The organism is Bradyrhizobium sp. SZCCHNR1043 (genome assembly GCF_032489675.1).
Taxonomy (GTDB): domain Bacteria; phylum Pseudomonadota; class Alphaproteobacteria; order Rhizobiales; family Xanthobacteraceae; genus Bradyrhizobium.
The window spans coordinates 113,574-344,259 of record NZ_JAUEYN010000005.1; the positions used below are offsets into that span (position 1 = coordinate 113,574).

Annotated in this window: 197 protein-coding genes, 2 tRNA genes and 2 pseudogenes (2 of these 201 only partly in view); 120 read left to right on the plus strand and 81 right to left on the minus strand. The window is 65.3% G+C overall.

Annotated features, from left to right (window positions below; all coding sequences use genetic code 11):
• A protein-coding gene (locus QX039_RS10250) for a glutamine--tRNA ligase/YqeY domain fusion protein (RefSeq protein WP_315738220.1) crosses the window boundary here: on the plus strand, positions 1-517 show its end. It extends 1,172 nt beyond the left edge of the window; the window shows 517 of its 1,689 coding nt (coding positions 1,173-1,689); the start codon falls outside the window, past its left edge; the stop codon is at positions 515-517.
• 21 nt (positions 518-538) lie between these two features.
• Here the strand turns inward: QX039_RS10250 and QX039_RS10255 are convergent, their stop codons facing one another.
• Positions 539-751 carry a hypothetical protein gene (locus QX039_RS10255; RefSeq protein WP_315738219.1) on the minus strand — a complete coding sequence of 71 codons (213 nt, stop codon included), beginning with the start codon at positions 749-751 and terminating at the stop codon, positions 539-541.
• A 139-nt stretch (positions 752-890) separates the two neighbouring features.
• Between QX039_RS10255 and QX039_RS10260 the strand changes: the two genes are divergently transcribed.
• Positions 891-3,182 (plus strand): ComEC/Rec2 family competence protein, encoded by a 2,292-nt coding sequence (locus QX039_RS10260; protein ID WP_315770840.1) that lies wholly within the window; start codon positions 891-893, stop codon positions 3,180-3,182.
• Here the strand turns inward: QX039_RS10260 and QX039_RS10265 are convergent.
• The 5 genes from QX039_RS10265 to QX039_RS10285 form a co-directional block, all read right to left on the minus strand.
• Positions 3,137-3,412: a hypothetical protein gene (locus QX039_RS10265; protein WP_315770839.1), complete on the minus strand. Its 276-nt coding sequence runs from the start codon at positions 3,410-3,412 to the stop codon at positions 3,137-3,139. The genes QX039_RS10260 and QX039_RS10265 overlap by 46 nt on opposite strands.
• Before the next feature lie 165 nt (positions 3,413-3,577).
• Positions 3,578-4,018, minus strand: coding sequence for a hypothetical protein (locus QX039_RS10270; RefSeq protein WP_315770837.1), 441 nt, complete (start codon positions 4,016-4,018; stop codon positions 3,578-3,580).
• Positions 4,019-4,276: 258 nt separating this feature from the next.
• Positions 4,277-4,975 carry a transcriptional repressor LexA gene (gene lexA, locus QX039_RS10275; protein ID WP_172109545.1) on the minus strand — a complete coding sequence of 233 codons (699 nt, stop codon included), beginning with the start codon at positions 4,973-4,975 and terminating at the stop codon, positions 4,277-4,279.
• 206 nt (positions 4,976-5,181) lie between these two features.
• On the minus strand, positions 5,182-6,393 hold the full coding sequence (glp, locus tag QX039_RS10280; protein WP_315738215.1) for a gephyrin-like molybdotransferase Glp: 1,212 nt from the start codon (positions 6,391-6,393) through the stop codon (positions 5,182-5,184).
• Positions 6,394-6,625: 232 nt separating this feature from the next.
• Positions 6,626-7,579, minus strand: coding sequence for a LysR family transcriptional regulator (locus tag QX039_RS10285; RefSeq protein WP_315738214.1), 954 nt, complete (start codon positions 7,577-7,579; stop codon positions 6,626-6,628).
• An 84-nt stretch (positions 7,580-7,663) separates the two neighbouring features.
• Here QX039_RS10285 and QX039_RS10290 point away from each other — a divergent pair, with 84 nt between their 5' ends.
• A complete protein-coding gene (locus QX039_RS10290) occupies positions 7,664-8,596 on the plus strand; it encodes an MBL fold metallo-hydrolase (RefSeq protein WP_315738213.1) in 933 nt (310 codons plus the stop codon).
• A 12-nt stretch (positions 8,597-8,608) separates the two neighbouring features.
• On the plus strand, positions 8,609-9,598 hold the full coding sequence (locus tag QX039_RS10295; RefSeq protein WP_315738212.1) for an alpha/beta hydrolase: 990 nt from the start codon (positions 8,609-8,611) through the stop codon (positions 9,596-9,598).
• Positions 9,599-9,624: 26 nt separating this feature from the next.
• Here QX039_RS10295 and QX039_RS10300 read toward each other — a convergent pair whose 3' ends face one another.
• From QX039_RS10300 to QX039_RS10310, 3 genes are all read right to left on the minus strand, one after another.
• A complete protein-coding gene (locus QX039_RS10300) occupies positions 9,625-10,284 on the minus strand; it encodes a hypothetical protein (protein ID WP_315738318.1) in 660 nt (219 codons plus the stop codon).
• 744 nt (positions 10,285-11,028) lie between these two features.
• Complete coding sequence (locus QX039_RS10305; RefSeq protein WP_315738211.1) at positions 11,029-11,658, minus strand: HAD family phosphatase; 630 nt, start codon at positions 11,656-11,658, stop codon at positions 11,029-11,031.
• A gap of 45 nt (positions 11,659-11,703) precedes the next feature.
• Entirely contained in the window at positions 11,704-12,840 is a 1,137-nt protein-coding gene (locus QX039_RS10310; RefSeq protein WP_315738210.1) for an alpha-hydroxy acid oxidase, read from the minus strand.
• Between the two features lie 420 nt (positions 12,841-13,260).
• Here QX039_RS10310 and QX039_RS10315 point away from each other — a divergent pair, with 420 nt between their 5' ends.
• Positions 13,261-14,595, plus strand: a complete 1,335-nt coding sequence (locus tag QX039_RS10315; protein WP_315738209.1) for a S41 family peptidase — start codon at positions 13,261-13,263, stop codon at positions 14,593-14,595.
• 241 nt (positions 14,596-14,836) lie between these two features.
• Here QX039_RS10315 and QX039_RS10320 read toward each other — a convergent pair whose 3' ends face one another.
• The 5 genes from QX039_RS10320 to QX039_RS10340 all read right to left on the minus strand — a co-directional run bounded on the left by QX039_RS10320 (position 14,837) and on the right by QX039_RS10340 (position 21,979).
• A complete protein-coding gene (locus tag QX039_RS10320) occupies positions 14,837-17,548 on the minus strand; it encodes an EAL domain-containing protein (protein WP_315738208.1) in 2,712 nt (903 codons plus the stop codon).
• 152 nt (positions 17,549-17,700) lie between these two features.
• Entirely contained in the window at positions 17,701-18,195 is a 495-nt protein-coding gene (moaC, locus tag QX039_RS10325) for a cyclic pyranopterin monophosphate synthase MoaC (RefSeq protein WP_315738207.1), read from the minus strand.
• A 2-nt stretch (positions 18,196-18,197) separates the two neighbouring features.
• The gene (gene trpC / locus QX039_RS10330) at positions 18,198-19,016 is read right to left on the minus strand and encodes an indole-3-glycerol phosphate synthase TrpC (RefSeq protein WP_315738206.1); all 819 of its coding nucleotides are present in this window, start codon (positions 19,014-19,016) and stop codon (positions 18,198-18,200) included.
• 15 nt (positions 19,017-19,031) lie between these two features.
• On the minus strand, positions 19,032-20,045 hold the full coding sequence (gene trpD / locus QX039_RS10335; RefSeq protein WP_315738205.1) for an anthranilate phosphoribosyltransferase: 1,014 nt from the start codon (positions 20,043-20,045) through the stop codon (positions 19,032-19,034).
• Positions 20,046-20,065: 20 nt separating this feature from the next.
• Positions 20,066-21,979 carry a peptidylprolyl isomerase gene (locus tag QX039_RS10340; RefSeq protein WP_315738204.1) on the minus strand — a complete coding sequence of 638 codons (1,914 nt, stop codon included), beginning with the start codon at positions 21,977-21,979 and terminating at the stop codon, positions 20,066-20,068.
• 222 nt (positions 21,980-22,201) lie between these two features.
• On the opposite strand from QX039_RS10340, the gene tpiA reads away from it, so the two are divergent.
• A complete protein-coding gene (gene tpiA, locus QX039_RS10345; RefSeq protein WP_315738203.1) occupies positions 22,202-22,954 on the plus strand; it encodes a triose-phosphate isomerase in 753 nt (250 codons plus the stop codon).
• 32 nt (positions 22,955-22,986) lie between these two features.
• Here tpiA and QX039_RS10350 read toward each other — a convergent pair whose 3' ends face one another.
• Positions 22,987-23,514, minus strand: coding sequence for a GNAT family N-acetyltransferase (locus QX039_RS10350; protein WP_315738202.1), 528 nt, complete (start codon positions 23,512-23,514; stop codon positions 22,987-22,989).
• A gap of 2 nt (positions 23,515-23,516) precedes the next feature.
• Positions 23,517-24,083: an XRE family transcriptional regulator gene (locus QX039_RS10355; protein WP_315738201.1), complete on the minus strand. Its 567-nt coding sequence runs from the start codon at positions 24,081-24,083 to the stop codon at positions 23,517-23,519.
• Positions 24,084-24,293: 210 nt separating this feature from the next.
• Between QX039_RS10355 and secG the strand changes: the two genes are divergently transcribed.
• From secG to QX039_RS10390, 7 genes are all read left to right on the plus strand, one after another.
• Positions 24,294-24,677 (plus strand): preprotein translocase subunit SecG, encoded by a 384-nt coding sequence (secG, locus tag QX039_RS10360; protein ID WP_315738200.1) that lies wholly within the window; start codon positions 24,294-24,296, stop codon positions 24,675-24,677.
• 167 nt (positions 24,678-24,844) lie between these two features.
• Positions 24,845-26,476 carry a CTP synthase gene (locus QX039_RS10365; protein WP_315738199.1) on the plus strand — a complete coding sequence of 544 codons (1,632 nt, stop codon included), beginning with the start codon at positions 24,845-24,847 and terminating at the stop codon, positions 26,474-26,476.
• 81 nt (positions 26,477-26,557) lie between these two features.
• The gene (locus QX039_RS10370; RefSeq protein ID WP_315738198.1) at positions 26,558-26,884 is read left to right on the plus strand and encodes an NIPSNAP family protein; all 327 of its coding nucleotides are present in this window, start codon (positions 26,558-26,560) and stop codon (positions 26,882-26,884) included.
• 117 nt (positions 26,885-27,001) lie between these two features.
• Complete coding sequence (gene kdsA / locus QX039_RS10375) at positions 27,002-27,868, plus strand: 3-deoxy-8-phosphooctulonate synthase (protein WP_315738197.1); 867 nt, start codon at positions 27,002-27,004, stop codon at positions 27,866-27,868.
• Entirely contained in the window at positions 27,868-29,079 is a 1,212-nt protein-coding gene (locus QX039_RS10380) for an MFS transporter (RefSeq protein WP_315770834.1), read from the plus strand. The genes kdsA and QX039_RS10380 overlap by 1 nt, the downstream gene beginning before the upstream one ends.
• Positions 29,080-29,987: 908 nt before the next feature.
• Positions 29,988-30,269, plus strand: coding sequence for a YrhB domain-containing protein (locus QX039_RS10385; protein WP_315738196.1), 282 nt, complete (start codon positions 29,988-29,990; stop codon positions 30,267-30,269).
• 994 nt (positions 30,270-31,263) lie between these two features.
• Complete coding sequence (locus QX039_RS10390) at positions 31,264-31,839, plus strand: hypothetical protein (RefSeq protein ID WP_315738195.1); 576 nt, start codon at positions 31,264-31,266, stop codon at positions 31,837-31,839.
• Positions 31,840-31,861: 22 nt separating this feature from the next.
• Here QX039_RS10390 and QX039_RS10395 read toward each other — a convergent pair whose 3' ends face one another.
• Both QX039_RS10395 and queF read right to left on the minus strand, forming a co-directional pair.
• Positions 31,862-32,167, minus strand: coding sequence for a hypothetical protein (locus tag QX039_RS10395; protein ID WP_315738194.1), 306 nt, complete (start codon positions 32,165-32,167; stop codon positions 31,862-31,864).
• A gap of 28 nt (positions 32,168-32,195) precedes the next feature.
• A complete protein-coding gene (gene queF / locus QX039_RS10400; protein ID WP_315738193.1) occupies positions 32,196-32,672 on the minus strand; it encodes a preQ(1) synthase in 477 nt (158 codons plus the stop codon).
• 158 nt (positions 32,673-32,830) lie between these two features.
• Between queF and eno the strand changes: the two genes are divergently transcribed.
• The 32 genes from eno to QX039_RS10560 all read left to right on the plus strand — a co-directional run bounded on the left by eno (position 32,831) and on the right by QX039_RS10560 (position 64,820).
• The gene (gene eno / locus QX039_RS10405; protein WP_315738192.1) at positions 32,831-34,114 is read left to right on the plus strand and encodes a phosphopyruvate hydratase; all 1,284 of its coding nucleotides are present in this window, start codon (positions 32,831-32,833) and stop codon (positions 34,112-34,114) included.
• A 39-nt stretch (positions 34,115-34,153) separates the two neighbouring features.
• Positions 34,154-35,296, plus strand: coding sequence for a zinc-binding dehydrogenase (locus tag QX039_RS10410; protein WP_315738191.1), 1,143 nt, complete (start codon positions 34,154-34,156; stop codon positions 35,294-35,296).
• Positions 35,297-35,415: 119 nt separating this feature from the next.
• Positions 35,416-36,411 carry an MBL fold metallo-hydrolase gene (locus QX039_RS10415; protein ID WP_315738190.1) on the plus strand — a complete coding sequence of 332 codons (996 nt, stop codon included), beginning with the start codon at positions 35,416-35,418 and terminating at the stop codon, positions 36,409-36,411.
• Between the two features lie 264 nt (positions 36,412-36,675).
• Positions 36,676-37,845 carry a serine hydrolase gene (locus tag QX039_RS10420; RefSeq protein ID WP_315738189.1) on the plus strand — a complete coding sequence of 390 codons (1,170 nt, stop codon included), beginning with the start codon at positions 36,676-36,678 and terminating at the stop codon, positions 37,843-37,845.
• 148 nt (positions 37,846-37,993) lie between these two features.
• Positions 37,994-38,551: an NADPH-dependent FMN reductase gene (locus QX039_RS10425; RefSeq protein ID WP_315770832.1), complete on the plus strand. Its 558-nt coding sequence runs from the start codon at positions 37,994-37,996 to the stop codon at positions 38,549-38,551.
• Positions 38,552-38,697: 146 nt separating this feature from the next.
• Positions 38,698-39,489 carry an aldolase gene (locus QX039_RS10430; protein WP_315738187.1) on the plus strand — a complete coding sequence of 264 codons (792 nt, stop codon included), beginning with the start codon at positions 38,698-38,700 and terminating at the stop codon, positions 39,487-39,489.
• Between the two features lie 64 nt (positions 39,490-39,553).
• Positions 39,554-39,871, plus strand: coding sequence for a septum formation initiator family protein (locus QX039_RS10435; protein ID WP_315738186.1), 318 nt, complete (start codon positions 39,554-39,556; stop codon positions 39,869-39,871).
• A 198-nt stretch (positions 39,872-40,069) separates the two neighbouring features.
• Positions 40,070-41,092 carry a pyruvate dehydrogenase (acetyl-transferring) E1 component subunit alpha gene (gene pdhA / locus QX039_RS10440; RefSeq protein WP_315756686.1) on the plus strand — a complete coding sequence of 341 codons (1,023 nt, stop codon included), beginning with the start codon at positions 40,070-40,072 and terminating at the stop codon, positions 41,090-41,092.
• A 29-nt stretch (positions 41,093-41,121) separates the two neighbouring features.
• Entirely contained in the window at positions 41,122-42,519 is a 1,398-nt protein-coding gene (locus QX039_RS10445) for a pyruvate dehydrogenase complex E1 component subunit beta (RefSeq protein ID WP_315770831.1), read from the plus strand.
• A gap of 12 nt (positions 42,520-42,531) precedes the next feature.
• The gene (locus QX039_RS10450) at positions 42,532-42,837 is read left to right on the plus strand and encodes a DUF5076 domain-containing protein (RefSeq protein WP_015666657.1); all 306 of its coding nucleotides are present in this window, start codon (positions 42,532-42,534) and stop codon (positions 42,835-42,837) included.
• Between the two features lie 2 nt (positions 42,838-42,839).
• Positions 42,840-44,195, plus strand: coding sequence for a pyruvate dehydrogenase complex dihydrolipoamide acetyltransferase (locus QX039_RS10455; RefSeq protein ID WP_315738182.1), 1,356 nt, complete (start codon positions 42,840-42,842; stop codon positions 44,193-44,195).
• A 39-nt stretch (positions 44,196-44,234) separates the two neighbouring features.
• Positions 44,235-44,474 carry a hypothetical protein gene (locus QX039_RS10460; RefSeq protein WP_315738181.1) on the plus strand — a complete coding sequence of 80 codons (240 nt, stop codon included), beginning with the start codon at positions 44,235-44,237 and terminating at the stop codon, positions 44,472-44,474.
• Positions 44,475-44,506: 32 nt separating this feature from the next.
• On the plus strand, positions 44,507-45,928 hold the full coding sequence (gene lpdA, locus QX039_RS10465; protein ID WP_315738180.1) for a dihydrolipoyl dehydrogenase: 1,422 nt from the start codon (positions 44,507-44,509) through the stop codon (positions 45,926-45,928).
• A gap of 137 nt (positions 45,929-46,065) precedes the next feature.
• Positions 46,066-47,307 (plus strand): threonine synthase, encoded by a 1,242-nt coding sequence (locus QX039_RS10470; protein ID WP_315770829.1) that lies wholly within the window; start codon positions 46,066-46,068, stop codon positions 47,305-47,307.
• A 91-nt stretch (positions 47,308-47,398) separates the two neighbouring features.
• Complete coding sequence (locus QX039_RS10475) at positions 47,399-48,370, plus strand: tripartite tricarboxylate transporter substrate binding protein BugD (RefSeq protein WP_315770828.1); 972 nt, start codon at positions 47,399-47,401, stop codon at positions 48,368-48,370.
• Between the two features lie 234 nt (positions 48,371-48,604).
• Positions 48,605-50,329 carry a dihydroxy-acid dehydratase gene (gene ilvD, locus QX039_RS10480; protein ID WP_315770827.1) on the plus strand — a complete coding sequence of 575 codons (1,725 nt, stop codon included), beginning with the start codon at positions 48,605-48,607 and terminating at the stop codon, positions 50,327-50,329.
• A 103-nt stretch (positions 50,330-50,432) separates the two neighbouring features.
• Entirely contained in the window at positions 50,433-51,149 is a 717-nt protein-coding gene (locus tag QX039_RS10485) for a tetratricopeptide repeat protein (protein WP_409997702.1), read from the plus strand.
• 41 nt (positions 51,150-51,190) lie between these two features.
• Complete coding sequence (locus QX039_RS10490; RefSeq protein WP_315738175.1) at positions 51,191-51,667, plus strand: GNAT family N-acetyltransferase; 477 nt, start codon at positions 51,191-51,193, stop codon at positions 51,665-51,667.
• 199 nt (positions 51,668-51,866) lie between these two features.
• Positions 51,867-52,916 carry a substrate-binding domain-containing protein gene (locus QX039_RS10495; RefSeq protein WP_315770825.1) on the plus strand — a complete coding sequence of 350 codons (1,050 nt, stop codon included), beginning with the start codon at positions 51,867-51,869 and terminating at the stop codon, positions 52,914-52,916.
• 99 nt (positions 52,917-53,015) lie between these two features.
• Positions 53,016-54,254: an ABC transporter substrate-binding protein gene (locus QX039_RS10500; RefSeq protein WP_315738173.1), complete on the plus strand. Its 1,239-nt coding sequence runs from the start codon at positions 53,016-53,018 to the stop codon at positions 54,252-54,254.
• A 65-nt stretch (positions 54,255-54,319) separates the two neighbouring features.
• Positions 54,320-55,186 carry an ABC transporter permease subunit gene (locus QX039_RS10505; RefSeq protein WP_315738172.1) on the plus strand — a complete coding sequence of 289 codons (867 nt, stop codon included), beginning with the start codon at positions 54,320-54,322 and terminating at the stop codon, positions 55,184-55,186.
• On the plus strand, positions 55,186-56,238 hold the full coding sequence (locus QX039_RS10510) for a branched-chain amino acid ABC transporter permease (protein ID WP_315756678.1): 1,053 nt from the start codon (positions 55,186-55,188) through the stop codon (positions 56,236-56,238). Before QX039_RS10505 ends, QX039_RS10510 begins: the two co-directional genes overlap by 1 nt.
• Position 56,239: 1 nt before the next feature.
• On the plus strand, positions 56,240-56,968 hold the full coding sequence (locus QX039_RS10515; protein ID WP_315770823.1) for an ATP-binding cassette domain-containing protein: 729 nt from the start codon (positions 56,240-56,242) through the stop codon (positions 56,966-56,968).
• Positions 56,965-57,666, plus strand: a complete 702-nt coding sequence (locus tag QX039_RS10520) for an ABC transporter ATP-binding protein (protein ID WP_315770821.1) — start codon at positions 56,965-56,967, stop codon at positions 57,664-57,666. The genes QX039_RS10515 and QX039_RS10520 overlap by 4 nt, the downstream gene beginning before the upstream one ends.
• Before the next feature lie 83 nt (positions 57,667-57,749).
• Positions 57,750-59,264, plus strand: coding sequence for an amidase (locus tag QX039_RS10525; RefSeq protein ID WP_315770819.1), 1,515 nt, complete (start codon positions 57,750-57,752; stop codon positions 59,262-59,264).
• Positions 59,264-59,566, plus strand: a complete 303-nt coding sequence (locus tag QX039_RS10530) for a putative quinol monooxygenase (RefSeq protein ID WP_315770817.1) — start codon at positions 59,264-59,266, stop codon at positions 59,564-59,566. The genes QX039_RS10525 and QX039_RS10530 overlap by 1 nt, the downstream gene beginning before the upstream one ends.
• Positions 59,567-59,786: 220 nt before the next feature.
• The gene (ureE, locus tag QX039_RS10535; RefSeq protein ID WP_315770816.1) at positions 59,787-60,236 is read left to right on the plus strand and encodes an urease accessory protein UreE; all 450 of its coding nucleotides are present in this window, start codon (positions 59,787-59,789) and stop codon (positions 60,234-60,236) included.
• Entirely contained in the window at positions 60,229-60,897 is a 669-nt protein-coding gene (locus tag QX039_RS10540) for an urease accessory protein UreF (RefSeq protein ID WP_315770815.1), read from the plus strand. The genes ureE and QX039_RS10540 overlap by 8 nt, the downstream gene beginning before the upstream one ends.
• 11 nt (positions 60,898-60,908) lie before the next feature.
• Positions 60,909-61,607: an urease subunit beta gene (ureB, locus tag QX039_RS10545; RefSeq protein ID WP_315770814.1), complete on the plus strand. Its 699-nt coding sequence runs from the start codon at positions 60,909-60,911 to the stop codon at positions 61,605-61,607.
• A gap of 5 nt (positions 61,608-61,612) precedes the next feature.
• Positions 61,613-63,319 carry an urease subunit alpha gene (gene ureC, locus QX039_RS10550; protein ID WP_315770812.1) on the plus strand — a complete coding sequence of 569 codons (1,707 nt, stop codon included), beginning with the start codon at positions 61,613-61,615 and terminating at the stop codon, positions 63,317-63,319.
• Positions 63,316-63,960, plus strand: coding sequence for an urease accessory protein UreG (gene ureG / locus QX039_RS10555; RefSeq protein ID WP_315770810.1), 645 nt, complete (start codon positions 63,316-63,318; stop codon positions 63,958-63,960). Before ureC ends, ureG begins: the two co-directional genes overlap by 4 nt.
• The gene (locus QX039_RS10560; protein WP_315770808.1) at positions 63,957-64,820 is read left to right on the plus strand and encodes an urease accessory protein UreD; all 864 of its coding nucleotides are present in this window, start codon (positions 63,957-63,959) and stop codon (positions 64,818-64,820) included. The genes ureG and QX039_RS10560 overlap by 4 nt, the downstream gene beginning before the upstream one ends.
• Here QX039_RS10560 and bla read toward each other — a convergent pair.
• The 4 genes from bla to styA all read right to left on the minus strand — a co-directional run bounded on the left by bla (position 64,775) and on the right by styA (position 68,673).
• Positions 64,775-65,638, minus strand: a complete 864-nt coding sequence (bla, locus tag QX039_RS10565) for a class A beta-lactamase (RefSeq protein ID WP_409998834.1) — start codon at positions 65,636-65,638, stop codon at positions 64,775-64,777. The genes QX039_RS10560 and bla overlap by 46 nt on opposite strands.
• A gap of 21 nt (positions 65,639-65,659) precedes the next feature.
• Positions 65,660-66,451: an exodeoxyribonuclease III gene (xth, locus tag QX039_RS10570; RefSeq protein WP_315770804.1), complete on the minus strand. Its 792-nt coding sequence runs from the start codon at positions 66,449-66,451 to the stop codon at positions 65,660-65,662.
• Positions 66,452-66,881: 430 nt separating this feature from the next.
• Positions 66,882-67,409, minus strand: a complete 528-nt coding sequence (locus tag QX039_RS10575) for a flavin reductase family protein (RefSeq protein WP_315770802.1) — start codon at positions 67,407-67,409, stop codon at positions 66,882-66,884.
• Positions 67,410-67,425: 16 nt separating this feature from the next.
• Positions 67,426-68,673 (minus strand): styrene monooxygenase subunit StyA, encoded by a 1,248-nt coding sequence (gene styA / locus QX039_RS10580; RefSeq protein ID WP_315770801.1) that lies wholly within the window; start codon positions 68,671-68,673, stop codon positions 67,426-67,428.
• A gap of 95 nt (positions 68,674-68,768) precedes the next feature.
• Between styA and QX039_RS10585 the strand changes: the two genes are divergently transcribed.
• The 3 genes from QX039_RS10585 (at position 68,769) to QX039_RS10595 (ending at position 73,759) form a co-directional block, all read left to right on the plus strand.
• Complete coding sequence (locus QX039_RS10585; protein ID WP_315770799.1) at positions 68,769-69,674, plus strand: LysR family transcriptional regulator; 906 nt, start codon at positions 68,769-68,771, stop codon at positions 69,672-69,674.
• Between the two features lie 267 nt (positions 69,675-69,941).
• On the plus strand, positions 69,942-70,682 hold the full coding sequence (locus QX039_RS10590) for a metallophosphoesterase family protein (RefSeq protein ID WP_315770797.1): 741 nt from the start codon (positions 69,942-69,944) through the stop codon (positions 70,680-70,682).
• Positions 70,683-71,443: 761 nt separating this feature from the next.
• Positions 71,444-73,759, plus strand: a complete 2,316-nt coding sequence (locus QX039_RS10595) for an ATP-binding protein (RefSeq protein ID WP_315738154.1) — start codon at positions 71,444-71,446, stop codon at positions 73,757-73,759.
• Between the two features lie 15 nt (positions 73,760-73,774).
• On the opposite strand, the gene erpA is transcribed toward QX039_RS10595, so the two are convergent.
• A complete protein-coding gene (gene erpA / locus QX039_RS10600; protein ID WP_315711699.1) occupies positions 73,775-74,116 on the minus strand; it encodes an iron-sulfur cluster insertion protein ErpA in 342 nt (113 codons plus the stop codon).
• A gap of 110 nt (positions 74,117-74,226) precedes the next feature.
• On the opposite strand from erpA, the gene QX039_RS10605 reads away from it, so the two are divergent.
• The 12 genes from QX039_RS10605 to surE all read left to right on the plus strand — a co-directional run bounded on the left by QX039_RS10605 (position 74,227) and on the right by surE (position 86,605).
• On the plus strand, positions 74,227-75,393 hold the full coding sequence (locus tag QX039_RS10605; RefSeq protein ID WP_315738153.1) for a deoxyguanosinetriphosphate triphosphohydrolase: 1,167 nt from the start codon (positions 74,227-74,229) through the stop codon (positions 75,391-75,393).
• A gap of 8 nt (positions 75,394-75,401) precedes the next feature.
• Complete coding sequence (gene argS, locus QX039_RS10610) at positions 75,402-77,198, plus strand: arginine--tRNA ligase (protein WP_315770796.1); 1,797 nt, start codon at positions 75,402-75,404, stop codon at positions 77,196-77,198.
• Between the two features lie 95 nt (positions 77,199-77,293).
• A complete protein-coding gene (locus QX039_RS10615; RefSeq protein WP_315770794.1) occupies positions 77,294-78,844 on the plus strand; it encodes an SPOR domain-containing protein in 1,551 nt (516 codons plus the stop codon).
• Between the two features lie 42 nt (positions 78,845-78,886).
• The gene (gene nagZ / locus QX039_RS10620; protein ID WP_315770793.1) at positions 78,887-79,915 is read left to right on the plus strand and encodes a beta-N-acetylhexosaminidase; all 1,029 of its coding nucleotides are present in this window, start codon (positions 78,887-78,889) and stop codon (positions 79,913-79,915) included.
• A complete protein-coding gene (locus QX039_RS10625) occupies positions 79,912-80,751 on the plus strand; it encodes a ScpA family protein (protein WP_315738149.1) in 840 nt (279 codons plus the stop codon). The genes nagZ and QX039_RS10625 overlap by 4 nt, the downstream gene beginning before the upstream one ends.
• 19 nt (positions 80,752-80,770) lie before the next feature.
• Positions 80,771-81,862, plus strand: coding sequence for an SMC-Scp complex subunit ScpB (scpB, locus tag QX039_RS10630; RefSeq protein ID WP_315770791.1), 1,092 nt, complete (start codon positions 80,771-80,773; stop codon positions 81,860-81,862).
• A 278-nt stretch (positions 81,863-82,140) separates the two neighbouring features.
• Positions 82,141-82,374 carry a twin-arginine translocase TatA/TatE family subunit gene (locus tag QX039_RS10635; RefSeq protein WP_006614346.1) on the plus strand — a complete coding sequence of 78 codons (234 nt, stop codon included), beginning with the start codon at positions 82,141-82,143 and terminating at the stop codon, positions 82,372-82,374.
• Between the two features lie 112 nt (positions 82,375-82,486).
• Positions 82,487-83,014: a Sec-independent protein translocase protein TatB gene (gene tatB / locus QX039_RS10640; protein ID WP_315738147.1), complete on the plus strand. Its 528-nt coding sequence runs from the start codon at positions 82,487-82,489 to the stop codon at positions 83,012-83,014.
• Positions 83,011-83,829: a twin-arginine translocase subunit TatC gene (gene tatC / locus QX039_RS10645; RefSeq protein WP_315738146.1), complete on the plus strand. Its 819-nt coding sequence runs from the start codon at positions 83,011-83,013 to the stop codon at positions 83,827-83,829. Before tatB ends, tatC begins: the two co-directional genes overlap by 4 nt.
• Before the next feature lie 118 nt (positions 83,830-83,947).
• Positions 83,948-85,279 carry a serine--tRNA ligase gene (serS, locus tag QX039_RS10650; protein WP_315738145.1) on the plus strand — a complete coding sequence of 444 codons (1,332 nt, stop codon included), beginning with the start codon at positions 83,948-83,950 and terminating at the stop codon, positions 85,277-85,279.
• Positions 85,280-85,381: 102 nt separating this feature from the next.
• Positions 85,382-85,738 carry a hypothetical protein gene (locus QX039_RS10655; protein WP_315738144.1) on the plus strand — a complete coding sequence of 119 codons (357 nt, stop codon included), beginning with the start codon at positions 85,382-85,384 and terminating at the stop codon, positions 85,736-85,738.
• Between the two features lie 99 nt (positions 85,739-85,837).
• Positions 85,838-86,605 carry a 5'/3'-nucleotidase SurE gene (gene surE, locus QX039_RS10660; protein ID WP_315738143.1) on the plus strand — a complete coding sequence of 256 codons (768 nt, stop codon included), beginning with the start codon at positions 85,838-85,840 and terminating at the stop codon, positions 86,603-86,605.
• Between the two features lie 8 nt (positions 86,606-86,613).
• Here the strand turns inward: surE and QX039_RS10665 are convergent, their stop codons facing one another.
• Positions 86,614-86,997 carry a response regulator gene (locus tag QX039_RS10665; protein ID WP_315738142.1) on the minus strand — a complete coding sequence of 128 codons (384 nt, stop codon included), beginning with the start codon at positions 86,995-86,997 and terminating at the stop codon, positions 86,614-86,616.
• Positions 86,998-87,261: 264 nt separating this feature from the next.
• On the opposite strand from QX039_RS10665, the gene QX039_RS10670 reads away from it, so the two are divergent.
• Together QX039_RS10670 and QX039_RS10675 are read left to right on the plus strand one after the other, a co-directional pair.
• Entirely contained in the window at positions 87,262-87,909 is a 648-nt protein-coding gene (locus tag QX039_RS10670) for a protein-L-isoaspartate(D-aspartate) O-methyltransferase (protein WP_315738317.1), read from the plus strand.
• 107 nt (positions 87,910-88,016) lie between these two features.
• Positions 88,017-89,459, plus strand: coding sequence for a LysM peptidoglycan-binding domain-containing M23 family metallopeptidase (locus tag QX039_RS10675; protein ID WP_315770789.1), 1,443 nt, complete (start codon positions 88,017-88,019; stop codon positions 89,457-89,459).
• A gap of 51 nt (positions 89,460-89,510) precedes the next feature.
• Here the strand turns inward: QX039_RS10675 and QX039_RS10680 are convergent, their stop codons facing one another.
• Positions 89,511-90,527, minus strand: a complete 1,017-nt coding sequence (locus QX039_RS10680; RefSeq protein ID WP_315738140.1) for an ATP-binding protein — start codon at positions 90,525-90,527, stop codon at positions 89,511-89,513.
• Between the two features lie 203 nt (positions 90,528-90,730).
• Here QX039_RS10680 and yajC point away from each other — a divergent pair, with 203 nt between their 5' ends.
• The 5 genes from yajC to QX039_RS10705 all read left to right on the plus strand — a co-directional run bounded on the left by yajC (position 90,731) and on the right by QX039_RS10705 (position 95,094).
• The gene (yajC, locus tag QX039_RS10685) at positions 90,731-91,099 is read left to right on the plus strand and encodes a preprotein translocase subunit YajC (protein ID WP_315738139.1); all 369 of its coding nucleotides are present in this window, start codon (positions 90,731-90,733) and stop codon (positions 91,097-91,099) included.
• Between the two features lie 89 nt (positions 91,100-91,188).
• Positions 91,189-92,790 carry a protein translocase subunit SecD gene (gene secD, locus QX039_RS10690; protein WP_315738138.1) on the plus strand — a complete coding sequence of 534 codons (1,602 nt, stop codon included), beginning with the start codon at positions 91,189-91,191 and terminating at the stop codon, positions 92,788-92,790.
• A gap of 8 nt (positions 92,791-92,798) precedes the next feature.
• Positions 92,799-93,806 carry a protein translocase subunit SecF gene (secF, locus tag QX039_RS10695; RefSeq protein ID WP_315738137.1) on the plus strand — a complete coding sequence of 336 codons (1,008 nt, stop codon included), beginning with the start codon at positions 92,799-92,801 and terminating at the stop codon, positions 93,804-93,806.
• Positions 93,807-93,856: 50 nt separating this feature from the next.
• A complete protein-coding gene (locus QX039_RS10700) occupies positions 93,857-94,234 on the plus strand; it encodes an Mth938-like domain-containing protein (RefSeq protein WP_315738136.1) in 378 nt (125 codons plus the stop codon).
• On the plus strand, positions 94,231-95,094 hold the full coding sequence (locus QX039_RS10705) for a phytoene/squalene synthase family protein (RefSeq protein ID WP_315738135.1): 864 nt from the start codon (positions 94,231-94,233) through the stop codon (positions 95,092-95,094). Before QX039_RS10700 ends, QX039_RS10705 begins: the two co-directional genes overlap by 4 nt.
• A 13-nt stretch (positions 95,095-95,107) precedes the next feature.
• Here QX039_RS10705 and QX039_RS10710 read toward each other — a convergent pair whose 3' ends face one another.
• The 5 genes from QX039_RS10710 to QX039_RS10730 form a co-directional block, all read right to left on the minus strand.
• Entirely contained in the window at positions 95,108-95,800 is a 693-nt protein-coding gene (locus QX039_RS10710) for a TauD/TfdA family dioxygenase (RefSeq protein WP_315738134.1), read from the minus strand.
• Between the two features lie 243 nt (positions 95,801-96,043).
• Entirely contained in the window at positions 96,044-96,934 is an 891-nt protein-coding gene (locus tag QX039_RS10715) for a TauD/TfdA family dioxygenase (RefSeq protein ID WP_315738133.1), read from the minus strand.
• Between the two features lie 67 nt (positions 96,935-97,001).
• Entirely contained in the window at positions 97,002-98,102 is a 1,101-nt protein-coding gene (locus QX039_RS10720) for a serine/threonine protein kinase (protein ID WP_315738132.1), read from the minus strand.
• Positions 98,103-98,109: 7 nt separating this feature from the next.
• Complete coding sequence (trmFO, locus tag QX039_RS10725) at positions 98,110-99,543, minus strand: methylenetetrahydrofolate--tRNA-(uracil(54)-C(5))-methyltransferase (FADH(2)-oxidizing) TrmFO (RefSeq protein WP_315738131.1); 1,434 nt, start codon at positions 99,541-99,543, stop codon at positions 98,110-98,112.
• A 156-nt stretch (positions 99,544-99,699) separates the two neighbouring features.
• Complete coding sequence (locus QX039_RS10730; protein ID WP_006614327.1) at positions 99,700-99,852, minus strand: DUF1127 domain-containing protein; 153 nt, start codon at positions 99,850-99,852, stop codon at positions 99,700-99,702.
• Between the two features lie 474 nt (positions 99,853-100,326).
• Between QX039_RS10730 and QX039_RS10735 the strand changes: the two genes are divergently transcribed.
• Positions 100,327-100,590: a hypothetical protein gene (locus QX039_RS10735; protein WP_315738130.1), complete on the plus strand. Its 264-nt coding sequence runs from the start codon at positions 100,327-100,329 to the stop codon at positions 100,588-100,590.
• A 72-nt stretch (positions 100,591-100,662) separates the two neighbouring features.
• Here QX039_RS10735 and QX039_RS10740 read toward each other — a convergent pair whose 3' ends face one another.
• Together QX039_RS10740 and QX039_RS10745 are read right to left on the minus strand one after the other, a co-directional pair.
• Positions 100,663-101,484 (minus strand): lytic murein transglycosylase, encoded by an 822-nt coding sequence (locus tag QX039_RS10740; protein ID WP_315770787.1) that lies wholly within the window; start codon positions 101,482-101,484, stop codon positions 100,663-100,665.
• Between the two features lie 193 nt (positions 101,485-101,677).
• On the minus strand, positions 101,678-102,589 hold the full coding sequence (locus QX039_RS10745) for a DUF2189 domain-containing protein (protein ID WP_315738128.1): 912 nt from the start codon (positions 102,587-102,589) through the stop codon (positions 101,678-101,680).
• 403 nt (positions 102,590-102,992) lie between these two features.
• Here QX039_RS10745 and QX039_RS10750 point away from each other — a divergent pair, with 403 nt between their 5' ends.
• Entirely contained in the window at positions 102,993-103,397 is a 405-nt protein-coding gene (locus QX039_RS10750) for a DUF3597 domain-containing protein (RefSeq protein ID WP_315738127.1), read from the plus strand.
• An 88-nt stretch (positions 103,398-103,485) separates the two neighbouring features.
• Here the strand turns inward: QX039_RS10750 and QX039_RS10755 are convergent, their stop codons facing one another.
• The 3 genes from QX039_RS10755 to QX039_RS10765 form a co-directional block, all read right to left on the minus strand.
• Positions 103,486-103,650, minus strand: a complete 165-nt coding sequence (locus QX039_RS10755; RefSeq protein ID WP_315738126.1) for a DUF1127 domain-containing protein — start codon at positions 103,648-103,650, stop codon at positions 103,486-103,488.
• A 115-nt stretch (positions 103,651-103,765) separates the two neighbouring features.
• Positions 103,766-104,038, minus strand: coding sequence for a GNAT family N-acetyltransferase (locus tag QX039_RS10760; RefSeq protein ID WP_315738125.1), 273 nt, complete (start codon positions 104,036-104,038; stop codon positions 103,766-103,768).
• A 6-nt stretch (positions 104,039-104,044) separates the two neighbouring features.
• Positions 104,045-104,587, minus strand: a complete 543-nt coding sequence (locus QX039_RS10765) for a DUF3828 domain-containing protein (protein ID WP_315738124.1) — start codon at positions 104,585-104,587, stop codon at positions 104,045-104,047.
• Between the two features lie 255 nt (positions 104,588-104,842).
• Between QX039_RS10765 and QX039_RS10770 the strand changes: the two genes are divergently transcribed.
• The 6 genes from QX039_RS10770 to QX039_RS10795 all read left to right on the plus strand — a co-directional run bounded on the left by QX039_RS10770 (position 104,843) and on the right by QX039_RS10795 (position 111,519).
• The gene (locus tag QX039_RS10770) at positions 104,843-106,444 is read left to right on the plus strand and encodes an acyl-CoA synthetase (RefSeq protein ID WP_315738123.1); all 1,602 of its coding nucleotides are present in this window, start codon (positions 104,843-104,845) and stop codon (positions 106,442-106,444) included.
• Between the two features lie 6 nt (positions 106,445-106,450).
• Positions 106,451-107,308: a PCC domain-containing protein gene (locus tag QX039_RS10775; protein ID WP_315738122.1), complete on the plus strand. Its 858-nt coding sequence runs from the start codon at positions 106,451-106,453 to the stop codon at positions 107,306-107,308.
• 75 nt (positions 107,309-107,383) lie between these two features.
• Positions 107,384-108,154: an AAA family ATPase gene (locus QX039_RS10780; protein WP_315738121.1), complete on the plus strand. Its 771-nt coding sequence runs from the start codon at positions 107,384-107,386 to the stop codon at positions 108,152-108,154.
• A 798-nt stretch (positions 108,155-108,952) separates the two neighbouring features.
• The gene (locus QX039_RS10785) at positions 108,953-109,639 is read left to right on the plus strand and encodes a UPF0149 family protein (protein WP_315770785.1); all 687 of its coding nucleotides are present in this window, start codon (positions 108,953-108,955) and stop codon (positions 109,637-109,639) included.
• A gap of 116 nt (positions 109,640-109,755) precedes the next feature.
• Positions 109,756-110,310, plus strand: coding sequence for an SRPBCC family protein (locus tag QX039_RS10790; protein ID WP_315738119.1), 555 nt, complete (start codon positions 109,756-109,758; stop codon positions 110,308-110,310).
• A 276-nt stretch (positions 110,311-110,586) separates the two neighbouring features.
• Positions 110,587-111,519: a cytochrome D1 domain-containing protein gene (locus tag QX039_RS10795; RefSeq protein ID WP_315738316.1), complete on the plus strand. Its 933-nt coding sequence runs from the start codon at positions 110,587-110,589 to the stop codon at positions 111,517-111,519.
• 128 nt (positions 111,520-111,647) lie between these two features.
• Here QX039_RS10795 and QX039_RS10800 read toward each other — a convergent pair whose 3' ends face one another.
• The gene (locus tag QX039_RS10800) at positions 111,648-112,292 is read right to left on the minus strand and encodes an HAD hydrolase-like protein (RefSeq protein ID WP_315738118.1); all 645 of its coding nucleotides are present in this window, start codon (positions 112,290-112,292) and stop codon (positions 111,648-111,650) included.
• 274 nt (positions 112,293-112,566) lie between these two features.
• Here QX039_RS10800 and QX039_RS10805 point away from each other — a divergent pair, with 274 nt between their 5' ends.
• The 3 genes from QX039_RS10805 (at position 112,567) to QX039_RS10815 (ending at position 114,636) form a co-directional block, all read left to right on the plus strand.
• Positions 112,567-113,559, plus strand: a complete 993-nt coding sequence (locus QX039_RS10805) for a lipase family protein (protein ID WP_315738117.1) — start codon at positions 112,567-112,569, stop codon at positions 113,557-113,559.
• A 194-nt stretch (positions 113,560-113,753) separates the two neighbouring features.
• The gene (locus QX039_RS10810; RefSeq protein ID WP_315738116.1) at positions 113,754-114,071 is read left to right on the plus strand and encodes a hypothetical protein; all 318 of its coding nucleotides are present in this window, start codon (positions 113,754-113,756) and stop codon (positions 114,069-114,071) included.
• A 235-nt stretch (positions 114,072-114,306) separates the two neighbouring features.
• Positions 114,307-114,636: a hypothetical protein gene (locus tag QX039_RS10815; protein WP_315738115.1), complete on the plus strand. Its 330-nt coding sequence runs from the start codon at positions 114,307-114,309 to the stop codon at positions 114,634-114,636.
• A 191-nt stretch (positions 114,637-114,827) separates the two neighbouring features.
• Here the strand turns inward: QX039_RS10815 and uvrA are convergent, their stop codons facing one another.
• From uvrA to QX039_RS10845, 6 genes are all read right to left on the minus strand, one after another.
• The gene (gene uvrA / locus QX039_RS10820) at positions 114,828-117,815 is read right to left on the minus strand and encodes an excinuclease ABC subunit UvrA (RefSeq protein ID WP_315738114.1); all 2,988 of its coding nucleotides are present in this window, start codon (positions 117,813-117,815) and stop codon (positions 114,828-114,830) included.
• Positions 117,816-118,090: 275 nt separating this feature from the next.
• Positions 118,091-118,735 (minus strand): porin family protein, encoded by a 645-nt coding sequence (locus QX039_RS10825; RefSeq protein ID WP_315738113.1) that lies wholly within the window; start codon positions 118,733-118,735, stop codon positions 118,091-118,093.
• 286 nt (positions 118,736-119,021) lie between these two features.
• Positions 119,022-119,762: an outer membrane protein gene (locus tag QX039_RS10830; RefSeq protein ID WP_315738112.1), complete on the minus strand. Its 741-nt coding sequence runs from the start codon at positions 119,760-119,762 to the stop codon at positions 119,022-119,024.
• A 212-nt stretch (positions 119,763-119,974) separates the two neighbouring features.
• Positions 119,975-120,760, minus strand: a complete 786-nt coding sequence (locus QX039_RS10835) for an outer membrane protein (protein ID WP_315738111.1) — start codon at positions 120,758-120,760, stop codon at positions 119,975-119,977.
• Between the two features lie 273 nt (positions 120,761-121,033).
• The gene (locus QX039_RS10840; protein WP_315738110.1) at positions 121,034-121,789 is read right to left on the minus strand and encodes an outer membrane protein; all 756 of its coding nucleotides are present in this window, start codon (positions 121,787-121,789) and stop codon (positions 121,034-121,036) included.
• 192 nt (positions 121,790-121,981) lie between these two features.
• Entirely contained in the window at positions 121,982-122,737 is a 756-nt protein-coding gene (locus tag QX039_RS10845) for an outer membrane protein (RefSeq protein ID WP_315738109.1), read from the minus strand.
• A gap of 461 nt (positions 122,738-123,198) precedes the next feature.
• Here QX039_RS10845 and QX039_RS10850 point away from each other — a divergent pair, with 461 nt between their 5' ends.
• The 3 genes from QX039_RS10850 (at position 123,199) to gyrA (ending at position 127,077) form a co-directional block, all read left to right on the plus strand.
• A complete protein-coding gene (locus QX039_RS10850) occupies positions 123,199-123,699 on the plus strand; it encodes a single-stranded DNA-binding protein (protein WP_315738108.1) in 501 nt (166 codons plus the stop codon).
• 58 nt (positions 123,700-123,757) lie between these two features.
• Entirely contained in the window at positions 123,758-124,156 is a 399-nt protein-coding gene (locus tag QX039_RS10855) for a DUF2306 domain-containing protein (protein ID WP_315738107.1), read from the plus strand.
• Between the two features lie 170 nt (positions 124,157-124,326).
• Positions 124,327-127,077 (plus strand): DNA gyrase subunit A, encoded by a 2,751-nt coding sequence (gyrA, locus tag QX039_RS10860; RefSeq protein WP_315738106.1) that lies wholly within the window; start codon positions 124,327-124,329, stop codon positions 127,075-127,077.
• Positions 127,078-127,203: 126 nt separating this feature from the next.
• Here the strand turns inward: gyrA and QX039_RS10865 are convergent, their stop codons facing one another.
• Positions 127,204-127,461 (minus strand): hypothetical protein, encoded by a 258-nt coding sequence (locus QX039_RS10865; RefSeq protein ID WP_315738105.1) that lies wholly within the window; start codon positions 127,459-127,461, stop codon positions 127,204-127,206.
• Between the two features lie 290 nt (positions 127,462-127,751).
• Between QX039_RS10865 and coaD the strand changes: the two genes are divergently transcribed.
• The 4 genes from coaD to queA all read left to right on the plus strand — a co-directional run bounded on the left by coaD (position 127,752) and on the right by queA (position 130,869).
• Positions 127,752-128,246, plus strand: coding sequence for a pantetheine-phosphate adenylyltransferase (gene coaD, locus QX039_RS10870; RefSeq protein ID WP_315738104.1), 495 nt, complete (start codon positions 127,752-127,754; stop codon positions 128,244-128,246).
• A 69-nt stretch (positions 128,247-128,315) separates the two neighbouring features.
• Positions 128,316-128,879, plus strand: coding sequence for a peptidylprolyl isomerase (locus tag QX039_RS10875; protein ID WP_315711771.1), 564 nt, complete (start codon positions 128,316-128,318; stop codon positions 128,877-128,879).
• A 291-nt stretch (positions 128,880-129,170) separates the two neighbouring features.
• The gene (locus QX039_RS10880; protein ID WP_315770783.1) at positions 129,171-129,635 is read left to right on the plus strand and encodes a peptidylprolyl isomerase; all 465 of its coding nucleotides are present in this window, start codon (positions 129,171-129,173) and stop codon (positions 129,633-129,635) included.
• A gap of 139 nt (positions 129,636-129,774) precedes the next feature.
• Positions 129,775-130,869: a tRNA preQ1(34) S-adenosylmethionine ribosyltransferase-isomerase QueA gene (gene queA / locus QX039_RS10885; protein ID WP_315738102.1), complete on the plus strand. Its 1,095-nt coding sequence runs from the start codon at positions 129,775-129,777 to the stop codon at positions 130,867-130,869.
• A gap of 39 nt (positions 130,870-130,908) precedes the next feature.
• Here the strand turns inward: queA and QX039_RS10890 are convergent, their stop codons facing one another.
• Positions 130,909-131,934, minus strand: a complete 1,026-nt coding sequence (locus QX039_RS10890) for an aspartate-semialdehyde dehydrogenase (RefSeq protein ID WP_315738101.1) — start codon at positions 131,932-131,934, stop codon at positions 130,909-130,911.
• Positions 131,935-132,206: 272 nt separating this feature from the next.
• Here QX039_RS10890 and tgt point away from each other — a divergent pair, with 272 nt between their 5' ends.
• On the plus strand, positions 132,207-133,361 hold the full coding sequence (gene tgt, locus QX039_RS10895; protein ID WP_315770781.1) for a tRNA guanosine(34) transglycosylase Tgt: 1,155 nt from the start codon (positions 132,207-132,209) through the stop codon (positions 133,359-133,361).
• A gap of 174 nt (positions 133,362-133,535) precedes the next feature.
• On the opposite strand, the gene QX039_RS10900 is transcribed toward tgt, so the two are convergent.
• Positions 133,536-133,754: a hypothetical protein gene (locus QX039_RS10900; RefSeq protein WP_315711782.1), complete on the minus strand. Its 219-nt coding sequence runs from the start codon at positions 133,752-133,754 to the stop codon at positions 133,536-133,538.
• 488 nt (positions 133,755-134,242) lie between these two features.
• Between QX039_RS10900 and cysK the strand changes: the two genes are divergently transcribed.
• Positions 134,243-135,205 carry a cysteine synthase A gene (cysK, locus tag QX039_RS10905; protein ID WP_315738099.1) on the plus strand — a complete coding sequence of 321 codons (963 nt, stop codon included), beginning with the start codon at positions 134,243-134,245 and terminating at the stop codon, positions 135,203-135,205.
• 2 nt (positions 135,206-135,207) lie between these two features.
• Positions 135,208-135,447, plus strand: a complete 240-nt coding sequence (locus QX039_RS10910; protein ID WP_315711784.1) for a BrnA antitoxin family protein — start codon at positions 135,208-135,210, stop codon at positions 135,445-135,447.
• A 75-nt stretch (positions 135,448-135,522) separates the two neighbouring features.
• Here QX039_RS10910 and QX039_RS10915 read toward each other — a convergent pair whose 3' ends face one another.
• Together QX039_RS10915 and QX039_RS10920 are read right to left on the minus strand one after the other, a co-directional pair.
• On the minus strand, positions 135,523-136,983 hold the full coding sequence (locus QX039_RS10915) for a caspase family protein (RefSeq protein ID WP_315738098.1): 1,461 nt from the start codon (positions 136,981-136,983) through the stop codon (positions 135,523-135,525).
• A 208-nt stretch (positions 136,984-137,191) separates the two neighbouring features.
• The gene (locus tag QX039_RS10920; RefSeq protein ID WP_315770779.1) at positions 137,192-138,082 is read right to left on the minus strand and encodes a DMT family transporter; all 891 of its coding nucleotides are present in this window, start codon (positions 138,080-138,082) and stop codon (positions 137,192-137,194) included.
• A 223-nt stretch (positions 138,083-138,305) separates the two neighbouring features.
• Here QX039_RS10920 and QX039_RS10925 point away from each other — a divergent pair, with 223 nt between their 5' ends.
• The gene (locus tag QX039_RS10925; protein WP_315738096.1) at positions 138,306-138,536 is read left to right on the plus strand and encodes a hypothetical protein; all 231 of its coding nucleotides are present in this window, start codon (positions 138,306-138,308) and stop codon (positions 138,534-138,536) included.
• A 6-nt stretch (positions 138,537-138,542) separates the two neighbouring features.
• Here QX039_RS10925 and QX039_RS10930 read toward each other — a convergent pair whose 3' ends face one another.
• The 9 genes from QX039_RS10930 to QX039_RS10970 all read right to left on the minus strand — a co-directional run bounded on the left by QX039_RS10930 (position 138,543) and on the right by QX039_RS10970 (position 157,666).
• On the minus strand, positions 138,543-139,010 hold the full coding sequence (locus tag QX039_RS10930; protein ID WP_315770776.1) for a hypothetical protein: 468 nt from the start codon (positions 139,008-139,010) through the stop codon (positions 138,543-138,545).
• A 22-nt stretch (positions 139,011-139,032) separates the two neighbouring features.
• Positions 139,033-139,383 carry a hypothetical protein gene (locus tag QX039_RS10935; protein WP_315738094.1) on the minus strand — a complete coding sequence of 117 codons (351 nt, stop codon included), beginning with the start codon at positions 139,381-139,383 and terminating at the stop codon, positions 139,033-139,035.
• Positions 139,384-139,676: 293 nt separating this feature from the next.
• The gene (locus QX039_RS10940; protein ID WP_315738093.1) at positions 139,677-140,270 is read right to left on the minus strand and encodes a formyltransferase family protein; all 594 of its coding nucleotides are present in this window, start codon (positions 140,268-140,270) and stop codon (positions 139,677-139,679) included.
• 698 nt (positions 140,271-140,968) lie between these two features.
• On the minus strand, positions 140,969-145,195 hold the full coding sequence (locus tag QX039_RS10945) for a sulfotransferase (protein WP_315770774.1): 4,227 nt from the start codon (positions 145,193-145,195) through the stop codon (positions 140,969-140,971).
• Positions 145,196-145,447: 252 nt separating this feature from the next.
• Positions 145,448-147,262 carry a hypothetical protein gene (locus QX039_RS10950; RefSeq protein ID WP_315738091.1) on the minus strand — a complete coding sequence of 605 codons (1,815 nt, stop codon included), beginning with the start codon at positions 147,260-147,262 and terminating at the stop codon, positions 145,448-145,450.
• Positions 147,263-147,828: 566 nt separating this feature from the next.
• A complete protein-coding gene (locus QX039_RS10955) occupies positions 147,829-151,092 on the minus strand; it encodes a hypothetical protein (protein WP_315738090.1) in 3,264 nt (1,087 codons plus the stop codon).
• A gap of 552 nt (positions 151,093-151,644) precedes the next feature.
• Positions 151,645-153,777 carry an autotransporter strand-loop-strand O-heptosyltransferase gene (locus tag QX039_RS10960; RefSeq protein ID WP_315738089.1) on the minus strand — a complete coding sequence of 711 codons (2,133 nt, stop codon included), beginning with the start codon at positions 153,775-153,777 and terminating at the stop codon, positions 151,645-151,647.
• A gap of 67 nt (positions 153,778-153,844) precedes the next feature.
• Complete coding sequence (locus QX039_RS10965) at positions 153,845-155,800, minus strand: HlyD family type I secretion periplasmic adaptor subunit (RefSeq protein ID WP_315738088.1); 1,956 nt, start codon at positions 155,798-155,800, stop codon at positions 153,845-153,847.
• Between the two features lie 3 nt (positions 155,801-155,803).
• Entirely contained in the window at positions 155,804-157,666 is a 1,863-nt protein-coding gene (locus QX039_RS10970; RefSeq protein WP_315738087.1) for a type I secretion system permease/ATPase, read from the minus strand.
• Positions 157,667-158,443: 777 nt separating this feature from the next.
• Here QX039_RS10970 and QX039_RS10975 point away from each other — a divergent pair.
• Genes QX039_RS10975 through QX039_RS10985 form a run of 3 tightly spaced genes read left to right on the plus strand, consistent with a single transcriptional unit; the run spans position 158,444 to position 161,588 of the window.
• Positions 158,444-158,626, plus strand: a complete 183-nt coding sequence (locus QX039_RS10975) for a hypothetical protein (RefSeq protein ID WP_315738086.1) — start codon at positions 158,444-158,446, stop codon at positions 158,624-158,626.
• Positions 158,623-160,554, plus strand: a complete 1,932-nt coding sequence (locus tag QX039_RS10980) for an ethylbenzene dehydrogenase-related protein (protein WP_315738085.1) — start codon at positions 158,623-158,625, stop codon at positions 160,552-160,554. Before QX039_RS10975 ends, QX039_RS10980 begins: the two co-directional genes overlap by 4 nt.
• Positions 160,554-161,588, plus strand: coding sequence for a 2Fe-2S iron-sulfur cluster-binding protein (locus QX039_RS10985; protein WP_315738084.1), 1,035 nt, complete (start codon positions 160,554-160,556; stop codon positions 161,586-161,588). The genes QX039_RS10980 and QX039_RS10985 overlap by 1 nt, the downstream gene beginning before the upstream one ends.
• A gap of 40 nt (positions 161,589-161,628) precedes the next feature.
• On the opposite strand, the gene QX039_RS10990 is transcribed toward QX039_RS10985, so the two are convergent.
• Complete coding sequence (locus QX039_RS10990) at positions 161,629-162,486, minus strand: VOC family protein (RefSeq protein ID WP_315738083.1); 858 nt, start codon at positions 162,484-162,486, stop codon at positions 161,629-161,631.
• 150 nt (positions 162,487-162,636) lie between these two features.
• On the opposite strand from QX039_RS10990, the gene QX039_RS10995 reads away from it, so the two are divergent.
• On the plus strand, positions 162,637-163,947 hold the full coding sequence (locus QX039_RS10995; protein WP_315738082.1) for an NAD(P)/FAD-dependent oxidoreductase: 1,311 nt from the start codon (positions 162,637-162,639) through the stop codon (positions 163,945-163,947).
• On the opposite strand, the gene QX039_RS11000 is transcribed toward QX039_RS10995, so the two are convergent.
• The 7 genes from QX039_RS11000 to QX039_RS11030 all read right to left on the minus strand — a co-directional run bounded on the left by QX039_RS11000 (position 163,944) and on the right by QX039_RS11030 (position 173,104).
• Positions 163,944-165,572, minus strand: coding sequence for an ABC transporter ATP-binding protein (locus QX039_RS11000; protein ID WP_315738081.1), 1,629 nt, complete (start codon positions 165,570-165,572; stop codon positions 163,944-163,946). The genes QX039_RS10995 and QX039_RS11000 overlap by 4 nt on opposite strands.
• Positions 165,569-166,399, minus strand: a complete 831-nt coding sequence (locus QX039_RS11005; RefSeq protein ID WP_315738080.1) for an ABC transporter permease — start codon at positions 166,397-166,399, stop codon at positions 165,569-165,571. Before QX039_RS11005 ends, QX039_RS11000 begins: the two co-directional genes overlap by 4 nt.
• Before the next feature lie 2 nt (positions 166,400-166,401).
• Positions 166,402-167,379 carry an ABC transporter permease gene (locus tag QX039_RS11010; RefSeq protein ID WP_315738079.1) on the minus strand — a complete coding sequence of 326 codons (978 nt, stop codon included), beginning with the start codon at positions 167,377-167,379 and terminating at the stop codon, positions 166,402-166,404.
• A gap of 24 nt (positions 167,380-167,403) precedes the next feature.
• Entirely contained in the window at positions 167,404-169,020 is a 1,617-nt protein-coding gene (locus QX039_RS11015) for an ABC transporter substrate-binding protein (protein WP_315738078.1), read from the minus strand.
• Positions 169,021-169,296: 276 nt separating this feature from the next.
• Entirely contained in the window at positions 169,297-170,907 is a 1,611-nt protein-coding gene (locus tag QX039_RS11020; RefSeq protein WP_315738077.1) for an ATP-binding protein, read from the minus strand.
• Positions 170,904-171,605 (minus strand): response regulator transcription factor, encoded by a 702-nt coding sequence (locus QX039_RS11025; protein ID WP_315738076.1) that lies wholly within the window; start codon positions 171,603-171,605, stop codon positions 170,904-170,906. The genes QX039_RS11020 and QX039_RS11025 overlap by 4 nt, the downstream gene beginning before the upstream one ends.
• A gap of 23 nt (positions 171,606-171,628) precedes the next feature.
• Positions 171,629-173,104 (minus strand): DUF4173 domain-containing protein, encoded by a 1,476-nt coding sequence (locus QX039_RS11030; RefSeq protein WP_315770771.1) that lies wholly within the window; start codon positions 173,102-173,104, stop codon positions 171,629-171,631.
• Between the two features lie 210 nt (positions 173,105-173,314).
• Here QX039_RS11030 and QX039_RS11035 point away from each other — a divergent pair, with 210 nt between their 5' ends.
• Complete coding sequence (locus QX039_RS11035; RefSeq protein WP_315738074.1) at positions 173,315-174,676, plus strand: glycoside hydrolase family 3 N-terminal domain-containing protein; 1,362 nt, start codon at positions 173,315-173,317, stop codon at positions 174,674-174,676.
• A 20-nt stretch (positions 174,677-174,696) separates the two neighbouring features.
• Here QX039_RS11035 and QX039_RS11040 read toward each other — a convergent pair whose 3' ends face one another.
• Complete coding sequence (locus QX039_RS11040) at positions 174,697-174,984, minus strand: hypothetical protein (protein WP_315738073.1); 288 nt, start codon at positions 174,982-174,984, stop codon at positions 174,697-174,699.
• 289 nt (positions 174,985-175,273) lie between these two features.
• On the opposite strand from QX039_RS11040, the gene QX039_RS11045 reads away from it, so the two are divergent.
• Positions 175,274-175,468 (plus strand): hypothetical protein, encoded by a 195-nt coding sequence (locus QX039_RS11045; RefSeq protein WP_315738072.1) that lies wholly within the window; start codon positions 175,274-175,276, stop codon positions 175,466-175,468.
• A 103-nt stretch (positions 175,469-175,571) separates the two neighbouring features.
• Here QX039_RS11045 and QX039_RS11050 read toward each other — a convergent pair whose 3' ends face one another.
• Positions 175,572-176,156: a hypothetical protein gene (locus QX039_RS11050; protein WP_315770769.1), complete on the minus strand. Its 585-nt coding sequence runs from the start codon at positions 176,154-176,156 to the stop codon at positions 175,572-175,574.
• On the opposite strand from QX039_RS11050, the gene QX039_RS11055 reads away from it, so the two are divergent.
• Entirely contained in the window at positions 176,149-176,709 is a 561-nt protein-coding gene (locus QX039_RS11055) for a type 1 glutamine amidotransferase domain-containing protein (RefSeq protein WP_315770767.1), read from the plus strand. The two genes, QX039_RS11050 and QX039_RS11055, sit on opposite strands and share 8 nt — an antisense overlap.
• A gap of 266 nt (positions 176,710-176,975) precedes the next feature.
• Positions 176,976-179,261, plus strand: coding sequence for an FdhF/YdeP family oxidoreductase (locus QX039_RS11060; protein WP_315770765.1), 2,286 nt, complete (start codon positions 176,976-176,978; stop codon positions 179,259-179,261).
• 14 nt (positions 179,262-179,275) lie between these two features.
• Here QX039_RS11060 and QX039_RS11065 read toward each other — a convergent pair whose 3' ends face one another.
• Entirely contained in the window at positions 179,276-180,769 is a 1,494-nt protein-coding gene (locus tag QX039_RS11065; protein ID WP_315770876.1) for an HWE histidine kinase domain-containing protein, read from the minus strand.
• Between the two features lie 13 nt (positions 180,770-180,782).
• Positions 180,783-186,962 (minus strand): HAMP domain-containing protein, encoded by a 6,180-nt coding sequence (locus QX039_RS11070; RefSeq protein ID WP_315770875.1) that lies wholly within the window; start codon positions 186,960-186,962, stop codon positions 180,783-180,785.
• Positions 186,963-187,612: 650 nt separating this feature from the next.
• On the opposite strand from QX039_RS11070, the gene QX039_RS11075 reads away from it, so the two are divergent.
• Entirely contained in the window at positions 187,613-187,804 is a 192-nt protein-coding gene (locus tag QX039_RS11075) for a hypothetical protein (protein WP_315770763.1), read from the plus strand.
• Positions 187,805-187,828: 24 nt separating this feature from the next.
• A complete protein-coding gene (locus QX039_RS11080; protein WP_315756589.1) occupies positions 187,829-187,960 on the plus strand; it encodes a hypothetical protein in 132 nt (43 codons plus the stop codon).
• A 10-nt stretch (positions 187,961-187,970) separates the two neighbouring features.
• Here the strand turns inward: QX039_RS11080 and QX039_RS11085 are convergent.
• Positions 187,971-188,398 (minus strand): annotated as a pseudogene (locus QX039_RS11085) (SDR family oxidoreductase); the annotation flags it as partial.
• Positions 188,399-188,608: 210 nt separating this feature from the next.
• Between QX039_RS11085 and QX039_RS11090 the strand changes: the two are divergent.
• Positions 188,609-188,773: a hypothetical protein gene (locus tag QX039_RS11090; RefSeq protein WP_315738065.1), complete on the plus strand. Its 165-nt coding sequence runs from the start codon at positions 188,609-188,611 to the stop codon at positions 188,771-188,773.
• 71 nt (positions 188,774-188,844) lie between these two features.
• Positions 188,845-189,213 carry a PRC-barrel domain-containing protein gene (locus tag QX039_RS11095; protein WP_315738064.1) on the plus strand — a complete coding sequence of 123 codons (369 nt, stop codon included), beginning with the start codon at positions 188,845-188,847 and terminating at the stop codon, positions 189,211-189,213.
• Positions 189,214-189,298: 85 nt separating this feature from the next.
• Here the strand turns inward: QX039_RS11095 and QX039_RS11100 are convergent, their stop codons facing one another.
• Both QX039_RS11100 and QX039_RS11105 read right to left on the minus strand, forming a co-directional pair.
• Positions 189,299-189,574, minus strand: a complete 276-nt coding sequence (locus QX039_RS11100) for a hypothetical protein (protein WP_315738063.1) — start codon at positions 189,572-189,574, stop codon at positions 189,299-189,301.
• Positions 189,575-189,839: 265 nt separating this feature from the next.
• Complete coding sequence (locus QX039_RS11105; RefSeq protein ID WP_315738062.1) at positions 189,840-189,995, minus strand: hypothetical protein; 156 nt, start codon at positions 189,993-189,995, stop codon at positions 189,840-189,842.
• Between the two features lie 1,129 nt (positions 189,996-191,124).
• Here QX039_RS11105 and QX039_RS11110 point away from each other — a divergent pair.
• The 3 genes from QX039_RS11110 to QX039_RS11120 all read left to right on the plus strand — a co-directional run bounded on the left by QX039_RS11110 (position 191,125) and on the right by QX039_RS11120 (position 194,119).
• On the plus strand, positions 191,125-193,161 hold the full coding sequence (locus QX039_RS11110; protein ID WP_315738061.1) for an acyltransferase family protein: 2,037 nt from the start codon (positions 191,125-191,127) through the stop codon (positions 193,159-193,161).
• Between the two features lie 149 nt (positions 193,162-193,310).
• On the plus strand, positions 193,311-193,784 hold the full coding sequence (locus tag QX039_RS11115) for a hypothetical protein (protein WP_315738060.1): 474 nt from the start codon (positions 193,311-193,313) through the stop codon (positions 193,782-193,784).
• A gap of 122 nt (positions 193,785-193,906) precedes the next feature.
• Entirely contained in the window at positions 193,907-194,119 is a 213-nt protein-coding gene (locus QX039_RS11120) for a hypothetical protein (RefSeq protein ID WP_315738059.1), read from the plus strand.
• Between the two features lie 82 nt (positions 194,120-194,201).
• Here QX039_RS11120 and QX039_RS11125 read toward each other — a convergent pair whose 3' ends face one another.
• The 3 genes and pseudogenes from QX039_RS11125 to QX039_RS11135 form a co-directional block, all read right to left on the minus strand.
• Complete coding sequence (locus QX039_RS11125) at positions 194,202-194,348, minus strand: hypothetical protein (protein ID WP_315738058.1); 147 nt, start codon at positions 194,346-194,348, stop codon at positions 194,202-194,204.
• Between the two features lie 499 nt (positions 194,349-194,847).
• Positions 194,848-195,573 (minus strand): annotated as a pseudogene (locus QX039_RS11130) (FkbM family methyltransferase); the annotation flags it as partial.
• Positions 195,574-195,704: 131 nt separating this feature from the next.
• A tRNA-Arg gene (locus QX039_RS11135) sits at positions 195,705-195,781 on the minus strand.
• 487 nt (positions 195,782-196,268) lie between these two features.
• On the opposite strand from QX039_RS11135, the gene QX039_RS11140 reads away from it, so the two are divergent.
• From QX039_RS11140 to QX039_RS11165, 6 genes are all read left to right on the plus strand, one after another.
• The gene (locus tag QX039_RS11140; RefSeq protein ID WP_315738057.1) at positions 196,269-201,488 is read left to right on the plus strand and encodes an alpha-2-macroglobulin; all 5,220 of its coding nucleotides are present in this window, start codon (positions 196,269-196,271) and stop codon (positions 201,486-201,488) included.
• On the plus strand, positions 201,485-203,698 hold the full coding sequence (gene pbpC / locus QX039_RS11145) for a penicillin-binding protein 1C (protein WP_315738056.1): 2,214 nt from the start codon (positions 201,485-201,487) through the stop codon (positions 203,696-203,698). The genes QX039_RS11140 and pbpC overlap by 4 nt, the downstream gene beginning before the upstream one ends.
• 51 nt (positions 203,699-203,749) lie before the next feature.
• Positions 203,750-205,492 (plus strand): glycosyltransferase family 39 protein, encoded by a 1,743-nt coding sequence (locus QX039_RS11150; protein ID WP_315738055.1) that lies wholly within the window; start codon positions 203,750-203,752, stop codon positions 205,490-205,492.
• Complete coding sequence (locus QX039_RS11155) at positions 205,493-206,284, plus strand: phosphatase PAP2 family protein (RefSeq protein ID WP_315738054.1); 792 nt, start codon at positions 205,493-205,495, stop codon at positions 206,282-206,284.
• A gap of 96 nt (positions 206,285-206,380) precedes the next feature.
• Positions 206,381-207,118: a glycosyltransferase family 2 protein gene (locus QX039_RS11160; RefSeq protein WP_315738053.1), complete on the plus strand. Its 738-nt coding sequence runs from the start codon at positions 206,381-206,383 to the stop codon at positions 207,116-207,118.
• Positions 207,118-207,456, plus strand: coding sequence for a lipid-A-disaccharide synthase N-terminal domain-containing protein (locus QX039_RS11165; RefSeq protein ID WP_172109779.1), 339 nt, complete (start codon positions 207,118-207,120; stop codon positions 207,454-207,456). Before QX039_RS11160 ends, QX039_RS11165 begins: the two co-directional genes overlap by 1 nt.
• Positions 207,457-207,601: 145 nt before the next feature.
• Here QX039_RS11165 and QX039_RS11170 read toward each other — a convergent pair whose 3' ends face one another.
• Positions 207,602-209,296: a Na/Pi cotransporter family protein gene (locus tag QX039_RS11170; protein ID WP_315738052.1), complete on the minus strand. Its 1,695-nt coding sequence runs from the start codon at positions 209,294-209,296 to the stop codon at positions 207,602-207,604.
• 120 nt (positions 209,297-209,416) lie between these two features.
• Positions 209,417-210,610 (minus strand): cystathionine beta-lyase, encoded by a 1,194-nt coding sequence (gene metC / locus QX039_RS11175; protein ID WP_315738051.1) that lies wholly within the window; start codon positions 210,608-210,610, stop codon positions 209,417-209,419.
• Positions 210,611-210,925: 315 nt separating this feature from the next.
• On the opposite strand from metC, the gene QX039_RS11180 reads away from it, so the two are divergent.
• Genes QX039_RS11180 through QX039_RS11195 form a run of 4 tightly spaced genes read left to right on the plus strand, consistent with a single transcriptional unit; the run spans position 210,926 to position 215,459 of the window.
• Positions 210,926-211,942 carry an amino acid ABC transporter substrate-binding protein gene (locus tag QX039_RS11180; RefSeq protein WP_315738050.1) on the plus strand — a complete coding sequence of 339 codons (1,017 nt, stop codon included), beginning with the start codon at positions 210,926-210,928 and terminating at the stop codon, positions 211,940-211,942.
• Positions 211,943-211,970: 28 nt separating this feature from the next.
• Complete coding sequence (locus QX039_RS11185; protein WP_315738049.1) at positions 211,971-213,176, plus strand: amino acid ABC transporter permease; 1,206 nt, start codon at positions 211,971-211,973, stop codon at positions 213,174-213,176.
• Positions 213,173-214,693, plus strand: a complete 1,521-nt coding sequence (locus tag QX039_RS11190; RefSeq protein ID WP_315738048.1) for an amino acid ABC transporter permease — start codon at positions 213,173-213,175, stop codon at positions 214,691-214,693. Before QX039_RS11185 ends, QX039_RS11190 begins: the two co-directional genes overlap by 4 nt.
• Before the next feature lie 22 nt (positions 214,694-214,715).
• Positions 214,716-215,459, plus strand: coding sequence for an amino acid ABC transporter ATP-binding protein (locus tag QX039_RS11195; protein WP_315711850.1), 744 nt, complete (start codon positions 214,716-214,718; stop codon positions 215,457-215,459).
• Between the two features lie 64 nt (positions 215,460-215,523).
• On the opposite strand, the gene QX039_RS11200 is transcribed toward QX039_RS11195, so the two are convergent.
• The 4 genes from QX039_RS11200 to QX039_RS11215 form a co-directional block, all read right to left on the minus strand.
• Complete coding sequence (locus tag QX039_RS11200) at positions 215,524-216,558, minus strand: cysteine synthase A (protein WP_315738047.1); 1,035 nt, start codon at positions 216,556-216,558, stop codon at positions 215,524-215,526.
• Positions 216,559-216,639: 81 nt separating this feature from the next.
• The gene (locus QX039_RS11205) at positions 216,640-217,872 is read right to left on the minus strand and encodes a cyclopropane-fatty-acyl-phospholipid synthase family protein (RefSeq protein WP_315738046.1); all 1,233 of its coding nucleotides are present in this window, start codon (positions 217,870-217,872) and stop codon (positions 216,640-216,642) included.
• 110 nt (positions 217,873-217,982) lie between these two features.
• Positions 217,983-218,828, minus strand: coding sequence for a DUF1365 domain-containing protein (locus QX039_RS11210; RefSeq protein WP_315738045.1), 846 nt, complete (start codon positions 218,826-218,828; stop codon positions 217,983-217,985).
• Positions 218,829-218,835: 7 nt separating this feature from the next.
• Positions 218,836-220,149, minus strand: a complete 1,314-nt coding sequence (locus QX039_RS11215) for an NAD(P)/FAD-dependent oxidoreductase (protein ID WP_315738044.1) — start codon at positions 220,147-220,149, stop codon at positions 218,836-218,838.
• A 367-nt stretch (positions 220,150-220,516) separates the two neighbouring features.
• Here QX039_RS11215 and QX039_RS11220 point away from each other — a divergent pair, with 367 nt between their 5' ends.
• From QX039_RS11220 to QX039_RS11245, 6 genes are read left to right on the plus strand one after another with little or no spacing between them, the layout of a single operon-like run.
• On the plus strand, positions 220,517-221,971 hold the full coding sequence (locus QX039_RS11220; protein WP_315738043.1) for an efflux transporter outer membrane subunit: 1,455 nt from the start codon (positions 220,517-220,519) through the stop codon (positions 221,969-221,971).
• Entirely contained in the window at positions 221,961-223,355 is a 1,395-nt protein-coding gene (locus QX039_RS11225; RefSeq protein ID WP_315738042.1) for an efflux RND transporter periplasmic adaptor subunit, read from the plus strand. Before QX039_RS11220 ends, QX039_RS11225 begins: the two co-directional genes overlap by 11 nt.
• A 29-nt stretch (positions 223,356-223,384) precedes the next feature.
• Positions 223,385-226,513: an efflux RND transporter permease subunit gene (locus tag QX039_RS11230; protein ID WP_315738041.1), complete on the plus strand. Its 3,129-nt coding sequence runs from the start codon at positions 223,385-223,387 to the stop codon at positions 226,511-226,513.
• Positions 226,513-229,617 carry an efflux RND transporter permease subunit gene (locus QX039_RS11235; RefSeq protein ID WP_315738040.1) on the plus strand — a complete coding sequence of 1,035 codons (3,105 nt, stop codon included), beginning with the start codon at positions 226,513-226,515 and terminating at the stop codon, positions 229,615-229,617. Before QX039_RS11230 ends, QX039_RS11235 begins: the two co-directional genes overlap by 1 nt.
• 39 nt (positions 229,618-229,656) lie before the next feature.
• Positions 229,657-230,394 (plus strand): tRNA-uridine aminocarboxypropyltransferase, encoded by a 738-nt coding sequence (locus tag QX039_RS11240; RefSeq protein WP_315738039.1) that lies wholly within the window; start codon positions 229,657-229,659, stop codon positions 230,392-230,394.
• A gap of 50 nt (positions 230,395-230,444) precedes the next feature.
• Positions 230,445-230,618, plus strand: a complete 174-nt coding sequence (locus QX039_RS11245; protein WP_315738038.1) for a hypothetical protein — start codon at positions 230,445-230,447, stop codon at positions 230,616-230,618.
• A 50-nt stretch (positions 230,619-230,668) separates the two neighbouring features.
• Here QX039_RS11245 and QX039_RS11250 read toward each other — a convergent pair.
• A tRNA-Cys gene (locus tag QX039_RS11250) sits at positions 230,669-230,686 on the minus strand (it continues 56 nt past the right edge of the window).

Consider the following 230,686-nt stretch of genomic DNA (forward strand, 5'->3'; position numbering starts at 1 on the left):
CGAGCTCTATATCGAGCAGGACGACTTCATGGAGAACCCGCCGAAGAAGTTCTTCCGGCTGTCGCCGGGCAACGAGGTGCGGCTGCGCTACGCCTATTTCATCAAGTGCCGCGACGTCATCAAGAACGACGCCGGCGAGATCGTCGAGCTGCGTTGCACCTATGATCCCGCGACCAAGGGCGGCAACGCGCCGGATGGACGCAAGGTCAAGGCGACGATGCACTGGCTGCCGGCTGCGCAGTCGCTGACAGCCGAGATTCGCATCTACAATCAGCTGTTCGCCAATCCAAGCCCCAATGCGGCCGACTTCACCGCCGATCTCAATCCCAACTCACTCGAGGTCCTGACCGACGCCCGCATCGAGCCGGCGATCGCCGAGAGCAATTCGGACGCGCCGATGCAATTCGAGCGCCAGGGCTACTTCGTCCGCGATCCGGATTCGACGCCCGACAAGCTCGTGTTCAACCGCACCATCGGCCTGCGCGACACCTTTGCGAAGGAGGTCGCGAAGGGATGAGATGGGGACCGCAGCCGCAGCTCAATTGATCGCTGCGAGGCCGGCCTCGGTCAGCGTTGGCACGCCATCGCTGACCTCGACCAGGCCGCGCTCCGCGAGGAGCGAGAGATCATCGTCGGCGACGGGGGAGAGCGTGAGCCGGTGGGCCTTGATGTCCCGCAACGTCCAGCGCAGGTGGATCGCCGTGTCGAGCGCGAGGTCGGCAAAGGGATCGTCATTGTCATGGTGGTCCATACCCGCATAAGCCCGTGCGGTGCCGAAAGTTCCAATGACGTTCCCGGCACCGGGATTGGATTCTCGTTCCGTTCCGCTAGTCGGATTCCCCGTGGTTTCGCTAGCCTCCATGCCCGTAAAGTAACGGGTGGTGTGGGCAATGGCGGAGCCGGTCAGGCCGCCGGGAGGGCGTCGCGGGCTCGCGGGCACGATGGCCGATGTCTGGCCGCCGCGCGGCGCGCTGGCCGGCGGCTGGCCCGCGATCGGGTCCGGCGCGTCGTCGGCATTCGCCGCCCGCCTGAAGAGCTGGGCGGTCGAGGAGGCCGGGGCGGGCCGGCTGCTGCCCTGGGTGCCGGTGGCGTTCGGGGCCGGCATCGCGCTGTACTTCACCGCCGATCACGAGCCGGTGCTCTGGATCGCCGCCACCACCGCGGCGCTGCTCTGCATCGTCGCCATCATGATGCGGCGGCATCGGATGTTTCCGGTTGCCGTGATGATCGCGGCGGCGGCGTGCGGCTTTGCCGCGGCGACCATCAAGACGGCGCGTGTCGCTCATCCAGTGCTGGCGCGGCCGTTGTATTCGGTGGCGCTGTCCGGCTTCGTCGAGGCGCGCGACATCCGCGAGCGCAGCGATCGGATCGTGCTGCGCGTCACCGCGATGGAGAGCCCGCGCAACGCCGCCACGATCGCGCGCGTGCGGCTCGCGGTGCGTAAGGGCACGGCGCCCGAGGTCGGCAGCTTCGTGCAGCTCAAGGCGCGGCTGCTGCCGCCGATGGCCCCGGTGCGGCCGGGATCCTACGACTTCGCGCGCGACATGTTCTTCCAGGGCATCGGCGCCTCCGGCTTCGTGATGGGCGCGATCACGACGGCGACGCCGCCGCAGGCCGCCGGCTTCGGCCTGGGCTATGCGGCGGCCATGCAGGGCCTGCGCGATGCGATCGACGCACGCATCCGCGCCCGCCTGACGGGCGATGAGCGCGCCATCGCCACCGCGCTGCTGACCGGCCGGCGCGACGCCATCACGCCCGATGTCAACGATGCGATGTTCGTCTCCGGCCTCGGCCACGTGCTGTCGATCTCCGGCTATCACATGGCCGTCGTCGCCGGCGTCGTGTTCTTCGCCGTGCGCGCGCTGCTTGCGCTGATCCCCGGCCTCACTATCAGCCATCCGATCAAGAAATGGGCGGCCGCGGCGGCGCTGGTCGCGGCGGCGTTCTACCTGCTGCTGTCGGGCGCGGAGGTCGCGACGCAGAGATCGTTCTTCATGACGGCCGTGGTGCTGATCGCGGTCATGGTCGATCGCCGCGCCGTCACCTTCCGCACGCTCGCGGTCGCGGCGATGATCGTGCTGATCGCGGCACCCGAAGCGCTGGTGCATCCGAGCTTCCAGATGTCGTTCGCGGCGACGCTCGGCCTGGTCGCGCTGGTGCAGTTCGGCCTGCCCAAACTGTTTGCGAGGCCGGACAGCTCCACGACGCAGCGCATCGCGCTGTGGGGCGGCCGCGAGCTTGCGATGCTGCTGCTGGCCTCGCTGATCGCGGGGCTTGCGACCACGCCCTATGCCGCGTTCCACTTCCATCGCGTCACGCCCTATGGCGTGCTCGCCAATCTCGCGGCGATGCCGGTGGTTTCGGTGCTGGTGATGCCCGCCGGACTGCTCGGCCTGCTGGCGGCGCCGTTCGGGCTCGACGGTCCCTGGTGGACGCTGATGGGCCTCGGCATCGACTGGATGATCGCGGTGACGCGCTGGGTGGCGGCGCTGCCTGGCGCGGTCGGGCGCATCCCGGGCTTCGGCATCGGTCCGCTGATCCTGGCCAGCCTCGGCGTCATCCTGATCGGCCTGATGCGCACACCGCTGCGCTGGTCGGGTGCCGTCGGGCTCGTGGTGGCCACCGCGTGGGCCGCCACGACGCCGCTGCCCGACGTGCTGATCGCCGGCGATGGGCGCGCGGTGGCGGTGCGCGGCCGTGACGGACGCCTGCATGTGATGCGCACCGGCAAGGACGTGTTCGCCACCAAGGAGTGGCTCGCGGCCGACGCCGATGCCCGGCTGCCGGCGGATTCATCGCTCGCCGATGGCGTCTCCTGCGACGAGGCGGGCTGCGTGGTCGCGATGGCCGACGGCCGATTCGCCGCCTTGACCCTGCGCGCCGAGGCGCTCGACGATGATTGCGCCCGTGCCGCGCTGATCGTCACCGCGCGCGCCGCGCCGTCATCCTGCGCGGCGGCCGTCATCGATCGCCAGCGCCTGCAGCAGCAGGGCGCCTTGATGCTGGTGCAGCGGGGCACCGGCTTCTCCGTCACGCCGGTGCGCGCTGGCGGCACCGATCGCCCGTGGTGGCCGGCGCCCGCCGAGGCCGGCGAGTTCGACACGACGCTGACGCCGCGTGCGCCGGTGTCGCGGCTTCAGGACGCGACGCCGCCGGAGACGGAGCAGGGCGAGCAGGATTGAGCGCCGGACAGCTCGAACGTGCTGAGATGATACAACGTGCCGAGATGATACACGGTGTCATCGGGTCCATCGAACAGCGAGGGACCTTCGACCAGCGTGAACGCAGCGCCCGGATAGCGTTGCCAGATGGCGATGTCATCAGCCGTGACCGTCAGCCATCCGAACGCAAGCATGTAGCGGCCGGACTCGGAGAGCCGGCCGGCCTTGTTCCAATCGATCTTGTTGACCACGGCGGCAAGCTCCCCCGGCACACAATGCTGGCCGAGGGATGTCGTTCCTATTCGATGCGATGCCGGAGCGTGAGGTTCGCCGGAAAGACCTTGCGCTTGCAGAAACCAAATCTCCCCCGGCCGAAAGCTCGCTCATGGCCGAGAGAAATGCGGACGCGCAGGCGCTCAGGTGATGCTGATGCGGCGAATCGATGTGGCCTGCGAAGCCGGAACGTCCTCCGCCATGCCCGGGCGGCGCTCGGCCGGCTGCTTGCTGACCGGCAATTGTAGCACGGTGACGCGCTGGCCCTCGCAGAGCTGGGTCACCAGCACGTGGCGGCCGTCGGCGAATTCGATCGCGTCGTGATGGCGATCGGGGATGTGCGTCTCGATGCTGTTGAACTTCGCGACGCGCTCGCGGATCGTCCGGGTCCAGAGCCAGCGGCTGTCGTAGCGGACGTCCTCGACAAATGCCAACTCGGTGCCGGGCAGCATGCAGACTGCGACGGTCGGCTCGCTCTCGAGGGCGAAGCCGCGGGTGGCGGTGCCGCGAAACGTCGTCGAGATCAACGTCTCGCCGACCTTGGCGGGACGGGACGCAACCGCATGGAGGCTGTAGTCACACATCGGATCGCTCCTCGTTGAGAGATAGCCGACCCACGCTCCCCCCGGACAGGCGCAGGCCTCTATCAGAGTGGACATCGAGGAGATGTTAGCGCGCGCTTCACGGCAATTCTGCGCTGATCTGCACCGCGTGCGCCCGCGGGCGATCACAAGCGTTTGAGCATGCCGCGCTGCACATCCTGAGGTGCATTCGCGCGTGACCAATTTCGATCGGCGGAGAAGCGCGTGCGCTCGCCGCCGATCGACCGATCGCGTCCGCGATCAGTACTTGCGATACAGCCCGACCAGCTTGCCTTGGATCTTCACCCGGTTGGGCGGCAGGATGCGCACCTCGTAGGCGGTGTTGGCCGGCTCCAGCGCGATCGATGCGCCGCGGCGGCGGAAGCGCTTCAACGTCGCTTCCTCATCGTCGATCAGCGCTACCACGATGTCGCCGGTGTCGGCGGTCTCGTTGCGCTGGATCAGCGCCATGTCGCCGTCGAGGATGCCGGCATCGACCATGGAGTCGCCGCGCACCTCGAGCGCATAGTGATCGCCGTTGCCGAGCATGTCGGCAGGCACGCTGATGGTGTGGCTGCGCGTCTGTAGCGCCTCGATCGGGGTACCGGCGGCGATGCGGCCCATCACCGGCACCGCGACGGGGCGCTCGCCATCGTCCAGCGCGGGAGTGCTGGTGCGCACCTTGCCGAGATTGCCCTCGATCACCGATGGGGTGAAGCCGCGGCGGTTGTTGGCAGCCTGTGACAGCTCGGGCAGCTTGATCACCTCGATCGCGCGGGCGCGGTTGGGCAGCCGGCGGATAAAGCCGCGCTCCTCGAGCGCCGTGATCAGGCGATGAATGCCGGACTTCGAGCGCAGATCGAGCGCATCCTTCATCTCGTCGAAGGACGGCGGCACGCCGGCTTCCTTGAGCCGCTCGTTGATGAACCGCAGAAGTTCGTACTGTTTGCGCGTCAGCATCTCGACCTGGTCCCCAGTTTGTTGTCGTCCGAGTCCAGGAGCTGCGCCTTGAGCACAAACCGGCTGAGAGCGCCTTGGAGTCGGACCATCATCGCGTCGCCCGCAACATACTAAAAACAAATCATGAACGGACACTATATGTTCGATGTGTGTTCCGCAATCCTTAAATTGTAGTGAACGGACCGGGCTTTGCCGGGGGAAACGGCCTAGCTCGGCAGGCGCAGGATCTCGCACGGGCTGCCGGCGGCGGCCTTCGGCGCAAACGCCCGCCGGATCACCAGCGCCTGCGAGAGCGCGAGATTGCCGAGCAGCGACGAATCCTGCTGGGTCACCGGCGTTGCGATCAGGGTGCCGTCGGCGCGCTCCTCGAGCTGCGCCCGCAGATAGTCCTCGCGCGAATCGTTGGCCCCGAGTTCGCGGCCGAGCAGGGCGGTCTCGCGTGGCATGCGAGCTTCGTCGCGGCCGAGCAGCCGCCGAATCAGCGGCACCAGGAACAGGATGGCGCAGACATAGGACGACACCGGATTGCCGGGCAGTCCGATCACCCTCATGTCGCCGAGCCGTCCGTGCATCATCGGCTTGCCCGGCCGCATCGCGATCTTCCAGAACGCCATCTCGACGCCCTCGGCTTCGAGCGCCTGCTTGACGAGGTCGTGATCGCCGACCGAGGCGCCGCCGGTCGTGATCAGGATGTCGGCCTTGGCCTCGCGCGCCCGCCGGATCCCGGCGATCGTGGCCTCCATCGTATCCGCGGCGATGCCGAGATCGATCGGTGTCGCGCCCTCGCTGCGCACCAGCGCCCGCAGGGCGTAGCCGTTGGAATAGACGATCTGGCCCGGGCCGGGCGTCGAGCCAGGCATCACGAGCTCGTCGCCGGTGGCGAGCAGCGCCACCTTCGGCCGGCGCCGCACCGGCAGTGCCGGATGATTCATGCTGGCCGCCAGCGACAGGTCGCGGTCGCTGAGCCGGCGGCCCGCCTTCAGCAGCACCATGCCCTCATGAAAGTCGACGCCGGCGGGCCGGATGTGCCGGCCCTTGATCGCGGCCTCGGTGATCACGACGTGGCCATCTTCGGCGATCGTGTCCTCCTGGATCACCACCGCGTCGGCGCCCTCAGGGACAACGCCACCAGTGAAGATGCGCGCCGCCTCGCCGGGTCCGACCACGCGATCGAACGGCCGCCCCGCCGCGACCTCGCCGATCACCCTCAGCCGCACCTTGGCCTGGGCTGCGTCCGCCGCGCGCACGGCGTAGCCGTCCATCGCCGACATCGCCTCGGGCGGCTGCGTCCGCAGCGCCGCGAGGTCGCGGGCCAGGATGCGGTGATGGGCCTCGTCCAGCGTCACCAGCTCCTCGGCCAGCGGCTCCGCGCCGGCGAGCACGGCGGACAACGCATCAGACACCGGCATCAGGGCCATGAGAGTTCCTTCGGATGGAGACGGCAGATCGAATGAGTCGCCTTCTAACCGAACGCGCACGGCTCGGCCAAGGGCTCAGGCCGCTTCCTGCCTTCTGATCGTCTGATGTTGGCCGCGTCCGGGCCGCTGCCTCACGACCGCGCGAGAAACCCTGCAATCAGTGCGCAGAAGGTCGACCGCAGTGCCAAGGCGTTGGCCGATGCGCCGTTCCGGTTAGCTCCCGCCCCGCGTTCTATCCAGCAGCTGCGCGACAGGCGGCGCGCTCGGTCGTGTGCAGGATATCCGCCACCATGTTCCGCAGCCAGACCGATGCTGCATCACGATCGAGCTGCAGCGGCCAGACCATCGAGACGGCCGGCAGCCGCAGCTTCAACGGCGCGGGACAGAGCGTCAGCCCAAATCGCGGCCCGTAGAGCTTTGCCATCCTGGTCGGTATCGTCGTGATCACCGGTGATGCGGCGACCGTCGCCAGCACGCTGAGGAATTCCGAGGAGGCCGAGACCACGTTGAGCTCGGTCCCGATCTCATCCAGCGCCGCCTCCAGACAGCCCTGCAGGCTGTTGGTCAGCGTCACCAGCGCGTGCGGAAGCGACAGATAGTCGGCGAGGCTGATCGGTGTTTTCATCGCGATGCGCTTTGGATTGTAGACGCAGCTCAGCGCCTGCTCGAACAGGAGCTGGGATCTGTGCCGCTGTGCGACGGCGTCGAAGCAGCCGACCGCGACATCCAAGGCTCCGTCGTCGAGCAGGCGATGCACTTCGTTACGCTCGGTCGGCCGGCTGAGAAGCCGCACGCCGGGCGCCGTTCGACGGAGCACCGCGGTGAGCTCGGGGATCAGCAGCAGCTCGACCTCACTTGAAAATCCCAGGCGGATGGTGCGCTGCTCGGTCGCCGGGTCGAACTCCGGTGCGGCATGCAGCGCTGCCTGCATCTGCCCCAGCGCCGCCCGAACCGGCCCGGCGAGCACCGCAGCCTTTGGCGTCGGCTGCATGACGGCGCCGACGCGGACGAACAGCTCGTCCTGCAGCAGCACGCGAAGCGTCGACAGCGTATGGCTCATCGCAGGCTGACCCACCTTGAGGCGTGCGGCCGCGCGCGTCACGCTGCGCTCCTGCATGAGCGCGTCGAACGCGACCAGCAGATTGAGGTCGAAGGAGCGAAGATCGAAGTGATCGATGGACTGCATGAGCTGGATCGATTTGAGGAATGTATGACCTAGTCCTAGATCTCGGCCCAGACAAGACCACCGTTCGGATCGAGGCGGCCAGACATGCAGGACATCACGACCTATCGCGTCGGAGACGCCACCATCACGAGGATCTTCGAGATCGGCCTCGATGCGGTCGAGGGAGAGTTTTTGTTTCCGGGCGTAGAAGCAGACAGCATCGTTCGGGAACGAGGCCAGGTGGGGCCGGGATCGGTCGATCCGCACACGGGATCGTTGCGCCTGAGCATCCATAGCTGGCTGGTGCGGACGCCAGAGCGGGTGGTCCTGATCGACACGGCCACCGGCAATGACAAGGAGCGGCCCGGCGCAGCAGTTCTGCATCGCTTGAACGAGCCGTTTCTCGACCGGCTGCGGGCGGCCGGCGTCGCCCCTGGCGATGTCGATCTCGTCCTGATGACGCATCTGCACGCGGATCATGTGGGGTGGAATACGCAGCTTGCCGATGGCCGTTGGATGCCGGTGTTTCCCAACGCCCAGCACATCTTCTCAGGCCGCGAGCGCGCCTATGTCGCCGCACTCTCGGCCGGCAACGGCTCGGACGCCGCAATCAGAGACGCAGCTGGGCTTGGCCCAATGCTGCATCCACCGATGCCTGGGGTCTACGAAGACAGCGTGCTGCCGATCGTCGAGGCCGGCCTCGCGCGCGAGATCACGGTCGATGGCAGCGAGGTCGTCGACGGCTTCCGTTTTCTGCCGAGCCCCGGTCACAGCATCGATCACGCCTGCATCAGCTTCAGCTCACGTGGCGAGCGCGCGCTGTTCTGGGGCGACGTGATGCATCATCCGCTGCAGGTCGCGCGTCCGGACTGGAACTCGGTCTATTGCGAATTCCCGGATGCGGCGCGGACCTCACGCCGATGGGCGATGAACCATGCCGCCGAGACCGGCTCCCTCGTGCTCACGACCCACTTCGCCGAGTCCTCGGCCGGGCGGATCAGCCGCGACGGCGACCGGTTCGCGTGGCACTTCGCCTGATCCGAGGTGACCATGACCGAGAACGCAACGTCCTCCTCGCGCATCGTTTCCGAGCGCCGCCTGATCGAAGGCCCGGTGTCCGATGTACAGCTTCAGCTCATCAACAAGCGCCGGCATGACGTGCAACGGTTCTCGGCCGAGCGCACGCTGGCGATGATGCACGGCGCCACCTTTTCATCCGCCAGCCTGTTCGACGTCGCGGTTGGTGGCGCCTCCTTCATGGATGTCCTGGCGCAGGCCGGCTACGATGTCTGGGCCGTCGATGCGCGCAGCTATGGCGGCTCCAGCCGGCCGCCGGAGATGTCGCGGGCGGCCGAGGAGGGATCTCCATTGGTCAATGCGCGGACCGCCGTGGACGATTTCGGCGCGGCGGTGGACTTCATCTGCCGGCATCGCGACGTCCCGCGCGCCAACGTGCTCGGCATGTCCTGGGGCGCCACCGTCGCGGGCATGTTCGCGAGCGCGGCGAGCGCGAAGCTCGAGAAGCTGATCCTGGTAACGCCGCTCTGGCTGTCCAGCGAGCCGCTGCGCATCGACGCCGGCGGACCGCTCGGCGCCTATCGGATCGTCAGCCCGCGCGCGTTCGAGGCTGCGTGGCGCGGCGCCGCTCCGGAGCAGGCGCGGGACAAGCTGATTCCGGACGGCTGGTTCGAGTCCTGGGCGGAGGCGACGCTCGCGACCGATCCGGACTCGCCGTACCCCGGCGCGATCCGTGCGCCTTCGGGCGCGGTGCAGGACGTGCGCGAGCATTGGACCGTGGACCAGCCGATCTACGATCCCAGCACGATCAACTGCCCTGTTCTCGTGCTCTCGGCGGAATGGGATGTGGACGTCCGCTTCGACGTGGCGCACGACCTGTTCGTTCGTCTCGTGAGCGCGCCGTACAAGCGCCTGGTCGAGATCGGGCAGGGCACGCACATGATCCTGATGGAGCGAAATCGACGGCAGGCGTTCGATGCGGTGATCGGATTTCTGGACGAGCGCGTCGTGCCGGCGCGTTGATCGTCGCGCGGACGGCCTGCACCGCGTTAGAGCGGATGCCGAATCCAGACATTCGGCTCGACATAGGCGGCATGGTCGTGCTCGACCGACGCGAGCACGGGCACGAGAGCAGCGGGGACCTCGATCTCACCCGAGCGATCGAAGGTCACGCCGGTCCATTGCGACCACTCGGCGAGCGTGCCGACGATGGTCATCGAGCACGGCGCGATCTTGACGATCTCGCCACCGATGCCGAGGTGCGTGCGCAGCCAGGAATCGACCAATCGGCCGTCTTCGCGCCGCTGATCGAGATAGGCGCGCATCGGCGTCCGCGGCGCCAGATGTTTCTGGTTCGGCCGCACCGGCGCGTACAGCTCGGCAAAACCTTTGGCGCGTGCGCAGCCTTTCAGAGCCGCGAGCATGGCGAGCGAGCTGCCGGGCACGCGCGCCTTCGGCAGCAGCGCAATCTCCAGCGCGCTCATCGTCGTCGGCCGCCGTCCCAGCAGGCGGTCCTCGTGACCCCAGCGGATCACCTCGTCCCAGCCCGCATCCGGCAGCGTGCGGCGGCCCTCGATGCCGAAGGTGAAGGGGACGGCGAAGGCGCGCCCGACCACCTCGTCACCGGCGAGCGCCACGTAGGCGCAGTCCGCATATTGGTCGAACACTGGCGGATCATAGTACAACGTCGCCGTCCGGTCCTGCCGCATGAACTCCGGCCAGATGGCATCCAGCTCGGGCGAGAACACGCGCGGGATCAGGTCGGGCCGATCACGCAAACAGATGATGTCGAGGGGCATTCGGTTCTTCCGGGCCGCGGGGGCGTGCAGAGCGGACAGCTTAGGCGGTCGGGCCGTCTGCGACCAGCGGATGTGGCGGGAGACGGGCCGGATCGCTCCCTTGCCGGCGGTCGAATTTAGGATTCGCTTTTTCGGAAAAGTCTGCTATGCTGATTTGGTCCCGTGCTCGACAGGAGGGGCGCTTCGCGATCGTCACGGACGTGGAGCGCGGGATGCGGTGGCCGCGACGTGCCGCAGCGTGCTCGGATGGCACGCGGACGAACGGCATGGCGCGGACGTGAAGTCGCGTGGTCCTGGCATCCCGAAGCTGATGCCAAGCCGGCGGGTGATGATGATCCCGACGGCGACGGTGGCCAACAAGCCGGGCACCGGGGAGATCGCGTATAAACGTGAAGACCATCGCGCAGGGAATGCCGGATGTCGGCTGGACCTGTGGTGACTGCCGCCTGCTTTTTTTCTGCAGGCGGGCCATGGGTTGCGGCCAGCAGCCCGGCATTCCCTGCGCCCTCCGATTGGAGGAGGGGGAGATGAGAGCAGCAAAGCTCGGGCACATCGTGTCGCGAGAACAATCTTGCATGAGTGGGCACCGTCATTGCGAGCGCAGCCCTTCAGAACGTCACGCCGCTGGCCATGACGCACCCTTGCGCGATGCGATCAAATCCCGAGCGCCTCCAGCGCCGCGGCGATGTCGGCCGTCGAGCGCACCAGCACCGCCTGCAGCCCGCTGGCCCGCGCGCCGTCGATGTTTTCAGCGAGATCGTCGAAGAATACGATGCGCTCGGCGGGCACGCCGATCGCATCGACCACATGCGCGTAGGCCTCGGCATCCGGCTTTCGCAGGCCGATCGACGACGACAGGAAGATCTCGCGAAAGTGACCAAGCAGGTCGGCGTAGCGCGGCGAGAAGTGATCGATGTGCGGCTGGTTGGTGTTGGAGAAGGCATAGAGCGGCAGTTTCTCCGCCGCGCGTGCGAGCAGCGGGGCGATGCCGGGCATCGGACCGACGAAGATCGCGTTCCAGCCCTCGAGAAACTGCGCGTCGGTGATGTCGATGCCGAGCTGCCGGCGCAGGTTGGCGAAGAAGTCGGCGTCGGAGACCGTGCCGCGCTCATGGCCGTGGTAGATCTCGTCGCGCACGAAGCGCGCGGCGAGATGCTCCGGCGCGCAGCCGGCATGCGCGGCCCAGCGCGAGACGACCTGGACGAAATCGATGTCGATGACGACGCGGCCGAGATCGAACAGCAGCGCGTCGGCGTCGCCGGGGCGGAGAGCGGAGGAGGGCATGGAGGGGGGCGTCGATGGCTGGCGTTGAACGGAAGGGCCTCCGCCTCAATAACGGTAGGGCTCGATGTCGACCAGCGGAAACGCGCTGACGACGCTCGGCTGGTTGGTGGCGGTTGCCGGATGCAGGTAGGAGCCGTTGAGCTCGGCGAACGAGGTGACGCCGAGCAGGCCGAGCGCGCGGATGACCTCGTCCTCCAGCAGCTCGAGCATGCGCAGGATGCCGTCCTCGCCGGCCGCGGCGAGCGCCCAGCATTGCAGCCGGCCGATGCCGACGAGGTCGGCGCCGGAGGCGATCGCCTTGACGATGTCGGTGCCGCGGCAGAAGCCGCCGTCGACCATGATCTTTGCCCGGCTCTTCACGGCGGCGACGATCTCCGGCAGCACTTGCATGGCTCCGCGGCCATGGTCGAGCTGGCGGCCGCCATGGTTGGAGACGTAGATCCAGTCGACGCCGTGATCGACCGCAATCTGCGCGTCCTCGGCGGTCGCGATGCCCTTGATGATCAGCGGCAGCTTGAACTTGTCCTTGATCAGCTTGACGGTGTGCCAGCTCAGCGCCTTCTGGTGGTCGCCGCCGGTCGCGCGCAGCCGGCTTTCGCGGACGTAGCGCTTGGCGATGTCGCGCTCGCGCCGGCTGTAATGGGCGGTGTCGACGGTCAGGCAGAACGCGGTGTAGCTGTTGGCGACCGCCCGGCTCACATAGTCCTCGACGAAGGCGTCGTCGCCGCGGACATAGAGCTGGAAGATTCGCAGCGCGTCGGGCGCGGCCTCGGCGGTCTTCTCCAGCCCGGGTTCCGACACCGAGCTCAGCATGTGCGCCGCTCCGAATCGGCCCGCCCCACGGGCCACGCTGGCCGCCCCTGCCGGATCGAAGATTTCGAGCGCACCGACCGGGGCCATGACCACCGGCAGGCGCAGCTTGCGTCCGAAAGTTTCGACCGAGGCATCGACCCTGGACACGTCGCGCAGCACGCGCGGACGGAACGCGATCTCGTCGAGCGCCATCCGGTTCCGACGCAGCGTGGTCTCGGTTTCGGCCCCGCCGATGATGTAGTCCCAGGCGTTCTGGTTGAGCTGGGCGCGCGCCTTGCGGATGAGCTCGTGCAGGTTCTGGAACTTCTCGTCGCTCGAGCCGAGTTCGACGTTCCGCCACCCGGCCTCGATCGGGGTCCGTTGGTTCATGTTTGCCTCCCAGCGACTGTCATGCTTGCGGTTTTGCCGCGGAGCATTGCCCATCGAGCGGGCCGGGAGCAAGCCATTCCGAACTCGAGCTTCCCGGGCGCGCGCAGGGAGCGGCGCCCCGCAGGCCCAGGCCATCAAATCGCGGCGTGGTACACGGCTCGTCGAATTGTGATCATGGGTGTCCGTGAAAGACGGGGTATGTTCAGCCGGGCCCAGCGCCGGCGCAGCCTTGAGCTTGATTTCAGCCTGTGAACGTCCATTTCGGATGCGAGCGCCGGCGGTCGGGCCCCGGTACGGCGGCGCAATATCGGCCTTGAAGAAACCGGAAATGTGGTGTGTGTTCGCAACACAAATCGCGCCGGCGATGCGTGCGGACCATTTGATCGGCCGGCCATCCAACAAACGCTCGGGAAGCAAACAATGCGGAAAAACTGGCTGTTCTTGGCGGGCACGATGACCGGCGTCGGGCTGACCCTGATGGTCACGGGTCCCGACGGCGCGCAACTCGTTGCCAAGGCCAAGGCCGCGGCCGGCATGGCCGACACCTATTCGCAGCTCAATCTGTTCGGCGCGGTGTTCGAGCGTGTTCGCGCCGACTATGTCGAGAAGCCGAGCGATCCCGCGCTGATCGAAGGCGCCATCAACGGCATGGTGTCCTCGCTCGATCCGCATTCGCGCTACATGAACGACAAGTCCTGGCGCGACATGCAGGAGACCACGTCCGGCGAGTTCGGCGGACTCGGTCTCGAGGTCACCATGGAGGAGGGCCTGGTCAAGGTCGTCGCGCCGATCGATGACACGCCCGCGTCCAAGGCCGGCGTTCTCTCGGGCGATCTCATCGCCAAGATCGACGGCGAGGCGGTGCAGGGACTGACGCTCGAGCAGGCCGTCGCCAAGATGAAGGGCGGCGTCAACACCAAGACCAAGCTTACCATCATGCGCAAGGGCAAGGACGCACCGCTCGACGTTACGCTGACGCGCGAGATCATCAAGGTGCGCCCGGTCCGCTATCACACCGAAGGCGGCGACATCGGCTATATCCGCATCACATCCTTCAACGAGCAGACCACCGAGAGCCTGCGCAAGGCCGTCGCCAGCATCTCCAAGGACATTCCGCAGGAGAAGCTCGCCGGCTATGTGGTCGACCTGCGCAACAATCCGGGCGGCCTGCTCGATCAGGCGGTGTCGGTCTCCAGCACGTTCCTCTCGCGAGGCGAAGTGGTTTCGACCCGCGGCCGCAATCCTGAGGAGACGCAGCGCTTCACCGCACGCGGCGGCGATCTCACCAAGGGCAAGCCGCTCGTGGTGCTGATCAATGGCGGCTCGGCCTCGGCATCGGAGATCGTGGCGGGCGCGCTGCACGATCACAAGCGTGCAACCCTGGTCGGCACGCGCTCGTTCGGCAAGGGTTCCGTGCAGACCATCATTCCGCTCGGCGCCGGCAATGGCGCGCTGGCGCTGACCACGGCGCGCTACTACACGCCCTCCGGCCGCTCGATCCAGGCGCAGGGCATCGCGCCGGACATCGAGGTCAAGCAGGACGTGCCGGACGAGCTGAAGGATCGCGGCGATCTCAAGGGTGAGGCCGGCATGCGCGGCCATCTCTCGGCGCCCGACGGCACCGAGCAGACCGGCTCGCAGTCCTACGTTCCGCCGGACGAGAAGGACGACAAGGCGCTGCACGCCGCCTTCAACGTGCTGCGCGGCGTCACCGTGAATGCCGACGTCCGTGCCAAGGCGGCGGTGCCGAACTGATCTTCAGGGTGGCGCCTTGCGGCGCCCGATGCTCACACCCGAGGGGGCGGCCCTGAGGCCGTCCCGCCGTGGTTTTCGACCAGCGTGTACAAGCGGACACGGAGTATGTCCGTCTGTGTCCCGTAGATCATGGCGGAGCCGTGGACTTCAAGCGGCGGACGGGACGACTGGTTGGTAGGGTTTGAGTTTGGCTTGTGGAAAAGCCTCAAATTGCAACGGTATTTATCGGTTCGGAACTGGCTCACGCGGCGTTGGGGCGCGAATGGCGGCCGGTTGAGGGATTGGCGCGCTGCGCGGCGAACAATTGCCCCACGTCGGCTGCGGGCTTCGGAGGGCTGAACAGATAGCCCTGCATCTCCGAGCAGCCGAGCCGCTTCAGCACCTGGCGCTGCGCCTCGGTCTCGACGCCCTCGGCGGTCGTCGACATCTTGCGGATGGCGGCGATGTTGACCACGGCCTGGACGATCGCCGCGGAGCCTTCACTCTCGGTGATGTCCTGGACGAAGCAGCGGTCGATCTTGATCTTGTCGAACGGAATGCGCTGGAGGTAGCTGAGGCTCGAATAGCCGGTGCCGAAATCGTCGAGCGCGATACGGACGCCGAGCGCGCGCAACTGGTGCAGGGTGTCGAGCGCGTCGTCGTCGCGGATCAGCACCGCTTCCGTGATCTCGAGCTCCAGCCGATGCGGCGGCAGGCCGGAGGTCGCAAGCGCATTCGCGACCTTGAGCGCCAGGGTGCCGCTCTTGAACTGCACCGGCGAGACGTTGACGGCGAGCCGGATGTCGTCCGGCCAGCTCACAGCCTCGGTACAGGCGACCTGAAGGACGCGTTCGCCGAGCAGGTTGATGAGGCCCGTGTCCTCGGCGATCGGAATGAACTCGGCCGGCGAGACGGTGCCGCGGGTCGGATGCTTCCAGCGCACCAGCGCCTCGCAGCCGACGATGCGGTCGTCCTGCAGGCTCAGACAAGGCTGGTAGTAGACCTCGAGCCGATCGTCGGCGATGGCCTGGCGCAGGTCGACCTCGAGCTGGTGGCGCGCCTTGACCTGGGCGTCCATCTCGGGCTCGAAGAAGCGCCAGGTGCGCCGTCCCGCGGCCTTGGCGGCGTACATCGCCAGATCGGCATTCTTCATGATCTGGTCGAGATCGGTGCCGTGCTCGGGGATCAGCGCCACGCCGATCGAGGCGTCGGCGGTGAGCTGATGGCCGAGGCAGTAGCGCGGGGCGCGGATCGCGCTGAGAATATCCTCGATCAGCTGTTCGACGTCCTCGCGGTTGCGGATGGCCGTCTGAACCACGGCGAACTCGTCGCCGCCGAGGCGGGCGACGAATCCCGTGGTGCCGACACAGGTGCTCAGGCTCGCCGCGACGGATTTCAACAGCTCGTCGCCGACGAGGTGGCCGAGCGAATCGTTGACGCCCTTGAACTCGTCGATGTCGATGTAGTGCAGCGCGAGGCGCCGGCCTTGGGGGACGCCGGTCAGCTCCTCCTTGAGGCGCTCGTGAAACAGGGTGCGGTTCGGCAGATCCGTCAGGGCATCATAGTGCGCCAGATGCGTGATCTGCTCCTCGGACCGTTTGCGCTCGGTAATGTCCTCGTGGGTGGCGAGCCAGCCGCCGCCCGCGATCGGCTCGTTGACGATCTGGATCCAGCGACCGTCCGTGGTCTCGATGATCTGCGAGGTCTTGCGGCCGATGTCGCGCAGCACCGCATCGGCATATTCGCCGTCGTCGCCCGCGAGCGAGCCGGTCGCCTTGCGGTGCGCGATCAACTCGCGGAACGTGCAGCCTGGTTTCACGACGTCGGCAGACAGGCCGTACATGTCGACGTAGCGCTGGTTGCTGATGACCAGGCGCTCCGATGCGTCGAACAGCAGGAGGCCCTGGGTCATGTTGTTGACGGCCTTGTCGAGCCGTTCCTTCTCCAGCGTCAAGCGGCGGCTGGAGGCGTCGTGGTCGCTGATCAACCGGCGCACCACGACGTAGAGCATGCCGGCGATCAGCAGCACCGAGGTCACGCCGACGGCGATCAGGAAGCGCATCTGCTCGCGCCAGTCGGCGAGCGCCGCCGAGACCGTCGTCGTCGCGGTCACGATCAAGGGATAGCTCGTCAGCCGGTGCGACGCGCCGATGCGGTGCTCGCCGTCGACGGGGCTGCTGAAAATGCCCGTGGTGTTGCCATCGCCGGCCAGGATCTGGCGGAAGATCGGCGCGCTCTTGTAGTTCTGGTTCTGCATGCCCTCGTGGCGTGGATGGCGGGCCAGAAGGGTTCCGTCGCGATGCATCATCGAGATCGCCGCGTCGGGCCCGAGCGCGACGGAGGCGAAGAACCGCTCGACATTGATGGGTTCGAGGCTGCGGCCGATGATGCCCAGGAACTCGCCGTTGGGACTGGTCAGCTTCAGGGCGATGACCGCGACATATGTGCCGGTGATCCGGCCCACGACCGGTTCGATCAGCAATTGCGGCGCGGTCGGATCGGCTTTCAGCCGCTTGAAAAAGGTGCGATCGGCAATATTGACGGGCGGCACCGGCCAGGTCGCTCCGGAGTTGATCAGGTTGCCGTCGGAGTCGAAGATGTTCAGACCGCCGACATAGGTCACCGCGCTCAGCTTGTCCTTCAGCATGGCATTGACGGCGGCGCTTCCCATCTGCTCCTTGAAGCGGGCGCCGGTGTCGATATGGTTCTGTCGGACGTAGTTGGCGAGATCGCGCTGGATCGCGCCGAGATCCTCCATCTGCTGATCGAAATGACGCGCCAGTAGAAGGACGGTGTTCTCCAGCTCGCGCGTCGCGCTGTTCAGCGCGCGTTCCCGGAAACTGTCGGCCATGATGGTCGTGCCGATCGCGATGGCTGCAATCAGCACGAGGCCTCCGCCGACCAGCCAGCGGATCGGTCCACCGCGGTCGGTCGAAGCTCTGAGGGCATTCCGTGGACTAGCGTTGGTCGTCATCGGTCCTGAATACGCTTGCGATAGGCGCTTCGGGATGGAACCGCTACGATGTCCCTCCCACAACCATTGCTATAGGCCCGCTATGGAAGTGAGGTTAGGAAGTTGAGTTAGCGAACAATTAATTCGAAGTTGTATTTGGTTTTCCAATACCTTCAGGCGCGATAATGCCCGGACTTGCCGCCGATCTTCTCGGTCAAACGGATACCTTCGATGCGCACGCCGCGCTCGGCGGCCTTGATCATGTCGTAGATCGTCAGGCAGGTGACGGACACGGCCGTCAGGGCTTCCATCTCGACGCCGGTCGGCCCGGTGACCTTGACGGTTGCACTGACGATGCAGCCGGGCAGCGCAGCGTCGGGGGTGATGTCGACGGTGACCTTGGAGAGCGCCAGCGGGTGGCACAGCGGAATGAGCTCGGATGTGCGCTTGGCGGCCATGATGCCGGCAATGCGGGCCGTGCCGAGTACGTCGCCCTTCTTGGCGTTGCCGGAGATGATGAGCTCGAGCGTCGCGGGACTCATCACCACGCGGCCTTCGGCTGTTGCCGTGCGCTCCGTTGCAGCCTTGTCCGACACGTCGACCATGCGGGCCTCGCCACGAGCATCGATGTGGGTGAGGGCGGGAGCGCCGGGTGACTTGTCGGACATGGTCACTCAGCCGCGCTGGCGGAGGCGGCATCGCGCGCGAGCAACGCGCGGGTCGCCGCCGTGACGTCCGCCTGCCGCATCAGGCTCTCGCCGACCAGGAAGGTCTGGATGCCGACGCGCGCCAGGCGCGCGAGATCGGCCGGCGTGAAGATGCCGCTCTCGCCGACCAGCAGACGCTCCTTCGGGACCAGCGGCGCCAGCGTCTCGGAGGTCGCCAGCGTGGTCTCGAAGGTGCGCAGGTTGCGGTTGTTGATGCCGATCATCGGCGAGCGCAGCTTCAGCGCGCGATCGAGCTCGGCGCGATCATGGATCTCGATCAGCACATCCATGCCGTGGGCGAGCGCGGCGGCCTCGATCTCCGCAGCCGCGGCGTCATCGAGCGCGGCCATGATGATCAGGATGCAGTCGGCGCCATGAGCGCGAGCCTCGACCACCTGATAGGTGTCGAACATGAAGTCCTTGCGCAGCACGGGCAGGGCGGTCGCGGCGCGTGCGGCGACCATGAAGTCCAGATGGCCCTGGAACGACGGCGTGTCGGTCAGCACCGAGAGGCAGGCCGCGCCGCCGGCCTCATAGGCCCTGGCGAGAACAGGCGGATCGAAATCGGCGCGGATCAACCCCTTCGACGGCGAAGCCTTCTTCACCTCCGCGATCAGCGCGTAGTCGCGGTTCGCATGCTTGGCTCGGATCGCCGCGACGAAGCCGCGCGGCGCTGAGGCATCACGCGCTCGCGCCTCGAGATCCGACAGCGGGCACGCCCGCTTGGCGGCCGCGATCTCCTCGCGCTTATAGGCTTCGATCTTGGCCAGGATATCCGACATGGCGCGCTCCGCAGATCAGTCGTTCGAGACGTCGATCAGCTGCTTCAGCCGCGCTGCTGCGGCGCCGCTGTCGAGCGAATCCCGGCCGATTGCGACGCCTTCCTTCAGCGTCTTGGCGCGGCCGGAGACAACCAGCGCCGCCGCGGCGTTCAGCAGGGCCACATCGCGATAGGGACTCGGCAGGCCATCGAGCACACTCTGCAGCGCCACGGCGTTGGCCGCCGCGTCACCGCCCTTCAGACCATCGCTGCCGCACAGGCCAAGCCCGGCCTCCTCGGGCGAGACCTCGAAGGTACGGATATGGCCGTTCTCCAGGGCGGCGACGAAGGTCGGGCCGGTCAAGGTGATCTCGTCGAGCCCGTCGGAGCCGTGCACGACCCAGGCGGCTTCCGAGCCAAGATTCTTCAGCACCTGTGCCAACGGCTCCACCCATTGCCGCGAGAACACGCCGACCATCTGGCGCCTGACGCCGGCCGGATTGGACAGGGGACCGAGCAGATTGAAGATCGTGCGAGTGGCGAGCTCGACCCGGGTCGGACCGACGTTCTTCATCGCCGGATGATGCGCGGGCGCAAACATGAAGCCGATGCCGGCCTCACGCACGCAGCGCCCGACCTGGTCGGGCTTCAGATCGATCTTGACGCCGAGCGCGGCGAGCACGTCGGCCGCGCCCGAGCGCGACGACAGCGCGCGGTTGCCGTGCTTGGCGACCGGCACGCCGGCGCCGGCCACGATGAAGGAGGCGCAGGTCGAGACGTTGACCGAGCCAGAGCCGTCACCGCCGGTGCCGACGATGTCGACCGCGCTCGCTGGCGCGTCGACGCGCAGCATCTTCGCCCGCATCACGCTGACGGCGCCGGTGATCTCCTCGACCGTCTCGCCGCGCACGCGCAGCGCCATCAGCAGCGCGCCCATCTGCGACGGCGTCGCCTCGCCCGACATCATGCTGTCGAAGGCGGACGCCGCCTCCTCGCGGGACAGCGGCGCGCCGGTCGCCACCTTGCCAATGATCGACTTGAGATCGTCCATCGCGTGCCCCTAGCGATCCGTCATTGGTTGCTGCTGCCGCCGCCGACCACCTGGGCCACGGCAGCCTCGTTGATCGTCGTCCCGATGTCCTTCTCGAGCTTCATGACATAGGCCGTGCCCTGCTCGTCGGCGAGCGCGCGCTGCAACTGGTCCTTCAGCTTCTTGGTGTCTTCGGACGCGAGGTCGACCTTCGGCTCGATGATGTCGGTGACACGAAACACAATCCACTGCCGGCCGCCATCAGCCTCGGTCTGACCGACGCCGTCCTTCGCCGTGCGGAATGCGGCGGTGATCGCTCCGGTGGGGACGCCGGGAACCGAGGCGTCGCGCTTGAACGCGCTGGCCGTCTCGACCTTCACGCCGAGCGATGCCGCCTCGTCGGCGAGCTTGCCGCCCTCGTTGAGCTTCTTGACCAGTTCGGTGGCCTTCGCGCGCAGCTTGGCTGCGACCTCGTCGTCGCGCCAGCGCGCGGCGACCTGATCCTTGACCTCGTCGAGGGGGCGATCGCGCGGCGGGGTGATGCCGAGAACCTCGAACCAGACATAGCCGCCGCGGAACGAGATCGGCTCGTTGTCGACACCGACGTCGCTGTTGAAGGCCTGCGCAACGACATCCAGGCCAAGCGGGATGTTCGAAACGGGCTGGCCGTTAGGTTGCTTGCCGGACCTGTCGACCGCTTCGAGCGTGACGGCATTGAGACCGAGCTTCTTGGCGGCCTCTGACACGCTGGCGCCACCGCCGCGCTCGTCTTCCATCTTGTCGCGAAGATTGGCGACTTGCGACTTGGCGCGGTCGGCTGCGATCTCTTTCTTGATGTCGGCAGCGACGCTCTCATATTCCGGCTGTTGGCCCGGCTGAATCGCGCTGACCTTGATCAGCGCCACGTTGAACGCGCCCTTGACCGGCTGGCTGACCTCGCCGGTCGGCAGCGAGAAGGCGGTATCGGCAACGACAGGGTCGAGAATCGCCGATTTCGTCACCAGACCGAGATCGAGATCGGCTGGGTTGAGGTTGCGCTCCTTGGCGAGCTCGTCGAACGTGACTTCACCCGCGGCGATCCGGGCGCGCGCCGCTTGTGCCTCCTCCATGGTGGAGAAGGTCATCTGCTGGACTTGGCGCTTCTCCGGCGTGCCCATCAGCGCCTTGCGCTGGTCGAACAGCTTCCTGGCGTCCTCGTCAGATACGTCGGTCCACTTGCCGATCTCTTCGGGCGTCACCACGACGAAGGAGATCTTGCGATATTCCGGCGCCTTGAACTGGGCTTTGTGCTCTTCGAAATAGGACGCGAGAACCTCGGGCGAGGGCGCATCGATGGTGCCGGCCTGCGCCGCGTCGAGCTTGATGTAATCGATCGAGCGCTGCTCGTTCTGGAAGCGGCCGAGCGCCTCGAGCATCGTGCTGGACGGCTCCAGCCCGGCCGCGATCGTGCCGGTGATCTGCCGCCGCAGCGACTGTCGGCGCTGGTCAGCCAGATAGCGCTGCTCGGTGAAGCCGAAATTGCGGATGATGGCCTGGAAACGCTGCGGGTCGAACGCCCCGTTCGGGCCCTTGAAGTTGGGATCGCTGAGGATCACCCGCATGGTCTCCGCATCGGACTGGGCGAGACCGAGACGGCGGGCCTGCTCGTCGAGGGCGGCTTCCGCAATCGTCTGCTGCAGAACGGAGCGGTCGAGCCCGAACATGCGGGCCTGCTCGGTGGTCAGCGGACGGCCGAGCTGGCGGCCGATCTGCTGCAGCCGGTCGGTATAGATCTGCCGGAACTCGTTGACCGAGATCTCCGTGCGTCCCACGGTTGCAGCCGTCGACTGCCCGAAGCCGCGGAAGATGTCGGCGATGCCCCAGATGCCGAAACTGACGATCAAAACGCCCATGACCACCGCCATGATGGTCTTGCCGAGCCAGTTTGATGAGGCCTTGCGTAATCCTCGAAGCATGGGTCCAGTCTGTCTGCAGGAAAAAGGATGAAGAGGCCGCGCCTTAAAGCAGATTCCGCAAAAGGCCGTCACCGAGTTGAAACGGCTTATAAAGAGGCCGCCGCCCGGTCGCAACCTCGGCCCTGAGGCCGATTGAAGCGGTGGGAAGACGGCTCCCGCTCTGGTGCTCGTCGAAGGGCTCTGCTAGCCGATGTCCGTCACAACATTTGCTGGAATCCCGCCATGACCGACCGCATCCGGCCGCTGATCGCCGGCAACTGGAAAATGAACGGCCTGAAGGCCTCGACCGCCGAGTTCGACGCAATGCTGGCCGGAGCCGCCGAGGTCACCGGCAAGGCCGATCTGCTGGTCTGTCCGCCCGCCACTCTGGTGGCAGGCTTTGCCGAGAGGGCACGCGGCACCCACGCGATCGCGGTCGGGGCCCAGGATTGCCACCCCAAGGCGTCGGGAGCCCATACCGGGGACATCTCGGCGGAGATGCTGGCCGATGCCGGCGCCAGCGCCATCATCGTCGGCCATTCCGAACGGCGCGCCGATCATGGCGAAACCGATGTTGTGGTGCACCAGAAGACTGAGGCGGTGTGGCGCGCCGGATTGGTCGCGATCGTTTGCGTAGGCGAGACCCTGCAGCGCGATGCCGGGCAAACGCTCGACATCCTGCGCGGCCAGCTCAACCTCAGTCTGCCGCAGGGCTCACGGGCCGACAACCTGGTCGTGGCCTATGAGCCGGTCTGGGCGATCGGCACCGGCCTGACCCCGACCGCCAAGGATGTCGAGCAGATTCATGCCTTTATCAGAGAGCTGCTGATCGATCGCTTCAAGCAGGAGGGAGCGCGGACGCGCATCCTCTATGGCGGCTCGGTGAAGCCCTCCAATGCGGCCGAGCTGATGGCGGTCGCGAATGTCAACGGCGCGCTGGTCGGCGGCGCCAGCCTGAAAGCCTCGGACTTTCTCGCCATTGCGAAGGGCTGTTGAGAAGCGACGTGAGCGAAAACGCGCCAGGCGTTTCAGTCCGCCTGTTCGATTCGCTTCCAATAGATCTTCGTGCCGGTGAGGCCGCCATGCGGCTTCAAGGCATAGTCCGGAATGGTTCCGCTCAGCTGGAAGCCGACGCTTTCATAGAGCTGTGAGGCGCCCCCATCCTCGGCGGTATCGAGGACCAGCATCGTCCGCCCATGCGCGCGGGCGAGGTTTTCGGCCGCGCAGAGCAGCGCGGTCGCGATTCCGCGTTTGCGGTGGCTGATGCGCGTCATCATCTTTGCGATCTCGGCGCGGTGCGGCTGGTTTGGCGGCAGCTTCAGCTGCAGCGTCACGGTCGCGATCACATCCTCTCCATCTAAGGCGCCAAGAACGGCTCGTTCGCCGCGCGCCGCGGCCGACAGCGATTCCCGCCAGAACGCGTCGGCATCCTCCTCGCGAAGCGGGTGCATGAAGCTGACCGAGCCACCATGGGCGACCGTTTCGATCAGCATTGCGCGAAGCGCAGCCCGGATTGCCGGCGTATCGGACAGGGCCGCGATTCGGGGCGGGGACATTCTCAACTCCTGGCAAGGGCGACGACGTAGACGCAGGGCGCGTCGGTCTCATTGGCAAAGGTGGTGTCGATCGGTGGGCCGAAGCCGAGGCAGTCGCCCGGCCCGAGCACGTGGCGTTCCGCGCCTTCCGTGATGGTCAATTGCCCGCTCTGAACCCAGAGGAGCTGGCGGATGTGGATGTAGGAGGAGGCCGGCAAGGTTACGCTGCGGTGCGCCGGCATCTCGACGGTCACCAATTCGATCGGATGATCCGGCCTGAGAAAGACCTGGCGCCTGACGTAGCCCGTGTCCGGGTCGCGCCAGACCGGCTGCTCGGCGGCCTTGGACAGGCGCTCCGACTGGGCTTCGGCGCGGAGCATCAGGCCGGCCAGCGTGAGATCGAACGCGCTCGCGAGCTTGACCAGAATGACCGCGGTCGGGCTGACCTCGGCGCGCTCGATCTTGCTGATGGTGGCCTTCGACACGCCCGAGCGTTCGGCGAGGTCGGCCAGCGACCACCCACGGCCGTCCCGTTCCAGCAGCAGGCGACGGGCGAGCCTCTGGCTGAAGTCGTCTATTATTTGATCCATTCGTCTCTAATAGTGGATATTGAAGCGGCCGGCAAGTGTCGACCCGGAGGGCGACGTCGGCGCTTGTGCGAAGCGCGGTTGGGATTATCTGCGGGGTGGCGTTGCTCGACATGATCGTGTAACACCGCGCAAATTTCCGAATAGCCCGCGAAGCTCTCGCGATCCCGGCCCCCGGTCGGGGCCTGCGAGGGCTTGTGACGGAAGGTCACCATGCAGACTGTCTTGATCGTCATCCACCTCATGATTGTCGCCGTCCTGATCGGTACGGTGCTGTTGCAGAAATCCGAGGGCGGTGGCCTTGGCATGGGCGGCGGCGCCGGTTTCATGTCGAGCCGCGGCACGGCCAACCTGCTAACGCGCACGACCGCGATCCTGGCACTCCTCTTCTTCCTCACCAGCCTGGCGCTGACTTGGCTCGCGGGTCTGGATCGCAAGCCGACCTCGATTCTCAACAACCTGCCGGGGCAGACCCAGTCAGGCGGAGCGACCCCAGTGGCGCCGACCGCGGGCGGCGTGCTCGACCAGCTCAAGAAGGCCGACGAGCAGCAGGCACCCGCGGCTCCGGCTGCGCCGCAGGCCCCGCAGTCGCAATAACGCGGGCAAGCCATGCAGGAACGCAATTGGCGTCCTGCGTCATGAGGCGGTCTCAAGTACCTGAGACCATTAATATTTTGAAGTAACCCACAGGCCCGCGACAGCGTTGCGGGCTGCAAGCGATTCGTTTTGGCGAATCGAGCGCGCGGCATTAAAGGTAGGGTCCCATGGCGCGGTACATCTTCATCACCGGCGGCGTGGTTTCCTCGCTCGGAAAGGGTCTGGCTTCAGCCGCGTTAGGCGCGCTGCTGCAGGCCCGCGGCTACAAGGTCCGGCTTCGCAAGCTCGACCCCTATCTCAACCTCGATCCCGGCACGATGTCGCCGTATCAGCACGGCGAAGTGTTCGTGACCGATGACGGTGCCGAGACCGATCTCGATCTCGGTCATTACGAACGCTTTACCGGCCGGCCGGCGACCAAGGCCGACAACATCACCACGGGCCGGATCTATCAGGACATCCTGACCAAGGAGCGGCGCGGCGACTATCTCGGCGCGACCATCCAGGTCGTCCCGCACGTGACGAATGCGATCAAGGATTTCGTCCTGTCCGGGAATGACGAGTACGATTTCGTGCTGGTCGAGATCGGCGGCACCGTCGGCGACATCGAGGGCCTGCCGTTCTTCGAAGCGATCCGGCAGCTCGGCAACGAGCTGCCGCGCCATCACGCGATCTATATCCATCTCACGCTGCTGCCTTACATTCCGAGCGCCGGCGAGTTGAAGACCAAGCCGACGCAGCATTCGGTCAAGGAGCTGCGCTCGATCGGCATCCAGCCGGACATCCTGCTGTGCCGCACCGACCGCCCGATCCCGAAGGAGGAACGGCGCAAGCTCGGCCTGTTCTGCAACGTGCGCGAAAGCGCCGTCATCGAGGCGCGCGACGTCGACAACATCTATGCCGTGCCGGAGGCCTATCATGCCGCCGGCCTCGACGACGAAGTGCTGGCCGCGTTCGGCATCGAGCTGCGGGTGCCGCCGGCGCTGGCGAGCTGGCACACGATCAACGAGCGCGTCCGCAATCCGGAAGGCGACGTCACGATCGCGATCGTCGGCAAGTACACGGGCATGAAGGATGCCTATAAGTCGCTGATCGAGGCGCTCTCTCACGGCGGGATCGCCAACAAGGTCCGCGTCAAGCTCGACTGGATCGAGAGCGAGGTGTTCGAGAACGAAGACCCGGCGCCATTCCTCGAGCACGTCAACGGCATCCTGGTGCCCGGCGGCTTCGGCCAGCGCGGCGCCGAGGGTAAGATCCGCGCGGCGCGGTTCGCGCGGGAGCGTGACGTGCCGTATTTCGGCATCTGCTTCGGCATGCAGATGGCGGTGATCGAGGCGGCGCGCAATCTCGTCGGCATCACCGAGGCCAACTCGACCGAGTTCGGTCCGACGCCGGAGCCGCTCGTCGGCCTGATGACGGAATGGCTGCGCGGCAACGAGCTGGAGAAGCGCTCCAAGAGCGGCGATCTCGGCGGCACGATGCGGCTCGGCGCCTATCCTGCGGCGCTCAAGCGCGGCAGCCGCGTCTCCGAGGTCTATGGCGGTGCCACCGAGATCTCCGAGCGCCATCGCCACCGCTACGAGGTCAACACCGCCTACAAGGACCGGCTCGAGCAGCACGGTCTGAAGTTCTCCGGCCTGTCGCCGGACGGCGTGCTGCCGGAGATCGTGGAATATGAGGACCATCCCTGGTTCATCGGCGTCCAGTTCCACCCCGAGCTGAAATCGCGGCCATTCGAGCCGCATCCGCTGTTTGCGTCCTTCATCCAGGCGGCGATGGTGCAGTCGCGGCTGGTCTGACGACCGTCTTTGACGGTGTGGCCGAATATTGCGAGAACGCTCCCTGATCACACGATCCAACGACAGATCAGGGAGTGACCAATGATCTACGAGAGCCGCATCTATCGCTGCATTCCAGGCCGGCTGCCGGCGCTGCTGAAGCGCTTCGAGACCACGACGCTGAAGCTGTGGGAGAAGCATGGCATCCGCCCGGTCGGCTTCTTCACGACGCTGATCGGCGAATCCAACCAGGAGCTGACCTATTTCCTGGCCTGGGAATCGCTCGCCGAGCGCGAGACCAAATGGACTGCGTTCATGACCAATCCCGATTGGATCGCGGCGCGCGCCAAGAGCGAGGAGGACGGCCAGATCGTCGCCAACATCACCAGCCAGTTCCTGGTACCGACCGCGTTCTCGGCCTTGAAATAGAAGCCGGAGAGGGGCGGGGATGACCGATCCCCGCAACCCTGCTATTCGCGGGCACAGGCCGGGTTGATCCGGACGCCAGCGCTGGGCATGGTCGCGCACTCTCAAGAGGATGATGTCGTGAACGCTTCGATCTCTGCTGCGCCGGTCGTCTCGGTCGGCTCCATCAGCTTCGGCAATACCCTGCCGCTCGCCGTCATCGCCGGCCCCTGCCAACTCGAGAGCCGCGCCCATGCGCTCGAGGTCGCCTCGGCGCTGAAGGAGATCGCGACGCGGCTGAACATCGGGCTCGTCTACAAGACCTCGTTCGACAAGGCCAACCGCAGCAGCGGCTCGGCTGCGCGCGGCCTCGGGCTTTCGCAGTCGCTGCCGATCTTCGCCGAGATCCGCGCGTCGCTCGGCCTGCCCGTGCTGACTGACGTCCACGATGCGAGTCAGTGCGCCGAGGTGGCGCAGGCGGTCGACGTGCTGCAGATCCCGGCCTTCCTGTGCCGGCAGACTGACCTGCTGCTCGCGGCCGCCGCGACCGGCAAGGTCGTCAACGTCAAGAAGGGCCAATTCCTGGCGCCATGGGACATGGCCAATGTGGTCGCCAAGATCACGGGCTCCGGCAATCGCAACGTGCTGGTCACCGAGCGCGGCGTCTCGTTCGGCTACAACACGCTGGTCTCCGACATGCGCGCGCTGCCGATCATGGCGCGCACGACCGGCGCGCCCGTCATCTTCGATGCCACGCATTCGGTGCAGCAGCCGGGCGGGAAGGGCACCTCGTCGGGCGGCGAGCGCGAATTCGTGCCGGTGCTGGCGCGGGCGGCGGTGGCGGTCGGCGTGGCCGGCGTCTTCATCGAGACGCATCCGGATCCCGATCATGCGCCCTCCGACGGGCCGAACATGGTCCCGCTCGCGCAGTTCGAGGGTCTGCTGCGAACGCTGATGGCGTTCGACCAGCTCGCAAAGGGGCAGGCGACGACCGGCCTCGCGCGCTGATGCACCAGCCCGTGGCCCGGCCCTCCGAGCAGCGCTTTCCTCCGGCCGTGAACATCATCGCGCTGGCGGGCTTCTCGGCGGCGCTGTCGACGCGGGCGCTCGATCCGGTGCTGCCGCATGTCGCCGAGGATTTTTCGATCAGCATCACGACTGCGGCCGGGATCGCGGCCGGCTATGCGCTGATCTATGCCCTGATCCAGCCGGCGATCGGCGCCGCCGCCGATCTGTTCGGCAAGGCGCGGCTGATGACGCTGTGCCTCGCATTGCTCGGTGTCGCCAGCATCCTCGGCGCGCTCGCCACCTCGTTTCCGCTGCTGTTCGCCTCGCGCATTCTTGCCGGCATCGCCTCTGGCGGCGTGTTTCCGGTGGCGCTCGGGCTGACCAGCGATCTCGTTGCACCCGACAAGCGGCAGGTCGCGATCGGCCGCACGCTCGCGGGCTCGATGGCGGGCAACCTGCTCGGCGCGACGGCATCCGGCATCATCGGCGATTTCATCGGCTGGCGTGGCGTGCTCGCGATCCTCGGCGCGCTCGGGCTGATCGCCTCCTTTGCGGTGGCGGCAGGCTTTCGCGGCGCCAAGGTCACGCATGCGCCGACCACCGATCTCGCCGCGCTGAGGAAGGGCTACCGCACCATCTTCACCAACCCCAATTCGCGCTTCTGCTTCTCGGCGGTGTTCGTCGAAGGCTGCTGCGTGTTCGGGCTGTTTCCGTTCATCGCCTCGTTCCTGTTCGATCTCGGCGAGACCTCGCTGTCGATCGCGGGCATCGTCATCGCAGGCTTCGCGGTCGGCGGGCTGTTCTACACGTTCACGGTGTCGAACTTCCTGCCGCGGCTCGGCGTCAAGGGCATGATGATCACGGGCGCTGCCCTGGTCGGGCTGCAGCTCGCCGCGCTCGCCTTCGGCCCGGGCTGGAAGCTGCAGTTCGGCTGCATGCTGCTGATGGGCTGGGGCTTCTACATGATCCATGGCTGCCTGCAGGTGTTCGCCAGCGAGCTGTCGATCGGGGCGCGCGCGACCGCGATGTCGCTGCACTCGTTCTTCTTCTTCATGGGCCAGACGGTCGGCCCGATCGCCTATGGCTTCGGCCTGGTCCATGGCGGCAAGCAGCCGACGCTGCTGATCGCCGCCATCATGATGGTCGTGCTCGGCTTCGCCTGCGCCGCGCTGCTGCGGCAGCGGCCGCCGGCGGATGCAGCGGCGACGTGACGGCGCGCTCGTTTGCGAGCCGGCCATCCTTTCCTCGCTGTTGATGCTGATGCTGCGCGCCTCTGACATGGCGTGTTGCTGTCGTTGACACGGACGCACCGCCCCGATCTCGCGGCGCATCGGCGTCCGAGCTTTGCCTTTGAGAGTGCCCTTTTCCGAGAAGAGGGCACGGGGAATGCCGGGAGCTGGCCGCCCCCATGGCCCGCCAGCGAGAAAAAATGCTGGCGGCAGGAACCACAGGTTCAGCCGAGACATCCCGGCATTCCCCGCGCGATGGTTGGGCGGCTTGTACGTACTCTCCCCGGGGACCGGGCTGTCTTGCCCCCGTGACCGGCGGATCATCATCACCGCCAGCGTAGCCTCAGCGTCGGGAGGCCAGGACCATACGATTTCGCCGGCGCATCAGGCTCGTTCGTCCGCATGAGTGATCACGCTGCGAACCCGACACGCCCACCGCATCCCGCCTCAACGTCCGTGACGACCGCGAAGCGCCCCTCTGATCGAGACGGGATGGTGATAGTCAATCACAAATTCCGATAAAGCGAAAGTGGAATATTTTTAGCGGGATGTCTGAGAGCGGTGATCGGCTTGAAAGCGCGGCACAAACTGGCTTTCGGGGCAGCGGTTTGATGGTTGCGTCGACTGAGAAGGTCGAACGGGAGCGTGCCCGTCGGGCGACTCAGTGGCCATAGGCTCGCGGGCGGGAGAAGATTCATTCAGTGGTGCGGTACAGGGCTGAGACCCAGGAAGGCCTGCTCAACTGAAAAGTACCAAGCCAAATAGATGAGTATCAGTGAGGCCACACAGGCGCAGGCTACCTTTTCCCGAAACACTGTCTGACTTGTTCGTAATGCCCACAACGAGCGGGTATAAGTCTGCCAGTTTGTATGGTGTTTGAGGACTCACGGATGGTTTCTTTCGACGAAGCGAGAGAGTTGGCCGCCAGACACGTCGCGGAACTGGAGCAAGTGGCTGGATGCGAGTTGGTGGTTCTTGAAGAGGCCACGAAAAATGTGGAGCAAGGATGGGTCTTCTTTTATGACTCAAAGTTGCATCAAGAGACGGACGAGTTTCAGTATTCGCTTGCCGGAAACGCTCCCATCTTCATAGATCGGGACGGCAAGCTCCGAAATTTGCCTACCTACCTGTCGTGGCAGGAAGGGCTGAAGCTGGTGCTTGCAGAAAATTGAGACGGGTTTGATCGTCGCTCTAGAAGAGAACTGCCGGAAATACGTCTTTGCTCCTGCCAAATCTTCTTGCAGGATGGCGGAATGACAACCGAAGGTTGTTTCTCCGCCGATATCTCGCCCAGCAATGCAGACGCTGCCGCATGCGTTCGTGCAATCCTGGCCGCCGTCTGCCCCCTGGCGGCCGAGTACTATGCCCTACAGGTAAGCCCCTGGGCGTCACCGGTGAGATCGCCGAGTTCGCCGCCGCAGAATGCCTCGGTCTTGGCGCGTACCGCTGGGTATGACGCCGTTCGCCAAAGTCCGAACGGACCCGTTCGTATCCAGATCAAGGGCCGCGCCTGCACCGGGAATGCAAACCGAGGCCAGCGGATCGGGCGCATCGAGCTCGACTCCGCCTGCGACGTGGCTCTACTGGTGCTACGAAATACGGTGACATTGCACTAAATGCCCCGGAGCGGCGGATTGTGAATTAAGTGCACTGTCACCATAATCCTGGGATTGTGAATTAAGTGCACTGTCACCGTAATCCCGTAATCCCATACGATTTCGCCGGCGCATCAGGACCGCTCGTCCGCATGAGTGATCACGCTGCGACCCCGACACGCCCACCGCATCCCGCCTCAACGTCCGTGACGACCGCGAAGCGCCCCTCTGATCGAGACGGGACGGGAGCAATCAATCACGAATTCCGATAAAGCGAAAGAAGAATGTTTTTCGCGGAAGATCTGGACAGGGGTGATCGCCCTGAGCGGACAACAAAATTCAGTTTTGAGGCGCAGGAGGTTCAGCAGTCGAAATCGATGGCGAAGGGCCTCGCCTGATAGCAACCATGCCCGACGGGCGACTCGCCGCCACGGACGGTCATTGATGCGGGACTTTGCATGCGCTGCGCCGCAAATGCGTGCGCCGGCCAATACAACCTGAAGGTATTTTGACTTGTGTTTCTGATTTGTTCTATCTAATATTCTTGGCGGTGAGTGAAGGGAGAACGACGGTGAAGCGGGCGGGGCATTTGTTGCTGTATGTCGCGATCGTTGCGGGCGGTTTCCATCAGGCGCTGGCGCAGCCCTCGGCCAAGTCCGAGAGCCCACGCGTTGCTGCGACGGCGCCTGCCAAGATCCTGCTCAGCGCCCACAGGGGCGATGCGACCATTCTGACCATCTCCGACCAGGATAGCGACACCGCCGCGGTGACGTTCCGGATCGAGCTCGACGACGCGATCGAGAGCTGCCTGCGCGAGCCGCCGCCTGACGACAGCAAGCCGGCGGAAGTGGCGCGTTGCGCCAAGCAGGTCATGGATCTCAACGCCGGCAAACAGACCAAGCGGCGGGCGATGTGCTCCAAGAACACGGTTTATACCGAGTTCGGCAACTACTCGCTGGTCGGCACCGGGGAGCCTCAGTCGAGCGGCGAAGGAAAGAAGATGATCCGCACCAACTGGAAGGATCATCGCAACGAGCAGATCGTCGACAACAGCACGGCGGCGAGGACGGACGCAATGCTGAGTACGTTTCAGATCCTGTGTCCATCCGCCTACAAGGCGAAGTTCGACGGCTACTACGCGTATTGAGGCAGGAGCGCGCGATCGGCGACTACCAGTCGAGGTTGGCCGAGCGGCACGTCTCGCAGACGCTCACATCGTCCTTCCGGGAAAGCGGACGACGGCAGCGGTGGCACGTGCCTTCCGTCAGCGTTACATGCAGCGTCAGAGCTTTGGCTTCCCTCATCGAGAAGCCAAACTGGGCGACGAGCAGTTTGTGGCCCTCAATCTGGCTGCGGCGGATTTCGGCTGCAATTCTCGCCTTGTCCGTTGCTGACAGCGAAGGCGGCCACGTGACGGTTGTGGTGCACTTGGGACAGAACACCGACAGGCGGGCATATTCGACTGCGCCGTTCACGACCGCACCTTCCGCTTCTCGATCGTCATCACCCCCGCCCGCGATACGGCGCCACGCCCTGGTCCGGCACCCACAGGCCCTTCGGCAGCTTGCCCGTTTGCCAGAACACGTCGATCGGGATGCCGCCGCGAGGGTACCAGTAGCCGCCGATGCGCAGCCATTTGGGCTTGATCTCTGACGCCAGGCGCTTGCCGATCGCGACGGTGCAGTCCTCGTGGAAGGCGCCGTGGTTGCGGAAGCTCGCGAGGTACAGCTTGAGCGACTTGGATTCGACCAGCCAGGGACCGGGGGCGTAGTCGATGACGATATGGGCGAAGTCCGGCTGACCGGTCACGGGGCAGAGCGAGGTGAACTCGGGCACCGTGAAGCGGGCCAGGTAATCCGTGTCCTTCTGCGGATTGGGAACGCGGTCGAGCTTGGCCGCGTCCGGACTGTCGGGCGTCGCCACCTCGCGGCCAAGCTGAAGGCCGGCGGATGTCAGGGATGGGTTGGATTTTTTCGCCATGTGTCGTGTCACCTGCCGCAGAGGCGCCCCTTTAGCCAATCGGAGCGCCCACGTCATCCGCTTCGTGATTTCCGCGTCAGGTGGCCTTTTCGCCCCCGTGACCTTGCGGTAGAAGCAGCGCAACAACGTCCACCCAGAAACGCCCGCGAGAGGACCTCATGACCGCCATCGTCGACATCATCGGCCGCGAAATCCTGGACAGCCGTGGCAATCCCACGGTCGAGGTCGACGTCGTGCTGGAGGACGGCTCGGTCGGCCGCGCCGCCGTGCCGTCCGGCGCCTCCACCGGCGCCCACGAGGCGGTCGAGCTGCGCGACGGCGACAAGCACCGCTATCTCGGCAAGGGCGTGCTGAAGGCCGTCGAGGCCATCAACGACGAGGTCTATGAGGCCTTGAGCGACATGTCGGTGCAGGACCAGGTCCAGATCGACCAGATCCTGATCGAGCTCGACGGCACCGAGAACAAGAGCCGGATCGGCGCCAACGCCATTCTCGGCGTCTCGCTCGCCTGCGCCAAGGCGGCGGCGATCTCCTACGACATGCCGCTGTATCGCTATGTCGGCGGCACCTCGGCCCGCACCCTGCCGGTGCCGATGATGAACATCGTCAATGGCGGCGTGCACGCCGACAACCCGATCGACTTCCAGGAATTCATGATCATGCCGGTGGGCGCGCCGAGCTTCGCCGAGGCGTTGCGCTGCGGCTCGGAGATCTTCCACACGCTCAAGGCCGAGCTGAAGAAGGCGGGCCACAACACCAATGTCGGCGACGAGGGCGGCTTCGCGCCGAACCTGCCGTCGGCGGACGCCGCGCTCGACTTCGTCATGAGCGCGATCGGCAAGGCCGGCTATACCGCGGGCGAGGACGTCATGCTGGCGCTCGACTGCGCGGCGACCGAGTTCTTCAAGGACGGCAAGTATGTCTACGAGGGCGAGAACAAGTCGCGCTCGCGCTCCGAGCAGGCCAAGTATCTTGCGGATCTGGTCGCCCGCTACCCGATCGCCTCGATCGAGGACGGCATGTCCGAGGACGACATGGACGGCTGGAAGGAGCTGACCGACCTGATCGGCCACAAGTGCCAGCTCGTCGGCGACGACCTGTTCGTCACCAACGTCAACCGTCTCGCCGACGGCATCCGCAACGGGCGCGCCAATTCGATCCTGATCAAGGTCAACCAGATCGGCACGCTGACGGAGACGCTGGCCGCGGTCGAGATGGCCTACAAGGCCGGCTACACCGCCGTGATGTCGCACCGCTCCGGCGAGACCGAGGATTCCACGATCGCCGATCTCGCGGTCGCCACCAATTGCGGGCAGATCAAGACCGGCTCGCTGGCGCGCGCCGACCGCACCGCCAAGTACAACCAGCTGCTGCGCATCGAGCAGGAGCTGGATGCGCAGGCCAAGTATGCGGGCAGGGCGGCGCTGAAGGCGCTGGCCTGAGTCTGGACTAAGCTAACCAAAGAAAAAAGGGAGGCACGCATGGGTGTCGAGACACAGGGCCTGCAACTGCGGACCCTGATCAGGCGCAGCGGCGAGCTCGAGCTCTCGCTGGTCGACGTGCCGACCCCCGAGCCGGGGCCGGACGAGGTGGTGGTGCGGATCGAGGCGGCGCCGATCAATCCGTCCGATCTGGGCCTCCTCGTCGGCGCGGCCGATCTGTCGACCCTGCAGGCGTCCGGCACCACGGACCGCCCCGTGGTCACCGCCAAGGTGCCGGAGGCGGGTATGCGGGCGATGGCCGGCCGGCTCGATGAGTCGCTGCCGATCGGCAATGAGGGCGCGGGCGTGGTGGTCAAGACCGGCTCCTCGGACGCCGCCAAGGCGCTGATGGGCCGCACCGTCGCGGCCATCGGCGGGGCGATGTACAGCCAGTATCGCTGCCTGAAGGTCTCCGAATGCCTGCCGCTGCCGGCCGGCACCACGCCGGCCGAGGGCGCCTCCTGCTTCGTCAACCCGCTGACGTCGCTCGGCATGACCGAGACGATGCGGCGCGAGGGCCACACCGCGCTGGTGCATACCGCGGCCGCGTCCAACCTCGGGCAGATGCTCAACAAGATCTGCCTCAAGGACGGCATCCCGCTCGTCAACATCGTGCGCAGCGCTGATCAGGCCGAGCTGTTGCGCGGCATCGGCGCGAAATACATCGTGGATTCGACGGCGCCGACTTTCATGGACGACCTGATCGCGGCGCTGGTCGAGACCGGCGCGACCATCGCGTTCGATGCGATCGGCGGCGGCAAGCTCGCGGGCCAGATCCTCAACGCGATGGAAGCCGCGATCAACAAGTCCGGCAAGCATCCCTACAGCCGCTATGGCTCGAACGTGCACAAGCAGGTCTACATCTACGGCAGCCTGGACACGCGCCCGACCGAGATCACGCGCGGCTTCGGCATGACCTGGAGCGTCGGCGGCTGGCTGCTGTTTCCGTTCCTGATGAAGATCGGCAAGGCGGATACCGAGCGGCTGCGCCAGCGCGTCGTCGATGAGCTGAAGACGACCTTTGCGAGCCACTACACCAAGGTCGTTTCCTTGTCCGAGGCGCTCGATCCGGCCAACCTCGCCGTGTACGCCAAACGGGCCACCGGCGAAAAATTCCTCATCGACCCCAGCAAAGATAAGTGACCTAACGTCGCTCCTCGGACGTTGCTGACGGGCTTGCGTTTGGCCCACATGCGGAGACAATCCGCCCCGTTTGTCTGGGGGCGGTGTCAGCCGCATGGAGCACTGAGGAGAGATTTGTCATGACCCTATTGGATCGCCGTCGATTTCTGGCCGGCGCGGCCCTCGCCGGAGCTGCAACCGCTTTGCCGCCGCTGGCCGGACAGGCACGCGCAGCGGTTGCACCCGCCGGCGCGCAGGCGCCCGGCTTCTATCGCTACAAGGTCGGCGACTATGAATGCACCTCCGTCAATGACGGCGCGCGCACCTTCCCGATGCCCGACACGTTCGTCGTCAACACGGCGAAGGACGACGCGCTCGCGGCTGCCGAAAGCGCCTACATGCCGAAGGGCATGATCACGATCCCCTTCAATCCGCAGCTGATCAACACCGGCTCCAAGCTGGTCCTGATCGACACCGGCAACGGCGCTGGCGCCTTCGAGGCCAGCAAGGGCGCGGTTGGCCGCACGCTGCAGAACCTCGCTGCCGCCGGCGTCGATCCGAAGAGCATTGACGTCGTCGTGCTCTCCCACATGCATGGCGACCACATCAACGGCCTCAAGCTCGCCGACGGCTCGCTGGCGTTCCCGAACGCCGAGCTGAAGGTGCCGGCCAAGGAGTGGGCGTTCTGGGCCAGCGACGAGAATGCCGCCAAGGCGCAGACCGACTTGATGAAGGGCAATTTCGCCAACTTCAAGAAGGTGTTCGGTGGGCTCGAGAGCAAGGTCACCCAGTACGAGTGGGACAAGGAGGTCGCGCCCGGCATCACCGCGCTCGGCACGCCCGGTCACACGCCGGGCCACACCTCGTTCGCCGTCGCCTCGGGCAATGCCAGGGTCCTGATCCAGGCCGACGTCACCAACGTCCCCGAGCTGTTCCTGCGCAACCCGGACTGGCACGTGATGTTCGACACCGATGCAGCGATGGCGCAGGAGACGCGGCACAAGTTCTACGACATGGCCGCCGCCGAGAAGGCCAAGGTGATCGGCTTCCACTTCTCGTTCCCCTCGGTGGGCTATGTCGAGAAGGACGGCGCCAAGTACCGGCTGATTCCGGCGCCGTGGAATCCGGTGATCTGAGCAGGGACCGCGAATTCGTCGCCGTCATTGCGAGCCAACGGGTCCGCGCGAACGCGCGGCCCGATGACAGGCTCCGCGAAGCAATCCAGGGCTCGGTTGGGACTCTGGATTGCTTCGTCGCTTCGCTCCTCGCAATGACGGAGAAGAGAGAAGGGGGGCCGCCTTCGGGCGGCCTGCTCGTTTTTGCATATGCGAAATGTCGGGCTTTCCGCGGCTCGCGCGAGCGCCTATGTCGAACCTCCCGGGATGTCCGCAGGGCCTTGCATGTCGACCGATCTCTCAACCTCCAGCGCCGATCTTTCCAACTGGCGCTCCGCGCCGTTCAGCCGCTGGGCCTTCCACAACATCCGGTCGATCCTGCCGGTCGCCGACATCGAGAGCGCGCCCGGCAGCGCGTGGCCGCTGCCGGCAAGTCCGATCTCCTTCGATCAGTTCAGCCTGCGGCTGCCGAAGGGCGGCACGCTCGACCTCGACGGCTTCCTGAAAGCGACGGCGACGGACGGGCTCCTGATCCTCCACGACGGCCGCATCGTGTTCGAGCACTATGACGGCGGCACCGACCGCGACACGCCGCACATCCTGATGTCCGCGACCAAATCGATCACCGGGCTGATGGCCGGCATCCTGGCCGGCCGCGGCGAGCTCGACGTCGACGCCGAGGTCACGCGCTACGTGCCGGAAGTGGCAGCCACCGCCTATCGCGGCGCCACGATCCGACAGCTCCTCGACATGCGGGCCGGCATCATCTTCGACGCCGCCGGCCTGCAGGCCTATGCCGACGCCGCGGGCTGGGAGCCGGTCGCACCTCGCACGACGCCGAACCTGCATGAATTCTATGAGACGATGCGCGCGCAGGCGATTCCGCATGGCGGCACCTTCAGCTACGTCTCCGCCAACACCGATCTGCTCGGCTGGGCGATCGAGCGCGCCACCGGCCGCAGCTTCGCGAGCCTGGTCAGCATCTTGCTATGGAAGCCGATGGGGGCGAGCGGCGAGGCCTTCATCACGCTCGACCGCAAGGGCGCGCCGCGCTGCACCGGCGGGTTCTGCGCCACGCTGCGCGACGTTGCGCGGCTCGGCCAGCTCGTGCTGTCAGGCGGCCGGCGCGGCTCGCACACGATCATCCCCGAAGCCTGGCTCGACGACATCAGGCACAATGGCGACGCCCAGGCGTGGCGCGACGGGCAGTGGCGCGACAGCTTTGCCGCCATCAGCCGCAACATGCATTATCGCAGCGGCTGGTACGTCATCAACGACCAGCCGCAGCTCATGTTCGCGATGGGCATTCACGGCCAGAACCTGTTCGTCGATACGTCCAACGACATCGTGATCGCCAAGGTCTCGTCATGGGCGCAGCCGGTCGACGGACAGGCCATCTGGCTGACGCGTCAGGCGGTGGCGGAATTCACCCGTCATCTCAAAGAGACCGGTTGAGCCCGAGGGAAGCGGCAGGCGGGCGGGGTCATCGAGCGCCTCTTGCGATGAAGCGCAGTGTTTCGCGGGATCCGGTTTCATGCACTTGCATGTTCCTGCCGGAGCGCTTTAAGTGCCCCTCACACGCCGCTCCTCAAAGGATCTCCCCATGCCTGCACCCTATTCGATCGTCGCCCTCGTCGGCAGTCTCCGCAAGGAGAGCTTCACGCTCAAGATCGCCAAAGCCCTGGCCAAGCTGGCGCCGGTCAGCCTGAAGATCGACGTCACCACGCTCAACGGCCTGTCGTTCTTCAACCAGGATCTCGAAGCCAATCCGCCGGCCGACTGGCTCGCCCTGCGCGACAAGCTGAAGGCCTCGAACGGCGTGCTCATCTTGACGCCCGAATACAACCGCTCGATTCCCGGCGTGCTGAAGAATGCGATCGACATCGCCTCGCGCCCCTATGGGCAGAGCTCGTTCCTGGGCAAGCCGGTCGGTCTCATCGCCAACTCGCCGGGTGCGCTCGGCGGCGTCGCGGCGGCCAAGCACCTGCAGAACATCATGCCGGGCATCTCGGGTCCGGTCATGGGGCAGCCGGAAATCTACCTGAATGGGGTCGGCGACGCCTTCGACGCCCAGGGCGAGTTGGTCAAGGACTCGCTCAAGACGGTGCTGCAGCAATATCTGGAGGCGTTCGCCGCCTTCGTGGCCAAGCAGAACGGCTGACCAGGGTCGTCGCCGTGCGTCCGCCCGTGCGGCGGTCGCCAACTGCATGACGGGTATGATGCGGGCAGGGCGTTGACGCGCCTTGCCCGATCCGTTTCAAGGCAATGCCGGACCTGCGCAAGGATGCGCATTGCCAAGGAAGCACGATGGCCCATTCGTTCACACCCGCGTCGTCGGCGAAGCCCGGCCCGAACCAGCCGGATCTCGACTCGGAGGCCGTCTGGCAGGCGCGGATCGACCTTGCGGCCTGTTTCCGGATGGCGGCGCGGCACGGGCTCGAGGAGGGCATCTGCAACCACTTCTCGGCGCTGGTGCCCGGCTATGACGACCTCTTCATCGTCAATCCCTACGGCTATGCCTTTCGTGAGCTGACCGCCTCGAAGCTGTTGGTTTGCGATTTCGACGGCAACGTCATTGCCGGCGACGGCCGCCCGGAGGCGACCGCATTCTATATCCACGCCCGCATCCACAAGGCGCTGCCGCGCGCCAAGGTCGCGTTCCATACGCATATGCCGTATGCCACCGCGCTCTCGATGACCGAAGGCGATCCGCTGATCTTCGCCGGGCAGACGGCGCTGAAATTCTATGGACGAACCGCCGTCGACGCGAACTACAACGGGCTGGCGCTCGACGCGCGCGAGGGGGACCGCATCGCCGGGGCTGTCGGTGATGCCGACATCGTCTTCATGAAGCATCACGGCGTCATGGTCCTGGCGCCGACCATCGCCGAAGCCTGGGACGATCTCTATTATCTCGAGCGCGCCTGCCAGGTTCAATGCCTGGCGCTGTCAACCGGGCGCAAGGTGGTGCCGGTGGCGCCCGACATCGCCGAGGCCGCCTATCGCCAGATGCGGGAGGGGGATGCGGAATCGGCGCGGCTGCATCTCGAAGCGATCAAGCGGACGCTCGACGCCGAGGAGCCCGCCTATCGGGCTTGAGCGCGTAGCGGGGCGGGGGCTCAGGGTTAGCGCTTCCTTAACCGGGGCGCCGCATTCTCGGGCCATGGTCTCCCGCGCGCGCCTCAAATCCTTCCTGACCGGGCTAGCCCTCTACACGATGGCGGCCGCCATCATCGGCTATTTCGGCATCAACGCCTATACCGGCCGGTACGGCCTGACCGCGCGTCAGGAGCTCGACCAGGAGATCATTGCGCTCACCTCCGAGCTCGCCCGGTTGAAGCAGGAGCGGGCGGAGGGTGAGAAGCGCGTATTGCTGCTGCGCTCCGACCGGGTCGATCCCGACATGCTCGATGAACGCGCCCGTTTTCAGCTCGGCTATGCCAACCCGCGTGATCTGATCCGGATCAATCGGCCGCAGTGACGCGTGTCCCTTCGCCGCGGTGCCTAAACTTTAGCAGGCCGTGGCGTCAGGAATTTCAAAAACGCGCTCATCAGCATTCGTTTATTTCGCGCTCGTTTGCAGTGCGGCAAAGCAAAATGAACCGCAATTCACGCAGTCCTTTTACGTGCCTTGGAGTTGAGCTAGAGAGAGCTACTTTTTCTCTCATCCGGAATTGCCATGGCCGCACCCAAGAAGACCGCCGCAAAGGAACAAGGGCAGGACAGAGACAACGGCCCGCCGCCGGAATTCACCAGAGAACAGGAATTGGCCGCGCTGCGCGACATGCTGCTGATCCGTCGCTTTGAGGAGAAGGCGGGTCAGCTTTATGGCATGGGTGCGATCGGCGGTTTCTGTCACCTCTACATCGGGCAGGAGGCTGTGGTCGTCGGCATGCAGATGGCGCTGAAGCCGGGCGATCAGGTCATCACCGGCTATCGCGATCACGGCCACATGCTGGCGACCGGGATGGATGCCAAGGGCGTCATGGCCGAGCTCACCGGGCGCCGCGGCGGCTACTCCAAGGGCAAGGGCGGCTCCATGCACATGTTCAGCATGGAGAAGAATTTCTTCGGCGGCCACGGCATCGTCGGCGCCCAGGTGTCGCTCGGGACGGGCCTCGCGCTCGCCAACCGCTACCGCGGCAACGACTCAGTCAGCATTGCCTATTTCGGCGACGGCGCGGCAAATCAGGGGCAGGTCTATGAGAGCTTCAACATGGCGGAGCTCTGGAAGCTGCCGGTGATCTACGTCATCGAGAACAACCGCTATGCGATGGGCACGGCCGTGTCGCGCGCCTCGGCGCAGACCGACTTCTCCAAGCGCGGCATCTCCTTCAACATTCCGGGCGAGCAGGTCGACGGCATGGACGTCCGCGCCGTGAAGGCTGCCGGTGAGAAGGCCGTCGCGTGGTGCCGCGAGGGCAAGGGCCCGTACATTCTGGAAATGCAGACCTATCGCTATCGCGGCCACTCGATGTCCGACCCGGCCAAGTATCGCACCCGCGAGGAAGTCGAGAAGGTGCGCCACGACCAGGATCCGATCGAGCAGGTACGCAACCGCCTGCTGGCGGCCAAGGTCACGGAGCAGGATCTCAAGGCGATCGATGCCGACGTGCGCAAGATCGTCAACGAGGCCGCCGATTTCGCCCAGGCCGATCCCGAGCCGGATGTCGCCGAGCTCTACACCGACGTTTACCGTTAAGCGCAGACGCTGTTTTGTCCGGAGCTGATATGCCAATTCAAGTTTTGATGCCTGCGCTGTCGCCCACGATGGAGAAGGGCAATCTCTCCAAATGGCTGAAAAAGGAAGGCGAGGCGATCAAGTCGGGTGACGTGATCGCCGAGATCGAGACCGACAAGGCCACGATGGAGGTCGAGGCGACCGACGAAGGCACGCTCGGCAAGATCCTGATCCCCGAAGGCACCGCCGACGTCGCGGTCAATACGCCGATCGCGACCATCCTCGCGGACGGCGAGACCGCGGCCGATCTCGGCAAGGCCGCATCACCTGCGGCCGAGACGAAGGCTGCGCAATCGGCGCCGCCGTCTGAGCCTGCCGCAGCCACGCCGGCCGCGCCTGCGCCGACCGGCGTGGCTGCGCCGCAGAGCATCGCTCAGCCCGATCCCGAGGTGCCCGCGGGCACCGAGATGGTCACGCAGACCATCCGCGAGGCGCTGCGCGACGCGATGGCCGAGGAGATGCGCCGCGACGGCGACGTCTTCATCATGGGCGAGGAGGTCGCCGAATATCAGGGCGCCTACAAGGTCACCCAGGGCCTGCTGCAGGAGTTCGGCGCCCGCCGCGTGATGGACACGCCGATCACCGAGCACGGCTTCGCCGGCATCGGTGTCGGTGCCGCGATGGCCGGCCTGAAGCCGATCGTCGAGTTCATGACCTTCAACTTCGCCATGCAGGCGATCGACCAGATCATCAACTCCGCAGCCAAGACGCTCTACATGTCCGGCGGCCAGATGGGCTGCTCGATCGTGTTCCGCGGCCCGAACGGCGCGGCGGCGCGCGTTGCCGCCCAGCACAGCCAGGACTACTCGTCCTGGTACTCGCACGTGCCCGGTCTGAAGGTGGTCGCGCCGTATTCGGCGGCGGACGCCAAGGGCCTGCTGAAGGCCGCGATCCGTGATCCGAACCCGGTGATCTTCCTCGAGAACGAGGTGCTGTACGGTCATTCCGGCGAGGTGCCGAAGCTCGACGACTACGTGATTCCGATCGGCAAGGCGCGCATCGCGCGCGCCGGAAAGGACGTGACGATCATCGCGTGGTCGAACGGCATGACCTATGCGCTCAAGGCCGCCGACGAGCTCGCCAAGGAGGGCATCGAGGCCGAGGTGGTCGACCTGCGCACCCTGCGCCCGATGGACACGGAGACCATCGTCGCCTCGGTCAAGAAGACCGGCCGCGCCGTCACGGTGGAAGAGGGGTGGGCGCAGAGCGGCGTCGGTGCCGAGATTGCCGCGAGGATCATGGAGCACGCCTTCGACTATCTCGATGCGCCGGTCGTCCGCGTGTCCGGCAAGGATGTGCCGATGCCGTATGCGGCCAACCTCGAGAAGCTCGCGCTGCCGTCGGCGGCGGAGGTCGTGCAGGCCGCCAAATCCGTCTGCTACCGCTAAGGGAAAGCCCAGATGGCCGGACCCAAGGAGCAGCCATTGCCGCCGGACGTCATCGGCCGCGAGGACGCCACCGAAGTGTTGCGCGCCTTCGTGCTCGATGGCGGGCTCTCGATCGCCTTCCAGCGCGCCTTCGAGGAGCCCGACGTGTGGGGGCTGCTCCTGGTCGACGTCGCCCGCCATGCTGCGCGCGCCTATGCGCGCGAGAGCGATTATTCCGAAGACGAGGCGCTGCAGCGCATCGTCGAGATGTTCGAAGCCGAGCTGGCTCGGCCGACCGACACGGGCACCACCAGCCCCAGGTCGAAACAAGGTCACTGATCATGCCGATCAACATTCTCATGCCCGCGCTGTCGCCGACGATGGAGAAGGGCAACCTTGCTCGTTGGCTCAAGAAGGAAGGCGACCAGGTCAAGTCCGGCGAGGTCATCGCCGAGATCGAGACCGACAAGGCCACGATGGAAGTCGAGGCGGTCGACGAAGGTACGCTCGCCAAGATCCTGGTGCCGGAAGGCACGCAGGACGTTCCGGTCAACGACGTGATCGCGGTGCTCGCTGGCGAGGGCGAGGACGTCAAGGCGGCCGGCAGCGCGCCGGCGGCAGCAGCTCCGAAGGCCGAAGCCAAGCCGACGGCATCTGCGGCGCCCGCCGCGACGCCTGCGCCTGCCGCTGCGTCCGCGCCCAAGCCGGCCGCGGCTCCTGCGCCCGCCGCGCCTGCGGCTGCGCTCCAGGTCAACGGTCACGCCCGCATCTTCTCCTCGCCGCTGGCACGGCGGCTCGCCAAGGATGCCGGCATCGATCTCGCCCGCATCACCGGCACCGGCCCGCATGGCCGCGTGGTCGCGCGTGACGTCGAGGAGGCGAAATCGGGCAAGGGCCTCAAGGCCGCGCCGTCAGCCGCAACCGCCGCGGCAGGCGCCCCCGCGCTCGCGCCCTCGATGTCGGACAAGCAGATCCTGGCGCTGTTCGAGCCGGGCTCCTACGAGGTCATCCCGCATGATGGCATGCGCCGCACCATCGCGCAGCGCCTGACCGCGTCGGTGCAGAACGTCCCGCACTTCTACCTGACGATCGACTGCGACATCGGCAAGCTCTTGGCCGCGCGCGAGGAGATCAATGCGGCGGCTCCGAAGGACAAGGAAAAGAAGCCGCTCTACAAGCTCAGCGTGAACGACTTCGTCATCAAGGCGATGGCGGTGGCGCTGCAGAAGATCCCCAATTGCAACGTCAGCTGGACCGAAGGCGGCATGGTCAAGCACAAGCATTCCGACGTCGGCGTCGCCGTGGCGATGCCGGGCGGCCTGATCACGCCGATCATCCGCAAGGCCGAGACCAAGACGCTGTCGGCGATCTCCGGCGAGATGAAGGACTTCGCCGCGCGTGCCCGCTCGCGCAAGCTGAAGCCGGAGGAATATCAGGGCGGCACGACAGCCGTGTCCAACCTCGGCATGTACGGCATCAATCACTTCACGGCGGTGATCAACCCGCCGCATGCGACGATCCTCGCGGTCGGCACCTCCGAGGAACGCCCGGTGGTGCGCAACGGTAAGATCGAGATCGCGAGCATGATGAGCGTGACCCTGTCGTGCGATCACCGCGCCATCGACGGCGCGCTCGGCGCCGAGCTGATCGGCGCGTTCAAGCAGCTGATCGAGAACCCCGTGATGATGATGGTGTGATGTTGCTTTGCGGAGCGGGATGGCAAACGGGGCCAGCGCATGCGGATCAGAACGCGGTGGCCCTGGATCACGGCACTGGTAAGCGTCGCGCTGCTCGCCAACCCGCTCGGGATCGACGTCATCCATTCTGCTTTCTTCTCCGGCGAGGCGCTGTCGCGCGGCATCTGGGCGCCAATCGTGCTCGCCGGATTCGCGATCTGCGCTGTGCTGATGCTGCTGGAGGCAATTATTCGAGCCTTGATCTGGCGACGTTCCGTCGGCAGCACCACGACCATCTGATTTCCAACTGCTTCAGTTGAATGGGAGCCGTAATGGCCGACACATCCTTCGACGTCATCATCATCGGCTCCGGCCCGGGCGGCTACGTCGCCGCAATCCGCGCAGCCCAACTCGGGTTCAAGACCGCGATCATCGAGAAGTCCTACCTCGGTGGTATCTGCCTGAACTGGGGCTGCATCCCGACCAAGGCGCTCTTACGCTCGGCCGAGATCTATCACTACATGCAGCACGCCAAGGATTACGGCCTCTCTGCCGAGAAGATCTCCTACGATCCGAAGGCGGTGGTGCAGCGCTCGCGCGGCGTCTCCAAGCGGCTGAACGACGGCGTCGGCTTCCTGATGAAGAAGAATAAGGTCCAGGTGATCTGGGGGCGCGCCGCGATCGATGCGCCCGGCAAGATCACGGTGACCAAGTCGGATGTCGAGGCGCCCAAGGGCGCGCTGGGCGAGGGGACCTATCAGGCCAAGCATATCATCGTCGCGACAGGCGCGCGGCCGCGCGTGCTGCCGGGCCTCGAGCCGGACAAGAAGCTGATCTGGACCTATTTCGAGGCGATGGTGCCGGACAAGATGCCGAAGTCGCTGCTGGTCGTCGGCTCCGGCGCGATCGGCATCGAGTTCGCCTCGTTCTTCCGCACCATGGGCTCCGAGGTCACCGTGGTCGAGGTGCTGCCGCAGATTCTCCCCGTGGAGGACGCCGAGATCGCCGGCATCGCGCGCAAGCAGCTGGAGAAGCAGGGCCTCAAGATCATGACGGGGGCCAAGGTCACCAAGCTCGACAAGAAGAGCGACAGCGTGGTGGCGACGATCGACGACGGCAAGGGCAAGACCGAGTCGGTCGAGTTCGATCGCGTGATCTCGGCGGTCGGTGTGGTCGGCAACATCGAGAATCTCGGCCTGGAGAAGCTGGGCGTGAAGACCGATCGCGGCTGCATCGTGATCGACGGCTACGGCAAGACCAACGTGCCCGGCCTCTACGCGATCGGCGACGTCGCTGGCCCCCCGATGCTGGCGCACAAGGCCGAGCACGAGGGCGTCGTCTGCATCGAGGCGATCAAGGGCCTGCATCCGCATCCGATGGACAAGAACCTCATTCCCGGCTGCACCTATTGCCATCCTCAGGTCGCCTCCGTCGGGCTCACCGAGGCCAAGGCCAAGGAGCAGGGCCGCGACATCCGCGTCGGCCGCTTCCCCTTCGTCGGCAATGGCAAGGCGATCGCGCTCGGCGAGGACCAGGGTCTCGTCAAGGTGATCTTCGACAAGAAGACGGGACAGCTGATCGGCGCCCACATGGTCGGCGCCGAGGTCACCGAGCTGATCCAGGGCTATGTCGTGGCGATGAACCTCGAAACGACAGAGGAAGAGCTGATGCACACGGTGTTCCCGCATCCGACGCTGTCGGAGATGATGAAGGAAGCCGTGCTCGACGCCTACGGCCGCGTGCTGAACATGTAGTCTCGTTTCCCGTCGTCATGCGCGGGCTTGACCCGCGCATCCATCGCGCTTCTGGAACGTTCGCGAAGAGGATGGATTGCCGGGTCAAGCCCGGCAATGGCGGATGCAACCAGACGGGCCAACCTGAAAGTCCAGCCGTGAAATCCAGCGACAATCTCACTATCGAACGCCCGACCTTCGTCACCCACCTCGAATGCGCGATGGAGGGCGATCATTATCCGGCGGACCAGGTCCACAACCTGTCCAAGGCCGGCAAGCCGCTCCTGGTGCGCTACGATCTCGCCGGCGTGAAGCAGGCGCTGACCAAGGACGCGCTGGCGCAGCGTCCGGCCGACATGTGGCGCTATCGCGAGCTGCTGCCGGTGCGCAAATGCCAGGACATCGTCAGCCTCGGCGAGGTGATGACGCCGCTGATCAATCTGCCGAAACTCTCGAAGAAGCTCGGCGGCGGCGAGATCATCGTCAAGGATGAGGGGCGGCTGCCGACCGGCTCGTTCAAGGCGCGTGGCCTGGTGATGGCGGTGTCGATGGGCAAGGCGCTCGGCATCAAGCACATGGCGATGCCGACCAACGGCAATGCCGGTGCAGCGCTCGCCGCCTACGCGACCTCCTGCGGCATCAAGACCACGATCTTCTGTCCGGCCGATACGCCGGAGGTGAACGTCAGCGAGATCGAGCTGCAGGGCGCGACCGTCTACCGCGTCAACGGCCTGATCGACGATTGCGGCAAGATCGTCGGCGAGGGCAAGGCCAAGGTCGGCTGGTTCGATACCTCGACCCTGAAGGAGCCCTATCGCATCGAGGGCAAGAAGACGATGGGCCTGGAGCTCGCCGAGCAGCTCGGCTGGGACGTGCCCGACGTGATCTTCTATCCGACCGGCGGCGGCACCGGCCTGATCGGCATGTGGAAGGCGTTCGACGAACTGCAGAAGATCGGCTTCATCGGCGCGAAGCGCCCGCGCATGGTGGCGGTGCAGGCCTCCGGCTGCGCGCCGATGGTGCGCGCCTTCGAGCAGGGCGTCGAGCATGCGACGCGCTGGGAGGATGCCCACACCATCGCGTCCGGCATCCGTGTGCCCCAGGCGGTCGGTGATTTCCTTATCCTGCGCGCCGTCCGCGAGAGCAAAGGTTTCGCCATCGCGGTCGATGACGAGAAGATTTCATCTGCGCTCAGCGAAGTCGCGCGCGAGGAGGGGCTGCTGTTGTGCCCGGAAGGCGCGGCGACCTATGCCGCCTACAAGCAGAGCCTGGCCGACGGACGCGTGACGAAAAACGATCGCGTCATGCTGTTCAATTGCGCGACAGGACTTAAATATCCGCTGCCGCCGGTCACCCGGACGCTCGATCGTCACCAGCCGATCGACTTCGGGCAGTTCTAACTAACAAAACAGCACCGCGGCCTCGAGCACATGCTCCGGCGCAGACGCATTCGCGTCTGTGACCGGCGCGTGCGACACAAGGGAGGACGTGATGCGACGAGCTCTTTGCGCCGTGCTGTTTGCGTGCCTGGCTCTGGCGGTGCCAGCGCGCGCCGACACCTACCCCTCGCGCGCGATCACCGTGATCGTGCCGTTCGCCGCCGGCGGCCCATCGGATGCGATGATGCGCATCCTCGCCGAGCACATGAAACGGACGCTCGGCCAGCCCGTGCTGGTCGAGAACGTGACGGGCGCGGGCGGCTCGATCGGCGTGGGACGCGCGGTGCGCTCGAAGCCCGACGGCTACACCGTGAGCTTCGGCCATCTCGGCACCCACGTCGCGAACGGCGCCGTCTACCGGCTTGGCTATGACCTCGACGCCGATCTCGAGCCGGTCGTGCTGCTGCCGAGCAATCCGATGATCATCGTCAGCAGGAACAACATCCCGGCCAAAACGCTGCCGGAGTTTCTCGCCTGGGTGAAGTCGCAGCCGAACCCCGTATCGGCCGGCACGGCGGGCAACGGCTCCGGCAGCCACATCGCAGGCCTCTATTTCGAGCAGGTCACCGGCCTCAAGCTGCAATACGTGCCCTATCGCGGCACGGGGCCGGCGATGAACGATCTCGTCGCCGGCCAGATCGATCTGATCGTCGACCAGACCTCCAATGCCATCAACCAGGTCCGCGCCGGCACGATCCGCGCCTACGCCGTCACGGACGCCAAGCGCCTCGATTCCGCGCCCGAGATCCCGACCACCGATGAAGCCGGCCTGCCGGGCTTCCACATGACCCTGTGGTCGGGACTCTGGCTCCCGAAGGGCGTCAGCAAGGAGATCGTCGACACGCTCAACGCGGCCGCCGTGGCTGTGCTGGATGAGCCGGATGTGAAAAATCAGTTGAAAAACCTGGGGTTGCACATACCGGCGGCGGACCAGCGCAGCCCGGCCGCCCTTGGAACCCTGCAGCGCGCCGAGATCCGCAAATGGTGGCCGATGATCCGAGCCTCCGGGGTGGTGCCCGAGTAGCTTTCGCTCTTCATGCTAACCGAGGATGGTTGCGCGTCGGCCACGAATGTTGCGACGTCGCCACAGTTTACGAAGTTTTGGTAACAATCTCCGGCGCTCCGCAAACGCGCCGCTTTTTAGCCACACCTGGTCGTGAAATACTTTGATCAGAACATAACCAGTGCGTGTGAGGCTGCCGAAAATCCATTTCTAGGATTTTAGCGTTCTCCTCAGCACCGGGAGGCCAGAACAGCGATGGACGCGAAGACCGACATCAAGCGCAGGCTGCCCAGCCGTCATGTGACGGAAGGGCCCGAGCGTGCGCCGCATCGGTCCTACCTCTACGCGATGGGCCTGACCACGGCCCAGATCCACCAGCCCTTTGTCGGCGTCGCCTCGTGCTGGAACGAGGCCGCGCCCTGCAACATCGCGCTGATGCGGCAGGCCCAGGCGGTCAAGAAGGGCGTGGCGCATGCGGGCGGCACGCCGCGCGAATTCTGCACCATCACCGTGACCGACGGCATCGCGATGGGCCATGACGGCATGCGCTCGTCGCTGCCGTCGCGCGAGGCGATCGCCGATTCCGTCGAGCTGACGATTCGCGGCCATTCCTACGATGCGCTGGTCGGGCTCGCCGGCTGCGACAAATCGCTGCCGGGCATGATGATGGCGATGGTCCGGCTCAACGTGCCTTCGATCTTCATCTATGGCGGCTCGATTCTGCCGGGCAATTTTCGCGGCCAGCAGGTCACGGTGCAGGACATGTTCGAGGCCGTCGGCAAGCATTCGGTGGGTGCGATGTCGGACGAGGACCTCGACGAGCTCGAGCGCGTCGCCTGTCCATCCGCCGGCGCCTGCGGCGCCCAGTTCACGGCCAATACGATGGCGACGGTCTCCGAGGCGATCGGGCTGGCGCTGCCTTATTCGGCCGGCGCCCCGGCGCCTTACGAAATCCGCGATTCGTTCTGCATGACGGCTGGCGAACAGGTCATGGAGCTGATCGCCGCCAATATCCGCCCGCGCGACATCGTCACGCGAAAATCCCTGGAGAATGCCGCTGCGGTTGTGGCGGCGTCCGGCGGGTCGACCAATGCTGCGCTGCATCTACCTGCGATTGCACACGAGGCGGGCATCAAGTTCGACTTATTCGACGTCGCCGAAATCTTCAAAAAGACACCTTATATCGCGGATTTGAAGCCGGGTGGCCGCTATGTCGCCAAAGACATGTTCGAGGCTGGTGGCATTCCGCTCTTGATGAAGACGTTGCTCGACCATGGCTATTTGAACGGCGACTGCCTCACAGTCACCGGCCGGACGATCGCCGAAAACCTCAAAGGCGTGAAGTGGAATCCGCACCAGGACGTGGTGAGGCCGGCCGACCAGCCGATCACTGCAACCGGGGGTGTCGTCGGTCTGAAAGGCAATCTCGCGCCGGAGGGCGCGATCGTGAAAGTCGCGGGCATGTCGAACTTGAAATTCTCTGGGCCGGCCCGCTGCTTTGATCGGGAAGAGGACGCCTTTGACGCCGTCCAGAAGCGCACCTATCGCGAAGGCGAGGTGATCGTCATTCGCTACGAGGGGCCGCGCGGCGGTCCGGGCATGCGGGAAATGCTGCAGACGACGGCGGCGCTGACCGGGCAGGGCATGGGCGGCAAGATCGCGCTCATCACCGATGGCCGGTTCTCGGGCGCGACCCGCGGCTTCTGCATCGGCCACATCGGACCAGAGGCGGCGGTCGGCGGAACGATCGCTCTGGTCGAGGATGGCGACATCATCGAGATCGACGCCGAGGCGGGTGTCCTTAACGTGAAGTTGAGCGATGCCGAGCTGGCGACACGCAAGACCAAGTGGACGCCGCGTGAGACGCATCACACGTCAGGTGCACTTTGGAAATATGCCCAGCAGGTGGGGCCGGCCGTGGCGGGCGCCGTGACTCACCCAGGTGGTGCGCAAGAGAAGTATTGCTATGCGGACATCTGATCGGATCATTTTCGCATTGATGCTGGGGGTTGCCCCGCTCGCGTTGCCGACGCCATCGTTCGCGTTCGATGGCGCTCCGGTCAACCAGGAGCCGGCGATCCCCGTGGCTGGAGCTCAGGCCGGCGCCGGCGCGCTGCGCAAGGCGTTGCCTGCGACCACGTCCTCCACGTCGCCCACGCAGTCGCTGACGGCGCTGCAATACGCGGCGGAGGAAGGTCACCCGGTTGCGCAGTTCAAGCTCGGCCGCATGTATGCGGCTGGCGATGGCGTTGCGCGGGATGACATGCGCGCCTTCGACTATTTCAGCCGCATCGCCAATGCGCATGCGGAGGACAGTCCGTCGGCGCCGCAGGCGCAGATCGTCGCCAATGCCTTTGTCGCGCTTGGCCGCTATTACCTGAGCGGCATCCCCAACACGAAGGTGAAGGCGGATCCGGATCGCGCGCGGGAGATGTTCTCCTATGCGGCGTCCTACTTCGGCAATGCCGACGCCCAATACGACTTGGCGCGGATGTACCTGAAGACGGCGGATGCTTCGCGCGACGACTTCCGCTATGGCGCGCGCTGGCTTGGCCTCGCCGCGCAGAAGGGCCAGCATCAGGCCCAGGCGCTGCTCGGCCAGATGCTGTTCAACGGCGACCGGCTGCCGCGCCAGCCGGCGCGCGGCTTGATGTGGCTCACCTTGGCGCGCGACAGCGCCGGTGCGGACGAAGCCTGGATCAAGGAGAGCTACAACCGCGCCTTCGCCAAGGCCTCCGACGATGACCGCGCCTCGGCGCTGCAGATGCTCGAAAGCTGGGTGCAGGGCAAGCGCGAGTAGCAGGAGCGCATCGCGTTCCCTCCGTTCGAGAGAGGGATTGAATGGTCATTCGCGATGCGACACCGGAAGACGCAACGGCGGCCTGCGAGATGCTGCGGGCATCCATCATCCAACTGTGCGTGGCTGATCACCGCGGCGATCCCGACATCCTTGGCCGCTGGCTCGCCAACAAGACGCCGGACAACGTCGCGACCTGGGCCGACGGGCAAGGCCGGTCGCTGTTGGTGGCGGTCGAGGAGGGGGCGATTCTCGCCGTCGGCGGGCTCGCGCACCCCGGCGAGATCACGGCCAACTACGTGTCGCCGCAGGCGCGCTTTCGTGGAATCAGTTCGGCGCTGTTGGCGGAGCTGGAGCGCCGGGCGATGGCACTGGGCGCCCGCGACGTCGCGCTGCTCAGCACCGAAACGGCGCACCGATTCTATCTTGCCCGCGGCTACGCCGATGTCGGCGTGCCCGCCGGCAAGTTCGGCACCGCGGCCTCCTATCCAATGAGCAAGACGCTCGCCACCGCGCCGTGAGTCGCGGGCCACGGTGAGACATCAAGGCCACGGCAGCGGCTGCCCAAGGAGTGGGCGATGACGCGCCGATGTTTTGACCAGCGTCAGGTTCCAGAACCAAAATCGGCGATCTTTGGTACACGAACGACCCCGATGACGCCAAAACGCGCTTGGCACGATTCGTGAGTGCAAGTCCTCTGCGACAGCAGAGGCGGCACGTTTGCGCAGCGTTCGGATCGGCCTGATCATTCCTCAGCGCGGCTCGGCAGGGTTGTGGGCGCCCTCCGCCGAAGCCTGCGGGCGGCTGGCCGTGACCGAGCTCAACCAGGCCGCCGGCATCCGCCGCCGACAGGTCGAGCTGATCGTCATCGACGCCGGCGCGACCGCCGCCAGCGCGGGCCGGGCTGCGGTCGAGGCGGTCGACGAACTCGCCGTCGACGGCCTCGTCGGCATGATGCCGAGCTACGCGCGCGATCCTGTCGCGCAAGCCGCGCGCGGCCGCGTGCCGTTCGTCTACACGCCCCAGTTCGAAGGTCTGTCGGCGAACAGCGACGTGATGACCACGGGCGAGACCGCTGGCGAGTTGCTGGGGCCGGCGGTGCAGTGGCTCTCGGAGGTCAAGCGCGCCAGGCGGTTCTTCCTCTGCGGCAACGACTACATCTGGCCGCGCTCGTCGCTGCAGATCGCCAAGCGGCTGATCGCGCGATACGGCGGCGTCGTCACCGGGGAGCACTACGTGCCGGTCGGCGTGCATGATTTCGACGAGATGCTCGATCGGATCAAGACCACGCGCAGCGATGTCGTTCTCCCGGTCTTTCTCGGCTTCGACTGCATCGCCTTTAGCCGCGCCTTCTGCGCCGCCGGTCTCAGCCGTCACGTGCTGCGATTCTCGTCCGCCTTCGACGAGACCATCGTTTACGGTCTCGACAGCGGCGAGACCGAGAACGTCTACGTGGCGTCGAGCTATTTCGCCTCGCTGCGGTCGCGCAACAACGGCGCGTTCCTCGAGCGCTACTACACGGCATTCGGCGACAATCCGCCGCCGCCCAACGGCTACGGCGAATCCTGCTACGAAGGGATTCACGCGCTCGCCGCGCTGATCGAGCGCGCCGAGAGCTTCGACGCCCGCAACCTCAGGCGCTTCTACGGACGCACGCTGCAGCGGCGCACGGCGCGCGGCAACGAGGCGCAGCCGGTGGTTGGCGGACGCCACCCGATCCATCTCGCCGAGCTGGACGGCTACGACTTCGCGGTCGTCGCGTCGCGCTAGCGCGCAGGACGCTTCCTAAAAACACTTGCCTTTTCAAATATTGTCATTTTAAACTTCTCGCGGATCATGAACCGGCATCATCAACCCATGGGGACCTTTATGACTCTCTCCCGACGTCGTTTCCTGCAACGCTCGGCCATCGCGACCTCGACATTGATCGCGGCACCCGCCGTGCTGCGCTCGGGTGCGCTCGCGGCCGAGAACCCGATCACGGTCGGCAGCCTGCACGACCAGTCCGGTCCCATCGGCACCTCCGGCACGCCGATGGTCTATGCGCTGCAGCTTGCCGTCGAGGAGATCAATGCCGCGGGCGGCCTGCTCGGACGTCCCTTGAAGGTGATCCACTACGACACCCAGTCCAACATCCAGATGTACTCGCAATACGCCCAGCAACTGGCGGTGAAGGACAAGGTCGACGTCGTTCACGGCGGAATCACCTCGGCCTCGCGCGAGGCGATCCGGCCGACCTTCGACCGCTTCAAGGTGCTGTATTTCTACAACACGTTGTACGAAGGCGGCGTCTGCGACCGCAACACCTTCTGCACCGGCACGACGCCGGCGCAGACGGTGGAGAAGCTGGTGCCGAGCGCGATGAAGAAGTCGGGCAAGAAAGCCTACATCATCGCGGCCGACTACAATTACGGTCAGATCACCGCGAAGTGGATGACCAAATACTGCAAGGACAATGGCGGCGAGATCCTCTCGACCGACTTCTTCCCGCTCGACGTCACCAATTTCGGCTCCACCATCTCGAAGATCCAGGCGGCCAAGCCCGACCTCATCCTGTCGGCGCTGGTCGGCGGCAACCACACGGCGTTCTACCGGCAGTGGACCGCGGCCGGCATGAAGGGGAAGATCCCGATCGCCTCGACCACCTTCGGCCTCGTCAACGAGCCCTCGACGCTCGATGCCGCCGAGAGCGACGCCATCATCGGCGCCTACGGCTATTTCGAGGAGCTCACCACGCCGGCCTCCAAGAGCTTCGTCGAGAAGATCAAGAAGGCGCATCCGGATTCGCCTTATATCAGCGAGCTCGCCTCGTGCACCTATGAAGGGGTGATGCTCTGGGCCGAAGGCGTCAAGAAGGCCGGCAGCATCGACCGGATGAAGGTGATCGAGGCGCTCGAAAGCGGCCTCGTCTTCGATGGTCCCAGCGGCAAGGTCTCGCTGGACAAGCCGACGCACCACACGGTCCGCAATGCGTTCCTTGCCGAGGTGAAGGAACGCAAATGGTCGGTGCTGGAAACCTACACCGACGCCAAGCCGGCCGACACCGCTGGTGTCTGCGACCTCGTCAAGAACCCGAACGACGTCAAGCAGTACATCATCAATCTCTGACGCTTGCCGGGTCCCGCCATCCGGCGGGACCCGGTTTCATTGGACTGCCCTGAAAGACCTGACGCATGGCGATCTACGTCATCCTCGCGCTCGACGTCCTCAATGGAATCTCCTCGCTGTTCCTGCTGTGCCTGGGACTGGCGATCATCTTCGGCATGATGAAGATCATCAATCTCGCCCATGGCGAGTTCATCATGTTGGGGGCCTATGCGACGGTGATCTCCGCCAATGCCGGGGTGAACATCTGGATCGCGATGCTGATCATCGCGCCGTTGTTCGTCGGCATCGTCGGCCTCGTCATCGAGCGCTGCCTGATCCGCTTTCTCTATGGCCGCCTCGTCGATTCGATGCTCGCGACCTGGGGCCTCAGCCTCCTGATCATCGGGATCGTCACGACGATCTATGGCAACACCCAGCAGGGCGTGCCGACGCCGCTCGGCGGCTTCTCGATCGGATCCTACCAGTCGAGCTACTACACGCTGTTCCTTGCGTTGATGGCGGCCGTCATGATGGCGATCATCTACGGCGTGATGCGCTACACCCGCTTCGGCCTGGTGGCCCGCGCGACGATGCAGAACCCGGCGATGGCGGCCACGCTCGGCGTCAATCCGGCCCGCGTCTACATGAGCACCTTCGCGCTCGGCGCGGCCGTGACGGGCCTCGCCGGCGGCCTGCTGGCGCCGGTGTCAGGCATCACCCCGGTGATGGGCGGTGCCTATGTCGCAAAAGCCTTCATGACCGTGGTCGGGGGCGGCGCGGCGATCCTCTCCGGCACGCTGTCCGCGGCAAGCCTGTTCGGCTCGGTCAACCAGATCGGCGCCTACTTCACCACGCCTGTCTATGGCGAGGTCATCGTCTTCACCACCGCGATCGTGCTGATCCGCTTGCTGCCGCAGGGCATCTCCGGGCGCTTCTTCAAGGGGAACCTGTGATGCCCAAGCACTCCCGTCTTGCGGGCCAGATGGGTGCGATCGTCCTTGCCATCGTGGCGATTGCGATCGTGCCGAGCGTGATCGAGCTGTTCGCCCTGATGCAGCTGACGCTGTTTGCCGCGATGTCGGTGCTGGCGCTGAGCCTCGCCTTCATCTGGGGCTATGGCGGCATCCTGTCGTTCGGGCAGACCGCGTTCTTCGGGCTCGGCGGCTATGCCTATGCCATCGCGGCCATCAATTTCCAGGATTCGACGCCTGCGATCCTGCTGGCCATCGTGATTCCGGCGCTGTTCGCAGCGATCCTCGGCTACTTCATCTTCTTCGGCCGCATCTCCGACGTCTATCTCGGCGTCATCACGCTCACGGTCACCCTGATCCTGTTCAACTCGGTCAACTCGACCTCGGGCGATGCCTACAAGATCGGCAAGGCGCTGCTCGGCGGCTTCAACGGCATGCCGGCGGTGCCGACCTTCAACATGCCGTTCGATCCGTCGACCGTGCTGTCGCCGGAGCAGTCGTGGTGGACGACAGCCTATGTGCTGCTTGGCGTGTTCCTGCTGCTGCGGCTGCTGCTGGCGCTGCCGGCCGGGCGCGTCATCGTCGCGGTGCGTGAGAACGAGGTGCGGGCCTCGCTGCTCGGCTATGACCCGCGGCTCGTGAAGTGCCTGACCTTCATCCTCGGCGGCGCGATCGCCGGTCTTGCCGGCGCGCTCTACGTCAACTGGGGCGCCTTTGTCAGCCCCACCATCTTCAGCCTGTCGCTGTCGGCCGAGATCATCATCTGGATCACGGTCGGCGGTCTCGGCACCTTGCTCGGTCCGATCATCGGCTGCGTCGTGATCGAATACATCGTCGCCTATATCGGCTCGCAGCAGCTCTTGAACTCCAACCTCGTGCTCGGCGGCGTGCTGGTGATCTTCGTGCTGCTGCTGCCGAAGGGCATGGTGCCGACCGCCCGCGATCTCGTGATGCGGCTGATGCCGGACAGGAAGAAGACCAACGGTCCCCCGATGCAGCCAGCGGCGGCGCCGCATCCCGCAGGAGCCGAATGACATGGCGGACCTGGTTCCTCTGCTCAAGGCCGAGCACCTGACGATGCGCTTCGGCGGCGTGGTCGCCAATGACGACATCACCTTCACGCTTCAGGAGATGGAGCTGCGCTGCCTGATCGGCCCGAACGGCGCCGGCAAGAGCACGTTCTTCAAGACGCTGACCGGACAACTGGTGCCGACTTCGGGCAGCATCGCATTCCGCGGCATGCCGATCGCGGGCAAGCTGTCGCACGAGATCGCGCGCATGGGCATCGGCATCAAGACCCAGGTCCCGAATGTGTTCAACGGCCTGTCGGTGCGCGAGAACATCTGGATGGCGGTGCGCCGCAAGGCGACGCCGCGCCAGCAGGGTCCGGCGGTCAATGCCGTGCTCGAGATGATCCGGCTGACCGAATACGCCGACAGCATCGTCGCCACCCTGTCGCACGGCCAGCGGCAATGGGTCGAGATCGGCATGGTGCTCGCCGCCGAGCCGGAGCTGATCCTGCTCGACGAGCCCGCCGCGGGGATGACCGACGAGGAGACCTTCCACACGGCGGCGATCATCCGCGAGATCAACCAGACCCGCGCCATTGTCGTGGTCGAGCACGACATGGAGTTCATCAAGCAGATCGCCAAGCGCGTCACGGTGTTCCACCAGGGCCGCGTGCTGGTGGAGGACACCGTCGACAAGGTGCTCGCCGACCAGCGCGTACGCGACGTCTATCTCGGCAAGAAGGTGGCAGCATGAGCGCGCTTCTCGAGGTCAAGGGGCTCAAATCCGGCTATGGCCGGATTCCGATCCTGTTCGGCGTCGACCTGACGGTGGCCGATGGCGAGTATCTTGGAATTCTCGGTCACAACGGCATGGGCAAGACCACCGCGCTGCGCACGCTGATGGGGCATCTGCCGACCACCGACGGCTCGGTCGTGTTCGCGGGCAAGACCATCACGCATCTGAAGCCGCATGAGCGCTCGCGGCTCGGCATCGGCCTTGTGCCCCAGGGCCGCGAGATCTTCCCGGACCTGTCGGTCATGGAAAATCTGCGCATGGGCCTCGCATCCGCGCCCAAGGAAGATCGCAGCGTCATTGATGCCGTGCTCCAGGATTTCCCGCGGCTGGTCCGGCTGCTCGATCGTCGCGGCGGCGCGCTGTCCGGCGGCGAGCAGCAACTGCTGGCGCTGGCGCGCTGCCTCTGCACCAAGCCGAGGCTGATCCTGCTGGACGAACCGACCGAGGGTATCCAGCCGTCGATCATCGAGGAGATCATCGAGACCCTGCTGGCGCTGAAGATGCGCTGGAAGATGTCTTTGATCGTGGTCGAGCAGAACCTCGAATTCATCACGTCGTTGTCGGATCGCATCCTGCACATCCAGAAGGGGCGCATCACCGAGGAGCTCGACCGTGAGACTCTGCTGGCCCGGGAAGGTCAGATGGTCCCGAGCTAGAATCTACCGGCGTGCTGCGCCGGCCCATTGAACTGACAATTTGCTGTCTCTGCCCAGCTTGTCCTCACAAGAAAGGATGACTCATGTCCATCAAACGCCCGAATGCCGAGGAAGTCGCCGATCTCGCCGCCAGCCTGCATATGAACATGACGGTCGAGGAGGCCGCCGAATATCTGTCGCTGATGGGCGGCATGTTCGATCAGTACGACATCATCGATGAGTTGCCGAACCCGCTGCCGCCGGTGAAATATCCGCGTACGCCGGGCGCCAAGCCGCCGGCGAAGGAGAACAAGTACAACGCCTGGGCGATCAAGACCGAGGTCAAGGGCGCATCGGGCGGCAAGCTCGCAGGCCGCACCGTTGTGCTCAAGGACAACGTCGCGCTCGCCGGCGTGCCGATGATGAACGGATCGACCACGCTCGAGGGTTTCATTCCCGCCGCCGATGCCACCATCGTCTCCCGCATCCTCGATGCCGGCGGCACCATCGTCGGCAAGGCGGTCTGCGAACACTTCTGCCTGTCCGGCGGCAGCCACACTTCCAATCCCGCGCCGGTGCACAATCCCTGGAAGATGGGCTATTCCGCCGGCGGCTCGTCCTCGGGTAGCGCCGCGCTGGTGGCGGCCGGCGAGGTCGACATGTCCATCGGCGGCGACCAGGGCGGCTCGATCCGCATCCCCGCGTCCTATTGCGGCATCTACGGCATGAAGGCGACCCACGGTCTCGTGCCCTACACCGGCGTGATGCCGATCGAGTCGACGATCGACCACACGGGACCGATGACCAAGTCGGTTGCCGACAATGCGCTGCTGCTCGAAGTGCTGGCCGGCGCCGACGGGCTCGATCCCAGGCAATATGCGCCGAAGGTCTCCGCCTACACCGAGTCGCTCGGCAAGGGCGTCAAGGGGCTCAAGATCGGCGTGCTCAAGGAAGGTTTCAGCGCGCCGAACATGGAAGAGGGCGTGATCTCCAAGGTCAAGGCCGGCGCGGAGCGCTTCGCCAAGCTCGGCGCCTCGGTGTCCGAGGTCTCGATCCCCGAACACATGCATGCGCTGGCGGCGTGGAATCCGATCACGCTCGAAGGCTTCCTGGTGCAGATGATGCTCGGCAATGGCATGGGCTTCAACTGGAAGGGGCTCTACGACGTCGGTCTGCTCGACGCGCATTCCGGCTGGCGCACGCGCGCCGACGATCTGTCGGTGACGTTGAAGTTGACCATGCTGGTCGGGCAGTGGGGCCTCGAGCACTATCGCGGCCGCTACTACGCGAAGTCGCGCAACATCGCGATCCAGGCCAAGGCGGCCTATGATGCCATGTTCGGCTCCTATGACCTGTTGCTGATGCCGACCTTGCCCTGCGTCGCGACGCCGATCCCGGCCAAGGATGCGCCGCTCGCCGAGGTCGTGCAGCGCGCCTTCGAGATGACCGCGACGACGAGCCCGTTCGACGTCACAGGTCATCCGGCGATGACCTTGCCGTGCGGCTTGTCGGACGGCCTGCCGGTCGGCCTGATGCTGATCGGCAAGGACTATGGCGAGTCCACGATCTACCAGGCGGCGAGCGCGTTCGAGGCCGACGGCGACTGGAAGACCTTCTGATGATCACCATCACCGCGGTCATCAGGGCCAAGGCGGGACACGAGGCCACGATGCGCGACGCTCTCGTCGCCGTCGCGGCCCATGTCGCGGAGAGCGAGCCGGAGACGATCGGGTTCTTCATCTCGCAGAGCGAGACCGAGCCCGGTCTGTTCACGACCTACGAGCGCTTCGCCGACAAGGCCGCGATGGACCGCCACAACGGCTCCGCCGCGGTGGCGACCTTCTTCGGCATCGCCAAGCCGATCCTCGACGGCGAGGTCATTCTCGTGACCTCGCAGGAGGTCTCGGCGACGCTGCGGTAGGGCGCGGAGGTACTTGAGCAAACCAATCGTCCTTCGAGACGCCCGCCTTGCGGCGGGCTCCTCAGGACGAGGACGGTGGCTGTGGCGGGAGAAAACTCACAGCGAAGCTAACCCACCGCGAAACTCTCAACCCTCATGGTGAGGAGCCCGCCACTTGGCGGGCGTCTCGAACCATGAGGCCCCAATGCCGAGAACTGACGAATAAGGAGGACCTACGCCGATGCTGCGTCTTCACGGCATCCTAGGACGCGCCGAAGACAAGGCCTATGCCGGCCGGCTGCACGCGCTGGAGCACCGCGGCGGCATCGAGCTGTTGTTCGTGCCGCCGGCCGATGCCGGCCGCAAGCGCTTCCGGCTGACGACCGATCGCGGAACCGACTGTGCCGTCAGCCTCGATCGTGACGAGGAACTGGTCGACGGCGCGCTGCTCTATCTCGAATCCGATCGCGCCATCATCGCCCGTTTCGGCGAGCAGAGGGTCTGGCACCTCACGCCGCGCGATCCGGCCAGCGCGCTCAAGCTCGGCTGGCACGCCGGCAACCTGCATTGGCGGGTTCGCTTCGAAGACGATCATCTGATCGTGCTGCTCGATGCCCCGCTCGACACCTATCGCGCCCGCGTACAGCCGCTGCTCGATGCCGGCGAGGTCGTGGAGCGCGATCATGTTTGACCGCGGCGAGGCGCTCGTGCTGCTGCAGCTCGGCGACAGCGCTTTTCCTGCCGGCGGCTTTGCGTTCTCCTGGGGCATCGAAGGCCTCGCCGCCGACGGCCTGTTGTCCGATCGCGATGATCTCGACGACGTCATTGCCGATCACCTTGCGCAGCGCTGGGCAAGCATGGATCGCATCCTGCTGCGAAGAGCATGGCATGCGAACGACATCGCCGCCGTGGATCGCCTCGCGGAGGCGACCACACCGTCGGCCGAGATGCGCGACGGCTCGCGGCGCGCGGGCAGGGCGCTGCTCGGCGTCTGGGTCAAGCTCGCCGGTCCCTTGTCGGTCGCCTATCGCGCCCAGGTCTCGACCGATGTGCGTCTCGGCCATCTGCCTGTCGTGCAGGCCATCACCGGCCGCGATGCCGGTCTCGGCCTTGCCGCCGCCGAGCTCGTCTCCGGCTGGACGCTCATCACCGGTCTCGTCAGCGCCGCCGTGCGGCTCGGCCTGATCGGCCACATCGAATCTCAACGCAGCCTCGCGCGCGCCCGCGCGCTGCTCTCCGATTTGCTGGCTGATACACCCGACGACGACGCCATGCCATCGAGCTTCACGCCCTTCATCGACATCGCCGTGTCGCGCGGTCCGCTGCGGCACGTGCGCATGTTCACGACCTGAGAGGTTGCGCCATGATGAACCTGTCGCCGACCGAGATGGATCGTCTCGAGATCTTCAACGCCGCGCAGATGGCGCGGCGCAATCGCTTGCTCGGCATCAGGCTTAGCCATCCCGAGGCGGTGGCCTACATCACCGACGAAGTGATGACCGCGGCGCGCCGCAATCTGCCCTATGCCGAGATCCGTGACATGGCGGGGCGGCTGCTCACGACCGACGACGTCGAGCCCGGCGTCGCCCAGATGATTCCGATGCTGTATGTCGAGCTGATGTTCGCCGAGGGCACCAAGGTGATGGCGCTGTTCGAGCCGATCCAGCCGGCGGAGGGCGCCGTCGCCGATGACATCGTGCCAGGCGAGATCATCGAAGGCTCCGGCGACATCGAAATGTTCACCACGCTGCCGGCGGTCACGCTCGACGTCGTCAACACCGGCGACCGCGACATCCAGGTGCGCAGCCACACCCATTTCTTCGAGGTCAATCGCGCGCTGTTGTTCGACCGCGCCGCCGCCTGGGGCATGAAGATCGATCGTCCGGCGGGACTCGGCGTCCGCTTCGAGCCGGGTGTCACCAAGTCCGTGCGACTGGTGCTGATCACCGGCGACCGGATCGTGCGCGGCCAGGCCGGCCTCGTCAACGGCCCGCTCGATGCAGCCGGCGCGCGCGAAGCCGCGTTGAAGCTCGCGCAGTCGCGCGGCTACCTGGGAGCCTGATGATCATGGCCACGCTGACCCGCCGCGCCTATGCCGAGCTGTACGGTCCCACCAAAGGCGATTTGATCCGGCTCGCCGACACCAGCCTGCTCGCCGAGATCGAGCACGACTACACGACCTACGGCCATGAGCTGCTGGTCGGCGCCGGCAAGAATTTGCGCGACGGCGAGGCCATCGCCGGCCACCGCACGTCGTCGCACAAGGTCCTCGACGTCGTCATCAAGAACGCCACCATCATCGATGCCGTCGCCGGCATCGTGAAGGCCGACATCGGCATCCGGGACGGCCGCATCGTCGGCATCGGCAAGGCCGGCAATCCCGACGTGATGCCGGACGTGCATCCGGACATGGTGGTGGGACACACCACCGCGCCGATCGCCGGCGGCCCGTTCATCGTCACGGCGGGCGCGATCGAATCCCACGCGCATCTGATCTCGCCAGAACAATCCGATCATGCCCTCGCCGGCGGCACCACGACCCTGGTTGGCAACGGCTCGGGGCCTGTCTTCGACGTCGGCAGCGGCTCGGGGCCGAACTTCGGCCATTTCCTGAAATCGATCGAGTTCTCGCCGCTGAACTACGCGCTGTTCGGCCGCGGCGGCTCCAACCCCGAAGCGGTCGAGGAGGCGGTCGCGGCCGGCGGCATGTCCGTCAAGATCCACGAGGATTTCGGCGCCGCGCCCGACGTGATCGACAAGAGCCTGATCGCCGCCGACCGCAACGATTTCGCCGTCCATCTGCATACCGACTCGATCAATGAATACGGCTTCTGCGAGGACACGATGGCCGCGGTCGATGGCCGCACCATCCACATGTACCACGTCGAGGGCGCCGGCGGCGGCCATGCGCCCGACCTGCTCAAGGTCGTGTCCTGGCCCAACGTGATCCCGTCCTCGACCAATCCGACCAATCCCTACACCTCGTATGGGATGGAGGAGGGCGTACCGATGACGATGATCTGTCATCAGCTCAACTACAACGCCCCCGAGGACGTCATGTTCGGCGAGGCGCGGGTGCGCGCACAGTCGATGGCGGCGGAGGATTTCCTCCACGACATGGGCGCGATCTCGATCTTCGGCACGGACACGCAGGGGATGGGGCGGCTGGCCGAGAACGTCGCCAAATGCTGGCAGCTCGCCAGCGTGATGAAGGACCGCATCGGCCGGCTGCCGGAGGAGACGACCGCGCGCGCCGACAATGAGCGCATCAAGCGCTACGTCGCCAAGCTCACCATCAATCCCGCTGTTGCCGTCGGCATCGATCATGTCGTCGGCTCGATCGAGGTGGGCAAGATGGCCGATCTGGTGCTGTGGCCGCGCGCCTCGTTCGGCCTCAAGCCCTACATGGTGATCAAGAACGGCTTCCCGGTGTGGGCGGCGATGGGCGACGGCAATGGCAGCCTCGGCCTGTCGGAGCCGATGATCCAGAAGCGGATGTGGGGCGCGCTCGGTGCTGCGCCCCAGCGGCTCGGCGTGAACTTCATGTCGAAGCTCGCGGTCGAGGCCGACATCCGCCGCAAGCTCGGGCTGGGCCGCGAGACCGTGCAGATCAAGAATGTCCGTCGCCTGCGCAAGACCGACATGATCAGAAACGCGGCGATGCCGCATGTCGAGGTCGATCCGCAGACTTTCGAGGTGCGCGCCGACGGCAAGCTGCTGATGTGCCCGCCGGCCACCACGGTGCCGCTCGCAAGGAGGTTCATGCTGCGATGAGCCGGCTCGTTCTCACCCGCGTCGATCAGCCCATGACCGCGGCGCGCGTCGGCATCGGCGGCCCCGTCGGCTCCGGCAAGACGGCGCTGGTCGAGCGCCTGATCCCGGCGCTGCAGGCGCGCGGCATCGACATCGCGGTCATCACCAACGATCTCGTCACCGCCGAGGATGCCGAGCGCGTCCGCCGCTCCGGCCTGATCGATCCCGAACGAGTCTCGGCGGTCGAGGCCGGCGCCTGTCCGCACACCGTGATCCGCGAGGACCCGACGCTCAACATCGAGGCCGCCGACGAATTGGAGCGGCGCTTTCCCGGCGTCGAGCTGATCCTGCTGGAGAGCGGCGGCGACAACCTCGCTTCGACGTTCTCGCGCGACCTCACCGATTTCTGGATGTTCGTGATCGACGTCGCCGGCGGCGACGACATCCCGCGCAAGCGCGGTCCCGGCGTGATCCGCGCCGATCTGCTCGTCATCAACAAGGTCGATCTCGCCCCGCATGTCGGCGTCGATCTCGCCCGCATGCAGCGCGAGGCCACCGATGTGCGCGGCGGACGGCCCGTGCTCTTGACCAACTGCCGGCGCGGCGAGGGCGTTGAAGCGATCGTCGACCTGCTCGAGCGCGAGGTGCTGTTCCGCACGTGACCGATGGCGTCCCCATAGAGCAGCCGCGGCTTGACCTGAGCTTCGTCCGGCGCGGCGGCCGCACCGTGATCGACCGCCGGCTGTTCGCCTGGCCGTTCGTGCTGACGCGCAGCTTCCACACCGACCCGGCGCGGCCCGATCGCCTCAGCGTGATCCTGCAGACCGGCAGCGGCGCCGTGCACGGCGAGGACCGGCTGACGCAGCGCTTCATGCTCGGCGAGGGCGCCGCCGTCTGCATCACGACGCAGGGCGCGACCTCCGTGCATCGCGCCGAACGGGGCATGCGCGCCGTGGAGCAGGTGAAGCTACACGTCGCGGCCGGCGCCTCGCTCGACTACCGGCCCGAGCCACGCATCCTGTTTCCCGAGGCGGCGCTGGGTCAGGTGCTCGATCTCGAATGCGCTCACGATGTGTCTGCGCTCGTGGCCGACGCGTTCACGATGCACGATCCTGACGGGCAGGGGCGGCTGTTCCGCGAGCTCGATTCCACGCTCGTCGTGCGACGGCCGGGTGCGGATCCCTTGCTGATCGACCGCATGCATCTGCGCGGTCCCACGATCGCGCTGTTCAAGGGCCACCGCGCCTTCGGCTCGGCGCTGCAGCTGCTGCCGGAGGGCCACGATCACGGCGCAATTCGACTGCGTCTGGCCGATGCGCTTGCGGGCGTCGATGGTCTTTATGCAGCCGCGAGTCTGCTGCCGGAGGGGGCCGGCATTGGGGTTCGGCTCGCCGCACGCGAGGTCCGCCAGCTGCGGGCCGGCTTCGACACGATCGCAGCGACGCATCGAGGGATCGATCTCGGCGTGTGCGCCGGTCAGGCGCCGAGCGCAGCCGTGACGGCTCGGCCGACCGCCGCGTGAACCGCGTTGCGCTTGTCGTCGCTGGCCTTGGTCTCCGTGAGATAGCTCGTCACGATCACCGGAGCGCGTCCCGTCGGCCAGATCACCGCAACGTCGTTGCTGCTGCCGCGCTCACCCGCGCCGGTCTTGTCGCCGATGCGCCATTCGCCGGGCAGGCCGGCGCGCAGCTTGGCACCACCCGTCTTGCAGGCGATCAGCCAGCCGTTCAGGACGTCGCGCGACGCGGTTGACAGGGCATTGCCGGTCGTCAGCTTCGCCAAGGTCTGCGCCATCGCCGCCGGCGTCGTGGTGTCCCTGGGATCGCCCGGCACGCTTTCATTGAGCTCGGGCTCGATGCGGTCGAGCCGGGTGATGGCGTCGCCGAAGCCGCGGATGGCGCGGGTCAGTCCGGTCGGACCGCCGAGCGACGCCAGCAGCAGGTTCGCCGCGGTGTTGTCGCTCAGCGTCACCGTGGCCTCGCACAGCTCGCCGATCGAGAGGCCCGACGTGCCGACATGCAGCTTGGTGACCGGCGCATAGGACAGGATGTCTCCTTGCGCGATCGGAATGCGGCGCGCCAGCTGCTCGGCGCCGGCATCGACCTTGGTCAGGATAGCGGCCGCCAGCACCGCCTTGAAGGTGCTGCACATCGGGAACCGCTCGTCGAGCCGGTGGCCGCTCAGGGCGCCGCTCGCGGTGTCCAGCAGCGCGACGCCGAGCCGCCCGACGCTGTCGGCCTCGATGCCCGCAATTGTCTCTTGGAGGTCGGCTGCGAGCGCGGGCTTCACCAGCAGGGGCACGAGCGCGAGCGGAAACAATTGCCGCCGTGAGTAACGCATCACGGGAACCGTCCTTGAACTCTACGCCGTCTCGAGATCGAAATCGGCCCACACCGGCACGTGATCCGACGGCTTCTCCCAGGCGCGGACATAACTGTCGATGCCGACCTCGACCAGCCTGTCGCTGGCCTGCGGCGACAGCAGCAGATGATCGATTCGGATCCCCATGTTCTTCTGCCAGGCGCCGGCCTGATAGTCCCAGAACGTGTATTGCCCGGGCGCATCGGTCACCGCGCGCAGCGCATCGGTGAGCCCGAGGCCGAGCAGCGCCTGGAAGCTCTCGCGCGTCTGCGGGCGGAACAGCGCGTCCTCGACCCAGGCTTCCGGATTGGAGACGTCGGCCGCCGTGGGGATGACGTTGAAATCGCCTGCGAGGATCAGCGGCTCCTCGGTCTTCAGCCGTTCACGCGCATAGTCACGAAGCCGCGACATCCATTTGAGCTTGTAGGGATATTTTTCCGTGTTCGGCGGATTGCCGTTGGGCAGATAGAGGCAGGCGATGCGGACGACGCCGCTTCTGAGGCTGACCACGCCTTCCAGGAAGCGCGCATGCACATCCTCTGCATCTCCATCGAGCCCGGACTTGGTCTCGTCGAACGGCAGCTTCGACAACAGCGCCACGCCGTTGAAGGTCTTCTGGCCGTGCGTCACCACGTTGTAGCCGAGCGCCTCGATCTCCAGCCTGGGGAACGCGTCATCGGTGCACTTGATCTCCTGCAGGCAGACGATGTCCGGCGCGCACTCCTTCAGCCAGGTGAGGAGGTGATCGATCCGCTGCCGGACCGAATTGACGTTCCAGGTGGCGATGCGCATGGCCTGAGGTTCCCGGGGGAAGGAGAAACGGCCCCGGTTAGATCAAGCCGCGACCACCCCGGTCAAGGCGAATGGCGTGGAATCACAGGCTGAACGAGCGCCGCTAGCCGACGACGAGCGCAACTCCTGTGGACCACCGGCCGCAGGGCTGGCGCCTGCGGTGCCGATCCATTTGACGGCGAGGCGGGGTGGGCGGTAAAATTTAGGTTCGATCGTCACGTGGCCGCGCTCCGGTCATCCTGGAGCCGCCACAACGGGGGGCATCGACCCCGGACCGATCGGCGGTTGAGCCTCACGACTGTGCCGGACCCGCAGTCTTCAATGTGACGATGTTTGGCTCACTAAGTCGTCCCGGCGAACCGCATCAGACTTCCGTCGACTGGTGGGGTGGGCAAAAGGCGCGCAGCGCCGTGCCCACCGCGCCACGCGGTCAAATGCTCCATCCCTCCGCCGGATACGCCGGCGCATCGCCCGGCAAGATCTCCGCACCCAAGCCGTTGCGGAAGCGGCTGGCGTAGAACGCGAGCGGCAGGCCGTCCCTGTGCCGGCACCAGCGGACCTCGCCGATGAACAGCGTGTGGTCAGCGATCTCGACCGTGCTGACGACCTCGCAGCCGAACTGCGCGATGGCCTGCGGCAGCAGGAAGAACCCGTCGCGCGCGTCAAGCGCTGGTGCTCCTTGGGCCAGCGGAGTGCCGGCGAAATGCCGGCATATCGCGACGTCATCGGCCGCGAGCACATTGACCGCATAGCGACGTGTCGTGCTCACCGCCTGCCACGTCCGGCCGCGCTTCAGCGACACCAGCACCGTCGGAGGCTGCGTCGAGACCGTGGTGAAGCTGTTGGCGGTCATGCCGACCGCCGCGCCGTCTTCGCCGCTGCTGGTCACCACGGTCACACCGGTCGAGAACCGCGACGCGGCCGCGCGAAAACTGGCCGGGTCCGGCTGATGGCTCATCGGCTTTTCTCCGCCATCACGCTGCAAGCTTTGCTCGGTCATCGATCCAGGCATGAATCCGCCGCTCGCTCGCCAGCCGGTCCCATTGCCGCTCAGGATAGTTGAAATTGTCGGTGAACTCGTCGCAGAGCCCGCGATCCTGCGCCATGGTGAAGATCAGCCGGCCCATCGCCTCCGAGGGCGGCTGTAGCATCAGGTTGGTCCAGCGCGCGGCGGCGAGCACGCGGTTCTCGCGCGCACGATCGACCGTCTCGACGAAGCGGTCGTCGAACGCCACCGCCTCGGTGATCGCCTTGCCAAGCTCGAACGCGGCATAGGAGGCCATGTTGGCACCCTGGCCCATCATCGGATCGACCACGGAATGCACGTCGCCGAGCGCGATCGCGATCTTGCCGTCGTCGAAGCTGACCGAGGAGCGCCGCACGGTCGGCACCACGGCGCCCTGCAAGAGGTCCAGCGGCTGCAGATCGAAGCGGTGCGTGTCGATCCGGTTGTAGGTGTGCGGATGGTGATTCTCCAGCTTGTCGAGCAGCGTCCGCCGGAAGCCCGAGGGATCGGCGTCGTAGTTGAGCGACACCAGCTCGGCCATGTCACCGCCGGGAATGTTCTCCATCAGCAGCGCCGTCTTCATGCCGCCGAAGGTGAGCGTCGGGATCACGATCATCTCGCCATGCCCCGGCGAGACCGACAGCGTCACGCCGCGCGGATCGTCGCCGTCGGGGCTGCCGTGGTCGACGCCGTCATACAGGCCGACGCAGAGCAGGCGCTGCGGCTGGTTGTAGGGCGACAGCTCCGGCCGGTGGCTGAACATCCGCCCCAGCGCGCCCTTGCCGGTCGATACCACGAGCAGGTCGAAGCGCGCCACCAGCGCCGGAATGTCGTCGTCCTGAATGCTGGCATATTCGATCGCGCCGCCGCGATCCTCGAAATCCTTCATCAGCGCCGGCAAATAGATCCGATAGTCGACGGCCCGGCTCGGCTGCTTGAACGCGCCGCGGAAGAGCAGGGGGCTGCCCGGAAAATTGAAGAAGTGATCATGGTGGTGATAGACGACATCAGGATCGTCCCAATGGTTCACGCCGAGCTCGTTCTCGCGTGCCACCGTGACGCCGTGGTGCGCCACCGTGTTCATCAGCCGCGTTGCAGCATACTGCTCGGGCTCGCGGTCGGTCAGGACCGTCGCCCGGACGCCATGCTTTTGCAGATAGAGCGCGAGATGCAGCCCGCCGATGCCGGCTCCGACAATGCCAATCGACTTCTCCATGGTCTCCCTCCGTTTCATTTTTTGAGAGGCTAGACCAGGCCGCCTCCTGACGTATACGGAATGAGGAGAATAAAACTCATTCCGGGGAGGAATGGATGGACCGGATCGACGCGCTGCAGACCTTCATCCGCGTCATGGAGGCCGGCAGCTTCACCCAGGCCGCGGCCGATCTCGGCTTGGGACAACCGGCGATCACCAAGCGCATCGCGCTCTTGGAGGAGCAGTTCGGCTGCCGCCTGTTCGTCCGCACCACGCGCAAGCTGCGTCCGACCACCGAGGCCGATCGCGTCCTCAAGCTCGCCAAGGACATCGTCACCTTGTTCGAGAGCGCCGGCGTGCCGTCGCCGAAGCGCGTCGGCGCGCCCTCGGGCACCTTGCGGATGACGGTGCCGACCTCGTTCGGCCGCTATTTCTTCGCTGACATCTTCGCCGAATATAGCCGCCGTTATCCCGAGGTGCGGCTCGACATCCGGTTCACCGAGCAGTTCGTTGACCTCGTCGAAACCGGAACCGAGCTCGCCGTCCGTATTGGCGTGCTCAGCTCGAGCTCGCTGGTCGCGCGCCGCGTCGGCACCGTGAAGCGGCTGCTGGTCGCGGCGCCCACGCTGCTCGCCCGGCACCGTCAGCCGCGGCTGCCGAACGATCTGCGCGAGCTCCCCTGCGTGACCTATTCGCGGTTGTCGCCAAAGAACGAATGGAGCTTCGAGTCCGAGACCGGCCGCCACGTCGTCGGCATCATGCCATCGCTCACGTGTGATGACGCCGACATCATGACCCTGGCCGCGCTGGAAGGGCTCGGCGCTGCCGTGCTGCCGGACTGGTGCGCTGTGGAGCATATCGTGTCGGGCAAGCTGATCCACTTGCTGCCCGACTACGACGTCCCGTCGCTGCCGCTGCACGTCGTCTATCCCGATCCGCAATGGATGTCGCATAGGGCGCGTCTGTTTCGCGACCTGATCATCGAGCGCGCCGATGTGTTCGCGATCAATGCGCCGCAATGAGAGAATCGTAGGGTGGGCAAAGGCGCACAGCGACGCGCCAGCGTCGCGAGCACCGTGCCCATCGTTCCACAACATGATCGCGATGGTGGGCACGCGCCGCCTTCGGCGCCGCTTTGCCCACCCTACGTTTGCGCCGTCATTGCGAGCGAAGCGAAGTAATCCATAGTTCCTGGGTCGCCCTGGGTTGCTTCGCTTCGCTCGCAATGACGATCATGCTATGGCTCTGTCTCAAGTGATCACTACGAATTGCGACGCGAGGAAACGACAATGCGACTGGCCGTGATTTCCGATGTGCATGGCAATCTTCCGGCACTGGAGGCCGTGCTCGCCGACATCGCGACCCGCAGCGTCGATGCCACCGTCAATCTCGGCGACTGCGTCACCAGCCCGCTATGGCCGCAGGAAACCTTCGAGCTGCTGCAGTCGCTGGCGCTGCCGACGGTGCGCGGCAATCATGACCGCTGGATCGAGGAATGGCCGGAGGAGAAGCTGTCGCCGGCCGGCCGCTTCGCGCGTGCGGCGCTCACGCCTGAGCAGCGACGCCAGTTGCATGCCTTGCCGGCGCGGATCGCGTTGGAGCAGGGCATTCTTGCCGTCCACGGCACGCCGGATGACGACAGCACCTGCCTCCTCGAAGAGATGCTCGACGACGGCCGCTACGTCTCGGCGCGTCGCGACGTGCTGGCCGCGCGTCTCGTCAATCTCGGCGGCGCCACGCTGGTGCTGTGTGGCCACAGCCATCGGCAGGCGATGGTGCAGGTGCCGCGCGGTCCCCTGGTGGTCAATCCCGGCAGCGTCGGCTGCCCCGTATTCGGCGACATCCCCGTCGCTGCCCAGCTCGAATATCGCTCGCCGCACGTGCGCTATGCCGTTCTGACGGAGCGGCGCGGACATTGGCAGGTGGAGTTGTTCGCGCTGACCTACGACTGGGATCGCGCCGCGGCGCGCGCCATGGAGAACGGGTTTCCGCGTTGGGCCAGCGCCTACGCATCCGGCGCGGTGATCTGAGGGATCGGTCCGAGCGCGGCGCGACACTGGCCCTCGCGCGTGCCCGTCGGGCAAATCGGTGGCGCGGCCTTGTGTATTCTTCGAGCGTCAGCCGGTGCGGCCGGCGTCGAATCCGTCTGCGCGCCGAAAGGATTTTCGTCAGTCGCTTCAAGCTGATTTGCCCTGTCCAGTCCCGCGTCGAAAAATTTCGTTGTTTCTTTTTATCAGAAATCGTGCTTCATTCAGGTCGTCCCGCCCCGGCACGAGGGGCGTATCGCGATCGTCACGACACGCGGGGCGGGATGCGACGGGCGCTGTGGACTGCAGCATGGCTGATGCCGTGCGGACGAACAGTCCTGGCGCACGCCGAAATCGCATGGTCCTGGTCTCCCGATGCTGAGGCCAAGCCGGTGGGGACGATGATCCGCCGGTCACGGGGGCAATCAAGCCGGTCCCCGGGGAGAGTGCGTATAAGGCGTAGAGCCGTCGCGCAGGGAATGCCGGTTGACCGGCTGGACCTGTGGTGACTGCCGCCTGCTTTTTTTCTGCAGGCGGGCCATGGGTTGCGGCCAGCACCCGGCATTCCCTGCGCCCTCGACCTCAACGAGGGTGAAATCGACGATCATGACTCGGGCATATCGTGCCGCGAGAACGACGAGTTGCATCCAGCCCTGTCAGCGCGCGCGTTCGGAGCTTCCGTAATTCTACGGGCGGGACAATTAACGCGGCTGAAGCAGCCGGTCAGGCATGGCAAGGGATCACAAGGAAGGTTCTGCGCGCTCATGAATTGGCCTGGGGATCCCACGCGCTCGAAGCGAACGGCCGGTGGCAGCCCGCTGGGTGCCTTCTTCCTTTGGATCGGCGGCTTCGGCGCCATCGAAGGTCTCGACGATGAAGCGCTGACCGAGCGCGATCGCCGGCGCATCCGGGCGCAGCAGGTCGATGCCGTCGCGCGCCTCGTCCCCGTGACCATCGGCATCAATTTCGCCAACGCGGCGATCATTCTCGGCGTGTTCTGGAACACCGTCTCCAATCTCTTCCTCATCGCGTGGGGCGCCGCGATCGCCGTGGCCGGCGGCATGGCGCTGCGCGGCTGGTGGCGCGCGCGCAAGTCGCGGCCGCAGGAGGCGTCCGAACGCGCCATCTCCCGGATGACGCTGCAGGCGTTTTTCTTGGCGACCATCTGGGGATCGCTGCCGCTGATCGTGATGCCGCAGGTCGATCCGCATCTGCAGATCATCGTGGGCTCGCTGATGACCGGGATGATCTCCGGTGGCGCGTTCGCGATGTCGAGCGTGCCGCGGGCCGGCCTCGCCTACACCTGGACCCTGATGCTCGCCTCGGTGGGGTCGCTGTTTCTGTGCGGCGGCGCGACCTATCTCGTGCTCGTCGTGTTCCTGCTGCTCTACACCTCGTTCATGGTGCGTCACCTGGTGTCGCACGGCAACGTGTTCCTGGAGAACCTGAAGGCGCAGATCCGGCATGAGCGCCAGAACGAGACGATCTCGCTGCTGCTGAAGGAATTCCAGGAGAACGCCGCGAGCTGGCTGTGGCAGACCGATGCCGAGGGCCGTCTGATCGACGCGCCGCAGCGCTTCGCCGACGTGGCGCAGCTTCCGCTCGATCAGCTCAAGGGCGAGCGGCTGATCGATACGCTGAAATATCTCTGCCCAACGGATACGGCGACGCTTTCGACTCTCGCCGACCGCATGGCAAAGCGGCTGTCGATCCCGGAGATCCTGATCCATGTCGTGGTCGCGGGCGGCGAGCGCCGCCGCTGGGCGCTGACGGCGCGGCCGGCGCGCGACCATGAGGGCAAGTTCGCGGGCTATCGCGGCTTCGGCCGCGACGTCACCGAGCGCTGGCGGGCCGAGCAGGCGGAGGCCGAGAGCCGTGCCAAGTCCGACTTCCTGGCGATGATGAGCCACGAGATCCGCACGCCCATGAACGGCGTGCTCGGGCTCGCCTCGACCCTGCTGGAGACAAAGCTCGACGATGAGCAGCGCCACGCGGTCATGACGATCCGCGAGTCCGGCGACAATCTGCAGCGCATCCTCAACGACATCCTCGATCTGTCCAAGCTCAATGCCGGCAAGCTCGAATTCGAGACGGTGGATTTTTCGCCGGCAGCCCTGGTCGAGGCGGTCACCGCCATCATGGGGGTCAATGCGAAATCGAAGAGCCTGCTGGTCAACGCGGACATCGATCCGAAGCTGCCGCCGGCTCTGAAGGGCGACGTGGCGCGCATTCGCCAGGTCCTGATCAATCTTGCATCGAACGCGGTGAAGTTCACCGAGCGCGGCGGCGTCACCATTGCCGTAGCCTGCCGCACGCGGGACGATCACAAGGCGACGATCGAGTGGCGCGTCTCCGACACCGGCATGGGCATTCCCGCCGATCGCGTCGGCAAGCTGTTCACGGATTTCGCCCAGGCCGATGCGTCGATCAATCGCCGCTTCGGCGGCACCGGGCTGGGGCTCGCGATCTCCCGGCGCATCATCGAGCAGATGGGCGGATCGATTGCGGTGTCGTCGGTACAGGGCGAAGGCTCGACCTTCCGCTTCAGCCTGACCCTGCCGTGGAGCGACAAGCAGGTGTCCGATCAGCGCGGCGACCGCGTCGGCGCCGGCGACCTCAAGGCGCGGATCGGGGCGCTCGGCCGTCCCTTGCGGGTCCTGATCGCCGAGGACGACGCCACCAACCGCATGGTGGTGTCGAAGATGCTGCAGGAGTTCGCGGTCGAGAAATGCACCGTTCCGGATGGCTTGCAGGCGGTGAAGGCGGCGGACGAACAGGAATTCGATCTGGTGCTGATGGACGTCCGCATGCCCGAGATGGATGGCATCACTGCGACCCGGACCATCCGGGCGAGGGGCGGGCGGCTCGCCGAGCTCCCGATCATCGCGCTCACGGCCAACGCCTTCCCGGACGACATCAAGCAGTGCCGCGAGGCCGGCATGACCGACTTTCTGGCCAAGCCGTTGCGCAAGCCGGCCATGGTGGCGGCGATGCTGAAGGCAATCGGAACGCCCGCACCGAGCCTTGAAGGGCCAACGCTTGCGCCGTCCGACGGCCCTGCCGTTACCGCGGAGGTCTGACCGATACGACGGAGGCTAGACCGAGAAGCTGGTGCCGCAGCCGCAGGAGGCGGTGGCGTTGGGATTATTGACCCGGAACGAGGCGCCCATCAGGTCGTCGACGAAATCGACCTCCGAGCCGGCGAGGAACGGCACCGAGGCCGGATCGACCAGCACCACCGCGCGATCGCGCTCGATGACGAGATCGTCGTCCGCCTTGGCGCGGTCGATGTCGAACTTGTACTGGAAGCCGGAGCAGCCACCGCCTTCGACCGAGATGCGCAGCATCGCGCCGGCGCTCTCCTTGCCGAGGATCTCTCCGATGCGGCGGGCGGCGCGTTCGCTGATGGTGACGGGGCCGGTCGAGGCATCAGTCATGGCAATGGGTCTCCGGGAGGCGCGTCATGCCCTATTCATTTGGTGCCGGGCACTCCCCATAGTTAAGTGGGCTCCGCTGAGGAATCAAACCGCAAAAGGAACAATCGCCCGTGTCGGTCGGAATGGCTGCCCCCCGCGCTCCCTATTCCTGCGATCCCGATCGCAGCCGGGGCCGCCTGTTCGCCGAGCCGCCGTCCCGCACCCGCAGCCCCTTTCGCCGCGATTGCGACCGCGTGATCCATTCGACCGCCTTCCGACGGCTCAAGCACAAGACCCAGGTGTTCGTCTTCCACGAAGGCGACCACTACCGCACCCGTCTGACCCATTCTTTGGAAGTCGCCCAGATCGCCCGCGCGCTCGCCCGCCAGTTCGGCCTCGACGAGGACCTGACGGAGACGCTGGCCTTGGCGCATGATCTCGGCCATCCGCCGTTCGGCCATGCCGGCGAGCGCGCGCTGAACCGCTGCATGGCGGACCATGGCGGCTTCGACCACAATGCCCAGACATTGCGCATCGTCACGTCGTTCGAGCAGCGCTACCCGGATTTCGACGGTCTCAACCTGACCTGGGAATCGCTCGAGGGCATCGTCAAGCACAACGGGCCGTTGCAGGCGCCGATCCCGCCGGGAATTACCGAGTTCAACGCCCGGTTCGACCTGGAGCTGTGGAGCTATGCCTCGCTCGAGGCCCAGGTCGCGGCGCTGGCGGACGACATCGCCTATGATGCCCACGACATCGACGACGGGCTGCGCGCCGGCCTGTTCACGGTCGACGACCTCAAGGAGATTCCGCTGCTCGCGGCGATGATCGCCGAGATCGACCGCCAATATCCGGCGCTCGATCCGATCCGGCGCGGCGCCGAGCTGGTGCGCGAGCTGATCTCTTACCTGATCGCAGCCGTGGCGGCTGAGACCGAGCGCCGGATCGCGCGGGCGCAGCCGATGTCGCCTCACGACATCAGGCGGCACAGCGGGCCGCTGGTGGCATTTCCGGCCGATGTGGCCGAGCACGAGGCGACCATCAAAGGGTTTCTCTGGCAGCGGATGTACCGTCATGAGCGGGTGATGCGGGTGATGCGCGATGCCGAGCGCATCGTCGCCGACCTGTACGGCCGCTACCATGAGGACGGTTCGACGCTGCCCGCGGGCTGGCTGGACGGTTGCGAGGGCGAGGGCGATCGGGCTCGCCGCATCGGCCACTTTATCGCCGGAATGACGGACCGTTTCGCCTTAACGGAGCACCACCGGCTTTTTGACTCGACTCCGGATTTGCGTTAGGCGGCGGCATGGTCGAACAAGCTTCCACCCCTTACCTTTTTGCCGACATGCTCGCGCGTGTCCACGCCATCTGCGCCGCGCTCGCCAAGCAGGGCGGCTGGCCCGAGGGCATCGATTTTTCGCGCGTGGTGGTCGAGCCGCCGCGCGATCCGAGCCATGGCGACATGGCCACCAATGCCGCGATGGTGCTCGCCAAGGAGGCGAAGGCCAAGCCGCGCGAACTCGCCGAGCAGATCGCCGAACGTCTGCGGGCCGACGAACTCGTCGCCAAGGTCGACGTCGCCGGTCCCGGCTTTATCAATCTGACGCTTCAGCCGGTGGTCTGGGCGCAAGCGCTCGGCACGATCCTGCGCGAAGGCGCTGCTTACGGCTGCGTCACGCCGGTGCCCGGCGCGCCGAAGGTGAACGTCGAGTACGTGTCGGCCAATCCGACCGGGCCGATGCATGTCGGACACTGCCGCGGCGCCGTGTTCGGCGATGCGCTATGCAGCCTGCTGCAGTTCGCCGGGCGCGACGTCACGCGCGAGTACTACATCAACGACGCCGGCGCGCAGGTCGACGTACTCGCACGCTCCGCCTTCCTCAGATATCGCGAGGCGCTCGGCGAGGATATCGGCGCGATTCCGGATGGGCTCTATCCCGGCGACTATCTCAAGCCGGTCGGGCAGGCGCTCGCGAGCGAGTACGGCGACAAGCTCAAGGCGCTCCCTGAGACCGAGTGGCTGCCGATCGTACGCGACAAGGCGATCGCGATGATGATGGCCGAGATCAAGGACGATCTCGCCGCGTTGAACATCCGTCATGACGTGTTCTTTTCGGAGCGCTCGCTGATTGCAGGTAGCACCAACAAGGTTGCCGACACGATCGAGTTCCTGCGCGAGCGGGGCGACGTGTATGAAGGCCGTCTGCCGCCGCCAAAGGGCGCGCCGGTGGAGGATTGGGAGGATCGCGAGCAGCTCCTGTTCCGCGCCACCGCCTATGGCGACGACGTCGATCGTCCACTGATCAAGTCGGACGGCAGCTACACCTATTTCGCCTCCGACATTGCCAACCACCGGCACAAGTTCGAGCGCGGCTTCGCCGACCTGATCGACGTATTCGGCGCTGATCACGGCGGCTACATCAAGCGCATGCAGGCGGCGGTGAAGGCCGTCACGGCTGCGCAGGCAGTGCTCGACGTCAAGGTCGTGCAGCTCGTCAAGCTGTTGCGCAATGGCGAGCCGGTGAAGATGTCGAAGCGCTCCGGCGACTTCGTCACCTTGCGGGAAGTTGTTGATGAAGTGGGGCGCGATGCGGTCCGTTTCATGATGCTCTACCGCAAGAACGACGCCGTGCTCGATTTCGACCTTGCCAAGGTGATCGAGCAGTCGCGCGACAATCCCGTGTTCTACGTCCAGTACGGCCACGCGCGAGGGCATTCGATCTTCCGCAATGCCCGGGAAGGCCTGCCCGAATTGCCGGAGGCGGAGGGCGCGCGACTCGCGTTCCTGGCGCAGGCGAATCTCGAAAAACTATCCGACCCGGCTGAACACGACCTCTTGAAACGGCTGGCGCTGTACCCACGTACGGTCGAGAGCGCGGCCGTAGCGCATGAGCCGCACCGGATCGCCTTCTACCTATATGAACTTGCAAGCGAATTTCACGCCCTCTGGACGCGGGGGCGGGATTTGCCCTATTTACGCTTCATTATCGATGATGATGCAGAATTGACCAAGGCACGTTTGGCCATGGTTCAGGGCGTCGTCTCGGTTCTGGCGTCGGGACTTGCGATCTTGGGCGTTAATGCTCCTGATGCAATGCGCTGATTGGGGGAAACACACGACTTCAGTTGGGGGCCTCAATCTGGCAGGGTCCGCCTTAGGACGCATATGCGGCTCACCCGCAGGGACGCTTCATCACGATGGCTGATCGTTACCAGGACAGACCCTTTCCCGCTGATGGTTTTGGCCGTGGTGGAAACCAGCAGGCCGATGCCGATCCGCTCGCCGAACTCGCTCGCCTGATCGGGCAGAACGATCCTTTTGCCGCGTCGGGCCGGGCAACTCCGCAATCTCAGCCGCGTCCGATGGTGCGCCCCGCCGCGCCCGCGCCAGAACAGCCGGTTCCCGGCATGCCTCCTGCCGGCGCTCCGGCCTGGATGCAACGTGCCCAGCCTGCCGCCGCCAACCCCTTCGCCGACATCGGCCGCGAGCCGCCGCAGCCGGCGCCGGCACCGCCGGCCTTTCCGGCGGGCTATCAGGATCCGCGCGGCCAGCCGGGCTTCCCGGACCAGGATTTCGCGCCCGCGCCCGCTCCCCGGCAGCAGCAGGGTTATCCGAACGCGGAGTTCGCCGACCAGCTGTCCAAGCTCGACTACAGCGTCGGGGAGTCGCGCCACGGGTTCGCCGAGAACGACCGCGACTACAACCGCGACAACGGCTTCGATGACAACGAGCCGGACTCCTCGCGCTATGACGATGCGCTGTTCGGGCAGATGGGCTCGGGACAGCAGGGGTTTCAGGGCGACAACGATTTCCAGGACGGCCAATACGGCTATCAGGACGGCTACGACGAGGGCGAGGAAGAGGAGCGGCCGCGGCGGCGCAGCGGCATGAGCACCGTGCTCGCGGTGTTGACCCTTGCAGTGGTCGGCACCGGCGGCGCCTACGGCTACAAGACCTACATCTCGTCCGGCCGCACTGGCGAGCCGCCGATCATTCGCGCCGACAACAGTCCGACCAAGATCATGGCCCAGCAGGATCCGACGCCGAAGGTGCCGGATCGCCTGCTCGGCAATGACGGCGGCGAGAAGCTGGTGTCCCGCGAGGAGACGCCGATGGATCTGAACGCCCGCGGCGGCAATCCGCGCGTGGTGTTCCCGCAAATGAACCAGAATGCGGCTCCGCCGCCGGTCAGCGCCGGGGCGGCCCCGATGTCGCAAATGGCCAACGCCAATGGCATTTTGCCCAACAGTGATCCGCGTCCGATCAAGACGCTGTCCGTGACGGGGGGCAATCAGGCCGCAGCGGCCGATCCGCCGATGCCGGCGACGCCTGCAACCAAGCCGGCGGCGACGCCGAAGGGCCGCAAATCGCCGGCCAACGCCAACGCGTCGGCCGCCAATGACAGCCCGATGCCGCTGACACCGCAGGCCGCCGCACCGGCGCGCATCGCCGCGGCCGTGCCCGTCACCGAGCAGACCCAGAATGATCGTACCGGCGGCTATCTGGTCTCGATCTCGTCGCAGGCCAGCGAGGCGGAGGCGATGTCGTCCTACAAGGCGGTGCAGGACAAGTACGGCGCCGTGCTGGGCAAATATGAGCCGATCATCAGGCGGATGGATCTGGGTGAGAAGGGCGGTGTCAGGTACCGCGCAGCCGTCGGACCCTTCGCGACGAAGGAAGAGGCCAACAAGATGTGCGGATCGTTGAAAACCGCCGGCGGACAGTGTTTCCCGTTTAGCAACCAGTAAGGCTTGCTTGACCGCCCCCGAGGCGGGGTCTATGCGGCCCGCATGACCATGCGGGCTTTCATTACCGGCATCTCCGGGCCTGATCTCACCGACGCCGAGCGCGCGTTCATCCGCGAGTTCAGCCCCTGGGGTTTCATCCTGTTCAAACGCAACGTCCAGTCACCCACCCAAGTGACTGCACTGGTTGAGGAATTAAGGGCCTGCGTCGGCCGCGCCGAGGCTCCAGTCCTGATCGACCAAGAGGGGGGCCGGGTGCAGCGGCTGGGGCCGCCGCATTGGCCGGCCTATCCCGCCGGCGTGGTGTTCGACCGTCTCTACGATCTTGATTCGGCCGCAGGCCTCCGTGCCGCTTGGCTCAGCGCCCGCCTGATCGCCGACGACCTGCTCAAGCTCGGCATCACCGTGGATTGCCTGCCGCTCGCCGACGTCCCCGTCGCCGGCGCTGATGCCGTGATCGGGGATCGGGCTTATGGCACGACGCCAGAAAAGGTGGCGGCGATCGCCCGGGCGGTGACGGAGGGGCTGGAGCAGGGCGGCGTGCTGCCGGTGCTGAAGCACATTCCGGGGCATGGCCGGGCCGCCGCCGACACCCATTTCCGGCTGCCGACCGTGGACACGCCGGAAGCGGAACTCGACGCAACCGATTTCGCCGCCTTCAGGCCGCTGGCCGACCTCCCGATGGCGATGACTGCACATGTTGTGTTTAGCGCGATCGACGCCGCCCATCCGGCCACGACTTCTGCGACAATGATCGAACGGGTGATTCGCAAACGGATCGGGTTCCAGGGTTTGTTGATGAGTGATGACGTTTCCATGAACGCATTGGCCGGATCGATCGCCGAGCGCACGCGTGCGATCGTGGCGGCCGGCTGCGACATGGTTCTTCACTGCAACGGCCGACTGGACGAGATGCAGGCGGTCGCGGCCGAGACGCCGGAGCTGGCCGGCCAGGCTCTGGTTCGCGCCGATCGCGCGCTTGCGGCGCGCAAGGCACCCACAGGCTTCGATCGTGACGCCGCGCGCGGCGAGCTCGACGCCTTGATCAACCGGCTGGGACCCGCGAGCGCATGACCGCTGAAATTCTGTCGTTTGAAACCGGCCGGCCCACCACGGAGCTGGCCGAGGCCGAACCGGCGTTGGTCGTCGACGTCGAGGGCTACGAGGGCCCGCTCGATCTGCTGCTCGCGCTGGCGCGGCAGCAGAAGGTCGACCTCGCCAAGATCTCGATCCTAGCGTTGGCCGACCAGTATCTCCAGTTCATCGAGGCTGCGCGCAAGATCCGGCTCGAGCTCGCTGCCGACTATCTGGTGATGGCGGCTTGGCTCGCCTTCCTGAAGTCGCGTCTCCTGTTGCCCGAGCCGCCAGCGCAGGAAGGGCCGAGCGCCGAGGAGATGGCGACCGCGCTCGCCAACCGGCTGCGCCGCCTGGAGGCGATCCGCGAGGCCGCCAATCGTCTGATGAATCGGCCGCAGTTCCAGCGCGACGTGTTTCCCCGCGGCAATCCGGAAGAGATCGCGGAAGTCCGCCGCCCGAAGTTCACAGCCACCCTGTTCGACCTGCTGTCGGCCTACGCCATTCAACGGCAGGCACGTGTCGTGACATCCGTTCATATGGCCAAGCGCACCGTCTGGTCGCTCGCCGAGGCGCGCGCGTCGCTCGAACGGCTCGTCGGCATGACCGAGGTGTCGGACGACTGGGGATGTCTCGACGACTATCTGCTGAGCTACGTCGCCGAGCCGGCCCAAAAGGCTACCGTCTTCGCATCGAGCTTTGCGGCCGTGCTGGAGCTGGTCCGCGAAGGGCAGCTCGAGCTGAACCAGAAGCAGGCGTTCGCGCCGCTGTATTTTCGTAAGCGTCCACCGATCCAGCCCGGCGCCATGGCTGCGCCGGACTTGACGGTTGAGTAACGAAGAAGGAGACCCTGCCATGGCAAGCTTGGCGGAACTGCGCATGGAAGAGCCCGACGAGATCGCGACGAGCGAGCCCGAGGTGCGCCCCGAAGAGTTGCGCATCCTCGAGGCACTCTTGTTTGCCTCGGCCGAGCCGCTCGAGCAGGCCACGCTTGCCAAGCGTATGCCTGAAGGTGTCGATATCAAGGCCGCGTTGGCGCAACTGCAGGCGGAATACGCCAATCGCGGCGTCAACCTCGTGCGCGTCGCCAACAAGTGGACCTTCCGTACCGCCGGTGATCTCGCCTGGCTGATGACGCGCGAGAGCACCGAAACGCGCAAGCTATCACGCGCGGCGATCGAGGTTCTGGCCATCGTTGCCTATCACCAGCCGGTGACGCGTGCCGAGATCGAAGAGATCCGCGGCGTCGTCACCTCCAAGGGAACGTTGGACGTTCTGTTGGAGACCGGCTGGATCAAGCCACGCGGGCGCCGCAAGACCCCGGGCCGTCCGCTGACCTTCGGCACCACCGATGCGTTCCTGGCCCAGTTCAGCCTGGAGACCCTGGGCGATCTGCCAGGACTGGAAGAGCTGAAGGGCACGGGCCTGCTGGATTCCCGCTTGCCGACCGGCTTCACCGTCCCGACGCCATCGGACGATCCGACGCTCCGGGAGGACGAGGAGCCGCTGGACCCGGGCGATCTCGATCTGGCGCTTGCGCCGGCGGTCGAGGCCGAACCGGGCGAAGCTGAGGCCGCAGAGGCCGAAACGGCGGAGATGGAAACAGCCGCAGCCGACACGGCTGCGGCCGAGGCCGCCGCGGGCGACATGGTGACCGCTGAGACCTCCGTTCAGGACGACGCCTCCTCGCAGGTCGCCATTGGCGATCTGGAACTGCCGGGCGACGATGCGGAAACCGAGATCACCGAGGTGGACTTGGCCGTCGAGGAGATCGAGGTCGGGCCGGACGACGGGGCCGTTATCGAGCTGTCTGCCGACGCTGACGCTCAGGCAGACGACGAGGCAGAAGCACAGGCCGAGGTCGACGCGACAGACGACGAGATCGACGCAGCCGATGACGCGCACGACAGCGATACCGACGAGGACGGCTCGCCGCACCGAAACTAGCGGTCGGAGCCGTTAACACTCGCGTTATTGCGTAGGTCCGGCCTCGATTTGTCGGACCTTAAGTGCTTGTTTTTGGAGGCGTTGGCGCCTACCTTCCGCCCAGATCGGGCTGTCCGCGCGCTATTTTGGCCAGTGACAGGCCGCGTTCGTGTTGCTGTTTCGCAATCGAATGCTAGAAGCGAAGTGTCGCGGTCAAGTCCATGGATATGGCGCGGTTTCGGCGGTAGCGTCGACGGGCAGTCGGGTGAAGGCTGCGCCGGTGTTTGGAGGGTTGCAGGATGGGTTCGCTTAGCATTTGGCACTGGATCGTCGTGATCGCGGTCGTCCTGCTGTTGTTCGGGCGCGGCAAGATTTCCGATCTGATGGGCGACGTCGCGCAGGGCATCAAGGCCTTCAAGAAGGGCATGCAGGACGACGACAAGGCGCCGGAGAAGACCGAGCCAGTCAAGTCGATCGACCACGGCGCGACACCTTCAGCCACCCGCACGGATGTCGGCAGCAAAGCCGTGTGATCTGCGCGTGAAAGGCGCGGGCGGCGCGCTCCCGCAGAGACGGCACCGGGACCTGTTCGGACAGACCCGGGCAGGCGGGATCAGAGGCGTCGTCGCGTAGGCGGATTGTTTCATGTTCGATATCGGCTGGAGTGAGCTGCTCGTCATTGGGGTCGTCGCGTTGATCGCGATCGGTCCCAAGGAGCTTCCGGGCGTCCTGCGTATGGTCGGGCAATGGATCGGCAAGGCGCGCCGGATGGCCTCGGAGTTCCAGGGCCAGTTCCAGGAGGCGATGCGCGAAGCGGAGATGGCCGACCTCAAGAAGAGTTTCGATGAGGTCCGCGAGGCGGCCAGCGGTTTCACCCCGACCGGCGTGATCTCCTCGTTGCAGCGCGACGTCGACAAGGCGCTCGATATCGAGGGGATCGACAAGTCCGCCGAGCCGGCACCAGCATCGGACGTGGCTGCTGCTTCGCCCGAGCCTCCTGTGATGACCCCGACCACCCCCGAACCTCCAGTGGCCGAGACCTTCGTGGAGCCTGAAGTCCATCAAGCCGTGGGCGAGCCACTGGCGATCGTGCGTGAAATCAAGCCCGAGCCGCAGCCTGAAATGTCTGCGTCAGCAGAAGCTGAACGTCTGAAGGACGCCAAAGCGTCATGACCGTCGAAGATATCGAGGCCAGCAAGGCCCCGTTGATGGATCACCTGATCGAGCTGCGGTCGCGGCTGATCAAGGCACTGCTCGGCTTCGGCGTGGCCTTCATCTTCTGCTTCTTTTTCGCCAAGCAGATCTACAACATCCTGGTGCTGCCGTTCGTCTGGGTGGCAGGGGCCGAGAACAGCAAGTTCATCTACACCCAGCTGCTCGAATATTTCATCACGCAGCTCAAGCTCGCGATGTTCGGCGCTGGTTTCATCTCGTTCCCGATCATCGCGACGCAGATCTACAAGTTCGTGGCGCCGGGGCTGTATCGCCACGAACGCAATGCTTTCCTGCCCTACTTGATAGCGACCCCCGTCTTCTTCGTGCTCGGCGCCATGCTGGTCTATTTTGCGGTGTGGCCGATGATCGTGCGCTTCTCATTGGGCATGCAGCAGCTCGGCGGCCCCGAGACGGCGCAAATCGCGCTGATGCCCAAGGTCGGCGAATATCTGTCGCTGATGATGTCGCTGATCTTCGCCTTCGGCATCGCGTTCCAGTTGCCGGTGATCCTGACCCTGCTTGGTCGCATCGGCATCGTGACCTCGCAGATGCTGAAAGAGAAGCGGCGCTATTTCATCGTCATCGCCTTCATCATCGCCGCCGTGCTGACGCCGCCGGACGTGCTGAGCCAAGCGTCCTTGGCGATCCCGCTGCTGGCCCTCTACGAAGGCGCCATCATCGCGGTGGGGATCGTCGAGAAGCAAGCGGCTGCGAAGTCGGGCTCCGGCACGTCGTCCGGCTCCGGCAATCTGCCCAGCAATCCGGCCGAGTAGGGCCGGGCTTCCCGCCCGGCCTGGCCTGTTCCCATCCGCTGCCATTCGCGGTAGTGCAAGCCGGCCCGTGACCCCGGGCGACTCGCCGAGATCTTTTCGTCTCCAGGACCGAACGACCATGCACGACATCAAATCGATCCGCGACAATCCGCAAGGTTTCGATGCGGCGCTGACGCGCCGGGGTCTGTCGCCCCAGTCGTCGCAGCTGCTCGCCATCGACGAACGGCGTCGCGCTGCGATCCTGGCGTCCGAGCAGGCGCAGGCGCGGCGCAACGCCGCCTCCAAGGAAATCGGCGAGGCCAAGAAGGCCAAGGACGACGCGCGCGCATCGGCGCTGATGGAGGAGGTCGCCAAGCTCAAGACCACCATGCCGGAGCTCGAGGCGGCCGCGAAGCAGGCAGATGAGGAGCTGGCGCGCGAGCTCTCGGCGATTCCCAATTTGCCGCTCGACGAGGTGCCGGACGGCAAGGACGAGCACGACAATGTCGAGCGCCACATGTTCGGCGCGCGGCGCAACTACGCCTTCGCGCCGAAGCCGCATGATGATCTCGGTGCGGCTCTTGGCACCATGGACTTCGAATCGGCTGCGAAGCTGTCGGGCGCGCGCTTCGTCGTGCTGAAGAGGGGCCTGGCGCGGCTCGAGCGCGCGCTCGGGCAGTTCATGCTCGACCTGCATACCAATGAGCACGGCTACACCGAGATCAATCCGCCGCTGCTGGTGCGCAACGACGTCATGTTCGGTACGGGCCAATTGCCGAAATTCGAGGACGACCAGTTCTGGGCCGTGAAGGGCGAGCTGATTGCAGCGCCGGATGATCGCCTCAAGACCGAGCGGCTGGGTCTCATTCCAACTGCCGAGGTGGCCCTGACCAACCTGGTCCGCGAGTCCATCGTTGACGAGAAGGAGTTGCCGATGCGGCTCACGGCGCTGACGCCGTGCTTTCGCGCCGAGGCCGGAGCAGCCGGACGCGACACCCGCGGCATGATCCGTCAGCATCAGTTCACCAAGGTCGAGCTGGTGTCGATCACGACGCCGGAGACCAGCAAGGACGAGCACGAGCGCATGCTGGCCTGCGCCGAGGAAGTGCTGCGCCGGCTCGATCTGCACTATCGCGTCATCACGCTGTGCACCGGCGACATGGGCTTCTCCTCGCAGAAGACCTACGACATCGAGGTCTGGATGCCCGGGCAGGGCGATGGCGGCGCCTTCCGCGAGATCTCCAGCTGTTCGGTGTGCGGCGACTTCCAGGCACGCCGCATGGATGCACGCTATCGCGGAAGCGACGGCAAGCCGCGCTTCGTGCACACATTGAACGGCTCGGGCACGGCAGTCGGCCGCGCGCTGATCGCAGTGATGGAGACCTATCAGCAGGCCGACGGCTCGATCGCCGTCCCCGATGTGCTGCAGCCCTATATGGGCGGCCTCAAGGTGGTGGCCGCGGAGCCATAGCGCCGCGGCAAATTGCATCCGCCCAGGTCGCCGCCATTGCGTGGGCGCCGGCGGGTCGTATCCTCGGTTCTGTTCAGCAATTGCTTTTCAGATACCGGCATCATGGCTCTGCATCGGGATATTTTCTGGATCGGACGGCAATGGGCCGTCACCGGCTCCGGCATCCAGGCGGTCGACCAGCGCCTGAAGGGAGCATTCGATATCGATCGTGCAGCGGTGTGGCATGATGGCCCGCCGGAGGCCCTGCGCCATCAGGCCTGGTTCAACGCTGCTGATTTCGACAAGGCGCTGGGTGTTGCGCGGGCCCGGTTTCCGGCGCCGCCGCTGGCCGAGTCCGCTGTGCCTTCGCCGGTCCCTCCGCCAGCGTCCCATGTGTCCGTCACCCCCGCCGCGTTGCTCCGGCTGGGTACGCGAGGGAAGCTCGCCAGGTTCCTGCCGCAGTGGCGGATTCGGCCCTGAACCACTGCCGAACCCGGCTCGAGGTGGCGGGTTTGCCTCGATGTCGCGCAGCAGATAAGACACCGCGGCAATCGTCTTGAACGGGATGGAAAGGTGGCCATGCGGATTCTCTGCACCAATGACGACGGAATCCATGCGCCGGGTCTCAAGGTGATCGAGGAGATCGCACGCGCCCTGTCCGACGACGTCTGGATCGTGGCTCCCGAACTGGACCAGAGCGGCGTGTCCCATTCGCTCTCGCTCAATGACCCCCTGCGGCTGCGCGAGGTCGGCCCGCGGCATTTCGCGGTGCGCGGCACGCCGACCGACTGCGTCATCATGGGGGCCCGTCATATTCTGGGGGCGAAGCTGCCCGACGTGGTGCTGTCCGGCGTCAACAAGGGCCGCAACGTTGCCGAGGACGTCGTCTATTCGGGCACCATCGCCGGCGCGCTCGAAGGCACCATTCTCGGCTTGCCGTCGTTCGCCCTGTCGCAGGAATTCAGCGTCGCAACCCGTGACAAGCCGTCCTGGGACACCGCGCTCAAATTCGGCCCGCAGATCGTGCGCAAGGTGCTCGAAGCCGGCGTGCCGAGGAATACGGTGATCAACGTCAACTTCCCGGCCTGTGCGCCGGAAGAGGTCAGGGGCGTCGTGGTCACCCGCCAGGGCAAGCGCAATCTCGGCTTCTTGAAGGTCGACGAGCGTCGCGACGGCCGCGGCAATCCCTATTTCTGGATCGGCTTCGACCGCGCTGCCTCGCTCGACGTGCCCGACGAGGGGACGGACCTCGCGGCCCTCGCGGCGCACTACGTGTCAGTGACTCCGCTTCGCCTGGATCGCACGGACGAGGCGTTCTCCGGCAAGCTCAGCGACATTCTGGGCTGAAGCGCCGTCTACCCCTGTGGCTCAGCGCCACGCAGCGCATGGTCGATCGCCTTTCCGAGCGTCTCGAGCTGGAACGGCTTCTGCAGGGCCGGCCGGTCGCGATATTCTTCCGGCAATCCCGACGAGCCGTAGCCGGTTGCGAAGATGAAGGGCCGGTTGCGCGCCTTGATGAGATCGGCCACCGGCGAGATGACCTTGCCGTTGACGTTGACGTCGAGAATGGCGACGTCGAAAAAGGTGCTCTCGGCCAGCCGCATCGCTTCGCCGATTTCGCCGGCCTCGGCCGCGACGGTATAGCCGAGCTCCTCGAGCATGTCGGCCACCATCATCCGGATCATGACTTCGTCTTCAACCAGAAACACAGAGCCGCGCGGCGGCCGCGGTGCAGTCATGATGTCAGTCCTTGCCCATACCCGATTTGACGCTCGCAAATAACGGCTTATGGCGCAACGTCAACAATGTCATCTTTCACCGCCGTGCGGCGTGGGCAGGCTCGCCCATAAGGTGAACGAACCGGACCCGACTTGGTTCCTCGTGCGGAACGCGGTCGTCGTCGGGACCATGTCGGTGCGTAGTTGCGATGTGTGCGCGGAAATTCGGTGCGCAACCCTCGCCCCGCAGGTAAATTGCCCACGAGCCCACCAACCGACATCCCGATGCCCCCAGCCGCTCCTCCCGAGAAAATGATGTTTCAGCTGACCCTGCGTCGGCGGGGGATCAGCGATCAGGCGGTGTTGCGTGCGATGGAGGAGGTGCCCCGGGAAGAGTTCGTTCTGCCGGCCGACCGCCCGGACGCCTATCGCGACAGCGCGATGGCGATCGCTTGCGGGCAGACCATCAGCCAGCCGTTCGTCGTGGCCTACATGACCGAACAGCTCAAGCTGCAAAAGACCCACCGCGTGCTCGAAATCGGCACCGGGTCCGGATATCAGGCCGCGATCCTGTCCCGGCTTGCGGCTCATGTCCTGACGGTGGAGCGCTTCCGGACATTGGCCGACAAGGCCAGGGAGCGGCTGGAGAAGCTCGCCTGCTTCAATGTCGAGGTCATGCTCGGCGATGGCTACGCGCTGCCGCCGGGGGGCGGCCAATTCGGTCGCATCATCGTGACCGCGGCGATGGACGAGATTCCCCAGAGCCTGCTCGACCGGCTGGAGCCGGACGGTATCCTGATCGCGCCGGTCGGGCCGCAACACGGGGTGCAGACGCTCGTCAGGATCACGCGAACGGGCGATCGTTTCGACCGAAAAGAGCTCGTCGACGTGCGATTTGTGCCGGCAATTCCGGGGATTGCGCGCGAACTTTAAACGTGCGGATCAGCAGGCCGCACAACGCTTTATTCGCGGCTTAAGCGCTTATTTACCGCGGCTGTGTTTACTCGAATTCGTTGTTTGTTGCGTACGAGTGAGTAACCATGCCCACTACCGTCGAGTTGCTTCGCTCGCGCCGCCTGCCGCAGGTTGCGGCATTGGCGCTGATGTCGTTCGGCGTCGCCGGCTGCAGCGCCGACATGTCGACGCGGCTGTCGCAGACGCAAAACCCGTTTTCAAACCCCTTTGCATCCGATTCCACGGGGTCGGTGCAGGCGCAGCCGCCCCGGCAGCACCAGCCCTACACGCCCGCTCCGGCGCCGGCGCCGGCCTACTCGTCCTCGGCGCTGCCGCCCCCGGCGGTCGGGGCTCCGCAATCCTATCCGGCCGGCGGCGGTGCGGGAGGCGTATCCTCGGGCGGGCGCGGCGTCGCATCCTATGCGCCACCTGCTGCGGTCCCCGTGGCTGCACCCCCGGTCGCTGCACCCCAATCCTATGCACAGCCGGCGCATTCCTATGCTCCGCCGGCCCAGCCGCGCCTCGAGACCACCGGCACCGTGCCGCCGCGTTCGGTCGCCGCCGCGCGTCCCGCCATCGGCACCAAGATCATCGTCGGCACCAGCGATACGCTCGACATCCTCGCCAAGCGCTATCGCGTGACACCGGCTGAGATCCTGGCTGCGAACGGCTACAAGGGCCCGCGCGCGTTGTCGCCGGGCCAGCAGCTGATCATTCCGCATCCCGGCACGGTCGCGGCTGCGCCCGCGGCCCAGCCCGTTGCTGCGGCGCCAATGGTTGCGCCGAAGCCGGTGGCGGCCGCAACACCGTCCACCGTCCACTTCGTCAACCGCGGCGAGACACTCGCCAGCATCGCCCGCCAGAATCATCTGACGGCGGCTGAGCTCGCCCGCGCCAACAATCTCGATCAGGCTTCGCCGCTCAAGCTCGGGACCAGGCTGACCGTCCCTGGCAGGGCCGTGGCGGCAGCTGCGCCGGTGGCTCCGGTCGCAACCGTTCCCCAGGCGGTTGCGACCGTGCCGGCGCCAGCGCCGACCACACGGGTCGCGACGGCCGCAGGTCCGGTCCAGACCGCCCGCCTGGCCCAGGCCAATCCGGCACCCGAGAAGGAGGAGGAGCCGGCTCGGCCGGCCGAGACCACCAGCTCGCTGCCGACATTCCGCTGGCCGGCGCGCGGCAAGGTGATCACGAGCTATGGCGCCAAGACCAACGGCAAGTCCAATGATGGCATCAACATCGCCGTTCCCGAGGGCACCCCGGTAAAGGCGGCCGAAGATGGCGTCGTCGCCTACGCCGGCAATGAATTGAAGGGCTATGGCAATCTGGTCCTGGTGCGGCATTCCAACGGCTACGTCACCGCATATGCCCATGCGAGTGAGCTGATGGTGAAGCGCGGTGATCCGATCAAGCGCGGCCAGGTCATTGCCAAGTCGGGTCAATCGGGAGAAGTCGGATCGCCGCAGCTCCACTTCGAGATCCGCAAGGGATCGTCGCCGGTTGACCCGCTGCAATTCCTCAACGGGGCGTGAGGTCCGGTCGTTTGACCTCACGCAATCGTGGACGACACGGGGCCGCGCAGATTACTGCGCGGCTTTTTGCGTTGTCAGCCGCACGCCGAGGCGGCCCGCCAGATCTTGCGTGAACTGCCACGCGACGCGGCCCGAGCGCGAGCCGCGCGTCGTGGCCCATTCCAGCGCCTCGCGCTCCAACTGATCCTCGGCGACCGCGATGTCGAAATGGCTGCAATAGCCTTTGACCATCGCGAGGTACTCGTCCTGGCTGCAGCGGTGGAAGCCGAGCCACAGTCCGAAGCGGTCGGACAGCGAGACCTTTTCCTCGACCGCTTCGCCCGGATTGATCGCGGTCGAGCGCTCGTTCTCGATCATGTCGCGCGCGAGCAGGTGGCGCCGGTTCGAGGTGGCGTAGAGAATGACGTTCTCGGGGCGGCCCTCGATGCCGCCTTCGAGCACGGCCTTCAGCGACTTGTAGGACGCGTCATTGCCGTCGAACGACAGGTCGTCGCAGAACACGATGAAGTGGAACGGCGCGGCACGCAGGATGTCCATCAGCGCGGGCAGGCTCTCGATGTCCTCGCGATGAATCTCGATCAGCTTGAGCCGGTCCGCCGGCTTGCGGGCGACATTGATGCTGGCATGGGCGGCCTTGACCAGCGATGACTTGCCCATGCCGCGCGCGCCCCACAACAACGCGTTGTTGGCCGGCAGGCCGTTGGCGAAGCGCTCGGTGTTCTCGATCAGGATGTCGCGCATCCGGTCGATGCCCTTGAGCAGGTCGATCTCGACACGGCTGACGCGCGGCACCGTCGAGAGCCGGCCGTCCGGATGCCAGACGAAGGCGTCGGCCGCGTTGAGGTCCAATGCCGGCGCGGCACCCGCATGGGTTGTTGCCAGATGCGTCGCAATGGCTTCCAGCGCACGGGCGATGCGCTCGGCGATGTGGTCGGGAGCAGGGCCGGCGGGACGTTTTGCCGCGACCTTCGCCGGCTTTTGCGCTGCGGGCTTGGAGCTTTTTTGGAGACGTCTGACGACGGTTTGGGCGGGACCGCGGGACGGGGCTTTGGCTGGTTTTTTCGACATGCTGCAAGTTCCTGATGGGGCAGCCATATCGGGCCTCGCCCGCTGCCGCAAGCGGGGCGAAATGAAGGGGCGGGGCGCCTTGCTATTGGGACTGCTGCCGCTATATTCCGCGCGAAATTCGCAAGAGGCCGGCCCGCGCCGAGACAAGCGTGGTTCGCCGGCTATTCCCGTCTCACCGGGCGCTGCCCACGAGGATCGACCACATGCTGATCACCCCTGCCTATGCCCAGGCCGCCGGCGCTGGCGACACCAACAGCATGCTGATGTCGCTGCTGCCGTTCGCGCTGATCTTCGTGATCATGTATTTCCTGATCCTGCGGCCGCAGCAGAAGAAGGTCAAAGAGCACGCCGACCTCGTCAAGAACGTCCGGCGTGGCGACACGATCGTGACCCAGGGGGGTCTGGTCGGCAAGGTCACCAAGGTCGTCGACGACGACCAGGTCGAGTTCGAGATCTCCGATGGTGTCCGCGTGCGCCAGATGCGCCAGATGATCACCGGCGTCCGCACCAAGGGCGAGCCGGCCAAGGCGGACGCAAAGGACGACAAGAAGGACGAGAAGGCCGCGAGCTGATCGCCGGCCTGGCCAGTCGAACGCCGGCCGTCGCTCTTTGTGATGTTCTGATTTTTTCGGGCCGGATACGGCCCTTACGGACAACCTCCATGTTGTATTTCACGCGGTGGAAGGCGCTGGGCATCATTCTCACGGCGCTCGTCGTGTGCCTGTGCGCGGTGCCCAACTTCTTCTCCGAAGCGACGGTCAAGACCTGGCCGTCCTGGGCGCAGCGCCGGCTGGTGCTCGGCCTCGACCTGCAGGGCGGCTCCTATCTGCTGCTCGAGGTCGATTCCAACTACATCAAGAAGGAGCGGCTCGATGCCGTGCGCGACGACGTTCGCCGCACGCTGCGCGATGCCAAGATCGGATACACCGGATTGGTGAGCCGGGGTGATGGGGTCGAGGTCCGGATCACCAAGGAAAGCGACACGGGAACTGCGATTTCCAAGCTGCGCGATCTCTCGCAGCCGCTCGGCGGGCTGCTCGGCTCCAGCGGCCAGCGCAGCCTCGAAGTCAGCGATGCCGGTGGCGGACTGGTCCGGCTGACGATCCCGCCGGCGGCCATCACCGAACGCATCCGCCAGACCATCGAGCAGTCGATGCAGATCGTCGAGCGCCGCGTCAACGAGCTCGGCACCGTGGAGCCGGTGATCCAGCGCCAGGGCAACGACCGCATCCTGGTGCAGGTGCCGGGCTTGCAGGATCCGACGCAGCTCAAGAACCTGCTCGGGCGCACGGCCAAGATGGAATTCCGGATGGTCGATACGTCCGTGCCGGCGGATCAGGCGGTGCAGGGAAGGGTGCCGCCGGATTCCGAGGTGCTCCAGAGCGCATCGCCACCCAACCAGCCCTATGTCGTGAAGAAGCAGGTGCTTGTCTCCGGCGGTGATCTCTCCGATGCGCAGACCGGCTTCGACCAGCGCACCAACGAGCCGATCGTCACCTTCCGCTTCAACTCGGCCGGCTCGCGCAAGTTCGCGCAGGCCACGACCGAAAATGTCGGGCAGCCGTTCGCCATCGTCCTCGACAACAAGGTGATCTCGGCGCCGGTCATCCGCGAGCCGATCACCGGCGGCTCCGGCCAGATCTCCGGCAATTTCACCGTGCAGTCCGCCAACGAGCTCGCGATCCTGCTGCGCGCCGGCGCGCTGCCGGCGCCGCTCACGGTCATCGAGGAGCGTACCGTCGGTCCGGGCCTCGGCGCCGATTCGATCGCCAAGGGCGAGCTCGCATCCTATGTCGGCTCGATCCTCGTCATCGTGTTCATGCTGGTGACCTACCGGCTGTTCGGCGTGTTCGCCAACATCGCCGTGGTGGTGAACGTCGCGATGATCTTCGGCGTGCTGTCGCTGTTGAATGCGACGCTGACGCTCCCGGGCATCGCCGGCATCGTGCTGACGGTCGGCATCGCGGTGGACTCCAACGTGCTGATCTATGAGCGCATCCGCGAGGAGCTGCGCGGCGGCCGCAATGCCATTTCGGCAATCGACGCGGGCTTCAAGCGCGCATTGGCGACGATCCTGGACTCCAATATCACCACATTCATCGCCGCAGCCGTGCTGTTCTACATCGGCACCGGCCCGGTGCGCGGCTTTGCCGTGACGCTGGGCATCGGCATTCTCACCACGGTCTTCACCGCCTTCACGCTCACCCGCCTGATTGTGGCGGCCTGGGTGCGGTGGAAGCGGCCGCAAAGCGTGCCAATCTAGGAGCTACTGTGACATACTGGGTTCTCATCGGGCTTGGCATCCTGATCGCGGTGCTGACGGTGGTCAGCGCGCTCGGCCTGCTGCCGTCGCTGCGCATCGTTCCCGACGACACGCATTTCGATTTCACGCAGTTCCGCCGCATCAGCTTCCCGATCTCGGCGGCGCTGTCGATCCTCGCGATCGTGCTGTTCTTCACCCATGGCTTGAACCTTGGCATCGATTTCCGCGGCGGCACCTTGCTTGAGGTGCGCGCCAAGTCCGGCACCGCCGACATCGCGGCGATGCGCGCGACGCTGGCGACCCTCGGTCTGGGCGAGGTGCAGCTGCAGCAGTTCGGCGGGCCGGCGGGGGTTCTGATCCGTGTTGCCGAGCAGCCGGGTGGCGACGCCGCCCAGCAGGAGGCGGCCAACAAGGTCAAGGCGGCGATCGGCGATTCCGTCGAGTATCGCCGGGTCGAGGTGGTGGGTCCGCGCGTTTCCGGCGAGTTCCTAGCCGTCGGCATGCTCGGCCTGATGCTCGCGATCGTCTCGATTCTGATCTATCTCTGGTTCCGGTTCGAGTGGCAGTTCGCGCTCGGTGCCATGATCGCCAACGTCCACGACATCGTGCTGACGATCGGCTTCATGTCGATCAGCCAGGTCGATTTCGACCTCACCAGCATCGCGGCGCTGCTGACCATTCTCGGCTATTCGCTCAACGACACCGTCGTCATCTACGACCGTATCCGCGAGATGTTGCGGCGCTATAAGAAGATGCCGATGCCGCAGCTGCTCAACGAATCGATCAACTCGACCTTGTCGCGCTCGATCATCACGCACGTCACGGTGACCCTGGCGCTGCTGGCGCTGCTCTTGTTCGGCGGCCCGGCGATCCACAGCTTCACCGCGGTGATGATGTTCGGCGTGGTGCTGGTCGGCACCTACACCTCGATCTTCATCGCCGCGCCGATCCTGATCTATCTCGGCGTCGGAGCCGTTCGGGGTGATCAGGCCGACGAGCCGAAGAAGAGGCCTTGATCGGGACTTGAGCCGTTGGACCCGAACCGGGGCTGAGAGGTTGGTCTCGCATGGCAACTGACGCTCCGCATTTCCCGCGGTCCGCGCCGATCGACGGCTATGGCAAAGGCGGCTTCGCCTTTGCCGGCATGTCGCATCGCGGCTCGCTGCTGTGCCTGCCGGATTCGATCTGGGCCTGGGACGTCACCCAGCCGAGCCAGATCGACCGCTACGCGTTGCAGCGCGTTTTCGACGCAGCCAACAAGATCGACACACTGATCGTGGGGACCGGAAACGATGTCTGGATCCCGCCGGCACCGCTGCGCGCGGCCTTGCGGGGCGTGAACGTCGTGCTCGATGCGATGCAGACCGGTCCCGCGATTCGCACCTACAACGTCATGATCGGCGAGCGGCGGCGGGTGGCGGCAGCGCTCATCGCCGTCCCATGAGCGAGGCCAGCGCCAACAGCGACGCCGCGTTCTGTGCGAGCCTCGTCCGCGAGCATGATTTCGACCGCTACGCTTCGACGCTGTTCATGGCGCCGGAACTCCGGCGTGCGCTGTTGTCGCTATACGCATTCAACGTCGAGGTGAGCCGTATTCGAGATCTCGTGTCGCAGCCGCTGCCGGGCGAGGTCCGCCTGCAGTGGTGGCACGACACGCTGACGGGGCATGAACATGGCGGCGCGGAGGGAAATCCCGTTGCAGCCGAATTGCTGCTCACCGTGCAGCGCTTCGCGCTTCCGGTCGAGCGGCTGACGCGCCTGATCGATGAGCATCAGTTCGATCTCTACAACGATCCGATGCCGACGATGGCGGCGCTGGACGGCTATCTCGGCGACACGCGCGGCGCGCTGTTCGCGCTGGCGGCACAGATCATTGCGCCGCCGTTTGCGGAGGCGGATCACCTCGCGCACCATGCCGGCATCGCGCAAGGGTTGCTCCAGGTGATCGCATCGCTGCCGCGCGATGCCGCCCACCGGCAGCTCTATGTTCCGCTCGATCTCCTCGCGCGCCATGGCGTCAGCCAGGAGGAGATGTTCGCAGGCAAGGCATCATCGGCGATCCAGGATGTGATCATGGACCTGCGTGGGCAGGCCCGGCAGCATCTCGATCACACCCTCGAGCTGGCGCGTCAGGCGTCGCCGGCGGTGCGGCCGGTTCTGCTGCCGCTGGCGCTGGTCCGGCGCGACCTCGCGCGGGCCGATCGCCGCACCGACGATCCGTTTCAGCCGCAACCCCGCTCGCGCCTTGCGACGTTGTGGACGCTGTGGCGCGCTGCGAGGACGGCGAGTTTTGGCGCGCGCTGACGCTCTCGCGGGCTCAAGCCGAGGGCATCGTATTCCAGAGTGGCGGGCTGTGAAGGAGTCTCGGCATGTCTGGCGGCTCGTGCCGGTGGATCGTGCAGCGGGTGTCCCAGACGACGAGATCACCGGACCGGCAGGTGTGGGCCCAGCTGAACTCGGGCCGCTCGGCAAGCTGCCAGAGATCGTCGAGCAGCGCATCCGATTCGTCCTGCTCGAGACCGACGACACAGGAATAGCGGCGCTGCCCAAGCGCGAGCATCGCTCGGCCCGTATCGGAGTGATTGCCGACCAGCGGATGCACGGGGCCTGCGACGATGGTGCGACGGCCATCATCGGCGGTGTCGCTCGCGACATGACGGACCTTCAGATGAGCGACGCGGCTGCGCAGCGCCGGCGAGAGCGCGTCATAAGCGGCGTAGAGGCTGCAGAACGACAGCCTGCCGCCCAGCAAGCTGCCGGGGGAGGTGTAAAATAGATCCGCGTGACCAAAGCGACGACTGAAGGCCGCGATGTCACACTCACCAAGACGCTGGCCGCGCACGAGCAGGACCTGGTGCTTGAGCAGCGCGCGCATGAACGAGGCGAACGCCCAATCGTCGAAGGATCTGAGATCGACATTGCAGACCTCGGCACCGAGCGTCTTTCCCGTCGGGATGACCTGGATGAGGCTGCTTTCGGCGCTTCGAGCAACGTTGCTTCTGAGACTCACTTGCGTCATCTCCCAAGTTTCACCAGCGCCTGCAAATCAACCATCGTAATTTGTCGGGGGTGTTTCGGCTCGGAGGCAATTCGCGGAAGGATCGCGGCACGATCTGGCGATTGTCGGCACACTCTGCCGCTCTGAGTCGGAAATTGGACGCTTCAAGGCGACGCGTGAGGAAATATCCAGCAACCTGCAACTCATTCGCAGGCATTCTGGCGCTTGATCGTGCGGATGCCGCGCGCAAGCGAATCAGTGCGGGCGATCTGTTCCCTTGATCTGGGTTCGATGCATGATTCGCCGCGCATGATCATCGAACGGATCGCGCCGATGCATGGTGCAGCGATTGTCCCAGATGACGAGGTCGCCGACCTTCCAGACGTGCTCCCAGGCGAATTCCGGACGAGCAACATAGGTCCACAACTCGTCGAGCAATGCTTCCGACTCGGCGAGCCCGAGGCCGACCAGATAGGCGTTGCGCCGGCGGCCGAGATAGAGCGTCTGCCGGCCGGAATCGGGATGCGTGCAGACCAGCGGATGGATCGCGCCCGGCGACGTGCGCGGATCATCGGTCGGCGTCACGCCCTGCCGGACGAAGCCGCCGCTGTTGTAGGTGCCGTCATGCTTGATCTTCAGATCCGCGACGCGGCGCTTCAGTTCAGGAGGAAGCGCGTCGTACACGGCATACATGCTGCAGAACGACGTGTTGCCCCCGACGGGGGGAATTTCCAGCGCGTAGAGCGCGCTCGCGATCGGCGGCGTGTCGAGATATGACATGTCCGTGTGCCACACCGCTTCGCCGGCGCCGAGGCTGCCGATCGCCTCGCCGTTCACCCTCACGTTCGACACGATGTAGATTTCCGGCAGACCGTCGACGAAGCGCCGGCCGTTCTCCTGCACCGGCGCCCAGTCGAGATCGCCGAAGCGGCGGCTGAAGGCGATCAGATCCTGGTCCGTCAGACCCTGGCCGCGCACCAGCAAAACGGAGTGCGTGTGAAAGGCACGGAGCAGGGCGCTGAAGCCCGCGTCGTCCAGATGCTTGAGATCGACATTTCGAATCTCGGCACCCAGTTGCCGGCCGGTCGGGATAATCTCGATGTTCGACGACCGAGACGTTGTGGCCGCGCGGGTCTCGACGTTCATTGCCAGATCCTCCCAAAGGACATTGCATTCGCAGGATACAATGGTCGGACCGCGAAGTCTCGTCCGCTCAGGCCGAAGGCAGTTTCAGGTCCGCCTCGAAATTGAACCGGTCGCGCAGGTTCTTGCGCGAGTCCAGGATGTCCTTGAGGAAAGCGCGATCGCTGTCGCTCGTGAGCATCGGTTCGATCAGGTCGATCTGGTTCATCGCCACCAGCTGCAACAGCTCAGTGCGTGGCCTGCCGCTGGCGTCGCGCGGCAGGGCATGCACGACCTGGATATGCTCCGGCGGCTTCGGGCCCTTGGCTGAAGCAAGCTCGTTTTGCAGCTGAGTTTCAAGCGTCGGCTGCTCGCTCTCGACGAACGCATAGAGCCCGACGCCGGTCCGGCGATCGGCGAAGGCAACGATCGCGGCGTCGCGCACGGCCGGGTTCTTCCGGATCATGTCCATCAGCACCGGCGCATCGTTGACCAGGCGTCGTCCGCCACCCTCGCGGTCGGTGAAATTGAAGATGCCGCGCGTGATGGCGCGATACACCTTTTTGCCGGTCATCAGCCAGATGCGCGCGAACAGCGATTTGCGCGCCAGGATCTTGCGCTCCTTCGGCGTCAGCGCCTCGGGCGCGTAACTCCGCTTATGCTTGAGCAGATGACGCAGGTCCTCATAGGCCGCGATCCGGAACAGCCGGCTGCGGCTCTCGAAGCAGGCGGCCAATTGGAAATCGGTCACGTAGCAATGGCCGTCGTGACCGACGAGCCAGTTCTGCTCCTTGGCGAGATCGTTGTGCGTGATCCCAGCGCGATGCAGCCGGCGCATCATCTGTTTGGCCGAGCGGAAATAGGCGACGTTGCCGTGCGGCTTGGCCAGATGCAGCGCCACGCCATTGATGAAGCCGCGGACCAGCGCGCGATCCCCAGCCCATAGCAGATCAGGGCCGGCGTTGAGCCCCTTGGCGCGCATCAGCGCCTTGCGCTCGCGCGCGAACAAATGCCGCGCCAGCATGAACGACCACCACGGCACCTCGTCGAGCCGGCGCAGCACGGCGTCGACATCGCCGGCCTCGCTCTTGAAGCGGCCGCGCTCGACGGTCGAGAACACGTCGCGCTTGAGCAGCACACCTTCGCACCAGCGCGCCGCCAGCAAGGCAGAATCGGTCTTCGGCAGGCTCATCGTACTCTCACGCAGCGGCCGCGACGGGCAGGTGCTCGGCGATCCAGCGGTCGAGATCGGCCAGCGCGCGGGCGCTCATCGCCTGCTTCTTCGCCACCGTCTTCTCGTTGCCCTTCAGCCGCGTGCCGTCCGGCTTGCGGGTCGGGGCCGTCGCCAGCGGCGGGAACAGGCCGAAATTGATGTTCATGGGCTGGAACGAGCGCGTCGCTCCATCGATCGTTTCGATATGGCCGCCAGTGATGTGGCCGAGCAGGGCACCGAGCGCAGTGGTCGGAGGCGGCGGCAGCAGATTTGCGCCACGTGTCTCCGCGGCGGCGTAGAGGCCGGCGATCAGGCCGATGCTCGCTGACTCCACATAGCCCTCGCATCCTGTCATCTGGCCGGCAAAGCGCAGCCGCGGCTGGGCCCGCAGGCGGAGCTGCGAATCCAGCAGTTTCGGTGAGTTGAGGAAGGTGTTGCGATGCAGGCCGCCGAGCCGCGCGAATTCCGCGTTCTCGAGGCCTGGGATCGTGCGGAAGATCTGCTGCTGCGGGCCGTATTTCAGCTTCGTCTGGAACCCGACCATGTTGTAGAGCGTGCCGAGCTTGTTGTCCTGGCGCAGTTGCACGATCGCGTAGGGCTTGACCGTCGGATTGTGCGGATTGGTCAGGCCGACCGGCTTCATCGGGCCGTGACGGAGCGTCTCGTGGCCGCGTTCGGCCATCACTTCGACCGGCAGGCAGCCGTCGAAATAGGGCGTGTTGGTCTCCCACTCCTTGAAGTCGATCTTCTCGCCCGCGAGCAACGCCGCGACGAAGGCGTCGTACTGCTCTTTCGTCATCGGACAGTTGATGTAGTCGGCACCGGTGCCGCCCGGACCGACCTTGTCGTAACGCGACTGGAACCAAGCGACCGACATGTCGATCGTGTCCTTGTGCACGATGGGCGCGATGGCGTCGAAGAACGCGAGCGCCGTCTCGTCGGTCAGGTCACGGATGGCCTCGGCGAGCGGCTGCGAGGTGAGGGGACCGGTGGCGATGATCACCTTCTCCCACTCCGCGGGCGGCAGGCCCGCGATCTCGCCGCGGCGCAGCGCGATGCGCGGATGGCCTTCCAACGCGCTTGCGACGGCCGCCGAGAAGCCGTCGCGGTCGACGGCCAATGCGCCACCGGCCGGGACCTGGTTGGCGTCAGCGGCCCGCATGATCAGCGAGCCCAGCCGGCGCATCTCAGCATGCAGGAGGCCGACGGCGTTGTTGGCGGCATCGTCGGAGCGGAACGAATTCGAGCAGACCAACTCGGCAGGCGTGGCAGTCCGGTGCGCCTCGGTCATGCGGTCCGGCCGCATCTCGTGCAGCACCACGTCGACGCCGGCCTCGGCCAGCTGCCAGGCGGCTTCGGATCCGGCGAGGCCGGCACCGATCACGTGGACGGTATTCGAAGGTGATTTGGTCCCTGTCATGCGCGGGACAGGTAGCGCTTTTCCCGAGCGCTGCAAATGCGCCAGTGGGGTTCAGCGTGAGAAACCGGGCGCGTGTGTTCCGTTGCGCCAGGGCCCAGACGCGGCAACGCCCGCAGCGAGGCGGGCGATGTCCGGTAGATATCGGAAGAAGGCTGATCAGCCGTTGTAGTGACCGGCAGCAACGCGCGGGATGTCCGAACGATCGAGACCGATGTCGGCGAGCTCGCGATCGCTGAGCTGCGACAGCTCGGCAACGTTGCGCTGATACTCACGGAACGCCTGCACCATGCGGATGAGCGAGAGCAACATGAAAAATCTCCTTTAGTTCACGATTCAGTTCTTCATCGGAACATCATCGTTGAAATGAACATAGAAGAGCTTGTTGCGATGCGGAAGCGTGAATGTTGCGATGCAGCTAAACCCCGGACGCATAGCTTGCATAACCCTTGAGTAAGAATCGGGCAGGCGCCCGGCAGCTCAGCGACCCGCGCAAGGCTCCGTATTCATGCGGATTTTCGATCGCCCGTTCGAATTGCCGGATCGAGCAATGCCGGCTTAAAGGCCGGTCCAGGCACGAAGCCATTGCCCGACATACACCCCACGAAACGCATGGGTTCATATAATGAACATAAATTCATTATGTACGCTGCGCCTCTCAAATCGATGATCGCCATCACGGACCGCTCGCGCGGATTTCACTTCGCGGCATATAACGAAAGGTGCGACAAAGTGTCGCGGTGCTGGGCAATGATGCCGGCGCCGTCGCACCAGCGAGGAAAAACAATGAACAAACTTTTTGGGGCCGCGCTCATCACTGCGGCAATTGTGGCGGTCGGTCCGGCTCAGGCGGCGCGGATGCATGGCGCCGGCTGTAGCGGGGCCAATCTGGAGAAGACCGAGACGGCGATCGAGGCGATGGCCGACGGCGACGCCAGATATACTGCGCAGAAGGAGATTGCGGCAGCGCAGGACGCGCTGCTGAGCGGCAAGATGGGCGCCTGCAGCGTGCACCTGACCAAGGCGATGCAGGCCGGGATGATCAAGTAGCAGGCGCATCTTTCGCATCATCGAACGAACGGCCGGTCGCGATGCCGCGATCGGCCTCATTCCTGACCCGGGCTACGGCGCCCGCGCCAGCTGGGTCGCGAAGGTCGCGACCGTCCGCGCGTAGACCTCGCTCTTGTTCCACTGCTGGATGACCGCAAAATTCGGGCCGCCGGGCTCCCAATCCTTGCCCTTCTGCCAGCCATAGCCCTTCAAATAGTTCGCGGTGGAGGCGAGAACGTCGGGCGCGCTGCGGATCAGATCGCGCCGGCCATTGCCGTCGAAATCGACGGCGTATTTGATCCAGGACGACGGCATGAACTGCGTCTGACCGATCTCGCCGGCCCAGGCGCCGCGCATGTCGGCCGGCTGAAGGTCGCCGCGGTCGACGATCCGCAGCGCATCCAGCAACTCGCCGCGAAACTGCTCGGCGCGGCGGCAGTCATAGGCCAAGGTCGCGAGCGCACGGATGGTCGGAAATTTTCCGACATTGACGCCGAAATCGGTCTCGAGCCCCCAGATCGCGACCAGCACCTCGCCCGGCACGCCGTAGCTCTGCTCGATCCGCGACAGCACCGAGCCGTATTGCTTCAGCATGTTGGAGCCGCGGGTCATGCGCGGCGGGATCATGCGCCCGGAGAATTCCTCGAAGGTCTGGCTGAACACCTTCTGACCGCGGTCGCGGTTCAGCACGCTTTGGTCGGGCGTCACGCCGGTCAGCGCCGCATTGATCGTGTTTTGTGAGATGCCCTTGGCCGCAGCTTCGGTCTTGAACTCGGCGAGCCAGCCGTCGAAATTGCCGCTGCCGCAAGGCACCGCGGCGCGCGCTGGCGCTGACAGGGTGGTGAGGGCAGCGAGGCAGGCAAGAGCGGAAACGGCGAGAACGCGAGCAATCATCGAAACACCTGGACGGCAATGGATTCAAAAAGCGTTGCTGGGCGCGCTCCATGTCGGGCGTAACCGCGGCAGCAACAAGGCCTTTCGATCACATTGGCGTCGGATTTCGTGAGCGCTGCAACACGCTGGCGGCTTCTCGAGACGGCCGCCGGCCCGGGAGGCCGGCGGCCGTGACAAACTCGTCGCTGCGTCCTCACATCCCGTCGCGCGAGCGCCATGGGAACAGGTTCGCCGGGAAGTCGGCCGCGGGTTTGGAGCCGCGCGGGGCCGGCGGCACGATCCGGGCTGCGTCGGGATTGATCGCGATGGCTTCGCGGTAGAGATGCCAAGTGGCGTGGCCGAGCACCGGGATCACAACGGCGAGCCCCAGGAAGAACGGAATCGTGCCGGCGACCAGAAGCACCGCGACGATGAGGCCCCAGGCCGCAACCGGAACGGGATTCTTGGCCACCACGCGCAGCGAGGTGACGACTGCTTCGAGCGCGCCGGCGTGTCGGTCGAGCATCAGCGGGAAGGACACGACGCTCAGGCACAGCGCCAGCAGCGCGAACAGGAAGCCGACGCCGCAGCCGACCGCGATCAGCCACCAGCCTTGCGGCGTCGTGAACACCCGCTGCAGGAAATCGCCCGCGCCCGTCGCGCCGCCGTAGCCGAACACTGCGACGTAGATCGCCTGCGCGGTCGCGACCCAGGTGACGAACAGCGCGAGCAGCAGCGTGCCTAGTCCGAGCATCGAGCCGAACGACGGCGACCGCAGCACCTCCAGAGCATCCCAGGCACTGGTGTCCTCGCCGCGGTCCCGGCGGCTGCTGAGCTCATAGAGACCGAGCGCGGCGAATGGGCCGAGCAGGGCGAAGCCCGCCGCCAGTGGAAACAACAGCGGTACCACCGCATAGCCGAACACCGCGCGCGCGATCACCAGGCCGAGAACGGGATAGATCGCACATAGCATCACGGCGTGACTCGGGACGGCCTTGAAATCGTCCCAGCCGAGCCGCAGCGCGCGCATCAGGCTCGACATGTCGATCGTGCGAATCGTCAGCTCAGCCGCGACCTCGTCTGCCGCCCGAACGTGGGAGGCGGCATTGCTGTGGTAGGTGGCCATCGTCGTGTGCTCCCTCAACTTGCGTAGGGCGCTACCCAACCACGCAGGCGGGCTGCGCTTCTCGTTGGAACAAATTCGCGGATGGCCAGACGCGACGAACCTCGGGGCGGCCATTCGCGAACGGAAGTCATCAGGATAGTGGCAAAACAGGCCGCGCCTACTCACGCCTCGGTGAGTGCTGTGAATGTCGCGGTGCATTAGAACGGTGCCCGCGACCGAAGAAGCCGAGCCATCCACGGACAAAGTCATTCCGCCGTCATTCCGCCTTGGGTAAGCTTCACATTCGTCGCCGTGGTCGCCTTGGCAGGCCTCGGCGGGTGGCGGAGCGGCTCTACGGCCGTCTTTGCAACGGAACAACGCCGGCCGAGTTCTTCTTACGATCACCATCCATTGGGAGCCATTGATGAGCATTTTCGGAAAGATCATGGGCGCTATTTTCGGTCATCATGCCGAGGCTGCCCCGGCCGGCGGCAGCACGCCCGCCGCGGGCGGCACCGCGCCGGCAGGCGGCACGGCAGCTCCGACCGGGGGCCCGGCTGCTGCGGCGCAAAACGTCGATGTGGCGGCGATCGTCGACAAGGCCGCGGCTGCCAAACACGAGAAGCTGGAGTGGCGGACCTCGATCGTCGACCTGATGAAGGCGCTCGACATCGATTCGAGCCTCGCCGCGCGCAAGGAGCTTGCCAAGGAGCTCGGCTACAGCGGCGACACCAACGACTCGGCCAGCATGAATGTGTGGCTGCACAAGCAGGTGATGAGCAAGCTCGCCGCCAATGGCGGCAAGCTTCCGCCGGAGATCAAGCACTGAGGCGGTCGGCCCAGTTGTCGAAAAGCGAAAGGCCCGCCATCGCGCGGGCCTTTGTCGTCTTTGATATCGTCCGGTGTATGCAGGCGCCTCAGGCGTGCACCAGGCTGGCGCGCTCCCAGGCCTCGGCGTGCAACTGGTCGCGGTTGAAGCCGATGTCGCGCAGCGTGCGCTCGTCGAGCTGGTCAAGATAAGCGAGCTGGGTGCGGTAGTGGACGTAGCGCTTGAGAACGTCGAAAATGGCAGTGATGAACATGAGCCTCTCCCCATCGGTCTGGTTGCTTGTTCGGCGGGGGATTGCTGGTCCATCCGGGTAGCCATTGCGTTAAAGCACACGGTCCAATCGTCTTGCTCGGTAATTCTACGGAACGTCACGCCATGATGTCCCGGTTCTCCGGGTGGTCACGGAGGTAGTCGGCGACGAAGCTGCAGCCCGCGATCACCTTGCGGCCCTCGGCGCGGATCAACTCCAGTGCGCCCTTGACCAGCTCGGACCCGATGCCCCGGCCGCGCAGGGCCGCCGGGGTCTCCGTGTGGGTGATGACGACCGCCTGCGGCGTCGCTCGGTAGTTTGCAAAAGCGATGCTGCCTTCGACGTCGAGCTCGAAGCGGCTCTGGGCCTTGTTGTCGCGGACGACGGTCATGCTCCTCTACCTTCGTTTCGGTTTGTCGGTCTGCTTGATGAACTCCGCCAGCATTTCGCGGATCGACCAGGGCTTGCCGTCGACGGCGCCGCGGATGTCGTCGATCTTCCATTGGCCGGCATCGCGCACGAAGTCGTAACGGATGACGTTGTCGGCCTGTTCCGTGCGATCGTTGCGATGGCCGGCGATGGTGACGGCGACCGTCGCCTTGTCGGCCTCCTGCTTCTCCGGACTCACCTTGAACGAGGCGACATCCGGATCCTGCGAATTGGTGACGGGATCGAAATCGACCGCGCCGACCTCGCCCTTCGGCGTGCGGGCGTCCATCTTTGCCCATTGGGCGGCCAGCGACTTTGACAGATAGTACGCGCGTGCCGCCTTGTTCTCGATGACGAAGTTGCCGCCATCCTCGCCCTTGCCCTTGGCGACGCGGGTGTAGATCGCGGTCATGATGCCGGTAGGCTCATTGGCGGCGGGGGCCTGCGCGCGAAGCGGGGATACGGCGAGCACGCCAGCGAGGCCGAGAAGCAGGAAACGACGATTGATCATGGGTGTCCTCAAATCAGATTCGGTGCGTGGTGAAACGAAGGAATGCGCGGCCGGCCTCGGGTTTGTCGCACGGCATCTGCATTCGTTCGAATGACACCGTCGCATGGGAGCGATGGGCAGGCCGCGCTTGCGAGGTCGCGCGGGACCGCGATAAACAAGCGGGAAGGTAACGGGTGGCCGAGACCGCCCGAGAATCGATCGAGGGGACGCTGTCATGGGTCTGTTCATTTGCTGCCGGGATGCGAGGGCTCGTCGATGAGTGGCACACAGCTGCGGATGTCGCGGCGGGTGATGAATCTCGCGCATATCGTGACGCAGAACGGCCGCCGGCTCGGCGACCGCGTCGGCTTCGTCTGGGGCGAGAGGTCGTGGACCTGGCGCGAGATCGACGCGATGGTCTCGGCGCTGGCGGCAGCGCTGGCGGAGCAGGGCATCGCCAAGGGCGATCGCATCTTGGTGCATTCCAAGAATTGCGAGGAGATGTTCGTCTCGATGTTTGCCGCGTTCCGGCTCGGCGCGGTCTGGGTGCCCACCAATTTCCGCCTGATGCCGGACGAGGTCGCCTACCTCGCGACCGCCTCGGGCGCGAAGGCGTTTCTCTGCCACGGCGACTTTCCGGAGCACGCTGCCGCAGTGACGACTGCTGACTTTACCTGGCGCATCGGTGAAGGCGGCAGCTTCGGCACGGGGGCCGTGGCCGACGCAATGAAGGCGAACGCCGGCGCAGACGTTGCGAACGCAGCCGTGGAGCACGACGATCCCTGCTGGTTCTTCTTCACCTCGGGCACGACAGGCCGCTCCAAGGCGGCGGTGCTGACGCATGGCCAGATGGCCTTCGTCATCACCAACCATCTCGCCGATCTGACGCCCGGCACCACCGAGCACGACGCATCGCTCGTCGTCGCGCCGCTGTCGCATGGCGCCGGCGTGCACCAGTTGATGCAGAGCGCGCGCGGCGCCAGGACGGTGCTGCTGCCGAGCGAGAAGTTCGACATCACCGAGGCGTTCCGTCTCATTGAGGCGCATCGCATCAGCAACCTGTTCACGGTGCCGACCATCCTGAAGATGATGGTCGAGCATCCCGCCGTCGACCAATTCGATCATTCCTCGCTGCGCCATGTGATCTATGCCGGCGCGCCGATGTATCGCGAGGACCAGAAGCGCGCGCTGGCGCGGCTCGGCAAGGTCATCGTCCAGTATTTCGGCCTCGGCGAGGTCACCGGCAACATCACGGTGCTGCCGGCCGCGGCGCACGAGGAAGAGGATGGACCGGAGGCGCGGATCGGCACCTGCGGCTATGAGCGCACGGGCATGCAGGTCTCGATCCAGGACGATCAGGGGCGCGAGCTGAAGCCGGGCGAGACCGGCGAGATCTGCGTCATCGGTCCGGCCGTGTTCGCGGGCTACTACGACAATCCCGACGCCAATGCCAAGGCGTTTCGCGACGGCTGGTTTCGCACCGGCGATCTCGGCCACATGGACGCGCAGGGCTTCGTCTATATCACCGGCCGCGCGTCGGACATGTACATCTCCGGCGGCTCCAACATCTATCCGCGCGAGGTGGAGGAGAAGATCCTGACCCATCCCGACATCGGCGAGGTCGCCGTGCTCGGCGTGCCTGATCCCGTGTGGGGCGAGGTCGGCGTCGCCGTCTGCGTGGCGCGCGAGGGCGCGGCCGTGCCGAGCGAGAGCGCGATCGCCGGCTATCTCGCGACCAAGCTGCCGCGCTACAAGATGCCGAAGCGGTTCTTCTTCTGGGATGCCTTGCCGAAGTCCGGCTATGGCAAGATCCCCAAGCGTCTCGTGCGCGACGAGCTCGAGGCGCGCGGCTTGCTCGATCTCACCAGGCAGGGCTGAGCACTGATGCGATTCATCAAACAGCCCGGCGCGCCGGTAGCCGACCGCGTCCAGTGGGTCGAGGCGCGCGGCCGCGCCTTCACCTTCACCATGGAGCAGGGGTTGCCGCTGCTGGAAGCGGCCCATCGCGGCTTTGCGCGTGAAGGCTTTGCCGGCGGCGTGCTCGACATCAAAGGTGGTGCGCTCGGACCGTTCGCCTATGTCATGCCGGCGCTGTCGAAGGCGCCGGATCATGCCGCGTTCTACAGCGAGACCTATCGGCCCGCCGGTGTCACCCAGCTCTCGACCGCGACCATGACGCTGGGTGTGCGCGACGGCGCGCCGTTCTTCCATTGTCACGCGCTGTGGACCGAAGAGGGCGGCCGGGCCGGTGGTGGGCACATCCTGCCCGAGGAGACTGTGGTCGCCGAGCCGTTCGAGGTCGAGGCGTTCGGGCTCGATGGCGCGATCTTCACCGCCGCGCCTGATCCGGAGACCGGCTTCAAGCTGTTCGGCCCGGTGGCGGCCGCACCGAGCAGCGCCCCAACGGATCGCCGTGCCTTCGCCCTGCGGCTGCGGCCGAACCAGGATTTTGCCGGCTGTCTGGAGGAGTTCTGCCGCGCGCAAGGCATCAGCAGGGCGCGGATCCGCGGCGGTGTCGGCTCGACCATCGGCGCGCGCTTCGAGAGCGGTGCTGTGGTCGAGCCGTTTGCGACCGAGCTGACCATCGCCTCGGGCGCGATCGCGCCCGGCGCTGTCGGTCTCGAAGCCACGCTCGACGTCGCGCTGGTGGACTACACCGGCGCGTTGGCGCAGGGGCGTCTGGTTCGCGGCGACAACCCGGTGCTGATGACGATGGAGCTGGTGCTGGAGGTCGCGGCGTAGCCCGCGTGGGACGGTAGCCGATCCCGCCGCCTTGTGCGAGATTGCCCGCGATGTCACCGAATTTGTGAAGGCGTCATGGCGAGGAAGCAACGCGAGATCCGGCTGCGCGCCCCCTATCTGAAGCGGCTGTGGCTCGATCCGGCCAAGATCGCCGACCGCGCTGAATATCCGTTCTGCCTGCCGTTCCTGCAGGACGAGTTCGAGCTGAGCTTCACGAGCGCCATCACCATCATCGTCGGCGAGAACGGCACCGGCAAATCGACCCTGCTCGAAGGCATCGCGGCGCTGGCCGGCTATGACGAGGCCGGCGGCGGCAAGGGCTACAGGCCGGTGGATCATGGTCGTGCGATCGAGCGCATGGGGGGCACGCTCGGTGCCGCGTTCCGTGCGAGCTGGCTGCCGAAGATCACGCAGGGCTGGTTCTTCCGCGCCGAGAGCTTCTTCTCGGTGGCGCGCTATCTCGACGAGGCCGCGTTGGACGATCCATTCGGAGGGCCGCCGCCCGACTTCCTGTCGCATTCCCACGGCGAGGGCTTCCTGCGCTTCTTCGAGGAGCGCTGCCAGCGCCAGGGCATCTACATCTTCGACGAGCCGGAATCGGCGCTGTCGCCGGCGCGCCAGATCGAGTTTCTCAAGCTGATGCGGCGGATGGACGAGTCCGGTCATTGCCAGGTGCTGATGGCGACGCATGCGCCGGTGCTGATGGCCTATCCCGGCGCGACCCTGCTGCGCCTGACCAAATACGGTCTCGAGAAGGTCGTTGTGCAGGACACCGATCACTTCAAGGCCCTGCGCGAGTTCTGCGCCGATCCCGACGGCTTCGTGCAGGCGGTGCTTGCGGAGTGAGGGCGGGGCGTGGTGCATGAGAGTTGGCGAGGTCGACCAACTTGCTCCGCCGTCATTGCGAGCGAAGCGACGTGTCCGCCGAAGCCCATCGGGCGCAGGCGGAAGCAATCCAGGGCTGCGCAAAGACTCTGGATCGCTTCGTCGCTTTGCTCCTCGCGATGACGGAGAGACATGAGTCCGCGTTCCCGCGTGCGAATGGCGTCCGGGCTTTGCATCATATTCTGCCCTCCTCGAAGTGAGAGGGCGCAGGGAAGGCCGGGCATCCGCTGATGCCCGCGGCCCCCGTGCGGGAAAAATGCACGGGGCAGGAACCACAGGCTCAGCCGAGATGACCCGGCCTTCCCTGCGCGATGGTGTTACGGCTTATACGTGATCTCCTCGGTGCACCGGGCTTTCTGGCCACCGTCACCGGCGCGATGCGTGAGCATCACCACCAGCTTGACCTCAGCGTCGGGAGGTCAGGACCACACGATTTCGCCGTCCGCCGCCGGACCCGTCGTCTGCGCATTTGCGCCGGGCCCGTGACGTCCATCGCATCCCGCACTCAACGCCCGTGACGACCGCGAAGCGCCCCTCTCGTGAGTGCAGGACGCACCCAGAAGAACGCAAATTCCGAAAAAGCGAAAGAAGAATATTTTTCGCGACACGACTGGACAGGGGTGATGGCGCTGATCCCGCGTCGAAATATAGATTTTGCGCGCATGGCCGTTTTGGTGTCAAAACGGTCGCGTCACGCCTTCGCGGCGTGCGCGTCGGGCAAATCAGGTCGCGACGCGGGTGAGGGAAGCAGGGTTTCAGATGTCGGAGCAGGCCAACCGTCACGACGAGCTCGACCAGGCGCTGCTCGCCCTCGACGACCGCGCCATGGTGCTGGAGGAGCTCGACGGCTTCATCGCCGGCCTGCTGGTCCTGCCGGAGCAGGTCCCGCCCGGCGAATGGTTCGCCGCGGCGTTCGGGTTCGGCAAAGGCCGCCACTCGGTGTTTGCGAGCATCGACCACGCCAATGCGGTGCTCGACCTGGTGATGGCGTATCATGACGAGATCGCCCGGACGCTCACGCAAACGCCGGAGCTGTATCAGCCGCGCTATCCGGTCGATCCGATCGACGGCAGTGTGATCTGGGAGTTGTGGATCGACGGCTTCGCTGCGGCGGTGGACCTGCGTCAAGAGCGGTTCAAGGCCTACCGGAACGTCGACGGCGACGTGGGCGAGGCGGCGCTGAGCCTGATGGTGGCGATCGAGCTGGCGCGCGACGAGAATGCCGACCGCGTCGAGAATACCAGGCTCGACCGCGAAGCACCTGCTGACATCCGCCATGCGGTGCTGACCCTCAACCGTCATCGGCGGAGCGGGGCGCCCGTGCCCGGCGCGCCCGCCTTCATTGAGCAACCCAATCCGTTCGCCTCCTTCGGCAAGGTCGGCCGCAACGATCCCTGTCCGTGCGGTTCCGGCCGGAAATACAAGCGCTGCTGTGGCGCCAATTGACCCGCTTTCGAGCGCCACGACACGGTCTTTTTTGTTGCAACAATCGGGAGCGGTGCAAAGATGGGCCCGCCGCGTGCCAGATGCGCGGGCCAAATGAGAATGGTTGAGGAAACGAGATGAGGATGGTGTTCGGCAAGGCGCTGGCCGTAACGGCGGCGCTCGCGATCGCAACGACGGCTTTGAGCACGGCGGATGCGCATGGTCCCACCCGGCGCAAGGTGCAGGAGCACGTCGAGATCAACGCCGCGCCCGCCAAGGTGTGGGCCGTGATCGGCAACTTCCAGGACATGAGCTGGCTCGGCGTCGTCGACAAGACCGCGGGCGAGAAGGGCAACGAGATCGGCGCCACGCGCAAGCTGACCCTGAAGGGCGGCGCCACGGTCGACGAGGAGCTCTACAAATACGACGCCGAGAAGATGAGCTATTCGTACCGGATCACGGCGGTCGATGTGAAGGTGCTGCCGGTGACAAACTACTCGTCGACCATCGCGGTGACGCCGAGTGCGGACGGCAAAGGCAGCGTGGTCGAATGGACCGGCGCGTTCTACCGCGGCTTCCCCAACAACGATCCGCCGCCGGAGCTGAGCGACGAGGCCGCGGTCAATGCGGTGACCGGGCTCTACAAGGGCGGGCTCGAGGGACTGAAGAAGAAGGTGGAGAGCGGGAGCTGATTGGATACGACCATGTCGCCAAGTCAGCGCTGCGCTCCCTCTCCCCGTTCTTACGGGGGGAGGGTTGGGGTGAGGGGCAGCCGAACGGGGGGTGTGGGCGGTGAGACCTGTGCCGCCTCACCCGGATTGCATCTGGCGATGCAATCCGACCTCTCAGCGCGAGCGAAGCTCGTCGCGGCCCCGCATCCGCCTTCGCTCTGCGAGCTACGGCGGACAAGAGCGGGGCGAGGTGGGTACAAGGCAGGGCGCTGTACCACTCCTCGTCTCTCAGATCCTATTCGAGCTTTTCTGCTCGCAGCCTTGCTCGTCTGCTGCGCCAGTGCCCATGCCGAAGAAGCCTTCGTCACCAATCAGCTCAGCGATGATCTGACCATCGTCGACCTCGCGACCTCGAAGCCGGTGGCGACGATCCCGATCGGCGGCAAGCCGGCCGGCGTTGCGGTGGCTGCCGACGGACGCTTCGCCTATGTGGCGAGTCCGGACGACAAGAGCATCAGCGTCGTCGACGCTGTCGCGCGAAAGGTTGTTGGACGGATCGAGGTCGGTGGCGGCCCGCTCGGCATTGCCGTGACGCCGGACGGTTCGACGGTCTACGTCGCAGACTGGTACAACGCCGCAATTCGCGTGATCGATGCGAAGACCCGGACCGTGACCGGCAGCATCGCGGTCGGCGCCTCGCCGTCGGGGCTTGCGGTGACACAAGACGGCAAGCTGCTGCTCTCCGCCGACCGCGACGACGACATGGTCTCGGTGATCGACACGGCGACGCGCCAGCGCCTTGCGACCATCAAGGTTGGCACGCGGCCGTTCGGTGTCACCATCGACGCCGAGGGCAAGCGCGCCTACACGGCAAATGTCGCCTCCAACGACGTCTCGGTGATCGACCTCGCCGAGCGTCGCGAGATCGGCCGGGTCAAGACCGGCTTGCGGCCCTATGCAGTGGCGCTGGCGCAGGGCAGGGGCTTCGTAACCGACCAGTATGACGGCACGGTCAGCGTGTTCGACCTGGCGAGCCTCCAGCCGCTCCAGCGCATCAATGTCGGTGACTATCCCGAGGGCATCGAGGCGACGGCCGACGGCCGACGCGTCATCGTCGCCAATTGGGAGAGCAACATCCTGAGCGTCATCGACGTGGCCGCACTGAAGGTCACAGGGGAGATCAAGGTCGGCAACGGCCCGCGCGCGTTCGGCGCGTTCCTGCGGCGGTGAGGCAGGCCGGCCAGTGGCGGGAATGGAGTTGCATCTGCAGCCTCCGTCATTGCGAGCGTAGCTCGCAATGACGCGGGGAGGTATCGAGGCTCGTCGTTATCCCTGCATGTCGCCGGCGCTGATGCAGGCTACGAATCTCGTCTGGCGGGCACCACCAACCGTTCCACGATCTCGTCCATCCGGGTGAACAGCATCTCCGGCTGGTGGTCGCGCAGCGCCTGCTCCGCGGCATAGCCCCATGTCACCGCACCGAAGGCGATGCCGGCGGCGCGCGCAGCCTCGATGTCGCGGGTCTCGTCGCCGATCGCGATGACCTGGGCCGGGTCGACGCGCAGCCGCTTCAGCACCCGGCGAAACTTCCGTGCCTTGCCGAACACCGAGGCTGAGCAATCGAAATCGGCGAACAGACCGGCGCGCGATCCGAGCTTCTGCCGCGCATTGGCCTCGCTGTCCGACGAGACCAATGCGAGCATGGTGCCGTTCGCGGCAAGGGTGTCGAGCATGATGTCGACGCCTGCAAACAGCGGGATGCTTGCTGCATGCGCCGTCTTCAGCCGGCGCACGTGGCGCGCGATCAAGGGCAGCTTCCAGCGCGGCACCTGAAGGAAATCGAGGATCTCACGGGTCGAGGCATGGCGCAGCCCGTCGATGTCCTGCTCCTCGACCTGACGAAAGCGGTACCGCACGGCGACGGCATTCACGTGGGTGCGAAACCACGGGAAGCTGTCGGCGAGCGTGCCGTCGAGATCGAAGATGACGAGGGAATATGGCATCGCGTGGGGTGAGCGCGGCGAGGGGCTGATGATCGTCGAGGCGTGTCGTCCTGCGACAGTCCCTGCGCCATAGCAATGGGAGGGGCGGCGCGCAATGAGCTGCGACCCTTGCGTGTCGCAGCTCCATGATGACGTTCTACGATCAGGGGTTGAACATGTTGTGATGTGCACCTGGAAATGACGCGGTCTATGATCCCGATGCGCCGGCGGATCAGAGTCTGCCTGCCCAATTTGATCGAATTTGTTTTCATCATTCAAGCCAGAGAGATTTCACATGGCCCTCAACAAGGTTGCTGCAGCGTATCTGTCCTACTTCGCCTATATCGACGACGCGCTCGATACGGTTCAGCCGAGCGATTTCGTGACGATGCTGAAGTCCGTTCCGTCGGGCGCAGCGAACGGTCCGTGGTCGCTCGTCTGGGGCCCGGCGGTCAACAACGGCGTGCTCGCCTATGTCGCGCAAGGCAGCGACGGCAGCTACGCGCTGGCGTTCCGCGGCACCGATGTCGACGGCTCGGTCGGCGGTGCCTTCGAGAACGTGCTCGCCGACGTCGATGCAGTCTTCCAGGTGCCGTGGCTGTATCCGCAGCAGGCCGGCTCGCCGCTGCAGATCAGTGCCGGGATCAACGATGCGCTGGCGCTGGTCATCGCGCTCACCGATCCCGCGACGGACCTGTCGCTGCTCGACTATCTGCGCGGCCTTGCGGCCAAGCAGAATCTGCAACTGATGGTGACCGGGCACAGCCTGGGCGGCGCGCTCGCCGTGGTGGCGACGGCGTGGCTGCAGGATCAACTGCCGAAGCTGAACTCGTCGCTGAAGTTCACGCTGTGGCCGCACACCTTCGCGGCTCCGACCATGTGGAACGCGGGCTTCGCGACCACCTTCGCGAAGGCCTATACCTACTATGCGGCGGTCAACAGCAACGACATCGTGCCGATGGGATGGGCCAATCTGAAAGGGATTCTCGTCACCTATGCGCCGCCGGCGCCGGTCCTGAAGGACACCAACTACTACTCGATCTACAAGCCGCTTGAGATCCTCAGCGCAACGATCCCGACCTATACGTCGATCGTGCCGAGCAATCCGGACCTGTTCACGATCACGCCGATCGTGGAGACGAACGATTCCTGGACCGCAGAAGCCGGCTACATGCATTCCATGCAGTTGCAGTACTTCCCGCACGCGACTGGCACGACGGCGCCGCCACTGCCGGGGGTCACCAAGACCGGCGTGGCGCGGCCGCGCGCGGTCGCCGTCGCGGCGTGAGCTGCTGATCAGGGGGACGTCGCCGTTCGGGTCGCGTCTCGCGTTGCCCTCTTGCGAGCCTGCTCCCGCAGGTCTGCAAGAGGGTTTTGACGCGCATCCGATCAACAATCTCTCACGGCCTTTGTGAGCGTGCGCTGCAGGAACACCTTGCGCAGTGCGATCGTTGACCCCCGTACAAGAGCAAGGAGAGACACATGCAACGCACGCTCAAGATGGCCGCGCTGGCCGCCGCCACGCTGGTGCTCGGCACCGCCGCCGCATCCGCGCAGGGCTATGCCCGCTACGGCGACTCGATGGCCTGGGGGCCGCCGACACAGGGCAACGATTCCGAGCCGGTGTATGACGCCGCGCCGGCGCCGGCCTACGCGCCGGGTGAGGTGGCGTGGGGTACAACGGCCTGGGGCCACGGCTACAACGGCACCAACCATCCGACCCCTGGCTCGACCCAGGGCGATGTCGGTCCGTCCGGCAACAACAACGGTACGCTGACCGGTGTCTACCGGCAGTGGTAGCCGCCATCTCGCGTTAGACGTTAGGCGATCAAACCCGCCGCTCGACAAGAGCAGCGGGTTTGTCGTGTCGGACGGGTTCGCTGCGCGTGTCGGCGATGTCACGAAGCCGTTGGATCACGAGGTCGCGCGAAGGGGAGCGTCGCGTTGTGTCGCACGATTGTTGTGGGAACCGGCGGAACCTTGGATGGATCGATATCGTTTGTTCTCCGAGAATTAGGAACGAAGGAGCAAGTTCATGACGCGCACGTTTGGATTCGCCGTGCTGACCGCCGTCACGCTCGTGGCTGGCACCGCTGCGGCCTCGGCCGGCGAATACGGCCCGGGCGGCTACGGCTATGGTGGCCAGGTCACCAGCACCTACGCCTACCGCGATTCCTTCGCCTGGGCGCCGGGGCCGGTCTATGAGGAAGGCTACGTCGCGGTCGCGCCGGGCCCGTATGACGGCCCGGGCTGGGGCACCGGCTACAACGGCACCAACCATCCGACCCCGAGCTCGACCCAGGGCGACGTCGGCCCGGGCGGCAACAACAACGGCACGCGCAGCGGATATTATCGCCAGTGGTAATCTGAGTTCGTTGTGGAAACATCGAGCCCGCCGCTCTGTAGAGAGTGGCGGGCTTTGCTGTGATGAACCGGTATCGACCACATGCGTCATTGCGAGGAGCGAAGCGACGAAGCAATCCAGAGACGCGCACGCGGCCCTGGATCGCTTCGCTTCGCTCGCAACGACGATCGATACAAGGGAATTGAGGGCAACTACTCCGCCGCCTCGCTGGCTGCGCCCCGGCCGCGCTTCTTCGGCTTGGCTGACTTCTCCAGCACCGGCTTGAGGAACTGCCCGGTGTAGCTGCGCGGCGCCTTGACGATGTCCTCGGGCGGGCCCCAGGCGACGATCTCGCCGCCGCCGTCGCCGCCTTCGGGGCCGAGATCGATCACCCAGTCGGCGGTCTTGATGACCTCGAGATTGTGCTCGATCACCACTACCGAATTGCCCTGCGCGACCAGCTCGTGCAGCACCTCCAGCAGCTTCTTGACGTCGTGGAAGTGCAGGCCGGTGGTCGGCTCGTCCAGGATGTAGAGCGTGCGGCCGGTGGCGCGCTTGGACAGCTCCTTGGCGAGCTTGACGCGCTGCGCCTCGCCGCCGGAGAGCGTGGTGGCCTGCTGGCCGACATGGATGTAGTCGAGGCCGACGCGACGCAGCGTCTCGAAGGTGTCGCGCACGCGCGGCACCGCCTTGAAGAATTCGGCGGCTTCCTCGACGGTCATGTCGAGCACGTCGGCGATCGACTTGCCCTTGAACAGCACGTCGAGCGTCTCGCGGTTGTAACGCTTGCCCTTGCAGACGTCGCAGGTGACGTAGACGTCGGGCAAAAAGTGCATCTCGATCTTGATGACGCCGTCGCCCTGGCAGGCCTCGCAGCGGCCGCCCTTGACGTTGAAGGAGAAGCGGCCCGGCTCGTAGCCGCGTGCCTTCGATTCCGGCAGGCCGGCGAACCATTCGCGGATCGGGGTGAATGCGCCGGTATAGGTCGCGGGATTGGAGCGCGGGGTGCGGCCGATCGGCGACTGGTCGATATCGATGATCTTGTCGATGTGCTCCAGGCCCTCGATGCGATCGTGCGGCGCGGCGGCCTCGTTGGCGCCGTTGAGCTTGCGCGCGATCGCCTTGTAGAGCGTGTCGATGAGAAGCGTCGACTTGCCGCCGCCGGAGACGCCGGTGATGGCGGTGAACAGGCCGAGCGGGATCTCGGCCGACACGTTCTTTAAGTTATTGCCGCGGGCGTTGACGACCTTGATGGTGCGGCGATGGTTCGGCGGCCGCCGCTCGGGCACCTCGACCTCGAGCTCGCCGGTGAGATATTTGCCGGTCAGCGACGCCGGATTGCGCATGATCTCGGCCGGCGTGCCCTCGGCGACGATGTTGCCGCCATGGGTGCCGGCGCCGGGGCCGATGTCGAGCACGTAGTCGGCGAGGCGAATGGCATCCTCGTCATGCTCGACCACGATCACGGTGTTGCCGAGGTCGCGCAGCCGCTTCAGCGTGTCGAGCAGGCGGGCGTTGTCGCGCTGGTGCAGGCCGATCGAGGGCTCGTCGAGCACGTAGAGCACGCCGGTCAGGCCCGAGCCGATCTGCGACGCCAGGCGGATGCGCTGGCTCTCGCCGCCCGACAAGGTGCCGGAGGAGCGCGCCAGGGTCAGATAGTTCAAGCCGACGTCGAGCAGGAAGGTCAGGCGGTCGCGGATCTCCTTGAGGATGCGGGTGGCGATCTCGGTCTGCTGCGCGTTCAGGGCCTTCGGCACCTCGGCGAACCATTCGCCGGCAGCCCTGACGCTGAGCTCGGAGATCTCGCCGATGTGCTTGCCGGCGACCTTGACGCACAGCGCCTCGGGCTTCAGCCGGAAGCCGTTGCAGCCGGCGCAGGGCACGTCGTTGAAGTACTTGCCGAGCTCCTCGCGCGCCCATTCGCTCTCGGTCTCGCGGAAGCGGCGCTCGATGTTGGTGATCACGCCCTCGAACGGCTTCTTGGTGTCGTAGGCGCGGACGCCGTCCTCATAGGTGAACTTGATCTCGTCGTCGCCGGAGCCGTGCAGCAGCGCGTTCTGCGTCTTCTTCGGCAGGTCCTTCCACTTGGTGTCGAGCGTGAACTTGTAGAACTTGCCGAGCGCTGTCAGCGTCTGCAGGTAATAGGGCGAGGACGACTTGGCCCAGGGGGCGATCGCGCCCTTGCGCAGGGTGACGTCCTTGTCGGGAATGACGAGATCAGCATCGACGTGCTGCTCGACACCGAGGCCGCCGCATTCCGGGCAGGCGCCGTAGGGATTGTTGAACGAGAACAGCCGCGGCTCGATCTCGGGAATGGTGAAACCGGAGACTGGGCAGGCGAACTTCTCCGAGAACAGGATGCGCTCGGGCCCGCTCTTGTCATGGATCTTGGCGGTCTTCTTCTTCTCCTCGGCCGGGGCGGCGGAGGCGGGCGCGTCGGCGAACTCGATCACGGCGAGTCCCTCCGCGAGCTTCAGCGCGGTCTCGAAACTCTCCGCGAGGCGCTGGCCGATGTCGGCGCGCACCACGATGCGGTCGACGACGACGTCGATGTCGTGCGGGAACTTCTTGTCGAGCGTGGGCACCTCGGCGAGCTCGTGGAAGGTGCCGTCGATCTTGACGCGCTGAAAGCCCTTCTTGAGATATTCGGCGAGCTCCTTCTTGTACTCGCCCTTGCGACCGCGCACGACCGGGGCCAGCAGATAGAGGCGGGTGCCCTCGGGCAGCGCCAGCACGCGGTCGACCATCTGCGACACGGTCTGGCTCTCGATCGGCAGGCCCGTGGCCGGCGAGTAGGGCACGCCGACGCGCGCCCACAGCAGCCGCATGTAGTCGTAGATCTCGGTGACGGTGCCGACGGTCGAGCGCGGATTCTTCGAGGTGGTCTTCTGCTCGATCGAGATCGCCGGCGACAGGCCGTCGATCTGGTCGACATCAGGCTTCTGCATCATCTCCAGGAACTGGCGGGCATAGGCCGACAGCGATTCGACGTAGCGGCGCTGGCCCTCGGCATAGATCGTATCGAAGGCGAGCGAGGATTTGCCGGAACCGGACAGGCCGGTGAAGACCACGAGCCTGTCGCGCGGGATCTCGACGTCGATGTTCTTGAGGTTGTGCTCGCGGGCGCCGCGGATCGTGATCGCCCGCAGGCTCGACTGGTTGGCTTGCGCGCGCTGCTTGGCCTTGAGCACTTCATCCATGACGATCGTCCCACGGCGCAGAGTCGCGCCATCGTTGCAGGCGCGTTCGCCGGAAGCCGGCCATCGGACGCCAGAGGGAAAAGGTATCGTCGGAACGTAGGAAGAACGGGGCTGGATTTCCAGTGCCGTCAGCGAATCATCAACAATGCGCTCAGGGAATGGCAGCGAATGGCAGGAGGCTGCCGGTTCCGTCCTGCCTTGTGCGCGATCCCGCAAAGAAAAAGCCTCCGCTCTGGCAGAGCGGAGGCTGTGTGCGTTGGCCCGGAGGCGAAGACTTAGAAGTGGTAGTTGATGCCGACCTGACCGGAATGCACGTTGAGCGTGCCGGTCGCGAGCGTGCCGAGGCCGGTGAAGGTGTAGCTCTCGCCACCGAAGCTCTTGTAGAGGTATTCGCCCTTCAGCGACCAGTTCGGGGCGAACATGTACTCGACGCCAGCGCCGACGGTCCAGCCGGAGTGGATCTTGCTGTCCGAAGCGGCGAAGCCCGGAGCCGTCAGCGAGACGCGGTTGTCAGCCCAGGCGTAACCACCGGTCGCGTACAGCAGGGTCGGGCCGAAGGCGTAGCCGATGCGGCCGCGGACGGTGCCCCAGTCACGGATCTTGGATTCGGCGTTGACACCGAGCGCGCCAACGTTTGCGTTGATGTCGGCCCAAGCGGCGTCGGCCTCGAGGCCGAACACGACAGCGCCCTGCTGCCAGTTGTAGCCGACGGTGCCGCCAGCGAAGCCGCCCTTCATGGCCGCGAAGTCAGCATCCTCGTTGGCATAGCCGCCCATGGCACCGATGTAGAAGCCGGTCCAGGTCAGCACAGGCGCGGCAACCGGCGCCTTGGTATAGGTCGGGCGCGCGGCAAGATCAGCGGCGGCAGCGGGAGCGGCCAGGGCGGCCAAGGCCACGGTCGCGAGCAGGATCTTCTTCATTCCAGTCTCCAGTTAATTCCTAGCAGTCCGCATCGCACCGAGAGTTTTACGCACGAAACAGACTCACCCGTTCAAGTTGACGAGGTTCCTATAGCCCGGTTCCGTACGGATTACCGTCACCCTGAAGACACACTCGCGGCCAAACCGCGTTTTTACGGGCAAGTTCCAGAAAGCCTATGTCACTCAACTGCTTGGTTCCGGGTGTGGCGAGCCGGCAAGGTGGCATCAGGGCAACAAAAAAGGCCGGCTTTCGCCGGCCTTTCTCGGAACCTGTCGGTTGCAGGTGTCAGTACTTGGCGATGACCGGGCCGCCGAAATGGTAGCTGAGGCCGGCCTTGACGGTGTGGACGGTGTCCTTCCACTCGGAGCGGTTGGTTGCGAAAGCGCTGTACTGGATCGCGCTCTTGCCGAAGTCGAGATAGTTGTACTCGAGCTTGGCCGACCAGTTCGGCGCGAACATATACTCGGCGCCGGCGCCGACCGTGTAGCCCCAGCGGGTGGTGTTCTGGCTGAAGACGTTGCCGGGGACGCCGTCATAGCGATGCTGCAACTGGCCCACCGCGGCGCCGCCGCTGACGAAGAACAGGGCGGGGCCTGCGGCATAGCCGAGGCGGCCCTTGATGTCGCCGAAGCTGGTCAGCTTGGTGAAGAAGGTGTCGCCGAGGCCGGCATTGACCACGGCGGAGCGGCCGTTGATGTCGGCCCAGTGATAGTCGCCTTCGAGGCCGAACACGACGTTGTCGACCTGCCAGTTGTAGCCGACCACGCCGCCGACGAAGCCGCCATTGGTGTTGTAGTTCTGGGTGCCCAGGAAGCCCGGCGCATTGAAGCGGCCGAGGAAGGTCTCCTTGCTGGTGCCCCAGCCGCCGCCGCCCTGGATGCCGGCGTAGAGGCCCGACCAGCTCAGGATCTGCGCGACCATCGGCGGCGCCTTCGTATAGGGACGTGCCGCCATGTCGGCCGCCGAAGCGGACGTGGCCGTTGCGATGCCGACGAGCGCCGTCGTGATCACAAACAACTTCTTCATCAAATTCTCCCCCGGGAGGTTGGAATGACAAGCGATGGGCAAGTCATACACAGGGCATCCCGGCGAGGCTGTAACGCGCCCGCCACAGAAACGAAAAAGCATTATAAATCATATATTTAGCACAAAAACGCCGCGACGCTGCCGGGCTGTTGACACGAAAAAGGCCGGCGCGAGGGCCGGCCTTTCCGAATGCGCGCGAGCGGCGGCTTTTTTCAGTAGCGCGTGCCCATCGGCGCCCCGAATCGATAGTTCACCCGGACTGTCGCCATGTCGATGTCCTGCTTGATGGTATCGACGCGCGACAGCACGGTTGCGGTGGCCGGGAAGCTGATGTCGCGCGAGCCCATGAACAGGTGGTCGTACTCGACGGCGACCGACCAGTTCGGCGCGAAGCCGAACTCGACGCCCGTGCCGACGGTGCCGCCCCAGCGGGTCTCACTGGCGGAATCCAGCAGCGTGCCGACCGGGAAGGGCGCAGCCGCATTCGCCGTGCCGGTGTATTTGTTGTGGGTGACGGCGGCGCCGCCCTTCACGTACCAGAGCACGTTGCCCCAGGCGTAGCCGACCTGGCCGGTGAACAGGCCGATCGCATCGGTCTTGGTGTTGTTGGTGATGCCCGCAGCCAGCGCCGCCGTGCTCGCATTGGACGACTTCAGGTCGGTCCAGTTGCCCTGGGCCTCGACGCCGAACACCCAGCTCGCCGCCTGCCAGCGATAGCCGACCTGGCCGCCGATGAGGCCGCTCGAGGCATTGTGGCAGCCTTCGGACTGGGTCGGCACGACCGGCACGCCGCCGACGCGATTGAGCGTCCAGCAGTTGTGGCTCCAATCGGCGCCGCCATTGACGCCGAGGTAGAACCCGGCCCAGTTCGGCAGCGGCGTGACATAAGCCGGCGGTGGCGCCTTGCTGTAAGGGCGCGTCGCGAAGTCGGCCGCTGAGGCCGGCGCCAGTCCCAGCGCCGCGGCGCTTGCGGTCAAGATCAAGGTCGTCTTCTGCATTCGTCTCTCCCCAGTCCCAATACACCACGCTCCGGATCCCTCCGATCCGGGCCCACGCGAAGGTGGCCTGTTGCTGGTTGTAGGAGAGACTGCTTTCTAAACTCGTGATCGGGAGCAGGCGCGTGGCGGGATGTGCCGAACGTACTTAAGCGCTGGTAAAGATCGCGACCGGTCGTGCAGATCGCAGAGCTGTCCCGAAGCGCGAGGGGCGGGTGAGCGCTTGGCGCGTCAGACCCTCGACCACCAGTCCTCGAGGGTCAGCGCTTGGAAAAGTCAGTGCTTGGATACGACGGGGCCGCCCCAGCGATAGTTCACGCGGACCGTCGCCATGTCGACGTCCTGGCCGACCGCATCGGTCCGGCCCGCGGCTCCACCGGGAACGCCCGAGAAGCCCAGGGTGCGGTTGCCCATGAACAGGTGCTCGTATTCGGCTGCGACCGACCAGTTCTTGGCGAAGCCGACCTCGACGCCGGTGCCGACAGCCGCACCCCAGCGCGTGGCGCTGGACTGGTCGAGCACACCGCCAGTTGCCGTGGACAGACCGTTGTACTTCTCACCCGCAACCGCGGCGCCGCCCTTCACGTACCAGAGCACGTTGTTCCAGGAATAGCCGATCTGGCCGGTGAGCAAGCCGATCCCATTGATCTTGGTCTGGTTGGTCACGGGCGGGACCAACTGGCCGGTGTTGCTGCCCTTGAGGTTGGCCCAGTTTCCCTGGCCTTCGACGCCGAACACCCAGCCGCCGGCCTGCCAGCGATAGCCGATCTGGCCGCCAGCCAGCGCGCCGGTTGCGTCATGGCAGCCTTCCGCGTTGGTTGCGGCCACGCCAGCGAAGCTGACCTTGTTGGTCCAGCAGGTGCGGGCCGATGCGCCACCGGCATTCAGGCCGATATAGAAGCCACTCCAATCATAGATCGTCGTGATCATCGCAGGCGCTTTGGTGAAGGTGCGCGCGGGCAAGTCGGCAGCGATGGCCGGCGCAATCCCCAGCGCCAGCGAAGTTGTCGCCCCCAGCAACAGCCTTCTCATCGCATTCCCCAAACCAAGTCCGACGCCCGCACGCACACTCTCACCAACGCCCACCCGCCGGACCTTGATAGCCCCTTCCGTCGTAAAAAGCCGTCACCCAAATGACACAACGGCCCAGCAAGTACCGGTTCTGGCACACAAAAAAGGCCGGCGCGAAGCCGGCCTTTCGACACATTCGATTTGCGCGTGCAATCAGTAGCGCGACACGATCGGGCCGCTGAAGTGATAGGAGACGCCGGCCTTGACGGTGTGCACGGTGTCGCTCCACTCGGAGCGATTGGCCGGAACCGCGCTGTACTGAATCGAGCTCTTGCCGAAGTCGAGATAGTTGTATTCGACCTTGGCCGACCAGTTCGGCGCGAACATGTACTCGGCGCCGGCACCGATCGTCCAACCCCAGCGCCAGTTGTTCTGAGCGAAGCTATTCGCCGCGCCGCCATTGAGCGCTGCGTCGTAGCGGTGTTGGAGATCGCCGACGGCAGCGCCGCCGCTGACAAAGAACAGCGCCGGACCCGCAGCCCAGCCGAGGCGGCCCTTGATGTCGCCGAAGCCGCGCAGCCTGGTGAAGTAGGTATCGCCGAGACCGGCGTTGATGACGCCCGACCGGCCGTTGATGTCGGCCCAGTGATAGTCGCCCTCGAGACCGAACACGATGTTGTCGACCTGCCAGTTGTAGCCGACCACACCGCCGATGAAGCCGCCGCTGGTGTTATAGTTCTGGGTGCCGGCAAAGATCGCCGTATTGGGCGCTCCGAAGAAGGTCTCTTTGCTTCGGCCCCAGCCGCCGCCGCCCTGCAGACCGAGATAGAAACCGGCCCAGGTCGGAAGTGGCGCCGGCGCCACTACCGGGGCCTTCGTGTACGGGCGGGCGGCGAGATCGGCGGCTCCCGCCGGCGTCAGCGCCCCCAAAACCATTAAGCTGACAGCTCCGAGAAAAATTCTTTTCATCCCAAGTCTCCCGCGTTGGGCGTCTCCAATTGGTCCCCGGAGACGCACTTCTGTGAAGTTGGTGCGACCACGCTTGCGGCCCCAATCCGTCCAGAAATATACGCTATTCAACCCTGGATACCGTCTCCCAAAAGCCACAGCCGAGGAGGAAGTGCGGCGAGCTAACTTGATGAAAATTAATCCCTTTTTCGTGAATAGGGAACTTTTTCCGGGTTCCATTTGCGAGAAGTTGCGGTTCCATCGAGTTCCGCGGAACTCGACGCACGGTTGTGGACATATGTGTGCGAACAAAACTGGAACAATGGCTTTCCGCCTGCTATATGTGGATAAGCAATGGACAGGGCGGGTGGACCGCGCGGCAACCGTATAGGGTCCGCCGCGAGAGGAAGGGTTAGCCACCGGACGCCGTGAGGCCGGTGTGGACGGCCGGTCCGATGATCGAGAACCGCGGGAGAGTGGTGATGGCGGGTAGTGTGAACAAGGTGATTCTGGTCGGCAATCTTGGCAAGGACCCCGAGATCCGGCGTACGCAGGATGGGCGGCCGATCGCCAATCTGAGCATTGCGACGTCGGAAACGTGGCGCGACAAGGCGACCGGCGAGCGCAAGGAAAAGACCGAGTGGCACCGCGTGGTGATCTTCAACGAGGGTCTTTGCAAGGTCGCCGAGCAGTATCTGAAGAAGGGCGCCAAGGTTTACATCGAGGGCGCGCTGCAGACCCGCAAATGGACCGACCAGAGCGGTGTCGAGAAGTACTCGACCGAGGTCGTTCTGCAGGGCTTCAACTCGACCTTGACGATGCTCGATGGCCGGGGCGGCGGCGGTGGCGGCAGCTTCTCCGATGACATGGGTGGCGGCGATTTCGGCAGCAGCGGTCCGTCGATGGCGCCGCCGCGCCGCGCGGTCGCCTCGGCCGGTGGTGGCGGACGCAACAGCGACATGGACGACGACATTCCGTTCTGAGGCGCAGGGGCGGCCGCACGACGTTCAGGCCGCTGCCGTCTGACCACGGGGGTGTTGCATGAGCTTCGCACCGCTGCTCGCCGCCGAACCCTCCGTCCTGCTGCACGCCGTCGCCGCGATGTCGGCGTTTGCGCTGGGACTCGTCCAGTTCGCGGCCCCGAAGGGGACCTTGCCGCATCGAACGATCGGCTGGGTCTGGGTCGCGCTCATGGTTGCCGTTGCAGCCAGCTCGTTCTGGATCCACACCATCCGGCTGGTCGGGCCATGGAGCCCGATCCACCTGCTGTCGCTCTACACGCTGGCCGTGCTGCCGCTTGCGGTGTGGGCTGCGCACCGCCATCGGGTGGCGGCCCATCGCCGGGCCATGATCACGCTGTTTTCCGGTGCCCTCGTGATTGCCGGACTGTTCACGCTGCTGCCCGGACGGATCATGCACAAGGTGGTCTTCGGGCCCTAGCCAGAGACGGTTCCCGAGCAAGCCTCGCGGAGCCGTGTCATGTGGTTAAGTCCCTGGAAAGGCGAGCAGAAAAAGCGCGGCCCACCTCGGTTTGGGGGTGGCCTGCGGCGCGCTCCTGCGCTATATGATTCCAAGCGATTTTCGCGTGTCAAAACCGACCGGTATCCCCTTTGTCCGATAAAGAAGATGAGAAGCCCGGCGAGCCGGGCGGACCTTCCGACATTCGTCCCGTTTCCATCCTCGACGAGATGAAACGCTCCTACCTCGATTACGCGATGAGCGTGATCGTGTCGCGAGCGCTGCCCGATGCGCGCGACGGCCTCAAGCCCGTGCACCGGCGCATCCTGTATTCGATGTACGAGCAGGGGCACACGCCCGACAAGAAATACGTCAAGTCCGCGCGCGTGGTCGGCGACGTCATCGGTAAATATCATCCGCATGGCGACCAGTCGATCTACGACGCCATGGTGCGCATGGCGCAGGACTTCTCGATGCGCGTGCCGCTGATCGACGGCCAGGGCAATTTCGGCTCCGTCGACGGCGATCCGCCGGCCGCCTATCGATACACCGAAGCCAAGCTCGCCAAGTCGGCGATCCCGCTGCTCGACGACATCGACAAGGACACCGTCGACTTCCAGCCGAACTACGACAACTCGGACAAGGAACCGTCGGTTCTTCCGGCCAAATATCCGAACCTGCTGGTCAATGGCGCCGGCGGCATCGCGGTCGGCATGGCCACCAACATCCCGCCGCACAATCTCGGCGAGGTGATCGATGCCTGCATCGCGCTGATCGACAATCCCGCGCTCACGATCGATGACCTCATCAACATCATTCCGGGGCCGGATTTCCCGACCGGCGGCATCATTCTTGGCCGCGCGGGCGCCCGCTCGGCCTACCATCTGGGCCGCGGCTCGATCATGATGCGCGGCAAGGTGACGATCGACACGATCCGCAAGGATCGCGAGGCGATCATCATCTCCGAGATCCCCTACCAGGTGAACAAGGCCACGATGGTCGAGCGCATCGCCGAGCTGGTGCGCGAGAAGAAGATCGAAGGCGTCGCCGACCTGCGCGACGAAAGCGACCGCGACGGCTACCGCGTCGTCGTCGAGCTGAAGCGCGACGCCGTGCCGGACGTCGTGCTCAACCAGCTCTACAAGTTCACGCCGCTGCAGACGAGCTTCGCCGCCAACATGCTGGCGCTCGACGGCGGCCGCCCGCAGACGATGACGTTGAAGGACCTGCTGACGATCTTCGTCGCGTTCCGCGAGCGTGTCGTCACGCGCAGGACCAAGTTCCTGCTCAACAAGGCGCGCGACCGCGCTCATATCCTGGTCGGCCTTGCCGTGGCCGTGGCCAATATCGACGAGGTCATCAGGGTCATCAGGACCTCGCCCGATCCTGCGACGGCGCGCGAGGCGTTGATGTCGCGCGACTGGCCGGCGCGCGACGTCGAGGCCATCATCACGCTGATCGACGATCCGCGCCATCGCCTGGCCGAGGACGGCACCATCCGGTTGTCGTTCGAGCAGGCCAAGGCCATTCTCGACCTGCGTCTGCAGCGCCTGACCGCGCTCGGCCGCGAGGAGATTTCCGACGAGCTCGACAAGCTCAAGGTCGAGATCAACGACTATCTCGACATCCTGCGCTCGCGGGCGCGGGTTCAGGGCATCATCAAGGACGAGCTCGCCGCCGTGAAGGCGGAGTTCGGCACGCCGCGCCGCACCGTGATCGCCGAGCAGGAAGGCGAGGTCGAGGACGAGGACCTGATCCAGCGCGAGGACATGGTCGTGACCGTGTCGCATGCCGGCTACACCAAGCGCGTGCCGCTGTCGGCCTATCGGGCGCAGCGTCGCGGCGGCAAGGGCCGCTCGGGCATGCAGACCCGCGAGGAGGATTTCGTCAGCCGGCTGTTCGTGGCCTCCACGCACACGCCGGTGCTGTTCTTCTCGTCGCGCGGCCAGGTCTACAAGGAGAAGGTCTGGCGGCTGCCGATCGCGGCGCCCAACGGGCGCGGCAAGGCGCTGATCAACATCCTGCCGCTGGAGCAGGGCGAGCGCATTACCACGATCATGCCGCTGCCGGAGGATGAATCCTCCTGGGCCAATCTCGACGTGATGTTCGCCACCACCGGCGGCAATGTCCGCCGCAACAAGCTGTCGGATTTCGTCGACGTGCGCCGCTCCGGCATCATCGCGATGAAGCTCGACGAGGGCGAGGAGATCGTCAACGTGCAGATCTGCACCGAGCGCGACGACGTTCTGCTGACTGCGGCCGGCGGCCAGTGCATTCGTTTCCCGGTCACTGATGTGCGCGTCTTCACCGGGCGAACCTCGATGGGCGTGCGCGGCATCGCGCTCGCCGGCGGTGACAAGGTGATCTCGCTGTCGATCCTGCGCCATGTCGAGACGACCTCGGACGAGCGTACGGCCTATTTGAAGATGCGCCGGGCGATGTCGGGCGATGCTGCCACCGAGGAGCCGGTCGAGACCGAGGGCGAGGAGGCGGCCGCTGGCGCGATCCAGCTGTCGCAGGAACGCTATGTCGAGATGTCCGCGCAGGAGCAGGTGGTGCTGACCGTCTCGGTCAACGGCTACGGCAAGCGCACCTCGTCCTACGAGTACCGCACCACCGGCCGCGGCGGCAAAGGCATCGTCGCGATGTCCGTCAACAACCGCAACGGCAAGCTCGTCGCCTCATTCCCGGTCGAGGATGGCGATCAGATCATGCTGGTGACGGACAAGGGACAGTTGATCCGTTGCCCGGTCGACGGCATCCGCATCGCAGGACGCTCGACCCAGGGCGTCATCGTGTTCGACACCGCCGATGATGAGCACGTCGTTTCGGTGGAGCATATCGGCGAGGAGACCGAGAACGGCACCGGTGGGAACGGGACTGAAGGTGCGAATGGCGAGTGAGTTGCGAATGGCGAATAGGGAGTAGCGAATAGAGGAGGAATCAAGTCTTCCCGCTATTCGCTATTCGCTATTCGCTATTCGCTATTCGCTATTCGCTATTCGCTATTCGCTATTCGCTATTCGCCCTTACTGTGTCCGCTCGACGGAGACCATCCTGGCCTCGCGGATCGTTCCCCTGGTGCCGGCGCTGCGCAGGCAGCCCGCTTCGAAGTTCGGCCAAGCCTGCTGCGAGCAGTCGCGGCCGATCGGGCGAATGTCCAGGCGGTCCGCCTTGGCGAGCGGACGCGGCACGCTGGCTTCGACCTGAGGAGCGAAGCCGGGCAGGACGGTGATGCCGGCAGCCACCAAGCCGGCCGCTGCGACTGCAGATAGCGCTTTGATCATGACGGTCCCCTGTCCGGGTCGTTCGGCCCGTTGTTCGTTAAGAATTTGATAATCAGCTCGGGTTTCGAGACGTCTTCGCGGGACGGGCGAATTGGTTTCTTCTCGGCCCGGCGTGTTTCATGTCCCAAGTTCCGATGAAACAATCGCGGTAGCGGACCACAGTTCCGGTCCCCCGGCGTCGCACCTCATTTCATTGCGGTGCGGTCTCGGCCACTCTTTGCCCATCACAGCCACGCCAGCGGGCCTGGCGGTGGCTTGCCGGCCTGTTCCCGGCGGTATAGGACGGGCGCATGCAACGCATTGCGCTCTATCCGGGCTCGTTCGATCCCGTCACCAACGGCCATCTCGATGTGGTTCGGCAGGCCGTTCATCTCTGCGATCGCCTGATCGTTGCGGTCGGCGTGCATCACGGCAAGAAGCCGCTGTTCTCGACCGAGGAGCGGCTGGCGATGGCGCATGAGATCTTCGGCCCCGTCGCAGCCGCTGCGGGCTGCGGCTTCGAGGCTTCGACCTACGACAATCTGACCGTCACGGCCGCGGAAAAAGCCGGCGCGATCATGATGATCCGGGGCCTGCGCGACGGCACCGATTTCGACTACGAGATGCAGTTGGCCGGCATGAACCAGACCATGGCACCGCAGGTCCAGACGGTGTTCGTTCCAGCCTCGGTGAGTGTCCGCCCGATCGCCGCCACGCTGGTTCGCCAGATCGCCGCCATGGGCGGCGAGATCTCGCATTTCGTGCCGCCGTCGGTGGCCGAAAGTCTCAAGGCCAAGTTCAACTGATCCTTCAGGCACCGGCCGCTTCAGGCGGTGCCTTTTCTCTCCACATCGTCTCATGTCATCGGAGTTGCCATGATCCGCGCTCTCGCTTTCGTCTTTGCTCTCGTGTTCGCATTGCCGGCGTTGGCCCAGTCGCTGCCTGCCGGCCTCGACAAGCAGAATGCCCTGGTCATCGACACCACCAAGGGCCGCATCATCATCAAGCTGCGCACCGATCTGGCGCCGCAGCATGCCGAGCGGCTGAAGACGCTGGCGCGCGAAGGCTTCTACAACAACGTGCCGTTCCACCGCGTCATGGACGGCTTCATGGCGCAGACCGGCGACGGCCAGAACTTCAATGGCACCGGCGGCTCGAAGTACCCGAACCTGAAGCAGGAGTTTTCGAGCACGCCGTTCAAGCGCGGCACCGTCGGCATGGCGCGCCGGGGCGATAGCGTGGATTCTGCCAACTCGCAGTTCTTCATCTGCTTCGGCGACGCCTCCTTCCTCAACGGCCAATACACCGTGATCGGCGAGGTCGTGCAGGGCATGGACGTCGTCGACAAGCTCAAGAAGGCGCCTCCGGGCTCGTCGGGCGGCGCCGTGACCGATCCCGACAAGATGGTCAAGGTGCAGGTCGCCTCGGACATCAAGTAGGTCCGAGAAAGCAGGGCACCTGGGTCTCGCGCCCGGTTCCCTCAGGCATTAAGGAACCTTTTGCCACGTCGCGGAGGCATGCCGATTCTGCCGCCCCGTCACATCGACAGGGCCGGTGGCTTCAGCTTTAAGCGCATTGGGTCTATTCTCGACCAGCATCGCGGGCCTCGTCGTGCTCGGATCGCCGTCAGGAGGGGTGACGGCCGCACATGGGAAGGCGCCGCGACATTTCAGACCCAGGATTTACTTTGTCCTGACCCCCGTCAATTCCACAAAAACCGAGAGACCAGCATGGCTGTGACCGAAAATACCTTGATCCTCGAAACCACCCAGGGCCCCGTCACCATCGAGATGCGTCCCGATCTCGCGCCCGGCCATGTCGCGCGCATCAAGGAGCTCGTCCGCGAGGGCTTCTACGACGGCATCGTCTTCCACCGCGTCATCGACGGCTTCATGGCGCAGACCGGCTGCCCGCAGGGCAGCGGCATGGGCGGCTCCGGCAAGAAGCTGAAGGCCGAGTTCAACGCCGAGCCGCATGTGCGCGGCACCGCCTCGATGGCGCGTGCGGCCAATCCGGATTCAGGCGACAGCCAGTTCTTCATCTGCTTCGACGACGCCCGCTTCCTGGACAAGCAGTACACGGTCTGGGGCAAGGTCACCGAGGGCATGGAGAACGTCGACAAGATCAAGCGCGGCGAGCCGGTGCAGAACCCGGACAAGATCGTGAAGGCCTACATGGCCGCCGACGCGGCGTAGACTTTGCGATCCTCACGGTGAGGCGCGTGCGCAGCACGCGTCTCGCACCATGAGGCAGACAGTCGGGCCTTCATCCTTCGCGACGCGTGCTGTCGCACGCTCCCCGGAATGCAGGGCCGATGGTCGTCCCAGAACGACGATGCGCACCGACCTGTTCGATTTCCATCTTCCCCCCGAAAACATCGCGCTCCGCCCGGCGAGCCCGCGCGAGTCCGCGCGCATGCTGGTGGTGCAGGGCGACGGTGTCTTACGCGACCGCACGGTCGCCGACCTGCCGGACTGGCTGGAGCCCGGTGATCAGCTCGTCGTCAACGACACCAAGGTGATCGCGGCGCAGCTGTCCGGTCGCCGCATCAGCCGCGAGACCGAAGCGAAGATCGAGGCGACCCTGATCAAGCGGCTCGACGGCTCGCGCTGGCAGGCGCTGGTGCGGCCCGCCAAGAAGCTCGCGCCAGGCGATACGATCCGGTTCGGCAACGAGGGCAAGGTCTGCCTGCTCGGCCATCTCGACGCCACCGTCGAGGCCAAGGGCGAGGAGGGCGAGCTGACGCTGTCCTTTGTGTTCCATGGGCTCGCGCTCGACCAAGCGATCGCCGATCTCGGCCGGCCGCCGCTGCCGCCCTACATCGCCGGCAAGCGGCCCGCAGACGAGCAGGACGCGACAGATTATCAGACCATGTTCGCGGCCAAAGAGGGCGCGGTGGCTGCGCCGACGGCTGGGCTGCATTTCACGCCGACGCTGGAGCAGCGGCTGCGCGAGCGCGGCGTCGGGCTGCAGCGTGTCACCCTGCATGTCGGCGCCGGCACGTTCCTGCCGGTCAAGGTCGAGGATACCGAGGGCCACCGCATGCATGCGGAGTGGGGCAGTCTCACGCCGGACACGGCGGCCGCATTGAACGAGGCGCGCGCCAAGGGCGGCCGCATCGTTGCGGTCGGCACGACGTCGCTGCGGCTCGTGGAGAGCGCGGCGCAGCCCGACGGCACGATCGCGCCGTTCGAGGCGGAGACGTCGATCTTCATCACGCCCGGCTATCGCTTCCGCGCGGTCGATATCCTGATGACCAACTTCCATCTGCCACGCTCGACGCTCTTCATGTTGGTCTCGGCCTTCGCCGGCTTGGAGACGATGCACGCGGCCTATGCGCATGCGATCCGCAGCGGCTATCGCTTCTATTCGTATGGCGATGCGTGCCTGTTGTTTCGTCAGCCAGACGAGCGCATCGTCGAGCCGTAGGGTGGGCAAAAGGCCCACCCTGCAAGTTCGCTCTGAGAGCTACGCCATCGCGCGCTCCGGCAAGAGCTCCGCGATCTGCACCGCATTGAGCGCGGCGCCCTTGAGCAGCTGATCGGCGGCCACGAACATCGCGATCGAGTGGCCTGACGGATCGGACAGATCCTTCCTGATGCGCCCGACCAGCACGTCGTCCTGTCCCGACGCGTCGACAGGCATGGGGAAGTGGTTCTTGGCGCGGTCGTCGACGACGCGCACACCCGGCGCGGTGGCGAGGATGCGGCGGACTTCATCTTCCGTGATCGGCTTCTCGCATTCGAAGGTGATCGACTCGCAATGGGCGCGCAGCACCGGCACGCGCACGCAGGTGACGCCGATCGCAATGCCCTCGTCCTCGAAGATCTTGCGGGTCTCGTTGATGACCTTGGTTTCCTCGTCGTTGTAGCCGGTCTCGGGATCGATGGCGGTGTTGTGGCTGAACAGGTTGAAGGCGAACGGATGCGGCATCACCTTGGGCGCGTAGACCTGGCCGTTGAGGCTCGCGCGGGTCGACTGCACCAGCTCGTCCATCGCCGCCGCACCGGCGCCGCTGGCGGCCTGATAGGTCGAGATGATCACGCGCTTGATGCGGTTCTTCTGATGGATCGGCCACAGCGGCACCAGCGCCGTGATCGCCGCGCAGTTCGGATTGGCGATGATGCCCTTGTGGTCGCGGATTCGGCGGGCGTTGATCTCCGGGATGACCAGCGGCACGTTCGGGTCCATGCGGAAGGCCGAGGAATTGTCGACCACGACGGCGCCGGAACGCACGGCGATCGGCGCGAACTTCTTGGAAATGCCGCTGCCGGCCGAGAACAGCGCGATGTCGACGCCCTCGAAGGAGCGTTCGGTCAGCTCCTCGATCACGATGGTCTGGCCGCGGAAGGTCACGGTCTGGCCGGCCGAGCGGGCGCTCGCCAGCGCCTTGAGCTTGCCGACGCGGACGTTGCGGCGGTCCAGGGTGGCGATGAACTCGGCGCCGACGGCGCCGGTCACGCCGACGATGGCAATGGTGGGATCGTGGGGCACGTCTCAAGTCTCCGGTTGAAATTCGGGCAATAAAAAAGCCCCGGACCTTCATCAGGCGGGGCTTCGGTTCGAAGATGGTCGCAATCGAGTTCGACTACGCGCGCACGCCTCCCGAGGCCCTCATGGGCTTGGTGGTTTTCGTCGTGCGTTTGGTCAAGATCGACATGGCGCGGGACCATAGGGGCGGTCGGAACCGCCGTCAACGGCCAAAAGGGGCGAAAACGGCGCCATCGCGGTTGAATCGGGGGCCGTCCTGACGCAATAAGCCGGCCATGAGCTCTCCCGCTGGCGACCGTCCCAACCACTTCGAATTGCTCGCGACCTCCGGCGCGGCCCGCACCGGCCGCCTGACGACGCCGCATGGCGTGGTCCGCACGCCGGCCTTCATGCCTGTCGGCACCGCCGGCGCCATGAAGGGGATCCACTGGCGGGACGTGCGCGAGGCCGGTGCCGACATCGTGCTCGGCAACACCTATCATCTGATGCTGCGGCCCACGGCCGAGCGCATCGCCGCCCTCGGCGGCCTGCAGCGCTTCACCGGCTGGGGCGGTCCGATGCTGACGGATTCCGGCGGCTTCCAGGTGATGTCGCTATCGGGCTTACGCAAGGTCACGGAGCAGGCGGTGACGTTCCGCTCGCATATCGACGGCGCTAGAATCGAGCTGTCACCGGAGCGCGCCATCGAGGTGCAGCGCCTGCTGAACTCCGACATCGCGATGCAGCTCGACGAATGCGTGCGGTTGCCGGCCGAGCGCGACGACATCGAGCGCGCGATGCGGCTGTCGCTGCGCTGGGCCGAACGCTGCCGCCGCGCCTTCGAGAGTGCGCCGGCAGGCTACATGCTGTTCGGCATCGTGCAGGGCGGCGACGTGCCCGCGCTACGCGTCGCCAGCGCGCAGGCGCTGGTCGACATCGGCTTCCACGGCTATGCGATCGGCGGCTTGGCCGTCGGCGAGCCGCAGGCGGTCATGCTCGAGATGATCGAGGCGACCGCGCCGGCACTGCCGGCCGACCGTCCACGCTACCTGATGGGCGTCGGCACGCCTGACGATCTCCTGGAGTCGGTCAGGCGCGGCATCGACATGTTCGACTGCGTGCTGCCGACCCGCAACGGCCGCCACGGCGTCGCCTACACACGCTTCGGGCCAGTGAACCTGCGCAACGCGCGTCACGCCGACGACCCGCGTCCGCTGGATGAAGAGAGCCCGTGGCCGGCGGCGCGCAGCTATGCCCGCGCCTATCTGCATCATCTGATCAAGGCCGGCGAGGCGCTCGGCGCGACGCTGCTGTCGGAAATCAACATTGCCTATTTCCAGCAATTGATGGCTGGGATGCGCGAGGCGATCGCACAGGGGCGCTTCACGGAATTCTACGAGCGCACCAAGGCGGATTGGGCCCGCGGCGACATCGCCCCGCGCGCCGGCTGACGGCCGCGTCAGGTGAAGGCCGTCAGCTTGTTGTGAGCCCGGCCCTATGCGCCGGCCCACATGAAATCGTGCTGGTGATGCATTGCCGACCTGCCCGATGGCCGACCGTTGTGCGATCCGTAGCGACGGACGGTCGTGACATCACGTCGCGGAACTCTCTCGCCCTGGCGCCGTTCAGTTGCAGACGAAACGGCTTTTCACGGAGTGCTTGGTGACGAAGCCATAGCCGCAGGTGTCGCAGGTCCAGAGATAGCTGATGGCATTGTCGGCCAAGTATGCCGACGCCTCCGCGGCAATCATGGAGTCGGCGCAGACCGGGCATGTCGGCAGATCGCAGCCGCGGGGATTCGGGCGGGCGGTTGCGGTCGACACGAGATCAGCGAGTGCTGACATATTGACCTCCTGGACGATCTCTTTGCTGGCGATCTCTGCTTGAACGACGTCAATTTCGAAAGGGTCGATTTCGAACGAGTCGCGTTCGAACGGGTCTATTTCCGACGAGTCCAACTTTTCGCGGATATCAAGTCCGTCACACAAAGAGTTTGTCTGGGTGGTCTGTTCTTATGTCTGTTCTACAACGGCGGTGTCGTTTGGCACGAACGCCCCGATTGTATCACTCCGAAGATGACATCTTGCTGATGTCCGCCCGGGTTGCCGTCGACCTGCATCATGAATTTTCGTCCGGCTGAAGTCAAACATACACCCGGTTTATTGACCTTGTCGCAACACAAATGCGTTGGTTTTTCGCAATTTAGCCACGACTTGTTGTGCGCCGCGATCGTCTTAAGATCGCGCAAACGTGCTTGCGCAGCGCAACAGGCTCGCTGAAGATGGTCAGACGCGTTGTCGATGTCGCGCGGGGCGCGCAGAGGAGTGATTTCATGGAGTCGTCAGCACAGCGTCCCGGACGCGGGCGCGTATTTGATTCAATTGTCGACGCGTTCGGCAATACGCCGATTGTGCGGTTGCGAAAGCTGCCGGAGCAGCATGGCGTCAAAGCGACCATCCTCGCCAAGCTGGAATACTTCAATCCCGCCGCGAGCGTGAAGGATCGGATCGGCGTCGGCATGATCCTGGCGATGGAGCAGGCCGGCGTGATCAAGCCCGACACCGTGCTGATCGAGCCGACCTCGGGCAATACCGGCATCGCGCTGGCCTTCGTCGCGGCGGCGCGCGGCTACAAGCTGAAGCTGGTGATGCCGGAGTCGATGTCGGTGGAGCGGCGCAAGATGCTCGCCTTCCTCGGCGCTGAGATCGTGCTCACGCCGGCGTCGCAGGGCATGAAGGGCGCCATCGCCACTGCCGAGGAGCTGTTGCGGACGACGCCGAACTCGGTGATGCCGCAGCAGTTCAAGAACCTCGCCAATCCGGACATTCATCGTCGCACCACGGCCGAGGAGATCTGGAACGACACGGCCGGCAATATCGATGTCTTCGTCGCCGGCGTCGGCACCGGTGGCACCATCACCGGCGTCGGCCAGGTGCTGAAGTCGCGCAAGCCCGGCCTCAAGGTCGTCGCGGTCGAGCCGGAGGAGAGCCCGGTGCTGTCGGGCGGCCAGCACTCGCCGCACAAGATCCAGGGCATCGGTGCCGGCTTCGTGCCCGACATTCTCGACCGGTCCGTGATCGACGAGATCGTCAAGATCAACAGCACGACCGCGATCGAGACCTCGCGTGCGCTGGCCCGCAACGAGGGCATTCCCGGCGGCATCTCCTCGGGCGCGGCGATTGCGGCCGCGATCGAGATCGGCAAGCGACCGGAAAGCGCGGGTAAGACGATCCTGGCGATCGTGCCGTCGTTCTCCGAGCGTTATCTGTCTACCGCGCTGTTCGAGGGGATCTGATCATGGCCGACCAGCCGCGGCGGCCCCGCACCCTCGCTGACGCCCGTACCGAGGCCGAGGCCGCGTTCAAGAAGGTGACCACCAAGCCGGTGGAGGCGCCGCCGAAGAAGGCGGCGGTCCCTGGCGTGCGCGAGCAGGTGACGTTGCGGATCGACCAGGACGTGCTCGAGCACTTCCAGTCTGAAGGGCCGGGCTGGCAGGACCGCATCAATGCGGCGCTGCGCAAGGCGGCAGGGCTCTGAGGGCGGCCGCATTATTCTAACGAAAGAGCCCGGAGCTCGTGCTCCGGGCTTTTGACGTGGGGGAGACGACGACGTTTACCGGCGCAGCGCGCTGCCGAGCACACCGCCCATCATGCCACCGATGAAGGCGGCGCCGGCGGCGTTTCCCGCGTTGTCCTGCGGCGGCGGATTGCGATAGACGGGCGCCCCCTGCGGCGGCGGGCCACCGGCAGCGACGTTGCCGGCCGGCTTGGCGCGTCGCGGCTTGGCCTCGTCACCGACTGCGGCGGTCGCCGGCGCCGGCTGCGGCTCGGCCAGCAGCGCCTTGTGCTGCAGCTTGGTCAGGAATCCGGTCGACGGATAGCCGCGGGCCGCCTGCCAGCGCTTCATGACGCCGCGGGTCTGGTCGTCGAACACACCTGTCATCTTGGTGTCGAAGCCGAGGCCGGTCAGCCGCCGCTGCACGTCGCGGCGCTTGGTCTTGTCGAGGCCGATCTGATCCTCGCTGACCTGGCTGCCTTCCTCGGTGTAGGTGGCGGGATCGACGCCCTTGGCGACATTGCGCGTCGCGGTGTTGATGGCGCCGCTCTCGATCGCGGCGATGCGCGCCATCGCCAGCGACTTGAACTGCCCGTTCGGGTAGGTCGCGAGATAGGCGTTGAGCTCTTCCGGCTTGTTGGAATCCTTCACCGAGCGCCAGAATTCGAGCTCGGCCTCGCCCGCGGTCACGGTGGCCGTCGCGACGGCCGGCGTCGTCCCGGCCGTGGCGGCCGTTGCAGCAGGGGCCGCCGCCGGGTTGAGGTAGACCGCGCCGATCAGGTTGGTATGCCCCCAGGGCAACTGGCCCTTGCTGGTCTCCTCATTGACCTGGGCGCGCACCGCTGTCATGGCCTGCTGGATCTCGATGCCGGGCTGGGCGATGTGCGAGATCAGCGCGCGGGTGAACGGGCTGTTGGCGCCGGCCTCGCCGTCGAGGGCGGTCTGGCCCGGGCCGGTGGCGAACGCGATCAGCGTGCCCTCGCCGGACTTCATCTCGGCCAGACCGGTCTGCACCGACACGCTGCGGGTCGGCGAGTTCGACTTGATCTTGGCGGCGAACGGATTGTCGCGGCAGGCATCGAGGAACACCAGCTTGACCTTGGCGTCGCCCATCGTCTGGTCGAGGGTCACGTCGATGTTGATGGCCGAGCCCAGCTTGACGTCCATTTCCGACTTCAGGTCGGCGTCGACCGGCAGCAGGTAGTTGGTGCCGGCAATGGCGATGCCGTGTCCGGCGTAATAGAACACCGCAATATCGGCGCCCTGCGCCTTGCGACCGAAATCGAGCAGCTTCTCGGTCATCTTGTCGCGCGTGAGATTGGTGCCCTCGACGACGTCGAAGCCGACGTTGCGCAGGGTTGCCGCCATGGCCTTGGCATCGACCGGCGGGTTCGGCAATTGAGCCACGCTCTTATAGGCACCGTTTCCGACGACAAAGGCGACGCGGCGGTCGGCCTTGGCGGCTTCAGCGGTCAGCACCATGCAGAGCAGGGACAGGGCGACGGTGAGATAGCGCATCAGGAGATCCCCCAACGATCAAGCGAAGCGTTCACTGCAGCATTTGTCGCGGATCGGCGCGAAAAGTCTTGTTCCCGAGCAAAAAATCACGCTTCCGCCACAAACCAGTTCGCGGGTGTTGCGCCAGATCCACGACGGTCGCGTGTAGCGCGCCCGTTTCGTGATCCGAATCACGTCGCTCGAGGGGAGGCAGGGGCTCCCCGGCGCCTCAAGTCCCTGCCGAACCGCCGATCGGCACGGGCCGAGGTTGCGGGGGACGCAGGTTCAGCAAGTTTCCGGCGAGAATCAACGCAGCGCCGAGCACGGTCAATCCGTCGAGACGCTCCGCATAGACCAGCCAGCCGACGGTGGCGGTCAGCGGAACGCGGAGAAAATCCATGGGCACCACGATGGTAGCGTCGGCGTAGAGCAGCGCGCGCGCCATGCAGAAATGCGAGAAGGTCCCACAGAAGGCGACGAGGAGGATCCAGCCCCAGGTCGTGGCCGATGGCGGCGTCCAGAATAAGAGCGAAGGGATGAGGCCGGCGATGGATTGCACCACCAGCATCCAGAAGATGATCGACACGGTGGGCTCGGTGCGCGTCAGCAGCTTTACCAGAGCGATCGAGATGCCGAAGCCGACCGCGGCGGCCAGCGCGATGAGCTGTCCCGAATTGACCGCCCCGGTATCCGGGCGGACGATCACGACGACGCCGACGAGGCCGAGCCCGATCGCCGCCAGCTTGAACAGGGTGATGCGCTCGCCGAGGAAGGCTGCTGCCAGCAGCGCCGTCCAGATCGGCATCGTGAACTCGATCGCCACCACCTGGCCGATCGGGATCAAGGTGAGCGCGAAGAACCAGCCGAGCTGCGCGCCGTAATGGACGAGGTTGCGCGCCGCGTGCTGCTTGAGCCGCGAGGTGCGCAGCCTCGCAAAGCCGCCGCTCAGTGCGATGACCGGCGACAGCATCACCAGGCCGATCAGGCAGCGCAGCTCCATCAGCTCGAACACGTTGAGCTCGCGCATGGCTTCGCGTCCGGCCACCGCCATCACCAGCATCAGGCTGAGCCAGCCCGTCATCCACAATGCGGCGATCAGTTTCGAAGCGGGACGATGCATGAGGTGGTGGAGACAGGGAGGAGGGCGGCGAAGGCGCGCTGTATCACCTCGCATGCAGGGCAATGCAAATGAAATCAACGGTGCAGTGCATCAACGCCGCTACAGGCTTTGCTCGCGACGGACGCGTGTCATCGAGAAAAACGTGGAGTGTGGCTGTGTTTCGTCCTAAAGCGACCGCCGCGAAACAGCCCGTAAAACAGCCCAAGGCAGCCAGAGACAAGACATGACCGAACGCGCCGCTTCAGCCGACTTCGTGACCGCCTTTGCCACTGGCTGGCCGGAGCGGGAGCCTCATCTCATGGTGCTGTCGCTGACCACCCATAAAGGTGTGCAGGACTTTGCCATGACGCGGGAGCAGGCGCTGCTGGTCGCCAAGACCATCAAGCGCACCGCCGCGCAGCTGGCTCCGGCGCCATCCGCAGGTGCGGTCCCCGGCGCCAAGCGCAGCGGCTGATCGGGATCACCGCGACATTGAAATGTTGGCTGCGCGGAACTGGCTGTCGGCCCGGATCGATACCGACTGCCTGTTGCCGCGGGTGGCGAGCGCGATGTTGGCATTGAAGCCGGCGGTGGTTGCAACCAGCTGGAAGTTGCCGCCGCCGCCGCGTCCCTGCAGCACGCCACTGATGCCGCGGCTGGACTCACTCCAGGTTCCCGAGATGGCGGAGCCCTCGGCGATCACCTCGGCCTGCAGAGCGAACTTGTAGGCATCGCTGGCGCAGGTCAGGACGAGCGTCATCCGCGGTCCCGAGACGCCATAACGGGCCCGGCACCGGATGCGCTCGGTTGAGCCGTCCTCGAGGGCAACCGTGCCGCTGCCGCCCCATGTTCCGGCCAAGGCGGTGAAGGGACCGGGATCGGCGTGCCCCGGCGAAGCGGTCACACCTGCCGTCAAAACGACGGCGGCGGCCGCTAGCCGCCGCACCATCTTCAGGAGCGCGTGCGCGCCGTTACAGGCGCGAAGCCTGCCAGCGGCCGCTGCAGGGGATACCTGCCGAGGCGCCGTTCCACTTGCCCGAGCCAGAATTGCCGTTGAGCTGCCCATTCGCATATGCGCCATTGATGGAGACCTTGACGAGGCCTTCGCGTCCAATCGAACCCGACACATTGGCGCCAGCCGCAGAAATCTTACCGTCTGCGACGATCAAGGTCGAGCTGGCTGTGGGCTCGCAGGTGCCACTGTTGGTCACGATCGTCACCTGCCACTGGCCGTCATAGGGCGACTGGGCGAATGCGGGGGCGGCCGAGCTACCCACCAGGATCGACGCGGCGAAAGCCATTCCAATGCGGTCGAGACGCATGAATCGTTGTCCCTCAATGTCGTTTGATCAGGACCTTATTTGGAAGAATTGTGACGAAAATTTGCCGCACCGCCGCAACGGAATTTTATCGAGCAATTTCAGCTCATTAACGATTAATGCGGAACCCCGCCTTGAACCATTCGGGCGGCATTATGGGCAAACTGCGCCTTCGCGCACCCCACGAGCGGACCAGCGTCACAGCCTTGCAATGGCAGGTGATGCTGCCGTCGCAGGGCACAGGAGCGCGCCGACTGGAGCGACGACGCAATTGTCGGGGCGATGCGATCGGATGCTCAGTGCGGGGTGAGGCTGGGCGCGTTGGTCGCGAACTGCTCGTCCTGCGGCTTGGCCGGAATCGTGCCGGTCACCTTGGCCGATTCGATGACATCGCCGAGCAGCTTGAGGCCGAGCGGAGCCAGCGCGCGCTCCCACAGCTCGCGGGCGGTCTCGCCCTTCTTGACGAAGCACCAATCCTGAGCGGCGATGGCGCCCGCATCCATGCGGTCCGCGAGGTGATAGATGGTGCCGCCGGCGATCGGATCGCCTTCATTGATGGTCCACTCCACCGCAGCGATGCCCCGGTGACGCGGCAGCAGCGACGGATGGTAGCCGATGCCGCCGAGCCGGGCGGCTGCGACCGCCTCGTGGGTGACGCGGGCGTGGCTATGCGCCGTGACGATCAGGTCCGTGTCGGGGGCGATCTCGCCCGCCGGCACGACCTTCGGATTGGCCTGGACTACGACCTCGATCCCGGCCGCCCGCGCCGCTGCTGCGAGCCGGTCCTCGCCATCATGAACGACGACCCGCGCGATCTCGATTCCTCTCTCGCGCAGCATGTTCAGTGTGGCGACACCGAAATGGCGGGAGCCGACGAGAGTGATGCGCATGGTCAGGGATCTTCCACGGTTGGGGGCTGGATCCGGTCGGACTCTGACCGGATGAAACGGGTCAAACCAAGCCTTGGCCTCCAGGTCAAGCGCCTGCTGGGCCGTCGTCACAGTCTGGCTTCGTCCGGCCGGCCGAGGCGTTGGGGGACCCAAACGGGAACGGGAAAGCCGCTCCGAGCCAGAGTTGGGGCAGGGCCCTTCTCGCCTATCGGCGCGCCGATCGCCATGGCCGCCATCAAGATGCAGGCCGAGCGGATGACATGCCCTCTCTGGTGCCGGCTGCAGCTTCAGATGGACCGGGAGTCAGGATAGGTACCGGCAGCTCGCCGAAAGGTTGTGTCAAGGCCGGTTGCTGCATCACGGCATATCGGTCGACACACCTCAACTAAAAGGGTCGAACTATCAGCCGAACTGATGAGGACAACCGAAGACGCTACTCCTGCCGGCTCAATGGACGCGATCTGGTCGGTCTGCGAACGCAATTCCCCTCGGCCAATGGCTGAAGAGGTCAATGAACTTGTGATTGTATTATCAGTTGGCCGTCTGCGTAGTAAAATTGACGCTTCTGCATATGACGAAGATAATTTCTTAAAGGCCCTGCAGCACAATGCTCAAGCCGCTCCGCCGCGCGGCCGGATAGCCGGGTGCCGCGCCTGTCACCGATCCCTGGGCAACAGCACCCGGTTATTTGCCGGCGGTCATGTGGCTTCCGGCGGCGGATGGTCGATGCCGAGCGCGGCGCACAGTGGTCCGAGATGTTTCTCGTAGCGGCGCCAGCTTCCGATCGAACGGCGGTAGATCGGCTCGCGCACCTGCATCAAGCTCGCCGTGCGCACCATGCGCTCGGTGCGATGGAAGTCGAGGCAGGCATCCTCCCAGTCGAGCCCGCAATGGGCGAGCACGCGGCGTGACACGCCCTCGAGGTCGTCGACCAGATCCTCGTATTGAACGTCCATCAAGATGCCGGGCGGCAGCACCTGGTGCCAGTGGTCCATCACGCTCTCATAGCCCCGGTAGTAGTGGCCGAGCTCGGTCAGGTCGTAGGCGAAGGGCTGGGCTCCGGTGAACAGCAGCGAGTAGCAGGAGACGCAATTGTCGAGCGGGTCGCGCCGCGTGTTGATGATCCTGGCGCGCGGGAATGCTGCGTGGATCAGCCCGACGAACAGGAAGTTCAGCGGCATCTTGTCGACGATGCGCTCGGCCTCCGGCGCCAGCGTCCGAACGCGGGCTGTGTATTCCTGCCCGATCTTCGTCATCTCCTCGGGTGGCAGAAGCGTGATCAGATCGGGATACGCCGGCACGACCTTCTGGCGGTTGGCGCATTCGCCGACGAGCTCCTTGAAGGTCTCGAGCTCGCCCGCGCCGAAGACCTTGGAATGGCTGGCCAGCACCTGCTCCATCAGGGTGGTTCCAGAGCGCGGCATGCCGACGATGAAGATCGGGGCCCAGGAGTTGTCGCCGTGCCCGGTAACCGTGCGAAAGAACTCGGGGGTGAAGCGCGCCGCGACATTTTTCATCATGCCGAGCCGCTGCTCGGAGTCGTAGTCGAAGGTCTTGCGCTTGAGGGTGTTGGCCTTGTGCAGATGCGAGAAGGCCAGGTCGTAGTCCTTCAGGTCGGACAACGCCTTGCCCATCGCGAAATGGGCTGCGATCTGCTTCTCCTGATCGAGCTGGTCGACGCGTTCGAGGAGCTGCCGCAGACTCGGAAGCCGGCTGTCGTCCGGCTTGAACTTCGACATGTTCGCGAGATTGAGGTGGATCGGCGCGTCGTCCGGGGCCAGCTCCAAGGCCTTCTGGAACGCCGCCGTCGCCTCCTCGAAGCGCCCGAGCGCCTGGTAGGCGACGCCGAGATTGTTGTAGGAGCCGAAGCGCTCCGGCTTGATCCTGATGGCCAGCAGGTTCTGCTCGATCGACTCCTCGAGCCGGTTGAGCTCGAGGAAGGCGTTGCCGAGGTTGCCATAGGCGTCGGCATAGTCGGGCCGGCTCGCGATCGCCCGCTTGTAGTGCTCGATGGCACGTTCGCGATGGCCCTGGCGCAGCAGCACGTTGGCGATGTTGTTGTGGGTCTCGGCGTGCTCCGGGCTGAAGTCGAGGACCTTGAGGTAGTGTTTCGCCGCCTCGATGTCCTTGCCCGCCGTATACAGCAGGTTGCCGAGCGCGAAATGCGCGTCCAGGTGCTGCGGCTTGTTGTCGATCGCCCGCCGGAGCAGAGCCATCGCCTCGTCGATCAGGCCCTGGTTCTGCCGGACCATGGCGAAGGCGTAGAGAATGCCGGGATGGCTCGGCGACAGCGACAATGCGGTCTCGTAATGCTGCACCGCTACGTCGTAGCGCCCCGCCGAGGCCTCGACGGCGCCGATGCTGCCATGGGCTTCGGCGGACTTGTCGTTTACCGCCACCGCGCGCTGGAAGTAGTCCTTGGCCTCGTCGAGCCGGTTGGCCGTGGTTGAGATCATCCCGAGGCCGATGAGGGCGTCGAAATTGGCCGGCTGGCCGGCAAGGATCAGCTTGAAGATCTGTTCGGCATCGCTGATTTCGCCGCGGCTCTGCAGCCTCTTGGCGACGGCGACCACGCCGTCTGCCAGCGTCTGCAGTGACGCAAGCCGCGTGGCGTCAAATGGCCGCGAGTCCGTCGTCGGCGTGACCACCGGCGGGGTGAGGTTGACGGGCTGAGGCTGCGTCATGCCCGCGATCGCCTCGGCGATCGTCGGTCGCAGGGCCTCGGTGCCCAGCGCATCGAGCAGCGGCTTCAGCCGGTCGCCATACATGCGCCAGCGGCCGACCGATCCGGTGAACAGCGGCTTGCGCACCTGCACCACGCTCGCGGTGTTCACCGGGCGCTCGTTCTCGTGGAAGGAAAGGCAGGCCTCATCCCAGTCCAGCCCGCAATGCGCGACGATCTTGCGGGCATTCGGCTCGAAATCGCGCACGACGTCCTCGTAGGACAGTTCGAGCATGACGCCCTGCGGCAGGACCGCACGCCAATGGCTCATCAGCGCCTCGTAGGCCCGGTAGTAGCGACCGAGCTCGGCGAGGTCGTAAGCGAATGGCTGCGGCTCGGCAAACAGTTGCGTGTAGCAGGACAGGCAGGTGTCGATCGGATTGCGCCGGACGTGAATGATGCGCGCATTCGGCAGCGCGAGATGGATGAGCCCTGCGAACAGGAAGTTCGACGGCATCTTGTCGACGATGCGCTGGGTACTCGCCGGAAGCTCCGTGAAACGCTGGAGATAGGCGCGCGCGAGGGCGGTGACATCGGCATCGGACAGTTGGGCGAGCATCTCCGGATAGTCGCCGCGGGCGCGATCGGTGAAGAGCCCCGCGGCTGCCGCGAAGTAGTTGACCTCGCCGGCGCCATGCACGGCGGGATGGCTGGCCAGGATCTGCTCGATCAGGCTGGTGCCGGACCTGGGCATGCCGATGACGAACACCGGCGCGTGCGATGGATCGCCATGGCCTGCGCGCGCCTGTAGCATGTCCCTGGAGAACACCGCACGGATGCGCTCGATCTGGCGCAGCGTCTGGTTCTCGTCATAGTTGATGCGGCGGCGCTCGAGGGCATTGCCGGCGTTGAGGTGGACCAGCGACCGTTCGCCGTCCTTGATGTCGGCATAAGCCCGCCCGAGGGTGAAGTGCAGGGCGATGCGCGCATCCTCGGTGAGCGTCTCCGATCTCGCGGCCAGATCCTGCAAGGGCGCCCAGCGCGCGTCGTCGACCGCGAACGGCTTGACCACGCCGTAGTTGAGGTGCGTGCCGATACTGCGCGGGTTGACAGCCAGTGCGGATTCGTAGGCACGCGCCGCCTCGTCGAGCCGGCCCACGATCGTCAGGACGCCCGCAAGGTGGTTCATGGTCGTGGTGTCGCGGGGATCGTGCGCAAGAGCGGCCTGATATCCGGCGATGGCCTCATCGTAGCGCTGCACGTTCCGCAGCGAGTCGGCGCGATTGCGGTGGGCAATGGCGTAGTCTGGTCGCAGCCGCAGTGCCTCGTCATAGTGGGACAGGGCCTCCTCGTGCCGGCCCGCCGACTGCAGCGCATTGGCGAAATTGTTGTGCGCTTCGGGGAAGTCCGGCCGCTCAGTGACGGCTCGCTCGTAGTGGAAAATCGCCCCCGGCCAGCTCTTCATGTCGAGGTGGATATTGCCAAGATTGTAGTGCGCCTCGGCGAGATGAGGGCTCAACGCGAGCGCCTGCTGCAAGGTGCGAATGGCGGCATCCAGTTCGCCCATCGCTTGATGACAGCCCCCGAGATTGAGCAGGACCGTCGGCATCTTGGGCTCGATGGCGAGCGCTCGGGTATAGTGAGCGATGGCTTCCGGATGCCGGCCGAGCTGCCGGCAGGCATCACCGAGACTGCTGGCTGCTGCCGCAAATTGCGGCCTCGCCGCAAGCGCTGCCTCATGATGCGACATCGCTCGCTCGGACTGGCCGAGCCGCTGCAGGGCGAGTCCGAGCGCCTGGTGGAGGTCCGGGTTCGTGCCATCGATGGCAAGCGCCAGTTCGAGGTGCCGGACGGCCGCTGCGGGATCCCCCAGGCCGTACAGCGCGCCGCCGAGCAGCAGGCGGGGCTCGATCGAGGATTCGTCGAGTGCGGCGGCGCGCGCGAAATGCGATGTCGCCTTGGCGAGGTCGCCCAAACTTGCGAACGCCTTTCCGACTGTCAAGTGCAGGTCTGCCGAGTCGCCCGCCGCGTCCGCGGCCCGGTCGAGCAGAGTTCGTGCCTCCTGCGCGTCGCCGAGTTGCAGGCGGACAGTCGCAAGGCTGCACAGGGTCCGGAAATGCCTTGGCTGAAGAGCAAGCACTTTCCGGTAGGCCTCCTCGGCAACCTGCAGAGCGCGACCATCAAGCGTGGACGGGAGTGGCGCGCTGGAGTTGGTCGATGCGGACACGAGTCGGGGGCGGAAGGCGAGTGCTGGCTCGTTCATGATCACAACTGACTGATTGTTCGACGGAAGCAGTTGTCGTGGCGGAATGAAGCGAAACGGAGGCTTGGCGGGTGCCGATCCCGATTGATCGTCTAGAACCCTTCGAGCCGGTGCGGTCGGCGCGCTCCGCGATCTCGCTGCCCGGTCTCGCCAATGTCTTTCGCGCGATCGCCGGCTCTCGCCGGAATGCAACGAAGCCGGTGCAGACCAAGGAGTCTGCACCGGCTTTGATCGGGCGTGTCGTTGGAGGCGTCAGCCCCACATGTGATGCATCGCGTGGTGGTGCGACATGTCCGGACCGCTCGAAGCTGCTGCCGCCGTTGCGGCTGTGGCCGCTGCCGCCGTGTGGTGGCTGCCATGATGGCTATGGTGGCCGCCGCAGTGGTGCGTCGTGGTGGTGTTGTTGTTGCCGCCGGTTGTTCCACCGCCGGCCGTTCCACCGCCCGTCGTGCCGCCACCGGTCGTCCCGCCTCCCGTGGTGCCTCCGCCCGTAGTGCCTCCGCCGGTGGTGCCGCCTCCCGTCGTGCCACCTCCGCCCATGCCGCCGCCGGGCGTGGTCGGGCTCGCCGGGGCGCCGCCCGTGCCGTTGGCGATGTTCGGATTGGCGCCCGCCGGCATGCCGGTGCCCTGGGCAATGCCATTGACCGCGGTCGCCGTCACGAAGCTCGTCGCGGATGTCACGTAGGCCGATCCGCCGATCGCGATGTTGTTGCCAGCAATGTCTCCGGCATTGCCGATGTAGTTCGCGGCCGCAGCCTTCAACATCGCCTGATCCGTCGCCAGGGCTGCACCCGTGTCGCCGTTCATGATGCCCATCAGCGCCTTGGTGGCCATGATGGTGTCAGACTGTAGAGCTCCGGCGGCGAGCTCGTCGTCGAACCGTCCCTTGAACACCGCTCCCTGCGCCGCATCGAACGCCGCGCCAAAGTTCTGGTAGTTCGTGATCTGGTCGATCAGGGCTTGCGACGCCGCACCTGTTCCATTGGCGACCGCAACCAACTTCGCTCCCAGCGTATTGCCCTCGGCGAGGAACGAGGCCCAGAAATTGGTCTGCGCCTGGTTGTCCTGGAACTTCGTGACGGTCCCGGTCAGGCCGCCGGCCATTTCGGAGAACCCGCCAATGTGACCGGGCGCCCCGGTGCCGCCCGCTGCCGCGTTGAGCGCCGCGTCGTTCTGAAACACGTCGATCATGTCGACGATGTTGTCGGCGGAACCGCGCAGCGCCGTCGGACTGGCCATCGTCTCGGCGACATCGTATTTGTTCAGCTGAAGGTTTGCTTGGCTGAGCAGCGTCATCAGATGAAGTGTCGTCGTTTGGGCAGCAACGGAGGTTTGACCTGCTTCAATCGCGGCGAGCTTCGCCGGGTCATTCAGGATCGCTTGAAGGCCCTGCGTCACGGCCGTGAAATCAGTCTGGATCTGGTTGATGTTGTTGGCGCTCATGCCGCCCAGCGAAAGGTCAGCGACGGCATTGAACACCGTTCCGATGGCGGTCAGGTCGCCCGCTGCCGCTGCAGCAAGATTGGTGGCGCTGTCGTTACCGGCGGGAAGGCTCTGGAACGCCACGTCCATGGCACCCGTGTTGGCCAGGAAGGGAACGTTATTGAGCGCGGCCGAAAGATGCGCGTCGCCCTGGATCTGCGCCAGGATCTGCATCTGCACGTTGTGGATGGTCTGGTCGGCTTCGGCGAGCGTCGCCGGATTGGCCGTCAGCGGGGCGGCGTTGATCAGCGTCGTGAGCTCGTTCGAAACCTGGGTGAGCACCGCGGTGTCGGTCGCGTTGAGCGTGAAGGCCTGACCGCCGACCGTGACCTGGCCGGGATTGGCCAGCATCGCGTTGATGTCGTTCTGCACGGCATGCAGGTCGGTGGTGTAGCTGCCGAGGAACGGGTTGGAGTTGCCGCTGTTCTGCGGCGTCGAGAACAGCCCGATCGAGATGCGAGTAGCGTCGTTGAATACGACGCCGGCCTGCACGAGGTCGGTCGACAGGTTGAGCGCAGAGGCGCGAACCAGCAGATTGGACGTGCCATTCGCCAGCGCCGTCGGGTTGAAGGTATTGGCTGCCATTGATCATCTCCCCAAGTTTCAACCCGGCGTCTGCTGCTTGGCGTATCGGCAGCACGCGGGCGTTGATCGGGCTGCGACGTCTCGTTCACCCCTCGCGGAACGGGCGAAATGTCGCAGCCTCAGAGCACCTGGGAATTATTTGCTCCAATGGGGCCAAAAGAAGCGCCGCCGAGTCCTCAAATATGATGTTGTTCGGGCAAATGGCTCCTGTCGCAGCCGGGTCACGGCGGCGATCGGAAGCTTACTAACTCGTTGATTTCCGTCGTGGCATCCCCGCAACATCGTCGCTCAGCGGCGCTTCGACGCACGGTCCAGACAAGAAGTTGCCCCGATCTCGCGACCGGTCACCGATCTCTCCTTAGAAAAGTTCCAGCGTGACGAGCCTCCGCGATGCGGAACGGAACGTGCATCTTTGTTGATCTTCCGAGGCCTCCTTCTTCAACGCGTGTCGTCTCGCCCGGCTCATTGTCCTTCTCATTTCCCCCGGGAGCACTGCGCGAGTGGACCTCATCTGCTTGCTCCCAGGTATCCGTATTCGAGCCGCAGCAGCTGCTGCGGCTGCCTCGTCAACCCCACATGTGATGCATGGCGTGGAGATGCGACATGTCGGGCCCGGCAGCCGCGGCCTGGCTCGTATGCGCGCCCTGGCTGTGATCGTGATGATGGTGATGATCGCTGTGATGCGTGGCGTTGCTGCCGTTGTTGGCCGTGGTGCCCGCCGCCGTTCCGCCAGCCGCCGTTCCGCCGGTCGACGTGCCTCCGTTCGCCGCGGTGCCACCGGCTGCAGCGCCACCGGCGGCGGTGGTTCCTGCCGCTGCGGTGCCGCCGGTGCCGTTGGCCAGGTTCGGTGTCGCAGTGACGGGAATGGTGCCGTGCGCGGTGCCCTTGATGGAGGTTGCCGCCGAGACCGTCGTGGCCGTCCCGACATAGGTGCCGCCATTGACGGGAATGTTGTTGCCGGAGACGTCCATGGCGTCCGCCGCAAAGCCCTGGCCGGCAGCGGCGATCATCGCCTTGTCGGCCGCGAGTGCTGCGCCGGTGTCGCCGTTGAGGATGCCCTGCAGGCCCTTCACGGCACCGGCCGTGTCAGCTTCGAGCGTGCCGCTGAGCAGCTCGTTGTCGAACCGTCCCTGGAACACGGCGCCCTGGGCGGCGTCGAAATTGGCGCCGAACTGCTGGTAGTTCTGGATCTGCGTGATCAGGGCCGCACTCGCCTGCGCGCCGCCGGTCGAGATTTTCTGCAGCGTCGCGTTGATGGTGTTGGCCTCGGCCAGGAATGCGGCCCAGAAATTCGTCTGTGCCTGGTTGTCCTGGAACTTGGTGACCGTCCCTTTGAGCCCGCCCGGATCCTCGGCAAAGCCGCCCGCATGGCCGGCGTTGCCGTTGCCACCTGCCGCCATGTTGAGGTTGGTGTCGCCCTGGATGATGTCGATGATGTCGAGCAGGTTGTCGGCAGTGCCGCGGAGAGCGGCCTGATTGCCGGTGGTCGCAGCCTGATCATACTTGCCCAGCTGCAGGTTGATCTGGCCGAGCGCTGTCTGCAGATGGATCGTCGTCAGCGCCGCGGCGTTGGCAGTCTCGCCAGCCTCGATCTGCGCGAGCTGGGTCTTGTTGTTGAGGATGGCCGTCAGTCCGTGCTGGACGGCGGTGAAGTCCGCGGTCACCTCGGCAAGGTTACCGGTGTTGATGCCGCCCGAGGCGACCTCGACGGCCTTGTTGAAGACCAGACCAACGTCCTTCAGGCTGTTGCCGGCGGTAGCGGCGGCAAGACTCGCCGGATCGTCCGCGCCCGCGGGCGACGTCTGGAAGGCGACGTCCTGGCCGCCGGTATTGGCGAGGAAGGGGACGTTGTTCAACGCGTTCGCCAGATGCGCGTCGTTGTGGATTTCGCCGAGGATTTCCTGCTGCAGCGCATGAATGGTCTGGCTGGCCGCGGCCTGTGTGGTGGCGTTCGCAAATTGTCCCGCGGCCTGCAGCAGCGTGCCCAACTGGCCCTCGACATTGGTGAGAACCGCCGTATCGGTGGCGTTCAACGCGAAGGTATGCCCGCCGAGCGTGACCTGGCCCGGATTGGCGAGCATCGCGGCGATGTCGGTCTGCACCGCGGTGATGTCGGCCTGGTAGCTGCTCAGGAAGGTCGGCGAGTTGCCGCTGTTGGCGAGACTGAAGAGACCGAGCGAGGCGCGCACCGCGTCGTTGAAGACGACGCCAGCCTGCACCAGATCGGTCGAATGCTGGATCGCCGTGGCACGGGTCAAGAGGTTCGACGTGCCGTTGGCAAGCGCGGTCGGGCTGAAGTTCACCGGCGTGGCGCCGCCAGCCGGCGGCGTCGACGATGAGCCGCCGGTGCCGTTGGCAATGTTCGGGGTTGCCGTCACCGGGATCGTGCCTTGGGCCAGGCCGTGCACCGACGTGGCCGTCGAGACCGTGGTCGCCGAGCCGACATAGGTCGCGCCGCCGATGGCGATGTTGTTGCCGGAGACGTCCATGGCGTCGGCCGCGAAGCCCTGGCCGGCAGCGGCGAGCGCCGCCTTGTCGGCCGCCAGCGCCGCGCCGGTGTCGCCGTTCAGAATGCCCTGCAAGCCTTTCACGGCGGCCGCCGAGTCGGCTTCCAGCGTGCCGCTGAGCAGCTCGTTGTCGAAGCGGCCACGGAAGACGTTGCCTTGGGCGGCGTCGAAATTGGCGCCGAACTGCTGGTAGTTCTGGATCTGCGTGATCAATGCCGCGCTGGCTTGCGCGCCACCGGTCGAAATCTTCTGCAGGGTTGCGTTGATGGTGTTGGCTTCGGCCAGGAATGCGGCCCAGAAATTGGTCTGCGCCTGGTTGTCCTGGAACTTGGTGACCGTGCCGGTCAATCCGCCGGGATCCTCCGCGAAGCCGCCGGCATGGCCGGGCATTCCGTTGCCGCCGGCCGCCGTGTTCAGATTGGCGTCGTTCTGGATGATGTCGATGCTGTCGAGCAGATTGTCCGCGGTGCCGCGCAACGCGGCCTGATTGCCGGTCGTCTCCGCCTTGGCATACTGGTTGAGCTCGAGGTTGACCTGTCCGAGTACCGTCTGCAGATGGATGGTCGTCAGCGCGGCTGCATTCGCCGTCTCGCCTTTCTCGATTTGCGCGAGCTGGGTCTTGTTGTTGAGGATGTTGGTGAGACCTTGCGAGATCGCGGTGAGGTCGGTCGTGACCTCCTGAAGGTTGCCGGTGTGGATGCCGCCGGAGGCGAGGTCGACGACCTTGTTGAAGACGAGGCCGACATCCTTCAGCGTGTTGCCTGCGGTCGCTGCGGCCAAGGTCGCCGCATCATCGGCACCGGCCGGCGTGTTCTGGAAGCCGACGTCCTGGCCGCCGGTGTTGGCGAGGAAGTTGACCTTGTTGAGCGCGCCGGACAGATGCGCGTCGCCGTTGATCTCCTGCAGGATCTCCTGCTGGACCGCGTGCAGCGTCTGATCCGCGGCCGTGATCGTGCCAGCATTCGTGATCTGCGGTGCGGCCGTGAGCAGCGTCGAGATCTGCGCCTGCACGTTGGTGAGAACGGCGGTGTCGGTCGCATTCAGCGTGAAGGTCTGGCCGCCCAGCGTCACCTGACCGGGATTGGCGAGCATCGCGGCGATGTCGTTCTGTACGGCGTGGAGGTCGGTCGTGTAGCTGCCGAGGAACGGGTTCGAGTTGCCGCTGCCGGCCTGTGAGAACAGGCCGAGCGAGGCGCGCACTGCATCGTTGAACACCACGCCGGCCTGGACGAGGTCGGTCGACATGTTGAGCGCTGAGGCGCGCACCAGCAGGTTCGACGTTCCGTTGGCCAGCGCCGTCGGGTTGAAGGTGTTGTTCGCCATAGATCATCTCTCCCCAAGTTCATCCGACGCCCGGCAGGGCCCCGTACCGAAACTGGCCAGACGATGCGGAAGCGCATCGGCCCTGCGTCGGACGTGCTGCGCGCCGCGCCTCACGCCCGTGCGCTTCTGTGCCGCGCGCTTTTCTGACGCGCGTTACTTTGTCGCACCTCGCTATATGCTCGGAGCAATCGGGCCAAAAAAGGCGTGGGGGAGTCCGCAATTATGTCGTTCTCGAGACATCGCGGATCTGTGACGGATGCGCCGCGATCGCGTGCCAAGTGATTGATTCTTGGTGGCAAGCGGCAAATGCGAGGGGTCGCGATCAGGCGCGAGCTGCATGTTGTCGTCAAGATGCTGCCTGTATCTCGCCGGTGAGTGGCCGGTCTCCAGAAGTCAGCCGTAGGGTCTGTCAGACGTTGTCAAGGCTGCCCGGCGACACTTGCGCGCGGCCTTGCCGCAGGGCCATCGCTGGAAAAATGCCACGATGGATCATCCGTCCGGGTGAGCTTTAAGGTGAAGGCGTGGCGGCCGGCCAACCGCGCCGAACGCTGTTCAGGACGGCGGCGCAGCCTGGCGCTGCGCCAGGAGCGCAGTCCTGATCTTCTGCAGCAGCGTCGTGTAGAGCTGATTCCAGGCCGGATCATTCTGCCCGTTCGCGTCCAGCCCTTGCTTGGTGAGGCCGAGGCTGATCCGGTAGACGGCGAGGGCGCCGTCGATGTTGCCGAGCGGAACGAAGGCATCGCCCAGATTCTGGTAGGAGTTTGCAAGCGTCTGCTGCAGCAACGGATCGTTGGAGGCGCTGTTGGCGAGGTGGGTAATCAGCGCGGTGTTGGCGCGACGCTGATCGAAGGCTTCGGCATGCCGGCCCTGGGCGGCGAGCACGTCCGCCAGCAGAGCGTGACACCAGGCGAGATCGCGCTGGAAGCTGAGATTGCCGCGGTGTGCTGCGGTCAGCTTCTGAACGATGGCGAGGCTGGCGGAATAGGCGGCATGCGCGGCCTCGAGGTTTCGCTGAACGAACAGCACGGCGCCGATGCGGTTCAAGGCGACCGAGAGGTTGCGTTGAAACCCGGCGTCGTCCGGATTGGCTCCGGTCAGGTGTCTGACGATGGCGATGCTCTGCTTGTAGTTCTGCAAGGCCTCCATCAGATCGCTGGCGGTGGCGGCGCGATCGCCTTCCGCGATCCCGGCGGCGGCCTGATCCAGCAGTCTGCCGGCGGCGACCGTGACGCCGACCGCAAGGCCCCCGTGGGGAACGTCGCCGCGCGGCTGCGCCAGCAGTGCGGCGAGCGCGACCGGCTCGTCGCTCTCTACGGAGTCCTGCGCAGACTCTGCCCTGGAGGTTCGCTGCCGATCAAAGGGCGCAGGCGGCGCCTGCTGCTGAGAGGTGCGCGGTTTCGGAGGCAATCCCTGTCCGAAGCCGGGAATTCGAAGCAACATGCCCTCGACCTGCGCGGCCGTGATCAGGCGCGTGCATTCGAACTGTCGAGGCGTGCCCTGCCATCGCGGGCACCACAGAAAGTCCTCATGGTCGAAGCGATGACGGACATCATTCCAGCAACTGTTGCAGGCGTGACGGTTGATGACCCGATAGGGGGTCGCAAACTCGTTGGTCGGATGAGTGAAGCCGCTGATCAGCACGACCGGAGTGCCGACAGCCCAGGCCAGCCATGACAGCCCCGAGGAAAGGCCGATGAAGAATGCGGCGTGCTTGAGCCAGCGGGCGCGCTCGGGCAACGGCCGGTCACCGGTCTGATCCTCGGCTGCGGCGGGAATTTGCGTTCGGAAAGCGCCGTGGCTGCGCGCCGCGGTCTGATCGATGCAGATCACGCGATAGCCGGTCGCGCGCAGGAAATCGACGAGGCTCTGCCAGCCCTCAGGATTGTTCCAGTGCTTGCACGCGGTCGTCGCCTGCACCGCGATGCAGACATAGGGCTCCTCGATGGGACGGCTGTCTTCGCTCAGTGCGACGCGCGGCGGCTGCTCGGCCGGATCGACGCCGAGGATATGAGCGGCCGTCCGATGCAGGCCGACCTGCCGGAAATCACAGGGCTGATGGACCAGCTCGGCATCGTCGAAGAACAGCGCGACCGAGTAGGTGGCGTAGTATCGCTCCGCCTGGACCATCTCGTGGCTGAGGAACGTGATGTCAGGGTAGGCGGCGCGGAACAGCGGGATCAGCGGCTCGCCCATAGCACAGCTCAGGCGGCACCGATGCAGGTCCTTGAACCTCACCGCATAGCCCATCCAGCCGATGATGTCGCCGATCGTGCCGACCGGGAACTGGATCAGGACGTCTCGGTCGGTGGCATCATAGTCGTGGCACAACAGCAGCTCGGGCCCTGACCAGACTTCGAGCCTGAACGGGACGAAATAGCGCTTGCTACTGTTGACGTGCCCTGAACGCAGGTCGATGTCGAACAGGACGTTGGTGGTCTCGAGATCGCTCAGCCGGACGCGCCAGGGGTGTCCGGTGTCGGGGAGCATCACGCGGCAGCCGTCGTTGAAATCGAAGCGCAGCCCCTGGGGACCCTCCTGGGTCGGCACGGCCGCTGGCGGCGGCAGTCGCGGCTTGCGTGCGTGATCAGACGCCTCGGTGCGGGCGCCGGGCTGGGCGTCGGCGGGTAACGCACGTGTCGGCACCATCGCCAGGTCCGAGGTGCGGGGAAAATTTGCAACGTTCATGTTGAGGTGCTGACGCGGTCTGCGTTCATTCGTGAGCGATGACGCCGACCGCGGCTGTTCGGCCTTGTTACTCCACGAAGGCGCGGCGCCACTGATCGAGAACCGGCTTCATCAGATAGCTGAGCATCGTCCGGCTGCCGGTTTGAACATAGACTTCGGCCTGCATGCCGGGCATCAGGTTGACGTTGCCAAGCCGCTTGCGCTCCTCGTCGGACAGCGTGATCCTGACCGTGTAGAAGGTGGAGCCGGTTCGCGGGTCATTGGTGATATCAGGCGACACGAACGAGACTTGGCCGCTCAATTTCGGCGTGGTGCGCTGGTTGAAGGCGTTGAAGTGGACCATCGCATCCTGCCCGGTGTGAACGTGATCGATGTCCTTGGGCTGGACGTGCCCTTCGACCTGCAGTTCGTCCGAATCGGGGACCAGCTCCATGACGGTCTCACCCGGCTTGATGACGCCGCCGATGGTGTGGATCGCGAGCTGGTGGATGGTGCCGGAGTTCGGCGCGCGCATCTCGATGCGATCGAGTTGGTCGCGCGCGGCGACGCCCTTCTCGACCAGATCGCCTTCCTTGGCCTGGGACTCGCTGAGGTCCTTGACCACCTCGCTGCGGAAATCCTGATCGATCTTGACGGTCTGGAGCTCGGCTTCGCTGATCTTGGACCTCGTCTCGGCCACGCTGGAGACCAACTGGCCGCGTTCGCCGTCGATTCGAGCGGCTTCCCGCTGCAGCGTCGTCAGTCGCGTTAGCGGAACGAGCCGTTTGTCATAGAGCTCCTGCACGCCGGCCAACTCGCCCTTGATCAACTCGATCTGCTTGTTCTTGGATTCGAGCTGAGACTCCATACCGCTGATCTCGTTGTTCAGTTGGACGATGCGGCCTTGCAGCAGCTCCTTCTGGCTCTTGCGGGTCGTGGCACGGGCCTTGAACAGCGCGTTCTCCGACGCGATGACGGTGCGGACATTTGGATCGTCCTGACGTGAGGTCAGCGTGGACGGATAGTCCGGCTGATCGAGACCGTCACGCTCGGCCGAGAGCCGCGCAATCTTGGCGCGCTGTTCGTTCAATTGCTTGGTGATCGCCTGGAGCTGGGCCTGGCTCTGCGTGGCGTCGAGCCGCACGAGCAGATCGCCCGCTGCGACGCGCTTGCCGTTGTCGACCTTGATTTCCGCGACAATGCCGCCGGTCGGATGCTGAATCGCCTTCACGTTGGATTGCACCACGAGATTGCCGGGGACCACGATCGCGCCGGCGAGCGGCACGAGGGTCAGCCAACCGCCGCCGAGAACGCCGGCGACAAGCAGCACCCGCATGCCGAGACGCAGCTCGTTCTCGAACATGCGGCTGACGCGCGGCACCAGCGATTCGTCCGAGCCGTCGTCGAGATCGGCCGCCGTTCCTTGCGTCGCAATGAAGGTCATGCCAGTGGTCAAGGCCGTGCCGGCGGTGCCGACCAGGCGGCCGACTCGGGTTTGCGGAACGACAGGCGCATGCGCCAGGCGGGCAGGGAGGTTCTGCTGTCCCATCGGCCGCGGCGCACCGACGCCGAAATTGCCGTCGCGTCGCGCATCCTGCAGGTCGAGCAGGGGTGCCGAATTGCCGCCCGCCATGCGTGCAGGCGGATTGCGCTGGGGTGGCGACAGCTCCGGCTCGTAGCCACGCATCGGTGCGGGCTGCTGCCAGTCCATCTCGCGGATGCCTTCACCCCGGCGTGCCCGGGGCGCCTGGGCGCCGAGACCGAACAGCGACAGTGACGCACCGAGGGCGCGGCCCATGGTGCTGCCCTTCTTCTTCGAGCGCGGCTTTGGCCTGACTTGCGACGGCGGCGGACGCCGGCGCTTCTTGCCGCCGTCACGTGCGCCGCGGCGCTGCCGCGGGTCCTCGTCCGAGCCGTCGTCGAATGCGCCCTGCAGCCGCTGCAGTTCGAGAATCAATGCATCGCCCTGCGGACCGACGGCGCGGGTCTTCGGTCGCACATAGTCGTCGTCGTCGAAGGGCCTGAAGTCGTTGATGTGTTTCATTGATCAAGCGCTTTCTGCTGGGGCGGCGCGACGAAGCGAGCGGGCGTTCGGATTTGGCGCCGCTGCCGGAGCTGCAACCCTGGGCGGAGCAGGAGCATGCGCGACGGCAGGTCCCGCGGCCTTGTTGGCCCCGGCGACGCGGGCAAAGATCTCCTGGCAGGGCCCGAATGCGATCGCCTTGCCCTCGTACAGCACCAGCGCCACGTTGAGCGCATTCAGCGCGCTGGGACGGTGTGAGATCACGATCACGATGCTCTGATTCTGTTGCCGCATGATCTGAATGGCGCGGCTGAGCGCGTTCTCGCCGTCGGTGTCCAGATTGGCATTTGGCTCGTCGAGGACGATGAGAAACGGATCGCCATACACCGCGCGGGCCAGACCCACGCGCTGCCGCTGACCGGCCGACAGCGACATGCCGCCTTGGCCGATTCGCGTCGAATAGCCTTCCGGCAGCCGCAGGATGATGTCGTGCACGCCGGCGATCTGCGCCGCCTTCAGAATCGCATCCGAGCTCGCATTCTCGTCGAAGCGGCAGATGTTGTCGGCGATGCTGCCATCGAACAGGGCAACGTCCTGCGGCAGGTAGCCGATGTGGCGGCCGAGATCCTCGTTGCTCCATTGGTCGAGCGCTGCGCCGTCGAGGCGGACGGAACCATGCTGTGCAGGCCAGATGCCGACCAGCGCCTTCGAGAGTGAGGTCTTGCCGGAGGCACTCGCGCCGAGCAGTGCCAGACCCGTGCCTGCCTTGATCGAGAACGACACGTTTTGAACAATCGGCCGGTCGGTGCCCGGCGCGGTGACCGTCAGCTCCTGTACGGTCAGCTCGCGGAACGGGCGGGGCAACGCGACCGGCGGCGCTTCCGGCCTGGCGGTGGCCTTGCAGATATCGCGCAGACGCGCGATGCCCTGGCGCGCGGCGACCAGCTGTTTCCAGCTGCCAAGTGCGATCTCGATCGGGGCGAGCGCGCGGCCCATCAGGATCGACGAGGCCATCATCACGCCGCCGGAGGCCTGCTCGGAGACGACGAGCGCCGCGCCGATGCCGAGCATGCCCGACTGCAGGATGAAGCGCAGCACTTTCGCGGCGGCCCCGAGATTGGCGTAGACATCGCTCGCGCGAATGTTGTCCTTCAGATAGCGCTCGTTGACGGCGTTCCAGCGTGCCGAGAAGCGATCCAGCATTCCGAGCGCGCGAATCACCTCTGCATTGCGCTGGGTAGCATCGGCGAGAACCTGCCGTGCGGCGCTCGTATCGCTGGCGGATTTGCTCGCCTGACGCGACAACCGGTCGGTCACCAGCGTCATCGAGATGATTCCGACCGTGCCGATGACGGCCGTGATGCCGATCAGCGGATGAAACAGAAACATGCCGATCAGGAAGATCGGTATCCATGGCATGTCGAGAAAGGCGGTCGGTCCCATGCTCGACATGAAGGCGCGGAGCTGGTCGAGATCGCGCAGTGGCTGCTGCATCAGCATCGGCTTGGTGCCGCGCAGGGGCAGGGTGGCCAGAGCGTGATGAATCGCGTCCTGCAAGCTCGCGTCGAACACGGTCGCCACCCGGCACAGCATGCGGGTGCGCAATGCGTCGAAATAGCCTTGAATCAGATAGACGACCAGAATCATCACCGACAGGCCGACGAGCGTGGCGAGATTTTTGCTCGGAACGACGCGATCATTGACCTGCATCATATAAACCGAGCCCGAGAGCATCAGGATGTTGATGACGCCGCTGAACACGCCGATGCCGGCCATGCGTTTGACAGCCTGGCGCAACCCGCGCGTCACCGGATCGTCGCTTCCCGAGAGAAGGTCGTTGAGGGCAGCCGCGGCTTTCGTTCTCGGGCGGTCTTGAGCCAGACTCATCCAGGCGCGTCTCCCAAAACACAGTGCTTCACTCCGCGCTATTGACAGTCGATACCGACGATTTTCCGGCAACAATTGGACACGTGGGCAATTCTGTCGCAGCGACGGGGGTACACGACCGGTGCGAGGTACAATGCGCCGGGCCGGCTCTGAAAAGTTGTGGCGTCGCTCAGCGCGATCGGGTCTGCGCGAAATCTGTCCGCGATCGTCGATAGTTGCAGCGTGATAACAGCCATCGGCATGCGACGCGCGTCACACATTCGTCCGTCTATCACCTTGGTTCCGTACTCATTGGTCGCGGTCCGGGCCGAATGACGCCACGAAGGCGAATAAATCTTCCTGCGGTGCAACGCACAGGCGTTGTCATCTCGATCATGCGGTATTCGATGATGGTGCTGAGAACGATCATGATGGCGGCGGCAACACGAGGGCGTGCGGCTCCGCGCACCAATCCAAGACGTGCAATCAGCTCAGCCGGCCATGGTGGCCGACGATGTGTTCTATCATCGAACGTGCGGCCGCTGTGGAACCAGTGACCCGTCCAGCATCGGGCGCACGAGATCAACATCAACTCGAGGGAGGACGAAGCAGATCAGTCCGCGGGTGATCCGAGCAACTCGTCACCGGCTCGGGCCGCGGCAGCTGATCGACCATAGGCGTGATCCAACCGATCACGTTCAAGCGTAGCGGGGCAACGATTGGGTGCAGAACGGCGCTGTGACGCCGAAGTCGGACGAAGTTGCTCACTTAGTAAAGCGTATCCGGGGGACGACAAAGTTGCTGGACGACATCACCATCGAGACGCGTGATGCGGGAATGGATTCGGGTCGAGGGGCGGCCTGCAGGGTTGAATACTTAATCATCCCGCGCCGGATCGATCCGCTGAGACGAAATACGGTCGCCGGGTCGGCGGTGAATCGCGCCGATCGCGTGCGCGCAGCTCTGGAGGCGCACGCATGAAGATCCGCAAGACCGACTATGGAACGATCATCCTGCATTGGACCCTGGTTGGGGCCACTGTGATCGCCTTCATGACAGGGCTTCGCATGGCGACCGAAGCGCCTGGACACGCGTGGATCGCCAACAATCTCGACTGGCTGCTGCCCCGGCACCGGACCTGGACCTGGCACATGCCGGCTGGGGTCGTGCTCGCGAGCGTGGCCCTCGCCTACATGATCTATATCTCGAAGTCAGGGCTCGGTCGCCGCGTCACCATCGACAAGATGCGCTTCAAGGGCTTGCTCGGCCGCCGGCCGGCGCGGCTGGGATCGATCAGTGTGATGCTGCATTGGGTGCTTTTCATCTCCATGGCGATCCTGATCGTCACCGGAGGCATGCTCTTCTTCGGCGTGGCCTCCGGCTACGTCACCATGATGATCCACTGGTACGCGACCTGGGTGATCCCGGCCTTCGTGGTGCTGCACGTCCTGGTTCACTTCAGCATCGGCGGAAAGATGCAGCTCTATCGCGTGTTCCGGCCGGCGCCGTTGCCGCCCCCGCCGCCGAAGCTCGATCCCGTCGAGCTCCTCACGATGTTGGTTGAGCAGTCGGAAAAGCTGGAGGAGGCGGAGGCGCCTCCGAAGAGGCCGGCGCCCGCTGCGCGGCCTGCAGCGCGTGAGCCGATGCCGGCGCCGCGGCGCATGGAGGAGCCGATGCGGGCGCGTTCCGAGCCGCGTGTGCCGCCAGGCCGCATGCGTCCGCCGCCGGCACCTGCCAAGGGCAATTCCCGCCGCCGCAATCCGAGCTTCCAATCCAACCCGTTCATGGTCGCGATCGCCGCAGCCATCGTGATCGGTTCCGCGATGTTCGCCGCCGACTACTACGCCGAGGACACCGTCACGGTGTACCGGATTGCCACATCCGATGCGCCGACCCTCGACGGCGATTCGTCGGATCGCGTCTGGCGCAACATCCAGCCGCACATGGTCACGACCAACCAGGGCGACAATTTCGACGGTACCGGCGAATCGCGAGTGTGGATCAAGGCAGCGCATGACGGCACGTGGGTCTACTTCCTCGTCATCTGGGAGGATCCGACGCGGTCGTTGAAGCAGCTGCCGCTGATCAAGAAGGCGGATGGCTGGCATCTCCTGCAGAACGGATTCGACAAGGGCGACGAGAACGACTTCAACGAGGACAAGTTCTCGCTGTTGTTCACGACGCTGCCGATCACCTTGGCCGCGGACCGAACGTTTCACATGAGCTCGCAGCCGATGCCAGACAAGCCGCCGACCCTGTCCGGTCGCGGCATCCACTACACGCCGGCGCCGAATCTCTATGCCGACGCCTGGCTGTGGAAGGCGACGAGCGGCGGCCCGACCGGATGGATGGACGATGATCATTTCGGTCCGCCTGCGGAGCCGACACCGGATCAGGTCAAGGGACTCACGCCCTACAAGGGCGGGTTCGCGTCGGATCCGGGCACCGCGAACTATTCGGACAATTTCGTGATCGACAGGGAGGCCGCAAGACTAGGGAATCGGGGTGTGAGACCGAAGCGTCTTCCGAAGGACGTCGCCGCGATGACCGCGGCGATGGGCGAGATCAATCTCGATCCGAACATCGGCGAGAGTGAAGGCGCACGCTGGTTCATGACGGAGGCCGAATCCGTGCCGTATTCGGCCGAGGCGGATGCGCAGACGCCGATCGGGACCGTCGTGCCCGGTGTTCTCGTCAGCGGCGAGTTCACCGGTGATCGCGCGGACATCCGTTGCGCAGCGCGTTGGGCCGCGGGCCATTGGACGCTCGAAATTGCCCGCAAAATGGACACGAAAAGCAAGTACGACGTTCCGATCAAGAATGGCGTGTTCATGCGTGTCGCAGCGTTCGACCATACCCAGATCAGACATACGAGGCAGATCCGGCCTATGCGACTTGAGGTGCAGTGATGGGTAAGATTTGCAAAATCCAGTACAACAGGGAAACGTTCTACGCGAATGTGGGCGATATCCTGCTCGACGGCGCCATCAACAGCGGCGTGGATCTGCCCCATGACTGCCGCAGCGGAATCTGCGGATCCTGCAAAGTGACGGTCGTCGACGGCAAGCTGTTCGGCGGCATGGAAGGCGACATGGCGCATGCGTGCCAGGCGCGTGTGGTGTCCGACCTGAAGATCATCACGGAGCCCGTGCCGGATACGGTGACGATGAATTGCGAGGTGGGTGATCTCGTCCGGCTCGCGCCCGATGTCGTCGGTGTCACCATCGAGATGCCGAAGCCGCTGCGATTCTTCCCCGGGCAATACGCCAAGGTCCAGTACCGCGGTTTTCCGACGCGTTGCTACAGCCCGACCTATCCGATGGTCGGCGCGCCTGACAGCCATCTGCTGTATCTGCACATCCGCATCCTGAAGGATGGCTTGGTGTCGTCGGCGCTTGGCCGCGACATCCAGGTCGGCCATCGCGTCAAGCTGACGGCGCCGCTGGGCACTGCGTTCTTTCGGCAGAAGCATCGCGGTCGAATCATCCTGGTCGCGAGCGGCACGGGCTTTGCCCCGATGTGGGCGATCGCGGTCGCCGCCATCACCGAAAATCCGAAGCGCGAGATCGTCTTCATCGTCGTGTCGCGCACCTTGCAGTCGTTCTACATGCATCAGGCGCTGTGCCGGCTCGCGCGCTTCCCGAACGTGAAGATCATCCCGATCGTGTCGGAGCCGCAGAACGTCTCGCCGGCGATTCGCAGCGGCCGGCCGACCGAACACATGCCGGAGCTCACACCGAACGACGTCGTCTACACCTGTGGCGCGCCGGCCATGACGGAGGCGGTTGCGAAGATGGCGCGCGGGGCCGGAGCGAAGTGTCACTGCGATCCGTTCGTATCATCGGCGCAGCCCTCCGAGTCGAGCGGCGGACTCATGAATCGGCTGGTCGGGTGGCTCGACAGCCAGCGCGGCCGGCCGGCCATGTTCCAGCCGGCGGAATGAGATCGTGGCGGCCGCGACGCGCGCGGCCGCAGTCCGGCGCTCAGCCGGCCACGAAAGCGAGCAGAGTGCCCGTGGCCGATGCGGGCGGCACGACCAGGCTCGCACCGCTGCGCACGGCTGCAGCCCCCAGAGCCTTTTCGGTCGTGGTCAGATCATGTGAGGCCAGCACCAGGCCGGCGCCGCCCCGCTCCGGCAGACCGGCAAGCGACACGCCCGGATAGCGCGCTGCGAGCTGGTCCCTGGTCAGGAACACGAAATCGGCGCGGTCACCGCCCGAGGTGACGGTCACGGCGCCGTCGGCTTCGTCTCGCCCGTCGCGATCGATCAGGCGCGACAGGTGAGCCGCGTCCTTGGCCGGATCCGGCGTCACGATCAGCGCCTGCTTCAGTTGCCTGGCGGCGTTGGCATGGCGCATCAGTTCCGGGATCCACACCGTTTCGCGCGTCTTGTGCTGGCAGGCGAAGATGCGCAGGCCGCCCGGAGCCTCCGCGACCGGCCATTGAAACACGCGGAATTTCGCGGCCGAGATGCTGCCGTCGGGCAGGGGCACCGGACGCTCGAAGTCGATGGGACCAATCGGCTCGAAGCCCTTCGCGCGAATTTCCTCGGCGCCGGCCGCGGAATCAATCGCCGTGAAGGCGATGCGCTCGATGCCTTCGCCGCGCTGGGCGAGGAAGTTGCGGGTCGGAACGTTATGGTCGGTCTCGGCGAGGATGCCGAGCAGCTCGATGTAGTCCGGATCGAGCATGATGGTGTAATTGCCGGATCCCATCTTGGCGCTGTGCGTGCCGCGCGGAGACAGCGTAAAACCCAACCGCTTCCAGGTATCCGCCGCCGCGTCGAGATCCTTCACCACGACGACCGCGTGATCGATACCGATGACATTCTTGAGGGCCACGCGTTTGTCTCCTTGCAGCGAACTTGGCATATTGGCGGCCGAACTATGCCCAATCGACCCATGCACCGCAACCGGCGCAGCCGGGCGCCGGGTGCAAGGCAAGATCGACCTCCGGGATGTTGGTCGATCAGCAAGGATGAGCTGTCCTCCATGAGCATGACCGCAGAAAACGTTCAATGGCCGCCGTCCTTGTGGGCCGCACAGACCCCGCCTGGCCCTGATCTGCCCGTGCTACAGGGCAGCTTGCAGGCCGATGTCGTGATCATCGGCGGCGGCTTCACCGGCTTGTCGACGGCGCTGCATCTGCGCGAGGCCGGCGTCGATGTCGCGATCGTCGAGGCGATGGAGCCGGGCTGGGGCGCATCCGGCCGGAACAACGGTCAGGTCATTCCGACGCTGTCACGTCCCGATCCTGACGATCTCGTCGCGCGTCATGGCGCCGCGGGCGAGCGCTTCGTGGCGATGTTACGCGACAGCGCGTTCAGTCTGTTCGATACCGTGAGACGGTACAACATCGACGCCGAGCATGAGCAGGCCGGCTGGGTCCAGCCGGTGCATACGCCCGGCCGCATCAAGATCGCCGAGCGCAGGTTCAAGCAGTGGTCGAAGTTCGGCGCGCCGGTCGAGCTGCTGTCGCGCGATCAGGCGCGAGACATGCTCGGCTCGGACGCCTGGCATGGCGGCTTCTGGAACAAGACCGGCGGCCACATCAATCCGCTCGCGCTGGCGCGTGGCTTGGCGCGGACGGTGCTGAACCTGGGAGGCCGGATCTATGCGCGCTCGCCGGTGATCGATTTCGCCCGGCGGGGGGATCGCTGGATCGTGCGCACCGCACGAGGGGAGCTGTCGGCGCGCGCGCTGGTGCTGGCGAGCAATGCCTATAGCGGCGAGTTCTCCAAGGCGCTCGCACCGGATATCGCGCACGAGGTGATGCCGGTGCTGTCGTGGCAGATGGCGACGCAGCCGCTGTCGGACAATGTGCGGAAGACCGTCATCCCGGCGCGGCAGGCGATGTCCGATACCCATGGCGAACTCTATTTTGCGCGTTACGACGCCCGCAACCGGCTGGTCACCGGCGGCGCCGTGATCGGCCCCGGCAATAAGGCCGAGCGGCTGAAGGCGCGGGTCGCCGAACGCCTGCAGCGCCTGTGGCCGCAGATCGGCGAGGTCAGGTTCGACTACGTCTGGAACGGCTATGTCGGCATGACCACGGACTACATGCCGCGGATTCATCGCCTCGGTCCTGATGCCTATGGCTGGACCGGCTGCAACGGCCGGGCGGTCGCGCTCACGATCCCCCTCGGTGCGGAGCTTGCGAAAGCGGTGCGCGGCGTGTCGGCGAACGAGCTGGCGCTGCCATTCACGGAGCCGGTCACCATTCCGGCGCACGCCCTGCTGCGTCCGTTTGCGCCGCTGATGCTGCTCTTGTACCGATACCGTGACGCGCGCGAGATCAGCTAAGAGGTGGGATGTTCGGTCCGGGCGAAGTCGCCGCCCGGAATGGCCTCGAGCAGAGCCTGCGTATACGGATGCTGCGGGTTGCCGAACACGTCGTGCGTGGGTCCATGCTCGACGACGACGCCGTCCTTCATCACCGCGACCAGATCGCAGATCTGGGCTGCAACGCGCAAGTCATGCGTGATGAAGATGATCGACAGGTCGAGCCGCTCGCGCAGGCTGGTCAGCAGCTTCAACACCTGCGCCTGGACGGAGACGTCGAGCGCGGACACCGGTTCGTCCGCGACCAGCACCTTGGGCCTTAGTGCCAGCGCGCGCGCCAGCCCGATGCGCTGACGCTGACCTCCGGAGAACTCATGCGGGAAGCGATCGGCGGCGGACGGGTCGAGCCCCACCAGGCTGAACAGCTCGCGCGCCTCGGTCAGCGCCTGGTCTCGGGCGGTGCCGTGCACGATCGGTCCCTGCGCCACCAGCTCGACCGCCTTGCGCCGGGGATTCAGCGAGGCGAACGGGTCCTGAAACACCATCTGCATCTGCCGGGTCCGGCTTCTGACCTCGCTGCGCGAGAGGCGAGCCCAGTCCTGACCGTCGAGCAGGATCGTTCCTGCATCGGGATCGATGAGGCGGATGATGCAGCGGGCGAGGGTGGATTTTCCGGAGCCCGATTCGCCGACAACGCCGAGCGTTGCGCCCTTTGGCAGTGCGAGCGAGACGTCCCTGACCGCATGGGTGACGCGCTCGCCGCGGCCGAGGAAGCCACCGGTGCGATAGGTCTTCGAGACGCCGGAGATGGTGAGGATCATCCGGTCCGACAGCTCGCGTGCCGGGGGCGCCGCCACGGGCGGCACCGCGGCGATCAACTGCCTGGTGTAGTCATGCTGCGGCCGTTGCAGGATATCCGCCGCCGCGCCCTGTTCGACGACGATCCCATGCTGCATCACGACGACGCGGTCGGCGATCTCGGCGACGACACCGAAGTCGTGGGTGATGAACAGCACCGCGGTCTTGCGCCGCTGCTGCAGCTCGCGGATCAGCTTGAGGATCTGGGCCTGCGTCGTGACATCGAGCGCCGTGGTCGGCTCGTCGGCGATCAGCAGCTTCGGATCGAGCGCCAAGGCCATGGCGATCATCGCGCGCTGGCGTTGGCCGCCGGACAACTCGTGCGGATACGCCTTCGCCGCGCGCGGCGGATCGGGAATATGGACGTCGGACAACAGGGACAGCACGCGCGACCTGATCTCGGCCTTGGAGAGATCGGTATGGATGTCGAAGACCTCGCCGATCTGGTCGCCGATCGTGCGCAACGGATTGAGCGCGGTCATCGGCTCCTGGAACACCATCGCGATCTCGGCGCCGCGAATGCTGCGCATCTCGGCCGCCGTGGCGGTGCAGAGATCGCGCCCGGTAAACAGGATGCGTCCGCCATCCGTGCCTACACCGTCGGGCAGCAGCCGCATGATGGCATTGGCCATCATCGACTTGCCGGAGCCGGATTCGCCGACGATGCAGACGATCTCGTTTTCGGCGATCGCAAGCGAGACCTCGGAGATGGCATGCGTGCGGTCGGCGCCTTTCGGCAGACGAACGCTGAGGCGATCCACGGTCAGAACGGGCTGTGCTGGACTCATCGCTGCTTCAGCCGCGGGTTCAGTGCATCGTTGAGGCCCTGGCCGACCAGCGACACCGCAAGCACGGTGATGAGGATGGCAACGCCGGGGATCGCCGACACGTACCACTGCACGCGCAGCACATCGCGCCCGAGACCGATCAGGTTGCCCCAGGAGGCGACGTTGGCGTCGGACAGCCGCAGGAAGGCGAGTGCACTCTCCAGGAGGATCGCGACCGCCATCACGACGCCGGCATAGACGATCACCGGGGGCAGCGCGTTGGGCAGGATCTCGCCCAGGATCAGCTGGGTGTCGCGCATGCCGAGCGTGCGGCCGGCCTGGACGAATTCGCGGCCGCGCAGCGACAGGAACTCCGCCCGCGTCAGCCGCGCCGGCGCGGGCCACGACACGATGCCAACCGCGATCGTGACCGTCGTCAAGGTCGAGCCGAACACCGCCACCAGTACCAGCAGCAGCACGAAGTTCGGCAGCGTCTGGAAGGCCTCGGTGATGCGCATCAGGATGTTGTCGACCCATCCGCCGTAGTAGCCCGCGAGCGCGCCGACCATGACGCCGATCGCCACGGCAATCAGCGTCGCGACGCCGCCGATCAGGAGCGAGATGCGGGCGCCATGAAAGATCTGGGCGGCAATGTCGCGGCCGGAATTGTCGGTGCCGAGCAGGAAGCGCGGATTGGCGAACGGCCAGATCAGCGGACGCCCGGCGAGCGCGAGCGGATCGCGCGGATAGAGATAGCCGGCGCTGATCGCCATGCCCACCACCACAAGAAGCAGGATTAGGCCGAACACCGCGGAGGGACTGCGGAAATAGCGTTTCACGGCGTCCATGCTCAGTTCTCCGCCGTGATGCGCGGGTCGAGCCGCGCATAGAGCAGATCGGTGATGAAGTTGACCACGATCACCAGGAGCGCGGAGACGAACACGATGCCGAGCAGGGTGTTGAGATCGCGCTGGACCACGGATTCATAGGCAAGGCGTCCGAGGCCAGGCAGCGAGAACACGGTCTCGACGACGACGGAGCCGCCGAGCATCGTCCCCGCCTGCAGTCCGATCAGCGTGACCATCGGCAGGAGCGCGTTGCGCAGAACGTGGCGGGTAATGATGCGGGTCTCGTCGAGGCCCTTGGCACGTGCGGTGCGGACGAAATCGAGGTTCTGGACCTCGAGCATGGATGCGCGCATGATGCGTAGATAGATGGCCAGGAAGATCAGGCCGAGCGTCAAGGACGGCAACATCAGGTGGCGGGCGATGTCGAGCACGCGCCAGAGGCCGCTCGTGACCGCGCCGATATCCTCGAAGCCGCCGGCTGGCAGCCACTGCAGGTAGATCGAGAACACGACGATGGCCATCAGACCAAACCAGAACGACGGGGTCGCGTAGAAGATCAACCCCACGGTGGAGATCAGCGTGTCGGGCCACCGGTTGACGTCGCGCGCAGCGATCACCCCGAAGACAAGACCGAAGAAAAAGGCAAAGGACAGGGACGAAGTCATCAACAGCAGGGTCGGCGGCAGCCGCTCCAGGATCACGGCGGCGACGGGCTTGCCGTAGATCGCGGAGAATCCGAGATCGAGGCGCACCAGCCGCCACAGGTAATTGGCCAGCTGCATCGGGACCGACAGATCCAGCCCATAGAAGCGGCGCAGCTCGCGGGCAGTCGCAGCATCGCCGCCGCCCATCTGGGCCATCATCGCGTCGACCGTGTCGCCCGGCGCGAGTTGCAGCAGAAGAAAGACGCCGATCAGGATCAGGAACAGGGTGGGGATCGAGGCGGCGAGCCGCCGCCCCGCAAGGCTCAAGATGCGCATGGCCTTATCCTGACGGATTCCGGCTCAGGCGGAAAGCCACAGATCGTGCCAGCTCGACGATCCCCAGCGCGGCGTGTTCGAGTGGTTGCGCGCCTTGGCCGTGATCACGGTGACGAAGATCTGCTCGATCGGCATCCACACCGGCAGCTCGGTATTGGCCTCGCGCACGAAATCGGCATAGAGCGCCTTGCGCTTGGCCGGATCGACCTCGGTCGCCGCGTCATCGATGATCTTGTCGATCTTGGCGTTGTCCCACCCCCACTGGTTGGTCCACGGCGCGCCCTTGGGCTGCCCGGAGCGGTACCAGACCGTGGTCGAGACGGCCGGATCGTTGCGATACTGGTGCCAGCCGGTCGCGAGATCGAAGGCGTGCTCGTCATAGACCTGCTTGAGGAAACCGCCGCCATCATTGCGCACGATCTCGATCGCGATGCCGACCTCGCCCAGCGATTGCTGGAGGAAGGTCGACCACAGCGAGATGTCCTCGCCCCATGGCGCGGGCAGCAGCCGCAGCGAGAAGCGGGTGCCGCCGGAGCCGGGCTTGTAGCCGGCCTCGTCCAAGAGCGCTGCCGCCTTGACCTTGTCGTAGGGATATTGCGGCGTATTGGCGCCGGGGTAGAAGTCGGTCGAGGTCGACGGGATCGGGCCGGTGCCCAGCTTGGCGAAATCGCCGAGGAAGTTCTCGATGAAGAAGGGAACGTTGATCGCATGCGCGATGGCGCGGCGGACCTTCACGTCCGCCAGCTCCTTGCGGCGGACGTTGAACTCGAGCGTATTGGTGCGCGCGTTGCCCTCGTTGCCCTTCGTCGAGACGATGAAGCGCTTGTCCTTGCCGAGCCGCGCCATGTCGGAGATGGTCAGGCCAGAGAACGGGCTGTAGTGCAACTCGCCGGCCTCCATCTGCGCGGCTGCGGCGGCGCGGTCAGTGATCACTTTCCACACGATGCGATCGAGGTAGGGCGCGTTCGGCCGCCAATAATCGGTGTTGCGCTCGGCCATGATGTATTGCCCGCGCTCGTACTTCACGAACTTGAACGGACCGGTGCCGATGGGGGCGAGGTTGGCGGGGTTCTGCCGGATGTCGCCGCTCTCATAGATGTGCTTGGCCGAGACGTAGCCGAGATCGGGTAGCGCGCGCAGGAGCAGGTTGAGCGGCATCGGCCGCTCGTAGCGGAAGATCGCGGTCTGCGGATCCGGCGTGTCGACCGCTGTCAGGAACAGCTGCAAGGTCGATCCGTAGTTGAGGATCTTCTTCCACATGTTCATCGCGGTGAAGGCGACGTCCTCCGACGTGAACGGCTTGCCGTCATGCCAGGTGATGCCCTTGCGCAGCTTGAAAGTGACGGTCTTGCCATCCGGCGTCGCCTCCCAGCTCTCGGCAAGCACGCCGACCGGCTGGCCGTTGGCATCGAGGTCGACGAGGTTCTCCTGGATCTTGCCTCCGATGATGTAGACGCCGGTCGATGCCTGAAGGCTCGGGTTGAGCTGGCGCTGCTCGGCGCCGTAATGCACGTTGAATACGCCGCCTTTGCGCGGGGTCTCCTGGGCGAAGGCCCGGAATGGATTGACCACGTTCGCGGCGATGGCGGCGGAGGTCAGGAGGGCGGTCCGGCGGCTGATCTCGAAACGGCTCGAATTCATCAAGGTCTCCCGAAGGCCAAGCGGGGACGCTGGCCGATGGTGCAATTGCGGCGAAGATTACGCGGATCGCGGGTCCAAGTCATTTGCGAATTGCGATGCAGATCTGCGGCATTCTCGGCCGGTCCATGCAGCCGGCGGCACCGTGGCATATATTGCTCGTATACAAACGAATGGGAGAAGATCTTCGCCGACGGGGACTTGAATGAGGTGGGGATTGCCGGCTGCCACGAACCGACCGGAGGCAACTCTGACGCGGTGCCAATAGACTGCGCTATCTCAGGTCGACGTCATGGGGCCTTCGATCGGCAGCCGCAGCTCGAACGCAACACCGTTGTCGCCCGGCCGCAGCGAGATCTCGCCGCCATGGCTTGCCATGATGGCGCGCACGATCGACAGCCCCATGCCGGTACCGCCGCTGTCGCGCCGGGTCGTGAAGAAGGCATCGAAGATGCGGTCGCGGTTCTCCGGCGAGATCGGATCGCCGTCATTGCTGGCGATGACGATCAGCATCTCCTTGCTCTCCTCGGCCTCGAGGCGGATGCGCCGGGCGCCGTGCCGGACGGCGTTGTCGACGAGATGCGTGAGCACGATCAGCGCGGTCTCGTTCGGGAGCATGGTGCTGCGCTCGACAGGGCCGGACGTCTCGATGACGGTCGACGGGAAACGCGCTCGCAGCGTGCTGACGGCCTCGGCTATGCTACCGGCCTCGACCGTCGACACCGTCTCCGCCCGTGCCAGCTCGCGCAAGCGTTGGGCCAGCGCCGCGAGGCGGTCGGCGTCGCCAAGGATGTTGGTGAGGAATTTCTCCTGCTCGGCGCGTGTCAAGGTCTCGGAAGGACTGGCCAGAGAGTCGAGCAGCAGCTCGGCTGCGCCCTTGATCGAGGTCAACGGCGATTTGAGCTCGTGCGTCAGATGCGCGGAAAAGCTCCGGATGTAGTTGGAGCGTTGGGCCAGTTGCTCGGCCATGGCGAAGAAGTGCTCGGCGAGCTCGGCGAAGTCGCGGGTGCCGTAATGGGCGAGCGGGCGGAAACCGGCGGGATCGTTGCGTCCGATCCTGCCGGCGCGATCGACCAGCTCGCGCATCGGCCGTGTGATCGTCCGTGCCACGATGAGGCCGACCAGCAGCGTCGTGAGGACAATGGCGGAGCCTGCGGCAACGAACTTGCCGCGCTCTTGATAAAGATGCTCGAAGATGTTGCGGGGCGTCCGCGAGGTGTAGATGACGCCGGCGACGCGATCGTTGACGACCACCGGCATGGCCGAGAACACATGGACACCGACGCCGCGGCTGATCGAATAGATCGGTGGCGGCGTCTTGTCCGGAATGCGAATGCGGAGCGCGGCGCTGTAGCGTCCCTTCAGCGCGGCAGCCACCTCGTCGATATGGGCGAGTGACTTGCCCATTTCATCGCGGCCGGCGATCACGACGCCTTGCGGATCGAGCACACGGAATCCGGCCAAGGTGACCTTCTGCGTCTCCCTGACGATCGGAAGCAGCCGCGCGCCAATCGCGACATAGGCGGGATCCGCAGGATGGATCGCGTCGCGGGCGTCCGGGCGGCGGACGAACAGATCGTTGGCCAGCAGATCGAGCAGGGGACGGATGGGTGTCACCTCGTCTGCGGAATCGGGGCGTGCCTCGGGCGGGATTTCGGCGCCGAGCGGAAGGCCAGCGGCAAGGCGCGCGGACACCTCCTCGGCAAAGACCGCCGCGAGCACACGGCTCTGCGCGATCAGCTCTGCCTGTGTCTGACGGATCAGCTGGTTGTCGTAGATGCGAAAGAAGAACAGCCCGACCAGGGGCAGGGTGGCGACCAGCGCCAGCACGCCGAAGACGATCTGTCCCAGCGACGGCCGCCATTTCGCCCTGGGCTTGGGCGCGATCATGAGGCGCCGCAGCGGCCGAGCCGGAAGCCCACGCCATGGACGGTCTCGATCGCGTCGTCGCAATGCGCGGCTGCGAGCTTCGCTCTGATGTTGCGGATGTGGCTGTCGATCGTTCGGTCGGAGACCTGGATGTTGAGCTGATAGGCGGCGGTCATGATCTGCTCGCGACTGAAAACGACTGCAGGACGCGTCATCAGCGTGCGCAGGATGCTGAACTCCAGCGCTGTGAGCGTCAGCGGCGTATCGCCGAAGCGCGCCAGATGCTGCTGCGAGTCGAGACGAAGCCTGCCGTGCGCCAGCTCCTCCGGTTCGAGCGTACGATCCGCAGCACCGGAGTTGACCCGGCGGAGAATGACGTTGACGCGGGCAACCAGCTCGCGCGGGCTGAACGGCTTGGTCACGTAGTCGTCGCCGCCGATCTCGAGCCCGAGAATGCGGTCGATCTCCTCGTCGCGCGCCGACAGGAACAGGATCGGCACCTGCGAGGTCCGGCGGATGCGCCGGCAGACTTCGAGCCCGTCGAACTCCGGCATGCCGACGTCGAGCACGATGAGGTCGGGCCGGTCCTCAGCGAACCTGACCAGCGCGGCCCGACCGTCGGCCGCCTCCGTCACCGCCATGCCGGCCTTGCTCACGGCGACACGCAGGACCTCGCGGATATGCGCGTCATCGTCGACAATGAGGATTCGGGGGGACACGGCCAGGGCTCCGCGGCGAGGCATCAACTGGGATTCTGCGTTAGAGGATGTCTATCGAGATAGCGCTGCAAGCGCCAGCCGCGAAAACTCCAGGATCGCCACGACGCCATTTCGGCCACCTGCTGGTCCAGCAGCCGGTCGTGGATCCGGGGCAGACCGGCGTCCTGCGGCAACAGCAACATGGCCCGCCGCACGGCCGGCAGGGCTTGGGTACCGAGGCTGGAAAGATAGTCCCTATCGATGGCAGAGCCGCTGCGTCCTGCCTCACGGCTGTTGGTCACGTTGTAGTCGGCGATCAGCCCGTTGAAATTGACCAGCGCGCAGCCGTAAAGCGTCGCCGCGAGCGCAAGCAGGTTCATGCGCACGAGCCATGCATTGGGCTTCTCCAGAATGATCCGCGCCATGATCAGGATCAGTCCCACGGCGACCAGCGCCATCCATATCAGAGCCGCGATGCGCCACTGCGTCAGGAGATAGCTCTCGATATAGATGTGGACCCGCTGAATCGAGGATGCGACCAGCATCACGTTCTGTGCGACCCAGAGATAGACGAGCGGGCGGATGAGCCGCGACCCCTCCTGTCCCGAGCGGACGGCGGCGATGACAAAGGCGGCCGCCAGAAGTGCCGTAGCGATCAGCGGGTAGGCGCCTCGGTGGGCGTAGGTCGCGTAAGTCATTCCGTTGGGAAGCGCCGCATGTCCCCACAGATAGACGCCATCCAGGGCGGTCTGGATCGCAAACAGCAGGTTGAACAGAATCAAGGAGCGGACGACGGTCTGCTGGTTGAGGAGGGGGCTGACGACCGACGGCGCCTGGTCGTCGCCATCGAGATCGATCGGAGGACGTTGCGTCTTGCCTCGTTGGCGCCTGCGCAAGTTGATGAATGGCCAGATCAGGGACACCATCAGGAGCCAGAAGATGGGACGGCCCACGCTCAGGCTCGACGCAATGTGCTGAGGATGCAGTTCGTCGAGCCATTGCTCGATGACGGGATTGGCTGCCGCGAACAGGAGAATGAAGACGAGGCTGAGGGCGAGGGGGATGCTCCAGGTCAGCACGATGCGTGTAAAATCGTTGGCACGAAGCGTGGCCAAAGTATCGGGGATCAGTTGGAACGGTCCGATCAGAAGAAGTTGCCGTGCTGCGCTCAGCGGCACGAGAAGTCCTTCGGCGGCCGGATCGGTCGACAGGGCGACGGCCGATATCGTCCCGAGGACGACGATCAATACCGACAACGTCGTCAGGTCCTCGATCGCGGGCAACAGGCCTGCAACGAGGACGATATTCGCAAGAATCGCGCGCGGGCGGTGGATCCGGTCGTGATTGGCGAGGAGGCTGGCTGCGAAGAGCGCTGCCGCAAAGATCGGGAAGGAGAGGCCTAGCGTCTGGTCGTAAAGCAGGATGTCGGCGAGCCCGAGCAGGCCGATCGCGATGATGAACTTGTGCCACATGGACTCAGATGCCTCTGGGGAAGCCGTCAGCTCGGCGGAGCCTTTCATTGAAGTAGTCCTTGGTTGAATCACGACTCGGTCGGCAGCGCCCGCCGATGAAGCGAGCATGACCCCCGCGTGTGCAGCGGTGCCGGAGATGGTCTGCAGCATTTCAGGGTTTGTTTGCAGATTTCGTGCAGACGCGATTCCACATCTGGCGCAGGGGAAGCGTGATTGTTACGCAATGGTCGTCTTTCCCTGGGATGATCGGCTGCACACATGCTCGGACGTATCAGGACCGCGGTTCTCTGGCTTCTTGCTCTGCTCTTCATTTTCGTCACGCTGAACAGCAACGAGCCCTATCTGGTTCGGCTGCGGGGCAGCGGCCACGCAGCCCTGCTTCTCATAGGACTTGCCGTTCCGCTGCTACTGATGCTCGGCGGTCGGTGGCGGCGGGATGCCGCCGGACGCGCTCTCGTCGTGGCATGGTGTGTTCCGCTGATCATGCTGACGTCGACGCAGTTCATGTTTGCTTGGCGCAAGTACGAGACGTTCCGCACGCCCCCGGACGTGGCGCATCTGCTCGGCCGGCATTTCATCGTCGGCTACACGGCCGTGGACGACGCCGCCGCGCTGGCGCGACAGGGATTGATCGCGGGCGTCTATGTGACACACCACAACGTACGTGGCCGGACCGAGCCTCAATTGCGCGCCGAGATCGCGCGATTGCAGGCCGAGCGCCGGAGCGCCGGGCTGTCGCCCCTGCTGGTTGCGGCGGATCAGGAGGGAGGCACTGTCGCACACCTGTCTCCGACCCTGCCGAACATGCCCGGCCTCGCGACGCTGGCCGATCTGCCGGCCTCTCGCCGCGCGCAGGATGCGTTCGCGATGGGACGTACCCAAGGTGAGGCGCTCGCGGCTGCGGGCATCACCCTCAATCTGGCTCCTGTCGTCGACCTTCGCCCGAGCTGGACGCGCAACCGACTGGACTTCCACACCTTGATCGGCCGGCGCGCGATCTCCAACGATCCCACGGTGGTCGGCGACATCGCGCTTGGTTATGTCCGCGGCCTGGAAGCAAGCGGTGTTCGCGCGGCGGTGAAGCACTTCCCTGGCCTCGGGCGCGTCGCGGCGGACACGCATCACTTCTCGGCACAGCTCGACACGGCAGTCGATGTGTTGGAACAGTCGGATTGGCGGCCGTTCCGACAAGTGCTGCAGGGCTCGCACGCGGCAATGATGGTCGGTCACGTGATGGTCTATGCGATCGATCCAGAACGGCCTGCCTCACATTCCAAGGCCGTGCTCGATGGCCTCATTCGCGGCCGCTGGAACTATCAGGGCGTGATCGTGACGGATGATCTGGTCATGGGGGCGGTCTATGGCAATGATCTGTGCAAAGCCGTTGTGGAAGCGCTCAATGGCGGCGCCGATCTCTTGCTGGTGGCCTATGACGGGACCCAGTTCCATCGCGTGCTTGCTTGCGCCAAGGAAGCTCTGGCGGAAAGACGCATCGATCTCGATGCACTCCGGAGGAGCGATGAGCGGCTGAGGCGCTGGAGGCCTGAGGACAATCCGTCCGAGCCTTCGACCATCTCGACGGTTCGGGTGGAAGGCGTGCGTCGGAATGTCGTCGACTGACTCGCAGCAGGAGCCCACACTCAGCGCGGGCCGTTGCCCGTCCAGTTGCGCCAGGCGACGTTGGAGAGGCTACGCAGGTCGGTCGCCAGCGGGCGTCGCGTCTGCTTATCGTGCTGGGCAATGACCTGCTCGGACTCACGAATCTTGAGCTGGAGCTCAGCCACTTGCCGCTTGGTCAGTTCCAGCGCTTTCCCGTCGGCGCTCTCGCCGACGGTGAACCGGGCCGTCTCGATCTGCTTCAAGACCGCACGATTCTTTTTGAGCTGGGCGCGATGCCAGGCAACCTTGCTGTCACTGTCCGCAACCATGGTGCACTCCCGCGAAATGCCGCGAAGACTAAACAACCAGGTCTTGATTCGCGACGGCTCCAGGCCGGCATCGGCAACATGGGAATACCATTTGTCGATCTGTTGTCCTGATTACTTGGGGCACGAACGCTCCAGTCCCCCGCGAGCGTCTCGATCTCATTAATCAGTTCGGATGCCCCAGCCTGTGGAGTGGCTTGCGTAAGTTCATGATTTGTTCTAGATTGCAGCGATGCTTGCCTATGGGTGCTCCATGCGCGATCTGTGTTGGGTCCGAGACGAGATCGATCGAATGCGTCTACAGGTCGGGCGGCAGCGTCGTGAAATCTTGCAACTGCGGCGAGCCGGAGTGGCGACAGCCGCGGCCGAGGCGCTGTTGCAGCGCATGCTGCAAACTCTCGAGCGGCTGCGGCAGCAGCGCGAGCAGCGCAAGGTGGAGCAGGCGAGCCTGCTGCCTCGCAAGCAGCGGGGCGCCCGGCACGCATGAGATGCTGGCGGCGTTGGGAGCATCGCGGAGCGATGCCAGTCGTCTGGAGCCAGAGCGAAAAACGGACCCTCCGGACGCGAGGGCTCTGACCGGCCGATGTGCGTCAGCGGTTCGATGCTTGCGACAGGTCGTTGTTCGGCGCGCCCGAGCCGACTTCATCCTGATCCGTTGCACCCTGGCTGGGGCGTGCGGAGCCCTGCGACTTCCTGTTGGCTGCCGTCGTTGGCGCCGGTTCGGAGGTCCGAGCCTCGGGCAAGACGATGTCCGGCGGCACGGCCATGAGCTCTTCCGCGGTAGCCTCGCACGATTTGATCTCGAAATTGTTGTCCAGGATCTTTTCGCCGTGCGTGCCGAGCGTGATGAGATCAGCCTGTTCCGCAGCCTCCCAGACCTCGCGCTCGGTACGAAACGGACGGGTCAGCTGTTCGTCATTCTCAAACAATGCGTAGGGCACGAACGCCTCCAGATTGCGATCCATCGAGGCAGCGATGCCGCGCTGCTCAAAGCCGGCCGTCCATTCGAGGCAGGCACGTCCAGACAAACTGCTGCAGGTGCTGGCTGGTTCCACGCAGGAGCTTGCCGATCCGATCGACCAGTTGTGACGATCCGTCCGGCCCGCCCGGCGGAACATGGACGCAAGCGCGAGGTTGCCCGCGGTGTCGAATTTCCAGGAGAATTCAATGGACATCAAGGGAAAGAAGATCGCGATCCTCGCGACCAACGGGTTCGAGCAATCCGAGCTCGAAGTGCCGCGCGATCGCCTCAAGCAGGCGGGCGCGACCGTCGAGATCATCTCGCTCGCGCCGGGCGAGATCAAAGGCTGGGATGACAAGGATTGGGGACGGTCCGTCAAGGTCGACAAGACTTTGGACCAGGCTTCTGCTGCGGACTACGACGCCATCGTGCTGCCGGGCGGCCAGATCAATCCGGATCTGCTGCGTCTGGAGCCGAAGGCACTGCGATTCATCAAGGAGATCTTCGAAGCCAAGAAGATCGTTGCGGCGGTCTGTCATGCGCCGTGGCTCCTGATCGAGACGGGAATTGCCAAGGGGCGCAAGATGACGTCCTACAAATCGATCAAGACGGACGTCGCCAATGCCGGCGCGCAGTGGCAGGACGCGGAGGTCGTGGTCGATCAGGGCGTGATCACCTCGCGCAATCCCAGCGATCTGGAAGCCTTCAGCGCCAAGATCATCGAAGAGGTCAAGGAAGGCCGCCATCTCAAGCGCAATGCGGCCTGAGTCCGCAGCGATCGGGGCGCGGGGACGGGCCCAGCGTCCGAAGGTGTTCGGACGCTGGGCCGCAGTCCACACGGAGCGCCTCCAGCGCAATGGGGGAACGCCGCCAGAGGCCCAGAAAAGACGCGCGGCGGGCTGGGTCGTTCCCAATTCCGCCCCCGATCGCACATTGGCCAGTGGTCGACGGCCTCGCAACGTTCAGTGAGACGTCGGAACTTCGCTGCTTATCCCGGGTTTGCCGCTCTTGAACGGGCCGCGGGAGATGTGTCGTGAGTGAGAAAGCAAAAATCGAGGACTACAAGGCTCCGGCCGGCGGTTGGGGATCGGTGCGCGCGGTCGCGAGCATCCTGACGCAGGAGGAGGTCACGCTGCTCGGCAGCGAGATCCTGCTCAAACAGAACAAGCCAGGCGGCTTCATGTGCGTCAGCTGCTCCTGGGCCAAGCCGGCAAAGCCGCACCCGTTCGAATTCTGCGAGAATGGCGCCAAGGCAACCGCGTGGGAAATCACCGGCAAGACGGTCGGACCGGAGTTCTTTGCTCGGCACACGCTAGCTGAGTTACGGACATGGTCGGATCATCAGCTGGAAGAGCAAGGGCGTCTTGCTCATCCCCTGCGCTACGATGCTGCGGCGGATCGCTATGTCGCCGTGAGCTGGGAGGAGGCCTTTCGTGACGTCGGCGCGGAGTTGAACAATCTCGATCCGCATTCGGTCGTGATGTATACCTCGGGCCGGGCTTCGCTCGAGACCAGCTACATGTATCAGTTGTTCGACCGCATGTACGGCACCAACAATTTTCCCGACAGCTCCAACATGTGCCACGAATCCACATCAGTGGCTCTGCCGGAGGTGATTGGCGTCCCCGTCGGTACGGCGCTCCTTCAGGATTTCGACAAGGCAGATTGCTTCTTCTTCTTCGGCCAGAACACGACGACCAACTCGCCGCGCATGCTGCATCCGTTGCAGAAGGCGGCACAACGCGGCGTGCCCATCATCACGTTCAATCCGCTGCGGGAGCGTGGGCTGGAGCGCTTCACCAATCCGCAAAATCCCATTCAAATGGTGCTGACCGGGGGAACGCGGATCAGCACGCAGTATCATCAGCTGCGCATTGGCGGCGATGGTGCGGCGCCACTCGGATTGTGCAAGGCCGTGATCGAGGCGGATGATGCCGCGGTCGCGACCAGGAGCCCGCGCGTGCTCGATGTCGCCTTCATCGAGCAGCACACGTCCGGCTTCGAAGCTTTCGCAACCTGCTGCAGGCAGGCGTCGTGGAGCGATATCGAACGCTCCTCCGGCCTCACGCGCAGCGCCATTCTGGAGGCTGCCAAGGTCTACGCAGGCTCACGCGCCGTCATAGCCAACTATGGGATGGGAATTACCCAGCATCGCCATGGCGTCGAGACAGCCAAGATGATCGTGAATCTGCTGCTATTGCGCGGCAACATCGGGAAGCCCGGGGCGGGTATCTCGCCTGTCCGCGGCCATTCCAACGTGCAGGGGCAGCGTACCGTGGGAATCTCGGAGAAGACCAAGCTCGTGCCGCTCGACAAGCTGGCCGAGCTTTATTCCTTCGAGCCGCCGCGCTGGGACGGTCTCAGCACGGTCGATGCCTGCCAGGGCATCATCAAGGGCGACGTGAAGGGCTTCGTCAGCCTCGGCGGCAATTTCCTGCGCGCCATTCCGGAACGTTCGCTGATGGAGCCGGCATGGTCGAAGCTGCGGCTGTCGGTGCAGATCGCAACCAAGCTCAATCGCAGTCACCTCGTTCCGGGCGAGGTGACCTATCTGTTGCCGTGCCTCGGCCGCATCGAAATCGACCGGCAGGCGGGCGGAGAGCAGGCGGTCTCGATGGAGGACTCCGCTACCTGCATTCACGGCTCGCGCGGCCAGCGCCAGCCAGTCGCCGAGACCCTGTTGTCCGAACCAGCCATTGTCGCCGGTCTCGCCAAGGCCACCCTGAAGCCAAATCCGCGAGTCGACTGGGATGCCTGGGTCGGCGACTACGCGCGCGTCAGAGATGCCATCGAGCGAACCTATCCCGACCAGTTCAAGGACTTCAACAAGCGCCTGTTTCAGCCCGGCGGCTTTCCGCGGCCCATTGGCGCCCGCGAACGCAAATGGAAGACATCGACCGGCAAGGCGAACTTCACCGTGCCCAAGGCGGCACTCAATCCGCCGGAGGAAGGCAATGGCGTGTACCAGCTGATGACCTTGCGCGCCGACGGCCAGTTCAACACCACCATCTACAACGAGGACGACCGATTTCGCGGCGTCACGGGCGGCCGTCAGATCGTTTTCATGAACGCGAGCGACATGGCTGATCTGGGCATCAAGCAGAGCGAACTGGTTCGGCTTTCGACCGAGGCCGATGACGGCGTGGCGCGCTCGCTGGGCGGACTTCAGGCGGTGGCGTTCGACATTCCGCGCTACAGCGTTGCGGCCTACTACCCCGAATGCAACGGATTGATTCCGCTATGGCACTACGCGGAGGGGAGCAAGGTGCCCGCCGCCAAGTCGATCCCGGTCCGGATCTCGCGCGACATGGCCGCCTGAGCCGTCCGGAGCGGTCAGCCCGCAGCCCGTTGTCGTGCGTCGCCCGGCGCCGCCGTTGCGCAAGGGCTTGTGATCTCCGGCGGGGTCGCGCCGGGGCGGAGCGGGACGACCAGCCGGCACACCAATCCTTCGGGACGCCAGTCGAACGAGGCGCGCCCACCGAGCTGGCTTTCCACACTGGCCATCAGGCTGCGCGTGCCGAAGCCGCGCGAGGTCGGCGCGCGCACCAAGGGACCGCCGGTTTCAATCCAGATCAGATCCAGGCGCTCATTCTCGATGGTCCATTTGACTGAGAGATGCCCGGAGCGGACCGACAGCGCGCCGTATTTGGCCGAGTTTGTCACCAGCTCGTGCAGCGCCAGCGCCAGCGTCTGCGCGGTCGCCGGCTCGAGTTGCAGCTCGGCGCCGTCGAAGGCGACCTGGCCGCCAGTCGCATAGGGCGCGAGTTCTTCGGCCACCAACCGGCTTATCTTCGCACCTTCCCAGCTTGATAGCGAGAGGATGGTGTGTACGCGGGCCAGCGCGCTGATGCGCCCCTCTACCGCGTCGACATAGGTCTTCACGCTGTCGGCTTTTGTCAGGCGAACGATCGACTGGGCCAAGGTCAGCGCATTCTTGGCGCGATGATCGACCTCGCGGGTCAGCAGGTTCTGGCGTTCCTCGGCGCGTTTGCGCTCGGTGATGTCGATCGTGACCCCGCTGACGCGGATCACGCGACCGGTCCTGTCGGTTGTCGCTGCGGCCGTTCCGACGCACCAGCGTTCTTCGCCATCTGGCCGGTTGATCCGGAACTCAGCCTCATACGATGTCGTGCCTCGGCTAAATTCCGCGACCACCTGGCGGGCACGCTCGGCATCCTCCCGGTGCAGGAGCGCCATGATGTTCACGGTGTTCAGCTCGAAGCTCTGAGGCGAGACGCCGAAGATACGGTACTGGCCCTCGTCCCACATCCAATCGCCATTGACACCGTCCCAGTCCCACGAGCCCATCCTGCCGGCCGCGATCGCCATGCTCCGACGCTGCTCGCTCTCGACGAGCTTTGCTGTCGATCGCTCAAGCTCGGCCGTGCGGGCCCGTACCCGGTCCTCCAGCTCAAGGTTGAGATGTTCCAGCTCGCGTGTCTTGCGATAGAGCTCGGCAAAAACCTTGATCTTGGCGCGCAGTACCTCCGGCACGACGGGAACCGGTACGTAGTCGACGGCGCCCATCTCATAGCCACGAAGGCGATCGAAGTCGCTCACCTGGATGGCGGAGATGAAGATGATCGCAATCTTCTGGAACCTCGGATGCTCACGGATCATTTGCGCCAGTTCGAAGCCGTCGAGCTCGGGCATGCAGACGTCGACGAGGATCACCGCGATCTCGTTCTTCAACAGAATTTCGAGCGCCTCGCGCCCGGAGGTGGCGACTACGAGTTTCTCGCCGAGTTCCTTCAGGATGACCTCGTAAGCCAGCAGCTTCGCCGGCTGATCGTCGACCAGGAGGATGTTGACCTTCGCATGTTCCATCATGATGAACCGTTCAGCGGTGCAGCCACATGCGGATCGCAAGGAGCAGCTGCTCGGTGTTGACGGGTTTTGCCAGATAATCGGAGGCGCCAGCTTCGAGACACTTTTCGCGGTCTCCCTTCATGGCTTTCGCGGTCAACGCGATGATGGGGAGCCGGACGAAGGCGGGATTTTGCCTAATGACGCCGATCGTCTGGTAACCATCCATCTGCGGCATCATGATGTCCATCAGGACGATCGAGATCGCGGGATTGCTCTGCACCAGGTCGATCGCTTCGCTTCCGGTGGTCGCCGTCAGCACTTTCATGCCGCGGCGTTCCAGCACGCTGGAGAGAGCAAAGATGTTGCGGGCGTCGTCGTCGACCAGCAGCACCGTCTTGCCGATCAGATCTTCGTCGGAACTGTTCAGCTTCTCCAGCATGCGCTGCTTCTCGAGCGGCAGTTCCGTAATCACACGGTGTAGGAACAACGACGTCTCGTCGAGCAGCCGCTCCGGCGACTCGACGCCCTTGACGACGATGCTGCGCGCCATCGTATGCAGTTCCGCATCCTCCTCGGCCGACAATTCCCGCCCGGTGAAGACGACCACCGGAACGCTCGATAAGAAATCGTCGGAGCGCAATTGATCGAGTACGTCGAACCCGCTCATGTCTGGCAGCCGCAGATCGAGAACCACGCAATCGCACGGCGCGCTGCGCAGCGTCTCGAGCGCCGAAGCTCCCGTATCCGCCGCGATGATCTCGATGTCGTCGTGATCCAACAACTGGCGGATGCTGAGTTGCTCGGCCGCGTTGTCCTCGACGATCAGCAGCCGCTTGCGTCGCGGCTTGGCGTATTCCTTGATCTGCGACAGGGCCGCGCTGACGCCTTCCGTTGTCGTGGGCTTGCTGACAAAGGAGAACGCGCCACGCGCCAAAGCGTGCTGGCGGTCTTCGTCGAGCGTGATGATCTGCACCGGGATGTGCCGCGTCAGCGGATTATGCTTGAGCTGGCTCAGAACGGTCCAGCCGAGCATGTCCGGCAGGAAGACGTCGAGAGAGATCGCGGCCGGTTGATACTGCTTGGCGAGGTCCAGCGCCTCGGCGCCGCGGCCGGCGATCAGCACCTTGAAGCCCTTGTCGCGCGCGAGGTCGATCAGGACGCGCGCGTAGTGCGGATCGTCCTCGACCACGAGCAGGATCGTATCGCCGGGTTCGAGATCGAGACGATCGTCCGGCGGGGGCTCGATCCCGCGTTCCGGCGCGGCCGCTTGCTGTAGGGCTGGGGGTTGAACATAGGGAACGGGCGATGCTGGACTGACGCGCGGCGTCGTTGCGGGACCTGAATATTTGAGCGGCAGATAGAGCGTGAAGGTGCTGCCCTTACCGGGTGCGCTCTTGAGATGGATCTCGCCGCCCAGGAGGTTGGCGAGCTCGCGGCTGATCGCGAGCCCGAGGCCGGTGCCACCATATTTGCGGCTCGTGCCGGCATCCGCCTGCTGGAACGCCTCGAAGATCAGTTTCTGCTTGTCTTGCGGAATGCCGATGCCGGTGTCCGAGACTTCGAACGCGATCACGGCCGGTGCAGTGTTGAGCACCGGATGTTCTGCGCTCCATCCGCCGAGCGCCGCAGATACCTTCAAGCGCACCCCTCCTTCGGCGGTGAACTTGAAGGCGTTCGAGAGCAGATTCTTCAACACCTGCTGCAGGCGCTTGGAATCCGTGACGATGCTACGCGCAAGGTTCGGGTCCACGTCGATGTTGAAGGCGAGCAGGCGATTTTCCGCCTCGTGGCGGAACGGACGTCCCACGGTTTCCAGGAGGTTGGTGGTGAGGATCTCCTCGGCATCGACCGTCACGGTGCCGGACTCGATCTTGGAGAGATCGAGGATGTCGCTGATCAGATTGAGCAGATCGGTGCCGGCGCCATGGATGGTGCGGGCGAACTCGACCTGCTTGAGGGTGAGATTGCCGTCCGGATTCTCGGTCAGCTGCTGGCCGAGGATCAGGATGCTGTTGAGCGGCGTGCGCAGCTCGTGCGACATGTTGGCGAGGAACTCGGACTTGTACTTGGATGTCAGCGCGAGCTCGGTCGCCTTTTCCTCGAGCGCGCGGCGGGCCTGCTCGATCTCCTGGTTCTTGCGCTCGACCTCGACGTTGCGCTCGGCGAGCTGTTGCGCCTTCTGCTCGAGCTGCTCGTTGGTCTGTTGCAGCTCGCGCTGCTGGGTCTGAAGCTCCGCGGCGAGCTGCTGCGACTGCTTCAACAGCCCTTCGGTCTGCATCGTGGCTTCGATCGAATTGAGCACGATGCCGATGGAGTCGGTGAGCTGCTCGAGGAACGTCATCTGCGACGTCGTGAACAAACTAAGCGACGCCAGCTCGATCACCGCCTTGACCTGGTTCTCGAACAACACCGGCAGCACCACGAGGTTCTTCGGGACGGCGCGGAGCAGGGCGGAGCCCACGGGGATGACGTCGGATGGAATCTCGGAGACGAGCCGCTGTCGCTTGTCGATCGCGCATTGTCCGATCAGCCCCTCGCCGAACTGGACGTGAGTCCGGTGAGGATAGATGCCGTCATCGGCGTATGAGGCAAGCAGGCGCAGCTGTGGCGTGGACTCGGTCTCGACCTGGTAGATCACACCGCGGTGGGCGTTCACCAGCGGCGTCAGCTCGGTCAGCAGCAGGCGGCCGACGGTGGTCAGGTCGCGCTGGCCCTGCAGCATGTTGGTGAACTTGGCCAGGTTGGTCTTGAGCCAGTCCTGCTCCGTGTTGAGGTCGGTGGTGAGCCTCAGATTGGTGATCATCGTATTGATGTTGTCTTTGAGCTCGGACACCTCGCCGCGGGCATCGACCTGGATGGAGCGGGTGAGATCGCCCTTGGTCACGGCCGTCGCGACCTCGGCGATGGCGCGCACCTGGGATGTCAGGTTGGCCGCAAGCAGGTTGACGTTGCCGGTCAGATCCTTCCACGTGCCGGCCGCGCCGGGCACGTTGGCCTGGCCGCCGAGCCGGCCCTCGACGCCGACCTCGCGGGCAACGCTCGTCACCTGGTCGGCGAAGGTCGCCAGCGTCTCCGTCATGTTGTTGATGGTTTCGGCGAGCGCTGCGACCTCGCCCTTCGATTTGACCGTGAGGTTCTGCTTGAGATCGCCATTGGCGACGGCGGTCACGACCTTGACGATGCCGCGGACCTGTTCGGTCAAATTCGCGGCCATGAAGTTCACGGTATCGGTGAGGTCCTTCCAGGTGCCGGCAACGCCCGGCACCTGCGCCTGTCCGCCGAGCTTGCCCTCGGTGCCGACCTCGCGTGCCACGCGCGTCACCTCGCCGGCGAAGGCGTTGAGCTGATCGACCATGGTGTTGATGGTGTTCTTCAGCTCCAGGATCTCGCCCTTCACGTCGACGGTGATCTTGCGCGACAGGTCGCCGCGCGCCACCGCGGTGGTCACCTCGGCGATGTTGCGGACCTGCGTGGTCAGGTTGGCCGCGAGCAGGTTGACGTTGTCGGTCAGGTCCTTCCAGGTGCCGCCGACGCCGGGCACAACGGCCTGGCCGCCCAACCGGCCCTCGGTGCCGACCTCGCGCGCGACGCGCGTCACTTCGGCCGCGAACGAGCGCAACTGCTCCACCATCGTGTTCAGGGTGTCCTTGAGCAGCAGGATCTCGCCGCGCACGTCGACGGTGATCTTTTTCGACAGGTCGCCGCCGGCGATCGCGGTCGCGACCTCGGCGATGTTGCGCACCTGGGCCGTCAGGTTCGAGGCCATGAAGTTGACGCTGTCGGTCAAATCCTTCCAGGTGCCCGCGACTTCCGGCACCTCGGCCTGGCCGCCCAACTTGCCTTCGGTGCCGACCTCGCGCGCCACGCGCGTCACTTCGGAGGCGAAGGCGTTGAGCTGATCGACCATGGTGTTGATGGTGTTCTTCAGCTCGAGGATCTCGCCCTTCACGTCGACGGTGATCTTGCGCGACAGGTCGCCGCGCGCCACCGCCGTGGTCACCTCGGCGATGTTGCGGACCTGAGCCGTCAGATTGCCGGCCATCGAGTTGACGCTGTCGGTGAGATCCTTCCAGGTGCCGGCGACGCCGGGCACGTTGGCTTGGCCGCCGAGCCGGCCCTCGGTGCCGACCTCGCGCGCGACGCGCGTCACCTCGCCCGCGAAGCGGTTGAGCTGATCGACCATCGTGTTCAGCGTCTCTTTGAGGCTTAGGATCTCGCCGCGCACGTCGACGGTGATCTTACGCGACAGGTCGCCTCCGGCGATGGCCGTTGCCACCTCGGCGATGTTGCGCACCTGCGCCGTCAAATTGCCAGCCATCGAGTTGACGCTGTCGGTGAGATCCTTCCAGGTGCCGGCGACGCCGGGCACCTCGGCCTGGCCGCCGAGCTTGCCGTCGGTGCCGACCTCGCGCGCCACGCGCGTCACTTCGCCGGCGAAGGCGTTGAGCTGGTCGACCATCGTGTTCAGCGTTTCCTTCAGCTGAAGGATCTCGCCGGAGACGTTGACCGTGATCTTCTTCGACAGGTCGCCCTTGGCGACGGCGGTGGCGACCTCCGCGATGTTGCGGACCTGGCCGGTCAGGTTGGAGGCCATCGAGTTGACGCTGTCGGTCAGGTCCTTCCAGGTGCCCGCGACTCCGCGCACCATGGCCTGGCCGCCGAGCTTGCCCTCGGTGCCGACCTCGCGGGCGACGCGGGTCACCTCGCCCGCGAAGGCGTTGAGCTGGTCGACCATCGTGTTGATGGTGTCCTTCAGCTCCAGGATCTCGCCGCGCACGTCGACGGTGATCTTCTTCGACAGGTCGCCATTGGCGACGGCGGTCGTCACCTCGGCGATGTTGCGGACCTGCGCCGTCAGGTTCGACGCCATCGAGTTGACGCTCTCGGTGAGATCCTTCCAGGTGCCGGCGACGCCGAGCACGTTGGCCTGGCCGCCGAGCCGACCGTCGGTGCCGACCTCTCGCGCCACGCGCGTGACCTCGCCGGCGAACGCATTGAGCTGGTCGACCATTGTGTTCAGCGTTTCCTTCAGCTGAAGGATCTCGCCGGAGACGTTGACCGTGATCTTCTTTGATAGATCGCCGCTGGCGATGGCGGTCGCGACGTCGGCGATGTTGCGGACCTGTGCCGTCAGGTTCGACGCCATGAAGTTCACGTTGTCGGTCAAATCCTTCCAGGTGCCGGCAACGCCGGGCACCTGCGCCTGGCCGCCGAGCTTGCCCTCGGTGCCGACCTCGCGCGCCACGCGCGTCACCTCGGAGGCGAAGGCGTTGAGCTGGTCGACCATCGTGTTGATGGTGTCCTTCAGCTCCAGGATCTCGCCGCGCACGTCGACCGTGATCTTGCGTGACAGGTCACCGCGGGCGACCGCAGTGGTGACGTTGGCGATATTGCGGACCTGAGCGGTGAGGTTGCCGCACATCGCGTTGACGGAGTCGGTGAGGTCCTTCCAGGTGCCGGCAACGCCGGGAACGATGGCCTGACCGCCGAGCTTGCCGTCGGTGCCGACCTCGCGCGCCACACGCGTCACCTCCGACGCGAACGACCTGAGCTGATCGACCATCGTGTTGATGGCTTCCTTCAGCTGCAGAATTTCACCACGCACGTCGACCGTGATCTTCTTCGACAGGTCGCCATTGGCAACCGCGATCGTCACCTCCGCGATATTGCGGACCTGGCCGGTGAGGTTGTTGGCCATGGAGTTGACGCTCTCGGTCAGGTCCTTCCAGACGCCCGTGACTTCGGGAACCTGGGCCTGGCCGCCGAGCTTGCCCTCGGTGCCGACCTCGCGCGCCACGCGGGTCACTTCGGACGTGAAGACGCTGAGCTGCTTGATCATCGTATTGACGATGGTCGCCGACTGCAGGAACTCGCCGCCCAGAGGCCGGCCATCGACGTCCAGTTTCACGGTCTGCAAGAGGTCGCCTTGGGCCACGGCGGCAACCGCGCGCGTCACCTCACGGGTGGGCCATAGAAGATCGTCGATCAACGTGTTGATCGAGCTCTCCATATCCGCCCAGGAGCCGCTTGCGATGCCGAACCGCACGCGCTGGCGCGTCTTTCCCTCCCGTCCCACGACCTGGCCGACGCGCTCGAGCTGCTGCGCCATCCGCTCGTTGGCCGCAATGATCTCGTTGAACGTGTCGGCGATCTTGCCGTCGATGCCGAGATAGTCGCCGCCCATACGCACGGAGAAATCTCCGGAACGCATGGCCTGGAGAGCGCGGAGCAGGTCCTGGCTGGCATCGGCCGCCTCGGCTCCGTTGCCTTGGCGGCCAAACCCTTGGCGCTCGGGCATCGGACCGGCAGCAGAATCGAGATCGCTCATCAAGTTCCCCGTGGCAGACCGTCTACCAGCAAAAATCCGAGACTCGGATAGCCGGCGGCCATAGAAGCCGCCGCAACTACTCAAATCAAGCCAGGATGCCGATTTCCAAGGCTAATGGAACCGGCCTTTACTGGCGCGAGTGCTTCAACTCCACTCCAGGAAAAGGGTTCCCATCTATTCGTCGCTGACGAAGGAGGCGATTTCCATTGGAACGGGGAAAGGGGGCGCGCCTCATTCGAGTAAGAGGAGAACCTGCCTCAAGTTCGCTATTGCTGCCGTCTTGATGCCTCCGAAGGGGACTAGCAATGGAAACCACGGCAGAGACGGGGATGCCGGAAGCAATGGCGCCGGGATGCCGACGGATCCGAAGATCCCGAGACGCCTAAGAATGCAGGCCCTTCACGTTGGCAGTGTCGCGTCGCTTCTGAGCAGGACCCGCGCTGCAACGTGCGCCATGTTCCACCAGCGCAGAGCGAACATTAATATCGTGTAACAGAGTTGCGGCGGTCCGCCGTGGCTCCCAGCTGATTGAGATGAAACGATCGGATCTTTTCAGAGAGAACGCAGACAACTGTCTCCAGCTCGCGGAGCGCGCCGACGGAGAGCCGGCGTTCCGGCGCTATCGACGCATGGCCCAAGGTTGGAAAGCGCTCGCGCTCCAGCAGGATTGGCTCGATGGCGAAATCGCACCGCTCGGCGAGTACCGGACCGCGCTACGCGAGTAACCAATCTGGATGGAGGAGCGTCCCATGACCCCCCGCACCGTTCTCATTGCTCTGCTGACGGCCTTTAGCCTGGCCTCGGCCGTCGCCGCGTTCACGACGATTCGTCAGGTGCATACGGAAGCGTATTCGCTGCCGCAGCCCATCACCCACATCTGAACCAGCGGCAGCCGAACTTCTCCATCTTCTCCATCGTGGCCCCGCCGGAGACCTGAAGCGGCGTCCAGATCGGCCCGGGCGCGACGGCGTTCACGCGTATGGCCTTCGGTCCGAGCTGCTTGGCCAACGACTTCACATAGTTCATGGGTCGCCGCCTTTGTTCGCGCATAGTCGTAGAGATCCGCAGAGCCATCATAGGCCTGCTCGGACGAGGTGCCGATGATGACCGATCCCGGCTTCAGATGGGGCAGGGCGGCCTTGATGATCCAGAACGGGGCATAGATATTGGTTTTCATCGTCGCGTCGAAATCTTCGGACGAGACATCCAGGGTCGACTGACGCGTCTGCTGCCGCGCGGGTGTTATTGACGACAATGTCGAGTCCGCCGCGTGCTTCGACGGCCCGTTGCACCAGCCGCCGGCAGAACGTCTCCTCTCGAGGGACGTGGTCAACAGCCTGAGATCGCCAACGTTTCATTTGGATCGCTCAAGCACCGTGTTGCGCCAGATGCGCGGTCGGCTCTGCGGCCTGTTGGCTCAAGGAGGGAACGAACAGGCGCGGCCCGCGTCGTTTCGATCGAATCGCAGCGGCGTCAGCGCTATCCAATCCGGCGCCCTTCGTGGATCACCAACCAAGGAGAGCCATCCGATGGCGCAGCAAGGCCAAGGCATCGTCAGGACAGGACGCGGTGAGGATCAGCCCGCCGACAAGGAGCGTGCGCAGCAGGTTCATAAGACCACATCTCCGGATGCTCCGTCCCGCGAGGCGACACGTCATCCCGAGCAGGACGGTAACCCGTCGGAGGCCGACTGAGAGCGCTCAGGCTCTTGGGAACGGCCGGTGACGGCCGAACGTTATCGATCCACTCGCACCGGGAGGACCACATGACGTCGATGCTCGATGAACGCGAATATGGCAACCTGATTGGAAGCGACAAGGTCGAAGGCACGGCCGTTTATGGCGCCGACGACACCAAGATCGGCACCATCGAACGCGTGATGATCGACAAGCTGAGCGGGCGGGTCTCGTATGCCGTCCTGGGCTTCGGCGGTTTCCTCGGGCTTGGGAATGATCACTACCCGTTGCCCTGGCAATCCCTGAAGTACGACACGCGACTCGGCGGCTACGTTACCGGCGTGACCGAGAACCAACTGCGAGGCGCGCCGAAATATTCCGACGAGCGTGAGTGGGACTGGGGGGATGCCGGGGCGGGGCGCAAGGTCGACGACTATTACGGCGTCCAACTCGCGTAGGACCGCCGATCCCGTTCATTGCCCTGGCGAGGCTTGCTGACGAACGTGGCGCGTAGCGGCCATCGTCAGCGATCTCCGATGAATCTCAGGCGGCCGGCGGCTGAGCGCCGCTTTCGGCCGCCGATCCAGCCATCATGCTGCGGCGGCTCGACAGCCAGATCGGGATCTCGCGGTAGCAGGTGCCTTTTTCATTCATCTCCGCGACCGTCCACCGGCTCGGATGCCGTTCCTTGCCGACGAAGACCCAGTCGTCGGCGGCGGGCGGCGGCTCATTCGGCCTCGTCCTCAGCCATGCCGAACGAGCTCCTTTCGGCAAGCGATCCTGCTTCATCTGATAGAGATCATATACTGGTGAACGCATGACGCTACTCGTCCTCAAGCAACCGCAATCCTCAACACCCTCAGCGTGTCGCGTCGTCGCGGCGGAATTGTGGGAGCGGCGCGGCCAAGCTGTGCAAAAGCACGATCAAGCCTGCAATGGACGGCATCTGCCATATTCTTCGCGTGGCGCGTATCACTTCGAAAAGGCGACGCGCGGGGCCGTTCAACAACCCCGCGAGCCCGGACCGACGCCGATTGCGTCCGGCAATGAAGAGCCGCCAGCCTCGACCGGCAGACTGATCAAATCAGAAGAAGGCGTAGCTGAGATCGAGACCGTAGGTGGCGTGGAGAATGAAGCCAAACGCAGTGGCGCCGCAGAGCATCAGGATCGTGCGCAGCTTCTCGGAGTCGATACGAGTCTCTTCGAGATGGGTCGGGAGAGCCTTGATGAGTGTTGTCATTGTGGGACCTCTGTACGCGAAACGAAGACGGAGAGTGAGTTTTGAAAAGTATATCCGAGGTTGTTAGATCCCGTTTCTGGGGAGGTGGTTTTGTAGGGCCCCAGAAGAGTTCTAATTGTGAAAGAGGAACCCAGCATCGTGCAGTTTTTGGGGCAAAGTTGCGGAAAGTAAATGATCAGTAAATTAAATCTGAGGTTGATATTAGTTGCGTGCAGTATTGTTGCACGTTTTGGCTGTTGAAAGAAGTTGCCAGGTTGCGGAGACGCGGCGTCGCACGTTTTTAAGCCAAATTCCTTCAGGGAAGCGGTTTAGGCGCGCTCAGCCTGCGCGGGCCGGTGCCGATAAGCACTGTCCGAGGTACGACGCCAATGCGGTTGCAAAAGCAACTCGAAGTATAGAGGCAGCCCACCTCGACCTCGGCCGATTTGTGGCGAGGTGTTAACGGCTATGGCGATGTCGCCACTCGCTCGCCAGCTTCTTTGGCATGACTGGTATCATGTGAGTGGTGACGACGGAAGGCGGTCGCTGAAATCTCGCGGGTGGGTGTGCTCATCAAACAACAGCCGCACAATCATCGAGCGTGGATCCCGCGTGCGTCTCGCGTCGAGCCTAGTTGAGGCGTCAGCGTGGCAGGCGTTTCGTGGATGATGATCGCGGGAGTACGCGCGGCACGTCTGCCCGCGTGACGACAGCGCGTTGCTAGGCCGGGGCAATCAAGGCGGAGGGCTGGTCAGTCACGGACACACAAGCGGTCCTTGTGTCGAAAGCTGCGTCGGGCGGGGGCGCGCTGGCGCAGTGAATGATCCGGCTTGCCGGCATGTTGGCCTTGACGGTGCTGCCATTCTCTCTGGCGCGTCGGGCTTCCAATCACCGCCTCGAAGTCAGCACCGGGATCGGGACCGAGTGCGAGTTCTCTTGATGCTCGCGGGATGCACCCCCGCAGGCGAATGGCCTCCCGCTGGGCCTGCGATCCGTCGGCGTCCCCACGCGGCGGGACCGTGGGATAGTGCGGCAATTCGGATACACCAACCAAGAACGGTATTTCCGTGTGTTTCGGAACGTTGCAATCCATTTGCGGACATGTCAGCAGGTAACTCGTTAGGGCGAACGGCCCGCCCAGGCTACCAGCATGACGCGCACAAAGGATTTGGAGTACCGGCCGGACATCGATTGGCTGCGCGCCGTAGCCGTGATTTCGGTCATTGGATTTCATTTCGAGTTGCCAGGCTTTGGCGGCGGGTTTGTCGGCGTCGATATCTTCTTCGTCATCTCCGGTTATGTGATCTCCCGGCTCATCTGGACCGGCATTCAATCCAATTCGTTTTCGTTCATCGCCTTCTACGAACGAAGGGCGCGGCGCCTGCTTCCGGCGCTCTACCTGATGATTGTCGTCACCGGGATAGTCGCGTGGTTCTTTGCGCCTCCTGGCGACTACCGAATGTTTTTCGGAAGCGCGGTCTCTACGCTTCTGTTTTCGTCGAACATCTTCTTCTGGTCGCAGACCGGCTATTTCGATCTTCCAACGATCGGGAAGGTTCTCATCCACACTTGGTCATTGTCGGTGGAGGAGCAGTTCTACTTCCTGTTTCCGGTCGTGACTTGGCTCTGGAGCAGGCTGTTTCCCGACCCAACGTCGAAGCTGTCGCTCGGACTGGTCGTCACCGGAACGGTCGCGCTGTGCGTGCTCGATGAGCTTTGGATCAAGCAATCGCCCTCTGCCGCCTTCTACATCGCCCCGCTGCGGGCCTGGGAGTTTTTGATCGGAAGCATCGCGTTCTTTCTGCATCGATGGTCACCGGTCAGAAGCGAGGCGCGTCTCATCCTTGCGACAGCCGGCATGGGCTCCATGCTGATTCCCGTGGTCATCTTCCGCGCGGAGACACGATTCCCCGGGTTGCATGCGCTAATTCCCTGTCTCGGTACTGCGTTCTATATTGTCGCCTTCAATCAGAAGCAGGGCAGGCCCCGGCTGCCGTTCCGCGAGACCGGAGCCTTTCTCGGCCGTCTGTCCTATTCGCTCTATCTTTGGCATTGGCCGGTGTTCGTCCTCGGCAGGGCCGCGCTGCCGCTCGATGTCGCGCCCTCGGCGTTTGCCACCGCCGGGCTCCTGCTGTGCTCGCTGCTGCTGGCCTATCTCTCTTACGTCATCGTCGAGCGGCCGGCACGCGCGCGAACGGAGTGGGTTGGCGTGCGTGGCTCCCCGGTGATCGCGGGCATTGCCGTCGTCCTGATCGCGGTCGGAGTTCACGGCATCGCTCATGACGGCTACGCCGATCGCTTCCCGCAATCCCAGGCACGAATGCTCCGGTACGATTCCCGGACGATGGAGCCGTTCTATCGTGCGCACAGCTGCTTCTTGCAGCCCGATGAGCCGCCATCGGCCTACGACTTTGATGCGTGCCTGAAGCCGGCCGCAAACAAGCGCAACATTCTGCTCGCCGGCGACAGTCTCGCCGCACATTATGCCTGGGGATTGCGCAGCTACCTATCCTCCGATGCCTATCATCTTCTGCAGCGTACGTCAGCGGCCTGTCCCCCGTTCGTCGAGCTCAAGCTGAGCACCTCGCGAAACTGCAACGACGTCAATCAGCTGCTACGCGATCAGATCAGGGCCCACGGCTTTGACGGCGTCGTTCTTTCCGGCAATTGGCGCGCCTATCTCGAAACCTACGGCCAGCCTCCTGCACGGCGCGTCGATCGGTATTTGAACGCGCTGCTGGCGGCAGCTCAGGAAGCCGGCGTTCCAGTTCTGCTCCTCGGTCCTTCGATCGAGTTCCCCGCTCCCTTGGCTTCGACGTTGTTCAACCATGAGCAGACGCACGTCCCAATCGGCAATTCGCTCTTGCCGAGAGAGGGGGCGTTCAAGGCGGACGACCGTTTGAAGGAGATCGCCAGCGCGTATCCGCTCGTTCAATACGTTTCCATTCTCGACACGATTTGCAGCAAGAGGCGTTGCCCGCTGACGATCGACGCGGAAACGCCGATTGTTTGGGACACCATCCATTTCACCCCGGAAGGGTCGAGGTTTTTCCTTTCGCAACTCGCGCCGCAACTGGATGCGTTCTTGCGGAGACTTGAGCAGCCCGCCGAGACCGGAACGCACGAACTCATGGCGGGTGACGGCCCGACGGCAACCCGGAACGTCGCTCCATCCCAGGTTCAATGATGAGGAGCGATCGAGCACGGGACCTGCGGGAGCCATGAACCTTCGACTGGGGTCGCGCGTTCGCCTGCCGCTGATGGCGGACGCTGCCTTCGCTGAGCCGCGAAGGTGGTTCAACGTCATGTTTTCTCAAGCCGTTGGGGACGACAGACATGAATCCGATCATCAAGGCCATGGCTGTGCTTGCATGCGCCGCGTGCTGGAGCAACGCCGCGCCGGCCGAATCGGTGCGCTGGAACACCTATAGGATCCCGGAGACCGGCACGTCGGTCGACATTCCCGTCTCGATCTTCAGCGACACGGCGGGCCAACCCGAGGGCTACGGCCAGCGCTTCCAGACCGCGGACGGTCGCGCCAATCTGACCGTGCAGTCGATGCCCGATGACACCCGGGAGTCGCCGGCGCGATTCCTCGCCCAGAAGAACCCGCCGCCGAACATCCAGTACAAGCGCGTCACCTCGCGCTTCTTCGCGGTGTCGAGCTACAAGGGCGACTACGTCTGGTATAATCGCTGCAACTTCGTTGGGGGCTATGTCCACTGCGTGCTGATCAACTACCCCCGGGCCTGGGAGCGCGATTGGGACGGCATCGTCACCCGCATCAGCCTGTCGCTGAATCGGAGCTGAGCGGGACGCCCATAGCGAAGCCTGGGACCGGCGGCTTTGATCCGCCTCAATGATACCGTCGGGCTGCGTCGCATAAGCTTCGGCTTCATTTCAGCCGCCGCTTACAGACGAGCCCGCCCCTCATGGCCGCCGCGTCCTTCACCGTCCGGGCCGAAAGCGCCAGCGCGATCGCCACCATCAGGTGCCGCAGCGCGCAGGATGCGCTGCTCACGGCAAACGCCTATCTGCGTCTCGGCGCTGCCTGCGTCAGCATAGAGACGCCGGGTGGACAGAGGATGAGCCCAGACCGGCTCGATGCGCTGCTCAACGATTCCGGCGGGCGCATCGGCTTGTGAAGCCGGGCGTCATGCAGATCGGCAATCATCGCTGGCGTGATCGCGACGGCCTGCCCGGTGCCTCCCGGGAGCACATCCAGGTTCAGGGTGACGACGCTTCGATGCGGTCGTCGGGCAGCGCCGTCGGCCACGAGACATCCGCGATATAGGGGCCGTAGAGGACGTCCTGACGCCGCCGGTAAATGATCGTGAGGGCGACAGCGGCGATGAAACAGATTGCGGCAAACATGGCTAGTTCAAACATGGTCCAACTCCATCGCCCAAGACGTGGCGGATGAAGGGCGTCGGCGTCAAATGGAAGCCGCCATTAAGCTGAAGAGCAAAGCTTGATGCGCGTGGGTTTTCCGGACGAGCAGTCTGCAGGCAGACAGCCAAAGTGGGCCGGCGGCGCCCGCGCGGCTCAATCTCGGATCGAAATTCCGGCCACTCGGCCGCGACCTACTCCGCGACGGTCGACTGATCGGTATTGAGCTCTGGAAACATCGCCCGGCAGCTCAGGCAATAGGATTCGAAAATGAAGCTCAGCAACGCGGACATCGGTAACCCCTACGGTCGATTTGATGTTCGGCAACATGCCGGGGGTCTGTTTCACGACGACTTCGTAGGCGCGGCGAAATGGTTTCGATCGGCTCCCGGAATGTTTCGTCCTGCGCGGGGGAGGGGCGATTGATCAGCGACTGTGACGTCATCATCGACCAGCCCGGCTCATCCGCAGTTCCGGACGTGGGCGCGTGCAAGCTCCTGAAGATGAAGTTGTTGCAGTAGTCCTTCCGCTTCCAGAACCATTCGCCATCGGCGCGCTGGTGGATCTCCGGGTCGAAGGCGGACAACGGAAGCAATCTCCCGCGGCTCAGGAATTGGCCTCGATAGCCAAGACCCCGCAGGAGCAAGAACGTCTCCTTCACCCTGTCGAGCGTCGCCAGGCGGTGGTCGCACTCGACCACGATCAACGGCCGGCATCGGCGCAAGGTGCGCTCGGCGCCGCGCAGCACGTCGAGTTCGGCACCCTCGACGTCGATCTTGATCGCAGACACATTTCCCGTATCGGGGAGATAGTCGTCCAACGACGTCGTCTGCACCTGGATCGTCTTCGAGGTCTCGGCGGGGCGGAGCAGCGAGGCCCCGGGCTGGTGCCCCTCGGGCACGAACAGGGTCTTCTTGCTGGAGCACGAATAGACGGCGCGTGGTTCGACCACGACGTTGTCGAGCGAGAACCGCTTGCAGAGCCGCGCCAATCTTTCGGCCAGGTCCGGCTGGGGCTCGAAGGCGACGACCCGCCCCGGCGCCGACCACCGCGCCAGCCAGTAGAGAAAACTGCCCTTGTTGGCGCCGATGTCGCAGACGACGTCGCCGCGCCGGATGTGACGCCGCAGCTCGGAAAGCTCCGTCTTGTGGTCGCGGAATCTGGACCGCAAAATTCTCACCAGAAACCGGGATGCCTCATGTTTCGCCAACCGAGCCCCCCAATGCCATGGCCACGCATCCGCCAAACGAAGGCAAGCTTGGGTGCGCACGCCCTGTCGTTCACGGCAATGTTTCGAAATGGACGAGCGGCGGGGCGCCACGATGGCGCTGGCGTGGCGATTGGCGATCCCAGCAGGACTCGAACCTGCAACCCGCGGAGTAGAAATCCGCTACTCTATCCAGTTGAGCTATGGGACCGTCGTCGCGACGTGAACGGCACGGGCGGACGTCACGGGATGAACGCCCCGAGGCGAAGCCCCGCAGGTACGGCCATCCCATAGCATGGGTCATATGAAAAATCTTCCGTTTCGCCAAGACCGTCCGAACCGGATACGGGCCGGCGGCGACCAAGCGGAGGCGGAGGAGGGTCATCAAGGGCCCGTTCGCGCGTCAGCGGCGCTGGTCAAACGGCTGCCGCGGCCTTTGCCGGTATGCCATGTCCTGTGAACATGTCCTTTGAATTGCCGTTGATGAACAGATTTTCCCGGCCGCGGCCGCCTGCCGATGGCAGCCAAGGCCACGGGTCGCTATCTTGGCCCCTACAACCCTTGCCATCAGTCCGTCACCATTTCGCGTCCATTCTCGCCACCAATCGGTCAAACACGGGCGTCGATCCGTGCACCGCCAAGAGCTGTCTGGAAATCTTTCCAGAGAACTTTCAAAGAGCCGTCCAAGGAGCTGCCCCATGATCGGTCTGGTTCGCGCCGTCGCCCTCTGCGCCATCATGGCGCTCGGCCTCGTGTCCGCCCATGCCGCCGACAAGGCGTTCAAGCGCGACGATCTGGCTGACGCCGCCGTCAAGCTGGAGGCCCAGATCAAGAGCGAGGCGGGGGCGGTCAACAAGCCGCTGGCGACCTTGCGCACCGACGCCGATGCTGCGCTGCGCCGCAACGACCTCCGCACGGGTCTGCAAATCCTCGGACAGATCGCCACAGTGGCCCCGGATGATTCCGGTAATTGGCTGCGGCTGGCGCGCACCGTGCTCAACCAGATCAAGCCGATCAACTCGTCGGAGCAGACCTTCCTGCTGGAGCGCGCCTCGACGGCGGCCTACATCGCCTATCAGCGCGCCGGCAATGCCGGCGAGGAGGCGGACGCGCTCGCGGTGCTCGGCAAGACCATGGCCGAGCGCAAGCTGTGGCGGCCGGCGCTGGATGCGCTGCGGATGTCGCTCGACCTGCGCGAGGTCGCCGATGTCAGGGGCCAGTATGAGCGGATGCGCGACGAGCACGGCTTCAAGCTGCTCGACTATACCGTGGATTCCGACTCGGCGAGCCCGCGCGCCTGCTTCCAGTTCTCCGAGGATCTTGCCAAGCGCACCGACTTCTCGCCGTTCGTGGCACAGGCAGGTACCGACAAGCCGGCGCTGACCGCGGAGGACAAGCAGCTCTGCGTCGAGGGCCTCAAGCATGGCGAGCGCTACAACATCAACCTGCGCGCCGGGCTGCCGTCAGGCGTGAAGGAAAGCCTGCCGAAATCGGCCGAGTTCAACATCTATGTCCGCGACCGCAAGCCGTTCGTGCGCTTCACCGGCAAGGCCTATGTGCTGCCGCGCACCGGCCAGAAGGGCATTCCGCTGGTCAGCGTCAACACGCCCGCCGTCAACATCAACGTCTTCCGGATCGGCGACCGCAACCTGATCAACACCGTCATCGACAGCGACTTCCAGCGGCCGCTGTCGAGCTACCAGCTCACCGATCTCGGCGACCAGCGCGGCATGAAGGTGTGGAGCGGCGAGCTCTCGACCGCGATGACCCTGAACCAGGACGTCACCACCGCCTTTCCGGTGGATCAGGCGCTCAGCGACATGCAGCCGGGCGTCTATGTGATGACGGCCGCGCCGAAAGGCCCGACCAGCGGCAATGACGAGGACAGCGGCGGCCAGCTCGCCACGCAATGGTTCATCGTGTCCGATCTCGGCGTCGCCTCGTTCTCCGGCAATGACGGGATCCATGTGTTCGTCAACTCGCTGGCTTCAACCGATCCGGTGGTGCGCGCCGAGGTGCGGCTGGTGGCGCGCAACAACGAGATCCTGGCGACCCGCAGGACCGATGAGGCCGGGCACGCGCTGTTCGAGACGGGGCTGGCGCGGGGCGAGGGCGGGCTGGCGCCGGCGATGCTGACGGTGGTCGGCGAGAAAACCGACTACGCCTTCCTCAGCCTGAAGACGACCGCCTTCGATCTCTCCGACCGGGGCGTGTCCGGACGCGAGGCACCGGCCGGGCCGGACGCCTTCGTCTATTCCGAGCGCGGCGTCTACCGTTCCAACGAGACCGTCTACCTCACCGCGCTGCTGCGTGACGGCAAGGGCAACGCCATGACCGGTACGCCGCTGACGCTCGTCGTTGAGCGTCCTGACGGGGTCGAGTTCCGCCGGGCCGTGCTGCCGGATCAGGGGGCGGGCGGCCGATCGTTCAGCGTGGCGTTGAACTCGGCGGTGCCGACCGGCACCTACCGCGTGCGCGCCTTCACCGATCCCAAGGGGGCGGCCATCGGCGAGACCACCTTCATGGTCGAGGACTACGTCCCCGAGCGGCTGGAATTCGACTTGTCGTCCAAGGACAAGCAGATCAAGGCTGAGACTCCTGTGGAGGTGAAGGTCGACGGCCATTTCCTCTACGGCGCGCCGGCCTCCGGCCTGCAGCTCGAGGGCGACCTGCTGGTGACGACCGCGTCCGAGCGGCCGGGGTTCCCGGGCTACCAGTTCGGCGTCGCCGACGAGGAGAGCGCCTCCAACGAGCGCACCCCGATCGAAGGCATGCCGGAAACGGACGAGAAGGGCGCGGCGACGTTCCCGGTCAGCCTTGCCAAGCCGCCGTCCTCCAGCCGGCCGCAGGAGGCGCAGATCTATGTGCGGATGGCTGAGACCGGCGGCCGGGCCGTCGAGCGCAAGCTGGTGCTCCCCGTGGCGCCCAAGGCCGCGCAGATCGGCATCAAGCCGTCGTTTTCCGGCAAGAGCGTCGGCGAGGGCGAGAAGGCCGAGTTCGACGTCGTGTTCGTCTCGCCCGAGGGCAAGACGCTGGCGCGCAATGGGCTGCGTTATGAGCTGCTCAAGATCGAGTCGCGCTATCAGTGGTACCGGCAGAACTCCTATTGGGAGTACGAGCCGGTGAAGTCGACGCGCCGGATCGGCGATGGCGACGTCACGATCGCCGCCAACAAGCCGGCGCGGCTGAGCTTCCTGCCGGAGGCCGGGCGCTATCGCCTCGACGTCAAGTCGGCGGATGCCGACGGTCCGGTGACGTCGCTGCAGTTCGACGTCGGCTGGTACACCGACGGCAGCGCCGATACGCCGGATCTCTTGGAGACCTCGCTCGACAAGCCGCAATACCAGTCGGGCGACAGCATGGTCGTGACGGTCAATGCGCGCACCGCCGGCAAGCTGACGGTCAATGTGCTCGGCGACCGGCTGCTGACGACGCAGACCACCGAGGTCAAGGAGGGCACCAACCAGGTCAAGCTTGCAGTCGGCAAGGACTGGGGCACTGGCGCCTATGTCGTGACGACGCTGCGCCGTCCGCTCGATACGGCCGCGCAGCGCATGCCGGGCCGAGCGCTCGGCGTCGCCTGGTTCGGTATCGACAAGTCGGCGCGCACGCTCAATGTCGCGCTGACGCCCCCGGCGCTGGTGCGTCCGGGCTCGGCCTTGAAGATTCCGGTCAAGATCGGCGGGCTCAATCCCGGCGAGGACGCCAAGGTCGTGATCGCGGCGGTCGATGTCGGCATTCTCAACCTCACCAACTACAAGCCGCCGGCGCCGGACGAGTATTATCTCGGCCAGCGCCAGCTCTCGGCCGAGATCCGCGATCTCTATGGCCAGTTGATCGACGGGATGCAGGGCACGCGCGGCCAGATCCGCTCTGGCGGTGACTCTGGCGGCGCCGAGCTGCAGGGCTCGCCACCGACGCAGAAGCCGCTGGCGCTGTATTCGGGCATCGTCACCGTCGGGCCCGACGGAACTGCCGAGGTCAGCTTCGACATTCCGGAGTTCGCCGGCACAGCGCGGGTGATGGCGGTGGCGTGGAGCGCCACCAAAGTTGGCCGCGCCAATGTCGACGTCACCGTGCGCGATCCCGTGGTGCTGACCGCGACCCTGCCGCGCTTCCTCCTGTCAGGCGATCGCGGCACGCTGTCGTTCGATGTCGACAATGTCGAAGGCGGGCCCGGCGACTATGTCGTCAGCGTGAAGGCGGGCGGTCCGGTCAAGGTGTCCGGCAATGCCAACGTCACGATGAAGCTCGCGGCCAAGCAGCGGGCGTCGTCGACCCTGCCGCTGGAGGCCAGCGGCACCGGCACGGCGCAGCTCGACGTCGAGATCAAGGGACCGAACGGGCTTTCGCTGGCGCGGCACTATCAGCTCGACGTCAAGCCGGCGACCCAGGTGCTGGCGCGGCGCTCGATCCGCACGCTCGCCAAGGGCGAGAGCCTGACGCTGACGTCCGACATGTTCTCCGATCTCGTGGCGGGCACCGGCACGGTGTCGCTGTCGGCGGGGTTGTCGACCGCGCTCGATGCGGCGACCATCCTGAAGGCGCTCGACCGCTACCCCTATGGCTGCTCGGAGCAGATCACGAGCCGCGCGATGCCGCTGCTCTATGTCAACGAGCTCGCGGCCGGCGCGCATCTGGCGATGGACACCGAGGTCGACCAGCGCATCCGCGACTCGATCGACCGGCTGCTGGCGCGGCAGGGATCCAATGGCTCGTTCGGCCTGTGGTCGTCGGGCGGCGACGATCCCTGGCTCGATGCTTATGTCACGGACTTCCTGACCCGCGCCCGCGAGAAGGGCTTTGCGGTGCCGGACGTGCTGTTCAAGAGCGCGCTCGACCGCGTCAGGAACTCGGTGGTGAATGCCGAGGAGCCGGAGAAGACGGGCGGCCGCGATCTCGCTTATGGCCTCTACGTGCTGGCGCGCAATGGCGCGGCGCCGATCGGCGACCTGCGCTATCTCGCCGACACCAAGCTCGGCAATCTCGCCACCCCGATCGCCAAGGCGCAGCTTGCCGCGGCGTTGGCGCTGGTCGGCGACCGCGCCCGTGCGGAGCGGGTCTATGCCGCCGCGGCCGACAGCCTCGCGCCGAAGCCGGTCTTGGTGTTCGGCCGCACCGATTACGGCTCCGACCTGCGCGATGCAGCGGCGCTGGTGTCGTTGGCGGGCGAGGGCAATGCGCCGCGGGCGACGTTGACGCAGGCCGTCGCCCGTGTCGAAGCCGCGCGCGGGCTGACGCCGTACACCTCGACGCAGGAGAATGCGTGGATGGTGCTGGCGGCGCGCGCGCTGGCCAAGGAGACGCTGACGCTCGACATCAACGGCCAGGCCGTGAAGCAGGCGATGTACCGCAGCTACAAGGCGGCGGAGCTCTCAGGCCAGCCGCTGAAGATCACCAACACCGGTGATGCGCCGGTGCAGGCAGTGGTCTCGGTCTCCGGCTCGCCGCTGACGCCGGAGCCGGCCGCGTCGAACGGTTTCAAGATCGAGCGCGGCTACTACACGCTCGACGGCAAGCCGGCCGATATCAGAACCGCGAAGCAGAACGACCGTTTCGCTGTCGTGCTGAAGGTCACCGAGGCCAAGCCGGAGTACGGCCACATCATGGTGTCGGACTATCTGCCGGCGGGGCTTGAGATCGACAATCCGCACCTGGTGTCGTCGGGTGACAGCGGCACCTTGGACTGGATCGAGGACGGCCAGGAACCGGTCAACACCGAGTTCCGCGACGACCGCTTCACCGCCGCGCTCGACCGCGCCGCGGATTCCAAGTCGGTGTTCACGGTCGCCTACGTCGTGCGCGCGGTGTCGCCCGGCAAATACGTGCTGCCGCAGGCCTATGTTGAGGACATGTACAATCCCTCGCGCTATGGTCGGACGGGCACGGGCTCGGTGGAGGTCCGCGCGGCCAAATGAGCGAGGGTGGGACGAGCGATCGTGAGCTGGGTGGCAAGACGGACCTCCACACTCCGCCATGCCCGGTCGCTCCGCGCGCTCCGAACGACGTGGATGGCCGGGACAAGCCCGGCCATGACGGCAGGAGAGGGTGGGGCGTCAAACGGCTGTTCGCCATTGCGCTCGCATTGGTCGCGTCGGTCGCCGTCGCCATCACCGCCTGGACCATCTCCCTCGGCCCGCTGCCGCTGGGCGAGGCGAGGGCGGTCTCCACCACCGTGGTCGACCGCCACGGCAAGCTGCTGCGTGCCTATGCGATGGCGGACGGGCGGTGGCGGCTGCCGGTCAGCGTCAAAAAAGACGTCGATCCGACCTATCTGAAGCTGCTGCTGGCCTATGAGGACCAGCGCTTCTTCGACCATCACGGCGTCGATCCGCGCGCGCTGGTGCGGGCGGCCATCCAGCTCGGCTCGCACGGCCACATCGTCTCCGGCGGCTCGACCATCACGATGCAGCTGGCGCGGCTGCTCGAGCCGCGGCGGCAGCGCTCGCTGCATGCCAAGCTCCGGCAGATCGTGCGCGCGCTCGAGCTCGAGCGAAAGCTGAGCAAGGACGAGATCCTCGATCTCTACCTGACGCTGGCGCCCTATGGCGGCAATCTCGAAGGCATCCGTGCCGCCTCGATTGCATATTTCGGCAAGGAGCCGAAGCGGCTGTCGCTGGCGGAAGCGGCCCTCTTGGTGGCGCTGCCGCAGTCACCGGAGACGCGGCGACTCGACCGGCAACCCGAGGCCGCTCGACGCGGCCGCGACCGCGTGCTCGACCGCATGGTGTCGGAGAACGTGATCTCCGCCGAGGACGCGGCGCAGGCGAAGGCGCAAGCCGTGCCGGCCTTCCGCAAGCCGATGCCGATCCTGGCGCCGCATGCCGCCGACCAGGCCTCGGCGGCCGTCAAGGATCAGCCGATCATCCGCCTGACGCTGGATGCGTCGCTGCAGAGGGTGCTGGAGCCGCTGGCGCGCGACCGTGCCATCGCATTGGGACCGAACATCTCGGTCGGCCTCATCGTGATCGACAATGACAGCGGCGACGTGCTCGCCCATGTCGGCTCGGCGGATTATTTCGACGAGAAGCGGGCAGGGCAGGTCGACATGACCCGCGCGGTGCGCTCGCCGGGCTCGACCCTGAAGCCGTTCATCTATGGACTCGCCTTCGAGGACGGCTTCGTGCACCCGGAGAGCCTGATCGAGGACCGCCCGGTGCGCTTCGGCTCCTACGCGCCGGAAAATTTCGACATGACGTTCCAGGGCACGGTGCCGGTGCGCAAGGCGCTGCAACTGTCCCTGAACGTGCCCGCTATCGTGCTGCTCGATCGTGTCGGCGCCAGCCGGCTGTCGTCGCGACTGAAGCAGGCCGGCGGCAATCTGGTGCTGCCGAAGGACGAGGCGCCCGGCCTTGCGATGGGGCTCGGCGGCGTCGGCGTGACCCTGCAGGACCTCGCCCAGCTCTATGCAGGCTTTCCGCGCCTCGGCACCACCAGGCCGCTGCGCGAGATCATGACGGCTGAGGGGACTGACGGCGCGCGCGAGCCGATGCGGCTGATGGATTCGGCGGCCGCCTGGCAGGTCGGCAACGTGCTGCTGGGGACGCCGCCGCCGGAAAACGCAGCCCGCAACCGGATCGCCTTCAAGACCGGTACCAGCTACGGCTATCGCGACGCTTGGTCGGTCGGCTTCGACGGCCGCGTCACGATCGGCGTCTGGGTCGGCCGGCCTGATGGCGCGCCGGTGCCCGGCCTGATCGGTCGCGTCGCCGCGGCGCCGATCCTGTTCGACGCTTTTGCCCGCAGCGGCAAGCTGCCAGCAACATTGCCGAAGCCGCCCAAGGGGGCACTGGTCGCCAGCAATTCAAAGTTGCCGCTGCCGCTGCGCCGGTTCCGGCCGATCGGCGAATTGGTGCGGACCGGCGCCGAACAGGCGCCGCACATCCAGTTCCCGCTGAACGGCTCGCGCATCGATGTCGACCGATCCGCGGGACGCGAGGCATCGGTGATGCCGGTGAAAGTGTCGGGCGGCGTGCTGCCGCTGACCATGCTGGTCAATGGACTGGCCGTCGGCGAGATCGATAGCCGCCGCCAGCGCCTGATCGATCCGCCCGGGCCGGGCTTTGCCCGCCTCACCGTGATCGATGCCACGGGCGCTGCGGACACAGTTGTGGTCAGAATCCAGTGAGGGTTCGCTAAGCGGTTGTCGGCATGGCGGTTTCAGCGTATTCGGAACCCCATGGTCGAGACCTATGCCCGCCCCCGTTTTGGAGAGCCGCGCGAGCCGAAGAACCTGGTCAATCCAGGCAATCGGCTGGTGCGGATGATCGATGCCGTCACCGTGAGCCACACCAGGGCGGCGGCGTTCCTGCTCGTCTGCGGGCTGCTGTTGTTCCTGCCGGGCTTCTTCACGATCCCGCCGATCGATCGCGACGAGGCGCGCTTCGCCCAGGCGACCAAGCAGATGGTCGAGAGCGGCGATTACGTCGACATCCGCTTCCAGGACGACGTGCGCTACAAGAAGCCGGTCGGCATCTACTGGTTGCAATCGGCCGCGGTCGAGACGGCGTCGGCGATCGGTCTGCCGCGTGCGCAACTGCGCATCTGGGTCTACCGCATTCCCTCGCTGATCGGCGCGATCGGCGCGGTGCTGCTGACCTATTGGACCGCGCTCTCCTTCGTGACACGGCGCGGCGCCGTGTTCGCCGCCTTGCTGATGTGCTGCTCGGTGCTGCTCGGCGTGGAAGCCCGGCTCGCCAAGACCGACGCGATGCTGCTGTTCACCGTGGTGGCTGCCATGGGTGCGCTGGCGCGCGTCTATCTGTCGTGGCAGCGCGGCGAGGATCCGGTGCATCCGCCCTGGGGACCGCCCGCGATCTTCTGGACGGCGCTCGCCGGCGGCATCCTGATCAAGGGCCCGCTGATCCTGATGTTCGCGGGACTGACGATCGTGACCCTGGCGATCATGGATCGCGGCGCCGGCTGGCTATCGCGTCTGCGCCCTCTGTGGGGACTGATGTGGATGCTGGTGCTGGTGCTGCCCTGGTTCGTGCTGATCTTCCTGCGCGCCGGCGACACCTTCTTCGCCGACTCCGTCGGCGGCGACATGCTGAGCAAGATCGGCGCCCAGGAGTCGCATGGCGCGCCGCCGGGCCTCTATCTGCTGCTGTTGTTCATCACCTTCTGGCCCGGCGCGCCGCTGGCCGCGATGGCGGCGCCTGCGGTGTGGCGCGCGCGGCGCGAGCCGGGGGCGCAGTTCTTGCTGGCCTGGCTGCTGCCGTCCTGGATCGTGTTCGAGGCGGTGCTGACCAAGCTGCCGCATTATGTGCTGCCGCTGTATCCGGCGATCGCGATCCTCACGGTGGGCGCGCTGGAGCGGCGGGTGCTGGCGCGCAACTGGCTGCGGCGCGGCGCGGCCTGGTGGTTTGCGATTCCCGCCATCACCTCGGTGGTGGCCGTGATCGGCGCCATCATCGTCACGCACCAGCCGGTGTTCCTGGCCTGGCCGTTCGTCGCGGCGTCGCTGATCTTCGGCCTGTTCGCCTGGTGGCTCTATGACGACGGCCGTGCCGAGCGCTCGCTCTTGAATGCCGGCGTGGCGGCGATGTTCCTGGCGTTCGTGGTATACGGCGCCGTGCTGCCGGCGCTGACGCCGCTGTTTCCCAGCGCGGAGATTGCGCGCGCGCTCCGCAACGTGGTCTGCGTCGGGCCGAAGGCGGCGGCGGCAGGCTTCCACGAGCCGAGCCTCGTCTTCATGACAGGGTCGTCGACGCAACTCACCGACGGCTCCGGCGCCGCCGACTTCCTCAGCCAGGGCACCTGCCGCTTTGCTTTGGTCGAGCAGCGCACCGAGCGCGCCTTCGTGCAACGGGCCGAAGCGATCGGGCTGCGCTACAACGTCGCCAAGCGCATCGACGGCTACAACATCTCGCAGGGCCGTCCGGTCTCGATCGCGATCTATCGCTCGGAGGGCACCGAATAGATGTCGGCGCCCGACAGCCCCGCGCGATCGTCAGGCTATTTCGCCCAGCTCGCGCTGGTCGGCAAATTCTCGCTCGGCCGGCTGGTCCGCCAGCCGCAAACGGCGCCGGAGGCCGCGAGCCGGCAACGCCTGGGGCGCGAGCTTCTCCTGCTCGGCGCCATCGGCCTGAGTGCGATCCTGATGCTGATGTTCGCGTTCGATGCTTACGAGATCGGGCTGATGCCGACACGCGGAACATCGAGCCTTTGGCCGGTGCGGATCATCACCGAGTTCGGTCAGGATGAATACGTGCTGGGACTGTTGGCCGTGAGCGTCGTCGCGACGATCCTGATTGCGCCGCTGTGGCCGGAAGCCAGCCGCAGCCGTCTGCTGAATTTCGCGACCCACGTTCAATACGCCTTCTTCGCGGTGCTGAGCGCGGTACTTGCTGCCCAAGTGCTGAAATACATCATCGGCCGCGGCCGCCCCTTCGTCGGCGGCAAGGCGAATGCCTTCAATTTCGACCCGTTCAACGGCACGCCGGCCTATTTCAGCATGCCGTCCGCACATGCGGTGACGGCCTTCGCGCTGGCCTTTGCAATGTCCGCCATCTGGCCGCGGTTGCGCGTTCCCATGTTCATCTATGCCGTCGTGATCGCCTTGAGTCGGCTGGTGCTGCTGGCGCATCATCCGAGCGACGTGGTCGCCGGCGCCGTGGTGGGATTGGCCTGCGCCGTGCTCGTCCGCTACTGGTTCGCAGCTCGTCGGCTCGGCTTTCGTCTCGGCAAGGACGGCCAAATCGTACCGCGCTAAAGGGGTTGATAGCGGGCCCCAAGCCCCATAAGAAGCCTCCGCCGGAGCGCCCCGGGGCAGGAACCGGCCCGATCACGCCCTTACGAGTCTCAACTCTTGTCGACCGAATCCCCCGTTGCCGTCTCCATCGTCGTTCCCGTGCGCAACGAGGCCGGCAACATCACGCCGCTGATCAGCGAGATCGCGACCGCGCTCGATGGTCTGTGGCCGTACGAGATCATCTACGTCAATGACGGCTCGACCGACGAGACCGCGCAGCGGCTCACCGAGGAAATGGCACTGCGGCCGAACCTGCGCGTCCTGCGGCATGAGACGTCTTCCGGCCAATCGGCGGCTGTCAGGAGCGGCATCCGCGCCGCCCACGGCGCTGTCGTCGCGACGCTCGACGGGGACGGGCAGAACAACCCTGCTTTTCTGCCCGAGCTCATCGCCGCGCTCGAAAAGGGCGGTGCGCATGTCGGCCTCGTCGCCGGGCAGCGGGTCGGCCGCAAGGATACTGGCTTTAAGAAACTGCAGTCACGGCTCGCCAACAAGATCCGCAATGCGGTGCTGCACGATGGAACGCGTGACACCGGCTGCGGCCTCAAGGCGGTTCGCCGCGACGTGTTCCTGATGATGCCGTATTTCGATGGTCTGCACCGCTTCCTGCCGGCGCTGGTGCGGCGCGAGGGCTATGACATCGCCTATGTCGACGTGATCGACCGGCCTCGGCACTCTGGTGTCTCGAACTACGGGTTCTTCGACCGGCTCTGGATCGGGATCATGGATCTCGCCGGCGTGTGGTGGCTGATCCGCCGCAAGAAGCCGACGCCGGTTGCGATCGAGGTGAAGTAATGCTGATTCAATTCGGGCAGGCGTTCAGCAACTATCTCTACGACATCTTCATCGCCAAGTTCGATTTCTGGCTGGTGTTCGGCCTCGCGGCACAACTGGCCTTCGCTGCGCGCTTCCTGGTGCAGTGGATCGCCAGCGAGCGCGCGGGCAAGAGCGTCGTGCCGCTCGCATTCTGGTTCTTCTCGATCGGGGGAGGGCTGATGACGCTGATCTATGGTCTCGTGAAGCGCGAGCCGGTCATCATCTTCGGCCAGCTGTTGTCGAACATCATCTACGTCCGCAACGTGATGTTGATCTTCAAGAACCGCCAGCGGGAATCGCAGACGCTGAGCAATTGATCGGGCCGTAGGGGTCTCACCACCGCCGACATTCCGGGTTCAATCGCCACGCGCAGCCGCGTCGCGGCTGCACATTGACGCTTGCCCAGGAATGACGGTGGTCGTGAAACCGGAAGAGTAGTTTCACTGATAGGACGCGCAAGACTCAGCGCGGCAATGGCTGGGCCGACGATGCGGGCAGGGCGGCGGCCTCTGCGCTCTCGACTGCTTCGCTGCGGCGGGGCGCGACCTCGCCGGCCGCATCGAGCACGGGATAGGCGACCGAGCAGATGTGCGAGTGGATACGCCTGAGATCGCGCAGCACGTCGAGATGCAGCGAGGTGGTTTCCAGCGTCTCCGAGCGGCCCTCGCGCAGACGTTCGAGGTGCCGCTCGGTCGCGCCGAGTTCGGCGTTGCGGAGCTCGGCTTTCTGATCGAGCAGTTGGTGGGCTTGCTGCGCATCGCCGGACATGAAGATGCCGAACGCGATGCGGAGCGCCTCCATGATCTGGCGATGAAAGGCCTGCAGCTCGTCGGCGCCCTCAGCGGAGAACTGGAACCTGCGTTTGATCTTCTTGGTCGCGAGCTCGCTCAGGTTCTTGTCGATGATGTCGCCGATATGCTCGAGGTTGATCGCGAAGGAGATGATCTCCATCGCGCGCTTGCCCTCGCGCTCGTCCAGGCTGCCGCGCGTCAGCTTGGTGATGTAGAGCTTGATGGCCTCGTCGAGCCGGTCGACGACGTTGTCGGCGCGTGACACCTGATCCACGAGGCCACGGTCGTTGGTCATCATCGCGGTCATGACGTTGCGCAACATGGTCTCGACCAGATCGCCCATGCGCAGCGCCTCGCGCGCCGCGTCCGCAAGCGCAAGCGACGGGGTTTCCAGCGCGGTCTCGTCGAGATAGCGCGGCTTCGCCGGATCGACCTCGGCCGGGCGGTCCGGAAACAGTCGCGTGAGCAACTTCTCCATGCCGCCCAGCAGGCCGATGAAGACCACGGCCGTGCCGAGATTGAACGCCATGTGGAACTGCGCTGTCAGCTTCGACAGATCCGGTTGCCACGATTGCAGCAAATTGGCGAGCGGATGCAGGAAGGGTGTGATCAGCGCGACGCCGATGATGCGGTTGAGGAGATTGCCGACGGGCAGGCGATAGCTCGCAGGATTGTCGCGGTGCGCGCCCTCGAACACCGGGTTGACGGCGCTGCCGAGATTGGCCCCGAGCACGAGCGCCAGCGCCGCATCGGCCGTAACGAAATGCGCATAGGCCAGCGACATCACCAGCAGCACGCTGGCGACGCTGGAGTGCACGACCCAGGTGACGAGCGCACCGAAGATGATGCACAGCGTGACATCGGCCGTGATCGCCTGCATGAACACGCGCATCGCCGGCGCTTCTTCGGCGGGTGCCAACGTATCGATCAGAATATGCAGCGACAGCAGCATCAGGCCGAGGCCGATTGCTACTCGGCCGAGATCCTTGATGCGCGATCGCGGCCCACTGCGGAACGCCACCAGGCCGAGCACGAACAGGATGGGGGCGACTGCCGCCACGTTGAACGAGAGCACCTGGACGATCAGCGTGGTGCCGATATTGGCGCCGAGCATGATCGCGAGCGCCGGGATCAGGCCGACCAGGCCTTCCGCTGCGAAGGAGGTCGTGATCAGCGCGGTCGCCGTGCTGCTCTGGAGCAGAGCGGTCAGACCGAGGCCGGCAGCGAGGGCGCTGAAGCGGTTGCGCAGCGCCCGCGACAGCAGCAGCCGGAGATCCGGGCCGAAGGCGCGGAGAATGCCGCTGTGGACCATGTGAAGGCCCCACAGCAGCAACGCCACGCCGCCCATCAGATCGAGCAGAACCATGATTTCCGTTCGTTCGAGCTTTCCTTGCCGCGCAGGCTACCCCCAATCGGCGGGACATCAACGCCAATTTGTCGGCCCCGGCTGCCCGATCGCGCGGCGCTCCGCTGGCTGCGAGCGTGCTTAAGCCGCGTTGAACGCCGCAAAGCCTCGGTCGAGATCCTCCTTGAGATCCTCCACGTTCTCCAGGCCGATATGCAGACGCAGCGTGGGCCCCCCCGGCGCCCAGGTGGTGGCCGTGCGGTAGCTCGCGCAGTCGAACGGAATCGCAAGGCTCTCGAAGCCGCCCCAGGAATAGCCCATTCCGAACAGCGTCAGCGTGTCGAGCATCGCATCGACCGCGGCTTGTGGCTTTGGTTGCAGCACGATGCTGAACAGGCCGGAGGCGCCGGTGAAGTCCCGCTTCCAGATCGCATGCCCCGGATGGCTCTCCAGCGCGGGATGCAGCACCTCGATCACCTCGGGACGCGCGGCGAGCCAGCGGGCCATTTCCAGCCCCGAGCGATGGTGCTGCGCCAGGCGCACGCCCAGCGTCCGCACCCCGCGCAGGGCGAGGAACACGTCGTCCGGGCCGGCGCAGACGCCGAGCAGGCGAATGCCCTCGGCGATCAGCGGCCATGCCTTCGCATTGGCCGAAATCGTGCCGAACATGATGTCGGAGTGGCCGCCGATATATTTGGTGGCCGCCTGCATGCTGATGTCGACGCCCTGGTCGAGGGAGCGGTGGTAGAGCGGCGTCGCCCAGGTGTTGTCGTCGATGACCAGTGCGCCGTGCGCATGTGCGACCGCGGCAATGGCGGGGATGTCCGGCATTTCGAACGACTGCGAGCCCGGCGCCTCGACAACCACCGCGCGTGTATTTGGTTTGAGCAGTTGCTCAATTCCTGGGCCGATCAATGGGTCGAAATAGGTCGTCTCGACGCCGTAGCGTGCCAGCATGCCGTTGCAGAAATTGCGGGTCGGACGATAGATGCTGTCGCACACCAGCACGTGGTCGCCGGCCTTGAGCACCGACAGCAGCGTGGTCGAGATTGCCCCAAGGCCGGATGGTGCGATGCCGACGCCGGCGCATTGCGGTCCCTCCAGCGCCATCAGGACCTGCTGCAGGGCCTTCGTCGTCGGCGTGCCGTGGCGGCCATACTGGAATTCGCCGCGGTGTGCGTGCAGGTCCTCGGCGGTTGGATACAGAACCGTCGAACCATGAACGACGGGGGGATTCACGAATCCGTGCTGCGCCTTAGTATCCCGCCCCGCCGTGATCAGCCGTGTTTCGACGTTTTGTCGCACCGCCGCAGCGGGGTCATTCGATGATGCCATTCGCGTGTCTTTTCTCTCTTAACCTGCCGGGATAGCTCGAAATCGGGCAGCACTGCGGTCGTTAATAACAGAATGCAGAACAGGCCCGTCAACCCCTTGACCCGGACCGCCAGTCGTTCTGTGATGCCGGCGCAATTCGATCGCTGCACGTTGAGGGGCTTGCCGCGATTTCCGCTTCATCTCGCCTGCACGGCTTCGTCGTGCATGGTGTACGCCATATTCTTGGTATGGCGTTTGCAACGCGGATTCAGGTCGGGCCCCCCTGCGCGCTGAGACTTCATCGCTCCCCAAGGACGACCGCGAAAGGCTGTATTTATGAAACGCGTCACTCTGGCTCTCACTCTTGCTCTCGCCCCGGTGCTGGCGAGCGTCGGCGCCCAGGCCGAAACGCTCAAGACCGTCAAGGATCGTGGCATGCTCGCCTGCGGCGTCAGCCAGGGCCTCCCTGGCTTCTCGTCGCCTGACGACAAGGGCAACTGGACCGGGATCGACGTCGACGTCTGCCGCGCCATCGCCGCCGCGATCTTCAACGATCCGACCAAGGTGAAGTTCGTTCCGCTGTCCGCCAAGGACCGCTTTACCGCACTGCAGTCGGGCGAAGTGGACGTGCTGTCGCGCAACACCACCTGGACCCTGTCGCGGGACACCTCGCTGGGCGCCAATTTCGCCGGCGTGACCTATTATGACGGCCAGGGCTTCATGGTGAAGAAGGCCCTCAAGGTGAATTCTGCGCTCGAGCTCAACAGCGCCTCGGTCTGCGTGCAGACCGGCACCACCACCGAGCAGAACCTCGCCGACTACTTTAAGGCCAACAAGATGAAGTACGAGGTAATTGCGTTCGCCGGCGCCGACGAGACTGTGAAGGCCTATGAATCCGGCCGCTGCGACGTGTTTACCACCGACGTCTCGGGCCTCTACGCCGAGAGGCTGAAGCTGTCCAATCCGGCCGATCACGTCGTGCTGCCTGAAGTGATCTCGAAGGAGCCGCTGGGCCCGATGGTACGTCACGGTGACGATCAGTGGTTCGACATCGTCAAGTGGACGCTGTTCGGGCTGGTCACCGCCGAGGAGCTCGGCGTGACGCAGGCGAACGTCGACGAGATGGCCAAGTCGGACAAGCCCGAGTTCAAGCGCGCCTTCGGCACCGATGGCAATCTCGGCGAGCAGCTCGGCCTCACCAAGGACTGGTTCTCGCGCATCGTGAAAGCGGTCGGGAATTATGGCGAGATGTATGACCGCAACGTCGGCGCAGGGTCCAAGCTGCAGATTGCGCGCGGTCTGAACCAGCTCTGGAACAAGGGCGGTCTGCAGTACGCGCCGCCGATCCGCTGATCGCTGCACGAGATCGGGGCTGCGGCGAATGAGCATCGAAGCGAGGCTACCGCCTCCGCAATATGGGCTTCGGCTGAAGCGCATGCTCGGAGGAAAGGCAGGATGGAACGGCATCATCCTGCAGATCCTGTTCGTCGCAGTCCTGGTGTGGGTTGGCTACGAGATCGTGGCCAACGCACGCAGCAACCTCGCAGCCCAACGTATCACGTCGGGATTCGGCTTTCTCAACAACACGGCCGGCTTCGACGTCAACCAGACCCTGATCAGCTACTCCGGCTCCGACAGCTACAGCCGCGTGCTGATCGTCGGCGTGCTGAACACCCTGCTGGTCTCGGTCATCGGCATCGTGCTGGCGACCATCCTGGGCTTCCTGGTCGCTCTAGGCCGGCTATCACCGAATGTGCTGCTGTCGCGTGTCTCCGGCGCCTATGTCGAGCTGATCCGCAACCTGCCGCTCCTGTTCCAGATCCTGTTCTGGTATCTTGCGGTGTTGGCGGCTCTGCCCGGACCGCGACAGAGCATCTCTCTTTTCTCGACGTTCTTTCTCAACAATCGTGGCTTCATCGTTCCGCGACCGATCGAGGAGCCCGGCCTGATGCCGTTCCTGGTCGCGCTCGGTGCCGCGATCGTCGGCTCGGCCGGTCTGCACTATTACGCGCGGCGTGAGCTGTTCGTACGCGGCCATGCGATGCGGATCTGGCCCTACGTGCTGGGGCTGCTGATCGGCCTGCCGCTGATTGCAACGCTCGTGTTCGGCGTGCCGATTTCGTTCGAGGTGCCGGCGCTCAAGGGATTCAACTTCGCCGGCGGTTCGCGCATCATTCCCGAGCTCGTCGCGCTGACCCTGGCGCTGACCATGTACACGGCGTCGTTCATCGCCGAGGTGGTGCGTGCCGGCATCCTCTCCGTCCACAAGGGGCAGATGGAAGCGGGGCTCTCGCTCGGACTGAGCCGCGGCACCGTGCTGCGCCTGATCGTCGTGCCGCAGGCGCTCCGCGTCATCCTGCCGCCGCTGACGAACCAGTATTTGAACCTGACCAAGAACTCCTCGCTCGCGGTCGCCATCGGTTATCCCGATCTCGTTTCGGTGTTCGCGGGCACGACGATGAGCCAGACGGGTCAGGCCATCGAGATCATCGGAATCACGATGGGCGTCTATCTGGCGCTGTCGCTGATCACCAGCGCGATGATGAGCTTCTACAGCTGGCGGCTTGGGAAGAGACTTGGCGCATGACCGACATCACGGCCTCAACCTTCATCCGTCAGGACATGGCCGGAGAACGTCCGGCGCCCATCAAGACGACGGGGTTCGTCGGCTTCGTCCGCACGAGGCTGTTGAACTCGCCGACCAATATCCTGCTCACCCTGGTGAGCGCGCTGTTGATCTGGTTCACCGTGATCCCGGCGGTCAAGTTCCTGCTGGTCGACGCGGTGTGGGTCGGCAAGGACCGCGAAGCTTGTCTGGCGCAGAACGCGGGCCATCCGGTCGGCGCCTGTTGGCCCTACATTTCGGCGAAGTTCGGCCAGTTCATGTACGGCTTCTATCCGGAGGCCGACCGGTGGCGGGTCAATCTGACCTACGGGCTCGCGGTGGTGCTGCTGGCGCCGCTGCTGATCCCGCGCCTGCCGGCCAAAGGATTGAACGCGGGCCTGTTCTTCTTCGCGCTTCCGGTGGTCGCATTCTTCCTGCTCTATGGCGGTGGGCTGGAGGGCTTCGGCGTGAGCTGGACCACAGGCGCGCTCCAGCTGTTCGTCGAGAGCATCGATACGGCCGGTAACGCGCTGGTTCGCGCCGGCGACAATTTGCCGGTGGTCGGCATGCTGCTATGGCTGCTCGGCAAGCTGGTCGTGCTGATCGGTACGCTTGCATCGCTCGTGATCTGGCCGCTGGTCTGGATCCGCAATGAGCTGCAGCAATCTCACCAACCCGTGTGGAACGATCTCGTGCTCTCCGCGATCATTGTCACCGCGCTGGTCTTCATCGTCGGTGGCGGGAGCAGGGCGCTGCGCAGCGTGATCGCCACGGCCGCGGCCTTCGCCGGCATCGCCATCGTCATTGCGATCATGGGCCTCGATCGCGGCGGCCTTCCCATCGTCGATACAAGGCTGTGGGGCGGAATGCTGGTGACGCTGGTCGTCTCGGTGATCGGCATCGTCGCGTCGATGCCGATCGGCATTGCGCTTGCGCTGGGCCGCCGTTCAACCATTCCACTGATCCGCATCTTTTCGATTGCCTTCATCGAGCTGGTGCGCGGCGTGCCGCTGATCACGGTGCTGTTCTTCGCCACCTACATGCTGCCGCTGTTCCTGCCCGGCAATGTCAGGGTCGACGGCCTGGTTCGGGCGCTGATCGGCGTCGCGCTGTTCTCGGGCGCCTACATGGCCGAGGTCATCCGTGGCGGCCTGCAGGCCATACCGCGTGGTCAGGCGGAGGCATCGAGCGCGCTCGGGCTGTCCTGGTGGAAGACGACCAGCTTCATCGTGCTGCCGCAGGCGCTGCGCCACGTCATCCCCGGCATCGTCAACAGCTTCATCTCGCTGTTCAAGGACACCTCGCTGGTGTCGATCGTGGCGCTGTTCGACCTGCTCGGCAGCCTCAAGGCCTCGTTTGCCGATCCGGTGTGGGCGACGCCGACCACGGCCTTCACCGGCTTTGCCTTCACCGGCCTGATCTACTTCGCCTTCTGCTTCGGCATGTCACGCTACTCCATGCTGGTCGAGCGCCGCGTCAATGCGCACCGGCGCCATTGAGCCAGAGATCATCGAGAGACCCATGACTGCAAATTCGATCGTCAGCATTTCCGCCCTCAACAAATGGTACGGCGAATTCCACGTCCTGCGCGACATCAACCTCTCCGTCGGGAAGGGTGAGCGCATCGTGATCTGCGGGCCCTCGGGCTCGGGCAAGTCGACCCTGATCCGCTGCATCAACGCGCTCGAGGAATTCCAGGAGGGCGAGATCAATGTCGACGGCATCGATCTCGGGCCCAACCTCAAGCGCGTCGACGAGGTCCGCCGCGAGGTCGGCATGGTGTTCCAGAGCTTCAACCTGTTTCCGCACCTGACCGTGCTGGAGAACTGTACCCTGGCGCCGATCTGGGTGCGCAACATCCCCCAGAAGGAAGCCGAGGCGACTGCGATGAAGTTCCTGGAGCGGGTCAAGATCCCGCATCAGGCGCAGAAATACCCGGGCCAGATGTCGGGCGGTCAGCAGCAGCGCGTCGCCATCGCGCGCGCGCTGGCGATGAACCCGAAGGTCATGCTGTTCGACGAGCCGACATCGGCGCTCGATCCGGAGATGGTGAAGGAGGTGCTCGACACGATGGTCGATCTCGCCAAGGAGGGCATGACCATGCTGGTCGTGACCCACGAGATGGGCTTCGCGCGCGAGGTCGCCAACCGCGTCGTGTTCATGGACGCCGGCCAGATCATCGAATCGAACACGCCGCAGGAATTCTTCGCCAACCCGCAGCATGCGCGCAGCAAGCTGTTCCTGAGCCAGATTTTGCGGCATTGATGAGGAAGCGAATAGGGACTTGCGAATAGCGAATAGGGCGAAAAGTTCTACTCGCTACTCGCCCTCAAACGAAAGGCGGCTTGATGCCGCTGCGCCGCTCCAGCCAAGCCGGCACCGGCAGGTTCTTCGAACGCATGAATTCCGGATTGTACAGCTTCGACTGATAGCGCGTGCCCGAGTCGCACAGGATGGTCACGATGGTGTGGCCGGGGCCGAGTTTCCTGGCGAGTTGCACCGCGCCGGCGACGTTGACGCCGGTCGAGCCGCCCAGGCATAAGCCTTCATGCTGTACGAGGTCGTAGATCGTGTTGACGGCGTCCTCGTCGGACACCAGGAACGCGTCGTCGACCTTGGCGGTCTCGATCACGGGCGTCACACGACCGATGCCGATGCCTTCGGTGATGGAATCGCCGGGCGTCGATTTGACGACGCCGTTCTTGAACCATTCGTACATCGCGAAGCCGTGCGGATCGGCGCAGGCGGTGACGATATTCTTGTTTCTGTCCTTCAAATAGCGGCTCGTGCCGGCGATCGTGCCGCCGGTGCCGACCGCGCAGATGAAGCCGTCGACCTTGCCGCCGGTCTGCTCCCAGATCTCGGGTCCCGTGGACTCATAATGCGCCTTGGCGTTGTCGAGGTTGTTCCACTGGTCGGCGAACAGCACGCCGTTCGGTTCGGTCTTGCGCAATTCGTCGGCGAGCCTGCGCCCGACATGCTGATAGTTGTTGGGATTGCTGAACGGCAACGCCGGCACCTCGACCAGCTCCGCACCGCACAGCCGCAGCATGTCCTTCTTTTCCTGGCTCTGCGTCTCCGGGATCACGATCAGCGTGCGATAGCCGCGCGCGCTGGCGACCACGGCCAGACCGATGCCGGTGTTGCCGGCTGTGGCCTCCACCACGAGGCCGCCGGGCTTGAGATCGCCGCGCCTCTCGGCCTCCAGGATCATCCACTTGCCGGCACGGTCCTTGACCGACTGGCCCGGGTTCATGAACTCGGCCTTGCCGAGAATGGTGCAGCCCGTCGCCTCCGAGGCGCGATTGAGCTTGATCAGGGGCGTGTTGCCGATCGCCGCGACGACGTCGTTGTGAATGGTCATTTTGCAGATACCGTAGGAGTTTCCTCGAGCACACTTAAGAGGACCCTAGCCTGATATCCAGGGCAGCGTAAGCCGGCCGGATCAGCCCCCTGATTTCGCAAAGACGACCTGGCGAACATCGATGTTCCCAGAGAGGAAACCTGCTTCGCAGTAGGACAGATAATATTCCCAGAGCCGCCTGAAGCGCTCATCGAATCCTGCGGGCGTGAGGTCCGGCCAGGCCTCCCGGAAGTTCTTTCGCCAGATCGCGAGCGTCCTGGCATAATCTTCCCCGAAGATGCGCTCGCGGATGACGGGTATGCCAAAGCGGTCGCCGAGCGACTTCAGGATCTGCGGCGTCGGCAACATGCCTCCCGGGAAGACGTAGCGTTGGATGAAGTCGACCTCGCGGCGGTAGTGCTGGAACAGGCTGTCCTGGATGGTAATTGCCTGGACACCGGCCAATCCGCCCGGCAGTAGACGGTCTCGCAGTTGCGAGAAATATTTCGGCCAGAACTGTTCGCCGACAGCCTCGATCATCTCGATCGAGGCGATGCGATCGTAGCGGTCACGCTCGTCGCGGTAATCCTGCAGGCGGATTTCGACTTTCTCGGCGAGCCCGGCCTCGTGGATGCGGCGCTGCGCGAAGTCGCGCTGCTGTTGGCTGATCGTCAGCCCAACGACCTGGGCGCCGAACGTCTTGGCGGCATATTCGGCAAAGCCGCCCCAGCCGCAGCCGATCTCGAGCAGCTTCTGCCCGGGCTTGAGATCGATCGCCTCGGCCAGCCGCTTGTACTTGTTGGTCTGCGCGGCGGTGAGGTCGGTGGTGTCCTCCTCGAACAGGGCCGAGGAGTAGGTCATGCTCGGATCGAGCCACGCCGAGTAGAACGAATTCCCGATGTCATAATGGGCGTAGATGTTGCGCTTTGCCTGACGCTTGGTGTTGCGGTTGAACCAGTGCCGGACCAGCTGGGCAAACCGGATCAGCGGCTTGTCTTCCAGCATCGACTGCAGCAGGTGCTGGTTGACGCAGAACAGATAGAGAAACTGCGTCAGGTCCGGCGTGTCCCAGTCGCCGTTCAGATAGGCCTCGGCGATGCCGATGTCGCCACCATTGAGAAGGCGCGATGCGAAGCCGTAATTGGCCAGGATCATTGCGGCGGCCGGCCCGGGCTCAACGCCGCCGAGCCGGATCACCCGTCCGTCCGGCAGGGTCACGTCGAGCGTGCCTTTCCGCAAGCGCGAGCCGAAGCCGAGGGCAAGGCGGGGCAGGCGGGGAAGATCGGCAAGCACCTTGTCGATGGTGTCAGGGGTGACTGGGATGACGTTCTGCATGGCAGGTCCATTCACGCAAACGGCTCGAGCCCACGTCCCCCGTCGGCTGGCCGGTGTGGCACCTGTGCGGGCAGGGAATCACGGACGCAGAGCGCGCCGGCCGTTTCCGGTCAGCGTCGTGAAATATAAGCGTGGCTGCCGTTCCCCGCCAAGCCGGTATTGGTTCCAGGGCTTGCGCTGATTTCGCCGCGCGGGACGAGGCGGACGCCTTTGGCCCACAGCCGCAGCGCCTCCCAATGGATCGCGGCAAAGATTTTGACAGTCACCAGCGGGAGCGAGACGAAGGTGGCGAGCAGGGAGCCAGAGGTCAGCGTGCGACGGCGGCCGGAGAAGGTTGCGGCGAGCAGGGGGCCGTCGGCCCCAGTTTCGAGAATCCGCAGCTTGACATTGTCGCCCGGCGGCATGACCCGGAAATAGTAACGCATCGCCATGTCGATGAAGGGCGAGACGTAGAAGGTCTTGTCCTGCGCCTGGCGGAGCCCTGCTGCCGATAGCTCATCCGGCCTGACCGGCAGCACATAGGGCTTGATCTCGCCGAAGGTGTTGCGGACCTCGTAGATCATCAGCGCCAGGGTGTCGTCGCTGCGATAGCAGAAATAGACCGACAGCGGATTGAACACGTAGCCGAGCAGCCGCGGATAGCACAGCAGCAGCACGCGCCCACCGCTGAGATCGATCCCCTGATCCGCCGCACAGGTCTGCGCATAGGCCAGTAGCGACGAGCCGTCGCCCGGACCGTGGTCGGCCTCGTGGAAGCTGTAGAGCGCGCGCCGATTGACCCCGAACAGCGAAGCCTGCCGGTCCGCCTGGTCGAGCCGACCGAGATCGATCAGCAGGCTCATCACGCGATAGCGGAAGCGATGCGTGGTCGGGCGCATGCGGGCATGCATGACCTGTCCGACATAGAGCGCGGCCGCTTCCGTTCTGTCATCTGGTCCCGAGTGATCCATGTCCATATCGCGCCTATTCCGCAGCCTCGGCGAGCTCGGTGGGAAGCCCGCGCCACGGCACGTTCGCGCCGAGCGCCTCTGCCACGGCGAGACCCGAGCGTAGCCCGTCCTCATGAAAGCCATAGCCGGTCCAGGCGCCACAGAACCAGGTATGGCGCTGCCCCTGAATCGCTGCCAGACGCTTCTGCGCCGCAAAGGCGGCAGCCGTGTATTGCGGGTGCTCACAGATATACTTGCCAAAGGTTAGCTCCGGAGCCGGAGCGAAGGGTGGGTTGAGGCTGACGAACAGCGGCTTGGCGTTGTCGATGTCCTGGAGGTTGTTCATCCAATAGGTGACGGCGACGTCGTTCATGGGAACGCCCTCACGCTGCCAGCGCAGGAAATTCCACGAAGCCCAGGCGCGGCGACGCTTCGGCATCAGCCTGCTGTCACGGTGCAGATAGATCGTGTTGGGCGAATATTTGATCGCCCCGAGGATGCTGCGCTCCCGCTCGTCCGCATCGGTGAGCATCGACAACGCCTGGTCGCTGTGTGCGGCGATCACGACATGATCGTAGGTGTCGCGACGGCCGCTGCTGTCCTGAACGACGACGCCGTGGGCAGTGCGTTCGATGCTGGTCACGGCGCTGCCGAGCCGGATGTGCTTGCGGAAGCTCGACGTCAGCTTCTCCACATAGCGGCGGCTGCCGCCCTTGACGGTGCGCCAGACCGGACGGTCATATTGCAACAATCTGTGATTGCTGAAGAACGCGACGAAGTTCTCGGCCGGAAAGTCCAGCATCTCGGACGCCGGGGCTGACCAGATCGCGGCACCCATCGGCGCCAGATAGTCGGTGAGCAGTCGCGGGGCGAAATGGTTGCGCCGGAAATAATCCCGGAGCGTAAGGCCATGCAGGCGCCCGGCCTTGAAGTCGGCTGTACTCTGCTCGTTGAAGGTCAGGATGTCCCTGAGCATCCAGAGATAGGATGTCGACAGCAGATTGCTCGGCTGCGCGAACAGCCCCTTGGCGGTGTCGAGCCAGGTGTTGCCGCCCCCCTTCCATTCGAAGCGGCCGGCATCCGCGGTGACGGCAAAGCTCATGCTGCTGTCGACCGTCTCGACCCCCAGATGGTCGAACAAGGCGGTGAGCTCAGGATAGTTCAGCTCGTTGTAGACGATGAAGCCGATGTCGACAGAGACCGGAGCGCCGTCATAGTCGATCGTCACGGTGTGGCTGTGGCCGCCCGGACGGAGATCGCGCTCGTAGACGGTGATCGGATAACGCTTCGCCAGGGACCAGGCCGCGGCGTTACCCGCAATACCCGTTCCGACCACCGCAACTCGCATGAATGCCCCCCTGAAGTTCACGTGCAAGTTACGGAGTCGCCGCCAAAGGGTTTCACGGGCGCGCTCCCCGCGTCACACCCCGTCCAAAACGGCATTCGACAGATGAAATCTTGGTAAGGCGGCAGCCCGTGGCCCGTGGCCGTGCCTGCACGAAACTCCGCTGATTTACGGGAGATTCGTCGATTCGGTGGACTTTATCGGCACCATCGCTGCTGGGGGGACGGGGGGCTGCAGGGCTGTCCGGCGCCGTGGGCTGCGGCTAGAATGATTCCCAAGACTACAGGGAAGCATCACGCCAGTGTCCATCGTGCCGATCGCCGTCGACGAGCCTTGCCGCGCGTCCGCTGACCCGCGGATCGTCGCCGGGATGCGGGAGCGCCGTGTGCCGGCTACCCTGCGGCGATTTGTCCACTGGCTGGCGGCGATCGGATTGGCGGCGAACTCGGCCGGCTGCCTGCTGACCCAGGATATTCCCGATCCGGCCCTCGACTTGCCCCAGCGCTACAAGGCGGCGTCCGGTTCCGATATGGCGGCGCCGCCGCCGCTGGATTGGTGGCGCGGCTTCGGATCACGCGAGCTGACCCAGCTGATGGAGGAGGCGCAGAGCGTCAACCTTGATATTGCCGCTGCTGTGGCAAGGTTCCGGCAGGCCGATGCGCTGGCGCGGCAGGCCGGCGCGGCGCTGCTGCCAAGCCTGTCGAGCACGGGGCAGGAGACCTATTCGCGCACGTCCGGGTCGAGCTCCAGCGGGCTCACCAATGGCGGCCGCGAGGTCGTCAATTACCAAGCCTCGCTCTCTGCGAGCTACCAGCTCGACTTCTTCGGCCAGAATCGCGACGCGCTGCAGGCGGCCGAGGAAACCGCGGTGGCCAACCGCTTCGACCGCGACGTCACGCAGTTGACGACGCTCGCCACCGTCGCCAATGCCTATTTCCAGGTGCTGGCCGCTCAGGATCGGATTCGGACCGCCGAGCGCAACATCGCCAGCGCCACGCGTGTGCTCGATGCCATCCGCGAGCGGCAGAAGGCGGGCACCGGCAATGATCTCGACGTCGCGCAGCAGGAGAGCGTGCTCGCCAACCAGAAGGCGGCGGTGCCGCCGCTGCGCCAGACGCTCGATCAGAACGTCAACGCGCTGGCCGTGCTGGTCGCGCGATCGCCCGAGGGCATTCGCATTGCCGGCGGCTCGCTCGACCGGATCAGGACGCCGCGGGTCACGCCCGGGCTGCCGTCCGAACTCTTGACGCAACGGCCGGACATCCGCCGGCAGGAAGCGCAGCTGGCGTCGGCCACCGCCAATGTCGGCAGCGCGCGGGCGCAGTTCTTTCCCAGCATCCAGCTGACCGGCAATGGCGGCTACCAGAGCGCAGCACTGGTGTCGCTGTTTCAGCCGCATGCGGCGTTCTTCAGCCTCGCCGGCAGCCTGACCCAGCCGATCTTCGATGGTGGCAGAATCCTGGGCAATTTCGAGAACGCCAAGGCGCGACAGGACGAGCTGCTGCAAACCTACCGCAAGACGGTCATCCAGTCTTTCACCGACGTCAACAATGCGCTGTTCTCGATCAAGCAGACCACGATCAAGTTGCAATTGCAGCGAGAAGTCGTTGCCGCCTCCCGCCGCGCCTTCCAGCTCTCCGAGCAGCAACTGCGCGCGGGAACTGCCGACATCGTGACAGTCTTGAATACGCAATTGACGCTGTTCCAGGCCGAGGACGCGCTATGGCAGGCGCAACTGGCGCGCCTGCAGGCGTTCGTGAGCCTCTATCAGGCGCTCGGCGGCGGCTGGGAGCCGCGCATGGAGAAGTCGGCCGATGCTCTTTAAACCGGACGAGAAGGGAGCAGCGGCAGTGAAGCGCGCGCGGTCCAGCGTGGCACGGCGGCTGGTGTCGATCACGATCACGCTGCTGATCCTGGGCGGCCTCGGCTATATCGGCTGGTCGGCGATGCAGCAGAAGCAGCAGGCCAACAACCGCTTCGCGCGGCCCGACCTTCCGGTTCCGGTCCTGGCCGCCTCGCCTGTCATCAAGGACGTGCCGGTCTATCTCGACGGCGTCGGCGCGGTGCGCGCGCTCAACACCGTCACGGTGCGCTCCCAGGTCGACGGCAAGCTGATCGCCGTCAATTTCGTCGAGGGGCAGGACGTCAAGAAGGGCGACGTGCTCGCCGAGATCGATCCGGCGATCTACCAGGCGCAGTACGACCAGGCCGTCGCCAAGAAGGCACAGGACGAGGCGCAGCTTGCCAACCAGAAGCTCGACCTCGCCCGCTACGAGCAGCTGGCCGCCAGCAATGCCGGCTCCAAGCAGCAGGCCGACACGCAGCGCGCGGTGGTGGCGCAGCAGCAGGCGCTGATCAAGGCGGATCAGGCCGCGATCGATAATGCGGCGACGACCTTGAGCTACACCAAGATCGTGGCGCCGTTGTCCGGCCGCGCCGGCCTGCGCCAGGTCGACCAGGGCAACATCGTTCATGCCTCCGACGCGACCGGTCTCGTCGTCATCACGCAGCTTCAGCCGATCGCGGTGCAGTTCAGCCTGCCGCAGCAGCAGATCATGCGCGTCAATGCGGCCGCCGCCAAGGGGCCGCTCGCTGTCGACGTGTTCGGCAATGACGGCGTCACCGTCATCGACACCGGCACGTTGCGGGGTATCGACAACCAGGTCGATCAGACGACGGGCACGCTGAAACTGAAAGCAGAATTCCCCAACGGCAAATTCCAGCTCTGGCCCGGACAGTTCGTCAATGTCCGCCTCAAGGTCGAGATCTTGTCGCAGGCGATCACGGTGCCGACCTCGGCCGTGCAGCGCGGGCCGGCAGGCACGTTCAGCTACGTGATCGGCGAGGGCGACATCGCCTCGGCCCATCCGGTGACGGTCGTGCAGCAGAACGAGAGCGAGGCCGTGATCGCCAGCGGCTTTAGCCCGTCGGACCGCGTGGTGACGACCGGCTTTGCCAATCTGGCCGACGGCGTCAAAGTCGTGGTCGGACGCGCCGAGCAGACGCCGCAGGCCGATCTGGCGCCGCGCAAGCGCAGCCGCAATCCGCAAGGAAAAGAGCAGGCGAAGGAGGGCGGAGCGCCACCCGAAGGCGCGCCGAAGGACGGCGAGCGGCGCCGCAGGCCTGAGGCTGGGGGGCAGACCGACGCCGGCGGTGCAGCGCCCCAGGGAGGGAGTGAGGCAGGTCGCGGCGCGAAGGCACAGCCATGACGCAAGCGCAAGAGTGACGAGCAGTCGCGATGAGCGTCTCCGAACCCTTCATCCGCCGTCCCATCGCGACCTCGCTGCTCGGCGTCGCCCTGCTGATCGGCGGCCTGCTTGGCTATCTCGCGCTGCCGGTCTCGGCCCTGCCGCAGGTCGACTTCCCGACTGTCCAGGTGACGACGCAACTGCCGGGCGCCAGCCCTGATGTGATCGCCTCGCTGATCACGGCCCCGCTGGAACGCCAGCTCGGCCAGATCCCGTCGTTGTCCGCGATGAACTCGACAAGCTCGTTCGGCGTCAGCCAGATCTCGCTGCAGTTCGATCTCGGACGCGACATCGACGGCGCCACGCAGGACGTCCAGGCGGCAATCAATGCCGCCGCCGGCGTCTTGCCAAAGTCGCTGCCCTATCCGCCGACCTACGCCAAGGTCAATCCGGCCGACGCGCCGGTCATGACGCTCGCGCTGACCTCGGACACGATCTCTTTGCGCGCGATGAGCGACATGGCCGACACGATCCTGGCGCAGCGGCTGAGCCAGGTCTCCGGCGTCGGCCGCGTCTCGGTGCTCGGCGGACTGAAGCCCGCGGTGCGCGTGCAGGCCGACCTGGCGCGGCTCGCGGCCTATGGCATCTCGATAGAGGACCTGCGCGCCGCCATCGCAGGCGCCAACGTCTCCGGACCCAAGGGATCGCTGGACGGGGCGCAGCAGGCCTATCTGATCACGGCCAACGACCAGATCGGGGCCGCCGACGCCTACAAGCCGATCATCATCGCCTACCGCAACGGCTCGTCGGTCACGATCGGCGATGTCGCAACGATTCTCGATGGTCTGGAGAACGATCGGACCGGCGGCTGGTACCAGGGTGTCCCTGCGGTCATCCTCGACATCCAGCGCCAGCCGGGTGCCAACGTCATCGAGGTCGTCAAGCAGATCCGTGCCGAGATCCCGAAGCTGCAGCGCATGATTCCGGCCGGGGTGAAGCTCGCTATCGTCAGCGATCGTACCGTGACCATCCGCGCCTCGGTGCACGACGTGCAGTTCACGCTGCTGCTCAGCGTGGTGCTGGTGACGCTGGTCGTGCTGCTGTTCCTGCGCTCGTTGCGGGCCACGATCATCGCCGGCGTCGCGCTGCCGCTGTCGCTGATCACGAGCTTCGGCGTGATGTACTTCGCCGGCTTCAGCCTCGACAATCTCTCGCTGATGGCACTCACGATCGGCACCGGCTTCGTCGTCGACGACGCCATCGTGATGATCGAGAACATCGTGCGCCACATGGAGAATGGCGAGAGCGCGATGAACGCCTCGCTGCGAGGCGCGCGCGAGATCGGCTTCACTGTCATCTCGCTGACGGTATCGCTGATCGCAGTGTTCATTCCACTCTTGTTCATGTCCGGTCTGGTCGGCCGCATGTTTCGGGAATTTGCGCTGACGCTGACGATTGCAGTGGTGACATCGGCGGTGGTGTCGTTGACCTTGACGCCGATGATGTGCTCGCGGCTGTTGAAGCACGCCAGCGAGGAGTGGGTGCTGCCGGGGCTGAACGCCGTCAGCCGCTTCATCGACCGTACCGTGGCCGTCTATCATCGCAGCCTGCTGTGGGTGCTGGATCGCCAGACCGAGACGCTGGTCGTGACCTTCGCGACCTTGGCGGCGACCTTGGCGCTCTACGTCGTCGCGCCCAAGGGCTTTCTGCCGCTGCAGGATACCGGCTCGATCACTGCGGTGACCGAGGCCGGCCCCGACGTGTCGTTCGCCGAAATGACGAAACGCCAGGCGGACGTCGCCGCCGCGATCCAAGCTGACGCCGACGTCGTCGGCGTCGTCTCGGTGATCGGCGCCGGATCGGTCAACCCGACCACCAATGTCGGCCGTCTCGTCATGACCTTGAAGCCGCTTGGCGAGCGGCAAGATGGCGTCGCCGAGGTGATCGATCGGCTGAAGCAGAAGACCTCGGGCGTGCCCGGCATGACCGTGTACTTCCAGCCGGTCCAGGACGTGCAGATCTCGACCCAGGCGAGCCGCTCGCAATATCAGTACACGCTGACCGGCGCCGATGCCACCGAGGTGTCGAAATGGGCGAGGCAGCTTGTCGGAGAAATGCGCCGCGACCCTCTATTCCGCGACGCCTCCTCCGAAGCCCAGGAGGGCGGCCTGCGCGCGGAGCTGACCATTGACCGCCAGCGCGCCGGCCAGCTCGGCGTCAGTCTGCAGGGCGTCACCGACACGCTCAACGACGCCTTCGCGCAGCGGCAGATCTCGACGATCTATGGTCAGGCCAATCAGTACCGCGTCGTGCTGGAGGCGCTGCCGATGTATCAGCGCGATCCCTCGATCCTATCGAAGCTCTATCTGCCTGGCGCCGGCGGCCAAGTGCCGCTCTCGGCGGTGGCGAGCCTGAAGCGCACCACCGCGCCGCTCGCCATCTCGCACCAGGCGCAGTTTCCGGCGGTGTCGCTGAGCTTCAATCTCGCGTCCGGCGCGGCGCTGAGCGAGGCGGTCGAGGCGCTCCATGCGACCGAGAACCGCATCGGCATGCCCGGCAGCATCATCGGTGTCTATTCGGGCGATGCCGCCGAGTTCGCCAAGTCGCTGGCCGGCCAGCCCTGGTTGCTGCTGGCGGCCGTGGTCACGATCTACATCGTGCTCGGCGTGCTCTATGAGAGCTACATCCATCCGATCACGATCCTGTCGACCTTGCCGTCGGCGGGCGTCGGCGCCATCCTGGCCTTGATGCTGTTCGGCCAGGATCTCTCGGTCATCGGCTTGATCGGCATCATTCTGCTGATGGGTATCGTCAAGAAGAACGCGATCATGATGATCGACTTCGCGCTCGAAGCGGAGCGTCACGAAAACCGCACACCCTACGAAGCGATCGTGCAGGCGTGTCTCCTGCGCTTCCGCCCGATCATGATGACGACCCTGGCCGCGCTGTTCGGCGCGCTGCCGCTGGCGATCGAGAGCGGCACCGGCTCGGAGCTGCGCTTTCCGCTCGGCATCTCCATCATTGGCGGCCTGCTGCTCAGCCAATTGCTGACGCTGTACACGACGCCGGTCATCTATCTCGCGCTCGACCGCATCAATCGTCGCTTCGAGCGCGCGCTGCCGCCGGCGCCGAACCTGCCGTCGCCGCCGATCGCAGGTGCGACCGAAGGCATCCAGTGATGGCCTCGATCTCCGAGCCGTTCATTCGCCGGCCGGTCGGCACCACGCTGCTCTCGATCGGCTTGTTCCTGGTCGGGATCGTCGCCTATATCTTCCTTCCCGTCGCGCCCGTGCCGAACGTCGATTTCCCCGCGATCTTCGTCAGCGCGTCGCGCCCGGGTGCGGACCCGTCCGTCATGGCGGGGACGGTCGCGGCGCCGTTGGAGCGGCGGCTCGGCGAAATCGCAGGTGTCGACCAGATCACATCGACGAGCTCGCTCGGCACCACCAACATCCAGATCCAGTTCTCGATCGGCCGCGACATCGACAAGGCCGCGCGTGACGTCCAGGCGGCCATCAACGCCTCGCTGTCGGACCTTCCGAGCGACCTGCCGGCGCTGCCGCGCTTCCGCAAGGCGAACACGGCCGCGGCTCCCGTATTCGTTCTGGCCCTGACCTCGAAGACGATGACGCCGAGCGCGATGTACGACGTCGCCGACACCGTTCTGGCGCAGCGTCTGTTCCAGGTGCCCGGCGTCGGCAATGTCACGGTCAGCGGCGCCGATCAGCCTGCCGTGCGCATCGCACTCAATCCGGTCTCGCTCGCCAATGCCGGGATTTCGACCGACGATGTCCGGACGGCGATCATCAATGCCAATCCGATCGGGCCGGTCGGCATCTTCGAGGGCGCGCGGCAGAGCGAGACCATTGCCATCAACCGGCAGATGCGCAGTGCGGCCGAATTCCGCGACATCCTGATCAAGAGCAGCAATGGCAGCTTCGTGCGGCTGTCGGATGTCGCCGACGTCGAGGATTCCGTACGCAACGTGCGTTCGATTGCCTGGTTCAACAAGCAGCCGGCGGTGCTGATCCAGATCGCCAAGCAGGGCGACGCCAATGTCATCGAGACCGTCGACCGCGTGAAGGCGCTGATCCCGGAGCTCAAGCAATGGCTGCCGGCCGGCATCGAGATCTCCACTCTGGTCGACCGCACAGGGACCATTCGCGCCTCGGTCGAGGACATGCAGTGGACCTTGCTCGCGACCGCCGTGCTGGTGATGGTCGTCGTGTTCATGTTCCTGCGCCGCCTGGTGCCGACGGTCGCGGCCGGCGTCTCGGTGCCGCTGGCGCTGGCTGGCACCTGCGCGGCGATGTGGCTCGCAGGCTTCTCGATCGACAATCTCTCGCTGATGGCGCTCGCGATCTCCGTCGGCTTCGTCGTCGACGACGCCATCGTCATGATCGAGAACATGTACCGCAATCTCGAGCATGGCCTGTCGCCGATGCGCGCCGCGCTCGATGGCGCCCGCCAGATCGGCTTTACCGTGTTGTCGATCAGCCTTTCTTTGATTGCAGCCTTCGTGCCCTTGATCTTCATGGACGGCGTCGTCGGCCGTCTCCTGCGTGAGTTCTCGCTGACGCTGACCTTCGCAATCGTCGTGTCGACATTGGTGTCGCTGACGGTGACGCCGATGATCTGCGCGCATTACATCAAGGAGACGCTGTCCGATCGTGCCACCTGGTTCGACCGTATCGTCGAAGGCGCGCTGTCCGGCATGGTCCGCTTCTATGCCTGGACGCTGCGCGGCGTGCTGGTTTATCCGTTCCTTACCCTGATCGTGTTCTTCGCCACCATCGCGCTCACGGTGACGCTCTACATCAAGGTGCCCAAGGGCTATTTCCCGACCGACGATTCCGGCTTCGTCATCGGTGCGACGCGCGCCTCGGCCGACATTTCGTTCCAGTCCATGCTGGGCCTGCAGCAGCGGCTCGCCGACATCGTGATGGCCGATCCCGCCGTGGCCGGGATCGGCTCGACGATCGGGGGCGGCGGCGGGCCGGGCGGCGCGACGTCCAACCGCGGCACCATGTTCATCAACCTCAAGCCCCCGGCGGAGCGCGAGGGCGTCTCGACTGAGCTCGTGATCAACCGCCTCAGGCGGAGCCTCGCGATGGTCCCCGGCATTCGGCTCTTCATGTTCGCCGCGCAGGACGTGCGCACCGGCGGTCGTCAGAGCGATTCCGACTACCAGTACACGTTGAGCAGCCCCGATCTCGACCTTCTGCAGAAATGGGCGCCGATCGTCGCCAAGCGCCTGGAGACGGTCGACGGCATCACCGACATTTCCAGCGACCGCGATCCCGGTGGCCTGCAGCTCGCGCTGCGGATCGACCGACAGAAGGCGGCGAGCCTCGGCGTCCGCGTCCAGGACATCGACAACGCGCTCAACAACGCCTTCGCGCAACGCCAGATCTCGATCGTCTACAGCCAGCGCAACCAGTACATGGTCGTGCTGGAGATCGACCCGAAATTCCAGACTGATCCCTCCAATCTCGACCGCATCTATGTGGCCGGGGCAGGGGACGCGCAGGTGCCGTTGTCGGCGCTGGTCAAGGCCGAGCGCGGCCTATCACCGCTGGCGGTGTATCACTCACAATCGTTCCCTTCGACCACCGTGTCGTTCAACCTGCTGCCGGACGTGCCCTTGCAGACCGCGACGGCCAACATCCAGCGCGCCGTCGATGAGCTGCACATGCCGGAGGGCATCCGCGGCAGCTTCGACGGCAATGCCGGAGACTTCAACAAGAGCAGCGGCCGCCAGCCGCTCTTGATCCTGTTCGCCCTGGCCGCGATGTATATCGTGCTCGGCGTGCTCTATGAGAGCCTGGCGCATCCGCTGACCATCATCTCGACGCTACCGTCGGCGGGGCTCGGCGCGCTGCTCGCGCTGCAGATCACCAATACGCCGCTGACCGTGATCGCCTTCGTCGGCATCATCCTGCTGATCGGCATCGTCAAGAAGAACGGCATCATGCTGGTCGACTTCGCGCTCGAGGCCGAGCGCCAGCGCGGCATGTCCTCGGCCGATGCGATCTTCGAGGCCTGCCGGGTGCGCTTTCGCCCGATCCTGATGACGACGCTCGCCGCGCTGTTCGCCGGCCTGCCGCTGGTGATCGCGACCGGTCCCGGCACCGAGCTGCGCCGTCCCCTCGGCATCACCATCATTGGCGGCCTCCTGGTGTCGCAGATCCTCACCCTCTACACCACGCCGGTGATCTACCTGCTGATCGACCGGCTACGCCGCCGGCCTGCGCCGGAGCCGCTTGCCGCGCCCGCCGAATGAGCCGTTGTGGCGCTGTCCGCGGGCGCGTATAGCCGCCGCATGCCAGAACCACACGACCATCCGCCGCTCGCCACCGAGGCGCCGCCCGATTGCCCGCGTTGCCAGAAGCCGCTGCCGCTGTGCATCTGCGACAGCGTCACACCGCTGGAAAGCCGGCTGGGGCTCCTGATCCTGCAGCACCCGCAGGAGCAGGATCGCGCCCTCGGCACCGCGCGGCTCGCCGCCCTGCATTTCAAGAACGCGGTGGTCAAGGTCGGGCTGTCCTGGCCGAGCCTCGCCAAGGCACTGGGACGGCCGGTCGCCGATCCCGCGCGCTGGGCCATTCTCTATCTCGGCTCGGCGAAGGCGGCCGAGCTCGATCCCGAGAGCGAGGTGGTCGCGGTGACCCGCAAGGGTGAGGTGGCCGACAACCAGCGCGCCATCCTCAAGTCGATCGAGGGCGTGATCCTGCTCGACGGCACCTGGAGCCAGGCCAAGGCGCTGTGGTGGCGCAATCCGTGGATGCTGAAGTGCCAGCGCGTGATCCTCGGGCCGCGGCAGCCGTCGCGCTACGGTCGGCTGCGCCGCGAACCGCGCCGCGACGGGCTGTCGACCATCGAGGCGGCCGGGATGCTGATGGCCGCGCTGGAACGGCGGCCTGAGATCGCCACGGCCCTCGACGCGAGCTTCGAGCGCATGCTTGCGCGGTATCGGGAGGTGGAGAAAGAGCATCCGGAGCTCACGCCCCGCCCAAAGGCCCGCAAGCCGGATTGGCGCAGCCGCAAACGGCGGGTTTAGGAACCGAGGGTACGCTTCTTGCATCGCAGCATGGAACGAGGATGAGAGCCATGCAGGAAGCAGAAAAGTCCAATGTGGTGCAGTTCCGGGATTACGCGCCCCGGCTGGCCGGCAGGTCTGGCTCGGATCGGGGCGGTGTCTCGGCCGGTGAACGGAGGGCAATTCTGACCTGGCCGCGCGCGCAGGTCAGCTATCCCGGCGGCATCGACGATCTGCCCTTCTAGGGCCGGTTCGCGGCCCCAATGGGTAGTCCAACCGCTTGATTTTGATTGAGTGGAGGCCACGACCAGAA

Excerpts from the sequence above, each read along its gene's own strand:
- QX039_RS10255 (WP_315738219.1), bottom strand. The coding sequence starts at position 751 with ATGGACCACCATGACAATGACGATCCCTTTGCCGACCTCGCGCTCGAC.
- QX039_RS10260 (WP_315770840.1), top strand. The coding sequence starts at position 891 with ATGGCGGAGCCGGTCAGGCCGCCGGGAGGGCGTCGCGGGCTCGCGGGC.
- QX039_RS10270 (WP_315770837.1), bottom strand. The coding sequence starts at position 4,018 with ATGTGTGACTACAGCCTCCATGCGGTTGCGTCCCGTCCCGCCAAGGTC.
- lexA (WP_172109545.1), bottom strand. The coding sequence starts at position 4,975 with ATGCTGACGCGCAAACAGTACGAACTTCTGCGGTTCATCAACGAGCGG.
- glp (WP_315738215.1), bottom strand. The coding sequence starts at position 6,393 with ATGGCCCTGATGCCGGTGTCTGATGCGTTGTCCGCCGTGCTCGCCGGC.
- QX039_RS10285 (WP_315738214.1), bottom strand. The coding sequence starts at position 7,579 with ATGCAGTCCATCGATCACTTCGATCTTCGCTCCTTCGACCTCAATCTG.
- QX039_RS10290 (WP_315738213.1), top strand. The coding sequence starts at position 7,664 with ATGCAGGACATCACGACCTATCGCGTCGGAGACGCCACCATCACGAGG.
- QX039_RS10295 (WP_315738212.1), top strand. The coding sequence starts at position 8,609 with ATGACCGAGAACGCAACGTCCTCCTCGCGCATCGTTTCCGAGCGCCGC.
- QX039_RS10300 (WP_315738318.1), bottom strand. The coding sequence starts at position 10,284 with ATGCGGCAGGACCGGACGGCGACGTTGTACTATGATCCGCCAGTGTTC.
- QX039_RS10305 (WP_315738211.1), bottom strand. The coding sequence starts at position 11,658 with ATGCCCTCCTCCGCTCTCCGCCCCGGCGACGCCGACGCGCTGCTGTTC.
- QX039_RS10310 (WP_315738210.1), bottom strand. The coding sequence starts at position 12,840 with ATGAACCAACGGACCCCGATCGAGGCCGGGTGGCGGAACGTCGAACTC.
- QX039_RS10315 (WP_315738209.1), top strand. The coding sequence starts at position 13,261 with ATGCGGAAAAACTGGCTGTTCTTGGCGGGCACGATGACCGGCGTCGGG.
- QX039_RS10320 (WP_315738208.1), bottom strand. The coding sequence starts at position 17,548 with ATGACGACCAACGCTAGTCCACGGAATGCCCTCAGAGCTTCGACCGAC.
- moaC (WP_315738207.1), bottom strand. The coding sequence starts at position 18,195 with ATGTCCGACAAGTCACCCGGCGCTCCCGCCCTCACCCACATCGATGCT.
- trpC (WP_315738206.1), bottom strand. The coding sequence starts at position 19,016 with ATGTCGGATATCCTGGCCAAGATCGAAGCCTATAAGCGCGAGGAGATC.
- trpD (WP_315738205.1), bottom strand. The coding sequence starts at position 20,045 with ATGGACGATCTCAAGTCGATCATTGGCAAGGTGGCGACCGGCGCGCCG.
- QX039_RS10340 (WP_315738204.1), bottom strand. The coding sequence starts at position 21,979 with ATGCTTCGAGGATTACGCAAGGCCTCATCAAACTGGCTCGGCAAGACC.
- tpiA (WP_315738203.1), top strand. The coding sequence starts at position 22,202 with ATGACCGACCGCATCCGGCCGCTGATCGCCGGCAACTGGAAAATGAAC.
- QX039_RS10350 (WP_315738202.1), bottom strand. The coding sequence starts at position 23,514 with ATGTCCCCGCCCCGAATCGCGGCCCTGTCCGATACGCCGGCAATCCGG.
- QX039_RS10355 (WP_315738201.1), bottom strand. The coding sequence starts at position 24,083 with ATGGATCAAATAATAGACGACTTCAGCCAGAGGCTCGCCCGTCGCCTG.
- secG (WP_315738200.1), top strand. The coding sequence starts at position 24,294 with ATGCAGACTGTCTTGATCGTCATCCACCTCATGATTGTCGCCGTCCTG.
- QX039_RS10365 (WP_315738199.1), top strand. The coding sequence starts at position 24,845 with ATGGCGCGGTACATCTTCATCACCGGCGGCGTGGTTTCCTCGCTCGGA.
- QX039_RS10370 (WP_315738198.1), top strand. The coding sequence starts at position 26,558 with ATGATCTACGAGAGCCGCATCTATCGCTGCATTCCAGGCCGGCTGCCG.
- QX039_RS10380 (WP_315770834.1), top strand. The coding sequence starts at position 27,868 with ATGCACCAGCCCGTGGCCCGGCCCTCCGAGCAGCGCTTTCCTCCGGCC.
- QX039_RS10385 (WP_315738196.1), top strand. The coding sequence starts at position 29,988 with ATGGTTTCTTTCGACGAAGCGAGAGAGTTGGCCGCCAGACACGTCGCG.
- queF (WP_315738193.1), bottom strand. The coding sequence starts at position 32,672 with ATGGCGAAAAAATCCAACCCATCCCTGACATCCGCCGGCCTTCAGCTT.
- eno (WP_315738192.1), top strand. The coding sequence starts at position 32,831 with ATGACCGCCATCGTCGACATCATCGGCCGCGAAATCCTGGACAGCCGT.
- QX039_RS10410 (WP_315738191.1), top strand. The coding sequence starts at position 34,154 with ATGGGTGTCGAGACACAGGGCCTGCAACTGCGGACCCTGATCAGGCGC.
- QX039_RS10415 (WP_315738190.1), top strand. The coding sequence starts at position 35,416 with ATGACCCTATTGGATCGCCGTCGATTTCTGGCCGGCGCGGCCCTCGCC.
- QX039_RS10420 (WP_315738189.1), top strand. The coding sequence starts at position 36,676 with ATGTCGACCGATCTCTCAACCTCCAGCGCCGATCTTTCCAACTGGCGC.
- QX039_RS10425 (WP_315770832.1), top strand. The coding sequence starts at position 37,994 with ATGCCTGCACCCTATTCGATCGTCGCCCTCGTCGGCAGTCTCCGCAAG.
- QX039_RS10430 (WP_315738187.1), top strand. The coding sequence starts at position 38,698 with ATGGCCCATTCGTTCACACCCGCGTCGTCGGCGAAGCCCGGCCCGAAC.
- QX039_RS10435 (WP_315738186.1), top strand. The coding sequence starts at position 39,554 with ATGGTCTCCCGCGCGCGCCTCAAATCCTTCCTGACCGGGCTAGCCCTC.
- pdhA (WP_315756686.1), top strand. The coding sequence starts at position 40,070 with ATGGCCGCACCCAAGAAGACCGCCGCAAAGGAACAAGGGCAGGACAGA.
- QX039_RS10445 (WP_315770831.1), top strand. The coding sequence starts at position 41,122 with ATGCCAATTCAAGTTTTGATGCCTGCGCTGTCGCCCACGATGGAGAAG.
- QX039_RS10450 (WP_015666657.1), top strand. The coding sequence starts at position 42,532 with ATGGCCGGACCCAAGGAGCAGCCATTGCCGCCGGACGTCATCGGCCGC.
- QX039_RS10455 (WP_315738182.1), top strand. The coding sequence starts at position 42,840 with ATGCCGATCAACATTCTCATGCCCGCGCTGTCGCCGACGATGGAGAAG.
- QX039_RS10460 (WP_315738181.1), top strand. The coding sequence starts at position 44,235 with ATGCGGATCAGAACGCGGTGGCCCTGGATCACGGCACTGGTAAGCGTC.
- lpdA (WP_315738180.1), top strand. The coding sequence starts at position 44,507 with ATGGCCGACACATCCTTCGACGTCATCATCATCGGCTCCGGCCCGGGC.
- QX039_RS10475 (WP_315770828.1), top strand. The coding sequence starts at position 47,399 with ATGCGACGAGCTCTTTGCGCCGTGCTGTTTGCGTGCCTGGCTCTGGCG.
- ilvD (WP_315770827.1), top strand. The coding sequence starts at position 48,605 with ATGGACGCGAAGACCGACATCAAGCGCAGGCTGCCCAGCCGTCATGTG.
- QX039_RS10490 (WP_315738175.1), top strand. The coding sequence starts at position 51,191 with ATGGTCATTCGCGATGCGACACCGGAAGACGCAACGGCGGCCTGCGAG.
- QX039_RS10500 (WP_315738173.1), top strand. The coding sequence starts at position 53,016 with ATGACTCTCTCCCGACGTCGTTTCCTGCAACGCTCGGCCATCGCGACC.
- QX039_RS10505 (WP_315738172.1), top strand. The coding sequence starts at position 54,320 with ATGGCGATCTACGTCATCCTCGCGCTCGACGTCCTCAATGGAATCTCC.
- QX039_RS10510 (WP_315756678.1), top strand. The coding sequence starts at position 55,186 with ATGCCCAAGCACTCCCGTCTTGCGGGCCAGATGGGTGCGATCGTCCTT.
- QX039_RS10515 (WP_315770823.1), top strand. The coding sequence starts at position 56,240 with ATGGCGGACCTGGTTCCTCTGCTCAAGGCCGAGCACCTGACGATGCGC.
- QX039_RS10520 (WP_315770821.1), top strand. The coding sequence starts at position 56,965 with ATGAGCGCGCTTCTCGAGGTCAAGGGGCTCAAATCCGGCTATGGCCGG.
- QX039_RS10525 (WP_315770819.1), top strand. The coding sequence starts at position 57,750 with ATGTCCATCAAACGCCCGAATGCCGAGGAAGTCGCCGATCTCGCCGCC.
- QX039_RS10530 (WP_315770817.1), top strand. The coding sequence starts at position 59,264 with ATGATCACCATCACCGCGGTCATCAGGGCCAAGGCGGGACACGAGGCC.
- ureE (WP_315770816.1), top strand. The coding sequence starts at position 59,787 with ATGCTGCGTCTTCACGGCATCCTAGGACGCGCCGAAGACAAGGCCTAT.
- QX039_RS10540 (WP_315770815.1), top strand. The coding sequence starts at position 60,229 with ATGTTTGACCGCGGCGAGGCGCTCGTGCTGCTGCAGCTCGGCGACAGC.
- ureB (WP_315770814.1), top strand. The coding sequence starts at position 60,909 with ATGATGAACCTGTCGCCGACCGAGATGGATCGTCTCGAGATCTTCAAC.
- ureC (WP_315770812.1), top strand. The coding sequence starts at position 61,613 with ATGGCCACGCTGACCCGCCGCGCCTATGCCGAGCTGTACGGTCCCACC.
- ureG (WP_315770810.1), top strand. The coding sequence starts at position 63,316 with ATGAGCCGGCTCGTTCTCACCCGCGTCGATCAGCCCATGACCGCGGCG.
- bla (WP_409998834.1), bottom strand. The coding sequence starts at position 65,638 with ATGCGTTACTCACGGCGGCAATTGTTTCCGCTCGCGCTCGTGCCCCTG.
- xth (WP_315770804.1), bottom strand. The coding sequence starts at position 66,451 with ATGCGCATCGCCACCTGGAACGTCAATTCGGTCCGGCAGCGGATCGAT.
- QX039_RS10575 (WP_315770802.1), bottom strand. The coding sequence starts at position 67,409 with ATGAGCCATCAGCCGGACCCGGCCAGTTTTCGCGCGGCCGCGTCGCGG.
- styA (WP_315770801.1), bottom strand. The coding sequence starts at position 68,673 with ATGGAGAAGTCGATTGGCATTGTCGGAGCCGGCATCGGCGGGCTGCAT.
- QX039_RS10585 (WP_315770799.1), top strand. The coding sequence starts at position 68,769 with ATGGACCGGATCGACGCGCTGCAGACCTTCATCCGCGTCATGGAGGCC.
- QX039_RS10590 (WP_315770797.1), top strand. The coding sequence starts at position 69,942 with ATGCGACTGGCCGTGATTTCCGATGTGCATGGCAATCTTCCGGCACTG.
- QX039_RS10595 (WP_315738154.1), top strand. The coding sequence starts at position 71,444 with ATGAATTGGCCTGGGGATCCCACGCGCTCGAAGCGAACGGCCGGTGGC.
- erpA (WP_315711699.1), bottom strand. The coding sequence starts at position 74,116 with ATGACTGATGCCTCGACCGGCCCCGTCACCATCAGCGAACGCGCCGCC.
- argS (WP_315770796.1), top strand. The coding sequence starts at position 75,402 with ATGGTCGAACAAGCTTCCACCCCTTACCTTTTTGCCGACATGCTCGCG.
- QX039_RS10615 (WP_315770794.1), top strand. The coding sequence starts at position 77,294 with ATGGCTGATCGTTACCAGGACAGACCCTTTCCCGCTGATGGTTTTGGC.
- nagZ (WP_315770793.1), top strand. The coding sequence starts at position 78,887 with ATGACCATGCGGGCTTTCATTACCGGCATCTCCGGGCCTGATCTCACC.
- QX039_RS10625 (WP_315738149.1), top strand. The coding sequence starts at position 79,912 with ATGACCGCTGAAATTCTGTCGTTTGAAACCGGCCGGCCCACCACGGAG.
- scpB (WP_315770791.1), top strand. The coding sequence starts at position 80,771 with ATGGCAAGCTTGGCGGAACTGCGCATGGAAGAGCCCGACGAGATCGCG.
- QX039_RS10635 (WP_006614346.1), top strand. The coding sequence starts at position 82,141 with ATGGGTTCGCTTAGCATTTGGCACTGGATCGTCGTGATCGCGGTCGTC.
- tatB (WP_315738147.1), top strand. The coding sequence starts at position 82,487 with ATGTTCGATATCGGCTGGAGTGAGCTGCTCGTCATTGGGGTCGTCGCG.
- tatC (WP_315738146.1), top strand. The coding sequence starts at position 83,011 with ATGACCGTCGAAGATATCGAGGCCAGCAAGGCCCCGTTGATGGATCAC.
- serS (WP_315738145.1), top strand. The coding sequence starts at position 83,948 with ATGCACGACATCAAATCGATCCGCGACAATCCGCAAGGTTTCGATGCG.
- QX039_RS10655 (WP_315738144.1), top strand. The coding sequence starts at position 85,382 with ATGGCTCTGCATCGGGATATTTTCTGGATCGGACGGCAATGGGCCGTC.
- surE (WP_315738143.1), top strand. The coding sequence starts at position 85,838 with ATGCGGATTCTCTGCACCAATGACGACGGAATCCATGCGCCGGGTCTC.
- QX039_RS10665 (WP_315738142.1), bottom strand. The coding sequence starts at position 86,997 with ATGACTGCACCGCGGCCGCCGCGCGGCTCTGTGTTTCTGGTTGAAGAC.
- QX039_RS10670 (WP_315738317.1), top strand. The coding sequence starts at position 87,262 with ATGCCCCCAGCCGCTCCTCCCGAGAAAATGATGTTTCAGCTGACCCTG.
- QX039_RS10675 (WP_315770789.1), top strand. The coding sequence starts at position 88,017 with ATGCCCACTACCGTCGAGTTGCTTCGCTCGCGCCGCCTGCCGCAGGTT.
- QX039_RS10680 (WP_315738140.1), bottom strand. The coding sequence starts at position 90,527 with ATGTCGAAAAAACCAGCCAAAGCCCCGTCCCGCGGTCCCGCCCAAACC.
- yajC (WP_315738139.1), top strand. The coding sequence starts at position 90,731 with ATGCTGATCACCCCTGCCTATGCCCAGGCCGCCGGCGCTGGCGACACC.
- secD (WP_315738138.1), top strand. The coding sequence starts at position 91,189 with ATGTTGTATTTCACGCGGTGGAAGGCGCTGGGCATCATTCTCACGGCG.
- QX039_RS10700 (WP_315738136.1), top strand. The coding sequence starts at position 93,857 with ATGGCAACTGACGCTCCGCATTTCCCGCGGTCCGCGCCGATCGACGGC.
- QX039_RS10705 (WP_315738135.1), top strand. The coding sequence starts at position 94,231 with ATGAGCGAGGCCAGCGCCAACAGCGACGCCGCGTTCTGTGCGAGCCTC.
- QX039_RS10715 (WP_315738133.1), bottom strand. The coding sequence starts at position 96,934 with ATGAACGTCGAGACCCGCGCGGCCACAACGTCTCGGTCGTCGAACATC.
- QX039_RS10720 (WP_315738132.1), bottom strand. The coding sequence starts at position 98,102 with ATGAGCCTGCCGAAGACCGATTCTGCCTTGCTGGCGGCGCGCTGGTGC.
- trmFO (WP_315738131.1), bottom strand. The coding sequence starts at position 99,543 with ATGACAGGGACCAAATCACCTTCGAATACCGTCCACGTGATCGGTGCC.
- QX039_RS10730 (WP_006614327.1), bottom strand. The coding sequence starts at position 99,852 with ATGTTGCTCTCGCTCATCCGCATGGTGCAGGCGTTCCGTGAGTATCAG.
- QX039_RS10735 (WP_315738130.1), top strand. The coding sequence starts at position 100,327 with ATGAACAAACTTTTTGGGGCCGCGCTCATCACTGCGGCAATTGTGGCG.
- QX039_RS10740 (WP_315770787.1), bottom strand. The coding sequence starts at position 101,484 with ATGATTGCTCGCGTTCTCGCCGTTTCCGCTCTTGCCTGCCTCGCTGCC.
- QX039_RS10745 (WP_315738128.1), bottom strand. The coding sequence starts at position 102,589 with ATGGCCACCTACCACAGCAATGCCGCCTCCCACGTTCGGGCGGCAGAC.
- QX039_RS10750 (WP_315738127.1), top strand. The coding sequence starts at position 102,993 with ATGAGCATTTTCGGAAAGATCATGGGCGCTATTTTCGGTCATCATGCC.
- QX039_RS10755 (WP_315738126.1), bottom strand. The coding sequence starts at position 103,650 with ATGTTCATCACTGCCATTTTCGACGTTCTCAAGCGCTACGTCCACTAC.
- QX039_RS10760 (WP_315738125.1), bottom strand. The coding sequence starts at position 104,038 with ATGACCGTCGTCCGCGACAACAAGGCCCAGAGCCGCTTCGAGCTCGAC.
- QX039_RS10765 (WP_315738124.1), bottom strand. The coding sequence starts at position 104,587 with ATGATCAATCGTCGTTTCCTGCTTCTCGGCCTCGCTGGCGTGCTCGCC.
- QX039_RS10770 (WP_315738123.1), top strand. The coding sequence starts at position 104,843 with ATGAGTGGCACACAGCTGCGGATGTCGCGGCGGGTGATGAATCTCGCG.
- QX039_RS10775 (WP_315738122.1), top strand. The coding sequence starts at position 106,451 with ATGCGATTCATCAAACAGCCCGGCGCGCCGGTAGCCGACCGCGTCCAG.
- QX039_RS10780 (WP_315738121.1), top strand. The coding sequence starts at position 107,384 with ATGGCGAGGAAGCAACGCGAGATCCGGCTGCGCGCCCCCTATCTGAAG.
- QX039_RS10785 (WP_315770785.1), top strand. The coding sequence starts at position 108,953 with ATGTCGGAGCAGGCCAACCGTCACGACGAGCTCGACCAGGCGCTGCTC.
- QX039_RS10790 (WP_315738119.1), top strand. The coding sequence starts at position 109,756 with ATGAGGATGGTGTTCGGCAAGGCGCTGGCCGTAACGGCGGCGCTCGCG.
- QX039_RS10800 (WP_315738118.1), bottom strand. The coding sequence starts at position 112,292 with ATGCCATATTCCCTCGTCATCTTCGATCTCGACGGCACGCTCGCCGAC.
- QX039_RS10805 (WP_315738117.1), top strand. The coding sequence starts at position 112,567 with ATGGCCCTCAACAAGGTTGCTGCAGCGTATCTGTCCTACTTCGCCTAT.
- QX039_RS10810 (WP_315738116.1), top strand. The coding sequence starts at position 113,754 with ATGCAACGCACGCTCAAGATGGCCGCGCTGGCCGCCGCCACGCTGGTG.
- QX039_RS10815 (WP_315738115.1), top strand. The coding sequence starts at position 114,307 with ATGACGCGCACGTTTGGATTCGCCGTGCTGACCGCCGTCACGCTCGTG.
- uvrA (WP_315738114.1), bottom strand. The coding sequence starts at position 117,815 with ATGGATGAAGTGCTCAAGGCCAAGCAGCGCGCGCAAGCCAACCAGTCG.
- QX039_RS10825 (WP_315738113.1), bottom strand. The coding sequence starts at position 118,735 with ATGAAGAAGATCCTGCTCGCGACCGTGGCCTTGGCCGCCCTGGCCGCT.
- QX039_RS10830 (WP_315738112.1), bottom strand. The coding sequence starts at position 119,762 with ATGAAGAAGTTGTTTGTGATCACGACGGCGCTCGTCGGCATCGCAACG.
- QX039_RS10835 (WP_315738111.1), bottom strand. The coding sequence starts at position 120,760 with ATGCAGAAGACGACCTTGATCTTGACCGCAAGCGCCGCGGCGCTGGGA.
- QX039_RS10840 (WP_315738110.1), bottom strand. The coding sequence starts at position 121,789 with ATGAGAAGGCTGTTGCTGGGGGCGACAACTTCGCTGGCGCTGGGGATT.
- QX039_RS10845 (WP_315738109.1), bottom strand. The coding sequence starts at position 122,737 with ATGAAAAGAATTTTTCTCGGAGCTGTCAGCTTAATGGTTTTGGGGGCG.
- QX039_RS10850 (WP_315738108.1), top strand. The coding sequence starts at position 123,199 with ATGGCGGGTAGTGTGAACAAGGTGATTCTGGTCGGCAATCTTGGCAAG.
- QX039_RS10855 (WP_315738107.1), top strand. The coding sequence starts at position 123,758 with ATGAGCTTCGCACCGCTGCTCGCCGCCGAACCCTCCGTCCTGCTGCAC.
- QX039_RS10865 (WP_315738105.1), bottom strand. The coding sequence starts at position 127,461 with ATGATCAAAGCGCTATCTGCAGTCGCAGCGGCCGGCTTGGTGGCTGCC.
- coaD (WP_315738104.1), top strand. The coding sequence starts at position 127,752 with ATGCAACGCATTGCGCTCTATCCGGGCTCGTTCGATCCCGTCACCAAC.
- QX039_RS10875 (WP_315711771.1), top strand. The coding sequence starts at position 128,316 with ATGATCCGCGCTCTCGCTTTCGTCTTTGCTCTCGTGTTCGCATTGCCG.
- QX039_RS10880 (WP_315770783.1), top strand. The coding sequence starts at position 129,171 with ATGGCTGTGACCGAAAATACCTTGATCCTCGAAACCACCCAGGGCCCC.
- queA (WP_315738102.1), top strand. The coding sequence starts at position 129,775 with ATGCGCACCGACCTGTTCGATTTCCATCTTCCCCCCGAAAACATCGCG.
- tgt (WP_315770781.1), top strand. The coding sequence starts at position 132,207 with ATGAGCTCTCCCGCTGGCGACCGTCCCAACCACTTCGAATTGCTCGCG.
- QX039_RS10900 (WP_315711782.1), bottom strand. The coding sequence starts at position 133,754 with ATGTCAGCACTCGCTGATCTCGTGTCGACCGCAACCGCCCGCCCGAAT.
- cysK (WP_315738099.1), top strand. The coding sequence starts at position 134,243 with ATGGAGTCGTCAGCACAGCGTCCCGGACGCGGGCGCGTATTTGATTCA.
- QX039_RS10910 (WP_315711784.1), top strand. The coding sequence starts at position 135,208 with ATGGCCGACCAGCCGCGGCGGCCCCGCACCCTCGCTGACGCCCGTACC.
- QX039_RS10915 (WP_315738098.1), bottom strand. The coding sequence starts at position 136,983 with ATGCGCTATCTCACCGTCGCCCTGTCCCTGCTCTGCATGGTGCTGACC.
- QX039_RS10920 (WP_315770779.1), bottom strand. The coding sequence starts at position 138,082 with ATGCATCGTCCCGCTTCGAAACTGATCGCCGCATTGTGGATGACGGGC.
- QX039_RS10925 (WP_315738096.1), top strand. The coding sequence starts at position 138,306 with ATGACCGAACGCGCCGCTTCAGCCGACTTCGTGACCGCCTTTGCCACT.
- QX039_RS10930 (WP_315770776.1), bottom strand. The coding sequence starts at position 139,010 with ATGGTGCGGCGGCTAGCGGCCGCCGCCGTCGTTTTGACGGCAGGTGTG.
- QX039_RS10935 (WP_315738094.1), bottom strand. The coding sequence starts at position 139,383 with ATGCGTCTCGACCGCATTGGAATGGCTTTCGCCGCGTCGATCCTGGTG.
- QX039_RS10940 (WP_315738093.1), bottom strand. The coding sequence starts at position 140,270 with ATGCGCATCACTCTCGTCGGCTCCCGCCATTTCGGTGTCGCCACACTG.
- QX039_RS10945 (WP_315770774.1), bottom strand. The coding sequence starts at position 145,195 with ATGAACGAGCCAGCACTCGCCTTCCGCCCCCGACTCGTGTCCGCATCG.
- QX039_RS10950 (WP_315738091.1), bottom strand. The coding sequence starts at position 147,262 with ATGGCAGCCAATACCTTCAACCCGACGGCGCTGGCGAATGGCACGTCC.
- QX039_RS10955 (WP_315738090.1), bottom strand. The coding sequence starts at position 151,092 with ATGGCGAACAACACCTTCAACCCGACGGCGCTGGCCAACGGAACGTCG.
- QX039_RS10960 (WP_315738089.1), bottom strand. The coding sequence starts at position 153,777 with ATGAACGTTGCAAATTTTCCCCGCACCTCGGACCTGGCGATGGTGCCG.
- QX039_RS10965 (WP_315738088.1), bottom strand. The coding sequence starts at position 155,800 with ATGAAACACATCAACGACTTCAGGCCCTTCGACGACGACGACTATGTG.
- QX039_RS10970 (WP_315738087.1), bottom strand. The coding sequence starts at position 157,666 with ATGAGTCTGGCTCAAGACCGCCCGAGAACGAAAGCCGCGGCTGCCCTC.
- QX039_RS10980 (WP_315738085.1), top strand. The coding sequence starts at position 158,623 with ATGAAGATCCGCAAGACCGACTATGGAACGATCATCCTGCATTGGACC.
- QX039_RS10985 (WP_315738084.1), top strand. The coding sequence starts at position 160,554 with ATGGGTAAGATTTGCAAAATCCAGTACAACAGGGAAACGTTCTACGCG.
- QX039_RS10995 (WP_315738082.1), top strand. The coding sequence starts at position 162,637 with ATGAGCATGACCGCAGAAAACGTTCAATGGCCGCCGTCCTTGTGGGCC.
- QX039_RS11000 (WP_315738081.1), bottom strand. The coding sequence starts at position 165,572 with ATGAGTCCAGCACAGCCCGTTCTGACCGTGGATCGCCTCAGCGTTCGT.
- QX039_RS11005 (WP_315738080.1), bottom strand. The coding sequence starts at position 166,399 with ATGGACGCCGTGAAACGCTATTTCCGCAGTCCCTCCGCGGTGTTCGGC.
- QX039_RS11010 (WP_315738079.1), bottom strand. The coding sequence starts at position 167,379 with ATGCGCATCTTGAGCCTTGCGGGGCGGCGGCTCGCCGCCTCGATCCCC.
- QX039_RS11015 (WP_315738078.1), bottom strand. The coding sequence starts at position 169,020 with ATGAATTCGAGCCGTTTCGAGATCAGCCGCCGGACCGCCCTCCTGACC.
- QX039_RS11020 (WP_315738077.1), bottom strand. The coding sequence starts at position 170,907 with ATGATCGCGCCCAAGCCCAGGGCGAAATGGCGGCCGTCGCTGGGACAG.
- QX039_RS11030 (WP_315770771.1), bottom strand. The coding sequence starts at position 173,104 with ATGAAAGGCTCCGCCGAGCTGACGGCTTCCCCAGAGGCATCTGAGTCC.
- QX039_RS11035 (WP_315738074.1), top strand. The coding sequence starts at position 173,315 with ATGCTCGGACGTATCAGGACCGCGGTTCTCTGGCTTCTTGCTCTGCTC.
- QX039_RS11040 (WP_315738073.1), bottom strand. The coding sequence starts at position 174,984 with ATGGTTGCGGACAGTGACAGCAAGGTTGCCTGGCATCGCGCCCAGCTC.
- QX039_RS11045 (WP_315738072.1), top strand. The coding sequence starts at position 175,274 with ATGCGTCTACAGGTCGGGCGGCAGCGTCGTGAAATCTTGCAACTGCGG.
- QX039_RS11055 (WP_315770767.1), top strand. The coding sequence starts at position 176,149 with ATGGACATCAAGGGAAAGAAGATCGCGATCCTCGCGACCAACGGGTTC.
- QX039_RS11050 (WP_315770769.1), bottom strand. The coding sequence starts at position 176,156 with ATGTCCATTGAATTCTCCTGGAAATTCGACACCGCGGGCAACCTCGCG.
- QX039_RS11065 (WP_315770876.1), bottom strand. The coding sequence starts at position 180,769 with ATGGAACATGCGAAGGTCAACATCCTCCTGGTCGACGATCAGCCGGCG.
- QX039_RS11070 (WP_315770875.1), bottom strand. The coding sequence starts at position 186,962 with ATGCGTTCCGGAGATTTCTCCGTGCGTATGGGCGGCGACTATCTCGGC.
- QX039_RS11075 (WP_315770763.1), top strand. The coding sequence starts at position 187,613 with ATGAAACGATCGGATCTTTTCAGAGAGAACGCAGACAACTGTCTCCAG.
- QX039_RS11080 (WP_315756589.1), top strand. The coding sequence starts at position 187,829 with ATGACCCCCCGCACCGTTCTCATTGCTCTGCTGACGGCCTTTAGCCTG.
- QX039_RS11090 (WP_315738065.1), top strand. The coding sequence starts at position 188,609 with ATGGCGCAGCAAGGCCAAGGCATCGTCAGGACAGGACGCGGTGAGGAT.
- QX039_RS11095 (WP_315738064.1), top strand. The coding sequence starts at position 188,845 with ATGACGTCGATGCTCGATGAACGCGAATATGGCAACCTGATTGGAAGC.
- QX039_RS11100 (WP_315738063.1), bottom strand. The coding sequence starts at position 189,574 with ATGCGTTCACCAGTATATGATCTCTATCAGATGAAGCAGGATCGCTTG.
- QX039_RS11105 (WP_315738062.1), bottom strand. The coding sequence starts at position 189,995 with ATGACAACACTCATCAAGGCTCTCCCGACCCATCTCGAAGAGACTCGT.
- QX039_RS11110 (WP_315738061.1), top strand. The coding sequence starts at position 191,125 with ATGACGCGCACAAAGGATTTGGAGTACCGGCCGGACATCGATTGGCTG.
- QX039_RS11115 (WP_315738060.1), top strand. The coding sequence starts at position 193,311 with ATGAATCCGATCATCAAGGCCATGGCTGTGCTTGCATGCGCCGCGTGC.
- QX039_RS11120 (WP_315738059.1), top strand. The coding sequence starts at position 193,907 with ATGGCCGCCGCGTCCTTCACCGTCCGGGCCGAAAGCGCCAGCGCGATC.
- QX039_RS11125 (WP_315738058.1), bottom strand. The coding sequence starts at position 194,348 with ATGTTTGCCGCAATCTGTTTCATCGCCGCTGTCGCCCTCACGATCATT.
- QX039_RS11140 (WP_315738057.1), top strand. The coding sequence starts at position 196,269 with ATGATCGGTCTGGTTCGCGCCGTCGCCCTCTGCGCCATCATGGCGCTC.
- pbpC (WP_315738056.1), top strand. The coding sequence starts at position 201,485 with ATGAGCGAGGGTGGGACGAGCGATCGTGAGCTGGGTGGCAAGACGGAC.
- QX039_RS11150 (WP_315738055.1), top strand. The coding sequence starts at position 203,750 with ATGGTCGAGACCTATGCCCGCCCCCGTTTTGGAGAGCCGCGCGAGCCG.
- QX039_RS11155 (WP_315738054.1), top strand. The coding sequence starts at position 205,493 with ATGTCGGCGCCCGACAGCCCCGCGCGATCGTCAGGCTATTTCGCCCAG.
- QX039_RS11165 (WP_172109779.1), top strand. The coding sequence starts at position 207,118 with ATGCTGATTCAATTCGGGCAGGCGTTCAGCAACTATCTCTACGACATC.
- QX039_RS11170 (WP_315738052.1), bottom strand. The coding sequence starts at position 209,296 with ATGGTTCTGCTCGATCTGATGGGCGGCGTGGCGTTGCTGCTGTGGGGC.
- metC (WP_315738051.1), bottom strand. The coding sequence starts at position 210,610 with ATGGCATCATCGAATGACCCCGCTGCGGCGGTGCGACAAAACGTCGAA.
- QX039_RS11180 (WP_315738050.1), top strand. The coding sequence starts at position 210,926 with ATGAAACGCGTCACTCTGGCTCTCACTCTTGCTCTCGCCCCGGTGCTG.
- QX039_RS11185 (WP_315738049.1), top strand. The coding sequence starts at position 211,971 with ATGAGCATCGAAGCGAGGCTACCGCCTCCGCAATATGGGCTTCGGCTG.
- QX039_RS11190 (WP_315738048.1), top strand. The coding sequence starts at position 213,173 with ATGACCGACATCACGGCCTCAACCTTCATCCGTCAGGACATGGCCGGA.
- QX039_RS11195 (WP_315711850.1), top strand. The coding sequence starts at position 214,716 with ATGACTGCAAATTCGATCGTCAGCATTTCCGCCCTCAACAAATGGTAC.
- QX039_RS11200 (WP_315738047.1), bottom strand. The coding sequence starts at position 216,558 with ATGACCATTCACAACGACGTCGTCGCGGCGATCGGCAACACGCCCCTG.
- QX039_RS11205 (WP_315738046.1), bottom strand. The coding sequence starts at position 217,872 with ATGCAGAACGTCATCCCAGTCACCCCTGACACCATCGACAAGGTGCTT.
- QX039_RS11210 (WP_315738045.1), bottom strand. The coding sequence starts at position 218,828 with ATGGACATGGATCACTCGGGACCAGATGACAGAACGGAAGCGGCCGCG.
- QX039_RS11215 (WP_315738044.1), bottom strand. The coding sequence starts at position 220,149 with ATGCGAGTTGCGGTGGTCGGAACGGGTATTGCGGGTAACGCCGCGGCC.
- QX039_RS11220 (WP_315738043.1), top strand. The coding sequence starts at position 220,517 with ATGCGGGAGCGCCGTGTGCCGGCTACCCTGCGGCGATTTGTCCACTGG.
- QX039_RS11225 (WP_315738042.1), top strand. The coding sequence starts at position 221,961 with ATGCTCTTTAAACCGGACGAGAAGGGAGCAGCGGCAGTGAAGCGCGCG.
- QX039_RS11230 (WP_315738041.1), top strand. The coding sequence starts at position 223,385 with ATGAGCGTCTCCGAACCCTTCATCCGCCGTCCCATCGCGACCTCGCTG.
- QX039_RS11235 (WP_315738040.1), top strand. The coding sequence starts at position 226,513 with ATGGCCTCGATCTCCGAGCCGTTCATTCGCCGGCCGGTCGGCACCACG.
- QX039_RS11240 (WP_315738039.1), top strand. The coding sequence starts at position 229,657 with ATGCCAGAACCACACGACCATCCGCCGCTCGCCACCGAGGCGCCGCCC.
- QX039_RS11245 (WP_315738038.1), top strand. The coding sequence starts at position 230,445 with ATGCAGGAAGCAGAAAAGTCCAATGTGGTGCAGTTCCGGGATTACGCG.